The sequence below is a fragment of the Streptomyces sp. NPDC021019 genome (genome assembly GCF_044333295.1).
GTDB lineage: Bacteria > Actinomycetota > Actinomycetes > Streptomycetales > Streptomycetaceae > Streptomyces.
Map to the genome: position 1 here is coordinate 737,555 of NZ_JBIRQR010000001.1, position 222,487 is coordinate 960,041.

The 222,487-nt window shown below is 72.5% G+C and carries 211 protein-coding genes, 7 pseudogenes and 1 riboswitch (2 of these 219 cut by a window edge); of the genes and pseudogenes, 107 read left to right on the forward strand and 111 right to left on the reverse strand.

All coding sequences use genetic code 11. The features are described from left to right. The 3 genes in view from ACH4RG_RS03395 to ACH4RG_RS03405 are tightly spaced (at most 33 nt apart) and all read left to right on the forward strand, a layout consistent with a single transcriptional unit that may run on beyond the window. A protein-coding gene (locus ACH4RG_RS03395; protein WP_397918196.1) for a 2,3-dihydro-2,3-dihydroxybenzoate dehydrogenase crosses the window boundary here: on the forward strand, positions 1-133 show its 3' end. The gene continues 638 nt to the left of window position 1, outside the view; 133 of the gene's 771 nt are visible here — the last part of the coding sequence; its start codon lies beyond the left edge, outside the window; it ends in the stop codon at positions 131-133. Positions 134-166: 33 nt separating this feature from the next. Then, a complete protein-coding gene (locus ACH4RG_RS03400; RefSeq protein WP_397918195.1) occupies positions 167-790 on the forward strand; it encodes an isochorismatase family protein in 624 nt (207 codons plus the stop codon). Next, on the forward strand, positions 787-2,661 hold the full coding sequence (locus ACH4RG_RS03405) for an anthranilate synthase family protein (protein ID WP_397927551.1): 1,875 nt from the start codon (positions 787-789) through the stop codon (positions 2,659-2,661). Before ACH4RG_RS03400 ends, ACH4RG_RS03405 begins: the two co-directional genes overlap by 4 nt. 91 nt (positions 2,662-2,752) lie before the next feature. On the opposite strand, the gene ACH4RG_RS03410 is transcribed toward ACH4RG_RS03405, so the two are convergent. The 9 genes from ACH4RG_RS03410 to ACH4RG_RS03450 form a co-directional block, all read right to left on the reverse strand. After that, positions 2,753-4,147: a lyase family protein gene (locus tag ACH4RG_RS03410; protein ID WP_397918193.1), complete on the reverse strand. Its 1,395-nt coding sequence runs from the start codon at positions 4,145-4,147 to the stop codon at positions 2,753-2,755. Beyond that, entirely contained in the window at positions 4,144-6,111 is a 1,968-nt protein-coding gene (locus ACH4RG_RS03415) for an FAD/NAD(P)-binding protein (protein WP_397918192.1), read from the reverse strand. Before ACH4RG_RS03415 ends, ACH4RG_RS03410 begins: the two co-directional genes overlap by 4 nt. Further along, positions 6,108-7,295, reverse strand: a complete 1,188-nt coding sequence (locus tag ACH4RG_RS03420) for an FAD-dependent monooxygenase (protein ID WP_398539052.1) — start codon at positions 7,293-7,295, stop codon at positions 6,108-6,110. The genes ACH4RG_RS03415 and ACH4RG_RS03420 overlap by 4 nt, the downstream gene beginning before the upstream one ends. Further along, positions 7,292-8,875, reverse strand: coding sequence for a class I adenylate-forming enzyme family protein (locus tag ACH4RG_RS03425; protein WP_397918190.1), 1,584 nt, complete (start codon positions 8,873-8,875; stop codon positions 7,292-7,294). The genes ACH4RG_RS03420 and ACH4RG_RS03425 overlap by 4 nt, the downstream gene beginning before the upstream one ends. 119 nt (positions 8,876-8,994) lie before the next feature. Further along, positions 8,995-9,564 carry an SRPBCC family protein gene (locus tag ACH4RG_RS03430; protein ID WP_397918189.1) on the reverse strand — a complete coding sequence of 190 codons (570 nt, stop codon included), beginning with the start codon at positions 9,562-9,564 and terminating at the stop codon, positions 8,995-8,997. Between the two features lie 202 nt (positions 9,565-9,766). Then, a complete protein-coding gene (locus ACH4RG_RS03435; RefSeq protein WP_397927553.1) occupies positions 9,767-10,753 on the reverse strand; it encodes an NADPH:quinone reductase in 987 nt (328 codons plus the stop codon). A gap of 220 nt (positions 10,754-10,973) precedes the next feature. Then, positions 10,974-11,378: a GntR family transcriptional regulator gene (locus ACH4RG_RS03440; protein WP_018958817.1), complete on the reverse strand. Its 405-nt coding sequence runs from the start codon at positions 11,376-11,378 to the stop codon at positions 10,974-10,976. Positions 11,379-11,423: 45 nt separating this feature from the next. Continuing rightward, on the reverse strand, positions 11,424-12,398 hold the full coding sequence (locus tag ACH4RG_RS03445; RefSeq protein ID WP_397918186.1) for an ABC transporter permease: 975 nt from the start codon (positions 12,396-12,398) through the stop codon (positions 11,424-11,426). Further along, on the reverse strand, positions 12,395-13,339 hold the full coding sequence (locus ACH4RG_RS03450; RefSeq protein ID WP_397918185.1) for an ABC transporter ATP-binding protein: 945 nt from the start codon (positions 13,337-13,339) through the stop codon (positions 12,395-12,397). Before ACH4RG_RS03450 ends, ACH4RG_RS03445 begins: the two co-directional genes overlap by 4 nt. A gap of 159 nt (positions 13,340-13,498) precedes the next feature. On the opposite strand from ACH4RG_RS03450, the gene otsB reads away from it, so the two are divergent. After that, complete coding sequence (gene otsB, locus ACH4RG_RS03455) at positions 13,499-14,350, forward strand: trehalose-phosphatase (protein ID WP_398539053.1); 852 nt, start codon at positions 13,499-13,501, stop codon at positions 14,348-14,350. A gap of 85 nt (positions 14,351-14,435) precedes the next feature. On the opposite strand, the gene ACH4RG_RS03460 is transcribed toward otsB, so the two are convergent. Further along, complete coding sequence (locus ACH4RG_RS03460; protein ID WP_398539054.1) at positions 14,436-15,863, reverse strand: trehalose-6-phosphate synthase; 1,428 nt, start codon at positions 15,861-15,863, stop codon at positions 14,436-14,438. Positions 15,864-15,927: 64 nt separating this feature from the next. Then, complete coding sequence (locus ACH4RG_RS03465; protein ID WP_397919239.1) at positions 15,928-16,878, reverse strand: glucosyl-3-phosphoglycerate synthase; 951 nt, start codon at positions 16,876-16,878, stop codon at positions 15,928-15,930. 154 nt (positions 16,879-17,032) lie between these two features. Beyond that, positions 17,033-17,160: riboswitch (SAM riboswitch) on the forward strand. Between the two features lie 19 nt (positions 17,161-17,179). On the opposite strand from ACH4RG_RS03465, the gene thrC reads away from it, so the two are divergent. The 9 genes from thrC to ACH4RG_RS03510 all read left to right on the forward strand — a co-directional run bounded on the left by thrC (position 17,180) and on the right by ACH4RG_RS03510 (position 26,911). Then, positions 17,180-18,481: a threonine synthase gene (gene thrC, locus ACH4RG_RS03470; protein WP_397918182.1), complete on the forward strand. Its 1,302-nt coding sequence runs from the start codon at positions 17,180-17,182 to the stop codon at positions 18,479-18,481. A 29-nt stretch (positions 18,482-18,510) separates the two neighbouring features. After that, a complete protein-coding gene (locus ACH4RG_RS03475) occupies positions 18,511-18,789 on the forward strand; it encodes a MoaD/ThiS family protein (protein WP_003967347.1) in 279 nt (92 codons plus the stop codon). Between the two features lie 442 nt (positions 18,790-19,231). Continuing rightward, positions 19,232-19,438 carry a cold-shock protein gene (locus ACH4RG_RS03480; RefSeq protein ID WP_003967346.1) on the forward strand — a complete coding sequence of 69 codons (207 nt, stop codon included), beginning with the start codon at positions 19,232-19,234 and terminating at the stop codon, positions 19,436-19,438. Between the two features lie 391 nt (positions 19,439-19,829). After that, entirely contained in the window at positions 19,830-21,452 is a 1,623-nt protein-coding gene (gene groL / locus ACH4RG_RS03485; RefSeq protein ID WP_018958808.1) for a chaperonin GroEL, read from the forward strand. 684 nt (positions 21,453-22,136) lie between these two features. Then, positions 22,137-22,259, forward strand: a complete 123-nt coding sequence (locus ACH4RG_RS03490) for a keywimysin-related RiPP (protein WP_018958807.1) — start codon at positions 22,137-22,139, stop codon at positions 22,257-22,259. 50 nt (positions 22,260-22,309) lie between these two features. Continuing rightward, positions 22,310-24,304 (forward strand): asparagine synthase-related protein, encoded by a 1,995-nt coding sequence (locus ACH4RG_RS03495; RefSeq protein ID WP_398161782.1) that lies wholly within the window; start codon positions 22,310-22,312, stop codon positions 24,302-24,304. Positions 24,305-24,322: 18 nt separating this feature from the next. Beyond that, positions 24,323-24,574, forward strand: a complete 252-nt coding sequence (locus ACH4RG_RS03500; protein ID WP_397918180.1) for a lasso peptide biosynthesis PqqD family chaperone — start codon at positions 24,323-24,325, stop codon at positions 24,572-24,574. Further along, positions 24,571-25,044 carry a lasso peptide biosynthesis B2 protein gene (locus ACH4RG_RS03505; RefSeq protein WP_397918179.1) on the forward strand — a complete coding sequence of 158 codons (474 nt, stop codon included), beginning with the start codon at positions 24,571-24,573 and terminating at the stop codon, positions 25,042-25,044. Before ACH4RG_RS03500 ends, ACH4RG_RS03505 begins: the two co-directional genes overlap by 4 nt. Continuing rightward, a complete protein-coding gene (locus ACH4RG_RS03510) occupies positions 24,995-26,911 on the forward strand; it encodes an ABC transporter ATP-binding protein (RefSeq protein ID WP_398539055.1) in 1,917 nt (638 codons plus the stop codon). Before ACH4RG_RS03505 ends, ACH4RG_RS03510 begins: the two co-directional genes overlap by 50 nt. Positions 26,912-26,915: 4 nt before the next feature. Here ACH4RG_RS03510 and ACH4RG_RS03515 read toward each other — a convergent pair whose 3' ends face one another. Then, complete coding sequence (locus ACH4RG_RS03515) at positions 26,916-27,503, reverse strand: Uma2 family endonuclease (protein WP_397927557.1); 588 nt, start codon at positions 27,501-27,503, stop codon at positions 26,916-26,918. Positions 27,504-27,559: 56 nt separating this feature from the next. Then, positions 27,560-28,377: pseudogene (locus tag ACH4RG_RS03520) on the reverse strand (hypothetical protein). Between the two features lie 364 nt (positions 28,378-28,741). Here ACH4RG_RS03520 and ACH4RG_RS03525 point away from each other — a divergent pair. The 4 genes from ACH4RG_RS03525 (at position 28,742) to ACH4RG_RS03540 (ending at position 32,116) form a co-directional block, all read left to right on the forward strand. After that, positions 28,742-29,545 (forward strand): hypothetical protein, encoded by an 804-nt coding sequence (locus ACH4RG_RS03525; RefSeq protein WP_397918176.1) that lies wholly within the window; start codon positions 28,742-28,744, stop codon positions 29,543-29,545. A gap of 108 nt (positions 29,546-29,653) precedes the next feature. Next, a complete protein-coding gene (locus ACH4RG_RS03530; RefSeq protein WP_397918175.1) occupies positions 29,654-30,154 on the forward strand; it encodes a SigE family RNA polymerase sigma factor in 501 nt (166 codons plus the stop codon). Further along, entirely contained in the window at positions 30,147-30,641 is a 495-nt protein-coding gene (locus ACH4RG_RS03535; RefSeq protein ID WP_397918174.1) for a hypothetical protein, read from the forward strand. Before ACH4RG_RS03530 ends, ACH4RG_RS03535 begins: the two co-directional genes overlap by 8 nt. 200 nt (positions 30,642-30,841) lie before the next feature. Next, entirely contained in the window at positions 30,842-32,116 is a 1,275-nt protein-coding gene (locus tag ACH4RG_RS03540; RefSeq protein WP_397918173.1) for a mannosyltransferase family protein, read from the forward strand. Positions 32,117-32,209: 93 nt separating this feature from the next. On the opposite strand, the gene ACH4RG_RS03545 is transcribed toward ACH4RG_RS03540, so the two are convergent. After that, entirely contained in the window at positions 32,210-33,124 is a 915-nt protein-coding gene (locus tag ACH4RG_RS03545; RefSeq protein WP_398539056.1) for an NAD(P)-dependent oxidoreductase, read from the reverse strand. A gap of 150 nt (positions 33,125-33,274) precedes the next feature. Between ACH4RG_RS03545 and ACH4RG_RS03550 the strand changes: the two genes are divergently transcribed. Next, the gene (locus tag ACH4RG_RS03550; RefSeq protein ID WP_398539057.1) at positions 33,275-33,601 is read left to right on the forward strand and encodes a winged helix-turn-helix transcriptional regulator; all 327 of its coding nucleotides are present in this window, start codon (positions 33,275-33,277) and stop codon (positions 33,599-33,601) included. 72 nt (positions 33,602-33,673) lie between these two features. Here ACH4RG_RS03550 and ACH4RG_RS03555 read toward each other — a convergent pair whose 3' ends face one another. Continuing rightward, on the reverse strand, positions 33,674-34,078 hold the full coding sequence (locus ACH4RG_RS03555; RefSeq protein ID WP_397918171.1) for a cupin domain-containing protein: 405 nt from the start codon (positions 34,076-34,078) through the stop codon (positions 33,674-33,676). A gap of 70 nt (positions 34,079-34,148) precedes the next feature. On the opposite strand from ACH4RG_RS03555, the gene ACH4RG_RS03560 reads away from it, so the two are divergent. After that, positions 34,149-35,099, forward strand: a complete 951-nt coding sequence (locus tag ACH4RG_RS03560; protein ID WP_398539058.1) for a GlxA family transcriptional regulator — start codon at positions 34,149-34,151, stop codon at positions 35,097-35,099. On the opposite strand, the gene ACH4RG_RS03565 is transcribed toward ACH4RG_RS03560, so the two are convergent. The 3 genes from ACH4RG_RS03565 to ACH4RG_RS03575 all read right to left on the reverse strand — a co-directional run bounded on the left by ACH4RG_RS03565 (position 35,066) and on the right by ACH4RG_RS03575 (position 36,488). Beyond that, positions 35,066-35,428: a hypothetical protein gene (locus ACH4RG_RS03565; protein WP_398539059.1), complete on the reverse strand. Its 363-nt coding sequence runs from the start codon at positions 35,426-35,428 to the stop codon at positions 35,066-35,068. The genes ACH4RG_RS03560 and ACH4RG_RS03565 overlap by 34 nt on opposite strands. Next, a complete protein-coding gene (locus ACH4RG_RS03570; protein ID WP_397918168.1) occupies positions 35,421-35,690 on the reverse strand; it encodes a hypothetical protein in 270 nt (89 codons plus the stop codon). Before ACH4RG_RS03570 ends, ACH4RG_RS03565 begins: the two co-directional genes overlap by 8 nt. A gap of 132 nt (positions 35,691-35,822) precedes the next feature. Next, positions 35,823-36,488, reverse strand: coding sequence for a TetR/AcrR family transcriptional regulator (locus ACH4RG_RS03575; protein WP_398539060.1), 666 nt, complete (start codon positions 36,486-36,488; stop codon positions 35,823-35,825). A 112-nt stretch (positions 36,489-36,600) separates the two neighbouring features. Here ACH4RG_RS03575 and ACH4RG_RS03580 point away from each other — a divergent pair, with 112 nt between their 5' ends. Continuing rightward, a complete protein-coding gene (locus tag ACH4RG_RS03580) occupies positions 36,601-37,557 on the forward strand; it encodes an NAD(P)-dependent alcohol dehydrogenase (protein ID WP_397918166.1) in 957 nt (318 codons plus the stop codon). 56 nt (positions 37,558-37,613) lie between these two features. On the opposite strand, the gene ACH4RG_RS03585 is transcribed toward ACH4RG_RS03580, so the two are convergent. Further along, on the reverse strand, positions 37,614-37,778 hold the full coding sequence (locus ACH4RG_RS03585; RefSeq protein ID WP_398539061.1) for a hypothetical protein: 165 nt from the start codon (positions 37,776-37,778) through the stop codon (positions 37,614-37,616). Positions 37,779-38,160: 382 nt separating this feature from the next. On the opposite strand from ACH4RG_RS03585, the gene ACH4RG_RS03590 reads away from it, so the two are divergent. Together ACH4RG_RS03590 and ACH4RG_RS03595 are read left to right on the forward strand one after the other, a co-directional pair. Continuing rightward, positions 38,161-39,129 (forward strand): hypothetical protein, encoded by a 969-nt coding sequence (locus ACH4RG_RS03590; RefSeq protein ID WP_398539062.1) that lies wholly within the window; start codon positions 38,161-38,163, stop codon positions 39,127-39,129. Between the two features lie 423 nt (positions 39,130-39,552). Further along, the gene (locus tag ACH4RG_RS03595; RefSeq protein WP_397918163.1) at positions 39,553-41,016 is read left to right on the forward strand and encodes an MFS transporter; all 1,464 of its coding nucleotides are present in this window, start codon (positions 39,553-39,555) and stop codon (positions 41,014-41,016) included. 78 nt (positions 41,017-41,094) lie between these two features. On the opposite strand, the gene ACH4RG_RS03600 is transcribed toward ACH4RG_RS03595, so the two are convergent. The 5 genes from ACH4RG_RS03600 to ACH4RG_RS03620 form a co-directional block, all read right to left on the reverse strand. Further along, on the reverse strand, positions 41,095-41,691 hold the full coding sequence (locus ACH4RG_RS03600; RefSeq protein ID WP_397918162.1) for a DUF417 domain-containing protein: 597 nt from the start codon (positions 41,689-41,691) through the stop codon (positions 41,095-41,097). 912 nt (positions 41,692-42,603) lie between these two features. After that, positions 42,604-44,028 (reverse strand): GH1 family beta-glucosidase, encoded by a 1,425-nt coding sequence (locus ACH4RG_RS03605; RefSeq protein ID WP_398161768.1) that lies wholly within the window; start codon positions 44,026-44,028, stop codon positions 42,604-42,606. 118 nt (positions 44,029-44,146) lie between these two features. After that, positions 44,147-45,058 (reverse strand): carbohydrate ABC transporter permease, encoded by a 912-nt coding sequence (locus tag ACH4RG_RS03610; protein ID WP_398539063.1) that lies wholly within the window; start codon positions 45,056-45,058, stop codon positions 44,147-44,149. Next, positions 45,055-46,032 (reverse strand): carbohydrate ABC transporter permease, encoded by a 978-nt coding sequence (locus ACH4RG_RS03615; RefSeq protein ID WP_397918159.1) that lies wholly within the window; start codon positions 46,030-46,032, stop codon positions 45,055-45,057. The genes ACH4RG_RS03610 and ACH4RG_RS03615 overlap by 4 nt, the downstream gene beginning before the upstream one ends. 218 nt (positions 46,033-46,250) lie before the next feature. Next, positions 46,251-47,555, reverse strand: coding sequence for an ABC transporter substrate-binding protein (locus tag ACH4RG_RS03620; RefSeq protein ID WP_397927568.1), 1,305 nt, complete (start codon positions 47,553-47,555; stop codon positions 46,251-46,253). 232 nt (positions 47,556-47,787) lie between these two features. Here ACH4RG_RS03620 and ACH4RG_RS03625 point away from each other — a divergent pair, with 232 nt between their 5' ends. Then, positions 47,788-50,598, forward strand: a complete 2,811-nt coding sequence (locus ACH4RG_RS03625; RefSeq protein ID WP_398539064.1) for a glycosyl hydrolase — start codon at positions 47,788-47,790, stop codon at positions 50,596-50,598. A 182-nt stretch (positions 50,599-50,780) separates the two neighbouring features. Here ACH4RG_RS03625 and ACH4RG_RS03630 read toward each other — a convergent pair whose 3' ends face one another. Continuing rightward, on the reverse strand, positions 50,781-51,824 hold the full coding sequence (locus ACH4RG_RS03630) for a LacI family DNA-binding transcriptional regulator (RefSeq protein WP_397918156.1): 1,044 nt from the start codon (positions 51,822-51,824) through the stop codon (positions 50,781-50,783). Positions 51,825-52,093: 269 nt separating this feature from the next. On the opposite strand from ACH4RG_RS03630, the gene ACH4RG_RS03635 reads away from it, so the two are divergent. Both ACH4RG_RS03635 and ACH4RG_RS03640 read left to right on the forward strand, forming a co-directional pair. Further along, positions 52,094-52,336, forward strand: coding sequence for a hypothetical protein (locus ACH4RG_RS03635; RefSeq protein ID WP_398539065.1), 243 nt, complete (start codon positions 52,094-52,096; stop codon positions 52,334-52,336). After that, on the forward strand, positions 52,326-52,562 hold the full coding sequence (locus ACH4RG_RS03640) for a hypothetical protein (RefSeq protein WP_398539066.1): 237 nt from the start codon (positions 52,326-52,328) through the stop codon (positions 52,560-52,562). Before ACH4RG_RS03635 ends, ACH4RG_RS03640 begins: the two co-directional genes overlap by 11 nt. 87 nt (positions 52,563-52,649) lie before the next feature. Here ACH4RG_RS03640 and ACH4RG_RS03645 read toward each other — a convergent pair whose 3' ends face one another. Both ACH4RG_RS03645 and ACH4RG_RS03650 read right to left on the reverse strand, forming a co-directional pair. Continuing rightward, on the reverse strand, positions 52,650-53,003 hold the full coding sequence (locus ACH4RG_RS03645; RefSeq protein WP_397918153.1) for a PRC-barrel domain-containing protein: 354 nt from the start codon (positions 53,001-53,003) through the stop codon (positions 52,650-52,652). Positions 53,004-53,170: 167 nt separating this feature from the next. Beyond that, positions 53,171-53,341, reverse strand: a complete 171-nt coding sequence (locus ACH4RG_RS03650; protein WP_210992271.1) for a DUF5670 family protein — start codon at positions 53,339-53,341, stop codon at positions 53,171-53,173. Positions 53,342-53,523: 182 nt separating this feature from the next. On the opposite strand from ACH4RG_RS03650, the pseudogene ACH4RG_RS03655 reads away from it, so the two are divergent. After that, a pseudogene (locus ACH4RG_RS03655) lies at positions 53,524-53,784 on the forward strand (Uma2 family endonuclease); the annotation flags it as partial. Here the strand turns inward: ACH4RG_RS03655 and ACH4RG_RS03660 are convergent. The 4 genes from ACH4RG_RS03660 to ACH4RG_RS03675 all read right to left on the reverse strand — a co-directional run bounded on the left by ACH4RG_RS03660 (position 53,781) and on the right by ACH4RG_RS03675 (position 58,206). Then, a complete protein-coding gene (locus ACH4RG_RS03660; RefSeq protein WP_397918152.1) occupies positions 53,781-54,416 on the reverse strand; it encodes an NADPH-dependent F420 reductase in 636 nt (211 codons plus the stop codon). The pseudogene ACH4RG_RS03655 and the gene ACH4RG_RS03660 sit on opposite strands and share 4 nt — an antisense overlap. A 147-nt stretch (positions 54,417-54,563) precedes the next feature. Next, positions 54,564-56,153 carry a PTS transporter subunit EIIC gene (locus ACH4RG_RS03665; protein ID WP_398539067.1) on the reverse strand — a complete coding sequence of 530 codons (1,590 nt, stop codon included), beginning with the start codon at positions 56,151-56,153 and terminating at the stop codon, positions 54,564-54,566. A 50-nt stretch (positions 56,154-56,203) separates the two neighbouring features. Further along, positions 56,204-57,217 (reverse strand): N-acetylmuramic acid 6-phosphate etherase, encoded by a 1,014-nt coding sequence (gene murQ / locus ACH4RG_RS03670; RefSeq protein WP_397927572.1) that lies wholly within the window; start codon positions 57,215-57,217, stop codon positions 56,204-56,206. 71 nt (positions 57,218-57,288) lie between these two features. Continuing rightward, positions 57,289-58,206, reverse strand: coding sequence for a MurR/RpiR family transcriptional regulator (locus tag ACH4RG_RS03675; RefSeq protein ID WP_397918149.1), 918 nt, complete (start codon positions 58,204-58,206; stop codon positions 57,289-57,291). A gap of 129 nt (positions 58,207-58,335) precedes the next feature. Here ACH4RG_RS03675 and ACH4RG_RS03680 point away from each other — a divergent pair, with 129 nt between their 5' ends. Then, a complete protein-coding gene (locus ACH4RG_RS03680) occupies positions 58,336-58,707 on the forward strand; it encodes a hypothetical protein (protein WP_397918148.1) in 372 nt (123 codons plus the stop codon). After that, positions 58,704-58,985 carry a DUF4031 domain-containing protein gene (locus ACH4RG_RS03685; RefSeq protein WP_397918147.1) on the forward strand — a complete coding sequence of 94 codons (282 nt, stop codon included), beginning with the start codon at positions 58,704-58,706 and terminating at the stop codon, positions 58,983-58,985. Before ACH4RG_RS03680 ends, ACH4RG_RS03685 begins: the two co-directional genes overlap by 4 nt. Here ACH4RG_RS03685 and ACH4RG_RS03690 read toward each other — a convergent pair. The 3 genes from ACH4RG_RS03690 to ACH4RG_RS03700 all read right to left on the reverse strand — a co-directional run bounded on the left by ACH4RG_RS03690 (position 58,918) and on the right by ACH4RG_RS03700 (position 62,567). Beyond that, positions 58,918-60,192, reverse strand: coding sequence for a Cmx/CmrA family chloramphenicol efflux MFS transporter (locus ACH4RG_RS03690; protein WP_397927816.1), 1,275 nt, complete (start codon positions 60,190-60,192; stop codon positions 58,918-58,920). The two genes, ACH4RG_RS03685 and ACH4RG_RS03690, sit on opposite strands and share 68 nt — an antisense overlap. A gap of 151 nt (positions 60,193-60,343) precedes the next feature. Then, on the reverse strand, positions 60,344-61,579 hold the full coding sequence (locus ACH4RG_RS03695) for a PQQ-binding-like beta-propeller repeat protein (protein WP_397927574.1): 1,236 nt from the start codon (positions 61,577-61,579) through the stop codon (positions 60,344-60,346). A 211-nt stretch (positions 61,580-61,790) separates the two neighbouring features. Next, positions 61,791-62,567: a hypothetical protein gene (locus ACH4RG_RS03700; protein WP_397918145.1), complete on the reverse strand. Its 777-nt coding sequence runs from the start codon at positions 62,565-62,567 to the stop codon at positions 61,791-61,793. Between the two features lie 108 nt (positions 62,568-62,675). Here ACH4RG_RS03700 and ACH4RG_RS03705 point away from each other — a divergent pair, with 108 nt between their 5' ends. The 3 genes from ACH4RG_RS03705 to ACH4RG_RS03715 are packed head-to-tail and all read left to right on the forward strand — an operon-like array spanning position 62,676 to position 65,073. Further along, positions 62,676-63,425, forward strand: coding sequence for a LamB/YcsF family protein (locus ACH4RG_RS03705; protein WP_397919235.1), 750 nt, complete (start codon positions 62,676-62,678; stop codon positions 63,423-63,425). 59 nt (positions 63,426-63,484) lie between these two features. Continuing rightward, a complete protein-coding gene (locus ACH4RG_RS03710; protein WP_398539388.1) occupies positions 63,485-64,201 on the forward strand; it encodes an allophanate hydrolase subunit 1 in 717 nt (238 codons plus the stop codon). After that, entirely contained in the window at positions 64,198-65,073 is an 876-nt protein-coding gene (locus ACH4RG_RS03715; protein ID WP_398539068.1) for a biotin-dependent carboxyltransferase family protein, read from the forward strand. The genes ACH4RG_RS03710 and ACH4RG_RS03715 overlap by 4 nt, the downstream gene beginning before the upstream one ends. A 122-nt stretch (positions 65,074-65,195) precedes the next feature. Here the strand turns inward: ACH4RG_RS03715 and ACH4RG_RS03720 are convergent, their stop codons facing one another. Next, the gene (locus ACH4RG_RS03720; protein WP_398539069.1) at positions 65,196-67,505 is read right to left on the reverse strand and encodes a heavy metal translocating P-type ATPase; all 2,310 of its coding nucleotides are present in this window, start codon (positions 67,503-67,505) and stop codon (positions 65,196-65,198) included. A 294-nt stretch (positions 67,506-67,799) separates the two neighbouring features. Between ACH4RG_RS03720 and ACH4RG_RS03725 the strand changes: the two genes are divergently transcribed. Further along, positions 67,800-68,489, forward strand: coding sequence for a copper homeostasis protein CutC (locus tag ACH4RG_RS03725; protein WP_397918142.1), 690 nt, complete (start codon positions 67,800-67,802; stop codon positions 68,487-68,489). A gap of 76 nt (positions 68,490-68,565) precedes the next feature. Here ACH4RG_RS03725 and ACH4RG_RS03730 read toward each other — a convergent pair whose 3' ends face one another. Continuing rightward, positions 68,566-70,743, reverse strand: a complete 2,178-nt coding sequence (locus tag ACH4RG_RS03730) for a HelD family protein (protein ID WP_398161758.1) — start codon at positions 70,741-70,743, stop codon at positions 68,566-68,568. Between the two features lie 392 nt (positions 70,744-71,135). Between ACH4RG_RS03730 and ACH4RG_RS03735 the strand changes: the two genes are divergently transcribed. Then, positions 71,136-71,327 carry a hypothetical protein gene (locus ACH4RG_RS03735; protein WP_397927578.1) on the forward strand — a complete coding sequence of 64 codons (192 nt, stop codon included), beginning with the start codon at positions 71,136-71,138 and terminating at the stop codon, positions 71,325-71,327. A gap of 21 nt (positions 71,328-71,348) precedes the next feature. Here ACH4RG_RS03735 and ACH4RG_RS03740 read toward each other — a convergent pair whose 3' ends face one another. From ACH4RG_RS03740 to ACH4RG_RS03770, 7 genes and pseudogenes are all read right to left on the reverse strand, one after another. After that, positions 71,349-72,992, reverse strand: a complete 1,644-nt coding sequence (locus ACH4RG_RS03740) for a DNA repair helicase XPB (protein WP_397927579.1) — start codon at positions 72,990-72,992, stop codon at positions 71,349-71,351. 90 nt (positions 72,993-73,082) lie between these two features. Then, positions 73,083-73,859, reverse strand: coding sequence for a YqjF family protein (locus ACH4RG_RS03745; RefSeq protein ID WP_397918138.1), 777 nt, complete (start codon positions 73,857-73,859; stop codon positions 73,083-73,085). Between the two features lie 74 nt (positions 73,860-73,933). Further along, a complete protein-coding gene (locus tag ACH4RG_RS03750; protein ID WP_397918137.1) occupies positions 73,934-74,062 on the reverse strand; it encodes a hypothetical protein in 129 nt (42 codons plus the stop codon). Positions 74,063-74,195: 133 nt separating this feature from the next. Further along, on the reverse strand, positions 74,196-74,666 hold the full coding sequence (locus ACH4RG_RS03755) for an NUDIX domain-containing protein (RefSeq protein ID WP_397918136.1): 471 nt from the start codon (positions 74,664-74,666) through the stop codon (positions 74,196-74,198). 4 nt (positions 74,667-74,670) lie between these two features. Beyond that, a complete protein-coding gene (locus tag ACH4RG_RS03760) occupies positions 74,671-75,006 on the reverse strand; it encodes a hypothetical protein (RefSeq protein ID WP_397927851.1) in 336 nt (111 codons plus the stop codon). A gap of 72 nt (positions 75,007-75,078) precedes the next feature. After that, positions 75,079-75,518 (reverse strand): annotated as a pseudogene (locus tag ACH4RG_RS03765) (IS5 family transposase); the annotation flags it as partial. 41 nt (positions 75,519-75,559) lie between these two features. Next, positions 75,560-78,034, reverse strand: coding sequence for a helicase C-terminal domain-containing protein (locus ACH4RG_RS03770; RefSeq protein WP_398539070.1), 2,475 nt, complete (start codon positions 78,032-78,034; stop codon positions 75,560-75,562). 54 nt (positions 78,035-78,088) lie between these two features. Here ACH4RG_RS03770 and ACH4RG_RS03775 point away from each other — a divergent pair, with 54 nt between their 5' ends. After that, entirely contained in the window at positions 78,089-79,492 is a 1,404-nt protein-coding gene (locus tag ACH4RG_RS03775; protein ID WP_398539071.1) for a hypothetical protein, read from the forward strand. Between the two features lie 56 nt (positions 79,493-79,548). On the opposite strand, the gene ACH4RG_RS03780 is transcribed toward ACH4RG_RS03775, so the two are convergent. The 4 genes from ACH4RG_RS03780 to ACH4RG_RS03795 are packed head-to-tail and all read right to left on the reverse strand — an operon-like array spanning position 79,549 to position 83,507. Then, entirely contained in the window at positions 79,549-80,523 is a 975-nt protein-coding gene (locus tag ACH4RG_RS03780) for an ABC transporter substrate-binding protein (RefSeq protein WP_397919328.1), read from the reverse strand. Position 80,524: 1 nt separating this feature from the next. Continuing rightward, entirely contained in the window at positions 80,525-81,397 is an 873-nt protein-coding gene (locus ACH4RG_RS03785) for an ABC transporter ATP-binding protein (RefSeq protein ID WP_397919330.1), read from the reverse strand. After that, positions 81,394-82,470: a FecCD family ABC transporter permease gene (locus tag ACH4RG_RS03790; RefSeq protein WP_397919332.1), complete on the reverse strand. Its 1,077-nt coding sequence runs from the start codon at positions 82,468-82,470 to the stop codon at positions 81,394-81,396. The genes ACH4RG_RS03785 and ACH4RG_RS03790 overlap by 4 nt, the downstream gene beginning before the upstream one ends. After that, positions 82,467-83,507, reverse strand: a complete 1,041-nt coding sequence (locus ACH4RG_RS03795) for a FecCD family ABC transporter permease (protein WP_397919334.1) — start codon at positions 83,505-83,507, stop codon at positions 82,467-82,469. Before ACH4RG_RS03795 ends, ACH4RG_RS03790 begins: the two co-directional genes overlap by 4 nt. Positions 83,508-83,672: 165 nt before the next feature. On the opposite strand from ACH4RG_RS03795, the gene ACH4RG_RS03800 reads away from it, so the two are divergent. Further along, complete coding sequence (locus ACH4RG_RS03800; RefSeq protein ID WP_397919336.1) at positions 83,673-84,356, forward strand: HAD family hydrolase; 684 nt, start codon at positions 83,673-83,675, stop codon at positions 84,354-84,356. A gap of 12 nt (positions 84,357-84,368) precedes the next feature. On the opposite strand, the gene ACH4RG_RS03805 is transcribed toward ACH4RG_RS03800, so the two are convergent. Beyond that, a complete protein-coding gene (locus tag ACH4RG_RS03805; RefSeq protein WP_397919338.1) occupies positions 84,369-84,608 on the reverse strand; it encodes a hypothetical protein in 240 nt (79 codons plus the stop codon). A 177-nt stretch (positions 84,609-84,785) separates the two neighbouring features. Here ACH4RG_RS03805 and ACH4RG_RS03810 point away from each other — a divergent pair, with 177 nt between their 5' ends. Continuing rightward, on the forward strand, positions 84,786-85,169 hold the full coding sequence (locus ACH4RG_RS03810) for a cold-shock protein (RefSeq protein ID WP_015610403.1): 384 nt from the start codon (positions 84,786-84,788) through the stop codon (positions 85,167-85,169). A gap of 45 nt (positions 85,170-85,214) precedes the next feature. Here ACH4RG_RS03810 and ACH4RG_RS03815 read toward each other — a convergent pair whose 3' ends face one another. The 5 genes from ACH4RG_RS03815 to ACH4RG_RS03835 are packed head-to-tail and all read right to left on the reverse strand — an operon-like array spanning position 85,215 to position 89,435. After that, positions 85,215-85,835: a hypothetical protein gene (locus ACH4RG_RS03815; RefSeq protein ID WP_397919340.1), complete on the reverse strand. Its 621-nt coding sequence runs from the start codon at positions 85,833-85,835 to the stop codon at positions 85,215-85,217. 30 nt (positions 85,836-85,865) lie between these two features. Further along, complete coding sequence (locus tag ACH4RG_RS03820) at positions 85,866-86,744, reverse strand: 1,4-dihydroxy-6-naphthoate synthase (protein WP_397919342.1); 879 nt, start codon at positions 86,742-86,744, stop codon at positions 85,866-85,868. After that, positions 86,722-87,441, reverse strand: coding sequence for a futalosine hydrolase (locus ACH4RG_RS03825; protein WP_397919344.1), 720 nt, complete (start codon positions 87,439-87,441; stop codon positions 86,722-86,724). Before ACH4RG_RS03825 ends, ACH4RG_RS03820 begins: the two co-directional genes overlap by 23 nt. 53 nt (positions 87,442-87,494) lie before the next feature. Continuing rightward, positions 87,495-87,971, reverse strand: coding sequence for a DUF2771 domain-containing protein (locus ACH4RG_RS03830; RefSeq protein ID WP_265600154.1), 477 nt, complete (start codon positions 87,969-87,971; stop codon positions 87,495-87,497). 27 nt (positions 87,972-87,998) lie between these two features. Then, positions 87,999-89,435, reverse strand: a complete 1,437-nt coding sequence (locus tag ACH4RG_RS03835; protein ID WP_397919346.1) for an MFS transporter — start codon at positions 89,433-89,435, stop codon at positions 87,999-88,001. A gap of 416 nt (positions 89,436-89,851) precedes the next feature. Between ACH4RG_RS03835 and ACH4RG_RS03840 the strand changes: the two genes are divergently transcribed. The 4 genes from ACH4RG_RS03840 to ACH4RG_RS03855 all read left to right on the forward strand — a co-directional run bounded on the left by ACH4RG_RS03840 (position 89,852) and on the right by ACH4RG_RS03855 (position 96,575). Continuing rightward, positions 89,852-90,784 carry a DUF3027 domain-containing protein gene (locus tag ACH4RG_RS03840; RefSeq protein ID WP_397919348.1) on the forward strand — a complete coding sequence of 311 codons (933 nt, stop codon included), beginning with the start codon at positions 89,852-89,854 and terminating at the stop codon, positions 90,782-90,784. Between the two features lie 455 nt (positions 90,785-91,239). Continuing rightward, positions 91,240-94,446, forward strand: coding sequence for a sacsin N-terminal ATP-binding-like domain-containing protein (locus ACH4RG_RS03845; RefSeq protein WP_398539389.1), 3,207 nt, complete (start codon positions 91,240-91,242; stop codon positions 94,444-94,446). A 182-nt stretch (positions 94,447-94,628) separates the two neighbouring features. Continuing rightward, a complete protein-coding gene (locus tag ACH4RG_RS03850) occupies positions 94,629-95,507 on the forward strand; it encodes a calcium-binding protein (RefSeq protein ID WP_398539072.1) in 879 nt (292 codons plus the stop codon). 210 nt (positions 95,508-95,717) lie between these two features. After that, positions 95,718-96,575, forward strand: a complete 858-nt coding sequence (locus ACH4RG_RS03855; RefSeq protein WP_397919352.1) for a DUF5707 domain-containing protein — start codon at positions 95,718-95,720, stop codon at positions 96,573-96,575. 109 nt (positions 96,576-96,684) lie between these two features. Here ACH4RG_RS03855 and ACH4RG_RS03860 read toward each other — a convergent pair whose 3' ends face one another. Next, positions 96,685-99,231, reverse strand: coding sequence for an HAD-IC family P-type ATPase (locus ACH4RG_RS03860; protein ID WP_397919354.1), 2,547 nt, complete (start codon positions 99,229-99,231; stop codon positions 96,685-96,687). Positions 99,232-99,408: 177 nt separating this feature from the next. After that, on the reverse strand, positions 99,409-99,741 hold the full coding sequence (locus tag ACH4RG_RS03865) for a DUF2530 domain-containing protein (RefSeq protein ID WP_398161686.1): 333 nt from the start codon (positions 99,739-99,741) through the stop codon (positions 99,409-99,411). Between the two features lie 210 nt (positions 99,742-99,951). Between ACH4RG_RS03865 and ACH4RG_RS03870 the strand changes: the two genes are divergently transcribed. Further along, positions 99,952-101,406, forward strand: coding sequence for an NCS2 family permease (locus ACH4RG_RS03870; protein ID WP_397927587.1), 1,455 nt, complete (start codon positions 99,952-99,954; stop codon positions 101,404-101,406). Positions 101,407-101,474: 68 nt separating this feature from the next. On the opposite strand, the gene ACH4RG_RS03875 is transcribed toward ACH4RG_RS03870, so the two are convergent. Next, entirely contained in the window at positions 101,475-101,714 is a 240-nt protein-coding gene (locus ACH4RG_RS03875) for a hypothetical protein (RefSeq protein ID WP_397919359.1), read from the reverse strand. A gap of 134 nt (positions 101,715-101,848) precedes the next feature. Here ACH4RG_RS03875 and ACH4RG_RS03880 point away from each other — a divergent pair, with 134 nt between their 5' ends. The 4 genes from ACH4RG_RS03880 (at position 101,849) to ACH4RG_RS03895 (ending at position 105,747) form a co-directional block, all read left to right on the forward strand. Beyond that, the gene (locus ACH4RG_RS03880) at positions 101,849-102,289 is read left to right on the forward strand and encodes a MarR family winged helix-turn-helix transcriptional regulator (protein ID WP_007452526.1); all 441 of its coding nucleotides are present in this window, start codon (positions 101,849-101,851) and stop codon (positions 102,287-102,289) included. Between the two features lie 135 nt (positions 102,290-102,424). After that, positions 102,425-103,759 (forward strand): MFS transporter, encoded by a 1,335-nt coding sequence (locus ACH4RG_RS03885; protein ID WP_397919360.1) that lies wholly within the window; start codon positions 102,425-102,427, stop codon positions 103,757-103,759. Between the two features lie 198 nt (positions 103,760-103,957). Beyond that, positions 103,958-104,554 (forward strand): RNA 2',3'-cyclic phosphodiesterase, encoded by a 597-nt coding sequence (gene thpR / locus ACH4RG_RS03890; protein ID WP_397919362.1) that lies wholly within the window; start codon positions 103,958-103,960, stop codon positions 104,552-104,554. Positions 104,555-104,757: 203 nt separating this feature from the next. After that, the gene (locus tag ACH4RG_RS03895; protein ID WP_397927590.1) at positions 104,758-105,747 is read left to right on the forward strand and encodes an aldo/keto reductase; all 990 of its coding nucleotides are present in this window, start codon (positions 104,758-104,760) and stop codon (positions 105,745-105,747) included. A 75-nt stretch (positions 105,748-105,822) separates the two neighbouring features. On the opposite strand, the pseudogene pip reads toward ACH4RG_RS03895, so the two are convergent. Then, positions 105,823-106,796 (reverse strand): annotated as a pseudogene (gene pip / locus ACH4RG_RS03900) (prolyl aminopeptidase). A 110-nt stretch (positions 106,797-106,906) separates the two neighbouring features. Here pip and ACH4RG_RS03905 point away from each other — a divergent pair. Both ACH4RG_RS03905 and ACH4RG_RS03910 read left to right on the forward strand, forming a co-directional pair. Then, a complete protein-coding gene (locus ACH4RG_RS03905) occupies positions 106,907-107,362 on the forward strand; it encodes a VOC family protein (RefSeq protein ID WP_398539073.1) in 456 nt (151 codons plus the stop codon). A gap of 10 nt (positions 107,363-107,372) precedes the next feature. Continuing rightward, positions 107,373-107,864 (forward strand): hypothetical protein, encoded by a 492-nt coding sequence (locus ACH4RG_RS03910; protein ID WP_397927591.1) that lies wholly within the window; start codon positions 107,373-107,375, stop codon positions 107,862-107,864. 95 nt (positions 107,865-107,959) lie between these two features. Here ACH4RG_RS03910 and ACH4RG_RS03915 read toward each other — a convergent pair whose 3' ends face one another. Further along, positions 107,960-110,062, reverse strand: coding sequence for a serine/threonine-protein kinase (locus ACH4RG_RS03915; RefSeq protein ID WP_398539074.1), 2,103 nt, complete (start codon positions 110,060-110,062; stop codon positions 107,960-107,962). Between the two features lie 113 nt (positions 110,063-110,175). Beyond that, entirely contained in the window at positions 110,176-110,988 is an 813-nt protein-coding gene (locus tag ACH4RG_RS03920; RefSeq protein WP_397927592.1) for an SDR family oxidoreductase, read from the reverse strand. 220 nt (positions 110,989-111,208) lie between these two features. Here ACH4RG_RS03920 and ACH4RG_RS03925 point away from each other — a divergent pair, with 220 nt between their 5' ends. Then, a complete protein-coding gene (locus ACH4RG_RS03925; protein WP_018958711.1) occupies positions 111,209-111,538 on the forward strand; it encodes a nuclear transport factor 2 family protein in 330 nt (109 codons plus the stop codon). 24 nt (positions 111,539-111,562) lie between these two features. Here the strand turns inward: ACH4RG_RS03925 and ACH4RG_RS03930 are convergent, their stop codons facing one another. The 3 genes from ACH4RG_RS03930 to ACH4RG_RS03940 all read right to left on the reverse strand — a co-directional run bounded on the left by ACH4RG_RS03930 (position 111,563) and on the right by ACH4RG_RS03940 (position 114,783). Continuing rightward, positions 111,563-113,059, reverse strand: coding sequence for a helix-turn-helix domain-containing protein (locus ACH4RG_RS03930; RefSeq protein WP_397919376.1), 1,497 nt, complete (start codon positions 113,057-113,059; stop codon positions 111,563-111,565). A gap of 73 nt (positions 113,060-113,132) precedes the next feature. Further along, entirely contained in the window at positions 113,133-113,939 is an 807-nt protein-coding gene (locus tag ACH4RG_RS03935; RefSeq protein WP_397919378.1) for an SAM-dependent methyltransferase, read from the reverse strand. Further along, positions 113,914-114,783 (reverse strand): helix-turn-helix domain-containing protein, encoded by an 870-nt coding sequence (locus tag ACH4RG_RS03940; protein WP_397919380.1) that lies wholly within the window; start codon positions 114,781-114,783, stop codon positions 113,914-113,916. Before ACH4RG_RS03940 ends, ACH4RG_RS03935 begins: the two co-directional genes overlap by 26 nt. A gap of 349 nt (positions 114,784-115,132) precedes the next feature. Between ACH4RG_RS03940 and ACH4RG_RS03945 the strand changes: the two genes are divergently transcribed. The 5 genes from ACH4RG_RS03945 to ACH4RG_RS03965 all read left to right on the forward strand — a co-directional run bounded on the left by ACH4RG_RS03945 (position 115,133) and on the right by ACH4RG_RS03965 (position 119,515). Continuing rightward, on the forward strand, positions 115,133-115,552 hold the full coding sequence (locus ACH4RG_RS03945; protein ID WP_397919382.1) for a hypothetical protein: 420 nt from the start codon (positions 115,133-115,135) through the stop codon (positions 115,550-115,552). Positions 115,553-115,883: 331 nt separating this feature from the next. Continuing rightward, positions 115,884-116,315 (forward strand): hypothetical protein, encoded by a 432-nt coding sequence (locus ACH4RG_RS03950; RefSeq protein ID WP_397919384.1) that lies wholly within the window; start codon positions 115,884-115,886, stop codon positions 116,313-116,315. Beyond that, positions 116,312-118,132, forward strand: a complete 1,821-nt coding sequence (locus ACH4RG_RS03955) for an alpha/beta hydrolase (RefSeq protein ID WP_398539075.1) — start codon at positions 116,312-116,314, stop codon at positions 118,130-118,132. The genes ACH4RG_RS03950 and ACH4RG_RS03955 overlap by 4 nt, the downstream gene beginning before the upstream one ends. Then, positions 118,129-118,716: a hypothetical protein gene (locus ACH4RG_RS03960; protein WP_397919388.1), complete on the forward strand. Its 588-nt coding sequence runs from the start codon at positions 118,129-118,131 to the stop codon at positions 118,714-118,716. Before ACH4RG_RS03955 ends, ACH4RG_RS03960 begins: the two co-directional genes overlap by 4 nt. Before the next feature lie 178 nt (positions 118,717-118,894). Then, complete coding sequence (locus tag ACH4RG_RS03965; protein ID WP_397927594.1) at positions 118,895-119,515, forward strand: DUF1707 domain-containing protein; 621 nt, start codon at positions 118,895-118,897, stop codon at positions 119,513-119,515. A 39-nt stretch (positions 119,516-119,554) separates the two neighbouring features. Here ACH4RG_RS03965 and ACH4RG_RS03970 read toward each other — a convergent pair whose 3' ends face one another. Genes ACH4RG_RS03970 through ACH4RG_RS03980 form a run of 3 tightly spaced genes read right to left on the reverse strand, consistent with a single transcriptional unit; the run spans position 119,555 to position 120,874 of the window. Continuing rightward, positions 119,555-119,782 carry a hypothetical protein gene (locus tag ACH4RG_RS03970; RefSeq protein ID WP_397919392.1) on the reverse strand — a complete coding sequence of 76 codons (228 nt, stop codon included), beginning with the start codon at positions 119,780-119,782 and terminating at the stop codon, positions 119,555-119,557. A 37-nt stretch (positions 119,783-119,819) separates the two neighbouring features. Beyond that, on the reverse strand, positions 119,820-120,059 hold the full coding sequence (locus ACH4RG_RS03975) for a DUF397 domain-containing protein (protein ID WP_397919394.1): 240 nt from the start codon (positions 120,057-120,059) through the stop codon (positions 119,820-119,822). Continuing rightward, positions 120,056-120,874: a helix-turn-helix domain-containing protein gene (locus ACH4RG_RS03980; protein WP_398539076.1), complete on the reverse strand. Its 819-nt coding sequence runs from the start codon at positions 120,872-120,874 to the stop codon at positions 120,056-120,058. Before ACH4RG_RS03980 ends, ACH4RG_RS03975 begins: the two co-directional genes overlap by 4 nt. An 82-nt stretch (positions 120,875-120,956) precedes the next feature. On the opposite strand from ACH4RG_RS03980, the gene ACH4RG_RS03985 reads away from it, so the two are divergent. After that, the gene (locus ACH4RG_RS03985; RefSeq protein WP_397919398.1) at positions 120,957-121,382 is read left to right on the forward strand and encodes a hypothetical protein; all 426 of its coding nucleotides are present in this window, start codon (positions 120,957-120,959) and stop codon (positions 121,380-121,382) included. 29 nt (positions 121,383-121,411) lie between these two features. Here ACH4RG_RS03985 and ACH4RG_RS03990 read toward each other — a convergent pair whose 3' ends face one another. Together ACH4RG_RS03990 and ACH4RG_RS03995 are read right to left on the reverse strand one after the other, a co-directional pair. After that, on the reverse strand, positions 121,412-122,128 hold the full coding sequence (locus ACH4RG_RS03990; RefSeq protein ID WP_398539077.1) for an HNH endonuclease family protein: 717 nt from the start codon (positions 122,126-122,128) through the stop codon (positions 121,412-121,414). Positions 122,129-122,283: 155 nt separating this feature from the next. Continuing rightward, a complete protein-coding gene (locus ACH4RG_RS03995) occupies positions 122,284-123,072 on the reverse strand; it encodes a hypothetical protein (protein WP_398539078.1) in 789 nt (262 codons plus the stop codon). Between the two features lie 335 nt (positions 123,073-123,407). Between ACH4RG_RS03995 and ACH4RG_RS04000 the strand changes: the two genes are divergently transcribed. After that, positions 123,408-124,556 carry a hypothetical protein gene (locus tag ACH4RG_RS04000; RefSeq protein ID WP_398539079.1) on the forward strand — a complete coding sequence of 383 codons (1,149 nt, stop codon included), beginning with the start codon at positions 123,408-123,410 and terminating at the stop codon, positions 124,554-124,556. Here the strand turns inward: ACH4RG_RS04000 and ACH4RG_RS04005 are convergent. Continuing rightward, positions 124,529-125,314, reverse strand: a complete 786-nt coding sequence (locus ACH4RG_RS04005) for an SAM-dependent methyltransferase (protein WP_397919406.1) — start codon at positions 125,312-125,314, stop codon at positions 124,529-124,531. The two genes, ACH4RG_RS04000 and ACH4RG_RS04005, sit on opposite strands and share 28 nt — an antisense overlap. 380 nt (positions 125,315-125,694) lie before the next feature. Between ACH4RG_RS04005 and ACH4RG_RS04010 the strand changes: the two genes are divergently transcribed. Further along, a complete protein-coding gene (locus ACH4RG_RS04010) occupies positions 125,695-126,597 on the forward strand; it encodes a lysostaphin resistance A-like protein (RefSeq protein ID WP_397919408.1) in 903 nt (300 codons plus the stop codon). Between the two features lie 55 nt (positions 126,598-126,652). Here the strand turns inward: ACH4RG_RS04010 and ACH4RG_RS04015 are convergent, their stop codons facing one another. The 4 genes from ACH4RG_RS04015 to ACH4RG_RS04030 are packed head-to-tail and all read right to left on the reverse strand — an operon-like array spanning position 126,653 to position 130,489. Next, positions 126,653-127,852: an ABC transporter permease gene (locus ACH4RG_RS04015; RefSeq protein WP_397919410.1), complete on the reverse strand. Its 1,200-nt coding sequence runs from the start codon at positions 127,850-127,852 to the stop codon at positions 126,653-126,655. After that, positions 127,849-128,781, reverse strand: a complete 933-nt coding sequence (locus ACH4RG_RS04020) for an ABC transporter ATP-binding protein (RefSeq protein WP_398539080.1) — start codon at positions 128,779-128,781, stop codon at positions 127,849-127,851. Before ACH4RG_RS04020 ends, ACH4RG_RS04015 begins: the two co-directional genes overlap by 4 nt. Then, positions 128,778-129,851, reverse strand: coding sequence for a peptidoglycan-binding protein (locus tag ACH4RG_RS04025; RefSeq protein WP_398539081.1), 1,074 nt, complete (start codon positions 129,849-129,851; stop codon positions 128,778-128,780). The genes ACH4RG_RS04020 and ACH4RG_RS04025 overlap by 4 nt, the downstream gene beginning before the upstream one ends. Beyond that, positions 129,848-130,489 (reverse strand): hypothetical protein, encoded by a 642-nt coding sequence (locus tag ACH4RG_RS04030; RefSeq protein WP_397927599.1) that lies wholly within the window; start codon positions 130,487-130,489, stop codon positions 129,848-129,850. Before ACH4RG_RS04030 ends, ACH4RG_RS04025 begins: the two co-directional genes overlap by 4 nt. Before the next feature lie 134 nt (positions 130,490-130,623). Between ACH4RG_RS04030 and ACH4RG_RS04035 the strand changes: the two genes are divergently transcribed. From ACH4RG_RS04035 to ACH4RG_RS04045, 3 genes are all read left to right on the forward strand, one after another. Then, a complete protein-coding gene (locus ACH4RG_RS04035; protein ID WP_397919418.1) occupies positions 130,624-131,343 on the forward strand; it encodes a response regulator in 720 nt (239 codons plus the stop codon). A gap of 164 nt (positions 131,344-131,507) precedes the next feature. Beyond that, positions 131,508-132,995, forward strand: a complete 1,488-nt coding sequence (locus ACH4RG_RS04040) for an ATP-binding protein (protein ID WP_397920517.1) — start codon at positions 131,508-131,510, stop codon at positions 132,993-132,995. A 98-nt stretch (positions 132,996-133,093) separates the two neighbouring features. Continuing rightward, positions 133,094-133,597, forward strand: coding sequence for a GerMN domain-containing protein (locus ACH4RG_RS04045; protein WP_397919420.1), 504 nt, complete (start codon positions 133,094-133,096; stop codon positions 133,595-133,597). 92 nt (positions 133,598-133,689) lie between these two features. Here ACH4RG_RS04045 and ACH4RG_RS04050 read toward each other — a convergent pair whose 3' ends face one another. Next, positions 133,690-134,289, reverse strand: coding sequence for a TetR/AcrR family transcriptional regulator (locus ACH4RG_RS04050; RefSeq protein WP_397919422.1), 600 nt, complete (start codon positions 134,287-134,289; stop codon positions 133,690-133,692). A gap of 247 nt (positions 134,290-134,536) precedes the next feature. Here ACH4RG_RS04050 and ACH4RG_RS04055 point away from each other — a divergent pair, with 247 nt between their 5' ends. Both ACH4RG_RS04055 and ACH4RG_RS04060 read left to right on the forward strand, forming a co-directional pair. Next, positions 134,537-136,828, forward strand: a complete 2,292-nt coding sequence (locus ACH4RG_RS04055) for a glycoside hydrolase family 3 N-terminal domain-containing protein (RefSeq protein ID WP_397919424.1) — start codon at positions 134,537-134,539, stop codon at positions 136,826-136,828. A 329-nt stretch (positions 136,829-137,157) separates the two neighbouring features. Beyond that, positions 137,158-137,811: a TetR/AcrR family transcriptional regulator gene (locus ACH4RG_RS04060; RefSeq protein WP_397919426.1), complete on the forward strand. Its 654-nt coding sequence runs from the start codon at positions 137,158-137,160 to the stop codon at positions 137,809-137,811. Between the two features lie 114 nt (positions 137,812-137,925). Here the strand turns inward: ACH4RG_RS04060 and ACH4RG_RS04065 are convergent, their stop codons facing one another. Continuing rightward, the gene (locus ACH4RG_RS04065; protein ID WP_397919428.1) at positions 137,926-138,636 is read right to left on the reverse strand and encodes a GDSL-type esterase/lipase family protein; all 711 of its coding nucleotides are present in this window, start codon (positions 138,634-138,636) and stop codon (positions 137,926-137,928) included. Positions 138,637-138,694: 58 nt separating this feature from the next. Here ACH4RG_RS04065 and ACH4RG_RS04070 point away from each other — a divergent pair, with 58 nt between their 5' ends. Then, positions 138,695-139,729 (forward strand): WD40 repeat domain-containing protein, encoded by a 1,035-nt coding sequence (locus tag ACH4RG_RS04070; protein WP_397919430.1) that lies wholly within the window; start codon positions 138,695-138,697, stop codon positions 139,727-139,729. 92 nt (positions 139,730-139,821) lie between these two features. Here the strand turns inward: ACH4RG_RS04070 and ACH4RG_RS04075 are convergent, their stop codons facing one another. Together ACH4RG_RS04075 and ACH4RG_RS04080 are read right to left on the reverse strand one after the other, a co-directional pair. Beyond that, the gene (locus ACH4RG_RS04075; RefSeq protein ID WP_397919432.1) at positions 139,822-140,226 is read right to left on the reverse strand and encodes a PPOX class F420-dependent oxidoreductase; all 405 of its coding nucleotides are present in this window, start codon (positions 140,224-140,226) and stop codon (positions 139,822-139,824) included. Between the two features lie 31 nt (positions 140,227-140,257). Beyond that, positions 140,258-141,094 carry a TetR/AcrR family transcriptional regulator gene (locus ACH4RG_RS04080; protein WP_397919434.1) on the reverse strand — a complete coding sequence of 279 codons (837 nt, stop codon included), beginning with the start codon at positions 141,092-141,094 and terminating at the stop codon, positions 140,258-140,260. Positions 141,095-141,221: 127 nt separating this feature from the next. Between ACH4RG_RS04080 and ACH4RG_RS04085 the strand changes: the two genes are divergently transcribed. The 3 genes from ACH4RG_RS04085 to ACH4RG_RS04095 all read left to right on the forward strand — a co-directional run bounded on the left by ACH4RG_RS04085 (position 141,222) and on the right by ACH4RG_RS04095 (position 143,740). Further along, positions 141,222-142,301: an ATP-binding cassette domain-containing protein gene (locus ACH4RG_RS04085; RefSeq protein ID WP_397919436.1), complete on the forward strand. Its 1,080-nt coding sequence runs from the start codon at positions 141,222-141,224 to the stop codon at positions 142,299-142,301. Then, positions 142,298-143,140, forward strand: coding sequence for an ABC transporter permease (locus ACH4RG_RS04090; RefSeq protein WP_397919438.1), 843 nt, complete (start codon positions 142,298-142,300; stop codon positions 143,138-143,140). The genes ACH4RG_RS04085 and ACH4RG_RS04090 overlap by 4 nt, the downstream gene beginning before the upstream one ends. Before the next feature lie 75 nt (positions 143,141-143,215). Continuing rightward, positions 143,216-143,740 carry a GNAT family N-acetyltransferase gene (locus ACH4RG_RS04095; RefSeq protein ID WP_397927605.1) on the forward strand — a complete coding sequence of 175 codons (525 nt, stop codon included), beginning with the start codon at positions 143,216-143,218 and terminating at the stop codon, positions 143,738-143,740. 22 nt (positions 143,741-143,762) lie between these two features. On the opposite strand, the gene ACH4RG_RS04100 is transcribed toward ACH4RG_RS04095, so the two are convergent. Further along, positions 143,763-144,662 carry an NAD(P)-dependent oxidoreductase gene (locus tag ACH4RG_RS04100; RefSeq protein WP_397919442.1) on the reverse strand — a complete coding sequence of 300 codons (900 nt, stop codon included), beginning with the start codon at positions 144,660-144,662 and terminating at the stop codon, positions 143,763-143,765. Positions 144,663-144,953: 291 nt separating this feature from the next. On the opposite strand from ACH4RG_RS04100, the gene ACH4RG_RS04105 reads away from it, so the two are divergent. The 13 genes from ACH4RG_RS04105 to ACH4RG_RS04165 all read left to right on the forward strand — a co-directional run bounded on the left by ACH4RG_RS04105 (position 144,954) and on the right by ACH4RG_RS04165 (position 152,500). Further along, on the forward strand, positions 144,954-145,577 hold the full coding sequence (locus ACH4RG_RS04105; RefSeq protein WP_398539082.1) for a class I SAM-dependent methyltransferase: 624 nt from the start codon (positions 144,954-144,956) through the stop codon (positions 145,575-145,577). 209 nt (positions 145,578-145,786) lie between these two features. Beyond that, on the forward strand, positions 145,787-146,110 hold the full coding sequence (locus ACH4RG_RS04110; protein WP_397919444.1) for a gas vesicle protein: 324 nt from the start codon (positions 145,787-145,789) through the stop codon (positions 146,108-146,110). A gap of 33 nt (positions 146,111-146,143) precedes the next feature. Next, positions 146,144-146,635: a gas vesicle protein GvpJ gene (gvpJ, locus tag ACH4RG_RS04115; RefSeq protein ID WP_397927607.1), complete on the forward strand. Its 492-nt coding sequence runs from the start codon at positions 146,144-146,146 to the stop codon at positions 146,633-146,635. A 1-nt stretch (position 146,636) separates the two neighbouring features. Further along, positions 146,637-147,422, forward strand: coding sequence for a GvpL/GvpF family gas vesicle protein (locus ACH4RG_RS04120; protein ID WP_398161656.1), 786 nt, complete (start codon positions 146,637-146,639; stop codon positions 147,420-147,422). A 2-nt stretch (positions 147,423-147,424) separates the two neighbouring features. Continuing rightward, positions 147,425-147,691 (forward strand): gas vesicle protein GvpG, encoded by a 267-nt coding sequence (locus tag ACH4RG_RS04125; RefSeq protein ID WP_397919450.1) that lies wholly within the window; start codon positions 147,425-147,427, stop codon positions 147,689-147,691. Next, entirely contained in the window at positions 147,684-148,520 is an 837-nt protein-coding gene (locus ACH4RG_RS04130) for a histone protein (RefSeq protein WP_398539083.1), read from the forward strand. Before ACH4RG_RS04125 ends, ACH4RG_RS04130 begins: the two co-directional genes overlap by 8 nt. 6 nt (positions 148,521-148,526) lie before the next feature. Next, the gene (locus ACH4RG_RS04135; protein WP_398539084.1) at positions 148,527-149,672 is read left to right on the forward strand and encodes an SRPBCC family protein; all 1,146 of its coding nucleotides are present in this window, start codon (positions 148,527-148,529) and stop codon (positions 149,670-149,672) included. Next, entirely contained in the window at positions 149,669-150,076 is a 408-nt protein-coding gene (locus tag ACH4RG_RS04140) for a gas vesicle protein (protein WP_398539085.1), read from the forward strand. The genes ACH4RG_RS04135 and ACH4RG_RS04140 overlap by 4 nt, the downstream gene beginning before the upstream one ends. Then, entirely contained in the window at positions 150,073-150,894 is an 822-nt protein-coding gene (locus ACH4RG_RS04145) for a GvpL/GvpF family gas vesicle protein (RefSeq protein ID WP_398161650.1), read from the forward strand. The genes ACH4RG_RS04140 and ACH4RG_RS04145 overlap by 4 nt, the downstream gene beginning before the upstream one ends. Before the next feature lie 2 nt (positions 150,895-150,896). Then, positions 150,897-151,133 (forward strand): gas vesicle protein, encoded by a 237-nt coding sequence (locus tag ACH4RG_RS04150; RefSeq protein WP_397919460.1) that lies wholly within the window; start codon positions 150,897-150,899, stop codon positions 151,131-151,133. Further along, positions 151,130-151,426, forward strand: coding sequence for a gas vesicle protein K (locus tag ACH4RG_RS04155; protein WP_397919462.1), 297 nt, complete (start codon positions 151,130-151,132; stop codon positions 151,424-151,426). Before ACH4RG_RS04150 ends, ACH4RG_RS04155 begins: the two co-directional genes overlap by 4 nt. A gap of 106 nt (positions 151,427-151,532) precedes the next feature. Further along, entirely contained in the window at positions 151,533-151,997 is a 465-nt protein-coding gene (locus ACH4RG_RS04160) for an Asp23/Gls24 family envelope stress response protein (protein WP_397920519.1), read from the forward strand. Between the two features lie 89 nt (positions 151,998-152,086). Further along, on the forward strand, positions 152,087-152,500 hold the full coding sequence (locus ACH4RG_RS04165) for a DUF4259 domain-containing protein (protein WP_397919464.1): 414 nt from the start codon (positions 152,087-152,089) through the stop codon (positions 152,498-152,500). A 20-nt stretch (positions 152,501-152,520) separates the two neighbouring features. Here the strand turns inward: ACH4RG_RS04165 and ACH4RG_RS04170 are convergent, their stop codons facing one another. The 8 genes from ACH4RG_RS04170 to ACH4RG_RS04205 form a co-directional block, all read right to left on the reverse strand. Next, entirely contained in the window at positions 152,521-153,132 is a 612-nt protein-coding gene (locus ACH4RG_RS04170) for a Uma2 family endonuclease (RefSeq protein ID WP_397919466.1), read from the reverse strand. 170 nt (positions 153,133-153,302) lie between these two features. Further along, the gene (gene serC / locus ACH4RG_RS04175) at positions 153,303-154,421 is read right to left on the reverse strand and encodes a phosphoserine transaminase (RefSeq protein ID WP_397919468.1); all 1,119 of its coding nucleotides are present in this window, start codon (positions 154,419-154,421) and stop codon (positions 153,303-153,305) included. Positions 154,422-154,518: 97 nt separating this feature from the next. Further along, a complete protein-coding gene (locus ACH4RG_RS04180; protein WP_397919470.1) occupies positions 154,519-155,748 on the reverse strand; it encodes a cytochrome P450 in 1,230 nt (409 codons plus the stop codon). Then, positions 155,745-157,007 carry a cytochrome P450 gene (locus ACH4RG_RS04185; RefSeq protein ID WP_397919472.1) on the reverse strand — a complete coding sequence of 421 codons (1,263 nt, stop codon included), beginning with the start codon at positions 157,005-157,007 and terminating at the stop codon, positions 155,745-155,747. The genes ACH4RG_RS04180 and ACH4RG_RS04185 overlap by 4 nt, the downstream gene beginning before the upstream one ends. Then, entirely contained in the window at positions 157,004-157,648 is a 645-nt protein-coding gene (locus ACH4RG_RS04190) for an ATP/GTP-binding protein (RefSeq protein ID WP_371625116.1), read from the reverse strand. Before ACH4RG_RS04190 ends, ACH4RG_RS04185 begins: the two co-directional genes overlap by 4 nt. Then, positions 157,629-158,000, reverse strand: a complete 372-nt coding sequence (locus ACH4RG_RS04195; RefSeq protein WP_003967208.1) for a DUF742 domain-containing protein — start codon at positions 157,998-158,000, stop codon at positions 157,629-157,631. The genes ACH4RG_RS04190 and ACH4RG_RS04195 overlap by 20 nt, the downstream gene beginning before the upstream one ends. Next, positions 157,997-158,416, reverse strand: coding sequence for a roadblock/LC7 domain-containing protein (locus tag ACH4RG_RS04200; RefSeq protein ID WP_030709614.1), 420 nt, complete (start codon positions 158,414-158,416; stop codon positions 157,997-157,999). Before ACH4RG_RS04200 ends, ACH4RG_RS04195 begins: the two co-directional genes overlap by 4 nt. Next, entirely contained in the window at positions 158,413-159,993 is a 1,581-nt protein-coding gene (locus ACH4RG_RS04205; RefSeq protein WP_398161648.1) for a sensor histidine kinase, read from the reverse strand. Before ACH4RG_RS04205 ends, ACH4RG_RS04200 begins: the two co-directional genes overlap by 4 nt. 329 nt (positions 159,994-160,322) lie before the next feature. Here ACH4RG_RS04205 and ACH4RG_RS04210 point away from each other — a divergent pair, with 329 nt between their 5' ends. Further along, entirely contained in the window at positions 160,323-163,205 is a 2,883-nt protein-coding gene (locus ACH4RG_RS04210; RefSeq protein ID WP_398539086.1) for an FAD-binding and (Fe-S)-binding domain-containing protein, read from the forward strand. A gap of 15 nt (positions 163,206-163,220) precedes the next feature. On the opposite strand, the gene ACH4RG_RS04215 is transcribed toward ACH4RG_RS04210, so the two are convergent. Further along, positions 163,221-164,111, reverse strand: coding sequence for a LysR family transcriptional regulator (locus ACH4RG_RS04215; protein ID WP_398539087.1), 891 nt, complete (start codon positions 164,109-164,111; stop codon positions 163,221-163,223). A gap of 200 nt (positions 164,112-164,311) precedes the next feature. Here ACH4RG_RS04215 and ACH4RG_RS04220 point away from each other — a divergent pair, with 200 nt between their 5' ends. After that, positions 164,312-165,271, forward strand: coding sequence for an EamA family transporter (locus ACH4RG_RS04220; RefSeq protein ID WP_398161644.1), 960 nt, complete (start codon positions 164,312-164,314; stop codon positions 165,269-165,271). A gap of 59 nt (positions 165,272-165,330) precedes the next feature. On the opposite strand, the pseudogene ACH4RG_RS04225 reads toward ACH4RG_RS04220, so the two are convergent. Beyond that, a pseudogene (locus ACH4RG_RS04225) lies at positions 165,331-165,504 on the reverse strand (VapC toxin family PIN domain ribonuclease); the annotation flags it as partial. Positions 165,505-165,543: 39 nt separating this feature from the next. Then, positions 165,544-166,497 carry an oxidoreductase gene (locus tag ACH4RG_RS04230; RefSeq protein WP_397919481.1) on the reverse strand — a complete coding sequence of 318 codons (954 nt, stop codon included), beginning with the start codon at positions 166,495-166,497 and terminating at the stop codon, positions 165,544-165,546. A 90-nt stretch (positions 166,498-166,587) separates the two neighbouring features. On the opposite strand from ACH4RG_RS04230, the gene ACH4RG_RS04235 reads away from it, so the two are divergent. Continuing rightward, positions 166,588-167,232 (forward strand): TetR family transcriptional regulator, encoded by a 645-nt coding sequence (locus ACH4RG_RS04235; protein WP_397919482.1) that lies wholly within the window; start codon positions 166,588-166,590, stop codon positions 167,230-167,232. 35 nt (positions 167,233-167,267) lie between these two features. On the opposite strand, the pseudogene ACH4RG_RS04240 reads toward ACH4RG_RS04235, so the two are convergent. Then, a pseudogene (locus ACH4RG_RS04240) lies at positions 167,268-167,390 on the reverse strand (NUDIX hydrolase); the annotation flags it as partial. Positions 167,391-167,649: 259 nt separating this feature from the next. Between ACH4RG_RS04240 and ACH4RG_RS04245 the strand changes: the two are divergent. The 8 genes from ACH4RG_RS04245 (at position 167,650) to ACH4RG_RS04280 (ending at position 178,045) form a co-directional block, all read left to right on the forward strand. Further along, positions 167,650-168,465 carry a TIGR03084 family metal-binding protein gene (locus ACH4RG_RS04245; protein ID WP_397919483.1) on the forward strand — a complete coding sequence of 272 codons (816 nt, stop codon included), beginning with the start codon at positions 167,650-167,652 and terminating at the stop codon, positions 168,463-168,465. Next, positions 168,462-170,204, forward strand: coding sequence for an acyclic terpene utilization AtuA family protein (locus ACH4RG_RS04250; RefSeq protein WP_397919484.1), 1,743 nt, complete (start codon positions 168,462-168,464; stop codon positions 170,202-170,204). Before ACH4RG_RS04245 ends, ACH4RG_RS04250 begins: the two co-directional genes overlap by 4 nt. After that, the gene (locus tag ACH4RG_RS04255) at positions 170,201-171,808 is read left to right on the forward strand and encodes an acyl-CoA carboxylase subunit beta (RefSeq protein WP_398539088.1); all 1,608 of its coding nucleotides are present in this window, start codon (positions 170,201-170,203) and stop codon (positions 171,806-171,808) included. The genes ACH4RG_RS04250 and ACH4RG_RS04255 overlap by 4 nt, the downstream gene beginning before the upstream one ends. Positions 171,809-171,815: 7 nt before the next feature. Beyond that, positions 171,816-173,795 (forward strand): biotin carboxylase N-terminal domain-containing protein, encoded by a 1,980-nt coding sequence (locus ACH4RG_RS04260; RefSeq protein WP_398539089.1) that lies wholly within the window; start codon positions 171,816-171,818, stop codon positions 173,793-173,795. Beyond that, positions 173,792-174,985, forward strand: a complete 1,194-nt coding sequence (locus tag ACH4RG_RS04265; protein ID WP_397927619.1) for an acyl-CoA dehydrogenase family protein — start codon at positions 173,792-173,794, stop codon at positions 174,983-174,985. The genes ACH4RG_RS04260 and ACH4RG_RS04265 overlap by 4 nt, the downstream gene beginning before the upstream one ends. 152 nt (positions 174,986-175,137) lie before the next feature. Beyond that, complete coding sequence (locus ACH4RG_RS04270) at positions 175,138-176,721, forward strand: AMP-binding protein (RefSeq protein WP_397919492.1); 1,584 nt, start codon at positions 175,138-175,140, stop codon at positions 176,719-176,721. After that, entirely contained in the window at positions 176,718-177,452 is a 735-nt protein-coding gene (locus ACH4RG_RS04275) for an enoyl-CoA hydratase family protein (protein ID WP_398539090.1), read from the forward strand. Before ACH4RG_RS04270 ends, ACH4RG_RS04275 begins: the two co-directional genes overlap by 4 nt. Beyond that, positions 177,440-178,045, forward strand: coding sequence for a TetR/AcrR family transcriptional regulator (locus ACH4RG_RS04280; protein ID WP_397919496.1), 606 nt, complete (start codon positions 177,440-177,442; stop codon positions 178,043-178,045). The genes ACH4RG_RS04275 and ACH4RG_RS04280 overlap by 13 nt, the downstream gene beginning before the upstream one ends. Before the next feature lie 49 nt (positions 178,046-178,094). On the opposite strand, the gene ACH4RG_RS04285 is transcribed toward ACH4RG_RS04280, so the two are convergent. The 4 genes from ACH4RG_RS04285 to ACH4RG_RS04300 all read right to left on the reverse strand — a co-directional run bounded on the left by ACH4RG_RS04285 (position 178,095) and on the right by ACH4RG_RS04300 (position 181,062). After that, on the reverse strand, positions 178,095-179,360 hold the full coding sequence (locus ACH4RG_RS04285; RefSeq protein WP_397927621.1) for a serine hydrolase domain-containing protein: 1,266 nt from the start codon (positions 179,358-179,360) through the stop codon (positions 178,095-178,097). A gap of 199 nt (positions 179,361-179,559) precedes the next feature. Further along, positions 179,560-179,907 (reverse strand): DUF4440 domain-containing protein, encoded by a 348-nt coding sequence (locus ACH4RG_RS04290; protein WP_398161732.1) that lies wholly within the window; start codon positions 179,905-179,907, stop codon positions 179,560-179,562. A 25-nt stretch (positions 179,908-179,932) separates the two neighbouring features. After that, positions 179,933-180,523 (reverse strand): dihydrofolate reductase family protein, encoded by a 591-nt coding sequence (locus ACH4RG_RS04295; protein ID WP_398539091.1) that lies wholly within the window; start codon positions 180,521-180,523, stop codon positions 179,933-179,935. Positions 180,524-180,642: 119 nt separating this feature from the next. Further along, positions 180,643-181,062, reverse strand: coding sequence for a GNAT family N-acetyltransferase (locus ACH4RG_RS04300; protein ID WP_397919502.1), 420 nt, complete (start codon positions 181,060-181,062; stop codon positions 180,643-180,645). Positions 181,063-181,267: 205 nt separating this feature from the next. Here ACH4RG_RS04300 and ACH4RG_RS04305 point away from each other — a divergent pair, with 205 nt between their 5' ends. The 3 genes from ACH4RG_RS04305 to ACH4RG_RS04315 all read left to right on the forward strand — a co-directional run bounded on the left by ACH4RG_RS04305 (position 181,268) and on the right by ACH4RG_RS04315 (position 182,894). Next, positions 181,268-181,483, forward strand: coding sequence for a DUF6243 family protein (locus ACH4RG_RS04305; RefSeq protein WP_397919504.1), 216 nt, complete (start codon positions 181,268-181,270; stop codon positions 181,481-181,483). Positions 181,484-181,710: 227 nt separating this feature from the next. Continuing rightward, positions 181,711-182,226 (forward strand): MarR family winged helix-turn-helix transcriptional regulator, encoded by a 516-nt coding sequence (locus ACH4RG_RS04310; protein ID WP_397919506.1) that lies wholly within the window; start codon positions 181,711-181,713, stop codon positions 182,224-182,226. Positions 182,227-182,468: 242 nt separating this feature from the next. After that, positions 182,469-182,894, forward strand: a complete 426-nt coding sequence (locus tag ACH4RG_RS04315; protein ID WP_397919508.1) for a hypothetical protein — start codon at positions 182,469-182,471, stop codon at positions 182,892-182,894. Between the two features lie 94 nt (positions 182,895-182,988). Here ACH4RG_RS04315 and ACH4RG_RS04320 read toward each other — a convergent pair whose 3' ends face one another. After that, a complete protein-coding gene (locus tag ACH4RG_RS04320) occupies positions 182,989-183,150 on the reverse strand; it encodes a hypothetical protein (protein ID WP_397919510.1) in 162 nt (53 codons plus the stop codon). On the opposite strand from ACH4RG_RS04320, the gene ACH4RG_RS04325 reads away from it, so the two are divergent. Together ACH4RG_RS04325 and ACH4RG_RS04330 are read left to right on the forward strand one after the other, a co-directional pair. Then, complete coding sequence (locus ACH4RG_RS04325; RefSeq protein ID WP_397919512.1) at positions 183,143-183,397, forward strand: DUF6332 family protein; 255 nt, start codon at positions 183,143-183,145, stop codon at positions 183,395-183,397. The genes ACH4RG_RS04320 and ACH4RG_RS04325 overlap by 8 nt on opposite strands. Positions 183,398-183,624: 227 nt before the next feature. Then, positions 183,625-191,994, forward strand: coding sequence for a type I polyketide synthase (locus ACH4RG_RS04330; RefSeq protein ID WP_398539092.1), 8,370 nt, complete (start codon positions 183,625-183,627; stop codon positions 191,992-191,994). 264 nt (positions 191,995-192,258) lie between these two features. Here the strand turns inward: ACH4RG_RS04330 and ACH4RG_RS04335 are convergent, their stop codons facing one another. The 3 genes from ACH4RG_RS04335 to ACH4RG_RS04345 form a co-directional block, all read right to left on the reverse strand. After that, positions 192,259-193,434 carry a MarR family transcriptional regulator gene (locus ACH4RG_RS04335; RefSeq protein ID WP_398539093.1) on the reverse strand — a complete coding sequence of 392 codons (1,176 nt, stop codon included), beginning with the start codon at positions 193,432-193,434 and terminating at the stop codon, positions 192,259-192,261. 357 nt (positions 193,435-193,791) lie between these two features. Next, positions 193,792-194,373 (reverse strand): HD family hydrolase, encoded by a 582-nt coding sequence (locus tag ACH4RG_RS04340; protein WP_398539094.1) that lies wholly within the window; start codon positions 194,371-194,373, stop codon positions 193,792-193,794. 12 nt (positions 194,374-194,385) lie between these two features. Beyond that, positions 194,386-195,504 (reverse strand): helix-turn-helix domain-containing protein, encoded by a 1,119-nt coding sequence (locus ACH4RG_RS04345; protein WP_397927628.1) that lies wholly within the window; start codon positions 195,502-195,504, stop codon positions 194,386-194,388. A gap of 120 nt (positions 195,505-195,624) precedes the next feature. On the opposite strand from ACH4RG_RS04345, the gene ACH4RG_RS04350 reads away from it, so the two are divergent. From ACH4RG_RS04350 to ACH4RG_RS04360, 3 genes are all read left to right on the forward strand, one after another. Beyond that, complete coding sequence (locus ACH4RG_RS04350; protein ID WP_397927629.1) at positions 195,625-195,777, forward strand: hypothetical protein; 153 nt, start codon at positions 195,625-195,627, stop codon at positions 195,775-195,777. A gap of 55 nt (positions 195,778-195,832) precedes the next feature. Beyond that, positions 195,833-196,132, forward strand: coding sequence for a hypothetical protein (locus tag ACH4RG_RS04355; protein ID WP_397927630.1), 300 nt, complete (start codon positions 195,833-195,835; stop codon positions 196,130-196,132). 122 nt (positions 196,133-196,254) lie between these two features. Then, entirely contained in the window at positions 196,255-197,358 is a 1,104-nt protein-coding gene (locus ACH4RG_RS04360; RefSeq protein WP_398539095.1) for a methyltransferase domain-containing protein, read from the forward strand. Between the two features lie 58 nt (positions 197,359-197,416). Here the strand turns inward: ACH4RG_RS04360 and ACH4RG_RS04365 are convergent, their stop codons facing one another. From ACH4RG_RS04365 to ACH4RG_RS04380, 4 genes are all read right to left on the reverse strand, one after another. Next, a complete protein-coding gene (locus ACH4RG_RS04365; RefSeq protein WP_397919522.1) occupies positions 197,417-198,079 on the reverse strand; it encodes a DUF6461 domain-containing protein in 663 nt (220 codons plus the stop codon). A 102-nt stretch (positions 198,080-198,181) separates the two neighbouring features. Beyond that, entirely contained in the window at positions 198,182-199,348 is a 1,167-nt protein-coding gene (locus ACH4RG_RS04370) for an alanine--tRNA ligase-related protein (RefSeq protein ID WP_397919524.1), read from the reverse strand. Positions 199,349-199,637: 289 nt separating this feature from the next. Next, positions 199,638-200,366: a uridine kinase gene (locus ACH4RG_RS04375; protein WP_397919526.1), complete on the reverse strand. Its 729-nt coding sequence runs from the start codon at positions 200,364-200,366 to the stop codon at positions 199,638-199,640. Further along, positions 200,353-200,994 carry a helix-turn-helix domain-containing protein gene (locus ACH4RG_RS04380; RefSeq protein WP_398539096.1) on the reverse strand — a complete coding sequence of 214 codons (642 nt, stop codon included), beginning with the start codon at positions 200,992-200,994 and terminating at the stop codon, positions 200,353-200,355. Before ACH4RG_RS04380 ends, ACH4RG_RS04375 begins: the two co-directional genes overlap by 14 nt. A gap of 118 nt (positions 200,995-201,112) precedes the next feature. On the opposite strand from ACH4RG_RS04380, the gene ACH4RG_RS04385 reads away from it, so the two are divergent. Then, the gene (locus ACH4RG_RS04385; protein ID WP_398539097.1) at positions 201,113-201,778 is read left to right on the forward strand and encodes a class I SAM-dependent methyltransferase; all 666 of its coding nucleotides are present in this window, start codon (positions 201,113-201,115) and stop codon (positions 201,776-201,778) included. A gap of 41 nt (positions 201,779-201,819) precedes the next feature. Here the strand turns inward: ACH4RG_RS04385 and ACH4RG_RS04390 are convergent, their stop codons facing one another. Beyond that, complete coding sequence (locus ACH4RG_RS04390) at positions 201,820-202,425, reverse strand: DM13 domain-containing protein (protein WP_397927829.1); 606 nt, start codon at positions 202,423-202,425, stop codon at positions 201,820-201,822. Next, on the reverse strand, positions 202,425-202,760 hold the full coding sequence (locus ACH4RG_RS04395; RefSeq protein ID WP_397919532.1) for a hypothetical protein: 336 nt from the start codon (positions 202,758-202,760) through the stop codon (positions 202,425-202,427). The genes ACH4RG_RS04390 and ACH4RG_RS04395 overlap by 1 nt, the downstream gene beginning before the upstream one ends. Before the next feature lie 123 nt (positions 202,761-202,883). On the opposite strand from ACH4RG_RS04395, the gene ACH4RG_RS04400 reads away from it, so the two are divergent. Continuing rightward, positions 202,884-203,093 (forward strand): hypothetical protein, encoded by a 210-nt coding sequence (locus ACH4RG_RS04400; protein ID WP_397927633.1) that lies wholly within the window; start codon positions 202,884-202,886, stop codon positions 203,091-203,093. Between the two features lie 7 nt (positions 203,094-203,100). Then, entirely contained in the window at positions 203,101-204,213 is a 1,113-nt protein-coding gene (locus ACH4RG_RS04405; RefSeq protein WP_398161626.1) for a sensor histidine kinase, read from the forward strand. A gap of 65 nt (positions 204,214-204,278) precedes the next feature. Here the strand turns inward: ACH4RG_RS04405 and ACH4RG_RS04410 are convergent. Both ACH4RG_RS04410 and ACH4RG_RS04415 read right to left on the reverse strand, forming a co-directional pair. After that, positions 204,279-204,695, reverse strand: a pseudogene (locus ACH4RG_RS04410) (VOC family protein); the annotation flags it as partial. Between the two features lie 153 nt (positions 204,696-204,848). Further along, positions 204,849-205,952, reverse strand: coding sequence for a citrate synthase 2 (locus ACH4RG_RS04415; protein ID WP_397919538.1), 1,104 nt, complete (start codon positions 205,950-205,952; stop codon positions 204,849-204,851). A 331-nt stretch (positions 205,953-206,283) separates the two neighbouring features. Between ACH4RG_RS04415 and pdxH the strand changes: the two genes are divergently transcribed. Then, on the forward strand, positions 206,284-206,925 hold the full coding sequence (gene pdxH, locus ACH4RG_RS04420) for a pyridoxamine 5'-phosphate oxidase (RefSeq protein WP_397920525.1): 642 nt from the start codon (positions 206,284-206,286) through the stop codon (positions 206,923-206,925). A 274-nt stretch (positions 206,926-207,199) separates the two neighbouring features. On the opposite strand, the gene ACH4RG_RS04425 is transcribed toward pdxH, so the two are convergent. Continuing rightward, entirely contained in the window at positions 207,200-208,639 is a 1,440-nt protein-coding gene (locus ACH4RG_RS04425; protein ID WP_397919540.1) for a phytase, read from the reverse strand. 469 nt (positions 208,640-209,108) lie between these two features. On the opposite strand from ACH4RG_RS04425, the gene ACH4RG_RS04430 reads away from it, so the two are divergent. Continuing rightward, the gene (locus ACH4RG_RS04430; protein WP_397927635.1) at positions 209,109-210,548 is read left to right on the forward strand and encodes a PAS domain-containing protein; all 1,440 of its coding nucleotides are present in this window, start codon (positions 209,109-209,111) and stop codon (positions 210,546-210,548) included. 315 nt (positions 210,549-210,863) lie between these two features. Here ACH4RG_RS04430 and ACH4RG_RS04435 read toward each other — a convergent pair whose 3' ends face one another. Then, positions 210,864-211,619 (reverse strand): SIS domain-containing protein, encoded by a 756-nt coding sequence (locus ACH4RG_RS04435; RefSeq protein WP_397927636.1) that lies wholly within the window; start codon positions 211,617-211,619, stop codon positions 210,864-210,866. Positions 211,620-211,839: 220 nt separating this feature from the next. On the opposite strand from ACH4RG_RS04435, the gene ACH4RG_RS04440 reads away from it, so the two are divergent. Both ACH4RG_RS04440 and ACH4RG_RS04445 read left to right on the forward strand, forming a co-directional pair. Further along, positions 211,840-212,532, forward strand: a complete 693-nt coding sequence (locus ACH4RG_RS04440; protein WP_397919546.1) for a metal-dependent transcriptional regulator — start codon at positions 211,840-211,842, stop codon at positions 212,530-212,532. Positions 212,533-213,184: 652 nt separating this feature from the next. Continuing rightward, on the forward strand, positions 213,185-214,057 hold the full coding sequence (locus tag ACH4RG_RS04445) for an alpha/beta fold hydrolase (protein ID WP_397919547.1): 873 nt from the start codon (positions 213,185-213,187) through the stop codon (positions 214,055-214,057). Between the two features lie 61 nt (positions 214,058-214,118). On the opposite strand, the gene ACH4RG_RS04450 is transcribed toward ACH4RG_RS04445, so the two are convergent. The 3 genes from ACH4RG_RS04450 to ACH4RG_RS04460 form a co-directional block, all read right to left on the reverse strand. Continuing rightward, complete coding sequence (locus tag ACH4RG_RS04450; RefSeq protein WP_397919549.1) at positions 214,119-215,756, reverse strand: transporter; 1,638 nt, start codon at positions 215,754-215,756, stop codon at positions 214,119-214,121. Next, a complete protein-coding gene (locus tag ACH4RG_RS04455; RefSeq protein ID WP_397919551.1) occupies positions 215,753-216,616 on the reverse strand; it encodes an ABC transporter ATP-binding protein in 864 nt (287 codons plus the stop codon). The genes ACH4RG_RS04450 and ACH4RG_RS04455 overlap by 4 nt, the downstream gene beginning before the upstream one ends. An 84-nt stretch (positions 216,617-216,700) precedes the next feature. Continuing rightward, the gene (locus ACH4RG_RS04460; RefSeq protein WP_397919552.1) at positions 216,701-217,378 is read right to left on the reverse strand and encodes a bifunctional DNA primase/polymerase; all 678 of its coding nucleotides are present in this window, start codon (positions 217,376-217,378) and stop codon (positions 216,701-216,703) included. A gap of 298 nt (positions 217,379-217,676) precedes the next feature. Here ACH4RG_RS04460 and ACH4RG_RS04465 point away from each other — a divergent pair, with 298 nt between their 5' ends. Beyond that, positions 217,677-219,059 carry a transcriptional regulator gene (locus ACH4RG_RS04465; protein WP_397919553.1) on the forward strand — a complete coding sequence of 461 codons (1,383 nt, stop codon included), beginning with the start codon at positions 217,677-217,679 and terminating at the stop codon, positions 219,057-219,059. A 187-nt stretch (positions 219,060-219,246) separates the two neighbouring features. Beyond that, positions 219,247-220,896 (forward strand): hypothetical protein, encoded by a 1,650-nt coding sequence (locus tag ACH4RG_RS04470; RefSeq protein WP_398539098.1) that lies wholly within the window; start codon positions 219,247-219,249, stop codon positions 220,894-220,896. A 38-nt stretch (positions 220,897-220,934) separates the two neighbouring features. Here ACH4RG_RS04470 and ACH4RG_RS04475 read toward each other — a convergent pair whose 3' ends face one another. Next, entirely contained in the window at positions 220,935-222,206 is a 1,272-nt protein-coding gene (locus tag ACH4RG_RS04475) for an ABC transporter substrate-binding protein (protein WP_398539099.1), read from the reverse strand. A gap of 174 nt (positions 222,207-222,380) precedes the next feature. Between ACH4RG_RS04475 and ACH4RG_RS04480 the strand changes: the two genes are divergently transcribed. Further along, positions 222,381-222,487, forward strand: the start of a protein-coding gene (locus tag ACH4RG_RS04480) for a hypothetical protein (RefSeq protein WP_032764190.1). 340 nt of this gene lie beyond the right edge of the window; the window shows 107 of its 447 coding nt (coding positions 1-107); the start codon lies at positions 222,381-222,383; its stop codon lies beyond the right edge, outside the window.

Here is a 222,487-nt window from a genome sequence, read left to right on the forward strand (position 1 = left end):
CGGCATTCCGCTCGGCAAGCTGGCCATGCCGTCGGACATCGCCGACGCCGTGGCCTTCCTGCTGTCCGACCAGGCCGGACACATCACCCTGCACAGCCTCACGGTGGACGGCGGAGCCACCCTCGGTGTGTAGGCACGGCGCGATCAGACGAGGCGGAGAGAAGACATGAGCGGGATACCTCCCATCGAACCCTATGAACTGCCCCGGGCGGGCGAGCTGCCCGCCCCCGTCCCGTCGTGGACGGTCGATCCCCGGCGCGCGGTGCTGCTGGTGCACGACATGCAGCGCTACTTCCTCCGGGCACTGCCGGAGCCCCTGCGGGAACAGCTGCTGTCCAACGCCGTGCTGCTGCGCACCCGCTGCGCCGAACTCGGCATCCCCGTCGCGTACACGGCGCAGCCCGGTGCCATGGACGACGCGGAACGCGGTCTGCTGAAGGACTTCTGGGGGCCCGGTATGCGGCGCTCGCCCGCCGACCGCGAGATCACGGCGGAACTGGCGCCGGCGCGGGACGACTGGATGTTCACCAAATGGCGGTACAGCGCCTTCTTCCGCTCCGGTCTGCTCGAGCGGATGCGCGCGCACGGCCGCGACCAGCTGATCATCTGCGGGGTGTACGCGCACGTGGGCGTGCTGATGACCGCGGTCGACGCGTTCACCCACGACATCGAGACGTTCCTGGTGGCCGACGCGGTCGCCGATTTCTCCGCTGCCGACCACCGGCTGGCGCTCGACTACGCGGCGCGCCGCTGCGCCGTCGTCTCCACGGTCAAGGAGGTCGTAGCGTGACATCCGATCTGCTCGGCAGGGTGCTGGCACCCGACCCGCCGCCCTTCGCGCTGCTGCGCCGGCCCACGGCGGGCGGTGGCGGGCAACTGGAGGTGCTCGTCGGCGAGGTGCGCAGGTGGCCCACCCTCGGGTCGATTCCGCTGCCGGAGTCGCCGGCGGCCGACGGCCGCGCCCACCACGACGTACTGGCGCTGGTGCCCTACCGGCAGATCAGCGAGCGCGGCTACGTCAGCGTCGACGACGGCGCGCCGCTGCTCGCCCTGCATGTGACCGCCCAGGAGACGGTCCCCCTGGCCGAGGCTCTGCCACGGATCGTCCGTACGCCGACCCGCCTGGTGGACGGGCACTTCGCACCCGACGACGAGACGTACGCCGCCACGGTGCGGAAGGTGATCGCGAACGAGATCGGCATGGGCGAGGGCGCGAACTTCGTCATCAAGCGCGCGTACCGGGCGCGGATCGGCGACTACACCCTGGGCGGCGCGCTGTCCTTCTTCCGTAATCTGCTGGAGACCGAGTCCGGCGCCTACTGGACCCATGTGGTGCACACCGGCAGCCGTACCTTCGTCGGCGCCTCGCCGGAGCGGCACGTGAGTCTGTCCGGCGGCACGGTGGTGATGAACCCGATCAGCGGCACCTACCGCTATCCGGCCTCGGGCCCCGAACTGTCCCAGGTGCTGGGGTTCCTCGCCGACCCCAAGGAGACCGACGAGCTGTACATGGTCCTCGACGAGGAACTGAAGATGATGGCCCGCGTCTGCGACGCCGGAGGCAGGGCGGTCGGGCCGTACCTGAAGGAGATGGCACGGCTCGCGCACACCGAGTACCTCATCGAGGGGCGCAGCACTCGCGATCCGCGGGAGATCCTGCGGGAGACGCTGCTCGCGCCCACGGTCACGGGGAGCCCGTTGGAGAGTGCCTGCCGGGTGATCGCGCGGTACGAGCCCGAGGGCCGCGGTTACTACAGCGGCGTCGCCGCCCTGATCGGCCGGGACGAACAGGGCGCCCGCGCCATGGATTCCTGCATCCTCATCCGCACCGCGGAGATCGACAGCGCGGGCCGCGTCGAGATCGGGGTCGGTGCCACCCTCGTGCGCCACTCCGATCCGGCTTCCGAGGCCGCGGAGACGAGGGCGAAGGCGGCCGGGCTGCTCGCGGCGCTGGAAGGGGGGCGGACGGCCGGCTTCGCCGACCATCCGCAGGTGCGCGCCGCGCTGGCCGAACGCAACTCCTCCGTAGCCGACTTCTGGCTCGGCGGGCGTGACACGCGCACCCCTGTGGTGCCCGCGCTGGCCGGCGTGCGCGTGCTGGTCATCGACGCGGAGGACACCTTCACCGCCATGCTCGGTCACCAACTGCGCGCGTTGGGCATGTCGGTGACGGTGCGCCGGTTCGACGAGGACTACGCGCCGCTCGACCACCACCTGGTGCTGCTCGGCCCCGGCCCGGGGGACCCCCGGGCCGCCGGGCACCCCAAGATCGCGCGGCTGGGGGAGGTCGTCGACATGTTGCTGGCCGAGCGCCGCCCGTTCCTCGCCGTGTGCCTCAGTCACCAGGTGCTCTGCACCCGGCTGGGGTTCGAGTTGGCGCGCCGGGAGGTGCCCAACCAGGGGGCACAGCGGGAGATCGATCTCTTCGGGGAACGCGAGAAGGTCGGCTTCTACAACACGTTCGCCGCGCGGTCCTCCGATGACAAGGTCGAATGCGAGGGGGTGGGCCCGGTCGAGCTGAGCCGGGACCGGGACACCGGCGAGGTGCACGCACTTCGCGGACCGCACTTCGCGTCCATGCAGTTCCACGCCGAGTCGGTGCTCACCCGGGACGGCGTACGCATCCTCGCCGGACTGCTGACGGGCCTCATCCGGGGGTGACGGCCGGGGCGGTCGACGTCGAGTCGGCTGTGCGGCGGGCCGGGAGCCCCCCGCACAGCCGACTCGGTGCGTACGGCCGTGGGGCCGCGGTTCAGGGGCGGGCGCGCAGCGCGCGGTCGACGAGCCGGCCGGCGGCGCCGGTGTAGCCGACGGGATCGCACAGCACTGCCAACTCCGCTGCTCCCAGGCCGAGTCCGCTGACGTCGCCCAGGACCTGGGCCAGTGTGCGCCCGGTCTCCTCCACCTCCTGCGACGCGTCGTCGAGCAGTTTCCTGGCGGCGTCGCCGCCCAGGTGGGGCGCGAGCACGGAGACGATCCGCTCGGCGCTGGTCCGGGACCCGGTCAGCTCCAGGTTCTGCCGCATCCGCTCGGGCCGCACCCGCAGCCCCTCGGCGAGCTGTACGGCCGTGTGGGCGGCGCCCCCGGCCAGGCGCAGGCACTCGCGCAGCGGCTGCCATTCCGCGTGCCAGCCGCCCGCCGACCGCTCGTCCTCGGACACCAGGCACTGCGTCAGGATCGAGGCGATCGGCGGGACCTGGATCGCCGCGCTGCGCAGCAGTGTGGCCAGGACGGGATTGCGCTTGTGGGGCATGGCCGAGGACCTGCCCCTGCCGGGCGCTGCGGGTTCGGCGACCTCGCCGACCTCGGTCCGGACCAGGGACTGCACATCGACGGCCATCTTGCCCAGCGCCCCGGCGGTGAATGCCAGGGCCGAGGCGAGATCGGCCACCGGGGAGCGCAGCACATGCCAGGGCAGCACCGGCTCGGCGAGCCCGGTCTCCTCGGCGAAGGCCGTGATCAGCTGGTCGGGATACGCATCGGCCGCGGCCCCGGTGAGAGGGGCGGCGGCGACATAGCCGGCCAGGGTGCCTGCCGCTCCGCCGAGCGACACGGGCAGGGCCGCGTCCACCGCGCCGAGCCGCTGGGCGGCGTCCAGTACGAGCTGACGCCAGCCCGCCGCCTTCAGGCCGAAGGTCGTGGGTACCGCGTGCAGCGCGAGCGTGCGGCCCGCCATCGGCGTGTCCCGGTGCTCGGCCGCCAGGCGGGCCAGCGCCTCGGCGGTGGTGTGCAGATCAGCCCGGATCGGCCCCAGCGCGCGGCGCGCGACCAGCATGGCCCCCGTGTCGAAGACGTCCTGGCTGGTGGAGCCCCGGTGCACGTACTCGGTAGCCTCCGGGTCCAGGGCCCGCACCGCTTCTTTGAGTGCCGCCACCATGGCCACCACCGGGTTGGCGGTCTCCCGTGCCGAGACGGCGAGCGCCCGCAGGTCGAACAGCTCGGCGCGGGCCGCCCGGGTGACCACCTCGGCCGCGAGGGGCGGCACCACACCGAGCCGGGCCTGTGCCCGGGCCAGTGCGGCCTCCGCGTCCAGCATGGCCTGCAGCCAAGCCGTGTCGCACACCTCCGCCTCGACGGGGGTCCCCGCGCGCACCGGTGAGAGCAGCCCCGCGTCGAGCAGCCCCGCGTCGGGGAGGGCGCCGTTCACACGATCATCCCCGTGATCCGGCCGCTCCCGGCCACGGCCGGTCGCGCGGGTGCCTGCCGGGCGGGGCCCAGGGCGAGGACGGCACGGGCGATCGCGTCGGCGTCGCCCAGCGTCACCGAGTCCACGCCGGGGCGCACTCCGGCGGCGGTGACCCAGTGCACCGACTCGGTCGGAACGCCGTAGGCGAACCGGCGCGGGTGGGGGCGGCCCTGCCCGTCGATGACCCGGCACGGCCGCTCGGTGACGGCCAGACCGCCCGTCCCGTAACTGACGCCGCACTCCCCTTCGACGTGATAGGCGCGGCACTGCTCGGTGACGAGCAGATGGCGCAGCAGCGGGTCAGCGGTGCGCCGTACGTCGGGCAGGGGCAGGCGGGCCTCGATCAGATGCCGGGATCGTACGGACGGGCCGGGCACGTCGGTCGAACGGGCGACGAAGGCGGGCTGTTCGGTGTCGACGCGGATCTGGGTGCCGGGGCCGGTGAGCTCCAGGATTCCCGCTTCGATCAGCGCGATCATCTCCTCGATGCGGGAGACCGGGGGACCGATGGACAGGAACGCGTTGAGAGGGGTGTACCAGCCCTCCAGTTCGTTGAGGTGCGAGCCGCCTTCGAGGCCACCGTGGTCGACCACGAGGCGGACCTCGTTGCGCAGGTCCCGCAGGACGTCCAGCGCCGCCTTGAGCGGGCCGCGGACGTTCCCCGCCCGCGCCTCACGCACGTCCCGCTCCAGGTACGCGAGCACCCAGTCGCGGAAGTCCTTCCGGTCGGCGAAGGTTCGCCCGTCGCAGGGCCGGGAGAGGCGTTCCCAGTCCCAGCGGTCGGCGAGGGCGATGCCGTGGTCGTCCAGGAGCGACGCCCGCTGCTGCGGTGACGCGGACAGGTAGCGGTGGACGAACTCCTCCGACTCGGCCCCACGTGAGGTCAGCAGCGTGCCGTAGTAGACGCCTTCCACCTCCGCGGCGATCATCGGCCACACGTCGGTCCGGAAGCGCACCCGCTCGCCGTGGTGGGACCGTCTGCGCAGGCCGGCGATCACCTCGGGGGTGAGCAGACGTGGGACGTGCCTGCCGGAGGCACCCTTCTCGTTCTCCCCGCGCGCGTGGTACGGCACACCGCGGCGGGAGTGGGCGTGGAGCCGCGGCTCGCGGCCGGAGGGGCGGTAGACCAGCCGGTCCCCGACACGGTCGAAGACGCCGCCCCGCCCGGCGGTGAACAGGGCCATGTGGTCGAAGAAGTTCAGGCCCAGACCGCGCAGCAGCACCGGCTCGCCCGGCTCCACCCGGCTCATGTCCACATCGGCCGGATTGGCCGGCGGGGTGTAGGTGAGGCGGTGGATGCGGGCCAGGCTGGCCGTCCGTTCCTCACGTGGGGACAGTTGCGCGGGGAGGTGTCCCTGCGCCAGGACCACGGCGTCCAGGTCGTGGATCCTGGTCCCGTCCTCCGACCGGATGCCCTGGGGGCCGCCGGGGAACCCGTGGGTGTCCGCCATCGCGACGGCGCGCGAGCGGTGTACCGCGATGGTGACGTGCGCCGGAGCCCGCTCGACCACCCGGTGGAAACAGTCCCGCAGGTACTGTCCGTACAGGGCGCGGGTGGGATAGGAGTCCGGCCCCAGTGCCCGGGCCTCGTCGAGTACGGCCTCGTCGTACCCGCCGGCTCCCCCGAAGCGGGCCAGGCCGGCGGCCCACTCGTACAGACTCGGGCCAGGTTCGATCGGTCCCTCGATCCGCGTTTCCGCGTCGGTGAACACCGTGATCTGGGACGCCACGGTGTTGGTGAGCAGGTGGCGGGACTGGTCGGTGCGCCAGACGGCGCCCGCGCCCGGCGCGGCCGGGTCGACGACGTGGACGGTGACGGACTCGTGGGAGGGCGCCGCACGCTCGTTGGCGCACAGCCGCTCCAGGAGACACAGCCCGCGTGGGCCGGCGCCCACGAGGCACACCGCCAGGTGCCCCCCGCTCATGGCCGGGCTCCGACGGTGCCGAACTCGCGCGCTCCGTGCATCCAGGCCACGTGGTCGTGCAGATCCGTGCCGGACAGGGCTGACAACATCTCGTTCCTCGCTTTCGCTTCGGCTCCGGCCGGGTGCCACAGCCGGGTCGAGGCCCGGGCGGCGTGGGTGATCCGGGCGGTGCGGTCGTGCCGTTCGGCGTTGTACTTCTCGAACCGGTCGGGGATCGCGTCCGTGTCGTCGAGCAGGTCGCCCAGTACGACCGCGTCCTCCAGGGCCTGGCAGGCGCCCTGGGCGGCGTAGTGCAGCATCGGGTGTGCCGCGTCGCCGAGCAGCGTCACCCGTCCGTCGGTCCAGCGGTCCACCGGATCCCGGTCGACCAGCGCCCAGGACTTCCAGTCCTCGCCCAGGGCGATGAGCCGCTGTGCCGTCCCGTCCAGGGCCGCGAACGCGCTGCGCACCCGCTCCCGGTCCACGGGAACGCCGGCGAACGACTCGGTGACTCCGTTCTCGACGCTCGGTGCGAGATTGAGGTACCGGCCGCCGGCGATCGCGTAGTGCACGAAGTGGCGGCCCGGCCCGGCCCACCAGGTCACGGCGTTCCACCGCAACTCCTCGGGGACCCGTTCCATCGGAATGACCGTGCGGTACACGGTGATGCCCGATACACGCGGTTCGCCGTCACCGACGAGCTGCCGCCGGATCGCCGAGCGGATGCCGTCGGCGCCGATCACCGCGTCCGCGGTGACCCGCCCCCCGCCGTCCAGGAGTACGGTCGCGCCGGAGCCGTCCTGGCTGTAGCCGGTGGCCCGGCTGCCGGTGCGCAGCTCGATCGCCGCCGACCGGCGGCAGGCGTCCACGAGCAACCGGTGCAGCTCGCCGCGGTGGACCACGACGTACGGATTGCCGAACCGGCGCCGGTAGGTGCCGGTGAGCGGCATGCTCGCCACGTGCGCACCGGTCACGCCGTCCATGAACCTCAGTTCGTCGATGTGCACCGCGCGGGCGCGCACGGCGTCGCCGAGGCCGAGGAGGTCGAGGGCGTGGAGCCCGTTCGGCGCCAGCTGGATGCCCGCGCCGATCTCCGCGAACTCGTCGGCCCGCTCCAGTACCACGGCCCGGTGTCCGCGCCGGGCGATGGCGAGGGCAGCCGCCAGACCGCCGATACCGCCCCCGACGACGACCGTCCTCGTCATGCCGCCCCCTGCTCGCCCGAACCGGCAGCGGTCAGCCGCTGCGCCAGTTCGATCCGCTTGATCTTCGTGGTGGCGGTCTGCGGCAGGTCCGTCAGACGCCACTGCACCGGCTCCGCCATCGCGGGCAGTGCGGCCACCGCCCTGCGCCACGCCTCCCGATCGAGGGGCTTGTCGTCTCTGGTGCACACGACGGGAACGGCGGTGTCGTCCGGGCCGGGGATGATGATCACTTCGGTGAGCTCGTCCAGCTTCGCGAAGAGGGCGTCCTCGACGGCGAGCGTGCTGCCGAACCCGGGGATCAGGTCGACTTCGCGGTCGAGCAGGTGCAGACACCCCCACCTGCTCTGGTAGCCGACGTCGCCCATCCGCCACCAGCCGTCGGCGAGCTGCTGGGCGTAGCGCTCCGGCTCGCCCAGGTAGGTCTTGATCCGTCCGTCGCTGCGCACCTCGATGTAGCCGGGGTTGGAATCCGAGGGGGGCTGTCCGTCGCGGCTGACCACCCGGATGCCGGTCATGCCGGGGAAGGGCCTGCCGACACAGCGTCCGTCCGCATCCGGAGCGAACCTCCGGGTGAAGGCGCGCACCGCCGTGGGGCCCACCTCGCTCTGGCCGTAGAGCTGCCCGAACAGCGGTGCCCTGCGACGTGAGGCGTGGAGCAGCCGGTGCACGGTGCGCGGATGGATGGCGTCGAACGTGCTGCTGAACAGCTTGACGTTGGCCAGCGGTCCGCGCGGGTCGTCCGCCAGGCTCTCCCATCGCATGAAGGTGTTGGGATGTGCCTCGAGGATCCCCGGGCGGATACGGGCGAAGAGGTTGGCCGCCCGCGCCGGGTCCGAGTCGGACAGCACCATGATCGGGAAGCCCTTGAGCAACGAGATGGCCAGGGCGGTGAACAGCCGCGAGTGGACGAACGAGACCTGTATCGCGATGGCTTCCCGCTTGCGTATGACGGCTTCGATCGCCACCCGCTGCGGACGGTAGCGGGCCTGCAGGGTCAATCCGGTGTGCACCGCCAGTTTGGGGATGCCCGTGGTGCCGGACGTGTGGGTGATCAGGGTCGGGTGATCGGCGGGCATGGTCACCGGAGGGATGCGCCGGACGCCGGCGAAGTCCTCCAGTTCCACGGCCCGGTCATGGCGACCCGAGGTGAGCAGGACGTCCTCGGCCAGGTCGAACACCGCCTCGGGTAATGACTCGTCCAGTGTGGCCCGGTCGGTGATGAGGTGGGGCCGGTCCGCGCGGCGTATCAGTTCGGCCACGGTGTCGCCGTCGAGTTGGGGCGAGAGCAGCACGGGCACCGCGCCGATGCGGCTGATCGCACAGGCGAGCAGCGTGATGTCGAAGCTGTTGGACTTGTGGACCACGACCCGTTCGCCGGGGCGGACCTTCGCCGCCCAGAGCCGGGAGGCCTGTTCGGCCACCAGGTCCGCCAGCTCCGCCACGGTCGCCCTGCGGCCGAGGTCCGGCGCCAGGCTCAGCTCGTGGTCGAGGATCAGCACGTTCGCCGGATGCCGGGACGCCGCGCGCTCGAAGAGCGTCCCCAACCGGATTCCACGGTTTCCTATGCGCTGAAGAAGCATCTTTCCGCCTTCCCGCTGGTTGCTGCGGAGAGTCAGGGTTCGGTTGGGCAGTTCGTTCTCGGAGTGCGTACGGGCACGTGCGGGCCACGCGTGGAGGTACGGGATACGGGGATACCGGGTCAGTTCTTCTCGATGACCTGTTTGATCCGCTGGACGGTGGCCGTGATGTCCGCCGTGAGCTTGGCCGTCCAGTCACCGAAGAACGCCCGCTTCTCCGCCGCGTCCATGAGGGCGGTGATGCCGCGGATGCCTTCGGTGGGCCTGCCCATCCAGAAGCGGTGCACCAGGACACAGCCGTGGTCGGCGGCCCGGATCTCGAACGACCAGACGCTCTCCTGCCGTAGGCCGGCGCGGTCACGGATCGCCCAGCGGAAGACCCGGCCGGGCTCGGCCTCGACGACCTCGGACTCGGTGGTCCACTCGCCGCGCACGACAGGGGCCCAGGCGACCACGTCCTCGGGGCGGTGGTTCTCGCCGCGGAAGACCGCGCCGACGGTCGCGGGGGCGCCGGAGACCCACTGCCCGCCGGTGCACTCGCTGCTCCACTCCCCGCTGCGTGGCAGGTCGCTGACCGTGGCGTACACCTTCTCCGGCGATGCGGTGACCTGAGCTTCGGCGCTGACCTGGAAGAGGGGGGTGTCGAACGGGGTGTTCTCCGGCCGGGTGTTCTCGAGTTCGGTGTCCGTCATGGCCGGAAGCGTCGCCAACGGCGTGCGGCTGGGTCAACGGACGCTTTACGGGTCCGTCAAGTCCACGCGGTCGGGGCTCCGTGGACGTGCCGGCCGGTGCGCGGGTGCGCCGAAGCACCGCGCGGTGGGGTGCGCGGTTGGGTGGACGGGTGCGGGCACGGCGGGGCCCGGGCTGCGCACCCGCCGTGTCATGACGGTCGGCTCAGGCGTCGGACCCCGGGCGCAGGAGGACCCGCCTGCCGTGCAGTTGCCCCCGCTCCAGACGGGCGTGGACGTCGGCCGCGGCGCTCAGCGGTGCTTCGTCGACCGCCCGGGCCCGCAGACGCCCCAGTGCCAGGAGCCGGTTCAGGGTGCGCGCGGCGTCCGCGAGTTCGGCGGTCGTGGCGCGGGAGATGACGAAACCGGTGACGGATCCGTCCTTGAGGTACAGCGGGCCCACGGGGAGAACGGGACGTGACCGGAGGCCGGCGAGCACCACGACACGGCCGCGGAACGCGAGGAGGTCGACCGCGGTGTCCACGTCGTTCCAGCCGGCCGCGTCGACGACCAGGTCGAACCCGCGGGGGGCGAAAGCCCGGCAGCGGTCCAAGAGCTCGGGCTCGCGGTAGTCGGCGAACCCCTCCGCTCCGAGGCCGCGGCAGTACTCCTCGTCGCGGGACCGGGCGGTGGCCATCACCCGTGCGCCGGCCTCGGCGGCCAGCACGACCGCCGCACTTCCCACGTTCCCGGCGGCCCCGACGATCAGGACGGTCTCCCCCGTGCGCAGCGCGCCGTGGGTGAACAGCGCGAGATACGCCGTGGCCGCCGGGTGCAGCACGGCCGCCGCGTCCGTCGGGGAGACCCGTTCCGGCAGGTGGTAAAGCCGGTCGACCGGCACCACCACCTGCTCCGCCGCCGCCCCCTGCCGTCCGCCGTGGCCGAGGCTGTTGCACCACACGACGTCGCCCACGGCGAAGTCGGCGGCGCCCGCGCCGGTGGCGGCGACCGTCCCGACCACGTCACGGCCGATGATGAACGGGAACGTCACCGGGGTCCGCCACGCACCGGAGCGGACGAATGTGTCCACCGGGTTGACCGTGGTGGCGATGACGTCGACCAGCACGTCCGTCGGGCCCTTCACGGGCGGGTGAAGTTCACCGAACCGTATGGCGTCCGCCGGCCCGAACTCCTCTATGTACGCTGCCTTCATGAGGCGCATGGTGCCACGGGGCCGATGCCGTGCGCGGCTCGCGCCGAGACACTTTGTCACAGCCGTACGCAGCCTGCGAAGGTGCGGGAAACAGCAGTGATCAAGCTGCGTCGCGCAGCCGGGTGACCGCGGGCAGGACCCCGGCAGCGGTGCCGGCCCCGCCCCCGGCAGCGGCTACCGCTTCAACCGCGCCTGACCGGCGCCGGCCGGTCCGGCGCGGTCAGTCCGGCGCCTCGCCCGGGTACGCGCTCTCGAACGCCGCGTGGAACAGGGCCGTGACGTCCTGCCCGGTGAGGCCCTCGGCCCGGGCCCGGTCCAGCCATTCGGCGAGCGCGGAGCGCAGCGGTGAGCCGGGGCCGGACTGGGGCTGGGCGAGGGAGCGGGTGATGAACGTGCCCGCTCCCTGGCGCACTTCGGCCAGACCCATGCGCTCCAGTTCGCGGTAGGCCTTCAGGGTCGTGTTCGGGTTGACCTTGGTGGTCGCGGCGACCTGGGCGGCGGTGGGCAGCCGGTCACCCTCCTCCAGCGCGCCCATGCGCAGCGCCTGCTCGACCTGCCGGACGATCTGGAGATAGGTCGCCACTCCACTGCGCCGGTCGATGCGGAACACGACCACGGTCTTCACCTTCCGCTCGCTTGCGACATTTTACGTAGACGGAGAGGGCGGTCCTCACAGCGGGCGGCGGGTGACCCGCCACAGGGTGAACGCCGTGAGCAGGGCTGTTCCGGCGAGCAGGATGGCTGCGGCGGTCCACTGCATCGACGCCATCTGGCTGTAGTCGAGGTATTCGATCACGTCGTTGACGATGCCGTGTTCCTTGATGCACGCGTTCTGCGCCTTCTCGGTCGCTTCGGCGCAGGTGCCCCAGCCGTACAGGGTCCCGTCGGCGCTGCCGACCCAGCGGTCCACCTCGTACGCCTCGGCGTAACGGGCCGGGAGTTCGCTGCCCATCGGGTAGGTGAACAGGTGCGTGTCGCCGAGGCGTCGGCGCACCTCGTCCCAGACGAACATGGTGGTGACCGCCGTGAAGAGGAACGTGACCACCATGGCCGGGAGAACCCGGCGGATCAGGGCGCCGATGGTGATGCCCGCCGCGGTGAGGAAGAGCAGGAACGCGGGCAGGACGGGCCCGGTGTTGTCGAAGATGACGCCGTCGATCCAGTCGCTGAGGAAGACCGAGCGGTACGGCTTCCACCACCAGGTGAACAGCGCCGAGAGCACCACGCCGGAGACCAGCGCGAGGGTGTAGGCCAGGCCCAGCTTGGCGATCAGCCACTGGCGGCGGGTCGCCGACTGGGTGGTGACGAGCTGCGCGGTGCCGTTCTCCTGGTCGCCCGCGATCAGCGGGGCGCCGATGAAGACGGCGAGGATCAGGGGGAGGCCGCCGAGGATGGAAGTGACGTACTCGTGAACGCGGTTGTTCTCCATCGGCTGACCGGCGTCCTTCTCCGGCCACCCCTTCGCGTCGAGCAGCTGGACCAGCTCGTTGCGCCCGTACGCGATCAGGAGCGCGCCCACCAGCGTGAGGCCGAGGACGCAGACCAGCGCGACCCGGTGCTGGCGTACGACGAGCCACGGCATCCCGCGCAGCAGGCGGCGTCCGGAGCCGGGTTCGGCGGGCTTCTCGGTCAGGGTGGTGCTCATGCGGCCTGGGTCCCTTCGGCCTCGACGCGGGCGCCCTGGGTGTAGAGCGAGGGCGCGTCCGGGGAGCGGAGATGGGCGAGGAGGACTTCCTCCAGGGAGGGTTCGGCGCTCTCCCAGTCGGCGGGGAGCGGAGCCTTCGGCCGGATCATCGCCTGGAACTGCCGCCCCTGGAGGCGGGTCTCGACGACGGTGTGGTCGGCCAGCTCGGTCGGCAGCGAGCCGTCCCGGGTCACCCCGGTGACCAGCGCGTGGGCCGGGACCAGCGCGTCGGCGTCACCGGCCATCCGGATCCGGCCCTCGGAGACCACCAACAGGTAGTCGCACATGTCCTCCAGCTCGGTCAGCATGTGCGAGGACATCACCACCGTGGTGCCGCGCTCGACGGCCTCCGCCATCAGCAGGGTGCTCATCTCGTCGCGGGCCAGCGGGTCGAGGTCCGACATCGGCTCGTCCAGGAGCAGCAGGTCCGGCCGCTTGCCGAAGGCGAGCGCGAAGGCCACGCGGGTGCGCTGGCCGCCGGAGAGCGTGCCGACCTTCGCGTGGAGCGGGACGTTGCCCGAGCGGACGATCCGCGTCGCCGCGGCCGCGTCCCAGGCCGGGTTCAGCTCGGCGCCCATACGCAGGGTGTCGGCCACGGTGAACCGCTTGAACAGCGGCTTCTCCTGGCCGAGGAACGCGAACGTGGGCATCACGGCGGGGTCGTCGACCGGTACGCCGAAGATCCGCAGCTCGCCGGTGGTCGGCTGCACCTGCCGGGTCGCCAGCCCGAGCAGGGTGCTCTTGCCCGCCCCGTTCGGGCCGACCAGACCGCAGATGCGGCCGGCCGGGATCCGGAAGGAGCAGTCGCGCAGTGCCCAGCCACGTCGGTAGCGCTTGCCCAGGCCCCGGGCTTCCAGCGCCCAGCTGCCGGACGCCGCGTTCGGAGTGCCCGTGTCCGCCACGCACCTCACCTCAATTCCATTAGTCAATTAATGGAATCATGGAGTCGTGAGGGAATGACTGTCAAGCCGGACGGGTCGGCGGGGCCGGAGGCGGGGCCGGGGGAAGGGCGACGGTTCACGAGGCTCGTGATCAACCCGTCCAGGGCATAGGCTCGTCCCATGGGCAGCCACTCCGCACATCTGCCGAACCCGACCACCCCGGCCGGCCGCGAGGGGCTCGACGCCGTTCTCGCCCGGCCCGACCGCGCGGTCGTCGCCCTCGACTTCGACGGCACGCTCGCCGACATCGTCCCGGACCCCGAGCAGGCCCGCGCCCACCCCGGCACGGTGGCCGCGCTCGCCGCACTCGCGCCGAAGGTCGCCGCCGTCGCCGTGATCACCGGCCGCCCGGCGGGCGTCGCGGTGCGCTACGGAGGTTTCGCGGGCGCTCCCGGACTGGAGCACCTTGTCGTACTCGGGCACTACGGCGCCGAACGCTGGGACGCCGTGACCGGCACCGTGAACGCCCCCGCTCCGCACCCCGGCGTTGCCGCCGCGCGGGCCGAACTCCCCGGCGTACTACACGAGTTCGACGCCTGGCGCGGCGCCTGGATCGAGGAGAAGGGCCAGGCCGTCGCCGTCCACACCCGGCGCGCCCAGGACCCGCAGGCGGCCTTCGAGACGCTGCGCGGGCCCCTCGGCGAGCTGGCCGCCAAGCACGGGCTGATCGTCGAACCGGGCCGCCTGGTGCTGGAGTTGCGCCCGCCCGGGATGGACAAGGGCGTCGCGCTCGCCACGTTCGTCGCGGAGCTGGACGCCGAGTCCGTGATCTACGCGGGCGACGACCTCGGGGACCTCGCCGCGTTCGCCGCCGTGGAGAAGCTGCGGACCGAGGGCCCGGACGGCATCCCCGGCCTCCTGGTGTGCAGCGGCAGCACCGAGGTGCCCGAGCTGGCCGAGCGCGCGGACCTGTCGGTGCCGGGCCCGGCCGCCGTGGTCGCGTTCCTGGCGGCGTTGGCCGAGCGGATCTGAGCCGTATCGCGAGCGGCCCTGGTCCGTATCGCGAACGGCTCCGAGCCGTATCACGAACGGTTCCGCGCCGTGTCAGAAGACCGGCTCACCCCTGCCGCAGCGCCTCCAGCTGGTCCAGGAACCACTGCTGCGGCGGCAGCGCGGTCGCCGCCCCGGCCAGTCGCTTCGTGCGGCCGGACCGCTCGTCGGCGCTCATCGTCAGCGCCTCGTGCAGGGCCTCGGCCGTGCCCACCACGTCGTACGGGTTCACCACGATCGCGTCCTCGCCCAGTTCCTCGTACGCTCCCGCCTCCCGCGACAGCACCAGCGCGCAGCCGTGGTCGGAGACGACGGGGACCTCCTTGGCGACCAGGTTCATCCCGTCGCGGATCGGGTTGACCAGAGCCACGTCGGCCAGCCGGTACGCGGCCAGCGAGCGTGCGAAGTCGTCCTTCACGTGGAGCACGACCGGCATCCAGCTCTCCGTTCCGTACGCCCCGTTGATCTCCGTGGCCAGGGCCTGCACCGCCGCCGTGTAGTCCCGGTAGACGGCGAGGTCCTGCCGGGAGGGGTAGGCGAAGGCGATGTGCACGACGCGTTCGCGCCATTCGGGGTGGGCGTCCAGCAGGGCCCGGTACGCGTGCAGGCCGCGCACGATGTTCTTGGACAGCTCGGTGCGGTCCACCCGGACGATGGTCTTCCGGCCCTCGCCCACCTGCTCCCGCAGCGCCGCCATCCGCTCGTCCACGTCGGCCTCTTGCGAGCGCCGGCGCAGGAAGTCCGCGTCGGCTCCCAGGCCGTGCACCCCGATCCTGGTCCGGCCCGTCCCGCCGAGGATCTCCGTGCAGCACCCGATGAAAGCGTCCGCCCAGCGGCGGGTCAGGAACGCGGCCCGGTCCGCGCCGAGGATGCCGCGCAGCAACTGCTCCGCGATGTCGTCGGGCAGCAGCCGGTAGTAGTCGACGGGCGCCCACGGGGTGTGCGAGAAGTGGCCGATCCTGAGGTCCGGGCGCAGCTCACGGAGCATGCCGGGGACCAGGGCCAGGTGGTAGTCCTGGACGAGGACCGACGCCCCGGGGCCCGCCTCCTCGGCGAGTGCCTCGGCGAAGGCCCGGTTGTACGTCTCGTAGGAGGCCCACTGGCGGCGGAACTCCGCGTCGAAGACCGGCTCCACGGGCGTCTGGTAGAGCAGGTGGTGGACGAACCACAGCACCGAGTTGGCGATGCCGTTGTACGCGTCCGCGTGGACCTCGGCGTCGATGTCGAGCATCCGCACGCCCGCCTCGCCGACCCCGCGCCGCACCGCCTCGCGGTCCCCGTCGCCGAGGGCCGCGCAGACCCACAGCTTGTCGTCGACGGCGCTCAGCCCGGAGACGAGACCTCCGCCGCCGCGCTTGGCGTCGAGCGTCCCGTCCCCGGCGAGCGTGTACGAGACGGGGCCGCGGTTGGACGCGACGAGGACCCGGGCGGTGGAGGCGACGGCCGCGGGTTCGGATCCGGGTTCGGTTTCGTGTTCGGCGTGCTCGGAGACCATGTAGCGGAACCTAGCCCGTTCGGGAAGCCCCCAAACGCCTCAGGGCGTCATGCGGCCCACCGCCTCACGCCGCGTGGCGCTCCGCGTACTCCGCGATCTCCCGCATCGGCGGCCGCTCCTCCGTGTCCACCGCATGGGTGCGGGGTACGAAGCCGTCGTCGCCGCGCTCGAACTGGGTCAGCGCGGGCCGCACCAGATGGCCCCGGGAGAGCCGCAGCTGCGCCGTGCGGTAGATCGCCGCCGCCATCCGGCCCAGCGCCTGCCCGTCCTGGTGGCGGTGTCTCCGTACGCCGACGTCGACCTGGCCCAGCGCGTCCAGGCCCACCGTGTGCAGGGCGTCGACCAGCAGACCCAGCTCCACTCCGTAACCGACCGGGAACGGCAGCCGCTCCAGCAGGGACCGTCGTACCGCGTACTCGCCGCCCAGCGGCTGCACGAACCCGGCCAGCTGGGGCCAGTGCAGATTGAGCAGCGGGCGTGCCACCAGCTCGGTGACCCGACCGCCCTGACCTGCGCTGTCGCCGAGAGGGCGGTCGTACATCGCCTTGACGAACTGGACGGACGGGTCGGTGAGCAGCGGTCCGACCGTGCCCGAGACGAAGTCCGCGGAGAAGTCCCTGAGGTCGGCGTCGACGAAGCAGACGATCTCGCCGCTGGTCACCAGGAGTGACCGCCACAGCACCTCGCCCTTGCCGGGCAGGGCCGGGACGCGGGGCAGGATCGCGTCCCGGTGGACCACCCGGGCGCCCGCCGCCCGGGCCACGGCGGCGGTGGCGTCGGTGGAGCCGGAGTCGATCACCACGAGTTCGTCGACGAGCCGGACCTTCTCCATCAGCTCCCGGCGGATCGTCGCCACGATCGCGCCGACCGTGGCCTCCTCGTTCAGCGCCGGCAGCACCACGCTCACGGACGTGCGGTGCGGATCGGCGTCCCGGGCGTCGGTGAGCCGGTTCAGCGGGCGGTCGCCGGACGACCAGGAACGCCTGGTCAGCCAGCGTTCCACCTCTTCGAGCACGGTCGGCACTCCCTGTGTGTGATCCATCTCGCGGTTCGGACGACTATCTCAACGGTCCGGTGCTTCGGTTACAGTCTTGAACAACGCGGATGACCGTCGCATGTCGGGGTCGGAGCGCGCACAAACGCCTGGATCGAAGATCCAGCGCCATAAGAGCTCATCCAGAGGGACTGAGGGAACGGCCCGTTGAAGTCCCGGCAACCCTCCTGCCGACCGCGAGGTCACGGTGGGGAAGGTGCCAATTCCGTCTTGCGGCGAAATGCGTCGTAGGGAAGATGAGGAGAAAGGGACCTCCGCCATCATGGCTGTTCAGACCGTTGCAGGTAGCACCGCTTCTTCCGCCCCGGCCGTCGATCTCGGCCCCGCCGCGGCGCTTTCCTGCCGCGAGTGCGGCGAGCGTTTCGCGCTCGGCCCCCTTTTCGCCTGTGCGTCCTGTTTCGGGCCGCTGGAAGTGGCCTACGACCTGCCCACCGGCTCCCCGGAGGAGCTGCGTAAGCGCATCGAGGCCGGCCCGAACAACATCTGGCGCTACGCCCCGCTGCTGCCGGTGCCCGCGGACGTCGCGGAGAAGCCCAACATCAACCCCGGCTTCACCAAGCTCGTCAAGGCCGACAACCTCGCCCGTGAGCTGGGCGTCACCGGCGGCCTGTACGTGAAGGACGACTCCGGCAACCCGACGCACTCCTTCAAGGACCGCGTCGTCGCCATCGCCGTCGAGGCCGCCCGCGCCTTCGGCTTCACCACCCTCTCCTGCTCCTCCACGGGCAACCTGGCCGGAGCCGTCGGCGCCGCCGCCGCCCGGGCCGGACTGCGCTCCTGCGTGTTCATCCCGCACGACCTGGAGCAGGGCAAGGTCGTCATGGCCGCGGTGTACGGCGGTGAGCTGGTCGGCATCGAGGGCAACTACGACGACGTCAACCGCTTCTGCTCCGAGCTCATCGGCGACCCGCTCGGCGAGGGCTGGGGCTTCGTCAACGTCAACCTTCGCCCGTACTACGGCGAGGGCTCCAAGACGCTGGCGTACGAGATCTGCGAGCAGCTCGGCTGGCGGCTGCCCGACCAGATCGTCATCCCGATCGCGTCCGGCTCCCAGCTCACCAAGATCGACAAGGGGTTCCAGGAGCTCATCAAGCTCGGCCTCGTCGAGGACCGGCCGTACAAGATCTTCGGCGCCCAGGCCGAGGGCTGCTCCCCGGTCTCCGCCGCCTTCAAGGCGGGCCACGACGTGGTGCGCCCGCAGAAGCCGAACACCATCGCCAAGTCGCTGGCCATCGGCAACCCGGCGGACGGCCCGTACGTCCTGGACATCGCCCGCCGCACCGGCGGCGCGGTGGAGGACGTGACCGACGAGCAGGTCGTCGACGCGATCAAGCTGCTGGCGCGCACCGAGGGCATCTTCGGCGAGACGGCGGGCGGCGTGACGCTCGGCGTGACGAAGAAGCTCGTCGAGGCGGGCGTCATCGACCCGGCGCTCACCACCGTCGTCCTGAACACCGGCGACGGCCTCAAGACGCTGGACGCGGTCTCCGCGACCTCGCAGGCCACGGCGACCATCAAGCCGAGCCTGGACGCGTTCCGCGCCGCGGGCCTCGCCGCCGGCTGATCACCCGAGACTTCAGGAAGGCACCCACCATGAGCGTCAAGGTCCGTATCCCCACCATCCTCCGTACGTACACGGGCGGCCAGGCCGAGGTCCCGGCGGAGGGCGCCAAGCTCTCCGAGGTCATCGAGTCCCTGGAGAAGGACCACCCGGGCATCGCGGCCCGCGTCCTGGACGACCAGGGCAAGCTGCGCCGCTTCGTGAACGTGTACGTCAACGACGACGACGTGCGCTTCGAGGGCGGCCTGGACGCGGCCACGCCCGACGGCGCGGGCGTCTCGATCATCCCCGCCGTCGCCGGCGGCTGCTGAACCGTCCGGGCCGCTCCTCGGCGGCCCATCGCACCCCTGTGTGACCACAGTTGCCCCCTCCGCGAGAGAAGCGGAGGGGGCAATTCTATATGGTTGAGCGCGGTACAGTTGGGGAAGCCCCGCCCGCCGCCCGTGCCGCCCGCATATGAGAATGCGCCCGGCCCCGATAAGAAGCGGCCAAAGTACGTGAGCCTCTTGCGGCATAAGTGCCCTTTGTCTGGCCCGACTTGCCCGTAAATCTCAGCAAACCCGCATATTCGCGTGTTCTGCTGTGCCCAGAATTCTCGTCCGATTGACCTGTTGCAGAGGGCAGTTGGGCGGATACATTCGGCCGCGGTCGACGCGCTGCGGCGCCGCACACCCCCTCCTGTCGGGGGGTGAGTTCCGACCCGGGTCCGCGAAGTGCGGTCCCGTGCAAGGGCCAGTAATAGGGGAGTTAGGCATGGCTCAGGGCACCGTCAAGTGGTTCAACGCGGAGAAGGGGTACGGCTTCATCGCGGTCGACGGTGGTGCGGATGTTTTCGTCCACTACAGCGCGATCCAGATGGACGGGTACCGCACCCTCGAAGAGGGTCAGCGAGTTGAATTCGAGATCTCGCAGGGCCAGAAGGGGCCCCAGGCCGACATGGTCAAGCTCGCCGTCGGCTGAGCTCGGCGCGGTCGTCCGACGACACTACTCACGCACGCAGGGCCCGGCCCCCGGATCAGGGGACCGGGTCCTCCGTGCGTCCCGGCGGCCCTGCTGGGAGACACGCCTCCGTCCACGCCGGGAAGCACGCCTCCGTCCACGCCGGGAGGCACGCCTCCGTCCGCATCCGATGCGCGCCGCTGTCCACATCCGGAGAGGGACGCTTGCACTCGCAGGGGTCGAGTGCTAATCATTGGCGTTAGCACTCTCCAGGTGAGAGTGACAGAAACTTGGACCGGGCCGGTGAGGCCCGCAGGCGCGGTGGGGCAAGGAACCACCACGCAGGCAGGCCGTCCGTCGCGGGCGCCTCTCGGTCCGGAGAATCCACCCCTGTCCGGGAGGACCACTTCACATGGCCAAGATCATCGCGTTCGACGAGGAGGCACGGCGCGGTCTCGAGCGCGGGATGAACCAGCTCGCCGACGCCGTCAAGGTCACCCTCGGCCCCAAGGGCCGTAACGTCGTCCTCGAGAAGAAGTGGGGCGCGCCCACGATCACCAACGATGGTGTTTCCATCGCCAAGGAGATCGAGCTCGAGGACCCGTACGAGAAGATCGGTGCGGAGCTGGTCAAGGAGGTCGCCAAGAAGACGGACGACGTCGCCGGCGACGGTACGACCACCGCCACCGTTCTGGCTCAGGCTCTCGTCCGCGAGGGTCTGCGCAACGTCGCCGCAGGCGCCAACCCGATGGCCCTCAAGCGGGGCATCGAGAAGGCCGTCGAGGCCGTCTCCGCCGCTCTGCTGGAGCAGGCCAAGGACGTGGAGACCAAGGAGCAGATCGCTTCGACCGCCTCCATCTCCGCCGCCGACACCGAGATCGGCGCCAAGATCGCCGAGGCGATGGACAAGGTCGGCAAGGAAGGCGTCATCACCGTCGAGGAGTCCCAGACCTTCGGTCTGGAGCTTGAGCTCACCGAGGGTATGCGCTTCGACAAGGGCTACATCTCGGCATACTTCGCGACCGACATGGAGCGTATGGAGGCGTCGCTCGACGACCCGTACATCCTGATCGTCAACTCGAAGATCGCCAGCGTCAAGGACCTGATCCCGCTGCTGGAGAAGGTCATGCAGTCGGGCAAGCCCCTGCTGATCATCGCCGAGGACGTCGAGGGCGAGGCGCTCTCCACCCTGGTCGTCAACAAGATCAAGGGCACGTTCAAGTCCGTCGCCGTCAAGGCTCCGGGCTTCGGCGACCGCCGCAAGGCCATGCTCGCGGACATCGCCATCCTCACCGGTGGCACCGTGATCTCCGAGGAGGTCGGTCTCAAGCTGGAGAACGCCGGCCTGGACCTGCTCGGCCGTGCCCGCAAGGTCGTCATCACCAAGGACGAGACCACGATCGTCGACGGTGCCGGTGACAGCGACCAGGTTCAGGGTCGCGTCAACCAGATCCGTGCCGAGATCGAGAACTCCGACTCGGACTACGACCGCGAGAAGCTCCAGGAGCGTCTGGCGAAGCTGGCCGGCGGCGTGGCCGTCATCAAGGCCGGCGCCGCCACCGAGGTGGAGCTCAAGGAGCGCAAGCACCGCATCGAGGACGCGGTGCGCAACGCCAAGGCCGCCGTCGAGGAGGGCATCGTCGCCGGTGGTGGCGTGGCTCTGCTCCAGGCCTCGGCCGTCTTCGAGAAGCTCGACCTCACGGGTGACGAGGCGACCGGCGCCAACGCCGTGAAGCTCGCGCTGGAGGCCCCGCTCAAGCAGATCGCCGTCAACGGTGGTCTCGAGGGTGGCGTCGTCGTGGAGAAGGTCCGCAACCTGCCGATCGGTCACGGCCTCAACGCCGCGACCGGCGAGTACGTCGACATGATCGCCGAGGGCATTCTCGACCCGGCGAAGGTCACGCGCTCCGCTCTGCAGAACGCCGCGTCCATCGCCGCGCTCTTCCTCACCACCGAGGCCGTCATCGCCGACAAGCCCGAGAAGGCCGGCGCGGCCGCTCCGGGCGGCATGCCGGGCGGTGACATGGACTTCTGATCCGCCGCGGAGGCCTCGGGCCCGCCCGGGAGCCCTCCGGCTGATCGAAGTTCGTCGTACGTCCCACAGGGGCGGTATCTCCTTCACGGAGGTGCCGCCCCTGTGGCGTTTCCCGACGGGCCCGACGCGGGCGCCCCGACGCGGGCGTCCCCGACGGGCCGACGACGGGCCGCCCGGTGTGCGGGCGCATGGCCGAATGGCTACTTGCCGCGCCCTTCCCGGTGAGGCAGCACGCGTCAGCGCGGTGGCACCGATCGAGGTGGCGCGCCCGCGACCCCTGAACAGGGCGGACGCGGAGCCGCCCGGTGGCCCGTCCCGGCTGGTTCCCCGCGGGTCCGGCGGGTCGCTCCCTCTCCTGGCAGCTCACCGCCCGGTCCGACGACCGCAGCCGGTCAGTGGTCCAGCCCACCTCGTGTCCGCACCCCGGCGGTGTGCGACTGCACACGGCGCCCGGCCGACGTTCCCGGCCCCGGTGGAGAGGGTCGGGAGCGGCCTGCCCCGGACCTCGCCGCTCGCGCTATCCAGCCAACTTCGGACGGTAAGTCGGAATCATGCGTACCGGTGGGCCTGCGGGACATGATGGCTCTGGTGTTCACGTGGTGAACACCAGTCGCACAGACAACTTCCGTTATGCAGAAGCTACGTGGGCATAACGGATGTCAATCGCACAGAAGGGAAGGTGTCATGAAGCTGCGGAAGAAGGCTTACGTGAAGCCGTCGCTGTTCAAGCAGGGCGACTTTTCGAAGAAGACCGCCGGCTACTTCTACGGCTCGTACAAGGAGTACTGGGTCCGTCGCATCAGCTGATCCGGCCCCCGGTTTCCTGTGCGCTGTATGAGAACTTCCGGAAGGTGAACATGCCCGGCCCCCCGCGTGACTACTTCGTCGTCCTGCCGGACAGTGCGGCGGGAGCGGCGGTGGCCGGGCAACTCCCCCCGGGTCCGCGATTCCCCCCGGGAACGGGCCTCGCCCCGGGCGCGGATCCTTCCCCGCGTGCGCGCCTTCGCCCCGGTACGGACGGGACGCCGGTCGTCGCCCACGCTTCGGGGCGGCCCTGGGTCATCGCCCGCCCGCTGGTCCGCGAGGTGAGCCATCTCCGCCGGGGTGACGACGCCCTCGTGCTCATCGGCCCGGACCGGGTCCCCGAGGCCGTGCTCGCCGGTCTTCTGGAGGGCGCCCGCGACCGGGCCGGCCTGGAACGCCGCCTCACCCGGCTGCCCGGGCTCCACCACGTGATCGCCCGGCTCTCCGGCGAGACGTGGATCCGGGGCACCGCCTCCGGGCTGCGCCGGATCTACCACGCCCGGCACCCGGAGGCCGGAACCATCGCCTCCGACCGTCCCGCCGTCCTCGCCCGCCTGACCGGCGCGCCCCTGGACGACGGTGCGCTGGCCCTGCGCATGCTCGACTTCCTGCCGCACCCGCTGAGCCGCCGCGTCGTGTGGCGGGGCGTGCACGAGACCGGCGCCGGGTACGGCCTGGCCCTGCCCGTCGCAGCACCGGGCACGGCCGTCGTCCCGGGCCCCACGGAGCACCGCTGGTGGGAGCCGCCGCCCGCCGAGATCTCCCTGGCCGAGGGCGCCCGAAGACTCGGTGACGCCGTCGCCGCCTCCGTACGGGCCCACGTCGGCGGCCTGGACCGGATCAGCTGCGAGCTGTCCGGCGGGCTGGACTCCACCGCGCTCACGTTCGCCGCCCGTGCGACCGGGCCCGCCGAGCTGTCCCTCCTCACCGTGGCCGCCCGGGACCGCTACAGCGAGGACGAGACCTGGGCGCGGAGGGCCGTGGAGGCGGCCGGGAAGAGCCAAACGGCGGCCGGGGGGAGCACGAGCACCGCGTCCACCGCCCTGGACCACCGGATCATCCCCGCCGACGACGTCCCCTACTTCTACGCCGATCTCGCTTCCTGCGCCGACGAGTTGAACGACGAGCCGCTCCCCGTCGCCCCCGGCCGGGCCCGCGCGCACCTCCTGCTCGGCCGCGCCCACGCCACCGGCTCGCGCTACCACCTCACCGGCTACGGCGGCGACGAACTCTTCCTCGGCCTGCCCCACGCCTACCAGGACCTCTTCCACGGCAACCCGTTCACCGCCTGGAGCCATCTCGGCGGCCTGCGCCACCAGCTCGGCTGGCCGCTCCTGCCCACGGTGCGGGCCCTGCTGAACCGCTCCACGTTCCCCCGTTGGCTCGCCGGGGCGGTCACCGCCGAAGCCCAGCCGGTCGCCCGGACCCCGCTGCTCTCCTGGGGCGTGCGGCAGTCGCTGCGGCCCTGGTTCACCGACCACGCGAACACCCTGATCACCGAGGAGTTCCGGACCGCCGCCGAGCACGCCGAGCCGATCGACCCCTGGCGCGGCCGGCACGTCGACATCGACGCCGTACGGATGGGGGCCCGGCACTTCCAGGCGATGGAGGACATCGGCATGACGATCGGGCTGCCGGTCGCCGCGCCGTTCTACGACGACCGCGTCCTGGAGGCGACCCTCGCCGTCCGCCTGCCGGAGCGCATCAGTCCCTGGCGCTACAAACCGCTGCTCGTCGAGGCGATGCGCGGCGTGGTCCCGGACCCGCTCCTGGCCCGGACCACGAAGGACCACATGTCCGCCGACGAACACCAGGGCCTGCGCGAACACGCCCCGGAACTGGCCGCACTGTGGACCGGCTCCCGGCTGGCGGAACGCGGTCTGGTCGACTCCCGCCGGCTGCTGCGGCTCGCCGCCGAACCCTTCTCACCGGTCCTGGTCGAGCACTCCATCAGCTCCACCGTGGCCGGGGAGACCTGGCTCCGCACGGCCGAGGACGCCTGGCCGGCCCCTCGGACACGTACGACATCGCCGACATCGCCCATCTGACCACCAGCGAGGCATCCGATGAAGCTCAGAAAAGGCATCGCCGTCACGACCACCGAGTACGGCGGCGTCCTCCTCGACGAGAAGGACGGCAGCTACTGGCAGTTGAACGACACCGGTGTCATCGTCGTCGACACCCTCGTCTCCGGGCACACCCCCGAGATCGCCGTGGAGCGGATCCTCGCCGACTTCGACGTCGAGCGGGCCGAAGCGGAGTCGGATGTGGCGGAGCTGACCCGCCGGCTCGTCGAGGCGAGGATCCTGCACCCGTGACCACCGAGATGACGATGCCGCGCCGGGGCGCGGGAGCGGGCGGACTACGGCTGCGCACGGCCATCGCCGCCGCGTTCGTCCTGGCCCGTCTCAAGCCGGGGCGCCTGCGCCGGGTGCTGGCCGGGTGCGCCCGGGGCGCGCGCCCTGCCTCGTACGCGGAGACGCTGGAGGTGTTCGGGGCGGTCGTCGCCACCAGCCGCCGCTGCGCGGGCCGTTACGGCTGCCTGCCCCGCTCGGTCGCCGTCGCCCTGGCCTGCCGGATGTCCGGTGTCTGGCCCGACTGGTGCGCGGGGGTGCGGGCGGCTCCGCCGTTCTCGCCGCATGCTTGGGTGCAGGCGGGGGGCCGTACGGTCGGTGAGCAGGCGGAACCGGCGGATCTGCGTCCCTTGATGGTGGTGACGGCAGACGGAGGGGGCCGGGATGAGCACGATGGCGGGTACGACGGAGGCGGACGAGGGCCGCGGGCCTGAGGGGAGGACGGCCGGGGGCGGCGGGCCCGAGGGGACTCCATCGCCAACCGCGCGGGATGCCGAAGAGGGGCCGGCCGGAGAACGGCCCGCGCGGGATGCCGCGGAGAAGCCTGCCGAGGGCGAGCCGGGTGCGGGCCCGTCCCCTCTCCGGCTCCTCCTCTCCCGGGTCCGTCCGCACCGGGGCGTGCTCGTGCGCGCGGGCCTGCTGTCGCTCGCCGGCTCCGGGGCGGGCCTCGCCATGCCGCTGATGGCGAAGCACGCGGTCGACGCGTTCGCCGCGGACCGCTCGCCCGCGGGACCGCTCGTCGCGCTGACCGCGCTCGTGCTGGTGGGAGCCTGTCTCTCCGCGTACGGGCGCTACCTCATGTCCCGTACGGGAGAAGGTGTCGTCCTCCGCGCGCGCGATCAACTCGTGGGCCGCATCATGCGGTTGAAGGTCCCGGTGGTGGACCGGCTGACCCCGGGCGACCTCCAGTCGCGCGTGACCAGCGACACGACCCTCCTGCGGACGGTTCTCTCCAGCGGCCTGGTCGAGTCGTTCAACAGCGTGCTGATGCTGCTGGGGACGATCGCCTTCATGGCGTACATGGACCTGACGCTGCTCGGCGTGACGCTGGTGGTGATCGTCGGCATCGGAGCCGTGACCTCGCTGCTGATGCCGCGCATCCAGCGGGCCCAGCTCCGCGCCCAGGAGGCCGTGGGCGCGATGGGCGCGGCCCTGGACCGGGTGCTCCAGGCGTTCCGCACGGTCAAGGCGAGCGGGGCGGAGGAGCGGGAGACCGCGGCCGTCGCGGAGGCCGCCCGGCACGCGCACGACCGGGGCGTCTCGGTGGCGCGGTGGTCGTCGGTCTCCGACGTCACCATGGCGATGTCGATCCAGCTGGCGTTCCTGGCGGTGCTGGGGGTGGGCGGCGCACGGGTCGCCTCCGGCTCGCTGGAGATCTCGTCGCTGATCGCGTTCCTGCTCTACCTCTTCTACCTGATGGGCCCGATCGGCGGTCTGGTCGAGGGCTGGACGGGCTTGCAGAGCGGGCTCGCGGCGGTCCGCAGGATCGACGAGGTCGAGTCGCTGCCCGGCGAACCGGCCGCCGCGCCCGGAGCCGTGGCGCGGAAGATTCCCACCACGCCGCTCGGCGTCACGTTCCAGGACGTGACGTTCGGGTACGGCGACGAGCGGGCCCCCGCCCACAAGGGGGTGACGTTCGACGTCCCGACCGGCGGACTCGTCGCGCTGGTGGGCCCGTCAGGGGCGGGCAAGTCGACGGTGTTCAGCCTGCTGGAACGCTTCTACGACCACGACGGCGGCACGATCACGCTCGCCGGCCGGGACATCCGCGACTGGCCGCTGGCCGAGCTGCGGGGCTCGCTGGCGTACGTGGAACAGGACGCGCCGGTGCTGGCTGGAACGCTGCGGGAGAACCTCCTCTTCGCCGCCCCGGAAGCCGAGGAGGAGGCGGTGGCCCAGGCAGTGGCCCGCACCCGCCTGGACGGCCTGGTCGACCGGCTGCCGGAGGGCCTGGACACGGCGGTGGGCCACCGCGGCGTCACCCTCTCCGGCGGCGAACGTCAGCGGATAGCCATCGCCCGGGCCCTGCTGCGCCGCCCCCGTCTGCTGCTGCTCGACGAGGTGACCTCGCAGCTGGACGCGGTCAACGAGCAGGCGCTGCGCGACGTGATCCTCGAACTGGCGGAGCACACCACGGTGTTGGTCATCGCGCACCGTCTCTCCACCGTCCGGCACGCGGACCGCATCGTGGTCCTGGAGGACGGCCGGGTCCGCACGGCGGGCACGCACGAGGAGCTGATCGCCGGGGACGACCTGTACCGCGAGCTGGCGACCACCCAGCTCGCGGCCGAGGTGCGGTGAGGCCTCAGCGGGCGTACTCCTTGAGCTCCTCGGTGTCCAGGGTGATGTCGACGGGGCCGGGGAGGGGGACGGCGTCGCCGTAGTCGTACGAGTGCTGCTGCCGGTAGCGGCCCTTGTCGGGCTCGCTGTGGACGACGAGGGTGTCCGACTCGCGGTCGATCAAGAGGTACACCGGGATGCCCGCTGCCGCGTAGCCGTGAGGCTTTTCGCTACGGTCGCGACGGTTGGTGTCGTAGTCGTAGGAGGTCACTTCCACCGTCATCAGAACACCCTTGGCGGGCGCCCATTCCCCCTGCCCGGCGAAGTGCCGACGAGGGACGAGAGCGCCGTCGGGGCGGGCCCGGCCCTGCCGGTACGCCTCCACCATCAGCCCTTGTTCGGGGTGCAGGTCGAGTTCGGGGCGATGCTGCATGCACTGACGCAGCAGCCACATGAAGATGGTTCCGTGGTCCCCGTCCGGCACGGGCTTGACCTCCAGCTTTCCGTTGATGAGCTCAAGCGTCACGGTCTCGGGGGACGTACGGGCGAGCTGCTCGAACTCCTCGACGGACAGCTGGGCGTGCGGGACGTGATCGGCGGTGCTGGGGGTCATGGCGTCGCCTCCTCCCCTCCATCGTGCCCTGTCCGGTCTGTGGGTGAGCTGCAAGGTCATCGGTATGTCCTCTCGGATCGGGGAGTCAGACCCGCCCGGACCGCGTTCATCCGGTCCCGTACGCCGGGCGGCCGCACGGCTCCCGGCGGGCCGACCGGCGGTTGCGGGGACGGCCCCCGGCACGGCCGGCAGAGGCCGCCGAGCAGCGCTTCGGGCGCGCCGGGGGCCCCGCACTCACCGCACTCCAGGGTGCGCAGGACCGTACGGGGGCCCGGCAGGACCCGCTCGGGCGGCAGCTTGTCGCGCAGGCGCCGTTCGACGAGGCGGGCGGCGCAGTGGACGGGCGACGGCAGCCCGCCGGTGAGCGCGTGCAGCAGCTCGGCCTCCGTGGCGCCCCGCGCGAACCACTCGCTGACCTGCGGTTCCAGCTGTACGCAGTCGGCGGCGGACAGCGTCAGCGCGGGGGCGGTCCGGCCGAGCGCCGCCAGCAGGATGAAGGCCCGCGAACGGGTCGGCCGCCGGGGTTCGTCCGGCGGGGCGTCACCCCGGGTGTAGGCGTTCCACCAGTCGTCCTCGCGTGCGGTGCGGGAGAAGAAGGTGCGGGTCACCCAGAGCATCGCGGCGTCGGTGATCACGCACTCGCTGCCGCGCCGCAAGTGCCCCGCGTCCTGGAGCCGGTTGAGGGTCGTGCCCAGGGCGCACTGGCCGTACGGCAGGTGCTTGGCCAGGGTCTTCACGGAGATGTCGGACCCGTCGGGCAGCCGGTCGATGTAGGCGGCGAAGGCGGCGTCGCGGGGGAGGAGGTGGGCGAAGTCCCGGTCGGTGCGGGGGCGTTCGCCGGGGAGGAGCGCTTGCCGTAGCCGGGGTTGGCCATGGGGTGGGGGATCGCGGAGGGGGGCGCGGGGGGACTCGCGGCACCGCTCTCGGGCGGGGTCTCGCGCGGGGCGCGGCGGGCATCACTAAACTGGCTGGCAGCCATGGGGATCGCTTCTTTCGCTTCTTCGATCTTCGGTGGTCAGACCCCTGTCGGTGTTGGAGCACCGGTGGGGGTCGACTTTTTGGTCCAGGTCCTCCGCACGCTAGAGCCTGGCGACCGTGTGTCGCAACTCGATCACAAATTGTCAACTTCGCAGCCAGGGTGGGTGGGTGGGACAACTGACCCATCCACCCCATCCTTGTTAAGAGGGCTCGGATCTCACGGCTTGAGCTTCGGGAGGTCGAAGCGGAACGGGGGCGGTATGAAGGACCCAGAGGACGCGAGTGCGGGCGCGGGCGCGGAGCTGACGGCCCGGTTCGCCGCGGAGGTCGACTGGACGAAGGTCGTCGACCTCTACATCCCCCTGCCGGAGGGGCAGTACGGGCCGGACCTGCTGGAGCGGCACTGGTCCCCCGATCTGCTGACGGCCGATACCGCCCAAGCCACCCTTCACTTCGCGTGCTGCGGCGACGGCAGCTCGGTGTCTCCCGCGGGGCCCGAGGTGCTTCCGTTCCTCGTCGAGGCCGTCAGGGACCCGGCCGTGAAAGTGCGTCCGCAGATCCTGGAGACGCTCGTCGTTCTCGCCCGAGCCGGGAACGCCGCCCGCGCTGCGGAACTCGGCCTGGGGAACGGCGGGCGGGGGCGCACCGCGCCGGCCGCCTGGCCCGCCGCCTGGGATCGGGCGGTCGACGCGCTGCTGCCGCTCCTCGCCGACGACGTGGAAGGCGACAAGGACATCCGGGTCGGAGTGGCCGCCGTACTCGCATGGGCCATCCACCGGGCGGACGACCTCGTCGACCGCTTCCTGGCCCGGTTCGAGGACGAGCCCGATCTGTCGGTGGCGGAGCAACTCGTGCTGACCGTGGGCGAGCTGGCCCCTCACGCGGTGGAGCGGCGCGAGGACGCCGTCGCGTGGCTGCGGGAGCGGACGACCGACGCCGGGAAGGGCGAGGAGCCCGACATGGACGACGACATCGACGCGTGGCTCGCCTGGATGGACCGGCACGGGCACGATGTCCGGCCGGCCGCGACCGTCGCGCTGCGCCGCGCCCTTCGACCGCGGTGACATCGTGACGCTGTGACGACCGTCACTCCCGATCGGTCCTGGGTAGTGTCGACCGGATGACCTGCGGCGGGCGTATACCCGGTGAGGCGAAAGATCCGGGAGCAACTTTTGACCGTCGAGGAGTTCGAAGAGTTCTACGCCCAGGCGGTCGCACGTCTCACGGGCCAGCTGTACGTGATGACCGGCGACCTCCAGGAGGCGCAGGACGTCGTGCAGGAGGCGTTCGTCAGGGCGTGGGTCCGGCGCGGCCGACTGGAGCGGGACGGGCAGCCCGAGGCGTGGATTCGCACGGTCGCCTGGCGGCTGGCGGTGAGCCGGTGGCGGTTCCGGCGGCGTTCGGCGGACGCCTGGAGCCGGGGGAACGGCGCGCCCGGACACGTGGAACCGCCGGACCCGGGCCATGTGGTCCTGGTCGACGCGCTCCGGGAACTGCCCCCGCAGCAGCGGCGGACGCTGACCCTGCACTACCTGTGCGACCTCACGGTCGAGCAGATCGCCGGGGAGACCGGGCTTTCCGGCAGCACGATCAAGACGCATCTGGTTCGCGGACGGGCGGCGCTCGCCCACCGTCTGCGGGACCCCCGCATCGAGGAGGCCCCTGATGTCTGACCCGCGGGATCCGTTGCGGTCCCTGTTCCGGGAGGCCGGTGAGTTCGGGCAGGCCCGCTCCGACGCGGACGACGCGTCGAGCATCACGCGGCGAGGAATGCGCGCGCAGCGACGCCGGATGGCCGGTGTGGCGGTGGGGGTGTGCCTGGTCGTCGGCGGGGGTGGCGCGGTCGCGGTGAGCCTGCTGCCGGTCCGGCCGCAGCCGGTCGCCCCGGCCACGGTCCCGTCGCCCAGCTACCCGTCGCCCGTACCGTCGGACCGGCTGTCGACGCAGCCGCCGTCCCTGCCGCCGACGCCGGGCACCACGTTGCCGGAGGGCCGGTCCACCGGGCCGGGCGGAGCGCCGACAGGTATGCGTACGAGTACGGGTACGGGTGAGGGCACGGGTACGCGCTGGGAGACGGGCCCGGGTACGACGCGGCTGCCGCCCACGTCCACGCCGTCCACGCCGTCGGCGACGACCGTTGGGACGACGTCGATGCCCTGACACCCCGGATGACACTCCGGCTGACGCCGCGCCGCCGTACCCGATAACCCGGGCCCGTCCGTCCGGGCCCGCCCGGGTCCGCCATGGTCCGCCGGGTCTGCCCGTTTCCGCTTCCTTCCCGCCCCGGCGACCTCACCGGGCGATCCCGTACGCCTCGACGTATCCGCGTATCCGCGAGGCACGCCCGAAAGGTGCCTCAGTTGTCCACGCTCTCCCCCGGGCTGCGGCCTTCCGCCGGCCGCCCCGTACCACCCGAGCCCCGGACGTCCGCGCGCGCCGACCCCCGGACTGCCGCCCCGCCCGAGCCCCGGACGGGGCGGCTCCACCGGGCGGCGGCCCGCCTGACCCCTGCCGACCGGGCCGTGCTGTGGCTCTACCTCCTGACCCGAATATCCCTGTGGATCACGGCCCACTTCGCCCGCCGGCTGTTCCCGGCCCGCCCCGGCACCCGGGAGGCGGCGCCCGTACTCGCGTCCTTCCAGCGGTGGGACGCGAACCACTACCTCCACATAGCGCGCGACGGCTACTTCCCCGCGGGCACGGGTCCGTGGACGAGCGGCTGGGACAACCGGGAGGCGTTCTTCCCGGGCTACCCCTTCCTGCTCCGTGCCGTGCACACGGTGGTACCGGACTGGACGGCGGCCGGGCTGCTGATCTCGTTCGTCGCGGGGGCGGTGGCCGTACTGGCCCTGGCCCGCATCGCGCGGGCGTATCTGCCGGAGGACGCGGCGGGCCGCCGTACGGCTGTCCTCTTCCTGCTCTCGCCCTGCGCGGTGTTCCTGGCCGCCGGCTACACGGAGGCGCTGTTCCTCGCGTTCGCCCTGCCCGCCTGGCTCGCCGCCGTGCGGCACCGCTGGGCGCTCGCCGCCGTGCTGACGGCGCTGGCGACGACGGTGCGCGTCAGCGGCCTGTTCCTCGCCGCCGCCATCGCCCTGCTCTTCGTGCTGACCGCCCGGGAGAAGCGGGACCGGCGGAGCTGGCGAGCGGCCGGCTGGACACTGCTCCCGGCGCTGCCCCCGGCCGCGTACAGCTGGTACCTGCACGCGCGGACCGGCGACTGGATGGCCTGGAAGCACGCGCAGGAACGCGGGTGGTACCGGACGTTCCACACCCCGTGGGAGGCGTGGTCGAACACGTGGAACGGGGCGTTCGGCCATACGCAGACGACCGGCTACGCGCTCATGTTCCAGGCGGAACTCGTGGCGATGCTGGTGGGGCTCGCGCTGGTGGCCGTACTCCTGTACCGCCGCCGCTGGCCCGAGGCGCTGTACGTGGCCCTCAGCCTCTGGGCCCTGGGCACCTCGTACTGGTACACGTCGATCCCGCGCGCCACGCTGCTGTGGTGGCCGCTGTGGATCGGCCTGGCGGCGCTGAGCCTGCGGCGGCCGTGGTTCAGGACGGCGTACCTGAGCGTGGCCGCGCCGGTGACGACGCTCGTCGCGCTGACGTTCCTGACGGGGAGGTGGGCGGGGTGAGCACGTCCCGCCTGCGGCACCCGTGCCGATGACGAGCCGCGCTGGGCTTGTGCGGACCGCCGGGGCTCCATGCGGCTGCGGCCCGGAGGAGCCTTATGCGACCCGGCGGGGCTCCTTGAGGATCTCCGTCAGCGCTGCGATGCTCTGCGTCCCGTAACCGGCCTCCACCGCTCGCTCCAGCAGCTCGTGGAACGGCTTGTGCCACTCCACGTCGAGGCCCGCCTCCTTCCCGAGCTCCGCGTCGTGCGCGGCCCCGGCCACGAAGACGTTCACCGACGACAGCGGTTCGCTGTAGTCGCCGCTGTCGATCTCCCGGGCCAGCACGGGCAGCACCGAAGCGATCATCCGCAACCACTGTTCGCTGAACCGCACCATCGAAGCCGCCTCCAGGCCGCGTGCCCGCAGCGCCGCCGCCCCCTGGAAGAAGCCGACGAGGGTGGGCAGCAGTGTGCCGCCCACCGCCATTTCGTACAGGGCGGCGAGGTCGGGGTCCGCACCGAGGTACACGGTGTCCCCGCCCAGTACCCGCAGTACCGGTTCGTGCGCGGTGAAGACCGTGGCGTCGCCGCTGTAGTAGAGGAGCGTGTCCTCGGCGCCCACCGCCGGCGGTACGTCCTTGATCGCACCGCCGAGGTACCGTGCGCCGTGCCCTCGCGCCCACTCCGCCGTGCGGCGGGCGCCGGCCGGGGACCCGCTGTTGAGGGTCACGAGGTCTTGCCCCTTCAGCGCGGCGGCAGCCGGACCCAGGGCCTCGATGGTGTCCTCGTACGTCGTCAGGCAGGTGATCACCAGCGGGGCGGCCGCGAGGGCTTCCGCCACGGTCTCCGGATGCGCGGCGCCCTTGGCGACGAGCGGGGCAGCCCGCGAGGCGGTTCTGTTCCACACCGTGGTCGGGTGTCCCGCCGCTAGGAAGGCCGCCGCCAGTGCGCTGCCCATCGCGCCCAGGCCGATGACGGTCACGGGGGTCCGGTGGTGGTGGTGCTGCTGGTGCTGCTCGTGCGTGGGCATTTCCGCTCCTGTTCGGGGAGTTGGGGAGACACGGAAGGGTTTGGTGGTTCCGTGCTCCGGTGATCTCCATGCTCTGGCGGCACGATAGATTGCACAAGTACCGACATTTTTGTTCGGTACCCACACTCTTGTCAGTGGGAATGAGGGGGCATGCCGAAGTACACCTGCGGATTCGACGCCGCCATCGCCGTCATGGGCGGAAAATGGAAAGGGCTGATTCTCTTCTGGCTCAGTGAGGAAGAGCGGTTGCGCTTCCAGGAGTTGCGGCGAACGGTCACCGGAATCAGCGAGCGGATGCTGACGCTGCAACTGCGCGAGCTGGAGGCGGCCGGGCTCGTCCACCGAGAGGTGCACGAGCAGGTGCCGCCCAAGGTGGAGTACTCGCTGACCGACTTCGGCCGCTCACTGGTCGCCGCGTTGATGCCGCTCGGCGCATGGGGCGAGGAGCACATGGAGCGCCTCGAGAACCTGCCCTGACCGGCCGCGGCAAGCACGGAAGCGCTCCGGCGCTCAGGCGCTCCGGCGCTCCGGCGCTCCGGCGCTCGGCCCTCAGCCTTCGGGGTAGAAGACGAAGAGCGTGCAGCCCGACGTCGTCTGCGGGATGTGCCAGGAGCCGGCGGGAGCGTGGATGAACGAGCCCGTGGGGTAGTCGCGTTGGCCGTCGTTGAAGACGCCGGAGACAACGAAAACCTCCTCCGGCCCCGGTTCGTGCACGTCGATGCCCTCCCAGCACGTGTGCGGATCCATCTCCAGCAGCTGGGCCTTCGCTCCGTTCCCGCCGCTCCACAGGGCGCGCACGCGGATGCCGGGGAAGATCTCATGCGCGGGCGCGTCGTGCGCGGCGGACCAGACGTAGCCGGGCAGCTGCCCACCCGCCCGCACGGAAGCGTCCTCTGCCTGCGTCGTCTGCGTCGTCTGCGTCGTCTGTGCCGTTCGTGGCTTCCGCTTCGTCATGGGGCAAGCCTCGTCGACCACTGGCGCCCCGCCCAGTGTCTCGATTGACGTTCTCCGGTACTTTCCTGCCATGCACCGTGTAGCGGCACTCGTCCACGCACCCCAGTCGACCTTCGAACTGGCCTGTGCCGCCGAGGTCTTCGGCATCGCGCGGCGTGAGCTGCCCACCCGGTACAGCTTCGGCGTATGCGCCGAGGACCCGGGCCCCGTCGCCACGCGGGCCGGATACGACATGCTCGTCACGGAGGGCCTCGACGCCCTGGACCGGGCGGCCACCGTGATCGTCCCTGGCTGGCTGCCCACCGACGAGCCTCCGTCGCCCGCTGTCGTACGGGCTCTGCGCCGTGCGCACGAGCGGGGCGCACGCGTGGTCAGCATCTGCTCCGGCGCGTTCGCCCTGGCCCACGCGGGTCTGCTCGACGGCCGTGCGGCGACGACTCATTGGGCGCTGGCCGACGAGTTCGCCGCGCGGTTCCCGGACGTCCGTCTCGACCCGGACGTGCTGTACGTGGACCACGGCGACGTCGCCACGAGCGCGGGCGCCGGGGCCGGGGTCGATCTGTGTCTGCACCTGGTACGGGCCGACCAGGGCGCCGAGTACGCCGCGCACGTCTCCCGGAACATGGTCATGCCGCCGCACCGCGAAGGGGGGCAACTGCAGTACGCCGCGCCGCCCCACTCCTCCCAGGTCGACGGCTCGCTCGCGCCGCTCGTCGAGTGGGCCGCGGGCCGCCTCGGCGAACCGCTGACCGTCGAGGACCTGGCCGCACAAGCCGGTTGCTCCGCTCGGACCCTGGCCCGTCGCTTCACCGAGCAGCTCGGCACCAGCCCGGGGCGGTGGCTGCTCGCACAGCGGGTCATCGCGGCCCGGGAGCTGTTGGAATCCTCCGACCTCCCGGTGGACACCGTTGCCCGCCGCGTCGGGCTCTCCTCCGCCACCAACCTCCGCAGGCGTTTCCTCGACGCCCTGGGCACGACACCGGGCGCCTACCGCCGGGCGTTTCGGGCAGAGCCGGGATGACCCCCTCCTGGACGCCACCGGCTCGCCGCTGTCGCGCTCGCCGCACCGGTGACGACGCTCGTCGCGCTGACGTTCCTGACGGGGAGGTGGGCGGCATCCCGGAAGTAGGCGGCAATCGCATCCCGCTCGTTCTCGATCAGCCGGAGGGCCCCGGCCCAGTCCCCGGAGGCGAAGGCGTCCCAGCTGGGGGAGCCTTGCTCCTTGAACGTCTGGCCGCGCTCGATCTTGGCGAGCAGGTTGATGTCGCCCTGGTGGACCCGACCGAAATCGGCGAGGTAGTCGGCTCGTGTGAGAATCTCGCCGGCACCGCTGCGGAAGCACTCAAACATCGGGGATGTCCGCCTTCGCTGCGACGAGCATCCTGCGGGGGATGACCACGAGACGCTCATCGGGGCTGATGGAGACACCATCGGGCAGGCGCGTCCTCAGAGAGCCGGTGAGATCGCGTCCGATCACGGCGATGTCGCCGTTGTCCAGCTCCCAGATATCCGGACATTCGGGTCCGGTGCTGGTGGCGCGCAGCTCCAGGGCCGACTTGCCGAGGCGTCTCTTGAAGCCGGTGTCAGGATCGGCTTCCCAAGGTCTGACCACGCTGCCGCCCTCCCCTCCTGAGTGGTTCAACCTACCAGTGGCGCCCAGGTCAACCACGGTGTCAAGCAAGCTATTTGGCCAGTTCGGGTGCGTGCGCTGTGGGGCACTGGAGTTCAGGCGGGGAAGGGGTGTTCACCCCGGTGCTTGATAGAGCCGGTCCAACTCCAGCTCCGCGACCGGTGGGAGCGGGTGGTTCAAGGGCGCCGCCCGGAAGGATTCCAGCAGGTAGCCGACCAGTCGGCGGGACGCGGCGGCGGCCTCCGGGCCCGTCCCGTTCACCACGCCGCTGTTGGCCAGCAGTACCAGCACCACGTCGGAGACGTCGAAGTCCGGGCGCAGCGCTCCTGCCGCCTTCGCCCGCCGCACCAGCAGCGCGAGCCCTTGCTCCGCCCGGTCGCGCTCCCCGGCGTAGGCCGTCTCGCCCGGGAAGCGGGACAGGAACGCGTGGGTGAAGCCCCGGTCGGCGGCCTGCATCGCGCACACCTTCCGGAACACCGTGCAGAAGCCGCGCCACGGGTCCGGGTCCTCCAGCGCCTCGTCCAGTACGCCCGCGCACTCGGCCAGCTGCTCGGCGAACGCCTCGGTGATCAGCAGGTCCCGGCTGGGGAAGCGCCGGTAGAGGGTGGCGACACCGACTCCCGCCCGCCGCGCGATGGCACTGATCGGCACATCGATGCCGTGCAGCGCGTACGCCTCGCGGGCGGCCCGCAGGACGCGCTCCCGGTTCTCCCGGGCGTCCGCCCGGAGGGCGGGGCCGGAGTCGGGGCGCGGCGCGTTGTGAGAGGGCTGAGCCGGCATGTCTCTCACTTTACGGTAAATGGAGAGGGTCTTCCGTTTATCCGCCTACGGTGAAAGGCGAGGACGGGGACCGGACGTTCCTCGTATCGACGGAACAGAACAGGACTCCATCGTGAACGACATGCGTGCGGCGCTCTACGACGGTTACGGACCGCCCGAGGTCCTGTACGAGGGCCGGGTCCCCGTGCCGGTTCGCGGGCCGGGCGAGGTGCTCGTGCGCGTCCACGCGACGAGCGTCAACGGCGGCGAGCTGCACGGCCGCGCCGGAAAGGTCCGCCTGGTCACCGGCCGCCGTTTTCCGCAGCGGAGCGGGCTGGACTTCGTGGGGGAGGTCGCCGAGGCGGACGCGGCGGTCACCGGGCTGCGGGCGGGTGTCCGGGTCTGGGGCCTCCTGGGACGTACCTTCGGCAGCGCGGCCGAGTACGTATCGGTCCGCCCGCGCCAGATCGCGTACGCCCCCGGGAACGTCACCCCGAGCGAGGCCGTCTCGCTGCTCGCCGGCGGGACCACTTCCCTCACCGCCCTGCGTGACAAGGCCGGTCTGCGCGCGGGCGAACGCCTCCTCGTACGCGGGGCGTCCGGCGGCGTCGGCAGCGTCGCCGTCCAGCTCGGCAAGGCCCTCGGCGCCCATGTCACCGGTCTCGCGAGCGCGAAGAACCTCGACTTCGTCCGTGACCTGGGCGCGGACGAGGCCCTGGACCACCGGGAGACGCCCCTGGCCGGCCTGGACCGCTACGACGTCATCCTGGACACGGTGGGAACGGAACACCGGTTGCTGCGCCGCCGGTTGGCTCCGGGCGGCCGTCTCGTCTCCATCGCCTTCGACATCGACCGCCCGGTCCGGAGCGTCGGCTACCTGTTGGGCTCGGCCGTGCACGGCCGTCGGCGTGTCCGGTTCTTCAGTGGCAACCCAAAGCACGACCTGCTGGCCGAGCTGACCGCGTACGTGGAACGCGCGGACCTGCGCCCCGTCGTCGACACGGTCCACCCGCTGGCGGAGATCGCCGCCGCCCACCGCGCCCTGGAGGCGGGAGGGGTGCGGGGCAAGCACGTGATTCGACTGACGTGACGTGGACAGTGGCTCGTGGCCCTGGCGGGAGGCGGGGATTCCTCGGGCGAGGGTCGTCAGATGAGGCTCGGGATCGTCCCGTCGCGCTTGGTGGACCAGTTGGTGACGGTCGGCTTGACCAAGGTGGCCGTGTCGGGGAGCTCGACCTGGGCGGGGTCGGGGTCCTCCTCCGTGGTGGCGACGATGACCGCGGAGCGGGCGGCGCGACGCGAGCGCTTCATGATCTCCAGTGGGTGCCGATTGCGGTGCTGCCTGCTGACAACCACGACGCCGGGGCCGACTCGTTCTCGAACGATCCTGCGCGTGTCCAGGCTCTGTCTCAGCGCATCGGTTCCATCGGAGTGGCGTTCGTCTGTGCCGGATACCGCCTCGCGGGGCTTGTCCGGGACGGACCCGGACCGACAGGAGGAGGGCCGGGGCCCCGCACGGGGGAGGCGGTTCGTTCTGCCGGTGGACGGCGCACGGCTCCGCCGGTGCGATGTTCGGTTCATGGAGCCCGAAGCAGTGACGGAGACAGGACCCGAGGCCCGCACGAGGGCGCTTCGGCGCGTGTGGTGGCAGCGGTGGCGAAGCCGGGTGGGCCGGGCCACAACCGTATGGGCGGTGGTGTACGCGGGTTTCGGCCTGGTGTGCGCGCTGCGGGGAACGCCGCTGTTCTCCATGGGCGACACCCCGGCCTCCCCGGCGTTGAGCTGGGTGGTCGTGGTGGTGGGGGTGCTGGCCGCGGCGGCCTCCGGGGCGGTGACGCGGTACGGGGTGCGGCCGGGCCTGCGCGTACTGCTGTGGGGGACCTGCGTACTGGCCGGGGCCGCCGCGTTCGGCCTGCTGATGGACGTCATCACGCTGGTGTTCGGTCAGGGGGTGGACAGCGCGCCGGCCGCCGCGAACCACGCCCTGGCGGCGACCGGGTGCCCGCTGCTCGCGGCCACGGCCCGGACCGTCGGCGGCCCGGGCGTCCCGACCGGCGCGGTCGCCCCGCCGGCTCCGTCAGCAGCCGCGCGACCGGTGCAACTCGCCGCCTGGGCGGGCACGGTGGCCTTTCTGCCCTACGTGGCGATGAAGATCGTATGGGTGTCCGGCGGCACCTTCGCCGGAAACACCGGCGAGCAGATGCTCGCGATCTCCGAGCACAACGGAGCCTCGGAGATCTGGCTCACCCTGGAGTCCTGGGGTCTGGACGGCACCGTGCTGTTGGCCGCGCTCGGCGTCTTCCTGCTCTGGGGTCTGGTCCGGCCGTGGGGCCAGGTCTACCCGCGCTGGACACCGTGGCTGCGCGGCAGGCGCGTCCCCCGCGGGCTCCCTCTCGTCCCGGCCCTGGTGGGCGCCGCCACCCTGGCCCCGTACGGGGTGCTCGGCGCCGGCTACCTCGCTCTGGCCACGGCCGACGTGGTCACGGTGCGCCAGGGCGACTTCTCCTCGCCCGGTGACGCGCTCCTCGTCGGATGGATCGGCATGGTCGCGTTCGGCGTCTACGGGTGCGCCCTGATCGCCGCCACCCGCTCGTACTGGGTCCGCACCCGTCCCGTCGCCGTGACGACGGAGCGCGACAGGCCTGTCCGGACTTCTGGGTGAACAGTCGGACGCGGCCGTCCCCGATGTCGGAGGGCGTGTCGGCTTGTTGCCTCAACCGCGCGGTGCAGTAGGGGAGTTCGGTGCAACTCGGCCCCGTGGAGGGGCGATCGAGACCAGGGGCGCCGTTCTCCGCACCGCGGGCCCCCGCTGCCCCTGCCGTGTGCGGGATGGCTCCCTGCGCCACCGGGCGAGCCCGCTCGCGTCGCTCCCCGTCGGGCGCGGGACGCGCGGTGCGGAACAGGGGCGCCGCACCGGACGTATGAGACGGATCACGCCCGTACATGGCGCGGACCGGGCTGAGACCGGTGGTTAGATTGTCGGGCTCGGCCCCGTGGTCGAGGTGGTCGGACCCCGCCTTCCGGTGTCCGGTCCGAGGCTTGAAACCTCCGGCGCTCATCTGGACAGAACCCCGGAGGTTTCTTCATGTCTGTCTCCCTGCCCTCCCAGTCCTCCGCACCGGATCCCCGCCGATGGTGGGCGCTCGCGGTGATCGCGCTGACACAGCTGGTGGTCGTGCTCGACGCGACCATCGTCAACGTGGCCCTGCCCCAGGCCCAGCTCGAACTGGAGCTGAGCGACACCGAGCGGCAGTGGGTCATCACCGCCTACGTCCTGGCGTTCGGCGCGCTGCTGCTGCTCGGCGGACGCGTCGCGGACTACTGGGGGCGCAAGCGCAGCTACATGGTCGGGATGCTCGGCTTCGGCGCCGCCTCCGTCTGGGGCGGTCTCGCGCAGAGCGGGACCGAGCTGATCGCGGCGCGCGGCCTCCAGGGGGCCTTCGCGGCGCTGCTGGCCCCCGCCGCGCTTGCTCTGCTGACGGTCACGTTCCCGGCCGGGCGGGAGCGCGGAACGGCGTTCGCGGTGTTCGGCACCGTCGCCGGCACCGGTGCCGCGGTGGGCCTGGCGCTGGGCGGCGTCCTGACCGAGTACGCCGACTGGCGGTGGTGCCTGCTGGTCAACATCGTCTTCGCCGTCGTCGGCCTGATCGGCGCGCTGCTGTTCGTCTCCGAGAGCCGGGTCGAGGGCGACAACCGGTACGACATCTGGGGCACCCTCGCCGTCACCCTCGGCCTGGCCGCCCTGGTCTACGGGTTCACCCTGGCGGAGTCCGGATGGACCGCGCCGGACACCATCGGCTTCCTCGTCGGCGGCCTGGTGCTGCTGGCGGCGTTCGTGTGGATCGAGGCCCGCGTCGCGCAGCCGCTGCTGCCGCTGCGCGTCGTGCGTGACCGTGCCCGCGCCGGAGCGTTCCTCATCCAGGCGGCCATCGGCGCCGTCTACATCGGGATGACCCTCTACCTGATGTTCCACCTCCAGATCGTGCTCGGGCTCTCCCCGCTGCTCGCCGGACTCGCGAGCCTCGCGATGACCTTCGCGACCATGATCACCGCACCCGTGGCCGCCAGGCTGCTGCCCACGCGGGGACCGCGCGTCCTGATGGCCGGTGGGCCGTTGATCGCCGCGGCCGGGATGGGGTGGCTGACCTTCGTCACGGCCGACGGGAGCTACTGGACGGAGGTGTTCGGCGGCCTCGTGGTCGTGGGCGTCGGGATCGCGTTCGTGATCATCCCGGTGCAGAACGTCGCGCTCGCCGGGGTGGGGCACCACGACGCCGGCGCGGCATCGGCCCTGGTCAACTCCGCCATGCAGATCGGCGGATGCGTGGGCCTCTCGGTGTTCACCACGATCTACCTCGGTGCCGTCGAACGGTCCGCCGCGGCCGGATCGGGCCGGGGGGCCGCCCTCACCGAGGGCTATTCCGCGGTGTTCCTCGCCACCGCCGTCACCCTGGTGGTCGCGGCGGTCGTCGCCGCGACCATGCTCCGGGGGCCGCGTCCCTCGGTCACCCCGCAGCAGTTCGCCGAGGTTCCGGCCCACGTCGGCTGACCGCTGGTGCTGGTGCTGGTGCTGCCATGGGTGCCGAGACTGCCGGCCGGAGTGTTCCGAGGGCGGGGCCTGTTCCCTTCAGCCCGACGCCGCTCGGTCGGTACCGTCCGGCCGCCGTGACGACCTGGACCCGCTTCCCCACGCGTCGGCGGCCACCACCAGGCACACGGCCACGAGGACCACGTTCTTGACGACGTACTGCCCTTCCATGGTCGGAGCGGGGGAGTGGGGCTGCCACATGGCGTCGGGCAGGAGGACGAGGGTCGAGAACACGCCGCCCATGTGGAGGAAGAACGCGACGAGAGCGGGGCGCAGCAGGCGGCCTCCCGCGACCAGACCGATCCCGATGGCCGTCTCCAGTGCCGCGAGGGAGAGCAGCAGCACCGTCTCCGGTACGAGGCCCAGGGTCATCTTCGTGGCCGCGTCGACGGCCAGTTGCTCGGCAGGGCTGGCCGAGGGGAACAGTTTCAGCACGCCGAAGCCGAGGAAGACGATCCCGACGGTCATCCTCAGCAGGACGACGGCGCGCACGTTGACGTGGTCGGCCAGCCGTTGAAGGGCTGCTCGGGCGCCGGCTGTCGCCGGACGCTCGCGGCCGAACCCGCGTGTGTGGGACGGGGGTTGGGGTGTGCTGCCGGGCGGGGGAAGGCTCGGCTCGGCGGTGTGGCTCCTCATGTGCGATCTCCCGCTGTGTCCGTGGGGGTGGGAAAGCGTGCATGGGCGGTCCGCGCGGGTACGCGGGCGCCTGTGGGGCGTTTGCGGGAAGCGTCGGCTGTTTGTCGCTTCGGCGCACGGGGTGACGGGCCTCTCGCCGGCGCCCTGGGGTTCTTCTCCTCGGCTGGGGGATCTGGCGGATCTGGCGGATCTGGGGATCTGGAGGGTTCGTGAGGTGAGGTCGCGTGCGCCTGGCCGGGTACGTGGGCGAGGCAGGGGCGGCGCGTGACCACCACCGCCGACTGCCTCTCACTGCTTGGTCTAGACCATACGGGTGAGGGTCCGGAGGTCAAGAGGCGTACGGAGCGGCCTCTGTCGGAGCCGACGGATTCGCGCCAAGTTGCACCAGGGCCACGGGGGTTGGGGGGCGGTGCGCGCGGTGCCCGCGGATCGGCCGCGCAGACGGCCGGAGCCGGCCGAGCCGATGGGGCCGCCACCCGGCTCACCGGCCCGGACGGGCTGCGGCCCGCCCCTCGGCTGAGCAGCCTCGTTCTGCCGGCTCCAGGGACGCTCGGCGTTCCGGGGGCACCGGTCGGGCTGTGCTCCCACGGCCTCTTCGGGCCACGCGGGTGCTCCGCCGCCCTCCGGACCTGCTACCCGCTCGTGTGGGGGACTTCACCGGTGATTCATCCGGCCGAAACTAGCCCGGCCGATTCCGGGAGAAAATGCTCATCGCCCGTACTGTTCGGCCGGGCACACCGCCCGCAGGCCCGGGCACACCCGGGCAGCGCCCGAGTAGCCCCGGGTACGCGTCGGGGCCCGGAGCGCGTGCCGCCCCGAGCCCCCGAGCCTCCGCGTGACCCGTACCCGTACCCGTACCCGTACCCGTACCCGTGCCCGTGCCCGTACTCGTAACCCGTGCCCGGCAGAGGCTCAGCGTTCCAGGCCGCCCCGCGCGATCACCTCCGCGTACCACCGCGCGCTGTCCTTCGCCGTGCGGCGCTGCGACGCGAAGTCCACGTGCACGATGCCGAACCGCTTGCTGTAGCCGTACGCCCACTCGAAGTTGTCCAGCAACGACCACAGGAAGTACCCGCGCACGTCCGCCCCGTCCGCGATCGCCCGGTGGACCGCCGCCAGGTGGGCGTCCAGGTACGCCACCCGCTCCGGGTCGTGGACCGCGCCCTCCGGGTCGGCGTAGTCGTCGTACGCCGCCCCGTTCTCCGTGACCAGCAGCGGCACGGACGGGAGTTCGTCTCGGAGGCGGGCCAGCAGTTCGTACAGGCCGTCCGCGTCCACCGGCCAGTCCATCGCGGTGCGCGGCCCGGCCGCCGGGGTGAACGCCACGTGCTGTTCCGCGCCCGCCCACGTCGACGGCGACTCCGACGTACCAGCCGAAACCACGCTGGGGGAGTAGTAGTTGATGCCCAGCGAGTCGATCGGCGTCGACGTCACCTCCAGGTCACCGTCCCGGACGAACGACCAGTCCGTCACCTCCGCCGTGTCCTCGACCAGGTCCTGCGGCAGCCGGCCGTGGAAGACCGGGTCCAGGAAGATCCGGTTCGCCACCGCGTCGATCCGCCGCACCGCGTCGCGGTCCGCCTCGGTGTCCGCCAGCGGGCGCAGCGCGTGGAGGTTCAGGGTGAGGGAGATCTCGGCGGTGTCCGGCAGGAGATCGCGCAGGACGCGGGCGCCCGCGCCGTGCGCCAGGTTCAGGTGGTGGGCGGCGCGCAGGGCCGCGAGGTCGCTGGTCCGGCCGGGGGCGTGGACCCCGTTCCCGTAGCCGAGGAACGCCGCGCACCAGGGCTCGTTGAGCGTCGTCCAGGTCTCCACCCGGTCGCCCAGCGCGCCGGCCACCAGGCCCGCGTACTCCGCGAACCGGTGTGCCGTGTCCCGCTCCGGCCAGCCGCCCGCGTCCTCCAGCTCCTGCGGCAGGTCCCAGTGGTAGAGCGTGGCGACCGGTCTGATCCCGGCCGCCAGCAGCTCGTCCACCAGACGGCGGTAGAAGTCCAGGCCGCGTTCCACGGCCGGGCCCCGGCCGGTCGGCTGGACCCGGGACCAGGAGACGGAGAACCGGTAGTCGGTGACGCCCAGTTCCTTCATCAGGCGTACGTCGTCCGGCATCCGGTGCAGATGGTCGGCGGCGATGTCACCGGTGTCGCCGTTGCGCACCTTGCCGGGCGTCCGGCTGAAGGTGTCCCAGATGGAGGGCGTACGGCCGCCCTCGGTGGCCCCGCCCTCGATCTGATAGGCGGCGGTGGCGGTCCCCCAGCGGAACGCCGTGGGGAAGCGGAGTTCCGCCACGGTGTCGGGGCGGGGAACCGAGGAGTTCGCCGGACGGGCATCGACAGCGGTCATGGACTGACACTCCAGAGGTGAGGGAGGGGGCGGGCCCCGCGGGGAGGGGCGGGGCCCGCAGGGAGGGCGGGCGGCCCCGCAGGGAGGGTGGGCCCGCGGGGCGGGGCGGCGTACGGCGTCAGCCCTTGACCGCGCCCTGCATGATGCCGCCGACGATCTGCCGGCCCAGCAGGCCGAAGACCAGCAGCACGGGCAGCGTGCCCAGCAGCGTGCCGGCCATGATCACCGACTGGTCGTTGACGTACCCGCCGCCGAGCTGACGCAGCGCGACCTGCACGGTCGGCTCCTGCGAGGACAGCGCGATGATCGGCCAGAAGAAGTCGTTCCACGCCGTCATGAACGTGAGCATCCCGAGCACCGCCATCCCGGGCCGCGCGATCGGGATCACGATCGACCAGAAGATCCGGGCCGTCGACGCCCCGTCGACCCGGGCCGCCTCGATCAGCTCGTCCGGCAGCGACTGCACCAGGTACTGGCGCATGAAGAACACCCCGAAGGCCGAGACCAGGCCCGGCAGGATCACCGCCTGGAGCTGGTTCACCCACTGGAGCTCGGCGATCAGCATGAAGAGCGGGATCACACCGAGCTGCGGCGGGATCATCATCGTCCCGATCGTCAGCGTCAGCAGCGCGCCCCGGCCCCGGAACCTCAGCTTGGCGAAGGCGAATCCGGCCAGCGTGCAGCACAGGACCGAGCCGATCGTGATCGAGCCGGACACGATCAGCGAGTTGAGCAGGGCCTTGCCGATGTCGGCCTCTTCGAGGACCGCGTCGAAGTTCTTGATGAGGTTCGGTCCGGGCAGCAGGCTCGGGGGCACCTGCGCCAGGTCCGCGTTGGACCGGCTGGCCGCGACGATCGTCCAGTAGAACGGGAACGCGGAGATCAGCAGCGCGACACCGAGGATGAGGTAGGAGAGCCAGCCGCCTTTCATCGTCCGGCCCGCGCCCTCTCCACGGATCCGCTTGCGCGGTGGGTCCTGCGGCGGGCGGCCCTTCCCGGGCGCGGTCGGCGGTGCGGCGAGCGCGGTCATCGGCCGGCCTCCTTGCGTGAACGGCGGCGCGCGATCAGGGCGTTGACCCCGACGAGCACCACGATCAGGACGAACATCACCCAGGCGATGGCCGCGGCCCGGCCCAGGTGGAAGAAGCCCCAGCCCTGCTCGTACATGTACAGGCCGAGGGTCTGGTACTGGTGCGAGATGCCGCCGGAGATCGACCCCTCGAACAGCAGTGGCTCGCCGAAGAGCTGGGTCGCGCCGATCGTCGAGATGATCACCGTGAAGACGATGGTGGGACGGAGCCCGGGCAGCGTGACGTGGATGAACTGCCGCCAGCGCGACGCCCCGTCCATCTCCGCCGCCTCGTACAGCTCGTGCGGGATCGACTGCATGCCCGCCAGATAGATCAGCGCGTTGTACCCGGTCCAGCGCCAGATCACGATGGTGGAGACCGCGATCTGCGAGGCGACCGTGCCCGTCTGCCAGTCCACCGGATCGAAGCCGACCAGCCCGATCACGTAGTTGATCAGCCCGAAGTCGCGGCCGAAGAGCTGCGCGAAGACGAGCGTGGCCGCGGCGACCGACGTGGCGTACGGGAGCAGGATCGCCGTCCGGATGAAGGTCCGGCCGCGCAGCTTGTAGTTGAGCAGGTGCGCGAGGCCGAGTGCCATCGCGAGCTGCGGGACGGTGGACAGCACGCCGATCGTGAACGTGTTGCGCAGCGAGATCCAGAAGTACTCGTCGGTGAACAGCGCCGTGTAGTTGGCGATGCCCCGCCACTCCATCTCGCCGCTCGTCTGGAGCTCGACCCGGTAGAGCGAGACGAACGCCGTGTAGAGGAGCGGGAAGAGTCCGAAGGCCAGGAACAGGGTGAAGAAGGGGGCGATATAGGCGTACGGGGAGGCCTTGCGCCAGGTGCGCCGGAGGGCGGCGGCCCGGCCGTCGTCGGGGCCGGGCCCGGTTCCGGACGGGCGGGGCCCGGCCTTCGCGGTGGCGGTGAGGGACACGGTGCGGCCCTTCGGGATCGGGAGCGGGCTGGGGGCGCGGAGGAGAGGTACGGGGGCGGGGCGGGCCCGTCCGGTGGGCCGGTCTCCGCCGTGCGCGGGAGAGGTACGGGCGTGAGCGAGTGTCGGACTCAGCCGTGCGCGGGGCCGGCCCGTCCGCCGTGCGCGCGGGCGGACCGGCCCCTGACCGCCGGGGTGTGGCGGTGGGGCGGCGAGCGGCGTCAGCCGATCACGTTGTCCACGCCCTTCTTCGCCGTCTGCCACGCCTTGTCCGACGACACTCCCTTGCGCTCGACCTCGCTCAGCGCGTTCGTGATCTGCTGCATCACGTTCTGGTCGTGCACACCCAGCACCTGGACCGGGGACTCCTTGGCCGCCTCACCGAAGATCCGGCCGATCGGGGCGCCCGAGAAGTACGCGTCCTTCGCGCCCGCGATCGTCTCGATGGCGCCCGTGGAGGACGGGAAGTTGCCCTGCTTCTGGAAGACCTTCGCCTGCTGTTCGGGGGCGGTCAGCCACTCGATCAGCTTGTACGCCTCCTCCTTGTGCTTGGCCGCACGCGGGATGGAGAGGTACGAGCCGCCCCAGTTGCCCGCCCCGCCGGGGAGCTTGGCGATGTCCCACTTGCCCTTGCCCGCGTCGCCGGCCTGGCCCTTGACGTAGCCGAGCATCCAGGCCGGGCACGGGATCGTCGCGAAAGAACCGGCCGCGAACGCCTGGTTCCACTGCGGGGACCACTGGTCCAGCTTCGCGCTCAGGCCCGCCTCGGCAGCCGCCACGGAGGTGTCCCAGGCCTCCTTGACCGCCGGGTTCTTCTCGTAGATCAGCTCGCCGGAGGCGTCGTAGTACCGCTCCTTCTCCTGGCCGATCATGATCCCGTAGAGCGAGCCGACACTGTCCAGCCAGGCGCTCTTGGCGGGGGCCTTCTTCTTGTACTGCTTGCCCAGCTCCAGATAGCCGTCCCAGGTGGCCCACTGCTTCGCGAGCTCCTCGCGGTCCGTGGGCAGCCCGGCCTGCTGGAAGAGGTCGGTGCGGTAGCACATCGCCTCGGGGCCGACATCCGTGCCGAGGCCGAGGATCTTGCCGTCCTCGGTGGTCGCCGCCGACCACTTGGCATCGGCGAACTCGCCCTTGAGCTTGTCGGCCCCGAACTCCTTCAGGTCCTGGAACTTGTCGGACTGCTGCTGGGTGACCGAGGCGATACGGCCCACCTCGACGCCCTGCACGTCCGCGAGACCGCCGCCGCCCGCCAGCCGGGTCTGGAGCGACTTCCAGTAGTCCGCCTCGTCCTGGGTGTCGCTCTGCTTGATCGTGATGTCCGGGTTGAGCTTCTGGTACTCCTCGTACAGCCCGGCCTCCTTGAAGCCGAACGACCCGAAGAGGTCGACGTTGAGCGTCACCTTTCCGCCCGCGCCGTCGGAGGAGCCCGACGAGTCGCTGGATCCACAGGCGGCGAGGAGCGCCCCGGCGAGGACGACCGCGCCGAGGCGGGCGGTGGCTCTCTTGGCGGCTCGGGCGATGGGCATGGGAAGCCTCCCTTGGCTTCGGGATGAACCGAGCGCTTTGAGAGCGCTCTCAAACCTGCGTCTGGAGCGTCCCCCACCGCCCCCGCCCCGTCAAGACTCGAACGCATAACAGCTTGGGGTCGCCCGTGCCGCCCATCCAATTGCCGTCTGTGCGCGATCTATTGACACTTATGTTTCAGGAGTTTTACGTTCCTTGGCACCTGAGAGCGCTCTCGGAAGCGCTCCTCCCCCCATGATCGAGGTGCTGCTCGTGCGAACCTCCCTCTCCAGACTCGCCTCCAGACCCGCCGCGGCGACGCTCCTCGCCATCGCCGTGGCCGCCGTGGGGCTGGGCCCCGCCGCATCGCCCGCTGCCGCCGCCACCATCCCCGCCGGCGCCGGCAGCTACTCCGACTCCCGCCCCGCCGGTACCTCCGGCCCGACCACCGACACCGGCGCGCCGGTCACCCCCAAGCTCACCACCGCCGCACGGGACAAGCCGGTCCCGACCAACGACTGGTGGTCCTCGCTCGCCTATCAGCGCTACGGCGACAACCCGTACAGCACCCCCATGTACGGCCACCCGCTCACCTACCAGGCCAAGGCCTCCGGGCTGGAGGTCGGCTATCCGACCACGCCCGCGATCGTCGGCGACGGCCGCCAGTACGAGTACGCCCACAAGGCCGACCTCACCGTCGGCCTCAGCGGCCTGAACTCACCCGACACCAAGGCCGACGCCTGGTCCGACTGGACGGTCACGCCCTACTGGGCCGACGGCTCCCGCACCTTCCGGGCCACCATCGGCCACGGCATGCCCTTCGTGTACGCCAAGGGCTCCGGCGGTGACGCCCGCATCACCACCGCCTCCACGCCCACCGTCTTCTCCGACCAGGGCAATGTCCTCGGCATCACCGTCGCCGGACACCACTACGCCCTCTTCGCCCCGACCGGCAGCGACTGGAACGTCTCCGGCACCGCGCTCACGGCCGGGCTCGGCTCCAAGGACTACTTCTCGCTCGCCGTGCTGCCCTCCACGGAAGCGCTCGCGACCTACAAGAAGTACGCCTTCAGCTTCGTCACCGGCTCCCAGGTGGCCTGGCAGTCCACCGGCGGCAACGTGCGGGCGACCTACAGCCTGACGACCGAGGCCAAGGAGGGCACCGAACGGGGCACGCTCCAGGCCCTCTACCGCCACCAGTGGCTGCACACCGCCGACGCGCTGACCCCTTACACGTACGTGTCGCCGCGCGGCACGATGAAGGTGCGCGAGTCCGCCTCCTTCACCACCAGCCAGAAGAACAACGGCGTCGTGCCCGCGCTGCCCGCCGCCGGCGGCGTCGACAAGGCCCGGCTGGCCGGCTACCTCAACGAGGTCGCGAACGCCTCCGACCCGTTCTCCGGGGCCGCCGACACCTACTGGACCGGCAAGGCGCTCGGCCGCCTCGCCCAACTGGTGCCCGTCGCCGACCAGATCGGCCAGACCGCCACCCGCGACAAGCTCCTCGGCCTGATGAAGGGCCGGCTCCAGGAGTGGTTCACGGCGGGCGGGGCCGCTGAGTTCAGCTACGACAAGGACTGGAAGACCCTCACCGGCTACCCGGCCTCGTACGGCAGCGACACCGAGCTGAACGACCACCACTTCCACTACAGCTACTACGTCTACGCGGCGGGGATCATCGCCCAGTACGACCAGGCCTGGGTCGCCGACTCCGCCTGGGGCACGATGATCAAGCACCTGATCCGCGACACCGCCAACGCCAGCCGCACCGACTCCGCCTACCCGTTCCTGCGCGGCTTCGACGTGTACGCGGGCCACAGCTGGGCCTCCGGGCACCAGGGCTTCGGGGCGGGCAACAACCAGGAGTCCTCCTCCGAGTCCATCAACCTCAGCGCGGGACTCGTCCTCTACGGCTCGGCCACCGGCGACACCGGCCTCCGCGACCTCGGCAGCTACCTGCTGACCACCGAGTCCGAGGCGATCACCCAGTACTGGTTCGACGCCTCGCAGCAGGTCTTCCCCGCCTCCTTCGGCCACGACACGGTCGGCATGGTCTGGGGCAGCGGCGGCGCGTACTCCACCTGGTGGACCGCCAACCCGGAGGAGATCCACGGCATCAACGTCCTCCCGGTGACCGGCGGTTCCCTCCACCTGGCCCGTGAGAAGGCGGCCATCAAGCGGAACATCGCCGAGATGGAGCGCGAGAACGGCGGGCCCGCACAGGAGTGGCGCGACCTGCTCTGGCAGTTCGAGTCGCTGGCGGACCCGGCGGCGGCGAAGGCCAAGTGGGACGGCGTGAACGGGAACTACGAGCCGGAGCAGGGTGAGTCCAAGGCGCACACCTACCACTGGATCAACACCCTGAACACGGTCGGCGCGCCCGATATGACGGTCAGCGGCGACCTGCCGACCTCCGCCGTCTTCTCGAAGGACGGCGTCCGCACCTACACCGCCCACAACCACGGCTCCACGGCCCGTACGGTCACCTTCTCCGACGGCAAGACCCTCTCCGTGCCCCCTCGTTCGACGGCCACTAGCACGGGCCCCGGCGGCGACCCCGGCCCCGGCCCGGACCCGGAGCCGCCGACCGGCAACACCTTCCGCCTCAAGTCCGGCGGCGTCCTCACCACCGCCACCACCGACCCGGCGGGTGCGGACACCGTCGCCTCGGCCGACGGCGTCAACCGTGACGGCACCCCGTACCGGCCGAGCGTCTACGAGGTGAAGAAGGTCAACGGCAAGGTCGCTCCCGGCGCGGCCACCGCGTTCCGCCTCCGGGTCGACGCGGGCACGAAGGTCGGGCTCGCCCCGCAGGTCCGGGTCAGCTACGACCTCACCGGCGACGGCACGTTCGACCGGGCCGAGACCTTCCGCTACTTCGCGACCGACCCGGTCAACGGCTGGGAGGAGTACACGCAGGCGGTCGGTGCGAAGGCTGTCACCGGGAGCCTGGGCGAGCTGAAGAACGGCACGGTCCGCCTGGAGGTCTGGAACGCGCTCGGCAGCGGCACGTCCCAGGTGCAGACCGGCACGGACGCGGCCGTCCTGAAGATCCCGTACGTGTAGGTCGCGCGGGATCCCGAATGTCCGGGTCGCGCCACCCCATCCGGATAACCGGATAAGTGGCGGGATCCGTACGTGTAGGGCGTGACCCGTACGGGCACGATGCGTGTGGCGGGTCTCCGGCTCCTCAGGGCGGAGGCCCGCCGCACTGCCGTGTGGAGGCGCGTGTGCGGGCCCCCGGGCCCTCAGGCCGAGGCCCGTCGTACCAGTGTCGTCGGGGTGATCACCGAGTCGGGCGCCGGACCGCTGCCCGTACGGTCCCGGCCCAGGCGGCGCAGCAGCAGCCGGGCCATCAGCCGGCCCTGCCCCTCGATGTCCTGGTTGACCGTGGTCAGCGGCGGATCGGTGGTCCCGGCCACCGAGTCCATGTCGTCGAACCCGACGATCGCCACCTGCTCCGGCACGGCCACGCCGCGCTCCCGCAGCACACGCAACGCACCTGACGCCATCAGGTCGTTGGCGGCGAACACCGCGTCCAGGTCGGGCCGCCGCTCCAGCAGCTCCGCCATCGCCCGGGCCCCGCTCTCCACGGTGAACGCACCCTCGGCGACAAGCGTCGGATCCACGTCCAGCAGGACGTCCCGGTAGCCGTCGAGGCGGTCCATCGCCGAGGTCTGGTCGGGCGGTCCGCCGATGTGCGCGATCCGCTCCCGCCCGAGGTCCTTCAGATACCGCACGGCCACCCGCGCGCCGCCCCGGTTGTCCGCGTCCACGTACGAGACGGCCTGGTCCCCGGGATCGGCGGTCCAGCTGGGCCGGCCCCCGTACACCGTGGGAATCCCCGCCCGCCGGGTGATCGCGGGCAGCGGGTCGTCGGTGTGCAGCGAGAACGCGAGCGCCCCGTCGACGTGTCCGCCGGACAGGTAGCGGGCGATCCGGTCGAAGTCTCCTGGCCCCTCCACCAGCAGCAGGACGAGCTGGGTGTCATGGGCGGTCAACTCCTTGCTGATGCCCCTGATCTGCTGGGAGAAGAAGGGGTCGGAGAAGATCCGTATCTCCGGCTCCGCGATGACGACGCCCACCGCTCCCGTCCGCCGGGTCACCAGGGTCCTGGCCGCGTGGTTCGGGATGTAGCCCAGCTCGTCGACCGCCTTGAGCACCTTGTCCACGAGCGGCTTGCGGACTCCGTCGCCCCCGTTGACGACCCGCGAGGCGGTGGCCCGCGACACCCCCGCACGTGCCGCGACGGCTTCCAGGGTGGGCCGGGACCCGGGGGACTGCTCGGGCAAGGCGGTCGCTCCTCGTCGAGGGGGGCGGCGCTACGCGGGCTGGTGCGTGGGGGTGCGCGGGGTGCTGTGCGCGTGCTCGGTGTCGCCGCCGGATCGTCTACAGCCTAGCGCCGGGCGCGGACAGCGCTGAGAGCGCTTCCAGAGGGGGAGTGCGAGGGTAACCGTCGGTAGTGGGGAAGCGGTTGCCCGAACTGCGCCTCTTCCGGGCCAGCTGCGCGTTGGACACGCTGGGTATGCATGGCCATCACTCAGAGTGGAAGGTGTACGGCATGGAAGCGATGGAGCGGCGCAGGGCGGCGGCGGACCGTGTGCGGGTGGCGGAGGACGCTGTGGAGCGGTTGAAGGAAGGGCTTGCTGAGTTCGGGGTGAAGCTGCCGTCCCTGCGGATCGATCCGGTCTCGTGTGCGGGGGACGAACCGGCGCCCCTGGTCGACCTGGGCCGCTGCAACGTCGACACCGCGTTGCGGCTGTCGGAGGTGCTGGCGGAGAAGGAGAGCGGTCATGCCGACTGAGGGGGGCGAACCGGGTGTGCCCGCGGCGGGCGGGTTCGCGGTGGACGCACGGGACGGGCGGGTCGGCCGGGTGACGGGCCGGGCCGGGCCGAACGTGCGGCTGCGGCCGCCCGGCGGCGGGCCGGAGTGGGAATGCCCGCCGGAGGCGGTGCGGGCGGCGTCACCGGGAGTGGTGCTGCGCGCCCGGGTGGCGGAGATCAACAGAGAGGGGCAGTTGCCGCGTTGAGGCCGGGCAGGGTGCCCCCGCCCGAGGCGGCGGGGCCGGCCCCTCCTCGGGTCCGGGCCCGCCGCCGTTCGGGGGGCGTACGCCGGGTCACATGATGCGATAGGCCAGGTAGTACGCGGACAGCTGCTCGTGGTAGCCCGGGTCGTCGGCCTGCCGGTGGCGGTCGAACTCCGGGGAGTCCTTGACCTGTTCCTTGGTGAGGTCGACGTAGACCTTCTGGTCCTCGGTGTCGATGCGCTTCACCGTGCCCGCGGGCAGCAGGACGTCCTTGCCGAAGATCCAGCCTCCGGTGTCGACGAGCAGATAGGCAGAACCCACCTCGTCGGAGTGCTTGTCGACCTTTCCGATACTGCCGTCTGTCGCCTCGACCGAATAACCGGTCAGATCGGCGCCCGCGGTGTGACCGCTCGACGGCTGATATCCCCATAGGGACTCGCTCATTGTGGCTCCTTTCGCGAAGGTCGCCCAGGGCATTCGTGTCCGGTGGATCGGAAATGCACTTCTGATTTATCCACCGAACGATATTTCCGCTGAACTTCGTGTGCCCGGGGAGAGGCGGCGTACACCTCGGCGGTCCGACGGCCGGCGGCGGACGCAGGGAGAAGTGCCTACCAGCGGTACCACCGGCCCCGTCGGCCGCCGCTCGCGGCGGGACGGACGAAGAACCCTACGAGCCACAGCACCAGGACGATCACGGCTATCCACCAGAGGGCTTTGACCGCGAAACCGACACCGAAGAGAACCAGGGCGAGCAGAAGAACGAGAAGCAGGGGAACCATGATTATCAACCTCCGGAAAGGCAGGTTCCCGCTTACGCTTTTCCTACACATGAGGGTGTCGGTACATTCCCCGCGACCGGACGGGGAACGGGGCGCGGTCATACTCGTGACCGGTGGTCGCCGCGCGCTTCCCTGGGCGGGCCCACTCGTTCGTGGGCCGCTGGGAGGAGCGGCGGACAGCCGTGGAAGAGATCACCTCGAGGGGCGACGCGCGGGAGGACCGCACCAAGAAGTACCGCGCGTATGCCCGCGCGGGAGTCCCGACGTACCTGCTGATCGACCGGTTCGACACCAGGGGGCCGAGGGTCACGCTGTTCACGGAACCGAACGAGGACGGCACGTACGAGCACACGGACGCGGTGCCGTTCGGCAAGCCGCCGGCCCTGCCGTCCCCGTTCGACGTGCGGCTGATGACGGGGGAGTTCCCGGGGCCCGCCGTCTAGCGGGTGCCCGCCGACGGGCGGGTGACCACCTTGATGTTGAAGGTGTGGGACCCCACGCCGCCCGCGATTCCCATGAAGAGGAACGCGAAGTGCTCCTGGCCGCGCGCCGTGGTGATGCCGCCGATGTCGAGCTGGGAGGACTCGGGCCACCCGAGGTCCGTGAGCAGCCGGCCGGTGGTGCGCTTGGCCTCGGCGTCGTCGCCGGAGAGGAAGACCGTGCCCGGCTCGGTGAGGTCGCCCGGGGCGGTCATGGTGGTGGAGTCCATCGTGCAGAGCGTCTTGACGACGGGAGTCAGCGGGAACGCCTCCTGGATCAGTTCGCCCAGGCTGCTGTTGGGGTGGGTGAGCGCGCTGAAGTCGTCGGAGAGGCCGACGCCGACGTCGATCAGCAGTGTGCCGGCCAGCGCCGGGGCTCCGATGGAGTGCAGCAGCTCCACGGAGACCCCGCCGGGAGTGGCGTTGACCAGCACCTCCGCATGTGCGGCCGTCTCGTCGAGGCCGGCGACGGGCAGTCCGAGGCCGGTGCGTTCTTCGGGCCGACGTGATCCGAGGACGACGTCGTGTCCTGCGGCGCGCCAGCCGTGGGCCAGGGCGCGGGCGACATTTCCGGTACCGAGAAGTCCTATACGCATGAGGTCGACGCTAGTCAGCGGGGCCCCGTGGCGTATCGGGCTGGAGACCGGGGCGGACCGGCACCTGAGGCGTAGTCCGCAGGACGCCCCCGGCTCGCCCTCCGGGACGGGGGTGAGGGCCGGGGGCGTGCCGGGCGCGGGGCGAGGTCAGACTCCCGCCGGGGCCTTGGCCGGGGAGGCGCCGGGGTCCGTGCCGTCGGAGTCGGAGCCGGAGCCCGTGTCGGCGGGGGCGGCCGGAGCGGTGGCGGGGCGGGTGTTGCCCTGGGCGGCGACCGTGGAGGGGGCCGGTTCCTGGGAGACGTCGAACTCGGCCAGCAGGTCCTTGCCGAAGCCGAAGAAGTACGTCGCGACGAACCCGGCGACATAGCCGACGAGCAGGCCGCCCGCGTAGATCGCGATCGTCGAGCCCAGACCGTGGTTGCCGTCGAGGAGCGGGAACAGGGCCCAGCCGGACGGGCCGATGGCCGTCGAGCCGACCGTGTCGCCGAGCTGGTTGAACAGGCCGACGAAGCCCGCCCCGAACGCGCCGCCGACGCACGCCGTGACGAACGGGCGGCCCAGGGGGAGCGAGACGCCGTAGATCAGGGGCTCGCCCACGCCCAGCAGGCCCGCCGGGAGCGCGGACTTGATGGTGCGGCGGATCGACTCGTTGCGGGGGAGGCGGAAGTAGACGGCCACGGCCGCGCCCACCTGGCCCGCACCGGCCATCGCGAGGATCGGGAGCAGGACCGTGTAGCCCTGCTGCTCGATGAGCGTGGTGTGGATCGGGATCAGCGCCTGGTGCAGGCCCAGCATCACCAGGGGCAGGAACAGGCCGCCGAGCACGAAGCCCGCGCCCGCGCCGCCGTTGGACAGCAGCCAGTCGGCGAACGTGCCGATCGCGGAGGACACCTCGCCCGCCACGTACATCAGGCCGAAGATCGTCACCAGGCCGGAGAGCAGCACCGTCAGGGTCGGGGTGACCAGGACGTCCAGCGCCTCCGGCACCCACCGGCGGCACCACTTCTCCACGTACACCGCGAGGACCGCCGCGCCCAGCGCGCCGAGCACACCGCCCTGGCCCGGGGAGAGCGTCTGGCCGAAGGCGTCGATGTTCGCGACGCCCGGGAAGACGATGATCGCCGCCACCGCACCGCCCAGGATCGGCGTACCGCCGAACTCCTTCGCCGTGTTGTAGCCCACGAACACCGCGATCAGCGCCATGAAACCGGACGCCATCGCCGCCAGCGCGGGTGTCACGGCGGGCAGCCACTGGAGGTTCACCAGCAGGCCGTTGAGGCCCGCGATGATCCCGCAGCCGATGAGCGCCGGGATCAGCGGCACGAAGATGTTGGCGATCTTGCGCAGGAACAGCTTGAACGGGGTGGCGTTCCTCGCCTTCCGCCGGGCCTTGATCGCCGCGCCCTGGGCCGCCAGTTCCTCGGCGGAGACGGGGGCGGCACCGGGCGCGGGGGCCGGTTCGGGCGCGGCCTCGCGGGCCTCGTCGACCAGTTGCTCGAACTCCGGGGTGACCCGGGCGACCGTGCCCGGGCCCAGCACGATCTGGTACGTGTCGTCCTCGACGACGCCCATCACGGCGGGCAGGGCCTTCAGCGCCTCGTCGTCGACGAGGGACCGGTCGTGCAGCCCGAGGCGGAGCCGGGTCATGCAGTGGGCGATGGAGGCGACGTTCGCCCCGCCGCCGACGAGCGGCAGGATCGCGGCGGCGGTGGCGCGGTTCTTGTCTTCTGTGGCCATGGTGCTCGGTGCCTTGCTGTGCGGGGGGTGGGGCGGGGGACCCGGGTGGGTCAGGCGGTGCGTACGGCCGTGAGTGCGGCGCGGAGGTGGCCGTCCGCCTCGGTGAGGCGGGCGGCGGCGGTGGGGCCGTCGACCTGGCCGAGGATGACCAGGATCGCGTTCTTGACCTCGCCGTCGGTGGCGGCGAGCGCGGCCTCGATCTCGGCGTCGGACGCGCCGGTGGCCAGGGAGACGATGTGCCGGGAGCGGGCCCGCAGCTTCTCGTTGGAGGCGCGGACGTCGACCATGAGGTTCCCGTACGTCTTGCCGAGCCGGATCATCGTGATCGTCGAGATCATGTTGAGGACGAGCTTCTGGGCCGTGCCCGCCTTCAGCCGGGTCGAGCCGGTGAGCAGCTCGGGGCCGACGACGACTTCCAGGCCGTGTTCGGCGGCGGCGCCGAGTGCGGAGCCGGCGTTGCAGGAGAGCCCGATGGTCAGGGCGCCCTGTGCGCGGGCGTGCTCGACAGCGCCGATCGCGTACGGCGTGCGGCCGGAGGCGGAGATGCCGACCACCGTGTCGTCGGCGTTCAGCTCCAGCCCGTCGAGGTCGGCGGCGGCCAGCTCCTTGCTGTCCTCCGCGCCCTCGACGGCCGTGACCATGGCGGAGGGACCGCCCGCGATCAGGCCGATGACCTCGGACGGGTCGGTGTTGAAGGTGGGCGGGCACTCGCTGGCGTCCAGCACGCCGAGGCGGCCCGCGGTGCCCGCGCCCGCGTAGATCAGCCGGCCGCCGCGTGCCATGCGCTCGGCGGTGGCGTCGATGGCCGCGGCGATCTGCGGCAGCCGCTCGGCGACGGCGGCCGGGACGGTGGCGTCCTCGCCGTTCATGATCCGCGCGATCTCCCGCGTGGGCTGCCGGTCGATCTCGGCCAGCTCGGGGCGGAACGCCTCGGTGGTGAGGGTGGCCAGCTGGGCGCGGAGTTCGCCGTAGCTCTCGGTGGAGGCGGTGGAGGCGGTGGAGGCGGTGGGGCCGGCGGGGTTCGTGGGGCCGGTGGCGCCGGAGGCGTCGGTGGTGGAGGTCATGAGGTGCGGCTCAGCTTTCTCGGTGTTCTCGGTGTTCTCGGTCGCGTACGCGTACGGGTGGTGCGGGGCGGTCAGCGGGTGCGCGGGTTGTGGCGGTGGGCGAGCGCCTCGTAGGAGGCGGCCAGGGCGGGCGCGGCGGTCTCGTACGTCCGCTGCGCGACGCCTATGAACAGACAGTCCACGACGAGCAGCTGGCTGGTGCGGCTCGACATGGCGGCGGGGCGCAGCTCGCTCTCGCGCGCGGTGGACGTGGTCAGCACGTGGTCCGCGTACTGCGTCACGGGCCCGTCGGGCCGCCCGGTGATCGCGATCGTCGTCGCCCCGCGGTCGAAGGCGACCCGCAGCGGCTCGATGACGTCGCCGGTGGAGCCGGAGTGCGTGATCGCGATGGCCACGTCGCCGGCGCGCAGTTGCACGGCGTTGGTCACCGCGAGGTGCGGGTCCATGTGGGCGTGGGCGATCAGCCCGATCCGGAGCAGCTTCTGCGCCAGGTCCTGGCCGACGAGGGAGGACGCGCCGATGCCGTAGACGTCGATGCGGCGGGCGGTCGACGCGGCGGCGACGGCGGCCCCCAGCTGTACGGTGTCGAGCCCGGCGGCCGTGTCGGCGAGGGTCTGCTGCTCGTCGTGGGCGAGCTTGGCGACCACGTCGGCGATCGGGTCGTCCACCGCGATGTCGGCGGTGACGGCGGGGGCCCGGCCGGACTCCTGGTGCGCTGCGAGGCCGGCCAGCGCGAGGCGCAGATCCCGGTAGCCGGGGTAGCCGAGGAGCCGCGCGGTGCGGACGACGGTGGCTTCACTGGTGCCGGTGAGCTCGGCGAGACCGGTGACGGTGAGGGCGGCGCACCCTGCGGGGTCGCCCGCCACGGCTTCGGCGACCAACTGCATCGAGCGGGTCATGGAGGGGGCGAGGGTCCGGACCTTGGCGGCCAGGGCCGCCGGGGCCGGCGGGGAGTCGCCGCTGAAAATTTCCTTCACGTCACTGGTCACATCTGAAAGATATTTTCAACCCCGGGGCCCGTCAACCCCCCTTTGGTCCCTCCCTCTGGCGGGGCCGCCAACGGTGCTCCCGGGACTGCCCGTGGCGGGGCCTCTCGCGCGCGGGCGCACAATGGGGGCATGGAGTTGAACGCCCTGGAGCAGGCCCTGCACACCGCCCGCGCACGCGTCATGGCCGACCTGGCGGCGGGCGGCGTCGCCGAGGCGGACATCGTCTCGCTGGTCGAGGACGCGGTGACGCACCGCCGCTGGTGGGTGGAGCAGTGGCCCGAGGGGGCGGAGTTCGTGGCCGGGCTGGTCGCCCAGGACGTGCAGGACGCGCTGCTGGAGCGGTACGGGCGGTGGCCGCTGTGCCCCGCGTGCTCGGCGGAGGAGGAGCCGCACGCGCTGGACGTGGAGCCGGAGCTCGGGCCCGACCCGCACTGGGTGTGCGCCAAGGCGGCCGTGGCGGTGGCGCCGGTGGGGGCGCTGGGCGAGGTGCTGCGGCGGTGACGCTCTACATCGACCCGCCCACCTGGCCCGGACACGGCCGCCTCTGGTCGCACCTGGTCAGCGATGTGTCGTTCGAGGAGCTGCACGCCTTCGCCGCCGCGATCGGCTGCCCGCCGCGCGCCTTCGAACGCGACCACTACGACGTGCCTCAGGCGCACTACGCGGACGCGGTGCGGGCCGGGGCGCGGGAGATCGGCTCGAAGGAGCTGGTCAGGCGTCTGACGGACGCGGGGCTGAGGAGGCCGAAGGGGAGGCCTGCGCCGCGCGGTCTTCCTTAGGGGCCTCAGAGGCCGCCGCGCTCCTCGCGATCAGCTGAGAACGCGACCGGCCGCCCTCGCCGCCGCCGCGCTGGAGGTGCAGCGCCACCCCCACCGCAGCCAGCGCCAGGGCCGTCATCGCCGCGCCCGCCCACGCCGTGGACGCGAAGCCGAAGTCCAGGTCGATCACCGTGCCGCCGAGCCACGGGCCGCTCGTGTTGCCCAGGTTGAACGCCGCCGTCGTGGTGGCCCCGGCCAGCGTCGGGGCGGCTCCGGCCACGTTGAACATCCGGGCGTTCAGCGCGGGGGCCGTGAAGAAGGCGGACAGGCCCAGCAGGAACGCCAGCGCGATGACCGCGACCTGGCTGGAGGCGAAGAGGGCCAGCGCCACCAGGAACACCGTGGACGCCGTGATGCCGCTCAGCAGCACCCCGAAGAGGTGCGCGTCCGCGACCCGGCCGCCGATCATGGTGCCGATCAGCGCGCCCGCACCGAACAGGCCGAGGATCCACGGCACCCAGCCCGAGTCGAGGCCCGCCACGTCCGTGAGCAGCGGCGCCAGGTAGCTGAACGCGCAGAACACCCCGCCCGCCGCGAGCGCGGTGATCACGATGGCCAGCCAGACCTGCCGGTCCCGGTAGATCGCCAGCTCCCGCTTCAGCTCGGGCTTCCTCGCGGGCAGCGGGATGTGCGGGATGCGCGTGGCGACGCCGACCAGGGCCACCGCCGAGGCCGCACCGACCGCCCAGAACGCCGAACGCCAGCCGAAGTGCTCGCCGAGGAAGGCCCCCAGCGGCACGCCCAGCACGTTCGCGACGGACAGGCCGCCGATCATCACGGCCATGGCCCGCGCCCGCTGGTTCACCGGGACCATCGCGATGGCCACGGCCGCGCCGACGGCCCAGAAGCCCGCGCAGGCCAGTGCGCTCAGCACCCGGGAGACGAAGAGGATCTCGTACGTCGGGGCCAGCGCACCGGCGATCTGGCCGAGGCCGAACACCGAGATCAGCGCGATCAGCGTGGTGCGGCGCGGAAGCCGGAGCGTCGCGACGGCCAGCAGCGGGGCCCCGACCACCATGCCGATCGCGAACGCGGATATGAGGAGCCCGGCCTGCGGGATCGACACGTTCATGTCGTCGGCGATGGGCGGGAGCAGGCCCGACAGCATGAACTCGCTGGTGCCGAGTGCGAAGACCGAGAGGCCGAGAATGTATACGGCCAGCGGCATGGGTGCGCGGCGGGAGGGAGAGTCGGGCATGACTCGTCCCAACGCCGGAGAACGCCTCCGCATTCCCGGCGCCGGACGAGAGCGCGCCTGTTCACACGTGCTTCATACCCGCGTCACGCCGTACCCGCGTCACGCGGCAAGGGCGCACGGCCTAGGCGGGAAGTGCGTGCAGCTTCTTGCCGTGCAGGGCGAAGACGCGCTTGCCGTCGGTGGCCACCAGCCAGGCGTGGTAGTCGCCGGACCCGTCGTTGAACGTCCAGCGCAGGCCGCCGGCCTTCGCGTCGAAGGCGTGGACCCCGCCCTGCTTGTCGAGGTCGGTGGCCCCGTAGAGGGTGCCGCCCACCTTGACGAACTGCCGGGGCACCTGCCCGCCCGCGTCCTTGAGGGCCGTGGACTGCCAGATCTTCTTGCCGGTCCCCGGCTCGACGGCCCACAGCGTCCGGCCGCTGTCCGCGATGTAGAGCACGTCCTCCAGGAGGGTCGGCTCCCGGAAGGTGGTGAACTCCTCGGCCCGCACCGACCACTTCTCGGACCCGTCGGACAGCGCGAAGGCCTGGAGCCGCTGCCCCTGCGGGACGATCACCAGATCCTGATGGACGACGAACGGCCCGTAGCTCGTCTTCGTCGTCTTCTGCGTCCACACCTGCTTGCCGGTGGCGGTGTCGCGGACCGTGAGGTTGTTCTTGAAGTCGGTGTAGACGAGATAGCGGCCCTGCACGGCGGCGTGGACGCCGTTCTGCTGGGTGCCGAGGTCGCGCTGTTCCTTCCAGGCGACCTTGCCCGTGCCGCTGTTCAGCGCGGCGATCACATTGGTGTGGGACGAACCGTCGGCCTCCAGGATCTCGGCGATGACGTACACCTGCTCCGCGTCCACCGCGACCGGCCTCGGCTGCCGGTACTCCTTGCCGAGGCGGCTGCGCCAGGCCTCCTTGCCGGATCCCGGGACGTAGCCGGCGACGCTGCCGTCGTACTTGCCGCTCTCCAGGTACAGGGTGCCGTCGCCGAGCAGCAGCGGCGCCCCGGGCACCGCCCCGTCCGGCAGCGACCACCGCTCCTCGCCGCTCGCGCCGTCGAAGGCGGTCAGCGGGTCGCCGCTCGCGATCACCACCCCGTCCACGGCCACGAGCTCGTCGTTGTCCCCGTAGGTCTGCGCCGACGTCGACTTCGTCCACAGCGGCTCGGGGGCCTTGCCGTCCCCGGACGCCTTCCCGTCCTCGGGGGAGGCGCTGCGCGGCGGCGGCGTGCTGCCTTCGCCGCCCGTCGCGAGTTCGTCCTCGCAGCCGGTCAGCCCGGCTCCGAGCGCCGCCATGGTGATCCCGCCGCCGGCCAGGCGCAGAATGCGCCGCCGGGAAGATCTGCCGAACGTCGTGCCGGGTCCCTTGGACATGTCGCTGTACCCCCGTGGAGTTGTCTGAGCGGAAAGAGGAGCGGGTCGCGATGCCGACGTGTGTGTGCATCTGCGATGCGAGACGTTAGCGGTCACCGGGCTGCACCGGTCGGGCCAGGGCGCGACCGGGACGACACCGTGAACGAACCGGAACATTCACCGGGCGATCGTCACCGGGCGATCGTCCCCGGTCGGTGGGGCGGGCCCGGGGTCAGCCGGCGCCGGACGAGGTCAGCAGCTCCAGCTCCGTCGCCAGGTTGTGCCGGGCCCGCGCCTCCCACACGGCCGCGCCGTGCGGGGTACGGAACAGTCGTGGCAGGTCGAGGAGTTGCCGCAGCACCGCCGCCCGGCCCTCCCGGAACGCCCCGTCCGGGACGAAGCCGTACTCCTCCCGGACCCGGGCCGCGTACGCCCCGTACTCCTGCGGGCCTCCCGCCAGGACCGCGAGGTCGGCGTCGCACAGCGCCTCGCCGTTGCGGTCGCCGTCCGCCGGGTCGTGCGTGACGGTGAGGCGGACCAGCCGGGCGACCTCCGCCACCACTGCCTCCGGCACCCCCGCCTCGGCCAGTGCCCGCTCGGCGAGGGCGGCGCTGCGCTCCTCGTTCTCCGTCCGGTCGGGCCGGTACACCGCGTCGTGGAACCAGGCGGCGAGGCGTACCGCGTGTACGTCGTCGGCGTGCCCGGCGAGGGTGTCGACGCCGTCCAGGACGGCGGCCAGGTGGGCCGTCGTGTGGTAGCGGCGCTGCGGCTCGGCCCAGCGGGCGAGGAGGTTCTCGGCGTACGGCAGCGGATCTGGGCCGTCCGCCCCGGCGCGCGCGGCGAGCAGCGTGTCGCGCCACCGGTGGCGGAGGCCGGCGTCGCGGAGGCCGGCGTCGTGGGAAGGGGCCTCGGGGTGCGGGGTCCCGTCGGGACCGGTGCCGTCGGGGCCGGTGCCATCGGGGCCGGCGTCGTGGGAAGCGGCGTCGTGCGGGCGGGGGCTGTCCGTCATGGGACGACTCTAGGACGGGCGGCTCCAGGACGACGCGGGGCCGCCCGTCCGGCCCCCGGACCGCCCCTTGTCGCCCTGCCGAACTGTCATTACCGTGCGCCCGTGATGATGGATCTCAACGCGGATCTCGGCGAGGGCTTCGGCAACTGGACCCTGACCGACGACGACGCGCTCCTCGCCTGTGTCACGAGCGCCAACGTCGCCTGCGGCTTCCACGCGGGCGACGCCTCCGTGATGCGGCGGGTCTGCGACGCGGCGGCGGCCGGCGGGGTACGGATCGGGGCGCAGGTCTCCTACCGGGACCTGGCCGGCTTCGGGCGCCGGTCGATGGACGTGCCGCCCGCCGAGCTGACCGCCGAGATCGCGTACCAGATAGGCGCGCTGCGGGTCTTCGCGGAGGCCGCCGGGTCCACCGTCTCGTACGTCAAGCCGCACGGCGCGCTCTACAACCGGGCGGTCTGGGACGACGACCAGGCCGCCGCCGTCGTGGCGGGCGTCCGGCTGGCGGGCGGAGACCTGGCCGTGCTGGGACTGCCCGGCTCGCGGCTGCTCGACCGTGCGGCCGAGGCCGGACTGCCCGCCGTTCAGGAGGCCTTCGCCGACCGCGCGTACACCCCGCGGGGCACCCTCGTCCCACGCGGTGAGCCGGGGGCGGTGGTGCACGACCCGGACGACGTCGTACGCCGGAGCGTCGGTATGGCCGTCGAGCGGGCGGTGACCGGGGCGGACGGCAGCCGGATCCCCGTCTCGGCGCGCTCGCTCTGCGTCCACGGGGACACCCCGGGCGCGGCGGCCCTCGCCCGCCGGGTGCGGGCGGCGCTGGAGGAAGCGGGCGTCACGGTACGGGCGTTCGCGTGAGCGCCCGCGGCCCGCGCGACGCCCCCGGCGCCGCCGACCGGGCCGGCAGCGCGAGCAGCGTGCCCGGTCCGCGCCCCAGCGCTCGCCCCGGCTCCGCACCGGTCCGCGTCCTTCCCGCCGGGCCGCACGCGCTTCTCGTGGAGCTGGCCGACGGCGAGCAGGCCGAGGCCTTCCACGCCGAGCTGCTCCGCCGCCGCGAGCGCGGTGAACTCCCCGCCGTACGCGAGATCGTCCCGGCCGCCCGCACCGTCCTGATCGACGGGATCCTCGACGGAGGCGGAGGCGGAGGCGGGGGCGGAGGGCGCATGCCCGGCGCGCGGGACCGTTTCGCCCGGGATCTCGCCTCGTGGCGGGTGGAGCCGCCGTGCCGGGAGGGGCGCGACCCGGTGGAGATCCCCGTCGTCTACGACGGCCCCGACCTGGGCGAGGTCGCCGCGCTCTGGGGCGTCCCGGCCGGTGAGGTGGCCGCCCTGCACTCCCGTACCGCGTTCCGGGTGGCGTTCTGCGGGTTCGCCCCCGGGTTCGGCTATCTCACCGGGCTGCCGGAGCCGTTGCACGTGCCCCGGCGCACGACCCCGCGCACCCGGGTCCCGGCCGGGGCGGTGGCCCTCGCCGGGCCCTACACCGGGGTGTACCCGCGCCCCTCGCCCGGCGGCTGGCAGCTCGTCGGGCGGATGCCGGAGCCGGGGGTCCTGTGGGACCCGGCCCGGGAACCGGCGGCGCTGCTCGCGCCGGGGACGCCGGTCAGATTCGTGCCGGTGGGGGCGGGAGGGTGACGCCGACCGCCGGCTTCCGGCTGTACGTCGTCCGGGCCGGGGCGCTGACCACCGTGCAGGACGCGGGCCGCCCGGGCTGGGCGCACCTCGGGGTCGGGCGCGCCGGGGCGCTGGACGCGCCCGCCGCCCGGCTGGCCAACCGGCTGGTGGGCAATCCGCCGGACGCCGCCGTCCTGGAGACCACGTTCACCGGGTGCGCGGTCCGCCCGGACCGGCCGGTGGTGGCCGTCGTCGGTGGGGCGGGCTGCGGGGTGACGGTCGACGGGCGGCCGGTGGCGTGGGGAGCGCCCGTGCGGGTGCCGGCGGGCGCGGTGCTGGACGCGGGCCCCGCCGAGGGCGGTCTGCGCGGCTACCTGGCGTTCGCGGGCGGGCTGGTGCCGGAGCCGGTGCTGGGCAGCCGCTCGGCGGACCTCCTCTCGGGGCTCGGGCCCGCCCCGCTGAGCGAGGGCGACGTGCTCCCGCTGGGCGATCCGGCGGGGGGCGGCCCGCCGCCGCCCGCCGGTCCCGTTCCCTGGCCCGGGGCCCCCGCCGAGCTGGTGCTCCCGGTCCATCCCGGGCCCCGCCACGACTGGTTCACCGGGGCCGCGCTCCGTACGTTCCTCACCGCCGCCTACCGGGTCTCGCCGCACAGCAACCGCATCGGCCTGCGCACGGAGGGCCCGGCGCTGGAGCGGTCCCGTACGGGGGAACTGCCGAGCGAGGGCATGGTCCTGGGCGCGGTCCAGGTGCCGCCGGACGGCCGGCCCGTCGTCTTCCTCAACGACCATCCGACGACCGGCGGCTACCCGGTCGTCGGCGTCGTCCCCGAGGGGGCCCTCGCCGCGGCGGCGCAGGCGGTGCCGGGAACCCGGCTGCGTTTCGTACCCGCCTGAGGGGTGGTTCGCCGGTCATGCCGGGCTCGCGGGGTTCCTGGTCCGGCCGACCGACGGGACGCACCCGAGCGCGGCGGGTCCCGAAGGTCCCGCCGCGCTCAGGTCTCGTGCTGCTGCGGTCCTCATGCGCCCTTGAAGGTGCGCAGCCGCAGGGAGTTGCCGACCACGAAGACGGAGGAGAAGGCCATCGCCGCTCCGGCGAGCATCGGGTTGAGGAGCCCGGCGGCGGCCAGCGGGAGAGCGCCGACGTTGTAGGCGAACGCCCAGAACAGGTTGGTGCGGATGGTGGAGAGGGTGCGACGGGCGAGGCGGATCGCGTCGGCGGCGGCGTTGAGGTCGCCGCGGACGAGGGTGAGGTCGCCGGCCTCGATGGCGGCGTCGGTGCCGGTGCCCATCGCGAGGCCGAGGTCGGCCTGGGCGAGGGCCGCGGCGTCGTTGACCCCGTCCCCGACCATCGCGACCGAACGGCCCTCGGCCTGAAGGCGCTTGACCACGTCGACCTTGTCCTGCGGCATGACCTCCGCGTACACCTCGTCGATGCCGACCTCGGCCGCGACCGACTCCGCCACGGCCCGGTTGTCGCCGGTGAGGAGGATCGGGGTCAGGCCGAGGGCGCGGAGCCGGCGGATGGCCTCGGCGCTCGTGTCCTTCACCGCGTCGGCGACCTCCAGCACCGCGCGCGCCTCGCCGTCCCAGGCGACGGTGATCGCGGTGCGACCGGCGGTCTCCGCGGCCTTCTTCGCCTCGGCGAGGTGGTCGGGGAGACGGATCTCCCACTCGGCCAGGAGCTGTTCGCGTCCGACGAGGACGGCGTGGCCCTCGACGACGCCCTGGACGCCGAGTCCGGGGACGTTCTGGAAGTCCTCCGGGGTGGGGAGGGGGCCGGTGGCGTCGAGGGCCGCGGTGGCGACGGCCTGGGCGATGGGGTGCTCGGAGGCGTTCTCCAGTGCGCCGGCGAGCCGCAGGACTTCGGCCTCGGTGGTGGTGTCGGTGGTGTGGGTGGCCTGGAGGGTCATGCGGCCGGTGGTGACGGTGCCGGTCTTGTCGAGGACGATGGTGTCGACGCGACGGGTGGTCTCCAGGACTTCGGGGCCCTTGATGAGGATGCCGAGCTGGGCGCCGCGGCCGGTGCCGACCATGAGGGCGGTGGGTGTGGCGAGGCCGAGGGCGCAGGGGCAGGCGATGATGAGGACGGCGACGGCGGCGGTGAAGGCGGCGGTGAGGCCGGCGTCGTTGCCGAGCCAGAAGCCGAGGGTGCCCAGGGAGAGGGCGATGACGATGGGGACGAAGACGGCGGAGATGCGGTCGGCGAGGCGCTGTGCGGAGGCTTTGCCGTTCTGGGCGTCCTCGACGAGGCGGGCCATGCGGGCGAGCTGGGTGTCGGAGCCGACGCGGGTGGCTTCGACGACGAGGCGGCCTCCGGCGTTGAGGGTGGCTCCGGTGACGGTGTCGCCGACGGCGACCTCGACAGGCACGGACTCACCCGTGAGCATCGAGGCGTCCACGGCGGACGCGCCCTCGACGACGGTCCCGTCCGTCGCGATCTTCTCCCCGGGGCGGACCAGGAAACGGTCCCCGACCTGCAACGAGGCGGTCGGGATCGTCGTCTCGACGCCGTCGCGCAGGACCGTGACCTCCTTCGCCCCCAGCTCCATCAGCGCCTTCAGCGCCGCCCCGGCCTTCCGCTTCGAGCGTGCCTCGAAGTAGCGCCCGGCGAGGATGAACGCCGTCACCCCGGCCGCGGCCTCCAGGTAGATGTTCGCGGCGCCGTCGCTGCGGGCGATGGTCAGCTCGAAGGGGTGTGTCATCCCGACCATGCCCGCGGTCCCGAAGAACAGCGCCCACAACGACCCCAGGAACGCGGCCGACGTGCCGACGGAGATCAGCGTGTCCATCGTGGCCGCGCCGTGCTTCGCGTTGGTCCAGGCGGCCCGGTGGAAGGGCCAGGCGGCGTAGACGACGACCGGTGCGGTCAGCGTCAGGGAGAGCCACTGCCAGTAGTCGAACTGGAGGGCCGGGACCATCGCCATCGCGATCACCGGTACGGCCAGGAGGACGGCGGTGATCAGGCGCTGGCGCAGGGAGGTGAGCCCGTCGTCCTCGCTCTCCGCCGCCGCGTCCGCCGCTTCCGTACCCTTGGTCCCGGGGGAAGCGGTGGACGCGGGCGGTGCGGGTGGCCGGGCGGTGTAGCCGGTGGCCTCGACGGTCGCGATCAGGTCCTCCACGGACACGTCGGCGCCCAGGTAGGTGACCTTCGCCTTCTCGGTGGCGTAGTTCACCGTGGCCTCGACGCCGTCCATCCGGTTGAGCTTCTTCTCGATACGGGCCGCGCACGAGGCGCAGGTCATCCCGCCGATCGCGAGCTCGACCGCGGCGGTGTCGGCGGCGGTGCCGCCGGCGGTGGGGGCGGTGGTGGCGGAGTGCGCGGACACGGGGTCCTCCCTGAAGCTGTCCGGATACCCCTAGGGGGTATCTCTTTCTCTCCTCATATATACCCCCCGCCCCTATGAAGTGCAAGGGGTGACCGTGGCGAATGCGCCCGTTCCGCGCCGGTGTGCGCCCGCTCCGGGGCGGTGGGCGCGCCGGAGCGCGTCACTCGTCTGCGGGGTCGGCTCGCGCGTCGTCGCGGTCGTGCGTTCAGATAGAGGGCTGCGCCGCCCGTCTACCGACCCGTAGGCTGGCCATTGGACTAGACCTATAGCTGCGTATCGGAGGAATGGGGACCCATGAGCAACCGTGCAGTCCTGGAGGTGATCGCTCTCGACGCGGAGGACGCGGTCGCTGCCCAGGCCGGTGGTGCAGACCGCCTCGAACTGGTCACCGACATGGCCGCGGACGGTCTGACCCCGTCGCGGGAGACCTTCGCGGCGATCAGGTCCGCCGTGGACATCCCGCTGCGCGTGATGCTCAGGGTGGCGGACGGCTTCGCCGCCGGTGACGTCGACGTACTGGTCGGCAAGGCCCGCGAGATGCGGGAGGCGGGAGCCGACGAATTCGTGTTCGGCTTCCTCGACGGGGAGGGCCACGCCGACCTCGTCGCCGTCGAGCGGCTCGTCGCCGAGCTGGACGGCTGCCGGTGGACCTTCCACCGGGCGATCGACCGGGCCGCCGACCGCGACGCGCTGCGCAGGCAGCTCGCGGACCTGCCCGGCCTCGACACGTTCCTCACGGCGGGCTCGCCGGACGGGGTGGACTCCGGCATCCCGGTCCTCCTGGCCGAGGCGGCCCGTACCGGCGAGCCGGGATACCAGGCCCAGGTCCTGGTCGGCGGCGGCCTCCACCTGAGGCACCTGCCCCGGCTGCGGGCGGCGGGGATCGACGCCGTCCACATCGGCGGCGCCGCCCGGCCCGGGGGCTGGTCGGCCCCGGTGGACGCGGCAGCCGTACGGGAGTGGCGCGAGGCGCTGGACGCCTGAGGGACCCCGGGGCGGGACCACGGTGGACACGGTCGGACGACCCTGCCCACCGCGGTCCCGCCCCTCCGCGATACCGCTACACCAGCGCCTGGGGCAACGGCGCCGCGTGCAGCACGGTGAGCCCGGAGACCGCACGGGTCAGCGCCACGTACAGCCGCCGCAGCCCGGTCCGCTCGTCCGGCTCGCCGTCGACCACGGCCGCCGGTTCGTCGAGCACCACGTAGTCGTACTCCAGGCCCTTCGCGAGCGACGCGGGCACCAGCGTCAGCCGGGACGCGGCGGTCGTCTCCTCACCCGGGGCGAGATACGCGTGGCCCGCGGCCGTCAGGGCCGCGCCCAGCGCCGGGATCCGGGCGTCGGCGGCGATCAGCCCGATCGACCCCTCGTGGCGCAAGGACTCCTCGCAGGCGGCGACGACGGCGGCGTCCAGCGCATCCGACGGGCCGGCCGGGCCGGCCGCGTCCAGATCGTCCGCACCGCCCGCCACCTCCCGGACGACCAGCGAACCGGGCGACTCACGCACCGACTCCACCGCAGCGAGCCCCGGCGAGATCACGGGCAGCAGCCGGGAGGCGTACGCGATGACCTCGCGCGGCACGCGGAAACCGGCGGTCAGCTCCTCCACCACCGCGTCCGCCTTGCCCAGGTGGAACAGCGCCTCGCTCCAGCTCTCCGTGGACCACGGGGTCGTCCCCTGGGCGAGGTCCCCGAGCACGGTCGCCGAACCGGTCGAGCACCGCCGCCCCACCGCCCGGTACTGCATGGGGGAGAGGTCCTGCGCCTCGTCGAGCACGACGTGGCCGAGCGAGTGCGTACGGACGATGAGATCCCCCGCCTCGTCGATCAGCACGGCGTCGGCCGCCGACCACTTCGCGGACTTCACACTGCGGGCCGGCTTCGCCCACAGGAGCCGCTTCTGCTCGTCCTCGGTCAGCAGGCCCTCCGCGTGGGCGGCCAGGAACTCCGCGTCCGAGAGGAGCCGCAGCACCAGCTTCGCCGGGTCCACGGCGGGCCAGACGGCCTTGACGGCCGCCTTCACCGCGGGATTGCGGGCCACGGTGTTCTGCACCCGGTCGTCGGGGGCCTCCCCGGCCTCCTCCATCCGTACGAGCACGGCGTGCGCGATCCGCTGGGGCAGCGCCTCGTGGGCGGCCCCGTACCGCATGTCGCGGGCCAGCAGTTCGTCGACCATCTCCTGGACCTCGTACGCGGGCACGCGCCAGCGCCGGGACCCGCGCACCACGACGACGGGCTCGGCGGGCGGCGTGACGTGCGAGCGGATCGCCCGCCGCAGCACCTCGGCCATGCGGGCGTCGCCCTTGACGACGGCGGTGGCCGCCTCGTCCTCGCCCCGGACCTCGACGCCGGTGCGCACCAGGTCGTCGACGGTGGCCTGCTTCACCGCCAGCTCGCCCAGGGCGGGGAGGACCTGTTCGATGTAGTGCAGGAAGGAACGGTTCGGCCCGATGACGAGCGTGCCGGTGCGGGCGAGCCGCTCGCGGTGCGCGTACAGCAGGTACGCCACCCGGTGCAGGCCGACGGCGGTCTTACCGGTGCCGGGCCCGCCCTGCACGCAGACGGTGCCGCCGAGGTCGCTGCGGACGATCTCGTCCTGCTCCGGCTGGATGGTGGCGACGATGTCGCGCATCGGGCCGACGCGCGGCCGCTCGATCTCCGCCTGGAGCAGCCGGCTGGTGTGCTCGGCCTCGGCGGGGTCGGTGAGGTGCTCGTCCTCGTACGCGGTCAGCTCGCCGGCGGTGTAGCCGAAGCGGCGGCGGAGCGCCACGTCCTGAGGGTTCTTCCGGGACGCCTGGTAGTACGGCTGGGAGACCGGCGCACGCCAGTCGATGACCATGGGGTCCCCGACGGCGTCGTGGACGTGCCGGCGCCCGATGTAGAACCGCTCACCCTCCGCGCCCTCACCCTCCGCGCCCTCACCCTCCGTGCCCTCGGCCGACTCGCCGCCGACGGCGCGCAGATAGTCGAGGCGGCCGAAGAACAGCGGGGTGTGCGAGAGGTCGGCGAGCGCCTTGATGCGGTCGTCGATCTGGGACTGGAGCACGGCGGCGTTGACCCAGTTCGCGGTGACGTCGCGGATGTCGAGGGCCTGGACGTCCTCGCGCATCCCGCGCAGGGCGGCGCGGGACGCGGCGAGATGGGCGCGCTCGTGCGCCAAGGGGTCGGTGGCACCGGTGGGGTCGGTGGCACCGGTGGGATCGGGGGTGGAATCACTCTCTGCTACGTGCGCGGGCACGGTGTTGCCTCCGGCTCTTCAACGCAGGACGGCGGACCGGACGCGCTGCGGTGCCACGGCGGCACACGGAGCGGCGGGGTCCGCTGGGAAGGTACGTATCCGTTGGTGTCGGCCGGTTTCCGTCCGGTCGGCGGCGCTCCCGGGGCCGGTGACACGGCGCGGGAGGCGGGCAGACCCGCGATTGTAGCCATGGTGCGGGGCTGCGGCGAACCGGAATACGGCCTTCGCGCCCCGGGCCGGGCCTCTGCCGGGCGCTTCCCGGGGCGGAGACGCCAGGGCTACCCGTAGGGGACGCGCGCGCCCGGAGCGGTACCGGAGGGCTACCCGCCCGGCCCCGGGGTTCCCTCTGCGGGCCGACGCGCCCGAGTGGGTGACGGGAGCACCATGGATACATGAGCACAGCCACTCTGAACCCACGCAGGACCGGCCCCGCGCACGGCGCGACCGCGGTCACCGGTCACCACCGACCCCACCGCCTCGGCGACGCGGTGCGCGCCGTGAAGGTGTTCGTGACGACGGCGTTCGGCGTCGTCGTCCTGGGCGAGTACGCGGAGGAGGCGGGCGTCGCACGCCGGGGACGCTGACCGCCCGCCCTCCCGGGGACCTCAGCCGTCGGCGAGCAGCTCGTCCGCGTCGACGATGCGGTACGCGTATCCCTGCTCGGCCAGGAAACGCTGGCGGTGCGCCGCGAAGTCCTGGTCGATGGTGTCGCGGGCGACGACCGAGTAGAACCGGGCCTCGTGGCCGTCGGCCTTCGGCCGCAGGACCCGCCCCAGCCGCTGGGCCTCCTCCTGCCGCGACCCGAAGGTCCCGGAGACCTGGATGGCGACGGTCGCCTCGGGCAGGTCGATGGAGAAGTTGGCGACCTTGGACACGACGAGGACGCTGATCTCGCCCTGACGGAACGCCTCGAAGAGCTTCTCCCGCTGGGCGTTGCTGGTCTCGCCCTTGATCACGGGGGCGTCCAGGTGCTCGCCCAGCTCGTCGAGCTGGTCGATGTACTGGCCGATGACCAGGGTCTGCTCGCCCTGGTGCTTGCGCACCAGCGCCTCGGTCACCTTCCGCTTGGTCGCGGTGGTGGCGCAGAACCGGTACTTCTCCTCCGTCTCGGCGGTCGCGTACGCGAGCCGCTCGGAGTCGGTGAGGTTGACCCGTACCTCCACGCAGTCGGCGGGCGCGATGTAGCCCTGCGCCTCGATCTCCTTCCACGGGGCGTCGAACCGCTTCGGCCCGATGAGCGAGAACACGTCGGACTCCCGCCCGTCCTCCCGCACCAGCGTGGCCGTGAGCCCCAGCCGCCGCCGGGCCTGGAGGTCGGCGGTGAACTTGAAGACGGGTGCGGGCAGCAGGTGGACCTCGTCGTAGACGACCAGGCCCCAGTCGCGGGAGTCGAACAGCTCCAGGTGCGGGTAGACGCCCTTACGCCGGGTGGTCAGCACCTGGTAGGTGGCGATGGTGACCGGCCGGATCTCCTTCCGCGTCCCGCTGTACTCGCCGATCTCGTCCTCGGTCAGCGAGGTCCGCTTCACCAGCTCGTGCTTCCACTGCCGGGCGGAGACGGTGTTGGTGACGAGGATCAGGGTGGTGGCCTTGGCCTCGGCCATCGCACCGGCGCCCACGAGGGTCTTCCCGGCCCCACAAGGCAGCACGACGACCCCCGACCCGCCGTGCCAGAACCCCTCGACGGCCTGCTTCTGGTAGGGCCGCAGCGACCAGCCGTTCTCGGCCAGCTCGATCGGATGGGCCTCGCCGTCGACGTACCCCGCGAGGTCCTCGGCGGGCCACCCCAGCTTGAGCAGGGTCTGCTTGACCTGCCCCCGCTCGGAGGGGTGCACGGCCACGGTGTCCGGGTCGATGCGGGCCCCGACCAGCGGCTGCACCTTCTTCGACCGGAGGATCTCCTCCAGCACGGGCCGGTCGGTGCTGGTGAGCACGAGCCCGTGCACCGGGTGCTTGGACAGGGTGAGCCGCCCGTACCGTGCCATCGTCTCGGCGATGTCGACCAGGAGCGCGTGCGGCACGGGGTAGCGGGAGTACTCGACCAGGGCGTCGACGACCTGCTCGGCGTCGTGCCCGGCGGCGCGGGCGTTCCACAGCCCGAGCGGGGTGACCCGGTACGTGTGGATGTGCTCGGGCGCACGCTCCAGCTCCGCGAACGGCGCGATGGCACGACGGCAGGCGTCCGCCCGGTCGTGGTCGACTTCGAGGAGCAGCGTCTTGTCGCTCTGGACGATGAGGGGTCCGGTCACGCGCTTCGGCCCTTTCTGCGGGGTGCGGCCACGACTGCGGCCAAACGTCCAGTGTGCCGCATCGGGGCGCGGGGCGGGGTGGGCGTGCGGTCAGCCTCCGGCGCGCGGCCTGCGCTGCGGCCCGAAGCGCACGGGAACCCCCGGGGAGTACAGCACGCTCACCGGCTCCCCGGCCGGCGCGGGCAGGCCGCCCGCCGCCACCAGGTCCTCGTCGCACTCCAGGAGCTCCGCCCGGTGCAGCGGCCAGCGGGGGTGGGCGTTGGGAAGGTGGATGGTCCGTCCGAAGAAGTCACTGTGCAGGGCCCACCGGGCGGTGAGGAAGTGCTCCAGGGGCGTCGGCTCGTCGATCGCGTCCCCCGCCCGCAGCACGATTCTGCTCCGCGCACCACGAGCACCGGGCCAGCGGCGGGTGCTCGTGTACGTGAGGGTGTCGCCGGAGCGTTCGATGTCCATGCGGGACCACACGTATGGCAACCGGAACGCGGCCCGCGCCACGAGGACCGGGACGAGCCGCGAGGCGTCGAGCGAGCGGAAGACGACCCCGCGCCGGCCGTGCTCGTCCACGGAGTACAGCCGGACGTTGGTCTCGGGGAAGGTGCCGAGGTACGGGATCCCCGGCAGCCCGAGCCCGCCCACTCGGTACATCCGGAACGCCACGAGCCCCACGTACGTCGTCGTCCCGTCGAAGGTGTCCGGCACCGTCCCCGGCGGCAACAGCGGTGCCACGTCCGCCGGATCGACGGCCCAGTGCAGGAACGCGAGGTCCAGCCAGGACTGGGTGAGCAGCGGGGGCATCGGCGCGGGGGGTGGGTCGGGCGACACGGACTCCGGGGGCACCGGACCGGGGGCGGGGCGGGCTGTGGCCATGCCCGCAGCATCGCAGACCGCGTCAGCAGAGACGGCAGGGCCGTGAAACCGACCAACCCGCCCGGCGGCGGACGCTACTCGGTCTCGCCCGGCTGCCGGGTGTGCTTAGCCCGCTTGATGCCGAGTACGGCGAGACCGAGGACGGCGGCCACCGCCACGATCGCCATCACGATCTGCTCGCCGGTGGTCAGGGTTGCGATCATCTTCATCTCCTCGGCAGATCGACTGGCGTGCACGGTGAACATGTCATGCGGGGCGACCCGCGACAAGCCTCGACGTGATCTTCAGAGCTTCCCTTGAGCGCCCAAGCACCGGGCGGCCCGCACGGCTTGCTGCTCAGCCGAGATAGGGCCGGTCGCGGTCCTCCGCGAAGTGGCGCAGCCGGAGGCGCTGGGTGTGGTGCATGGGCAGGGTGGCGATCTCGTCCGGCGACACGAACCGAACCTCTGTGCTCTCCTCGGAGACGGTCAGGGAGCCGCCGGTCACCCGGGCGGTGAAGCAGACGTTGAACTGCCGACGGACCTCCCCGTTGCTGTACTCGATGATGTGCCGAGGGTCGGTGTACGTGCCGACGAGTCCCATGATCTCGACATCGAGCCCGGTCTCCTCCTTGACCTCGCGCACAGCGGTGCCGGGGAGGGAATCTCCCAGGTCCATCCCGCCGCCCGGTAGCGCCCACAGGTCGTTGTCGCGGCGGCGCTGCAGCAGGATGCGCCCCTGATCGTCGGTGACGACGGCGGAGGCCGCGACGACCATGCTGTTGGGCTCGGGCGCGTTGGGGTCGTCGTAGTACTCGGTCCGTGCCATCAAGTCACCCTTCCACCAGCTGTGCGGACTTCCATACCGCCTCGAAGCTGTCCTCGTACGTGCCGAAGACGCCTCCGCTGCCGCTGCCGCTGCCCCGGAGGTGCCACACAGGCGCGGCGTACGCGTTGACGCCCCAGACGTGGGCGTTGACCAGAATCTCGTCGTCCGCGCGGTACAGGCTGTTGTAGAGCGTCGTCCCATGTGTACGGATCTCGATGCCCGGTTCGCTCGCCAAGGGGCGGTAGTGCATGAGCGCGAGTCGGCAGCGCGACTCGATGCCGTGGCCGAAGCGCTCCTCCCGACCCCGTTGCTGGACGTTGGCATCGTCCGCGTCCCCCACCGCGATCCGGATCGTGCACCCGTCCGCAGCCCGCTCCCGCAGCAGGTCGTTGAGCCGTGGGTACGCCTCGTGCAGGCCGCGGCCGTCGCAGGCGAGGTGAATCTTGGTCGTCAGTCCGCCACGGGATCGTCCGAGGGCGTGAGTGTGTGCCGTTTCTGAAGGGCCTGCCCCTTTTTACGGGCGCTTGCCGCGTGCTGATGAGCGCGGGTGATCGTGGAGTCCACGGAAACCAGCCAGTCGACGTCTCCCGCCGCATCCTTCTGAGCCTGGACGGCATCAAGCATCCGCGTGAACGTGCCATCGAGCGCCCACCTGCGGAAACGTGTGTACAACGTCCGCCAGGACCCGTATCTCTCCGGCACATCACGCCAGGCCGAACCGGTCCTCAGCTTCCACACGATTCCGTTCAGCACCACCCGGTCGTCCCGCCGAGGCCGCCCCGTTTCCGTCTGCGGAAGCAGCCCCGACAGAACGTCCCACTCTTCATCCGAGAGCTCATGTCGCCGCACCATGCGTCATATGATGCCCCATCAAGAGCCTTTGAAGACAGGCCTTAAGGCTTCCCGTCGTCCGCCAGCTCCGCCACCCCCGTGATCCGGTGCAGCGGGTACGTGCGGACCTCGTCGGCCGTGTGGTCGTACGCCGTGACGAAGCCGCCCTCCACGCGGACCGGGGCGATCACGCGCTGGCTGGCCGCGCCGTCCGCGTTGACGTAGCCGATCCAGACCGCGGAGCCCGTCATCGCGGCCGCCTGGACGGTGGCCAGGGTCTCGGCGGAGGTGGTGCGGGGGAGGGAGCCGGCGGGCGTGGTGGACGACGGGTCCTCGGACGTGTCCTTGCGGATCACCGTGGCGGCCGTGTCGCCCGCGCGGATGGCCCGTACGGCCGCACCGAGCAGGGTGTCGTCCGGGACCGGAGGGCCTTCGGGGACCGGGACCGGGGGTGTGCGGGGCGGGGTGCGGCGGGCGCCGGCGCGGGTGATCAGGACGTCGCCCTCGGCCGATTCGGCGGCCGGTGCGTAGCCCATGTCGCGCAGGGCTTCGAGGAGGGAGCCGGGGTCGGCCTGGGAGGCCAGGACCGTGGGGGCCAGGCGGCGGAGGCGGAGGCCGGTCGAGCGGCGGTCGGCCAGGATCTCGTTGAGGACCGCCTCGTCGTCGCAACGTACGTACGCGGACGCGGACCCGATCCGCAGGTGGCCGTGGCGGCGGGCCACGTCGTCGATCAGGTAGCTCAGCGGCTGCGGCACCGGCGTACGGCTGTGCGCGGCCAGGAACGCGTGCAGGTCGGTCGCCGCCTTCCCGGCGTCCAGGGCGCGGCGCACCGAACCGGGCGTGAAGCGGTACACCGTCGCCCCGCCCTTCGACTCCACGTCGGCCAGGACCGAGAGCGTCTCCGCCAGGGGGCGTTCCAGCGGGCCCGGCGCCACCGCCGTCAGGTCGGCCTGGAGCAGGACGTGGTCCAGGGGCTCGGGGACGAGCGGCGCGAGGAGGGCCGCCGCCGCGTCCGGGCCCTCGTCCAGCAGCGCGCGGGCCTGTGCGGAGAGCGCGCCCCGGCCCGTGATGCCCAGCAGCTCCGCCTCGTTGAGCGTCCACAGGGCGAGGCGGGAGCGGAGGTCCGTCCCCTCCGCCGAGGCCGCGGAAGGGGTCGTTCCGCCGCGCAACGGGCGTTCCCAGCGCAGCCTTCGCAGCAGCGTCTCGGTGTCCGGCGCGGTGCCCGGCGGGAGTTCGGCGAACAGGGCCAGGGCCCGGCGGCGTACGTCGGGGGCGGCCGAGCGGTCCAGCTCCGGGCCGAGTGCGGAAAGGGCCCGGCCCTTGGCGTCCTGGCCGCCGACCAGCCCCGGGGTCCGGGTGGCGGCGAGCCAGGCGGTGGCGAGGTGCGTCCAGCGGTCCTCGGCGGACAGGTCGAGCCATTCGTCGGACGCCGGCGTCGGCGCGTACCGCTCCTCGGTCTCCCCGTCTGATGCCAACAGGCCTGCCGCGTAGGCGAGTTCGATCCAGAACGCGGCGATCGGCTCGGTCACGTCGAGGGAGTTCGCGGCGCGCTTCAGCTCCCGTACGCTCAGCCCGCCCGCGCGCAGGATCGCGGGGCCGCCGCCGTTCCAGAGCTTCAGCAGCTCCTCGACCGTCGACAGCGCGGTGAACGCCTGGCCCGCCGCCGCCCTGTCCACAGCCTGTGGATCGCGTGTCGCGGCCGCCACGACGGCCGGGGGGACCGGTTCCGGTACGCGGTGCGCGCGTCCGGCGCGCAGGTGCAGGGCCGCCTCGCGCGGCAGGACCACCGTGCGGGTGGAGACCGGCAGCAGCAGGCCCCGGTCGCGCAGCCACTTCACGGGGGGAGTGGGGTTGGGCGTGACCTCCCCGTACGGCGGGCCCCACACCAGCCGGTCCAGGACCGACAGCGCCTCCACCGGTGCGGTGTCCAGCAGTTCCGCCATCCGCGTCCGGTCCGTGAACAGGGCGGCGAGCGCGGCCACCGCGGACACCGGGTCGTGCGTGGCGGGCAGACCGGTCGTCGCCAGGATCTCCTGGAGCCGGCCCGGCGACATTCCGGCCGTCGCCTCGGAGACCGTGGGGCCCAGGCCCGTGGGCGAGGGGTGCTGGGGGGAGGGGGCGAGCAGTTCCCGGGCGGTGCGCACCAGCCGCAGTCGGTCGTCCTCGCCCCAGACCAGGGCCTGTTCGCGCAGGGTCGAGAGCGCGCCCGGCAGCGCGGCGGTGATCGCCGCCCCCGCGTCGTCGCGCTGGTCGCCGTCGTCCAGCCCGTCGCCCGTGAGCAGGGCGAGCAGTGTGTCGTACGGGGCCGGGTCCGGGGCCACCGCCAGTGCCTCGGCGGCCTGGAGCGCGAACCGGTCCAGGTGTTCCAGCGCGCGGACGACGGACGCCCGCGTGCCGGCCCGGGTGGCGAGCTGGGTGATGTCGTTCGGCACCGGGTTGAGGAGGTCGGGGCGGGCACGCAGCAGCCCGGCCAGCGATTCGTCGCCCCGGGCGCGCAGGGCTTCGGCGAGCGTGCGCGGTGGTGTGGTCGTCCCCATCCGTCCCACGGTAGCCGCTGGAACGCTACCGTCGGGGCAGGGCCGGTAGAGGGGATGCACCGCGTGGGGATCGAGAGCGACCAGCTCGTCTACGACTACCTGAGCCGGGTCGGCGACCTGGCCCAGCAGCAACAGCTGTCGTCGGGCGCCCGGATGCGCCTGGTTTCGACACTTCGGGGCGAGATCGACCGGCAGCGCGGCGTGGAGGGTGCGGACTCCCCGGCGACCGTGCGGCGCATCATCGGCAGGCTGGGCAGCCCGGACGAACTGGTGGCCGCGGCGGCGGAGTCGGCCGACGGCACGGTCACGCTGCCGACCGCCGGGGCCGGGGCGGGGGGCGGCGAGCCGCAGCGGAGGACCTCGCTTCCCCGGCCCCGCGGCGGACTTCTCCGCAAGGACCCGAAGGAGCCGAGGAAGCCGGGGAAGCCCGCCCCCGGGGCGGGGGACAGCCGGGCGGCGAAGGCCCTCCGGAAGCCGAAAGCCGGTTTCGGGTGGGGCGCGTCGCGCAGTGATCCCGAGGGCGGCGGCAGTGCTCCGGGTGGTGTCTCCGGCCATGCTGCCGGCGGCGCTCCGGGCGGTGCCTCCGACAGTGCGCCCGGCGGTGCCGCCGACCGGGCTTCGGACGGTGTTCCCGACCGCGCTCCGGGCCGCGGTTCCGGTCGTGCCTCCGGCGACGCGTCCGGCGCGCGGTCCGCCGCCGTGCCCCGGCCGGGTGCCGCCCCCGACGACCACCCTGACGACGACGCCGTCCCCGTCCGCGACTGGCCCGACCCCTCAGCCCCGCACATGCTCGGCCAGGACCAGCAGGGGGACGCGGACGCGACCGACTGGTGGCGCCTGGAGCCGGGCCCCTTCGACGAGGGCACCGCCATCCCCGGGTTCTTCGGCGGCATCGAGGCCCCGGAACTGCTCGGGAGGCGGCCGCGGCCCATCGAGAAGGACGGGCAGGACGAGAAGGACGCGGAGGGCGGGGCCGACGAGAAGGACGGGAAGGCCGGGGCGGAGGGGGCGGCCGGGACCGCCGCGCGCCGCCGTGCCCTGCGCCTTCTGAAGCTCCGCCGCCGCAAGGCCGCGGCGGCGGTCGCCGAGCCCGAGGCCGCCGCCTCCGGCCCCCGCGGCGGCTTCGCCCACCCGCTGCTGCTCCTGGCCGCCGTCCTGCTCGTCGCCGGCGTGGTCACCGGTTCCTGGCTGCCCCTGGCGGGCGGCTGGCTGATCGCCTACAGCTCGCGCACGCTCTCCCGTACGGAGGCCAAGTGGGCGGCGCTCGGCCTGCCGGGCGTGGTGGCGGCCGGGGCCCTCGCGTGGGTCTGGGGGCGGATGGAGGGGCGCTGGGGCGAGCCGATCCGCGAGGGTGCGATGCGGGATGTCCTGGCGGACACCTGGCCGGTGGTCGTCCGCCTCGCCGCCGTCGCCTCCGCGCTCTACCTGGTGTGGCGGGCGCGGAGGCGGGCCGGCTGAGCGGAGCCCGGCCCGCCCGGGCGCAGCACCGGACGCGGGCCGGGGTCCTTCGAGGCCTACTTGGTCATGCTGGTCTCGAACTCCTCCAGGATCTTGCCGGCGGCCGTGTAGCCGATGCCCGCGATCCAGAGGCGGTCGTCGACCTTGAAGACCTTGTCGTTCTTGGCCGCCTTCAGCCCCTTCCACAGGCCGCTGTTCATCGTCTTCGTCGTCCCGGCCTTGCCCGGGTCGCCGTACGTCGACGTGAAGATGACGTCCGCGTCCGCGAGGTCGATCTTCTCGGGCGACACGTCGTACGAGAACCCGTCCTTCGCCTTGTCCGTGATCGCGGGGCGGCCGGTGCCGATGTCGGCGAGGATCGAGCCGATGTAGTTCTGCTTGCCGTAGATGCGGATCTCGGCGCCCTCGACGAAGCGGACGAAGTTGACGTCCGTCGCGGCGGCCTTCTCCTTGCCGCCGAGCGCCTGCGTCACCTTCGCCACCTGGGTGTCGTACGTGGCGAGGACCTTCTTCGCCTCGGCCTGCTTGCCGAGCGCCTCCGCGTGGACCTGGAAGTTCTCCTTCCAGGCGCTGCCGGTCGCCTCCGTCATCACGGTCGGGGCGATCTTGCTGAGCTCCTCGTAGCGTTCCCCGTCCCGGACCTTGCTGGTGAGGATCAGGTCCGGCTTGAGCGCGGCGACGGACTCCAGGTTCGCGTTGGCGATCTCGCCGACCGGGGTGATGTCCTTCGTCTCGCTCGCGGGGAGGTAGGAGGGGAAGGCGTCCTCGGACGCCGAGTGCGTCGCGCCGACCGGCCGGACGCCGAGGGTGATCGCGGAGTCCAGCTCGCCGGAGTCCAGGACGACGACCCGCTTCGGCGACGCGGGGACGTCGACGTCCCCGTTCGCGGTGGAGACGGTGCGCGTCTTCGCCGGGGAGTCGGAGGAGTCCGCTGCCGGGTCGGACGAGCCGCACCCGGCGAGGGTGAGCGCGGCGGTCACGGCGAGGGAGCCGGCGACGAGGACGCGGCGGTCGCGGAGGAGGGGAGTCATGTCACAGACCTTTCTGGGAGGGGGAGACCACCGGGGACGGGGTCCAGGGGGCGCTGGGGACGACGAGCGGCGAACCCGTCACCGGGTCCGGGACGATCACCGCCTGCAGGCCGAAGACCTCGGCGACGAGCTCGGCGGTGACGACGTCACCGGGCCGGCCCTCGGCGACGATCCGGCCCTCCTTCATGGCGACCAGACGGTCCGCGTACCGGGCGGCCTGGTTGAGGTCGTGGAGGACGGTGACGACCGTGCGGCCCCGGGTGCCGTCGGCGGCGGGGGACGCCAACTGGCGCACCAGGTCGAGGACCTCCACCTGGTGCGCGATGTCGAGATACGTCGTCGGCTCGTCGAGCAGCAGCAGGTCCGTCTCCTGGGCCAGCGCCATCGCGATCCACACCCGCTGGCGCTGCCCGCCCGACAACTCGTCCACCGACCGGTCGGCCAGCGCCGTGACGTCGGTACGGGCCATCGCGTCGGTCACCGCCCGCTCGTCCTCGTCCGACCACTGCTGCCACCAGCTCTGGTGCGGCTGGCGGCCCCGCGCGACCAGGTCGGAGACGGTGATCGCCTCGGGCGCGACCGGCGTCTGCGGGAGCAGCCCGATGGACCGGGCGATCTGCTTCGTGGGTATCCGCGCCAGCTCCGTACCGTCCAGCAGGACCGCCCCGCCGCGCGGCTTCAGCAGCCGGCCGAGCGCCCGCAGGGTGGTGGACTTGCCGCAGGCGTTCGGGCCGACGATGACGGTGACCTGCCCGTCCGGGACGGTGAGGTCCAGTTCGTGGACCACGGTGCGGTCCTCGTACGCGAGGGTCAGGGACCGTGCGGCGAGCCTGCCGGCCCGCTGCGCCGTGTCGGTCGTCGGGCTCGGGCTCATGCGGTGCCTCCACTGCGGCCGCGGTGACCGCGGATGATCAGCCAGATCAGGTACGGGGCGCCGACCGCCGCCGTGAGGACGCCCACCGGCAGTTCGGTGGGTGAGAACAGCTTGCGGGCGAGCAGGTCGCCGAGGACGACGATCACCGCGCCCAGCAGCGCCGAGGACAGCAGCGGGATCTGCGCGGTCCGGGTCAGCCGGCGGGCGACCTGCGGGGCGAGCAGCGCCACGAAGTCCACCGGGCCCGCCGTGCCCGTCGCCACGGACGCCAGGACCACACCGAGCGCGACGAGTCCGAGGCGTACGCGCCCCAGGCGCACGCCCAGCGCGATGGCGGTGTCGTCGTCCATCGCGACGGTGCGCTGCGCGCGGGCCGCCCAGGCGATGGCGGGCAGCAGGATCAACAGCGTCCAGCCGATCGGGGCGGCCTCCGACCAGCCGCGCCCGTTCAGCGAACCGGTCATCCAGATCTGCGCCTGCTGCGCGACCAGGTAGTCGCCCTTGGTCAGGAACAGCGCGGTCACCGACCGCAGCGCGATGGCGAAGCCGATGCCGATGAGGACGAAGCGGGTGGCGTGCAGGCCGCCGCGCCACGCGAAGACGTACACGAGGGCCGCCGCCGCGATGCCGCCGACGACGGAGAGGTAGGGCAGGACGGTGTACGAGGTGATGCCGAAGGTCATCGCACCGACCGTGAGGGCGCTGGCGCCCTGGCTGATGCCGATGATGTCGGGGCTGGCCAGCGGGTTGCGGGCCACCGTCTGGATCAGCGCCCCGGCGATCCCGAACGCGGCGCCCACCAGCAGGCCGACGACCATGCGCGGCAGCCGCAGCGTGCCCACGACCAGTTCGGCCGAGGACGGCTGCCCGAGGATCACCTTCACGACCTCGCCGGGTGCCACGAAGCTCTCCCCGACGCAGAGGTAGCCGACGCAGACGGCGGCCAGCAGCACGACGAGGGCGGCCGCGACGACGGAGGCCCGCCGGTGCAGCAGGAACCGGCCGCGCGGACCGGCCTTCACCACGGAGTAGCCGGCGGGCCGGACCCGTGCGGCCGTCGAGATCCCGCTCATGCGGGCACCGCCTTCCGGCGTACGAGGGCGACCAGGAACGGCACCCCGATCAGGGCCGTCATCACACCCGCCGGGACCTCGCTCGGCGGGAACACGATCCGGCCGACGACGTCCGAGACCAGCAGCATCACGGGCCCGATCAGCGCCGCCATGGGCAGCACCCAGCGGTGGTCGTTGCCGACGACCGCGCGGGCGATGTGCGGGACGGCGAGACCGATGAACGCGATCGGCCCGGCGGCGGCGACCCCGACCCCGGTCAGCACGGTGGCCCCGATGCCGCCGACGATCCGGACCGCGGCGACGTTCTGCCCGAGCCCCTTCGCCACGTCCTCGCCGAGCGCGAGCGCGTCCAGGCCGCGGGCGACGGAGAGCACGAGGACCGCCCCGAGGAGGAGGAACGGCCACACCTGCTGGACGACGTCCGCCTCCCGTCCCGCGATCGAGCCGACCTGCCAGAAGCGGAACTCGTCCAGCGCGGCGGCGTTCGTCGTGAGGATTCCCACCGTCACCGACACCAGCAGCGCGTTGATGGCCGCACCGCCGAGCGCGAGCTTCACCGGGGTCGCGCCGCCGCGCCCGCTGGAGGCGATGGCGTACACGGCGACCGAGGCGATCGCCGCGCCCGCGAAGGCGAACCACACATACCCGGTGAGCGTGTGGACCCCCGCGAACGCGATGGCCATCACCACCGCCACCGAGGCACCCTGGCTGATGCCGAGGATGCCGGGGTCGGCGATGGGGTTACGGGTGATGCCCTGGAGCACCGTGCCCGCGAGGGCCAGCGCCGCGCCGACCATCAGCCCGATGAGCGTGCGCGGCACCCGCATCGTGCGGATCACCTCGGCGGCGTCGGAGTGCCCGCCGTGCAGCAGGGCGTCGAACACCTCGCCCGGAGGAATGGACCGCGCCCCCACGGCGAGGCTCAGCAGGACCGCCAGCAGCAGGGCGAGCACGGCCCCGGCGGTCGAGGCGGCACGTCGGGAGAGACGGGGTGCACGGGGTGGCGCGGCGGTCCGCACGGGCGCTGACGCTGACATTTCACCCAATCGGGACGGACGCGGGCATGACGGAACATGAAGGAACGCTGGGGCGCGGGGCCAGGTCGGTAAGGCTTGGCTAAGTGCGCGTCTCAGTCTAAGCGGCTGGATCTCGCGGCCGACGGGGGCTTCGGGACCCCCCGGCCGGTCGGCACAATGGCAGGCATGGCTTCCACGGATCAGAACACTTCCCGGCACCCGCTTGAGCACTCCTCTGAGCACTCCTCCCGACGCCCTCTGACGGTCGGCTTCGACCTCGACATGACGCTCGTCGACTCCCGGCCCGGTATCGCCGCCGCCTTCCGGGTCCTGTCCGCGGAGACGGGGGTGGAGATCGACGTCGACCTGGTGGTGAACCGCCTCGGCCCGCCGCTGGAGACGGAGCTGGCGCACTGGTTTCGGGCCGACCGGGTGTCCGTCGCGGCCGACCGCTACCGGGAGCTCTACCCCGACCACGCGATAGCCCCGACCACGGCCCTCGCCGGGGCGCGGGAGTCAGTGGCGGCGGTCCAGGCGCTCGGCGGCCGGGCGATCGTCGTCACGGCGAAGTACGAGCCGAACGCGAAGCTGCACCTGGCCCACCTCGGCATCGAGCCGGACACGGTGATCGGCTCGCTGTGGGCGGAGGCCAAGGGCGAGGCGCTGCGCGAGCACGGCGCGCAGGTGTACGTCGGCGACCACACCGGCGACGTACGGGGGGCCCGGGTCGCCGGAGCGCTCTCGGTCGCGGTGACGACGGGCCCGTGCGACGCGGCGGAGCTGCGGACGGCGGGCGCGGACGTGGTACTGGACGACCTGACGGGCTTCCCGGCCTGGCTGGCGGCCTTCGAGGCGGACCGGGTGGCGTGACGCGGCAGGGTGTCAGGCGCGGTTCGCGGCCCGCTTCGGGGAGCTGATCCAGGCCGAGCGCACGACGCCCGCCCCGGCGATCAGGAACCCGACGCCCATCAGCATGCAGACCGCGTACGCGATCGGGGGGAACGGGTCAGTGCCGAGGAAAAGTGGGGCGACTGTGACCAGAGTGGCCAGTGCGCCGACGAAGAAGACGATCGCGCCGACCTGAACGAGCCGGTCACCTGCGCCTGAAGGAGTAGTACTCACGCGACCAGGGTAGTTCCCAGCCCGGAGGAAGTCTCCGGCGACGTCTTGTCACCGGCCCCGGGGCCATTAGCCTGGGACCGGGCGGGTCACGGTGACCCGCTGTACTGCTATCCGGAGCCGTTTTCCCTGGGGGACCGGCTCTTCCGCACACCGACGAGTACGAGGACGAGGACAGACGTGCCCACCGGCAAGGTCAAGTGGTTCAACAGCGAGAAGGGCTTCGGCTTTCTCTCCCGCGACGACGGCGGCGACGTCTTCGTCCACTCGTCGGTTCTCCCTGCCGGAGTCGACGCCCTCAAGCCCGGCCAGCGCGTGGAGTTCGGCGTGGTCGCGGGCCAGCGCGGCGACCAGGCCCTTTCCGTGGTGGTCCTCGACCCCACCCCGTCCGTCGCGGCCGCGCAGCGCCGCAAGCCGGACGAGCTGGCGTCGATCGTGCAGGATCTGACGACGGTCCTGGAGAACATCACACCGCAGCTGGAGCGGGGCCGTTACCCCGACAAGGCCTCCGGCGCGAAGATCGCGGGCCTGCTGCGGGCGGTCGCCGACCAGCTGGACGTGTAAGGGCCGGTCCCGTGATCCCCGCCGACGGCGCGGCTCCTGCGGGGGTCAGGCCTGGCTCTCGGCGAAGAGCCGGGTGGTCCTTCCCAGGGCCGCGCGCACAGCGCCCGAGCGGGTCAGCGGCGCGCGGTCGACACCGGCGAAGAGCGTGACGAGCGCGATGTCCGCCGCGACGGCCCGGCCCGTCGTCCGCACCACCAGTCTCCTGCTGCCGCCGAGCCCGGACAGCTTCGCCGTGAGGGAGACACCGGGGTCCTCGTCATCGGCCGCGCGGGTCAGGACGAACTGCTTCCTGTTCACCGCCCGCAGCCGGTAGTGGTCGCCGCCGTACCGGAAACGCAGGGCACGGGCCCGGCGGGTCGGGCCGAAGCGGTTGCGGCGCAGGTGCACCAGGGCGTCGCCGACCCGGAGCACCGAGCGGTTGAGCGTCGGCAGGTCGGCGGCCTCGGTGTGGATGCCCCGGGTCTCGAACACCGCCGTGGGGATCGACGGGCCGCGCACCTCGGAGACCACACTGTCCGGAGTGTGCTTCCGGGGCAGCGGGGCGGTGAGGACGACCTCCCCGAACTCCGCCGCCGTGCCCCGGTAGCCCGCCCGCTGCTCGTGGGTGCGGCCTTCCTTCCAGAACGCCAGGGTGAACGGGGCGGTCGAAGCGTTCGACGCGTGCACGGGGGTGTCCTTCCGGTCCTTCCGGTCCGCTCAGGGAAACGCCAGCGCGTCCGGTCCCAGCGGCGGTACGAGTCCCTCGGCCGCCGCGCGGGTCAGCAGGCCGCGGATCGCGGCGTAGCCGTCCTCGCCGAGGTCGGCGGTGAACTCGTTCACGTACAGCCCGATGTGCTGGTCCGCCACGGCCGGGTCCATCTCCTGGGCGTGCTCCAGGACGTACGGCCGGGAGACCTCCGGGTGGTCCCAGGCGAGGCGGACCGAGCTGCGGATCGTGTCGGCCAGGCGGCGCAGGGTCTCCTCGCCGAGCGAGCGCTTCGCGATGATCGCGCCGAGGGGGATCGGGAGGCCCGTGGTGTCCTCCCAGTGCCGGCCCATGTCGGCGAGGTTGTGGAGACCGAAGTTCCGGTACGTGAAGCGGGCCTCGTGGATGACCAGGCCGGCGTCGACCTTGCCGTCCCGCACGGCGGGCATGATCTCGTCGAACGGCATCACGACGACCTCGCCGACGCCGCCCGGCACCATCTCCGCAGCCCAGAGCCGGAACAGCAGGTACGCCGTCGAGCGCTCGCTCGGCACGGCGACGGTCCGGCCGGTCAGGTCGAGGCCCAGCTCCTTGGTGAGGACCAGCGGACCGCAGCCCCGGCCCAGCGCCCCGCCGCACGGCAGCAGCGCGTACTCGTCGAGCACCCACGGCAGCACGGCGTAGGACACCTTCAGGACGTCCAGCTCACCGCGCTCGGCCATGCCGTTGGTGATGTCGATGTCCGCGAAGGTCACGTCCGGAGCGGGCGCGCCGGGGATCCTGCCGTGCGCCCAGGCGTCGAAGACGAAGGTGTCGTTGGGGCAGGGCGAGAAGGCGATCCCGATCGCGTCCCCGGCCGGGCCCCGGCTAGCTGTGGTGTCGGTCGTCATGCCGGTTCCAACCTTCCAGTACGGGGGCGATCTTCCCGAACGCGTCCGTGAGCGTCGCCAGCGCGTCGCCGATGCGCCAGGCGTCCCGGTCGCGGGGGCCCACGGCGTTCGACACCGCCCGCAGCTCCAGTACGGGCACATCGGCCCGGGCGGCGGCCTCCGCGACCCCGAAGCCCTCCATCGCCTCGGCCAGCGCCCCCGGGTGCGCGGCGAGCAGATCCCCGGCGCGCTCGGCGGTGCCGGTCACGGTGGAGACGGTGAGGACGGGTCCGGCGGCGGCGCCCGCGGCGGCCGCCACCTCCCGTACGAGCGTGGGCGGGGCGGTGAAGCGGTCCCGGCCGAAGCCGAGCGCGGTGACCGGCAGGAAGCCGTCGGGGGTGTCGGCGCCCAGGTCGGCGGCGACGATGTCGCTCGCCACGACCAGCGAGCCGAGCGGCGTCAGCGGAGTGAACGCCCCGCCGATCCCGGCCGAGACGACGAGTCCGTACGGCGCGGATGCCGGTGTGGACGCCGACGCCAGGGCGAAGGCGGTGGCCGCCGCGGCGGCGGCCGGGCCGGCACCGCCCGCCAGGACGTCGAACGCGCCGCCGCGGTGCAGCTCGCCCCCCGGCAGCGCCACCGTCTCCGGCGAGCCCCCGAACGCACGCGTGACCGCGTCCCGCTCCACCGGGACAGCGGTCACGACCAGCACACGCACGGATAACAGCCTCAGGGTCGAGGACGGGGGAGGGGCGCTCTTCGGCGAGCGGGTCAGTCCTTCTTGAGCTCGAACTGCCAGATGCCCGTGAGCTTCTTGCCCTTGGTCTCCACGATGGAGATGTTCGTCTTCTCGGCCGGCTTGCCCGTCTGGCTGGCGAAGAAGGCGCTGCCGGGGATCGTCCGGTAGGTCTTGTCGTACGGCTCCTGCTCGGCCTGCTGGCCGTTGATGAAGAGCGTCCAGCCGTTCTCGGCGATCTCCGGGTCGACGCCGAAGCGGACCTTGTCGTCCATGGAGACCGTGAGGGACTTCTCGGCCTTCTTGTTCAGGCAGCCCTGGATCAGGGACTCCTTGATCGCCTCGCCGTCGTTGTAGCAGGCGGCCTCGGTGTTCACCGAGTCGCTGCCGACCGTCACGGTGGCGAGCGGCGTCGGCTTGTCGCAGGCGGACAGGACAAGGAGTCCCGCGGACACGGCACCAAGAGCGACGCCGATTCGACGGCCCTTACCGGAGAAGAACGCAACGGTCATGGGTCGAAGGCTATCGGTCGCCTCCGCTCATGCCACGCGGGGGTGCGGCGTGCCACGCCGCGCGGCCCCCAGGAGGCCCCGTACGGACGTGGCCGCGCCGAGCGCGAGAAGGCCCGCGGCGACCGACATGCCGAGGACCGCGTTGAGCGGCAGGGCGATGCCGATGCCGCCGCCGACCACCCACGCCATCTGGAGCAACGTCTCGGACCGGGCGAACGCGGAGGTGCGGACCTCCTCGGGCACGTCACGCTGGATCATCGCGTCGAGCGACAGCTTGGACAGGGCCTGGGTGAAGCCGGCGACGGCGCCGAGCGCGGCGACCAGCACGGTGGAGAAGAAGACCGCGGCCAGGACGGCCACGCTCAGCGCGAGCCCCAGCACCGTCGCGATGATCACCTCGGGGCCGCGGGCCCGCAGCCAGGAGCCCACCGCCGTACCGCAGGCGTTGCCGACGCCCGCCGCCACGCCGACGATGCCGAGCGAGACCGCCGCGCTCTGCCCGGCCAGCGGGTGCTCGCGCAGCAGGAACGCCAGGAAGAAGATGAGGAAGCCGGAGAGGGCCCGGTGCGCGGCGTTGGCCTGGAGCCCGTGCAGGACGGACCCGCCGACGGACCACAGGCGCGGCGGCCGCTCCTTGGCGGGTTTCTCCCCGTTGCCGCGCCCGCGGAGCCCCGCCCGGGTGCTGCCTCTGCCGGAGGTGGGCCGCGCAGCGGCGTCCGTGTGGTGCGGGACGATCAGCCGCGCCCGGCGCTCGCCCTTCGCGGAGTCGACCTTGGGCGGCAGGGTGAAGGCGAGGAACGTGCCCGCGACGAAGATCACGCAGGCACCGTAGAGCGGCCACGGTGAGCCGATGGTCTGGAGGCCCGCCCCGATCGGGGCCGCCACCCCCGTGGCCAGCAGCCCCGCCAGGGTCACCCGGGAATTGGCCTTCACCAGGGAGAACTTCGGTGGCAGCAGCCGGGGCACGACCGCGCTGCGCACCACGCCGTACGCCTTCGACGAGACCAGGACGCCCAGCGCGGCCGGATACAGCTCCAGACCCCCCGTGGCGACCGCACCCGACATGGTGATCGCCAGCAGCGCCCGGGCCAGCATCGCGCCCGCCATCGCGGCGCGCCGGCCGTGCGGCAGCCGGTCCAGGAGCGGACCGATCACCGGGGCGAGGAGGGTGAAGGGGGCCATGGTGATGGCGAGGTAGAGGGCCACCCTGCCCCGCGCCTCGTCCGTGGGCACCGAGAAGAAGACGGTGGAGGCGAGCGCCACCGTGATCATGACGTCACCCGCGCCGTTCACCGCGTGCAGTTCGATCAGTTTTCCGAGGCCGGATTCCCCCGCGCCGTGGGCGTGCGTCGCCTTGCGGATACCGCGCGCCGCGCCGGTGAACGGGGCGCGCAGGGCATGGCCCGCCGCCCGCCCCGCCCTGCGGAGCGGGCCGGGACCGTCGTGCGACCTGGCGGCAGCCACCCCGTCATAGTGCCCCAACCCTGGCCGGTATGAACGGTGATCGGTCACGGACGCGCGTGTGACGCCTTGTCGGACGAGCGCGCCGGAACCGTCCGGGGCCCTGCCGCCACCGGCGTCCGAACGGCATCGGAGGGGAGCCGACGGGAACGGATACGGCACGTTTGGGACGGGCAGGTGGGCGCAGCGCGGCGGAGAGGGTAGCGTGCGTAACGCGCCACCGGCGGTTGTTCTTGGCCGCGCGCCTCTCGGCGATCCCGCAGAATGGGTGGCAGAAGGCGCGCCCGAGGCAGGCACAACGGGTGTGGACGTCGACGCGGCCCCCAGGTCCGCTCCGCCCGCACTTGTCTGGCCGAAACGGCAATCGTGCGGCAGTTGGCGCGCTCGTGAGACTGGCGTATGGAGAGAAGCGAAGACCTGTGAGTGCTGCGACGACGACGCGAAGCCGTACGGCCCGGACCCCCGTTCCCGACCGCCTGTGCGCCGAGGCGGTGGACCTCGCGCGTGCGGCCGCGGAGGAGGCCGCCGCGCCCGGTGTGGTCGGAGAGCACATCGGCGTGGTCTCCGAGGGAGACCGGGTCGTCACGCACTACTTCGAGGCCAAGGAGCCCGGGTACCGGGGCTGGCGCTGGGCCGTGACGGTGGCGCGGGCCTCCCGCGCGAAGAACGTCACCCTGGACGAAACGGTGCTGCTGCCGGGGGACGACGCGATCCTGGCGCCGGAGTGGGTGCCGTGGAGCGAGCGGCTGCGCCCCGGCGACATGGGCCCCGGCGACCTGCTGCCGACCGAGGCGGAGGACCTGCGCCTGGAGCCGGGCTGGACCGGCGAGGACGAGCCGCCGCCGAACTCCGTGGTCTCCCGGGAGCTGGCGGAGCTGGTCGACTCGGAGGACGCCGAGCTCACGGACCGGCCGGTGGCCGCCACCAGCCGCGGGTCCATCGCCGCGGTCGCGGACGAGCTCGGTACGCGCCGGGCGCGGGTGCTGTCCCGGTACGGGCTGTACGCGGCGGCCGACCGCTGGGACGAGGAGTTCGGCCCGAAGACGCCGATGGCCCAGGCGGCCCCGGCGACGTGTGTCAGCTGCGCGTTCCTGATCCCGATGGCGGGCTCCCTGAAGCAGGCCTTCGGAGTGTGCGCGAACGAGTTCGGCCCGGCGGACGGCCATGTGGTGTCGCTGGCGTACGGCTGCGGTGGGCACTCGGAGGCCGCGGTGATGCCGACGCCGCCGAAGCCGGCGCCGCACGCGATGGACACGATGCGGGTGGATACGTACTCCCTGCGGTCGGAGCGCGGCGGGGGCTCCGTGCCGGCCGAGACGGACGGGGCGTCGGAGGACCTGGGCCACTCCTGAGGGGACGCGCACGGTGTCCTCAATCGCCGGACGGGCTTGATTACCCGACGGTGACCCCTTCAGCCCGTCCGGGGTTCGAGGACGGAACCGTCCACGTGGTGGTGGCTGCCGTCGCGAGGGTGTTGGGCTCCAGGGGCCTCTTCCGTGTACGCCCACCCGGGCGAGGGTTCCGTCCTCGATCGCCGGACGGGCTGGGAAAGCCGCTGGACGGGCTTGGTGCGGTGACCTCTTGCAGCCCGTCCGGCGTTTGAGGACGGAACCGTCGACGTGGCTCCGGGGTGACGTTGCGGGGGCCCGCACCCCAGGTCGCTGCCCGATGCGCCCGCTCACCCGAGCAACAGGTCCGCCCCCTCGAACGCCGGGCGAGCCGGGAAAGCACGGTACCTTCGGGCGCACACTGGGCCGCACAGGCATACGCGGTCACCCACCCAGCGGACGGAGTCGAGAGCGTGAGCATGAAGGCGACCGAGGGGGCCGATCCGTTCGGGACGGCACGGCTGCGGCGCGGCGTGCTCGACGCGTGGGGGGCCGGGCCCGCCCGGTTCCGGGAGGACGCCAACGCCGAGGAGGACCTCGCGCTCGGCGGCTACCGCGACCGCCTCGTCGTCGAGCTGGCCCAGAACGCCGCCGACGCCGCCGCCCGCGCCCGCGTCCCCGGCAGGCTCCGCCTCACCCTGCACCCCGCCGCCCCCGGCGACCCGGACGACCGCTGCGTGCTGGCCGCCGCGAACACCGGCGCGCCGCTCGACGCCACCGGCGTGGAGTCCCTGAGCACCCTGCGGGCCTCCGCCAAGCGCGAGGGCCACGAGTCCTCCGTCGGCCGCTTCGGCGTCGGGTTCGCCGCCGTCCTCGCGGTCAGCGACGAGCCCGCCGTGCTCGGCCGGCACGGCGGTGTGCGCTGGTCCTTGGCAGAGGCGCGCGAGCTGGCCCGCCAGGCGGCCGTCGGCAGCCCCGGCCTCGGCGACGAGCTGCGCCGCCGCGACGGACACGTACCGCTGCTGCGCCTGCCGCTGCCCGCCGAGGGCTCCGCGCCCGAGGGGTACGACACCGTCGTCGTGCTGCCGCTGCGCGACGGCACCGCCGAGGACCTGGTGGCCCGGCTGCTGGCCGCCGTGGACGACGCGCTGCTGCTCACCCTGCCCGGCCTGGACGAGGTCGTCATCGAGACCCCGGACGGGACGCGGACCCTGAGCCGTTCGGCCCACGGCCCGTACACGCACATCGACGACTCGGCGCGCGGTCTGGGCCGCTGGCGCACCGTGCTCCACCACGGGCCCGTCGAGACCGTCCTGCTCGCCGACCGCCCGGTCGAGGAGCGGCTGCGCCCGCACTGGTCGGTGACCTGGGCGGTGCCGGTCGACGAGGCGGGCGCCCCGCTCCACCCCCGTACCGCCCCCGTCGTGCACGCCCCGACGCCCACCGACGAGCCGCTCGGCATCCCCGCCCTGCTCATCGCCTCCCTCCCGCTGGACACCGCCCGCAGGCACCCCGCGCCGGGGCCGTTGACCGACTTCCTGGTGGCGCGGGCGGCCGACGCGTACGCGGAGCTGCTGGGCTCCTGGCGGCCCGTGTCGACCGGGACCATCGACCTGGTGCCGGGGCCGCTGGGCAAGGGCGGCCTGGACGGGGCCCTGCGCGGTGCGATCCTGGCCCGGCTGCCCCGGGTCGCGTTCCTGGAACCCGCCGCGCCCCGGGACCCCGAGGCCGAGCGGAGCTGGGCGGACGGCTGGGACCACGACCGTACGGAGCGCGCCGCCGCCACCTCCGCCCTGCGGCCCGTGGAGGCGGAGGTCGTCGAGGGCGTCGGGGCCGAGACCGTACGGGTGCTCGCCGAGGTGCTGCCCTGTCTGCTGCCCGCGGGCCTGGAGCGGCGCACCGAGCTGCGCACCCTGGGCGTCGCCCGCGTCCCGCTGACCGAGGCCATCGACCGCCTCGCCGGCCTGGAGCGCGACCCCGCCTGGTGGCACCGGCTCTACGACAGCCTCGCGGGCACCGACCCCGACCGGCTCACCGGCCTCCCCGTCCCCCTCGCGGGCGACCCGGACGACGAGCGGGCGGGCCGCCCGCCGCGCACCACGATCGGACCGCGTCAGGTCCTGCTGCCGCTTCCGGACGCGCTCACCGGTCCCGTCCTCGCCCGGCTCTCCCGGCTCGGGCTGAAGGTCGCCCACCCGGACGCCGCGCACCCGCTGCTGGAGAAGCTCGGGGCCCTGCCCGCCACGCCGCGCGCCGTGCTGACGACCCCGCAGGTGCGGGCGGCCGTCGCCGGTTCGCTGGACGCGGGGGAGATCTGGGACGAGGACGCGCTCGACGGCGACGAGCTGGCCGAGACCGTGCTCACCCTGGTCCGGGACGCCGAGCTGGCCCCCGGCGACGAGCCCTGGCTCGGCGCGCTCGCCCTCCCCGACGAGGACGGCGAACCGGCCCCGGCGGGTGAACTCGTCCTTCCCGGAAGCCCGTTCGCGCAGGTCATGCGCGAGGGTGAACTCGCCCTCGCCGACCAGGAGCTGGCCGGCCGCTGGGGGGAGGGCCCGCTCACCGCCTGCGGGGTGCTCGCCACCTTCGCTCTCGTGCGGGCCACCGACGTCGTCCTGGACCCGGACGAACTGGAGCCCCGCGACAGCGACTTCGCCGAACCCGACGACGCCGGGCTGCTGGACGCCGTCGACGTGTGGTGCGAGGACCTCCTCGACCAGCTCCCCGAGACCCCGGTGCCGCCCGTCGCCACCGAGATCGTCGCCGTACGGGACCTGGACCTGGTCGACGACGACGCCTGGCCGCAGGCGCTCGCGATGCTCTCGAAGCCACCGCTGCGCGACGCGCTGACACAGCCGGTGCGGGTGCTGCTCCCGGACGGCACGACGCAGTCCGTGCGCCCGTACACCGCGTGGTGGCTGCGGGACCACCCCGTGCTGGACGGCCGCCGCCCGGCAGGACTGCGCGCGGCGGGCGGCGACCCCCGGCTGGCCGGGCTCTACGACGCGGTGGACGCGACCGGCTTCGACGACGCCCAGGTGCTGCGGGCCCTCGGGGTGCGCACCTCGGTCGCGGCCCTGCTGGACGAGCCGGGCGGTGCGGCGGAACTGCTGGGCCGGCTCGCCGACGAGGACCGCCCCGTCACCCCCGTACAACTGCACGCGCTCTACACGGCGCTCGCCGAACTGGACCCGGACCAGGTGACGTTGCCGGACGAGCTGCGCGCGGTGGTGGACGGGGGCGTGGCCGTGGTCGACGCGGCGGACGCCGTGATCGCGGACGCCCCCGACGTGCTGCCGCTGACGGAGGGGCTGCCGCTGCTCCCCGTGGCCCCTTCCCGGGCCGCCGAGTTGGCCGAGCTGCTCCAGGTGCGGCGGCTCGGCGAGACGATCGATGCGGGCGTGACGAGCGAGGGCGAGGAGCACCGCGTACCGGAGCCGGTCCGCGTCCTGCTCGGACCCGGGACCCCGGACACGTACGTCGAACACCCCGAACTCCGCGCGGGCGGCGTCGAACTGGACTGGCGCCACACCCCGGACGGAATCGTCCACGCCGCGACCCTGGAGGGCGTGGCGGCCGGCCTGGCCTGGGCGGCCGGCCAGTGGCCCCGCCGCTTCGAGGTCGCGGCCCTGCTGGAGGACCCGTCCCGGACGGAGGAGCTGGCCCGGGACCGCTGGTTCGACTGAGTCCCTTCGGGCGGTGCTCGCACCGAGAGGCGGGGGCTTCACAGAAAAGTCACAACCAGGCACAACCGTTCACCTGCGCGGCCTGTCTGTTCCTGTGAGCCAACAGGTTCACAGCGACAGACGGGTCCCGCCGGGCTGACGACGCACCAGCGCCCCGGGGCCCCTTCTCCACTTGGGGACACATGCGTATTCGTGCCACCGTGGCCGCCGTTTCCGGCGCCCTGGCCCTTTCCGCTCTTGCCGTACCGGCCGTTCAGGCCGACGAGAAGCCGGAGGCGGGCCTCAGCGTGCCGTCCGGCGCCGACGTCTTCGCCGCCGAGCCCGGCGCGCCCGCCGCCGATGCCCGCGCCGCCCGTGCCGTCGAGACGCCCGTCATCAAGAAGGTCGTCGTCAACGGCGGCAAGAACATCGTGGTGGGCACGAAGTCCAAGCAGAAGTTCACGATCGCGATCACGGCCTCGTCGCCGTCCGGCATCGAAGACGCGTTCGCCTACCTGTGGCACGGTCACATCGACGAGGTCGACGGCTTCCTCGGCCCCACCCAGGAGTTCGGCAGCTGCAAGGTCTCGGCCGACCCGACCACCTCCACGTGCACCGTCTCGATCACGGTCGATCCGCGATCCGAAGACCTCTACACGAGCGGCCTCGCCGGCACCTGGAACGTCGCCGCCGGAGCGCTCGCGGCCACCGGCGGCAAGGACGACTTCGTCTGGAGCGACGCCCACGCCAAGACCCGCGTCCAGCGGTTCTCCAAGCTGACCGTGAACGCCTCCCCGGAGCCGGTGAAGAAGGGCAGGACCCTCACCGTGACCGGCAAGCTCACGCGCGCCAACTGGGACAGCAAGACGTACAAGGGCTACACCAACCAGCCCGTGAAGCTCCAGTTCAAGAAGAAGGGCGCCAAGAGCTACACGACGGTCAAGACCGTCAAGACCAGCTCCACCGGCACCCTGAAGACGACCGTCAAGGCCTCGACCGACGGCTACTGGCGCTTCAGCTTCGCCGGGACGTCCACCACTCCGGCCGTCTCGGTCGCCGGCGACTTCGTCGACGTCAAGTAGCGGCTGCCGTGCACCCGCCGTCGGCTCCAACGGGCTTGCGGCGGGCGCACGGTCGTCCCCAACGGTCTTCACGAAAAAGTCATAGACCGTACAACCATTGCCATGGTTCGTCCGTCTGTTCCTGTGAGCCAAGAGGCTCATGGATCAGATGGGCCCCGCCGGGCTGACGACACAAGCGCGCCCCGGGGCCCCTTCTCCACTTGGGGACACATGCGTATTCGTGCCACCGTGGCCGCCGTTTCCGGCGCCCTGGCCCTTTCCGCTCTCGCAGTACCGGCCGCACAGGCCGATGACGGTCGTTCGTGGACCGTGGACCACGGCGTCACAGCCCCGCAGCCCTCGGCGGGGGAGAAGACGAAGCGCTCGTTCGCCGCTACTCAGGCCGACGACGCCAAGATCACCTCGGCGGTCGTCAACGGCGGCAAGCCGATCGTGGTCGGCACCAAGTCGAAGCAGACGGTGCCCTACACCGTGACGGCCACCGACGACTCCGGCATCGCCGGCGCCGCCGCGTTCATCTGGATCGGCTCGTCCGTCGACGACCAGAACAGCTTCGGCTTCGGCCCGAACGAGAAGTCGATCTCCTGCAAGGTGGTCAACGCGACCACCACGACCTGCAAGGGCACCATCACCCTCACCCCGGATCTGATGCTGAACTCGGACGCGACCTGGTGGCGCGTCGGGGTTGCGGCCGGGGCCAACGACGGCCAGGAACTGGAGCGCGACGCGGTCTCCAAGGTCCGCGTCCAGCGGTTCTCCAAGCTGACCGTGAACGCCTCCCCGGAGCCCGTGAAGAAGGGCAAGACCATCACGGTCACCGGCAAGCTGACCCGTGCCAACTGGGACACCGGCACGTACAAGGGCTACAGCAAGCAGGCCGTGAAGCTCCAGTTCAAGAAGAAGGGCGCCAAGAGCTACACGACCGTCAAGACGGTCAAGACCAGCTCGACCGGCACCCTGAAGACGACCGTCAAGGCCTCGGCCGACGGCACCTGGCGCTACAGCTTCGCCGGCACGCCGAGCACCCCGGCCGTCTCGGCCAAGGGCGACTACCTCGACGTGAAGTAGACGCAGCAGCCGGAACAGCGGGAAGCCCCCGGGAGGACCACCGTCCTCCCGGGGGCTTCCCCGTGCCCGCGCTTCCCGGGGAGGCGCGGGGTCCGCCCCGCATCCCGCCCTACATCCCGAAGCGCCGCCCCACCCAGCGCCAGACGAACTCCAGCAGGGCGGCCGCCGCCACCGCTATGCCGACCGCCGCCCAGGGCATGGTCGTGCCGACCAGCTTCAGTGCGAAGAAGTCCTGGAGCCACGGCACCACGAGCACGATCAGGAAGCCGAGCCCCATCGCCGCCACCAGGCCGACCCGCCACCACGTGTACGGGCGGGCGATGATCGCCAGCACCCACATCGCGACCAGGAACAGGGTCAGCGTCGCCGCGCTCGTCTCGGCCGCCAGCGCGCCCTCGCCGCTGTAGTGGTGCCGCGCCACCAGGTACGTCGTGAAGGTGGCCGCCGCCGCGATGACGCCCGAGGGGATCGCGTACCGCATGACCCGGCGTACGAAGTGGGGCTGGGCCCGCTCCTTGTTGGGCGCGAGCGCCAGGAAGAACGCGGGGACGCCGATGGTCAGGGTGGCCAGCAGCGTCAGGTGCCTCGGCAGGAACGGGTACTCCACCTGGGTGCAGACCACCAGGATCGCCAGGAGCACCGAGTAGACCGTCTTGGTGAGGAAGAGCGTCGCGACCCGGGTGATGTTGCCGATCACCCGGCGGCCCTCGGCGACCACCGAGGGCAGCGTCGCGAAGCTGTTGTTCAGCAGCACGATCTGCGCCACCGCCCGCGTCGCCTCCGAGCCCGAGCCCATCGAGACGCCGATGTCGGCGTCCTTGAGGGCAAGGACGTCGTTCACTCCGTCACCCGTCATGGCGACCGTGTGGCCGCGCGACTGGAGGGCGGCCACCATGTCCCGCTTCTGCTGCGGGGTGACCCGGCCGAAGACCGCGTTCTGTTCCATGGCCGTGGCCATCTCGTCCGGATCGGTGGGCAGCCTGCGGGCGTCCAGCGTGTTCTCCGCGCCCGCGAGGCCCAGCTTCCCGGCGACCGCCCCGACCGAGACCGCGTTGTCGCCGGAGATGACCTTGGTGGCCACGTTCTGGTCGGCGAAGTAGGCGAGCGTGTCGCCCGCGTCCGGCCGCAGCCGCTGCTCCAGGACGACCAGGGCGGTGGGGGCGGCTCCGGCCGCCGCGCCGGGCGCGCTCAGCTCCCCCTCGGCGCGGGCCAGCAGCAGCACCCGCAGGCCCTGCTCGTTGAGGTGCTCGATCTCGGTGAGGGTCGCGTCGCCCTCGGACAGCAGGACGTCGGGGGCGCCGAGCAGCCAGGCGGAGGCCGTTCCGTCGGCCTCGGCGAAAGCCGCGCCGCTGTACTTGCGCGCGGAGGAGAACGGCATCGCGTCGGTGACCGTCCAGTGCTCCACGCCGTCGTCGGCGGCCGGGAGCGCGCCGTCGTCGGCCGTCGGGCGCGTGCCGTCGCCGGTCGGCGGGCGCCCGTCCCCGCCACCCGCCGGGTACGCGTCGATGATGGCCTGGAGGCTGGCGTTGGGCCGCGGATCCGAGGAGCCGAACGCCCGCAGCACCCGCGTCACGTACGCCCCGTCGCTCCCGTTGAGCGGCCGGACCTCCGTGACGTCCATGCCGCCCTCGGTGAGGGTCCCCGTCTTGTCCAGGCAGACCACGTCGACCCGGGCGAGGCCCTCGATCGCGGGCAGCTCCTGCACCAGGCACTGCTTGCGGCCCAGCCGTACGACGCCGATGGCGAAGGCGACGGAGGTCAGCAGGACCAGACCCTCGGGGATCATCGGGACGATGCCGCCGACGGTCCGGGCGACGGAGTCCTTGAAGTCGTTGTCCTTCACGACCAGCTGGCTGATGATCAGTCCGATCGCGGTCGGCACCATCATCCAGGTGACGTACTTCAGGATCGTGCTGATGCCGCTGCGCAGCTCCGAGTGGACGAGCGTGAAGCGCGACGCCTCCTCGGCGAGCTGTGCGGCGTACGCCTCGCGGCCCACCTTGGTCGCGGTGAACGCGCCGCCGCCCGCGACGACGAAGCTGCCGGACATCACCGGGTCGCCGGCCTGCTTGATCACCGGGTCGGCCTCCCCGGTGAGGAGCGACTCGTCGATCTCCAGGCTGTCGGCCTCGGCGACCGTGCCGTCCACGACCACCTTGTCCCCGGGGCCGAGCTCGATCAGGTCGCCGAGGACGATCCCGGAGGTGGAGATCTCGGCGGCGACCCCGTCGCGCCGTACGGTCGGCTTCGCCTCGCCGAGCACCGCGAGGCTGTCCAGGGTCTTCTTGGCCCGCCACTCCTGGATGATGCCGATGCCGGTGTTGGCGACGATCACGAAGCCGAAGAGGCTGTCCTGGATCGGCGCGACGAACAGCATGATCACCCAGAGCACGCCGATGATCAGGTTGAACCGGGTGAGGACGTTGGCCCGGACGATCTCGGTGACGGAGCGCGAAGAACGTACGGGGACGTCGTTGACCTCGCCGCGCGCGACCCGTTCGGCGACCTCGGCGGTGCTCAGCCCGTCCGGCCGACGGGCCGGCGGTGGCTCCATGGGGTGCACGGGGTCGAGTTCCGCCCCCGCGTCGATCATGGCCGGCCGGGAGGTTCCGGGGGTGTGCTGCTCCCCGGAGGAATCGAGTGCCCGCTGCGTCATGGGTCCGACGGTACGGGCGTGCGTGCCGAATCACCCACCGGAGCGGTCGAAGATCCGACCAGGGGAGGACGAAGACGGTCCCGTGGTCGTACGGACGGGAGCGAGGTGACGTGGTCGGTCGGACCGGACGGACCGGACGGAGGGAATCGGTCGAGCGGTTCGTTCAGGCGGTGCTGGTCAGGCGGTCCGGTCGCCGCGGCCCGTCGGCCCGCCGCCCAGCGCGCTGTCCGTCGCCGCGGCCCCCGCGGCGTCCTTGGCCTCGGCCTTGGCCGCGTGGCGCTTGAGGGCGGCGTCGCGCCCCCGGACGTACCAGATGCCGATCAGGCCGAGTCCGGCCCCGGCCAGCGGGGTCCACACCCACCAGGTGTGGCCGCGGTCGGCGAACCAGCCGTAGAAGGGGAGCTGGGCGAGGAAGAGGACGCACCAGAGGATCGTGCCGCCGACGACGGTGGCGACGACGGGGCCCTCCAGGGGTTCGGGCGCCTCGTGCTTCGGGGTCCACTTCTCCATGCGTTCAGTGTATGGGGCCACCGGGTCGCGGGTGTACGGCCCGGCCGACCCAAGGGGCGCGCGGGTCTACGCGCGGAGATAGCGATCTTCGCTTGATGTATTCATACTGAATCTGCTTTGGGTTGGCTCGATTTGTTCGTTTGAACATCCAATTTCGATCACCTTTCCGTCCCATCGCGTCCACTCCTCTACGTACGACTGAGGTCACCCATGCCCCCCTCGGCCACCGCTCCGGTCGACTCCCCGCCCCCCGCGACTCCGCAGTCCCAGGGCAGCCTGGACCGGTTCTTCAAGATCTCCGAGCGGGGGTCGACCGTTGCCCGCGAGTTCCGCGGCGGCTTCGCCACGTTCTTCGCGATGGCGTACATCATCGTGCTCAACCCGATCATCCTGGGCAGCGCGAAGGACATGTACGGCAACCAGCTCGACAACGGCCAGCTGGTCACCGCCACCGTGCTGTCCGCCGCGTTCTCCACTCTGCTGATGGGCGTCATCGGCAACGTGCCGATCGCACTCGCCGCGGGTCTCGGCGTCAACACGGTCGTCGCGCTCCAGCTCGCTCCCCGGATGAGCTGGCCGGACGCGATGGGCATGGTCGTCCTCGCGGGCATCGTGGTGATGCTGCTGGTCGCCACCGGACTGCGGGAACGCGTGATGAGCGCCGTGCCGAAGTCGCTCCGCAAGGGCATCGCGATCGGTATCGGCCTCTTCATCCTGCTGATCGGCCTCGTCGACTCGGGCTTCGTCTCGCGCATGCCGGACGCCGCGCACACCACCGTGCCGCTCCAGCTCGGCGGCAGCGGCCACCTCGACGGCTGGCCGGTGCTCGTCTTCGTCCTCGGCGCGCTGCTCACCCTCGCGCTGATCGTGCGCAAGGTGCCCGGCGCGATCCTGATCTCGATCATCGCCATGACGGCTCTCGCGCTGGTCATCGACGCGGTGGCGGGCCTGCCCGACGGGGCGTGGGGCCTGACGACGCCCGCGTGGCCGGGCAACCCGGTCTCGGCGCCGGACTTCGGGCTGCTCGGCGAGGTCAGCCTGTTCGGCGGCTTCGAGAAGGTCGGCGTCCTGACCGGCGCCCTGTTCGTCTTCACCGTGCTGCTGTCCTGCTTCTTCGACGCGATGGGCACCATTCTGGGCGTCGGCGACGAGGCGAAGCTGATGGACCAGGAAGGCAACTTCCCCGGCATCAACAAGGTGCTGTTCGTGGACGGCATCGCGGTCGCCGCGGGCGGCGGCAGCTCCTCCTCCGCCACCACGTGCTTCGTGGAGTCCACCGCGGGCGTCGGCGAAGGCGCCCGCACCGGACTGGCGAGCGTGGTGACGGGTCTGCTCTTCTCGGTGGCGCTGTTCCTCACACCGCTGGCGACCATGGTCCCGTCGCAGGCGGCCACCCCCGCCCTGCTGGCGGTCGGCTTCCTGATCATCGCGGGCTCGGTGCGGGACATCGACTGGAGCGACTTCACGCTCGCGGTCCCGGCGTTCCTCGCGATGGTGATGATGCCGTTCACGTACTCGATCACCAACGGAATCGGCATCGGCTTCGTCGCCTTCTCCGTGCTGCGCCTGGCGGCCGGGCGCGGCCGTGAGGTGCCGGTGGCCATGTACGCGGTCTCTGCCGTGTTCGTCTTCTACTACGCGATGCCGGCGCTCGGCCTCACGTGATCGGGTGCTCCGTGCTGCCGTCGGCCGGTCTCACGTGATCAGGTTCTCCGTGCTGCCGTCGGCCGGTCTCACGTGATCGGTGGCGTCACGCTCCTCCTGGAGTCGACCGGAGGCGTCACGCTTCCCCCGGGGGCGCCGTAGAACTTCTCCGTCTCCTCGACGGCCGCCGTGAAGCGTTCGTCGAAGTCGTCGCGAATGAGCGTCCGGACCACGTAGTCCTGGACGCTCATTCCGCGTTTCGCGGCGTGCTGCCGGAGCCGGTCGAGCAGCTCACCGTCTATCCGCAGGCTGAGCACTGTCGATCCCATGTCCAGCAGGGTCGCCGCCCCGGAGCGCTCTTTGCGTCACTTTCCGCTTCTAACTCACTCGTTCGGGTGATCGGTTTCTCGCGCGTGTACCACCAGGTGGTATTTAGATTGGGTAATGAGTTACGCTAACAAACATGCCTGACCTGATCCACGACGGCGACAGTGCCGCCGCCGTGAGCTCCCTCCGCTCCGCCGTGATGCTGCTGGGCCGTCGCCTGAAGCACCAGCGTGTCGACGAGTCGCTGAGCCCCACCGAGATGTCGGTGCTCGGCACCCTTGCCCGCTGCGGCTCGGCCACCCCCGGTGAGCTGGCCCGCAAGGAGCACGTGCAGCCCCCGTCGATGACCCGCATCGTCGCGCTGCTGGAAGCGAAGGGGCTGGTCAGGCTGGAACCGCACCCCGATGACCGTCGGCAGAAGAGGGTCAGCCAGACCGAGCAGGCCGAGGCCATGCTCGCGGAGAGCCGCACCAAGCGGAACGCCTGGCTGTCCCACCTCGCCGAGGGCCTGGACGAGGACGAGTGGGAGACCCTTCGGGCCGCCGCGCCCGTGTTGGAGAAGCTCGCCCACCTGTGACCCCGCGGGCGCGCCGACGGTGGTCCGCCGCCGGACCGGAAGCACCAGCCGGTCCGGACCGGATCACCGCCGGAGCGCCCGTCGTCACGTCCTCGTCGGACCGAACGCCGCAGACGCCCGAGGAGGCGAACCCTTTTGAGTACGGGATCCGGAGCAGACTCCGCCCCCGCACCGACTTCCACCCACGAGAGCAAGACCGGCGGGACCTTCTCGTCGCTGAAGATACGTAACTACCGCCTGTTCGCCACGGGCGCCGTGATCTCCAACACCGGTACCTGGATGTCCCGCATCACGCAGGACTGGCTCGTGCTGAGCCTGACGGGTTCCGCGACGGCCGTGGGCATCACCACGGCCCTCCAGTTCCTTCCCATGCTGCTCTTCGGCCTGTACGGCGGCGTCCTCGCCGACCGCCTCCCGAAGCGGCAGATCCTGCTCGTCAGCCAGGCCCTGCTCGGCCTGTGCGGCATCGCGCTGGCCGTCCTGACCCTGACCGGGGTCGTGGAGGTCTGGCACGTCTACCTGGTCGCCTTCCTCCTCGGCATGGTGACCGTCGTCGACAACCCGGCCCGCCAGTCGTTCGTCTCCGAGATGGTCGGCCCCGCGCAGCTGCGCAACGCGGTCAGCCTGAACTCGGCGAACTTCCAGTCCGCCCGGCTCATCGGCCCCGCCGTCGCGGGCGTCCTGATCACCACGGTCGGCAGTGGCTGGGCCTTCCTGCTCAACGGGCTCTCCTTCCTGGCCCCGCTCATCGGCCTGCTGATGATGCGCACCACCGAGCTGCACGCCTCGGTGACCGTCCCCCGCGCCAAGGGGCAGCTCCGCGAGGGCCTGCGCTACGTGAAGGGCCGCCCCGAGCTGATCTGGCCGATCGTCCTGGTCGGCTTCGTCGGCACCTTCGGCTTCAACTTCCCGATCTGGCTGACCGCCTACGCCGACGAGATCTTCGACGGCGGCGCGGGCCTGTACTCGTTCTTCAACATCCTGATGGCGGCCGGTTCGCTGGCCGGCGCACTGCTCTCGGCCCGCCGCCGCTCCACCCGGCTGCGGATGCTGGTGATCGCGGGCACGGCGTTCGGGCTGCTGGAGATCGCCGCCTCGCTGTCCCCGTCGGTCTGGCTGTTCTCGATCCTGCTGGTCCCGATCGGCATGCTCGGCCTGACCACGAACATCACCGCGAACACGAGCGTCCAGATGGCCGCCGACCCGGAGATGCGGGGCCGGGTGATGAGCCTGTACATGATGGTCTTCGCCGGGGGTACGCCGGTGGGCGCCCCGATCGTCGGCTGGATCAGCGACACGTACGGCGCCCGCACCGGCTTCGCGGCCGGCGGCGCGATCTCGGTGATCGCCGCTCTGGGCGTCGGCTTCGCCCTCGCCCGCGTCGGCGGCCTCCGCCTGAAGGTCGACCTCCGCCCGGGCCGCCCGCACGTCCGCTTCGTCCCGCGCGAGCAGCTGGCGACGGCGGCATGACCCGCACGGAACCGCCCTCCTCCCGGTCCGGGAGGAGGGCGGTTCCCGTACGTCCGGGCGGGGTCGGTCGCGGGTTCGGTCGCGGGTCTAGTCGCGGGGGAAGGCGTCGGTCGTGAGGACGAGGCCGACGACGGTCGAGGTGAGGCCGACGACAGGCCCGGCGTCCCGGACACGCCCGGACCTGCCAGACTCGCGCGCATGAGCAGCCACAGCTCGGGCCGTCCGCCCGCCCAGCGCCTCTTCGCCGCCGTCCTGCCGCCCGCCGCGGCCGTCGCCGGACTCCGGGCCGCGCTGGCCCCGCTCCACGCGCTGCCCGGCGCGGGGGACCTGCGGTGGACGCGGCCCGCGGACTGGCACTACACACTGGCGTTCTACGGCGAGGTCCCCCAGGACGTCCTCCCGGAGCTGTACGCGCGCCTGGAACGGGCCGCCCACCGCACCGGGCCCTTTCCGCTCCGGGTGCACGGTGCGGGGCACTTCGGCGGGCGGGCCCTGTGGGCCGGGGCGGCGGGCGGGCTCGACACACTGCGGCTGCTCGCCGAGCGCGCCGACGCCGCCGCCCGGCGGGCCGGGCTGCCCATGGAGGACCACCGCCGCTACGCCCCGCACCTCACGCTGGCCCGGAGCCGGGGCGAGGCGGACCTGAGGCCCTTCACCGCGGCGCTGGCGGGGTTCGAGGGGGAACGCTGGGAGGCCGGTGAGCTGAGTCTCGTACGGAGCGATCCACCGGTGTCCGGCGTGCCGGGGGAGCGGCCGCGCTACGAGACGGTACGGGCCTGGGCGCTCGGCGGGTGAGCGGTGCCGTTACGCTCGAAGGGTGGACCCGAAGACCAGAAACCGCATCATGGCGGCCGTGCTCGTGCTGATGTTCGTCGTCGTCGCCGTGGGGGCCGCCCTGGGCGGCTGATACCGGCGGACCGCCGGGAGGCCGTGCCCGTCCGGCGCGTCCGGGACACATGCTTGCCTGGAGTGGACTCGAAGGAGTTGGCTGGGGCGTCATGAAGTACACACAGCTCGGACGCACGGGACTCAAGGTCAGCCGGCTCGTCCTCGGGACGATGAACTTCGGCCCGCAGACCAACGAGTCGGACAGCCACGCCATCATGGACTCCGCGCTCGGCGCGGGCCTGAACTTCTTCGACACGGCCAACGTCTACGGCTGGGGCGAGAACAAGGGCCGTACCGAGGAGATCATCGGCACCTGGTTCGCGCAGGGCGGCGGCCGGCGCGACAAGGTGGTCCTGGCCACCAAGATGTACGGCAACATGGCCGCCGACGGCGACGCCTGGCCGAACCACGACAAGCTCTCCGCCGTGAACATCCGGCGCGCGGTCGACGCCTCGCTCAAGCGCCTCCAGACCGACCACATCGACCTGTACCAGTTCCACCACGTCGACCGCGACACGCCCTTCGACGAGATCTGGCAGGCGATCGACGTCCTGGTCCAGCAGGGCAAGATCCTGTACGCCGGTTCCTCGAACTTCCCCGGTTACAAGATCGCCCAGGCCAACGAGCAGGCCGCCCGACGGGGTTCGCTCGGCCTGGTCAGCGAGCAGTGCATCTACAACCTCGCCGAGCGCCGTGCCGAGATGGAGGTCATCCCGGCCGCGCGGGACTACGGCCTCGGCGTCATCCCGTGGTCGCCGCTCCACGGCGGCCTGCTGGGCGGCGTCATCAGGAAGACGACCGAGGGCGGCCGCCGCGCCTCGGGCCGCGCCGCCGACGCCCTGGCCGACCCCGCCACCCGGTCCCAGCTCCAGGCGTACGAGGACCTGCTCGACAAGCACGGCCTGGAACCCGGCGAAGCGGCCCTGGCCTGGCTGCTGACCCGCCCCGGCATCACGGGCCCGATCGTCGGACCCCGCACCGCCGACCAGCTGGACAGCGCCCTGCGCGCCCTGGAACTGGACCTCCCGGAGGCCGTGCTCACGGGCCTGGACGAGATCTTCCCGGGCCCGGGGCCGTCGCCGGAGGCGTTCGCCTGGTAGGTCCCGGCGACCCCTGGAAGCACCGACGCCCGGCCACCGCTCCCTCGCGAGGGGACGGCGGTCGGGCGCTGTCCGTCACGACCGCCCCGCGAACCCGTCCAGCGCCCCCAGGACCGCCCGCCGGGTCTCCGCACCGCCCGTGTGCCCCGCGTCCTCGATGATCGTCAGCTCGGCGTCCGGCCAGGCGCGGGCGAGTTCCCAGGCGGTGATCAGGGGGCTCGCCAGGTCGAAGCGGCCGTGGACCAGGGCGGCCGGGATGCCGGTCAGGCGGTGGGCGTGGGCGAGGAGTCGGCCTTCCTCCAGCCAGGCTCCGTGGGCGAAGTAGTGGGCGCAGATCCGGACGAACGCCTGCTGGGCGCGGTCCGGGCGGCTGCCGTACGGGGGCGGGCCCGGGGTCGCCTCCATCGAGACGACCGCGTCCTCCCAGGCGCACCAGTCGGCCGTGGCCCTCTCCCGTACGCCGGCGTCCTCGCTCTCCATGCGGCGGGCGTACGCCGCGACCAGGCCGCTCGGGTCGCTCGTCTCGGGGACGCCCGCGCGGAAGGCGTCCCAGGCCTCGGGGAAGAGCCGGCCGACGCCCCGGTAGAGCCAGTCGATCTCGCTGCGGCGGGTCGTCGTCACCGCAGGGATCACCGCCTCCGTGACCCGCCCCGGGTGCTCCTCGGCGTACGCCAGGATCAGGGTCGAGCCCCAGGAGCCGCCGTACAGCAGCCACGTGTCGATGCCCAGGTGTTCCCGCAGGAGTTCCATGTCGGCGATCAGGTGTGCCGTCGTGTTGTGCGACATGTCGGTCGCCGGGTCGCTCGCGTGCGGGGTGGAGCGACCACAGCCCCGCTGGTCGAAGAGACCACCCGGTAGCGGTCCGGGTCGAAGTACCGGCGGGCGCGGGGCGTGCAGCCCGAGCCGGGGCCACCGTGCACCACCAGGGCCGGCTTGCCGTGCGGGTTGCCGCACACCTCCCAGTACACCTGGTTGCCGTCGCCGACGTCCAGCAGGCCGCTCCCGTACGGTTCGATCGGGGGGTAGGGGTCGTTCGGTTCGCGGTGCACGGCGTGGTTCCCCTCGGTGCGGCGGGCGGCGGGCGGCGGGCGGTGGGCGGTGGGCGGTGGGCCACGTTACGCGGATGCGATCGCCGGAGGTGTCCCGTACGGTCCTGCCCATGACGACAGCGCGTATCGATCTGACCCTTGACGCCAGCGACGCCCAACTCCTCTCCGTCTTCTGGAAGTCGGCCCTGGGATACGTGGACCAGCCCCCGCCGCCGCGGTTCGCGACCCGGGAGGAGTGGCTCGCCCAGCTCGACCTGCCGGAGGGCGAGTCGCTGGACGACGTGGCCTGGCTCTGCGACCCGGACGGCGTCGGCCCCCGGCTCTCCATCCTCAAGGTCCCCGAGCCGAAGACCGCGAAGAACCGGCTGCACATCGACGTGCGGATCCCGGGGCACGGAACCCCGGCCGAGCGCTGGGACCGCGTCCGGGCGGAGGCAGCACGGCTGGTGGCGGCCGGCGGGTCCGTGCTGGCGGAGGTCGGCGAGCATCATGTGGTGATGGCCGACCCGGAGGGGAACGAGTTCTGCGTGGCGGCGGCCGGCGCGCCCACCCCGGCCGCCGCGTAGCCTGGACACCGTGAACGCCGCTCCCCGCATTCTCGCCGTCCTGGACGAACTGCTCGCCTCGGCCGCACCTGACGATCGAGGTGCGCTCTGGCACCTGGCGGAGCCGGGACGGGAGTTGGACGCCAATCTGGTGCGCCTGCCTGCGGGCGCCGAGGTCGGTGAGCATCAGGAGGACGTGCTCGATGTGCTCCTCGTCGTGCTGGAGGGCCGAGGGGGCGTCAGGACGGCGGAGGGCGGGCCGGTCCTGGAGCTGCGGCCCAGCACCGTCCTCTGGCTGCCCCGCACGTCACGACGGGCGCTGGCCGCCGGGCCCGGCGGGCTGGTGTATCTCACCGTCCACCGCCGCCGACCCGGCCTGGCGATCAAGCCGCCGGTCGGGGCGTACGAGGGCGGCGAGGGGCCCTGCATGCTGGACCGGGTCTGCCCGGAGTGCGGGCGGCTGTCCCAGGACCCCGCACCGGTCTTCTGCAGCCGGTGCGGGGAGCGGTTCCCCGAGCGCTGAGCCCGGGGGGCCGAGACAGAGCGCTGAGCCAGAGCGCTGAGCCTGAGGGGCGGCGCGGGCCCGAGTCCCGGCGCACCGGGGGCGACGCGACCCGCTCAGGACTTCCCGCACTCCGTCAGGTCCGGGCGGCCCGGCGGGTTCTCCTTGCCCACCAGGTCGGCCAGGTTCTCCTTGTACATGTCCTCCCAGACCCTGCCGGCCAGGATCGTCCGGAGCGCCGAGCACACCTCGCCCTTCAGGAGCGGGGTCTTCGGCCGCATCGCCACGCCGTAGCCCTCCGCGCCCTCGATGGGCTCCAGCTGCCGCACCTTGCCCGGGTTGGCCTTCACGTATCCGGCGAGGATGATGTCGTCCGAGGCCACCGCGTAGACGTCGGACTTCGGGTCCAGCAGTTTGTCCAGGCAGTCCTGGTAGGTGTTGGGCTGCGACTTCGCCATGGTGAAGCCCTGCTTCGGCAGCTCCGTCTCGTACGTCGACTTTCGCGCCGTGCACACCTCGACGCGCAGGTCCTCCAGGTCGCTGGAGTCGTTGATCGTGTACTTGCTCGACTTCTCGCGGACCAGGAAGCTCCGGCTCGCGTCGTAGTACGGGCCCGCGAAGTCGACGCTGTAGCCGCCGGGAGAGGCGGTCTTGCGGTCGGGGGTGATGCTGTACGACGCGATGACCAGGTCCACCTGCTTGGTCTTCAGCGCGGTGCTCCGGTAGTCCGTGGCGACCGTGGTGAAAGCGACCTCGCCCTTGGCGTAGCCCATGCTCTCGGCGATCGCGTACGCCAGGTCGATGTCGTAACCCTTGTACGTACGCGTCTTCTTGTCGAAGATGCTCAGCCCGGGCTGGTCGTCCTTGACGCCGATCTTCAGGGTGGGATGGGTGTCCTTCCACCGCTCCTTGCTGCCGCTGCCGGCGGCACCCTCGGCGTCGCCCCGGCCCTGCACCGAGCCCGCCCGGTCGTCGCCGCCCCCGCCCTTCTCGCCGCTGCCCTGGGAGGCCATCCAGCCCGCGCCGGCCAGCAGCGCCAGGCACACCACCGCCGCGGCCGCCTTCCAGCCCCGGTACCGGCCGGGCGGCCCGCCCGCCGCCGCGGGAGCGGGCGGGGGCGTGGGCATCACCGGCGCCGGTGCGGGCGGCGGCACGGCGGGAGGGGGCACCGGCACGGGGGTCGAGGGGTCCGGTGGGGAGACGGCCGTCGGCGGGTGCGTCGCCGACGCGGCCACCGCCGCGTTCGACGCGGACGGGTCCGCGAGCACCTCACGGAGCATCGCCTCGGCCGTGGCCGCGTCCAGGCGCTCCCGCGGGTCCGCGGTCAACAGCCCCTGGATGACCGGGGCGAGAGGCCCCGCGTAGCGGAGGGCCGGGTCGGGGGTCTGCCGGATGTTCTCCTGGACCTCCCAGACCTCGTGCCCGGCGAAGGGCACGCGGCCCTCGACCATCTCGTACAGCGTGATCCCCAGCGCCCACAGGTCGGAGGCGGGGGTGGGGCCCGGGGAGGCGGGGGCGAAGAGTTCGGGTGCCAGGTAGGAGGAGGTGCCGATGACGCTTCCGGACCGGGTCACCCGGTCCGCGCCCTCGAAGGTGGCGATGCCGAAGTCCACCAGGATCGCGAGGCCGTCGTCGCGTACGAGGACGTTGCCCGGTTTCACGTCGCGGTGGACGACCGATGCCGCGTGGACCGCTTGCAGGCCCTGGAGGATCTGGAGCCCGATGTTCGCGGCCCTCGGCACGGCGAGGACCCCGCCGCCGCCCAACAGATCCCCCAGGGACCTCGCTTCGAGCAGCTTCATCACGATCCAGACCTGGTTGTCGGTCTCGACCTGGTCATGGACCGTCACCACGTTCTGGTGCTCGATCTTGGCGATGGCCTCCGCCTCGCGCCGCGCCCGTTGCAGCGCCGCCGTCTGCGTGGCGGGGGTCATCGCGTTCCGGTCGAGCAGGCCCTTCACGGCGACGAACCGGCGCAGCCGCCGGTCGTGGGCCTTCCAGACCTCGCCCATCCCGCCGCTGCCGATCGGCTCCAGCAGCTCGTAGCGACCGTCGATCACGGTCCGGGGGGAGGGCGGCGCGTCGTGCGGCGGGGGCGGCGTGCTCGGCCACTCCTGCGGCGCCACGGCGTCCGGCTGCCTGGGGTCGTCGTTCGACCGGCGGTCCTCGGGGCCCCTGGCCCCGTCGCCCGCTCTGCCGGCCCTGTCTTCGTTGTGCATACGACCCCCTGTGCACTACATGGACCACGCCAGATTAGACGTTACGTCCTGTTCGGACGCACGGGCGTGAGGTGCCGGTTCGCGCCCCGGCGATCGGCGGTACGAACAGGAGCCTAGGACGCCGCGCCGCCGTTGCTCTTCAGCAACTGGCCGTTGACCCACTGGCCTTCGGGGGAGCACAGGAATCCCACCAGGTGGGCGGTGTCCAGCGGGGTGCCTAGACGGCCGAGCGGGGTGTCCCGCGCCAGGGTCTCGCGCAGCTCGTCGTTCATCCAGCCGGTGTCCACCGGGCCGGGGTTGACGACGTTCGCGGTCACCCCGAGGTGGGCCAGCTCGTGCGCGGCGGCCAGTGTGATGCGGTCCAGGGCTCCCTTGCTCGCCCCGTAGGGGAGGTTGCCCACGGTGTGGTCGCTGGTGAGCGCGACGATCCTGCCTGTCGGGGTGCCGGGCACGGCGCCGGGCGTGCCGCGGAAGCGGAGCCCGTACTCGCGGATCAGCAGCCAACTGGCTCGGGCGTTCACCGCGAAGTGCCGGTCGAACGCCTCCACGGTGGTGTCGAGCAGTCCCGAGTCCACCGACTCCGCGTGCGAGAGGACGAGTGCGGTCACCGGCCCGCCGAGGCGCTGTTCCGCCTCGTCGAAGATGCGCGTCGGCGCGTCGGGGTCGGTCAGGTCCGCCTCGATCGCCGCCGTACGGGCCCCTGTCTCCGCCAGCTCCCTCTCGATGGACGCGGCGGCCCCCGGCTCGGCGCCCCAGTCCATGCGGCGGTCGTACGGCGTCCAGTAGGTGAAGGCGATGTCCCAGCCGGTGGCCGCCAGCCGGCGCGCGATGCCCGCGCCGATGCCGATGCTGCGGCCGACGCCGGTGATGAGGGCGATGGGGCGGTCCGGGCCGGAGGCGGGCGGGGGCTGTTCGGTGTTCGTCACGCGGTGATCCTTCGTGACCCGTACGCGTACGTCAATGGCCTTTCCGGACACGCGGGGGACGCTCTTGGGCCTGTGCTGACCTGCGGTGAACCGTCTGCCTGGTGGGGCCCCACGGGGTCATGCGGTCCGGCACGCCCGACATGCGGCGGCGGGCGTGCCGACGGAGACTCGGTGAGGATCTCGGGGACGCCCGTTCCCGGATGCGCCGAGGAGGAACACGATGACCTCATCGATCAGCGACCCGGCGGTGGAGAAGTTCATCGCCGCGGTGAACGCGGGCGACAGGGACGCCTTCTTCGCCGACGTCCTCACCGAGGACGCCACCATGTCCGACGACGGCAGCGAACGGGACCTGGCGGCCTGGACGGAGAAGGAGATCTTCTCCCCGAAGGCCAACGGCCGCATGAAGGTCGTGGACGCCTCCGACGACGGCCGCAGCCTCGTCGTCGACTACACCAACGACGCCTGGGGCACGATGCGGACCCGCTGGGTCTTCACGGTCGCCGGTGACCGCGTCAGCCGCTTCGAGACGGGCCAGGCGCCGTCCTGAGACAGGCCGCCCCCTCGACGCCCGTCACAGGCGGCGGTAGGTGCGGCCGCCGCGCCGGGGGAGGGCCGTCGGGTCGTCGGGACCGTTCCGGGTGGCCTTCAGCGCGAGGTGGACCTCGGCGCGCACGGTGGCGTCGGCGAGGTTGCGCGCGAGGTGTTCGGCGCACCGGGTGAGCCAGCCGGCCAGGGTGGTGCGGTGGACGTGCAGTTCGGCCGCGGCGGGGGCGGTCCGGGCGTGGTGGCGCAGCCAGCAGGCCAGGGCGATCCGCAGGTGCGGCTCCAGACCGCCGACCAGGCCGACGGCCCAGCTCCGGGCCGCCTCGGTGTCCAGGAGATCGTCCGGCAGTGCCTCCAGCGGGGCGGGACCGGCCGGACAGTCGCTGCCGCGGCTGCGGCTACGGCTGCTGGGGCTGAGGTCGGCGTCGGCGTCGGCGTCCAGGTCGGGGGCGGGGGCGCGGAGGGCGAGCAGCAGATGCGCCTGCACGGTGGCGTCCTCCAGGTCCGCGCCGAGCAGCCGGGACAGGTCGCGTATCCGGGCCCGGACCGTGCCGGCCGACAGGCCGAGCGCGGCGGCGGCGCGGGGCTTGCTGCCGGTGCGGAGCCAGACCAGGAGGAGGTGCTGGTGGGCCGGGGCCAGCGGGCGCAGCACGGATGCCGCCCACCGGGCGTACGGGACGGCGGGCAGCAGGGGGGCGAGCCGGGAGGTGCCCACGACGTCGGCGGGGACGACGCGGCAGTCAGGAGTGGCGCTGTGCCGGGCGGCGGCGGCGTCGCTGTGAGCGGTGGACATCTCGGCCAGGGGCAGGGGCCCGGCCATGCCCGCGAGCAGGTGATGCCGTTCGCTCAGCCGGGAGACCAGGCGCAGGATCCGCCCGTCGTCGCCGCCGTGGTGGAGCTCGGCGACGACCAGTTCGGCGTCCGGTCGGCCGATCAGGGTGCAGGCGTCGGCGTGCGGGGCGATGGAGGGGCGGGCGGCCCGCCAGAGCACCTCGTGGGCGGTGGGCAGGTCCGGGCCGGCGAGCCGGTAGACCGTGACATGCGTGAGCCTGTTCCCGCCGAGGGTCTCGGTGACCGCGGCGGTGTGGCCCGCCAGCAGCAACCGGATGAGGGTGGTGTGCAGCCGCATCTGTTCGCCCCGCAGCTCCGCCGCCCGCCGGCCCCGCACTTCCAGGAGGGCCGCGGTGGTCGTGGCGACGTGGCAGGTGTGCCCCGGGGGCACGGTGGGCGCCGGGGCCAGGACGAGAACGGCTCCGGCCGCCGGGTGCCGCGTGCAGTGCGGGTGTTCGAGGGGCGCGGCGGCCGCGTGTACGCCGTCGGCCGCCGCGGCCGCGGGGGTGCTGTAGACGGCCCCGGCGATGGGGTCGGCCAGTACCGCCCACCCCTGGACCAGGGATGCGGCCTCGGCGATCAGGTGCGCGCCGGAGAGCGTCGCAGCCCGCAGCAGCCGGGCCGACGCCTCCCGCTCGTGCCGGGCACCCCGCGGGCCGGTGCCCCCGTGGCCGGTCGTGCCTGTGCTGCTCATGGGCGCGCCTCCGCGGGCCGTGCGCGCCGCGCGCGGGAGGTTCCGTGCGCGGCGCGGCAGGTGCGGACGTGGGTCAGGGAATGCGGGCGACCGCGCCCCACCCGGCCCGGGCCGTGGTGGTGCCGGTGTTCGCGTCGGGCCGCCAGTTCGGCCAGGACACCATGCCCGGCTCCACCATCTCCAGCCCTTCGAAGAACGCGATCGTGGTCTCCGGCTCCCGGAAGATGTACGGGATCGCGCCGCTCGCGTTGTACTCGTCCTGGACGGCCCGGTGGGCGTCGTCGGACGCGGTGGAGTGGCTGAGCGAGAGGTAGCTGCCGGAGGGCAGGCGGTCCACCAGCCGCCGCACCAGGGACAGGGCGTCGTCCCAGTCCACGATGTGCCCGAGGACGTCGCTGATCACGAGGGCGACGGGCTGCGTCAGGTCCAGGGTCTTGGCCGCCCCGGTGAGCACGGTCCCGGTGTCGCGCATGTCCGCCTCGACGTAGGCGGTGGCGCCCTCGGGGGTGCTGGTCAGCAGCGCGTGGACGTGCAGGAGCACCAGGGGGTCGTGGTCGACGTAGACGATCCGGGATTCCGGGGCTATCCGCTGGGCCACCTCGTGCGTGTTGTTCGCGGTGGGCAACCCGGCGCCCACGTCGAGGAACTGGCGAATGCCGGCGTCCCGGGCGAGGTGGGTGACCGTACGGCGGAGGAAGTCCCGCGACTCCTTCGCGAACGTCTCGATCAGCGGGTACTTCTCACGGTAGGCGTCGCCCGCCGACCGGTCCGCCGGGAAGTTGTCCTTGCCGCCGAGCCAGTAGTTCCAGACACGTGCGGAGTGCGCCACGCTCGTATCGATCTGCGCGGGCAGTTCAGGCCCATTTCCGGTCGTACTCATCCTGTAACACCTCTCCTGTTCGGGCCGGCCGCATCGCCATCACGCACGACACGTCCAGCATTCCCTGATACGTCTGCACGGGGTGGGGGCTGTCCCACACCTCCGCCGTGCCGGGGAGCCCGCCCTCCCGCACCACATGGTCCGCGATCTCCCGGATCTCCACCCGGTAGAGGGTCAGTGCCGGGACCCCGGTCAGCGGGTGCGGCGGGGCGTACTCGGGGTGCAACTGCACGGTCACATCACCCCGCTCCGCCAGCTGTTGGATGCTCCTGAGCTGCTCACGCATCACGGCGTCGCCGCCCACCCGGACGCGCAGCGCGGTGACGGGGAGCACGGCCCAGAGCCGGGTCTGCTGTTCCTGGAGCCGTTTCTGACGCTCGACCAGGAAGTCCGCCCGACGCTGCCGCGTGACCGCGTCCCGGTCGGGACACCTGATCTCGTCCACGGCCATCGCGTAGGCCGGGGTCCGCAGCAGCAGCGGCACCAGCGCCGGGTCCCAGGTGCGTACGACGCCGGCCGCCGACTCCACGCTCATCAGATCCATCAGCCAGGGTGCCATCGCATCGCGCCACGGATGCCACCAGCCGGGCATGTTGGCCGCGTTGAGCCGCCCCATGATGTCGTCGGCCTCCGCCGCGCCCGCCCCGTAGGCGGCGAGCAGGGCGGAGACCTGCCCCACGTCGAGGGAGGTCTGCGCCTGTTCCAGCCGCCGCAGCGTCGTGGGATGCCACCCCAGCTGCGTGGCGGCCTGGGAGACGGAAAGGCCGGCGCCTTCCCGCAGTCGGCGCAGGCGGGCCACGAGGACCAGATGCCGCGCCGTCCGCCCCGACCTCTCGCGCGCCACGGCTTCCCCCTCCCCGTTCCGGTACCGCTTCGGTTCCGCTTCGGTCCCGCTCCGGTCCCGTTTCGGCTCGATCTATCCGACATTCCGCGCAGTCTGCGCACAGTGCACACAGCGCACCTTGCGACGGTCGCACGGCGCTCTCAAGGTAAGCATGTCCGACTCGACCACACGCCAACTCGGCGAGACCGGGCCGATCTTGCCCCCCATCACCAGCCCCGTGCGCAGCCAGCCCCCGCCCTCGGCCCCAGCAGCTCTCATCCCGGCCCCGCCCCGACCCCGCCCCAGCCGTTCCGTGCACTGCCGTTCCGCGCACCGTCGTTCCGGCGGCCCGTTCTCTGGAGCCCACCGCATGAACAACCTGACCGACCTGACCGACCTGGCCCACCTGAACCGCCCGGCCCACCCGAAGCTCCGGTCCGTCGTCCAGATTCCGAGGCCCACCCCGGCCCGCCCGCTCGACCTGCGCGTCCGCGCCCAGCGGATCCAGATCGACGAGCTCGTCGTCGACGACCCCCGCCAGGTGCTCGCCCACGCCGGACAGGCCGTCGTCGACGACCCGGACACGGCCGCCCTGCTCGGGCACAATCCGGCCACCCCGCTGTCGCTGCCCGCCGCGGCGGCGCTCCTGTGCGCGCTCTACGACACGGACGTCCTCACGGCCATGGGGCTGCGCCTCACCCGCCACACCACGCGTGTCTCCGCCTCCGACCAGCAGACGGAGCCCGTCTCCCTGGTACGGTCCACCGCCCCGGACCGGGAAGACCGGTAGCTCTGGTCCATGCCCACGGCCGGGCGGAGGGAGCGAGGGCTGAAGGAGCGCGAGGCCGAGCAGCGCCGGCCCGGGCCCCGTCAGCAGGTCGGGCCCCGGCGCGTCAGTGGATCGGCGTCCAGTGCGGGAGGGCCTCGTCCAGCACAGTGCACCCGGCGGTCCACTGCCCTAACCGCTTTCCAGCCAGTGCGTATGCAAGCACGAACGCCTGACTGACACTGTTGTCCAGCCATTTCCATGTCTGGAACCCGTTCCCGATCGCGTACACGCACATAGCCTGCGCTAGCCTCTCCGGGCGCAGAAATGGAACGCGGACAGACGGGGGAGTGTCGTGTTTGATGCGGAGCGCTGGCAGGAGCTGTTCGGACCGACCGACGGTGGGCCCGCGTTGAGGCTCGCCTCGGCGTCCAGCGACGCCGGGGCCGGTTCGGGCGGAACCGGGAAACTCAAGTACACCAAGGGCCCTTGGACCAGTGCTTCCGGCACCGCAGGCGACTTACGGACCAGGGCGGAGACGAGCAGGTCGGTTCTCGGGCGCGGTCATGAGGGCGTCGCGGCGGGATTAGCCGGCCTCAGTTCCGTCGCGGCCCTCAAGAGCGTGCTGACGTCCTGGGAAGAACGCCTTCAGGCGGTACGGGACGAGTGCGAGCAACTCAAGGGAAACCTGCTGACGGTCGCCAAGGAGATGGGGGAGTCGGAGACCGGGGTCAAGTCGTCCTTCGCGGGGGTCCAGGTCCCCGGCAAGGCGGATGAGAAGCGATGACAGGGCCCCTCACTTGGCAGCTGCTGCGCGACCTCAAGACCTCCGAGCTCACGCAGGCGGGCGACAAGTGGCACGAGGTATCCGGTCGTTCGGCCTCCGACCGGGCACAGGTCGACCGCGCGATGTCCGCGAAGCTCCGCGAGACCCAGGAGAGCGACTCGGCCGAGGCTGCCCTCGGCAGGCTGCGGCGACTCAGCCGCAACTTCCAGTACGTGCAGACCGAGTGTGGGTTGGTCCGTACAGCGCTCAACGGGCTTGCCGGCGATCTGGCCGAGCCCCAGAGCCAGCTGAAGCAGGCACTTGAGGATGCGGCCTCCCTGAACTTCACGGTCCACGACGACGGCTCCGTCAGCTACCCGGCCGCGAAGGCCGACGACCTGACCGGGGCGAAGCAGGAGGCGCCGGGAGGTAGCTCGCGGGGCAGCTCCCGCCTCCCGCTGGACCCGCCGGGCCTCGGCTCGCCGGGGCAGCAGTCGCTGTATCCCGGCTACTCAGGCTTCAGGCCGGTCAACCCGAACGCTGAGAAGGCCCAGGACGTGGCCGACCGCATCGCCCGAGCTGTGCGGTCCGCGCGGGAGATCGACGCCCGGTACGCGAAGACCCTCAACGGCCTGAAGGCGGAAAAGGGACTCGATGTCACCGCGGCCACGCTGAAGGACGTCTTCAGGGACACGGCCGACGTCCGCTCCACCGCCGGCATGCACCTCGCCGAAGGGATCCCGCAAAACAAGGACCCTGCGGACCGCAAGAAGTGGTGGGACGCGTTGACCGACGAACAGCGGCAGGAGTACGTGAATGTCGCACCGGACCTGATCGGCGGTCTGGACGGCATCCCGGCGGTCGTCCGCGACGAGGCGAACCGGAACTACCTGCCGGTCCTCATCGACGAGTTGGCGCGTCAGGGCGGCGACGAGGCCAGGACCAAACTCGACGCCCTCCGCATGATTCAGGACAAACTCGGTGAGTCGAGTCACCCGCCCATGTTCCTTCTCGGCATCGGGGACGAGGGCAACGGACGCGCGGTCGTCTCGTACGGGAACCCCGATACGTCCAGGCACGTCGCAGCATACGTTCCCGGCCTCGGCACCAGGCTCGACGGCGACTTCGTCACGGACACGATGAAGCGGGCACAGGACACGGCCATCGGAGCCAAGGAGGTGGACCCGTCCACTGCCTCGATCATCTGGCTCGGCTACGACGCTCCGCAGAACATGGACGTGATGACGAAGGGCGACGCGCAACGGGGTGCTCCGGCGTACAACGAGTTCATGGCAGGTCTTTCGGCGACGAACGGGAACGAGGACCCGCATGTGACGGCGATCGGGCATTCCTACGGCTCGCTCACCGTGGGCACGGCCGCCAAGGAGTCCGGCGGGATTCCAGGCGTCGATGACGTGATCCTGCTAGGCAGCCCCGGCGTAGACGCGCAGAGGGCGACGGAACTCGGCGTCGGTAGAGACCATGTGTTCGTGGGCGCAGCTGACAACGACCCGGTCACCCACCTGCCCACGAAGGGGGAGTCGGCGCTCGCCGCGGGGCCCGCCTGGGTACTGGGTGGTCCGGAGGCGGTCAGAAGGGCTAATGACCTTCTCGATGTCGGCAACGATGACCTGCACTTCGGCAAGGACCCGGCGAGTGGGGCCTTCGGAGCACAGCGCTTCGAGGTCAACGATGGGCCCAGGATGGTTCTCGAAGCCGGAATGTTCGATGCTCACTCCCAGTACTTCGATCCGGAGCTGGACGATGTGTCGGCGTTAAACATTGCCAAAATCGTCGGCGGACGTCCGGAGGACATCGTGAGGGAGGAGTATCGATGAGGCGTATCCCGCTTACCATTCGCCTGGCCTGTGCGGTGGTGGCCGGCGCACTGCTTGCCGGATGCGGACTCTTGGGCGATCCCAAGAGCGGAAGAGAGGCTGTGGCAGGCATGGACATGCAGGGGGCTGCGGAGCGCGCGGACGCGATCCTTTACGCGACGGTCGGGGAGATCACACCGGAGATCGAATGGGTTCACCGAGCGACGACGACGGGCAGCTGTGATGTGACGCGGTATTGGACGGTGATGACTGTCATCTCCGAGCAGCGCCGAGGCAACTTCTTGGGTGTTGTGGAGCGCTCCTGGAAGGCGAGTGGCTTTCGGATCAAGACGGTGAGTCCGAGCAGCGAGATGCCTTCGATCATCGTCAGGTCACCGGACGGCTTCGGCATCAGGGTCAGTTTCGGTTACAAGGGGCAGGCGTTCTTCCAGGTCACCAGCCCCTGTGTGGAGAAGTCGAAGGTGGCTGCGCCGGAAAAGGTGGCGAACGGTCGTACGTACGAGGGCGAGATCCCCACCCCCAACGTCCGCTCCGACTTCTGGTCCGCCGAGACCCCGGTCCCGGGCCCCGCCCCCTCGTCCTGACCGTGCGTTGGACTGACAGCTCGATGGTTGCAGAACATCGGTAGTCCACCGCCCCAGCGCTGCTCTGGAGGTGGCGGACCCCATGAGGGCGTCCGCCGTTTCAGGGGGCCCGGCGAGCGCGTGGACGGTGAGGGCTGTCGATAGGCAGTCGCTGCGCCGACTGCCTATCCTTGCGGCTATGACAGCCCAGTTTCCGGAGCCCTCTCCGCGCCCCGTTTCGCCAGGGGGAATTCGTGCCTCTCACGACGACCGGGAAGCCGTAGTTGAGCGGCTGCGTGATGCGGCGGCCGAGGGGCGCATCGATTTCGATGAGCTGGATTCCCGCCTGGAGCTGGCACTGACGGCCAAGACCCATGGGGAACTGGACTGTCTCACCGCCGACTTGCCGGTGCCGCACTCTGCCTCGGCCTCCGCAGCGGAGAACCGGCCGCCACTGGTGCTGAGGGGCGGCATGTTTGGTGCCTCCCTGGGGCCCGGGCGCTGGGACGTTCCGGGACGCGTGATCGCTCACGGAGGCGTGGGGGGCGTGACCCTGGACTTCACCCGGGTGGAGTGCCGTCTATCGGAGGTCGTCGTGGAGGCGTACGCGGAGACATCCGGTGTCACGGTCGTCATCCCCGACGGCTGGGTCGCGGACACCAGCGGCATCGATCCCGGCATCGGCGGCCTCACGGACAAGACCACCTCCGACCGGCTCCCGGGAACTCCGCTGATCCGGCTCACCGGGTCCGGCGCCATGGGCGGAGTGGTCGTCCGTCACCCCAACAAGCGGGAACGGCGCAAGCTGGACGCCTCCTAGGCTCCGCTCGCGGTCGGCCAGGGCGCAGGGCGGCGGGTCCTACACGGTGGTGGTGGGCGTCTTGGAGGCCTTCAGGGTCGTCTTGAGGGCACCCGAGCCGTTCGCCGGCACCTTCTTCACCGTGGTGTAGGAAGCGGCACCGGGCGGCTTGAACCGCAGGCTCACCGAGCAGCCCCCGTAGGAGGCGTACTTCCTGGTCTCCCAGAAGGATGCGGGCGCGCGGACCTCCTTCGACGTGCCGATCACGATCGGCTTGCCGCCGTTCACCTGGACACGGGTGAACGAGACCCCGCCCCCGCGTCGCTCAGGAGGCGGCGAACTCCACGAAGAACGTCCAGGAGGCGGGGGAGACGGCGAGGGTGGGGACGGTGAGGTCCTTGGAGTCGCGGATGTGGACGGTGTGGGGGCAGGTGGCGACCTCTAGGCAGTCGCCGCCCTCGCTGCCGCTGTAGGTGGACTTGGACCAGGTGAGCGCAACCTCGATGCAGTTGCCGCCCTCGCTGCCGCTGTAGCTGGACTTGAACCAGTGGAGGTCGGTGCTCATAGTTCCTCTGCCATCTTCTCGATCGTTTCCAGAGTCCTCTCCGGAGTGTATGCCTGGGCCCGAGTGACGCCATACTTGCCGAACAGGTTCCCCAGCTCCGGGTGTTCGGTGACGAAGAAGCTGCCGCCCTGCCCCTCGATATAGGCGAGTTGCTGCCGCTTGTCGGTCTCCAGCAGGACGAAGGGGCCGTCCAGCGCCGCGTGGTCCTCGCGGTACGGGTCCATCAGCTGGATCCGCACATGCCGGAGGCGCGCCACGTCGGCGAGGTGGTGGAGCTGGGCCTTCATCACCCGGCGGCCCCCGATCGGCCTGGTGAGCACGATCATCTCCAGGATGAAGCTGATGTCGGGCAGCGGCCTGAGGGACAGCAGCTTCTGCCGTGCGAGCCGCGCGGCGACCTTCTCCTCGATCTCGTCGTCGTCATAGTTCGGGTACCGGCTCGTGAAGACCGCCCGCGCGTACGCCTCCGTCTGGAGCAGACCTGGCATGACCTGGTTCTCGTACGTATGCAGGGCCCACGCCTTCTCCTCCTCTTCCGCGAACGGCGTGAACCAGTCCGGCAGCGGGCTGCGCTTCTTCGGCGGCTTCGGTGCAGCAACGATCAGTGCACCTTGTGCACCCAGCACCTCGTCGACCCGCTGTACGAAGACGCCTGTCGGCGGTCGCGCGCCCCGTTCCACCATCGCCACCTGGGACTTGGAGTAGCCGATGCGCTTGCCCAACTGTTCCTGCGACAGCCCGGCCCGCTCGCGGAAGTGCCGGAGCAGCAGGCCGAACATCTCGGCCGTGCTTTCGGGCTGATCACTGGAGTGCACGGGCTCACCTCGTAGGTACACCACTGTTCACAGCTTGCCTGTGACTCTGGTCACGGTACGTGTTCGCCGCAAAGCTGAGCGCATGGAACTGAAGAATTCACCGGATCCGGCGCCCTCCTGGATCCCCGCCGCCGGCCACGCCCTCCGTCACGTGGGCATTCACTTCGACGCCGTCCGTGCCGTCGGCCTGCTCGGCGAGGAAATCGCGTACGAGGTCATGCAGTTCACCGACTTCCACGCCGGGCCCATCGTCCGCTCCGGTATCGGCGAGCGCAGCATGTACTTCCTGCTCGCGCCCGGCACAGCTGCTGGGCACCGGTGGCCCCCCGGGGTGGAGGCGATGAGCAGGAACGCGCGCGGGGACGCGTTCGTCGGGGTTCCGGCGCTGGACGGGGGGACCTGGCCGCTGGACTGGCGGTCGCGGCCCACCGCCCAGGATCCCTTCGTGGACGGTGGGTTGCTGCATGAGATGGCCTGGCTGCGGGCGGGGTGTGCCGTGAGGGAGTGAGCGAGGCCGGCTTGTCGTTCCCGGGTGGGTCAGACCGCCGGTGCGTAGCGGACGATGGTGTCCTCGCAGGGCCCCTCGGCGTACACCTTCAGCGCTTCCAGTTCGCGGTCGTCCGCGGTGAGCTGCCAGCGGAGCTTGGTCGCCACCCATTCCCCCGTGTACCGGCACTGGACCTCCGGGGACGGCGGCATCCAGTCCGCCGGGTCCTTGTCCGCCTTCTGGCGGTTGGTGCGCGACGTGACCGCGACCAGGGAGACGTCCGCACCCTGGTCGTTCGCGTAGGCCTCCCGCTGCTCCGCGGTCCAGGCGGAGGCGCCGGACTCCCAGGCCTCGGCGGGTGCGACGAGGTGGGCGACGTCCAGGGAACCGGCGTCGGTGACCTCCTGGCCGTCGAAGTAGGACGTCCACCTGCCCCCGGTCAGCTTGCAGCCGGACCCCACGGTCGGTGAGACGACCGCTTCGGCGAGGAGGACCTCGGCCCGGGTGTCGCACCCGTCCGTCGGATCCTCACCCGCGTTCCAGTGCCGGAAGGACGAAGCGGTGTAGCCGGAGCGGTTCTCCTCGGTCACCTTGAGCAGGCCGACCGCGTCGGGCAGGGGCGTCACCTCCGCCATCGGAGCGGCGGGAGCCGCCGGAGCGGCGGGAGCGGCCGGAGCCGCCGGAGCTGCCTGAGCGGCGGGAGCCGGGAGAAGAGGGGCGAGGGCGAGGGTGAGCGCGCCGATACCGCGCGCGAGGTTCTTGATCACCAGCGCGTTCTACCGGCCGCGTCCCGCCTTCGCGCAGCCTGCGTGCCCGCAATCACCCGCACGGGTCAGGGAGTGCACCGGAGGAACGCTTCCGCAGCCTGCGCTCAGCATCCCCCGGGTCACCTCGCCCCCCGACGCGCCCCCGCCGACCGCGCCTACCGGATGGCGACCCGGTCCCCGGACGACGAGCTCGCGCCGGACGTCGTGTTGCCGTAGTACGTCCACCGCCACGTCCCCGCGCCGGTGGCCTTCACGGTGGTCTTGAGGGCTCCCGTCTTGCTCGACGTCGCCTTCTTGACCGTCTTGTACGAGGAGGAGCCCGCCGCCTTGAACTGGAGGCTCACCGAGCGGCCCCCGTACCCCTGGTACGTGTGGGTGTCCCAGTTCGCCCGGCTGACCTTTCCGGTCACGGTGAGCGTCTTCCCCTTCACGACCGGCTCCGGCGAGGCGTTGACCGTGACCCGGGTCGCCCGCTTCACCTGCAACGGGAGCTTCTCGTCGTCGATGTCCTCGGCGCCCTTGGGGAGGTACAGCTGCGCGGCGGTCTTCCAGGCGCCGGCGTCCTCGTTCCCGAAGTCGTAGTGCCGCGGGTCGATGGTCAGCCACTCCTCGAAGTCGCAGATCCCTTTCGCCTTGCTCACGACCACGCAGTCGTTGACGAGGATGGAATTCCACAGCGTCTCGCTGGAGCCAATCTTGCCCCGGTAGGGGAACACCGTCGGGTAGGACTTGTGCTTGAGTCTGGTCGTCATCCGGAAGGTCACGTACAGCTCGACCTCCTTCTTGACTCCGATCACGATCGGCTTCCCGCCGTTCACCGTGACCCGGGAGAAGGCGACCCCGCCCTCCGCCGCCCCGGCCGGTACCGCCGCCACCCCGGTGAACACGGCCGCGGCCGCACCGGCCACCACCGCTCTCCGCGTTGCTCTCTTCACGCTCTTCACGTTGATCCCGTCCTCTCCCCAGCCGCCCGGGGCCGCGCGCACGCGCGCCTGCCCGAGGATTTCCTCGCGGCTGACCAGGAGACCAGGGGAGGGGGTGCGCGGTTGTGCGCGGTGCGGCAACGATTTGATCACCACGGCCCGGCCGCGCTACCCAGATGTACATGCGTTTCATCTGATCGAGCGGAGAGTGTTGGGGAGGTAGCTCTCTGCGGTACGGTGATCGTGACATCACGCTCTGTGCGCTCATGTTTTCGCAGCGCATAGGGCGGCCCCCGGGGGTGTTAGCGCACTTACCCGAGGGCCTTCACCACCAGTGGATCAGGAGTCCACCCGCGATGCTTTCGCATGTTATCCCGCCCCCTCGGGGCTATACGAAGGCCCCCAACTGCCTGGTGCGCCACCCGCGTCTCGGCAGTGACGCCAAGGTTCTGGTCCTCTACGTCCAGGGGCTGCCCGAAGGGGACCGCGACAAGGCTCTGGGCGAGCACGCCCGCGCTCTCCGTATGACCGGTCGCGCCTACCAGAAGGCCAAGGCCGACCTCGTGACACACGGGTACGTGCATGAGAAGCGGGAGAGCCTCGACGGAGGGCGCTGGCGGACCGTCCAGGTTTTCAGCAACGAGCCGCTGACGGCTGATCAGGCTGCCCGGCTCCGCGCCGGTGTTCCCGCCGAAGGGTACGGGAACGTGGGCGCTTCCGCCGCTCCGGACGTGTGGCCCGCTCCGAGTACGCACTCTCCGACGGTCGGTGAGCCGACCGGTCGGACGGCCGGTGGTCCATTACCCGCAGACGAAGAACAGGGCGAAGACTCTTCCCACCCACCCACCGAAGCGGTCGTGGGGGCGGAAGGCGAGTCGCGGGAGCAGGGCCACGAGCAGCAGGAGCAGGACCCGGACCCGGACCCGCACCCGGACCCGCACCCGGACCAGGACCCGGGCCCGGACCAGGCCCAAGTCCTCCTCGCCGAGCGCGTGTTGCTCTCGCTGCGGCACCAGGCGCGTGAGCTCTCGCTCGGCGTGCGCGAGGCCCGCAAGCTGGGCGCGCTCGCCGCCGAGTGGCTGCGGCGGGGCGTCAGCGCCGAGGACCTGCGGCTGGCGCTGTGCAGCGCGCTGCCGGAGGACGGGGTGCGTTCGGCCTTCGGGTTCCTGGCGCACCGGCTGGTGGAGAAGCTGCCGCCGCACCCGGAGGTGACGGCGGAGCCATCGCCCCCGGCGTCACCCCTGCCCCAGCCACCACCGCCCCTGACCGCCTGCGACGGGCCCGGCGAGGAGCACATGTTCCGGCCGCACGCGTCATGGGTCACCACGTGCGGGCCCTGCCACCGAGAGCAGCAACGCGCCCACTGGGCGGACGCCCTGGCCCGTGCCGAGGCCGACCCCGAGCCTCCCCGGCCGCCCTGGCGGGAGCTCGTCGCCGCCGAGGCGCGGGCGGGCGGGGGCGTCGAGGGGCCTCCCGGTTACGGGACCCGGGCCACGGCCACGTAGATACCGCTGAACTCCTGGGTGGGCGCGGGCGTGCCGTTGAACCACTCCGGGGCCTTCACCAGGCCGGGGGCGACGATCTCCAGGCCCTCGAAGAAACGCGAGAACTCCTCGCGGCTCCGCAGGGCCAGCTGGATGCCGCCCTTCCTGTACTCGTCCTCGCTCTGCTTCCCGAGTTGCTCGTTCGCGTCGGACGCGCCTTGGGACAGCACGACGTAACTGCCGGGTGCCAGGGCGCTCGTGAACGTACGGACGATGCCGAACGGGTCCTCGGCGTCGGGGAGGAGGTGGAGCAGGCCGAGGAGTGACAGGGCTGTCGGGCGGTCGAAGTCCAGGGTCTCGCGGGCCGCGTCGAGAATGATCGCGGGCTCGCGGACGTCGGCGTGGACGTAGTCCGTCACGCCCTCCGGGCGGCTGACCAGCAGCGCTTCCGCGTGGCGCAGGACGATGGGGTCGTTGTCGCAGTAGACGACCCGGGCGGAGGGGCGGATCTCCTGGGCCGTCTGGTGCAGGTTCGGCTCGGTGGGGATGCCCGTCCCGATGTCCAGGAACTGCGTCACGCCCTCGCTCGCCAGCCAGGCCGTCGCGCGGTTCATGAAGGAGCGCTGCTGCCGGGCGCCGACCTTCGCCTCGACCGGCAGGAGTTCGGCCACCTGCTGGTCCACGGGGTAGTTGTCCTTGCCGCCGAGCAGCGCGTCGTAGACCCGGGCCGAGTGCGGCTTGCTGGTGTCGATCGGGGGATGGGGCGTCGCTGCCGTCATGCCGGACTCCTGATACACGTGGTGTGGACCAATCGGTCGACGCAGTCTGCCACAGCAATACCGGTGCGTCGGAGGGGTGTTCGGGCCCCGGGGTGTCCCGCGTGCCCGCCCCGGGGTCACGCCCGGCCGCACGCGGGTCCGTCCCCGCCGGGCTTCCGCGTTGACCTCGTACGCCGTGCGCGCCGAAGATCGCTGGTGTGAACCCGCCTGCTGACGTGCCCCGGCCTCCGAACTCGCCTCCCTCGTCTCCCCCGTCCCCCTCGTCTCCTCCGTCTCCTTGGTCACCGCCGTCGTCCTCCACTGAACCGCCCCGCCCCTCCGACTCCACCTGGCAGGGCTGGGACCGGCCCCCGGAGTGGAGCCGTCCGCCGACCGGGCCGGTGCGTGCGCCCTCGGGCTCCCGCTACGACGAGCAGGGGCGCAACGGGCAGGGCGGACGGTTCGGCTGGCTGGGCGAACTGCTGGTGGCCCTGCTGCTGGTCGTGCTGGGCGTGCTGGCGGTCAGCGTGGTCGGCGCGATCATCGCGGGGGTGCTGGACGCGGGGCCCGCCTCGGCGGACAGCGAACTCTTCTTCGAGGACCCGGTCGCCGAACTGGCGGTCTCGCTCGTCGGCATCGCGGTCGGCATACCCATCGTCCTGTGGGTCGCCCGCCTCCTCGGTCGGCGGCCCGCCGGGACCGTGTCCTCCGTGGTCGGGCGGCTGCGCTGGGGCTGGCTCGGACGCTGCGCCGCCGTGGGCTTCCCGCTCATGGCCGTCCAGATCGGGCTGCTGATCGCCTGGACCTGGGACGCGGAGCCGCTCACGGAGTCCGGTACGGGCTTCCCGGGCTGGCCCTACTTTCTGCTGAGCCTGGCCGTGGTGCTGGCGCTCGTCCCGTTCCAGGCCGCCGCCGAGGAGTACGTCTTCCGGGGCTGGCTGGTCCAGGTGACCGGCCGGGTCGTGCGGTCACCCTGGCCCGCGATCGTGCTGGCGTCCCTCCTGTTCGCCCTGGCCCACGGGTTCGGCGAACTCTCCGGCTTCCTCCTGCTGCTCTACTCGGCGCTGTGGTGGGGCTGGCTGGTGATCCGTACCGGCGGTCTCGAAGCGGTGATCGTCCTGCACGTCGCCAACAACGTGCTCGCCTTCGGCCTGGCGGCCGGCTTCGGGGAACTCGACGACACCAGCACCGCCGCCGACGCCCCCTGGCAGGCCCTGGTCCTCGAACTCGTCTTCGCCCCGCTGTACTGCCTGACCGTGGCGAAGATCGCCGAGCGGCGTGGCATCGAGCGGGTCAGCCCCTGACGCGCGTCCTTCTCGCGCCGTACCTCCTCAGGTCGCGCTCCTCAGGTCGCGCCCCTCAGGTCGCGTTCAGCGCCACCGTCGGGTGCAGGCGCGAGGCGCGAACCGCCGGGTAGAGGCCCGCGACCACCCCGATCGCCAGGGTCGCGGCCAGGCCGCCCGCCAAGGACCAGGGCGGGACCACCGCCGTCCAGCCCTGCGCCCGCGCGAACCCGTACGTGGCCGCCGAGCCCAGCAACGCGCCCGCGACGCCGCCCAGCGAGGACAGGAGCAGCGACTCGGTCAGGAACTGGAGCCGGATCGCGTTGCGCGTCGCCCCCAGTGCGCGGCGCAGGCCGATCTCCTGGCGGCGCTCCAGCACGGATATGACCATCGTGTTGGCGACGCCCACCCCGCCGACCAGGAGGGCCACCGCGCCGAGCCCGAGCATCAGGGCCGTCAGCCCCTTGTCGGCGGCGGCGCGGGCGGCCAGCGCGTCCGAGGGGCGCGAGACCCGGACACCGGCCTCGTTGCCGGGGCTGACCGTGCGGGCCAGCACGGCCCGTACGTCCTCGACCGAGGCGTCCGTGGAGCGCTCGAAGATCGTGGTGGGGTGGCCGTCGAAGCCGAAGTAGCGTGTCGCGGCGGGGAATCCGATCAGGGCCACCCGGTCCAGGGTCGGGACCAGTTCGACGGGTTCGAGGATCCCGACGACGGCCACCTGGACGTCGTTCAGCATGATCGTCTCGCCGGGGCGGGTGACGCCGAGGCGGTCCGCCGCCACCGCGCCCAGGACGGCGGTGGGCAGGCGCTCCCCGGCCCGGGTCAGCCAGGTGCCCCGGGCCACCTCGCCGCCGAGCGTGGAGAGCAGGTCGGTCCGGGCCGCTTGCGTGGTGACCCCGGCCGTGCGTTCCTCGGGCACGAGATCGCTCCGCCGGATGCGGGCATCGACCTCGGCGGTGGCCGTGGCGTGTCGCACCGGACCGATCCGTTCGACCATCGCCACCGCGTTCTTCGGCAGTCGGACCGTGCCCCCGAGGGGGTCCTCGGCCGCCTCGGCGGTGAGGAGGTTGGTGCCGAGCCGGTCGAGCCGGGACATCAGGTCCGCGCGGCTCGACTCGGACAGGCCGACGACCGCGACCATCGTCGCGATGCCGATGGCGATCCCGAGCGCCGAGAGCACCACCCGGGCCCGGCGCGCCCGCAGCCCGACCGCGCCGACGCGCAGGACGTCCCGGAGGGAGAGGCGGGCGGGCCTGAGGTCATGGGTACGGGTCATGCGCCGGCCTCCGTACGGGGGGTGGGTGCGGTGGGGCGTGCGCCCGGCGTACGGGGGGTGGAGTGGCCGGTCGGCCCGCGTGAGGTGGAGTGGCCTGCCGACATACGTGCGGGGGAGCGTTCGTCCGCCACGATCTCGCCGTCCCTGAAGTGGACCCGGCGCGGCAGCGAGGCCGCGATCCCGTGATCGTGGGTGATCACGCAGACCGTCGTTCCGGACGCGTTCAGCTCGTGCAGCAGCTCCATGACGATCTCGCCGGACGCGCTGTCCAGGGCCCCGGTGGGCTCGTCCGCCAGCAGCAGCCGGGGTTCTCCCACCAGGGCGCGGGCGATGGCCACGCGCTGCTTCTCGCCGCCGGACAGCTCGTTCGGGGTGTGCGAGGTCCGGTGGTCCAGGCGTACGCGGGCCAGCGCCTCGCGGGCCCGGTCGCGCCGCTCCCGGGAGGGGAGGCCGGTGTACAGCAGCCCGTCGGCGACGTTCTCCAGCGCGTCACGGCCCGCCGCCAGGTGGAAGTGCTGGAACACGAAGCCGATGTGCCGGGCGCGCAGGGCGGAGAGGCGGGCGTCGGAGAGCGCGGACACGTCGTATCCGGCGACCCGGACCGTACCCGTGGTGGGCCGGTCCAGGGTGCCCATGACGTTGAGCATCGTGGACTTGCCGGAGCCGGACGGGCCGACCACCGCGAGGAGTTCGCCCTCGTGGACCGTGAGGTCCACGGCGCGCAGGGCGTGGACGTCGCCGGGGTAGGACTTCGTGGCGTTCCGGAGTTCGACGACGGGGACGGCGGAGGCGACCGGGGCGACGGGCGCAGGGGCGATCGGGTGGGCCGAGGGGGCCGAGGGGGCCGAGGGGGCCGAGGGGGCCCACCGGATCTCGGGGGCCGAGGGGGCCGGGCGGTTCTCGGGGGCCCGGGAGGGCGGCGGGGTCATGGTTTCGCCACCCCCACCTTCATGCCCTCGCGCAGCTCCGCGCCGCTGACCTCGATCTGCCCGTCCGCCGCCATGCCCGTCTCCACCCGGACCATCGAGGAGGTCGCGCCCCGGACGATCTGGAGCCCGTACCCCCCGTTCTCGCCGCGCAGCGCCACCACCGCCTCGACCGGCACCGCGAGGACCCCCTCGCGGGCCTCGCTGACGAACGTCACGCTCGCCGCCGCCTCCGCGTCCTCGCCGGCGGCAGCGCCGGGGCCACCGTCGAGGACGACCTCGACGGTGATGCCCTCCGGGGGCCCGTCCTCCGTACCGCCCTCCTCCGGGCGCACCGTCCTGGCGACCTTCCCGGGCACGGTCTTCCCGCTGGGCAGGGCCACCTCCACCTTCGTACCGCGTGCGGTGAGCGCGCCGTCGGCCTGGTCCAGGAGGGCCCGGACGACCGGCTCGGTGGAGGCGATCGTCAGTACGGGCCCGCCCGGGGCGACCTGGTCGGCCAGGGCCGCGTCGGCGGAGACCACCTTGACCCGGTCGGGCTGGAAGACGACGTCGCCCCGGCCGACCCTCCCGGTGGTCTCGCGGTTGAGGTGCTTCTGCCACCGCTTGACGGCGGCCTCCGTGTCCTTGCCGTACTCCGTGTCGACGTACAGCCCGGCCCCGTAACCCAGGTCCCTCAGATTGCGCTCCAGTTGGAGGACGTCGCTGCCCCGGTCGCCCGCCTTCATCTCGCGGAACGCCGGGACCGGCCCGTAGAGGAGCGTGACCGGCTTGTCGTTCAGCTCGTACAGGGCCTGCCCCCGCGTCACGGTCTTCCCCTCGACGGCCGCCACCGTGACCGTGCCCTCCACGGCGGCCTTGACGACGCGGCGCTGGGCGAAGTCGATCCTGCCGTCGACGGTCCTGGAGAGGACGAGGTCGGTGCGGACGACGGCGGCCGTGGCGGGCGGGAGGCCGTCGCCGCCCTTGCGCGGGGTGCCGGCCCCGTCGCCGCCGCCGAAGGACAGGACGCCTCCGGCGACGGCGGCGGTCACCGCGCCCAGCGCGAGGAGGGAAGCGGTGGAACGCTTCACTGCATGCCGTCCAGACCGTCGAGCAGCTTCGACTCGCACGCCGCCCGGGCCTCCTTGTACGCGGGCGACCCGGGGTCGTAGACCGGGGAGGCCGGGTTCGGGTCGCCGCCGGGCACCGCGTTGCCGCCGGACATCACCGGGTTGGTGAACCGGCTGATGCCGTTGTCCCGCATGCACTGGGCGTGCGCCAGCATCGATTCGTAGGACTTCTGCTGGTCGCGCTTGGGCTCGACCGCCATGGACGCCTGGAGCTCGTCCAGGCAGACGTTGTTCTTCCCGGCCTTGATGCCCTCGTTGCGGCCGGGCCGGGAGCCGATCTCGTTGATCTTCTCCCAGTCCAGGTAGCCGCTGAGCTTGGGGTCGGGGAAGTCCTTGTAGCCGCCCTCGGCGCGCATGCACTGGACGAACGCGACCTGGGCGTCGTAGTAGGCGCTCTTGCCGGCGGGCTCGGCGCCCGGGGTGCCCGGGCTGCTCGCCGCCTCGGAGGGCCCGCTCTTCGGGGACGGTACGTCGGCGACGGCGTCGTGGCTCCTGGTACCGGAGGTCCCGTCGCCGCCGCAGGCGACCGTGAGGGCGAGGACGGGCACGGCGACGAAGGCGGCCAGGCGGAGCCCGGCGGTGGTGGTGGGGAAGCTCATGGGCCTCACGCTGGCCGCCGAGGATGATGGCCCGTCCATGGCCAGGTGATGGGAACGTAACAATGCCTCCGACCTGCGCATCCGTCCTTGGGGGAGGAGGCGGAGGCGGCCGGGGCGTGCGCATAATCGGCCCCATGCCGCATGTGCTGCTCATCGAGGACGACGCGTCCGTACGGGACGGGATGGAGCTCGTGCTGCGCCGGCACGGGTACGGCGTGGAGACCGCCGCCACCGGCGAGCAGGCCCTCGCGCTGCTGGCCGGAGAGCGGGGCGCGCGGGTCGAACTGGCCGTGCTCGACCTGATGCTGCCCGGCATGGACGGCTTCGAGGTGTGCCGCCGCATCCGGGACCGTACGGCGACGCTGCCCGTCATCATGCTGACCGCACGCGGCGACGACCACGACATCGTGACCGGGCTGGAGGCGGGGGCCGACGACTACGTGGTCAAGCCGGTCACCGCCCCCGTCCTGGAGGCCCGTATCCGGGCCGCCCTGCGCCGCGCGGAACCGCGTCCCCGGCAGGGGTCCGCCGGGCAGCAGGTACCCGACGCCGACCGCGCCGAGCACGCCGGCCTGGTGATCGACCGGGCCGGGCTGACCGTCACCAAGCACGGGACGGCCGTTCCCCTCCCGCCCACCGAGCTGCGGGTCCTGCTGGAGCTGTCGGCCTCGCCCGGCCGGGTCCTCACCCGGGAGCAGCTCCTCGCCTCGGTGTGGGACCACACCTTCCTGGGCGACTCCCGGCTGGTGGACGCGGCGGTGGGCCGGCTCCGGGCCAAGATCGAGGACGTGCCGGCCCGACCCCGGTACGTACAGACCGTGCGGGGTTTCGGCTACCGCTTCGGGCCGCTGTGAGACGGCCCGTCCGCGGGGGCTCCTTCCGGCCCGTCTCCCCGGGGACCTCCCATCCGGGCCTCCGGGGACCCTCCCGCCCGGGCCTCCGGGGACCCTCCCGCCCGGGGGCCCGGCGCTCGTTCCGGCGCTCCGTCGGGCGCGGATCGCGGCGGTTCGTCGGCGGGCTGCGGGTCAGGCTCGTCGTCACCTTCGTCCTCGTCGCCCTCGTCAGCGCGGTGACCGCGACCGCCCTCGCCTACCGGGACGCCCGCACCGCCGTTCTCCAGCGCACCCAGAACACCGCCGTGAACGACGTCCGGGAGCGGGTCGCCGCCGTCGCCGCGGGGGTCGATCTGCCGCCCGACCAGAGGGCGTTGGCCCGGTTCGCGGCGAAGGTCTCCGAGGGCCTGGGCGAGCGCGTCGTGGTCGCCCGCCACCAGGACCTGTCCGCCGTCTCCGACGCCTACGCCGACACGGAGGGCCGGATCACCACCGAGCTGCGGGCCGCCGTCCGGTCGGGGGACGGGGCCCGGTTCCAGCGGGTCCAGTGGCGGGGCGATCCGTATCTCGTCGTCGGCACGCCCGTGACGTACGCCGACGGGGACCGGCGCACGTCGGGCCTGGAGGTCTTCGTGATCACCGACCTGCGGGCCGAGCGCGACGACACCGCCGCCCTGCTGGACTCCGTACGGACGGGGACCGTGCCCGTGGTGGTGCTGGCCGCGCTGCTGGCGCTGCTGGCCGCCGGGACGGTCCTGCGGCCGGTACGGAAGCTGGGGCGGGCCACCCGCGAGCTCGCCGCCGGGGACCTCGGCAGCCGGGTCGCGGTGCGCGGCCACGACGAACTGGCCGACCTGGCACGGACGTTCAACGAGACCGCCGACGCACTCCAGGCGTCCGACGCGGAGTTGCGGGCGCAGGAGGCGAAGGCGCGCCGGTTCGTGGCGGACGTGTCGCACGAACTCCGCACGCCCCTGGCGGCGATGACGATGGTGGCGACGGTCCTGGAGGAGGACGCCGACCAGTTGCCGCCGGACGCCGCCCACGCCGCCCGTACCGTCGGCGCGGAGACCGCCCGGCTCTCCCGGCTGGTCGAGGACCTGATGGAGATCTCCCGCTTCGACGCCGGGGCGGCCCGTCTCAACGCCTCCGTGACGGACCTCGCCGACACCGTACGGGCGTCGCTGGCGCTGCGCGGGTGGACGGACCGGGTCACCGTCGAACTCCGCGAGGACGTGAGGGCGGTGGTCGACCGGCGGCGGATCGACGTGATCGTGGCGAACCTGGTGGGCAACGCGCTGCGGCACGGGGCGCCCCCGGTCACGGTCACCCTGGCCGTGCCCGGCGGCGACCGGGTGGAGTTGGAGGTCGCCGACCACGGCCCGGGGCTGCCGTCGGAGGCCCGGGAGCGGGTCTTCGACCGGTTCTACAAGGCGGACGCGGCGCGGACGCGCCGGACGAGCGAGGACGGGGGCCGGGGCAGCGGCCCCGGGGAGTCCGATTTCCCCGGGCAGGGCGGAGCCTTCGGGCAGGGCAGCGGCCTCGGCATGGCCATCGCCCTGGAGAACGCCCGGCTGCACGGCGGAACCATCGAGGTGGGCCAAGGGCCGGAGGGCGGCGCGGTGTTCACGCTTCGGCTGCCCTTGCGACACCCGGAGGAGGGAGACGGGTGAGGGGCGCGCGGGGAGGAGCGCGGGCGAGACGTTCGCGGGGTGAGGTGGGTCGAGGACGCCTGCGGGGTGACGCGGGGAGAGGGCGCCTGCGGGGTGAAGTGAGGAGAGGATGCCTGCGGGGGATCGTCCTCACGGCGTTGGGGGCCGTGCTCGTCGGGTGCGGGGTCCAGCCGACCGGGGTGATAGAGGCGGGCGAGCCCGCGACCGGGCTGACGCGTGGGATGCGGCTGTACTACGCCTCCGACACCGGGCTGCGGGCCGTGCCCGTGCTCGACCGGGACATCAGCAGCCTCGACGCGGTGATGAAGCTGCTCGCCCAGGGGCCGACGGCCGCCGAGCGGCGCGAGGGGCTGACCACGCTGCTCCACGCCCCCAGCGGCTACTCCGTGACCGGGGACGGGTCCCGCGTCACCGTCGAGCTGGCGGGATCGTACTGGGCGGAGGCGCGGGAACAGGTGACGGGGCAGCTGGTCTGCACGCTCGCCAGCTTCCAGTCCGTGCGCGAGGCGGGGGTCCGGGCCGACGACGTGGAGGTGACGATCCGCCCGGGGGAGGGGCCGGTGCTGGGGCCGCTGCGGTGTGCGGGGTATCTGGGCGGCTGAGGAGCGCGGCGGGCGGACCCGGCCGTGGGGCGGGGCAGGGGTCCGGCCGTGGGGCGGGGCCTGCTGCTCGGCCGAGAGGAGCGGCAGGTCCGTCAGAACCGTACGGTCACCTGCGTCTGGACGTGGGCCCGCAGCACCCCCGCCATGTCCGTCGCGCAGTCGCTGATCAGCCACTGGATCTGGAGTCCGTCCATCAGCGCGATGAGCTGCTGCGCGGCGGCCGACGGGTCGACGTCCTCCCGGAGCTCGCCCGCCTCCCGGGCCTGGCGGTAGGCCAGTTCGGTGTTGGCGAGCGAGGTGCGGTAGCGGGCCTCGAAGTACGCGTGCGCCGGGTGGTCGGGGGAGGTGGCCTCCGCCGCGACCACCGAGAACAGCTCGACGATCCCGCGCCGCTTGGCGTTCAGCTCCGCGAGGTCGATCAGCCGGCGCAGATGGTCGACGCCCCGGGTCACGCCCAGGGCCAGCCACGCGTCGTCCACGTCGTCGCGATGCTGGAGCACGGCGAGGAGCAGGGCCTCCTTCGTCGGGAAGTGGTGGAGGAGACCCGGGTGGGAGATGCCGCAGCGGGTGGCGATCACCCGGAGCGACGCGCCCCGGTAGCCGGCCTCGCCGAACAGGGCCATCGCCTGGTCGAGGATCTCCGTCCGTCTGGCCCTGCCCTTGGCGTAGCCGCGCGGCGTCCCGGAGGTCACGCGCGATCACCCGCCGCACCCGCCAGGCCGGCCGGACCTGAGGAACCCGCTGAACCCGCCAGGCCGTCCGGCTCTGTGGAACTCGCTGAACCCGTACTCGACGTCATCGGAATCGGACACCTCTCTCGCACCGCCGCTCCGCTCCGGTCAGATTCTCACAGGAGCGAATCCCGGTTCCCCCAATACTTACCAAGCGGTCGGGATTGAGCGTACGGTACGGCGGAGTGCTTTCGTGAAAGGAACTCCTGTGGGCCTCAAGCCGCCGTACCTCGACCCCGCGCTGCCCGTCGCGGAGCGGGCCGCCGACCTCCTGGGGCGCATGACGCTGCCCGAGAAGGTCGGCCAGATGCTCCAGCTCAACGCCAAGGAGGGGGTGCGGCACCTCGTCGAGGACCTGCACGCGGGCTCGATCCTGCACGCCTCGCCGGAGCGGGTGAGTGAGGCCGCCGTGCTCACCGGCAAGACCCGGCTGCGCATCCCACTGCTCGTCGCCGAGGACTGCATCCACGGGCACTCCTTCTGGGAGGGGGCCACGATCTACCCGACGCAGCTCGGGATGGCCGCCACCTGGGACCCGGAGCTGGTGGAGCGGATCGCCCGGGCCACGGCGGTCGAGGTCGCGGCGACCGGGGTGCACTGGACGTTCTCGCCGGTGCTCTGCATCACCCGGGACCTGCGGTGGGGCCGGGTGAGCGAGACGTTCGGCGAGGACCCGTTCCTGATCGGCGAGCTGGCCTCCGCGATGGTGCGCGGCTACCAGGGCGACGGCCTCGACGACCCGACCGCGATCCTGGCCTGTGCCAAGCACTTCGCCGGGTACTCGGAGACCCAGGGCGGCCGGGACGCCAGCGAGGCCGACATCTCGCGGCGCAAGCTGCGCTCCTGGTTCCTGCCGCCGTTCGAGCGGGTCGCCGAGGAGGGCTGCCGCACGTTCATGCTCGGCTACCAGTCGATGGACGGCGTGCCGATCACCGTGAACAATTGGCTGCTCAACGAGGTGCTGCGCGGTGAGTGGGGCTACACCGGGACCCTGGTCACCGACTGGGACAACGTCGGCCGCATGGTGTGGGAGCAGAAGGTCTTCGCCGACTACGCGCAGGCGTCGGCGGCGGCGGTCCGCGCGGGCAACGACATGGTGATGACCACGGCTGACTTCTTCGCCGGAGCCCAGGAGGCGGTGGCGCAGGGCATGTTGACGGAGGCAGAGATCGACGCCGCCGTACGCCGGATCCTGACGCTCAAGTTCGAGCTGGGCCTCTTCGAGGACCCGCGCCACCCCGACGCGGCCCGGCAGGCCGAGGTCATCGGCAGCGGGGCGCACGCCGTGCTGAACCTGGAGGCGGCCCGCCGATCGCTGGTGCTGCTGACCAATGACGGCACGCTGCCGTTCGCGGGCGGCCTGGCGGCGGACGAGGAGGGCCGGGGCAGGCCCCTCGCCTCCGGTGGCCCCCGTACGGTGGCGGTCGTCGGCCCCAACGCGGACGACCCGCAGACCCAGTTGGGCGACTGGGCCGGATCGTCGGGCCAGGCCGACTGGCTGCCGGAGGGCCAGCCGCGCGCCATGATCCGTACCGTCCTCGACGGCTTCCGCGGCCACGTGCCCGCCGACTGGACGGTCACGTACGCGCCCGGGGCCCGGATCCTCGACGTGGGCCCCGACCCGGAGGGCGCGTTCTTCCCGGACGGCCAGCCCCGCCCGGAGGTGGTCGTCCCGGCGGCCCCCGACGCCCGGCTGATCGCGGAGGCGGTCGCCGCCGCCGAGACCGCCGACCACGTGGTGGCCGTCGTCGGCGACCGGATCGAGCTGATCGGCGAGGGCAAGTCCACCGCCACGCTCGAACTCGTGGGCGACCAAGTGGCGTTGCTCGACGCCCTGGCGGCGACGGGCAAGCCGCTGGTGATCGTGGTGATCAGCTCCAAGCCGCTGGTGCTGCCGCCGTCCGCGCTCGGAGCGGCGGCGATCGTGTACGCGGCCAACCCGGGGATGCTCGGCGGCCGGGCGGTCGCGGAGCTGCTGCTCGGCCTGATCGAGCCGACCGGCCGGCTGCCGCTGTCCTTCGCCCGGCACGCGGGCCAGCAGCCGACGTACTACAACCAGGTGCGCGGCCAGCACGGCTCGCGCTACGCGGACCTCACCCAGCGCCCTGCGTTCGCGTTCGGCGAGGGGCTGAGCTACACGACGGTCGACTACGCGGGCCTGGAGGTGCTGACGTCGGTGGTCGACGCGACGGAGACCGTACGGGCCCGGGTCACGGTGACCAACACGGGGACGCGGCCCGCGCTGGAGACCGTACAGGTGTACGTGAGCGACACGGTGACCTCGGTGACCTGGGCGGAGAAGGAGCTGAAGGCCTACCGTCAGGTGGCGCTGGCCCCCGGGGAGTCGCAGGAGATCCTCTTCGCACTCCCGGCGGCCGACTGCACCCTCGTGGACGCGGAGGGCCGCCGCGTGGTGGAGCCGGGCCGCTTCGAGTTGCTGGTGGGCCCGTCGTCCCGCGACGAGGTTCTGCTGCGGGGGGAGTTCACGGTCAAGGGCTGAGCCGGGTGCCGTGGCCGGCGGGGCTGCTCCCGGCTCCCCGTCGGCCCTGGTCCTCACGCACCCGTCACGGGCCCGGCGGGCCCGGCGGGGCGCGGCCGGGGCTCTGCCGGGGCTCTCGTGAGGTGAGTGCCGGACGAGTACGGCGTGAGGGCGGGGCGAGATCGGGGCGCATCCGGGGCGGGTGAAGAAGAAGCGTTTCCGCGTGCGGGTATTCCCCCATTTGGGTGTGGCGTGGCCGCCCGGACGGCGGTGGGGCGAGCACAATGGGGCGGCGGTTCGTGCAGAGGCGCGCAGGCCCCTCTCCCGCACCTTGCGCTCAAGGAGGACCGGTGGCGGAGAGCTGGACGGTTCAACGGACCGGGCCCGGGGATGCCGCGCGCACGCAGGCGCGCGAACAACTTCTGGAAGCAGCCAGGGAGTTGTACGGCATCAACGGATACCGGGCCACCGCCGAGCATGATGTGTGCGCGGCGGCCGGTGTGCCGGTCGAGGTGCTGCGTCAGGAGTACGGCTCCCGGGAGGGGCTGCTCATCGCCCTCCACAACCGGGTCACGACGACCGGGCTGCGGGCGGCGGAGAACGCCCTCCTGGTCGACGGCATCGACAAGCGCTCGATCGCGGAGCGGGTCCGGCTGCTCTTCGACGCATACGTGGAGAGCGTCACCAGCGACCCGCGCGAGGCCCGGGTCACGTTCGTCGAAGTGCTGGGTGTGAGCGCCGTGGTGGACGAGCACTGCAAACTCTGGCGGGCCCTGTGGACGGAGTTCCTGACCGGGGAGGCCGAACGGGCGGTGGAGCGCGGCGAGGCGGAGGACCGGGACCACCGGGTGGACGTGATGGTGATGGTCGGCACGGTGCACGAGCTGATGGCCCACCACACCCGCCGCAGCCGCCGGGCCCGCCCGGAGGAGGTTTCGGGGGAACTGACCCAGCTGGCGCTGTCGATGCTGGGCGCGCGCGAAGCGGGTGAGCCGGCGGGGTGAGCCGGGACGGTCGGAGCTCCGTGGCTCGGCCGTACGCGCCGGGGCGCGGGAGCCGGGGCGGCCGGGGCTCCCCTGGCCGACGGGAACGTCGGCGGCGCATCGGGCGGGCGCTGATCAGGCCGGCAAGGGCAGCGCCGGAACCGGCCGGCCCGCGTACGGTCCGCCCAGCCCCCATGCCTGGTGCATCGCGTCGGCGAAGGCGGCGGCGAGTCTGTGCTCGCCCGTCGGGCCGGGGTGGGTGCCGTCGTAGGTGTCCGTGCGGATGTCGTACGCCGTGGGGCGCGAGGCCAGCAGGAGCGGTGAGGACGGTTCGTCGAGGTCGGCCACGGCCTGGGCGAGGAGGTCGTTGAAGCGGGCGCAGGAGGCGGCGAAGGGGGCGTCCGTGACGGCCCGGATGTTCGGTATCACCGGGAGCAGCACCATGCGCAGGTGCGGGTTGGACGTGCGGGCCGCCGTGATGAACGCGCGGGCGTTGGCCGCCGTCTGCTCGGCGTCCGTGTAGAACCCGAGGTCTATCAGGCCGAGCGAGATCAGCAGGACGTCCGCCTCCGCCTCGCGCACCGCGTCCGCGATCACCGGGGCCATGTGCAGCCAGCCCTCGCCCCAGCCGGACAGGTGCCGGCGGGCGGCGGGCGGGAAGGACGGGTCGGCGTACGCGTGGGAGACCGGGGCGTTCGCCTCGATGTCGTACAGCGTCGTGCGCGGGCCGACGATCTCGTACCGGAGGCCGGGGAACGCCTCGAAGTGCTGCCACATCCGGTAGCGCCAGGTGAAGTCGCCGGTGGCGCCGATGGTCATGGAATCGCCGACCGGGAGAAAACGCATGGCGTCATCATGGCCGATCACGGCTCCGGCCTGCGACGTGACGATGGACACTTGGGCCATGAGCTCGTATCCGACCGGCCCGGCGGGCCGCGCCGCCGCCCTCGCCGCCGCTCTCGCCGTCGCCCTGCCGCTCTTCGCCGGGGCCGGTCCGGCCGTGGCCGACGACGGACGGCCCGACCGTGACTTCACGATCGAGGACCCCCGTATCACCGAGTCCAGTGGCCTCGCCGCCAGCCGCGCGCACCCGGGCGTCTACTGGACGCACAACGACAGCGACGACGGCCCCTACGTCTACGCCGTCGACTCCCGCACCGGGAAGACCCTCGCGACCCTCACGATGCGGGGCGTGGGGGAGCCGAGGGACGTCGAGGGCATCTCGATCGGTCCGGACGGCGACCTGTACGTCGGCGACATCGGCGACAACCTCGACGGCACCTGGGACCACGTCTGGATCTACCGCTTCCCCGAGCCGAAGACCCTGCGCGACGCCACCGTCACGGCCGTGCAGTACGACGTGACGTACGCCGACGGGGCGCGCAACGCCGAGGCGCTGATGGTCCACCCGAAGACCGGCCGCGCCTACATCGCCTCCAAGAACGAGGACGGCGGCGGGCTCTACGAAGGCCCCGCGAAGCTCACCGCCGACTCCCCGAACGTGTTCCGGCGGGTCGGCGAGGTGCCGTGGGTCACGGACGGGGCCTTCTCACCGGACGGGACCCGGCTGGTGCTGCGCTCGTACTTCAGCGCTCGCGCGTACGCCTTCGAGAACGGCCGGCTCGGTGAGGACCGGTCGGTCGCCGCCCCGTTCCAGCGGCAGGCGGAGTCGGTGACGTACACGGCGGACGGCTCGGCCCTGATGTTCGGCTCGGAGGGGGCCCGCAGCGAGGTCGTCCGCGTGGAGACGGAGGGCGGGCCGGGGAGCGGTTCGGGTTCCGGGTCCGGCGAGGGTTCCGGTTCCCCGTCGAAGGGCGGCGACCCGGGGAGCGCCGACGACGCGGATGAGGGCGGCAGCGGCGACGCGGCCCTCGGGGCCGCCGTCCTCGTGGGGGCGGTGGCCGTCTGGTTCGCGTTGAAGCGGCGGCGGCGCGGATAGGCGGACGGAGGGCGGCAGGGGCCTTCCACGGCCGCGACCGCCGTTCCTTCCGCCGCCGCGACCGCCGTCGGAGGGCCCGCGCTCGCTCGGGCTCAGGTGTCGTCGTCCGTCACCGGCCACACCTCGTAGTGCAGGGTCCGGTCCCGCTTCAGCCGGTGCGCGAACGGGACGAGCACGCCCTGCACGACCGGGTACTTCCGCGACAGCATCCGCGCCGCGTGCGTGTTCTCCTTCGTGCCCGGCCGCAGCAGCCGTGCGTGCGCCCTGATCTGCGGTCCGGTGGGTCTGCCCCGGACCGTGCAGGGGGCGATCTCCACCTGCGGGTGGTTACGCATCCGCTCGACCTTCCAGGCGGAGGAGAACGTGCGGATGAACGCGTGATCGCCCTCGACGACGATGTTGACCGGTGTGCCGACGGATGTTCCGTCCTGACGGTGGGTGCTCAGCAGGACGGCGTACTGCTTGACGAAAGGAGCGAGCTCCGGGCTGGCGTCCATATATCCATTGGGGCACGGGCCGGGGGCGCTGTCACTTCCGGGCTGCTGTCCGCTCCGTGGTCCCGTCCGTGGTCCCGTCCGCTGCCCGCTCCGCGACCAGGACCTCGAAGCCGGCGATCAGCCGTCGCAGCCCGAATGCGAAGTGGTCGAACTCGGCGCTGAAGGCGTCCTCCGACAGGCCCGCCATCATCGGGTACGCGCCGCTGAGCATGGCCCGCTCCAGGTAGGGGCGCTGGTTGTCCCAGAACTCCTGGTCGTTCAGCCCTGTCTCCCGCACCGCTTCCGCCGCGTCGGCCCGGGTGCGGGCGAGGCCCTCCACGAAGCTGTTGACCGTGATGATCACGCTGATCAACTCGGCGTCGCGCAGGCCCATGGACCGCAGTGCGGCGAGGGAGAGTTCGAGGCCGCGCAGGGCGCTGGGGCCGAGCACCGTACGGGCCTGGTTGATCTTCAGCAGCCAGGGGTGGGCGCGCAGGTTGTCCAGGTAGGTACGGGCCATGGCGTCGATGGACGCCCGCCAGTCGGCGGGGGGCGCTGCGGCAGGGCGTTCCGCGTCGGTGGGCAGGGGCTCGCCCAGCACCCGGTCGAGCATCAGGTCCAGCAGTTCGGCCTTGCCGGGGACGTACCGGTAGAGCGACATCGTGCCCGTGCCGAGCTCGGTGGAGAGCCGGCGCATGGAGACGGCGGCCAGCCCTTCCGCGTCCGCGACGGCGATGGCGGCGGTGACGATCCGGTCCAGGGAGAGCCCCGGTTTGGGGCCGCGGCCGGGGCGGTCCCCGGTGCCCCACAGGAGTTCCAGGCTGCGTGCGATGTCGCCGCTCCCGGTGGCCGTGCCGTCCGTCGCCGCTGTCGATCCGTCTTTCGCCATGGGTCCAGCGTAGTGCTCCGGAACAGATTTGGGTACACCGTACCCGTATCGGAGTACGCTGTACCCAATCAGGGGTACGGTGTACCCAGTTAGCTTTCGGTCGGTTCGGAAACAGGAGTGTTGCGCCATGCCCATGCCTAAAACAGGGTCCGCGTCCGGGTACGCGGTGCTCGCCGAAGGTGTCGTGAAGCGGTACCGGGGGCGGGGAGAGGGCGGGTCGGAGAAGCGGGCGCTCGACGGGTTCGACCTCGCCGTGCGCCCCGGCACCGTCCACGGCCTGCTCGGCCCGAACGGGGCGGGCAAGACCACCGCCGTGCGGATCCTCGCCACGCTCCTCCGGTACGACGCGGGCCGGGCGGAGGTCGCCGGGCTCGATGTGGCGCGCGAACCCCGCCGCGTACGGAGCCGGATCGGGCTCACCGGACAGTACGCGGCCGTCGACGAAGGCCTCACCGGGCGGCAGAACCTGGAGATGTTCGGGCGGCTCTTCCATCTCGGCAACCGCCGGGCCCGGCAGCGCGCCGGGGAACTGCTGGACCGGTTCGACCTGACCGAGGCCGCCGACAAGGGCGCCAAGGAGTACAGCGGCGGCATGCGGCGACGCCTCGACCTGGCCTCCTCCATGATCCTCCAGCCCGACGTGCTCTTCCTGGACGAGCCGACGACCGGACTCGACCCGCGCGGCCGGGGCGAGGTCTGGGACGCGGTCCGGGCGCTGGTGGCGGGCGGTACGACCGTGCTGCTGACCACGCAGTACCTGGACGAGGCGGACCGGCTCGCCTCGCGGATCACCGTCATCGACCGGGGGAGGGCCATCGCCGACGACACCCCGGACGCGCTGAAGAACCGGGTCGGCGGCGACCGTATCGAGGTGGTGGCCGCCGACGCGGGGGACCTCGACGCGGTGGCGAGGACCGTCGACCGGGTGGCCGGCGGCGGGCTCGTCGTCACCGACGCCACCGCCCGCAAGGTGCACGCCCAGGTCGCCGACCGGGTGGCCGCACTCACCGAGGTGGCCCGGAGCCTCCAGGACGCGGGGGTCGCGGTGGAGGACATCGGGCTGCGCCGGCCGAGCCTGGACGACGTGTTCCTGCGCCTGACGGGCCACGGCACGGCACCTGACGTCGAGGGCGACGACGCCGGTGACCGCCCTGCCAGGAACCACGACATCGACAACCACGACTCCGCGGAGGTGGCGGCGGCATGACCACACTCGAAAGGAACCCCGCTGGGGCGACGGGCCCGGCGCACGACCGCGCCTCGGTCTTCTGGGCGGTCTCCGACTGCTGGAACATCACCCGCCGCACCCTCACCCACTACCAGCGCCATCCCTCCGCCGTCGTCTGGCAGCTCGGCTTCCCGATCCTCTCCGTCCTGCTGTACGGATACGTCTTCGGCAGCGCGATGAAGGTGCCCGGGGGCGGGGACTACCGGGAGTTCCTGATGCCCGGCATGTTCGCCATGACCATGGCCATGGGCTTCATGAACACCGCCGTGGCCGTCGTCACCGACGCCACCAACGGGGTCGTCGACCGCTTCCGGTCCATGCCGATGGCTCCCTCCGCCTTCGCCTCCGGACGCGGGACGGCCGATCTGGTGGTGGCCGCCGCCGAACTGACCATCCTGGCCGTCACCGCGCTGCTGATCGGCTGGCGCGCGGACGGCGGGGTGCTGGCCGCCCTCGGGGCGTTCGGGCTGCTCCTGCTGTTGCGGTTCAGCCTGATCTGGGTCGGCGTCTGGCTCGGCATGCTGGTGCCCACCCCGGAGGCGGCGGGCGGACTGTACGCGGTGGCCTTCCCCGTCACGATGATCTCGAGCACCTTCGTGGCCCCGTCCCTGATGCCGGGCTGGCTGGGCACGATCGCCGCCTGGAACCCGATCTCCTCGACGGCGACGGCCACCCGCGAGCTGTTCGGCAACCCCGTGGCGGGCGGCGGCACCTGGGTGGAGGAGCACGCCCTGCTGATGGCCCTGGTGTGGCCGCTCGTGCTCACGCTGGTGTTCCTGCCGCTCGCGGTGCGCCGCTTCCAGCGCCTGAGCCGGTGAGGGCCCTCGCACACCGGCCGTGAGCTGCGGAAACCATGGTGCCGGGGGTCGGCGGTCGGCGTAGGGTCGGGCACCGTGCCGACGACCATCACACCTCTGCCCTTCACCACCGCCCGTCTCGACGCGCTCCCCCTCGAACCGGCGTACGCCGAGGAGATGGCGGTCGTCCTCACGGACCCGGCCCTGTACGTGTTCACCGGCGGCGGCCCACCGGACCCGGCCGCGCTGCGGTTCCGGTACGAGCGGCAGAGCGCCGGTTCGCCGGACCCCGGGGAGCGGTGGTGGAACTGGGTGCTCAGGGTCCGCGCGGACGGAGATCTCGCCGGATACGTGCAGGCGACCGTACGGGGGCCCCGGGCGGAGATCGCCTGGGTGGTCGGGACGCCGTGGCAGGGCCGGGGCTACGCGAGCGAGGCCGCGAAGGGCCTGGCCGCGCACCTGGTCGCGGCCGGGGGCGTCCGGGAACTCGTCGCCCACATCCATCCCGACCATGCCGCGTCCGAGGCGGTGGCCACGGCGGCGGGCCTCCGGCCGACCGGTGAGTGGGGGGACGGCGAACGGCGATGGGCGGGCAACCCACCGGTGCCGGGGGCCCGTTAGGGCCGGCTCCGGTTCCGATGCGTCAGGCGGCGTGGTCCGGTCGGCGCACCAGCAGGTCGATCACGCCCGTCAGGTCCTCCTCGCCACTGCCCCCGGCCAGGCGGCGCCGCATCAGCTCGAAGTAGGGGTCGAGCAGTTCGGGGCTGACCCCCTGCTGCGCGGCGGTGTCCAGGAAGGTCGGCGCGCCGGCCACCTGCATGGCGAGGTTCGAGACCACGCCCTTGGTGTAGTCACCGCTCCGCAGCTGGTCGGCGGTCTGGTGAACCGACGGGGCCATCGCGACGAGCCAGTCGGCCAGCAGCGGGGCGAGCGCCGCCGGGTCGATGTCCTCCTTGCGGATCAGGGCGAAGGCATGCGCCGCCCCGGCGAACATCCCGTACATGGCGCTGAGCAGGGCCACGTCGTGCAGGGCCGCGAATCCCGCGTCCTCGCCGACGTAGGTCGTGCCGGCCGGGACGCCCAGGGTCTCCTGGTGTCGCTCGAACAGCTCCGGGGAGCCGCTGTAGAAGACGTAGCCGCCGGCCTCCGGGACTCCGATCATGGGCGGGACGGCCATGATCCCGCCGTCCAGGTAGCGGGCGCCACGCTCGCGGGCCCACTCGGCGCGTGCCCGTGCCTGGGCAGGGGTACTGGTGGTCAGGTTGACCAGGTCCTTGCCGGCCAGGTCGGTGCCCGCCAGCGCCTCGCCGACCGAGGCGTCGTCCAACAGGCAGACCACGACGAGGGTGTTCGCCGCGACCGCTTCGGTGACGGTGTCCGCGACCTCCGCCCCCTCGGCGGCGAGCGCCGTGGCGCGGGCCGGGGAGCGGTTCCAGACGGTGAGCGGGTGGCCGGCCGCAAGCCAGGTACGGGCCAGTGCGGTGCCCATCGCACCGAGGCCCAGCAGCGTGACGGGGATTCTCTCAACAGTGTTCTTCGCCATGCGGATTATGCTGGTCGCAGCCCTCAAGGTGATCAAGTACGCACTGTGTAGTGGGTGGTTACCCTGAGGTAAGCAAGCATGTCGGAAGGGTGGGGCAGGGGCAGGGCGACGCGCTCATGCCGCTGGCCGCCCGGGCCCGCGAGCGGGGGCCCGTCGAGGGACTGCCCCGCGCACCGCGGCCGACCTGCGGTGAGGCCGCGAGCGCACTGCGGTGTCGCGCCTGTCGCAGGGTTCCGCTCCACGACCGCCGAACCTGACTTCCTGAACGCCACCCGGGTCTCGTACGACGCCATGGCCCCCGGCTACGTCGATTTCACCCGGGGCGAGCTGGAGGCCAAGCCGCTGGAACGTGCGCTGTTGAGCGCGTTCGCCGAACTCGCGGCGGCCGGCGGCGGCCTCCCGGTGGCCGACGTGGGCTGCGGGACGGGCCGGGTGACCGCGCACCTTCACGCACTGGGTCGGGGACTGGACGTGTTCGGATTCGCCCTCTCCCCGCGGATGGTGGCCGTGGCGCGGGAGGAGCACCCGGGGCTGCGCTTCGACGAAGGCTCCATGCTCGACCTCGGGCTGCCGGACGCCTCGCTGGGCGGGCTGCTCGCCTGGTACTCGACGATCCACGTCCCGGACGAGGAACTGCCGGGCGCCTTCGCCGAGTTCCACCGCGTACTGGCCCCGGGGGCCCACGTACAGCTGGGCTTCCAGGTCGGGGACGAGCCGCTGCGGTATACGGAGGCGTGGGGCCTGGAGATCTCGCTCTACTTCCACCGGCGGCAGCCGGAGCGGATCGCCGAGCTGCTCCGAGGGGCGGGCCTGGAGGTGCGGTCCATGGTGTGGCGGGAACGGGACACGGACGGGCCGTTCCCGGAGCGGACGCCGCAGGGGTTCGTGCCGGCGCGGAGGCCGCCCGCGGTCTGACCCTGGCTGTCGTCGGATCTCGCGCGCCTTCTGCCCCGCGGGTCTCCGATCCCGGCTGTCGGCCGACCTCGCCCGCCTCCTGCGCTGCCCTGGCCTGCCCGCCCCCTGCCCTGCCCGGCTGTGCCCGCTGACCGGCCCGGGCGGGCGGGGTGTCGCACCACCGGCTCACTCAGGATGCGAAGTGCCCCATGGTGACCAGACTGGTCACCATGGCAGACCAACGTTCAGCGCGCGCCGAACGCTCCTCCCCGGGGACCCGGAAGAAGTCCACGGCCAGGAAGGGGCCCGAGCACGCGGCCCGCGCCGCTTGTCAGAGCCTGGAATCGCTGATCAGCCACCCGGCCGAGGGCGTCTCCGCGATCCGACGATCCGACGACGACGGCTGGTGCGTCGTCGTGGACGTCCTCGAAGTGCCCCGCATCCCGGACACGACCAGTCTCCTCGCCTCGTACGAGGTGCGGCTCGACGGAGCCTGCGAACTCGTGGAGTACACCCGGGTCCGCCGCTACCGGCGCGGTGCCGCCGACGAGTGACCCCACTTCGTCCGACAGCTGGAAGGACCCCCCATGACGACCACCACCTACGTCGACGGCGCCGCTCCGTGCCCGCCCCGCGCAGGCACGCTCTACGACGTGCTGGAGCTCATTCTCGACCGGGGCATGGTGATCGACGTATTCGTACGCGTCTCCCTGGTCGGCATCGAGATCCTCAAGATCGACGCGCGCATAGTCGTGGCGAGTGTCGACACCTACCTGCGCTTCGCCGAGGCGTGCAACCGTCTCGATCTCGAACGTGACTCCGGCAGCACCACCGTCCCCGAGCTGCTCGGCGGCTCCGCCGCCCGCTCCATCGGCAAGCGGAAGGTGCGCAAGGCCGCGGAGTCCGTCGGCGACACCGTACGCAAGGCGGTCGGGGCCGGCGGCCAGGACGACGAGTACGACGCGTACGACGAGGAAGAGGCGGAGGAACGGCCGGCGCGCCCGAAGAAGCGCCGCGCCCCCGCCCGCAGCAGCAGCGGCAGCGGTGGCACGAGCCGTCGCCGCAGGGCAGAGGCCTGACGTGCGCGTGGACGGCCCGGGGACGGGCCAGGCCACCGGAACGGGGCTGTACGTGTACGCGGTCGTCAGGGCCGGAACGCCGCTGCCCGCGAAGTCCGGGGGCGTCGGCAGCCCGCCCGCCTCGCTGCGGACGGTCGCAGTGGGCCCGGTGGCCGCCGTCGTCAGCGCCGCTCCCGCGCAGTTGCGGGCCCGGCGGCGTGATCTGCTGGCTCACCAGGAACTCCTGACGCGTCTGGCGGACAGCGGGCCGGTCCTGCCGATGCGCTTCGGCATGGTCGCGCCGGACGACGACGCGCTGCGCGCCCAGCTGACCGGGGCGCAGGCGGGCCACCTCGCCGCGCTGGACCGGGTCGCCGGGCACATCGAGATGAACGTCAAGGCCCTGCCGGCCCATGACGCCCTCGCCGCACTGGTGGCGGGGGACGCGACCGTACGGCGGCTGCGCGAGGAAACCCGCCGGCGGCCCGGGTACGAGGCCCATGTGCGCCTGGGGGCGGCCGTCGCGTCCGCCCTGGCGCGCCGGGCGGGCGAGGCGGGCCGGCGGGCGCTGCGCGATCTGGCTCCGATGGCCCGGGCGACGGCCGGGGGCCCCGAGGTTCCCGGCTGCGCGCTCAACGTGTCCTTTCTCGTGGCGCGGGCGGACAGCGACCGGTTCCGCGCGACGGCCGATCGTTTCGCGGCGGCCCACCGCGACCACGTCGAGCTCCGCCTCGCGGGGCCGCTGCCCTGCTACAGCTTCGTCGACGCCGGAAGCACGAGGCCGCCCGCGCCGGTCGGTGGAGGCTGACGATGGGGCTGATCTCCGGACTCCTGATGCTCCCCCTGGCACCCGCCCGGGGCGTGGTGTGGGTCGCGGAGCGGTTGCAGGACGCCGCCGAGCGCGAACTCTACGACCCCGGGGTGATCCGCGCGCAGCTGGCGGCCCTCAACCAGGAGCTCGACGAGGGGCACATCGGTCTGGAGGAGTTCGAGGCGCAGGAAGAGACGCTGCTCGACCGGCTGTACGCGGCACAGGGCGGCCGGACACCGACGACAGAAGGTGACAGACATGGATGACCAGGCGAAAGTGGCGCTCGCGGCCGCCGTAGTGGGCGGATACGTGCTGGGCCGGACGAAGAAGGGCCGGGTCGCGCTGAGCGTCGCGACCTATCTGGCGGGGCGCCGGTTCGGACTCGAACCCCGCCAGCTGGCGGCCGAAGGCATGCGCAGGCTCGGCGAGGTGCCGCAGGTCGCCGAGTTGCAGGAGCAGTTGCGGGGCGAGGTCCTCGACGCGGGACGCCAGGCGGTGACGGCCGCCGCCAACCGCTCCATGGCCTCCCTGGCGGACGCCATCGGCGACCGGACGGCCCGGCTCACGGCTGCGCCCGACGACGAGGCGGACGAAGAGGACGAGGACGAGGGCGAGTACGAGGACGAGGGGCCCGAGGAAGAGCCGGAAGGCGAGGACGAGGAGGAGGACGAAGAGGAGCCCGAAGAGGACGAGGAGTACGAGGACGAGGAGCCGGAAGAGGAGGAGCCCGAAGAGGAGGACGAGGAAGAAGAGGAAGAGGCGGACCCGCCGCAGCCGTCCCGGGCGAGGAAGTCCCCCGCCAGGAAGGCGGCCCCGGCCAGGAAGCCGGCGGAGAAGAAGGCAGCCCCCGCCAAGAAGGCCCCCGCCAAGAAGGCCCCCGCCAAGAAGGCTCCGGCCAAGAAGGCCCCCGCCAAGAAGGCTGCTCCAGCGAAGAAGACGTCAGCGAAGAAGACGGCCAAGAAGGCCGCACCGGCCAAGAAGACCGCTCCGGCCAAGAAGCCCGCGGCCAAGAAGTCCGCCCCCCAGAAGTCTGCCGCGAAGAAGACAGCGACGTCGAAGCGGTCAGCATCCAAGCGCGCCGATCGCCGGAGGTAGTCAGCCATGGCAACGACGGACAAGGACGAATCCGAGGCTCCGGCGGAGTCGGGTGTCGGCCGCATCAAGGAAGAGCTGTCGAAATTCGCCGGCGCTCAGGTCCAGCAACTCGCTGAGAAGGCGGGCAGCAAACTCTCCGATCTCACCGGTCAGTTGACCGATGCGGCCGAGAACGGCGGCTCACTGCCCGCCATCGGTTCTCGCGTGCTCCGGGGCGAATCCCCGGTGAAGGCGTTCGTCTCGGAGAAGGCCAAGGGCGCGAAGGACGCGGTGGTGGACAAGGCGAAGAGCGCGTTCGGCGGGGGCGGCGGCAAGGGCAGCCGCAAGGCCGGCGGCGGCAAGTTCATGAACATCATCGAAGTGATCGACGTCGGTGTACCGCTGCGTACCGCCTACGACGCCTGGACGCAGTACGAAGAGTTCAGCGGCTTCATGAAGGGCGTCCAGAGCGTCTCCAAGGGCGAGGACGAGGAAAGTGACTGGAAGGTCAAGGTCGGCCCCTCCACGCGCGGCTTCAAGGCCACGGTGCAGGAACAGGTGCCGGACGACCGGATCGTCTGGACCTCCGAGGGCGCCAAGGGCAGCACGCGCGGAGCCATCAGCTTCCATGAGCTGGCCCCGAACCTGACCCGCATCGTGCTGGTCATGGAGTACTACCCGTCCGGGTTCTTCGAGAAGACGGGCAACCTCTGGCGCGCCCAAGGCCGTCGCGTACGGCTGGACTTCAAGCACTTCCAGCGCTACGTGAGCCTCACCGAAGAAGAGCCCGAGGGGTGGCGCGGCGAGATCCGCGACGGCGAGGTCGTGGTCAGCCATGAGGAGGCCGTCGAGCGTGAGGAGGCGGAAGAGGCCGACGACGGCGAGGACGCGGACGAGGACGGCGAGGAGGAGCCTGAGGAAGGCGAAGAGGAGGGCGGGGAGGAGGACTACGACGAGGAGGACGAGGAGCCGGACGACGACGAGGAGCCGGACGAGGATGAGCCTGAGGAGGAAGAGGAGGAGGAACCCGAGAGTTACGAGGAGGACGAGGACGAGGAAGAGGAGCCCGAGGAAGACGAGGACGAGGAAGAGGAAGAGGACGAGGAAGAGCCGGAGGAGCCGCCCGCCAAGAAGCGCGCGAGCCGCAGGCGCCGGTCCGGGGCCTCGCGGTGACCGACCTCGACTTCCGGCAGGGAGGGCCGCCGGCCAACGGCCCTCAGACCACCAACCTCGCCGACATTCTCGAACGCGTCCTGGACAAGGGCATCGTCATCGCCGGGGACATCAAGATCGACCTTCTCGACATCGAACTCCTCACCATCCGGCTCCGCCTCTTCGTGGCATCCGTCGACACCGCGAAGAAGGCGGGCATCGACTGGTGGGAGACCGATCCGGCCCTCAGCTCCCGGGCCTCGCGCAACGCCCTGGAGGACGAGAACCGCCGACTGCGTGAACGCCTCCAGGCCCTCGAACCGGGGACGGGCGCGGATGAGGACCCCGGCCCGCGCCCGAACCGAAGCGCCGACGTGGACGACGTGGACGACGTGGACGACAGTAAGGAGACCGGGCAGAGATGACGCATCCCGCCCACCGGGACCGGGCTCCGGGCACCGGTGTCACGTACGTGTTCGCCGTCTGCCGGGGCGCCCGTGCCGCGCACACGGCCGATGTCACCGGCCTGGTCGGCATGCCCGGCGGTGCGGCCGTCCGGCTGCTGCCCTCCGGACCGCTGACCGCCGTGGTCCAGACCGTCCCGGCCGCCGACTTCACGGACGAGGTCTGGCAGTCGCGGCTCTCCGATCCGCGTGAGATCGAGCGGTACGCCCGGGCCCACCACGAGGTCGTGTCCGCCGCGGCCGCTCACGGGCCCGCCGTACCGCTGCCCCTCGCCACGCTCTACCACGACGACGACCGGGCCCGCCGCGCGCTGGACGACGAGGCACACCGCTTCCACCAGGTGCTGAAGCGCATCGCGCACCACGCCGAGTGGGGCGTGAAGGTGTACGAGCCCGCGACCGCTCCCGAGGAAGCGGAACCCGTCACCGCCGGAGGTGGCGGGCGCGAGGCTCCCGCCGCCGGTGCCGGGCTCGCCTACCTGAACCGCAGACGCGGGGTCCAGGAGCGACGCGAGCGGCGCCGGGAACAGGCCCTGTCCGTCGCGGAATCCGTGGACGCCGAACTCCGGGAGCTGGCTACCGCGTCGCGCCGCCTCCGTACGCACGGAGCCGTACCGGGGGCTGACGGCCGGGTGCACGTGCTCAATGCCACGTACCTCGTGGCCGAGCACCGGTCGGATGAACTGGCCGCTCTGGTACGGGGATTGGGCGAGCGGACCGGGGCGCGGATCGAGCTGACCGGGCCCTGGGTTCCGTACTCCTTCGTAGGGGAGGTGTAGCCGTGGCAGCGGCGGAGCGCGCGGTGGTCCCCTGGGACAGCCCGGAGCCCCTGATCGGGCCCATCGGGGTACCGCTGGTGGACCTGCTGGACCGTGTCCTGGCGACCGGTGTCGTCGTCAGCGGGGACCTGGTGATCGCCATCGCCGACGTACCTCTGGTGCGGGTGTCCCTGCACGCCCTGCTGTCGTCGGTCAGCGAGCGGGTTCCGGCGCCCTGGGCCGACGGGGGGCCGTTGTGACGGGCGCGGGCCGGGCCCCGGGCTCACGGGTCGATCTGGACTCCGAGCAGATGGGGCGGGACCTGGTGGCCCTGGTCCTCACCGTGGTGGAGCTGCTCCGGCAGCTGATGGAGCGGCAGGCGATCCGCCGGGTCGAACAGGGCGACCTCAGCGACGAGCAGGTCGAGGAGATCGGGACCACGCTCATGTTGCTCGACCAGCGGATGAACGAGCTCTGCGACCAGCACGGCGTGCGACCCGAGGACCTCAATCTCGACCTCGGGCCGCTGGGAACGCTGCTGCCCCGCGACTGAGTCCGGGTACCTCGAATGGCGGATGGTCGCGGGCGGGCGGAGAGTGAATGAGGGGGCCGCACGGGTGGGAGGAGCGCCCGTGGCAAGCACTCTCTGTGAGGCGGACATGGTCGACATCGAATCTCTGAGCGGAAACCCGACGACGAGCGGCGGGAAGGAAAGCGGCGTGCGCGGCAGGACCACCATCGCCGACGGCGTCGTGGCCACCATCGCGGAGATCGCCATCCGCGAGACCGACGGCGTGCACTCGGTGGGCAAGGGCGCGTCGAAGGCGCTGGGCGCCGTGGCGGGCAGGGTGTCCGGGGCCTCGGGCAGGGGACGGACCGTGAAGGTCGAGGTCGGCGAGAAACAGACGGCGATCGACGTCGACGTCGAGGTGGAGTACGGGGTTCCGATCCATGAGCTGGCCGACCGGATCCGCGCGAACGTCGTCGACGCCGTGGAGACGATGACGGGGCTGGAGGCCGTCGAGATCAACATCAACGTCTTCGACGTGCACATTCCGGACGAGGACGACGAGGACGGCTCGGACGGCGCCGATTCCGGAAGAGGCGGTTCCCGCGTGCGGTGAGCCCGGCCCGGCCGATTGTCAGTGGCGGCTGTGAGGATGGGGACACCGGCACGACGGGGTGACCGGCACAGCGGATTGAGGGGGACCCCATGGGTGCGTGGGACATCGGCCACTTCGACAACGACACCGCGGCCGACTTCGGCGGGCGGGTCGACGACACGGAGCCCGGGAAGAAGGCGGACGTGCTCCGGGACGTCCTGACCGCCGTCGCGGACACCGGCCCGGAGGACTATGCGGACGGCGGGGAGGAGGCGGTGGCCGCCGCCGCGCTGATCGCCGCCCAGTGCCCCGGGGGAGAGCCCGTCACCACCGCGTACGGCCCGAAGGAGCCGCTGCCACAGCTTCCCGCCGATCTGCGCCCGCTGGCCGTCCGGGCCCTGGACCGCCTCACCGCGAAGAACGCGGAGCCGCTGGATCTGTGGGCGGACGCCGGTGCGGACCAGGAGTGGCTCGCGGGGATAGCCGCGCTGCGGGCTGTGCTGGTGGCGGCGACGGGGGAGTAGGACCGGTCCGGGCCGCGTCCTCAGCGTTTCGGGCGGCCCGCGCGCACGATTTCGTCGACGTCCAGGGAGACCTCGGCGCCGATCGAGGCCGGGAGCGGGGCCTGCTGGCCGGGGGCGTAGACCTCGTGGCGGTCGTAGCCGCCGGGGAGCGGTTCGGTCAGGACGTGGACGCGGCCGTGCTTGCGGTCGACGATCACGTAGACCGGGATCTTGGCCTGGGCGTAGGCGGTGACCTTGTGGCGCAGGTCGGTCTGGTAGTTCCCGGAGGTGACCTCCAGGACCAGGCGGAAGCAGGCGGGGTCGTAGCTGTTGTTCTCGCGCGGGTGCTCGCCGTAGTCGGCGTCGACGACCGCCAGATCGGGGATCACGTAGTCCTCGGGTCCGCTGGGGAGCCAGAGACCGATGCCCTGGAGGACTCTCGACTCCTCGCCGTGCAGACCGGCGGCGAGGAAGGGGACCGTGAGTGTGGTCAGGGCGTCGGCATGCGGGCCGTCCGGGGGTGGTGCCACGGTGACGAGGCCTCCGATGATCTCGACGCGATGCCCCGGAAGCTGTTCCATGAGACGGTTGGCCGTTTCCAGCAGCGTTTCCGGCTCATCGTCACAGGGGTGCTCGACTGCTGCTGCAGACATTGCGGGCCTCCTGGAATGGGCTGGTGTCGAGAGCATCATCGTAGGGCGGAGTGGGCCGAGATCGCGTTTCTGGCATATGCCACCCGGTCGAGTGAAGCAGAAACGGCCCGGCACACCGCGTGGGTGCCGGGCCGTCTCCGTACAGCCGTCGAGCCGTGAGCCGGTAGGAGCTACAGCTTCTCGATCACGTAGTCGACGCACGCCGTCAGCGCCTGGACGTCCGCCGGGTCGATCGCCGGGAACATCGCCACGCGCAGCTGGTTGCGGCCCAGCTTGCGGTACGGCTCGGTGTCCACGATGCCGTTGGCGCGCAGCACCTTGGCGACGGCCGCCGCGTCGATCTCGTCCGCGAAGTCGATCGTGCCGATGACCTGCGAGCGCTTCGCCGGGTCCGTGACGAACGGGGTGGCGTACTTCGACTCGTCGGCCCAGCCGTAGAGGTGGCCCGACGAAGCCGCCGTGCGGCCCGTCGTGAAGTCCAGGCCGCCCTGGGTGTTCATCCACTTCAGCTGCTCGTTCAGCAGGAAGAGCGTGGAGAGCGCCGGGGTGTTGTACGTCTGGTTCTTGAGGGAGTTGTCGATCGCCGTGGGCAGCGAGAAGAACTCCGGGATGTGCCGGCCCGAGGCGTGGATCCGGGCGGCGCGCTCCAGGGCGGCCGGGGAGAACACGGCGATCCACAGGCCGCCGTCGGAGGCGAAGGACTTCTGCGGGGCGAAGTAGTAGACGTCGGACTCGGTGATGTCGACCGGCAGGCCGCCCGCACCGGAGGTGGCGTCCACCAGGACGAGAGCGCCCTCGTCGGCACCCGCGACGCGCTTGACCGGGGCGGCGACACCGGTGGAGGTCTCGTTGTGGGTGAAGGCGTAGACGTCGACGCCCGCCTCGGCCTTCGGGTCCGGGTGGGTGCCCGGGTCGGAGGCGATGACGGTGGGGTCGGACAGCCAGGGCGCGAGCTTCGCGGCCTTGGCGAACTTCGACGAGAACTCGCCGAAGTTCAGGTGCTGCGACTTCGACTCGATCAGTCCGTGCGTCGCGACGTCCCAGAAGGCGGTGGACCCGCCGTTGCCGAGGACGACCTCGTAACCCTCGGGAAGGGAGAAGAGGCTGCGCACGCCGTCCCGTACCTCGCCGACCAGGTTCTTGACCGGGGCCTGGCGGTGGGACGTACCGAGGAGAGAGGTGCCGGTGGCGGCCAGCGCGTCGAGCGCCTCCGTCCGCACCTTGGAAGGACCGGCGCCGAAGCGTCCGTCGGCGGGCTTGATGTCAGCGGGAATCTGGATGTCGGCCACGGGACGGAGCGTAGTCCCTCGGTGGCACGGCTCAGCAACCGTGTCCGTCGGATGAGACGCGTGCTCCGGCCCGTGGACGCCCGGGTAAAGGGGAGATCTAGGCGTCGTGGCCGAACGGGCAGCCCAGCTCCACCGGCAGTTCGTGCAGGTCGTTCTGGGTCACGATCGGCTTGTTGCGCAGCTCGGACGCCGGGACCGCCAGGTCCAGTTCCGGGAACCGCTCGTACAGCGCCGGGAGCGCGATGCCCGCCTCCAGGCGGGAGAGTGCCGCACCGGGGCAGATGTGCGGGCCGTGGCCGAAGGCGATGTGGCGGTTCGGGGTGCGGGTGGCGTCGAACTCGCCGGCCGTCGGGCCGTACTGCTCCTCGTCGCGGCCCAGCGCGCCGAACGAGACGATCAGGCCCTCACCCTTCGGGAGGACCTTGTCGCCGACCTTGACGTCCTCCGTCGCGAAGCGGATCAGGACGTGTGAGGTCGGGGTGTTCCAGCGCAGCGTCTCCTCGATCACGCCGTCCCACCCGATCTCGCCGTTCAGCACCTTCTCGCGCTGCTCGGGGTGGGTGGCCAGCGCCTCCACGACGTTGACGATCAGGCTGATCGTGGTCTCGTGTCCGGCGGCGATGATGAGTTGCAGGGTGTTGACGATCTCCTCGTCGGAGAGGTGGTCGCCGTCCTCGGAGGCCGCGATCAGGGCGCTGGTCAGGTCGTCGCCCGGGTTCGCCCGCTTGGAGTCGACGATCTTCGTGAAGAGGGCCCCGAGGTCCGCCATCATCTGCGGGACCTCCTCCGGCGGCGTCTGCGTCGAGAAGAACTTCTCGAACAGCTCCTTCAGCCGGGGGTGGTCCGCCGCGTCCACGCCCATCAGCTCGCTGATGACATTCATGGGGAGGGGGTAGGCGAACTCGGCCTTCAGGTCGACAGGCTGTCCGGCGGGGAGGGCCGCCAGCCTCTCCAGGCTCGCGTTCGTCAGCGCCTCGATCCCGGCGCGCAGCCGCTCCACCCTCTTCACTGTGAGCGCCTGCGCCACCAGCGTACGGAGACGGCGGTGGTCCGCCCCGTCGACCGTCAGCATCGAGCGGCCCGGGTTGGCCAGGCCGATCAGCGGCCAGTCCATGGGTATCTCGCCGCGCTGCCAGGCGTTCCAGACGTTGATGTCCTTGACCAGGCGGCTGTCGGTGAGCAGCGCGCGGGCCTCCGCGTGGCGGGTGACCGCGTACACGTGTACACCGCCGGGCAGTTCCACCTCGGCCAGCGGGCCGGCGGCCCGGAGCGCGGCGCTCTCGCCGTCGAGGTCGGTGACGAACGGGTCGAGCGCGATGCGGGTCATGCGGGGCCTCCGAAGCTTCCGGGTCTTCCGACGGCGGGGGTGGGTGTGAAGAGCACCGGCAGGTCCGTCAGTCCGCGCAGCCAGGGCGACGGGCGGCGGGTGAGCTGCCCGGCGGGGACGGCGAGGTCCACGTCCGGCAGCCGGTCGAGGAGGACCTCGATGCCGGTACGGGCGATGACCTCGGCGGTCTCCTGGGCCGGGAACGGGCAGCGGTGCTCGCCGTGGCCGAAGGAGAGGAAGGCGTTGTTGCCGCCGGTCAGGGTCGAGCCGTCGGTGCGCACCTGCGGGTCGCCGTTGGCGGCGGCGAGGCCGAGGAGCAGCAGGTCGCCGGCGCGGATGTGACGGCCGCCGAGGTGGGTGTCGCGGGCGGCCCAGCGGCCGGCCACGTTCTGGGTGGGGGTGTCCTCCCAGAGGACCTCGTTCATCGCCTCGGCGACGCTGTGCCGGCCGCCCGAGAGCGAGGCGGCGAACCGGTCGTCGGTGAGCATGAGGCGCAGCGAGTTGCCCATCCAGTCGGCGGTCGGCTGGTGGCCGGCCGCCATCATCACCATGAGGTCCTGGGCGACCTCCTCGTCGGTGAAGCCGCCTGGGTCGGCGAGCATCCGGGTGGCGACGTCGTCGCCGGGCTCGGCGTGCTTGTCGGCCAGCAGCTGGAACATCGACGTGGCGAGGTGCTGCTGTCCGGCGAGCGCCCGTTCCCGGCCGTCGATCATGTCGTTGATCGCGCCGACCAGTGGGTGGGCCTCCTCGTCGGAGAAGCCGTAGATCCTGGCCAGCACGAGGGCGGGTAGCAGCTTGGCGTACTCCGCGATGATGTCGACCGAGCCCTTGGTGCAGAACCGGTCGATCAGCTCGTCGGCGAACTCCTCCGCGTACCGCTTCAGGGAGAACGGGTCGACGCCCTCCAGCGCGTTGCTGATCATCATGGCGCGGACGCTGTGGCGCTCGCCGACCGTGTAGAGGATCGAGGGCTGCTTGCGCCCGATCATCGGCAGCAGCGGCCAGTCGTCGGGGATGCGGTCCCACTGGTTCCACAGGTCGGAGTCCCGGCTGAACAGGACCGGGTCGCCGGTGACCTGGTGCAGTTCGCGGTAGCCGAGGACGAGCCAGGCCGGCACGTCGCCGTCGAGGACGACCGGGGCGATGGCCCCGTGGTCGCGCCGCATGTCCCGGTAGAGCTGGACGGGGTCGCTCTGGAAGCGGGGCCCGGACAGGGGGACGGACCCGTGGGTGACGGGGCAGCCGGAGACAGGGGTCACGGGGCGGGCTCCGGGGTCGGGCCGGCCGCCGCCAGGGCCGCCTCGGGGGCGCGGAGGCGGGCGGCGGAGAGCGCGGCGAGGTGTTCGACGAGGGTGATGAGCACGTACTTGCTGGACGAGCGGTCGCGCGCGTCGCACTCCACCAGCGGCACGTCCTCCGAGAGGTCCAGGGCCTCCCGTATCTGCTGCTCGCTGTGGAGCGGCCCGCCGAAGTCGTTGCACGCCACGATGAACGGTGTGCCGTGGTGCTCCAGGCGGTCGATGGCGTACCAGGAGTCGGCGAGCCGCCGGGTGTCGACGAGGACGACCGCGCCGAGCGTGCCGGAGAACAGCCGGTCCCACAGGAACCAGAAGCGTTCCTGTCCGGGCGCGCCGAAGAGGTACAGCACGGAGCGTTCGTCGAGCGTGATCCGGCCGAAGTCGAACGCCACGGTGGTGGACGACTTGGCCTGGATGCCGTCGAGGTGGTCGACGGCCTCGCCCGCGCGGGTCATGGTCTCCTCCGTGTTGAGCGGACGGATCTCGCTCACGGATCGGACCATGGTGGTCTTGCCGACCCCGAAGCCGCCGACGACAACGATCTTCAGTCCGTTGTCGGCCGTCGCGCTCAGGGCGGCGCGGTCAGAGGTTGCGGAGTCCAACGAGCACCTGTTCCAGGATGTCGGGGTCGGGGAGCCGGTCCGCGACACGGGCTGTACGGGGGTGGCGGGCGCTGATCCGTCCGGTGTCGAGCAGGTCGCACAGCATGATGCGGACGATGCTGACCGGCAGGTTCAGGGTCGCGGCTATCTCGACGACGGCGGTGGGGCCCTGGCACATCCGCAGGATCGCGACGTGCTCGGACTGCATCCCGGGGGCCGGGTCGCACTCGGCGACGACGAGCGTCACCAGGTCGAACGCGGCGGAGTCGGAGCGGCTGCGGCCCCCGGTGAGGGTGTACAGCCGGTCCGGGTCCTCGTCGCGGCCCGGTCGGGGGCGGGGTGCCGTCGTCATACGGCCGGGGCTTCGGCGGGTTCGCGCGGCGGCGCGACGAGGTGTTCGCCGAGCTGCTCGACGAGCTCGCTCATGTTGTGGCCGACGAGGCCCACGTCGGAGTCCTCGTCGGCGACGACGGCCAGGTGGGCCCCGGCCCCCGCCTCGACGATGAACAGCACGCCGCCGTAGAACTCGGCCATCGCGGACCGTACGCCGCCGGTGCCGTCGCCGAACTCGATGGACGCGCCGTGCGAGAGGCTCTGGATCCCGGCGGAGATCGCGGCCAGCTGGTCGGCCTGGTCGACGGAGAGCTCGGGGGTCCTGCACAGCTTGAGGCCGTCGCGGGAGAGGACGAGGGCGTGGCGGGTACCGGGGGTGCGGTCGAGCAGCCCCTCCAGCAGCCAGTTGAGCTTCTCGTCGGTGGTCGCGGTCATCGGGTGTTGCCTTCCGGGTGCGTGGAGTTGGCCCGTACCGCCTTGCTGAAGGTGCTGAAGCGCGCGGCCTGGACCTTCGGGTCGGTGGTGCGGGCCCGGGGGGTGTCGGCTCCGCCGGGGGTGGCGTTGCCGGTACGGGCCTCGGCGGCGGCCAGCGTGCGGCCTCGGCGGCGCTTGGGCAGGCCGCTCTCGCCGAACGCGGGCACGGAGCCCGTGGACTCGGACGCCGAATCCACCGAAGAGCCCGCGGGCTCCGACTCCGCCGCCGGGGTCAGGGGCGTGGAGGCGTCGTCCTCGGGAAGGGACCGGGCCGCGGGGGCGGCGCCGGCGGTGTCCGTTCCGGCGGCCGAGGCGTGCGAGGGCTCCGGCTCGGCGGGAGCGGCGGGAGCGGCCGGGGTGGTGGGAGCGGCCTGGGCCGCGACGGCCTGGCCCGGGACCGTCGGCGTCGGTGCGGTCGCGCGGGAGATGAGGTCCTGGGGGAGCATCATCAGCGCGCCGGTGCCGCCCCGGGCGGACGGCCGGAAGGAGACGGTCAGTCCGTGCTTGCGGGCCAGCCTGCCGACGACGGCGAGCCCGAGGCGGGTGCCGGAGAGGTTGGTGAGGTCCTGGTTCTCCGCGGAGACCGCCTTCTCGGCGCGGCGCAGCTGCACCTCGCTCATGACGAGCCCGCTGTCCTCGACGGTGATGACGATGCCCGCCGGGACCTCCTCCACGTACACGTGGACCTCGGCGGTGGGCGGCGAGAAGTTGGCAGCGTTGTCGAGGAGTTCGGCGAGCGCGTGCATGACGCCCTCGGCCGCGTGACCGGCGATGGCGACATCGCTGGTGGAGTGCAGGCGGACCCGCTGGTAGCTGCCGATCCGGCCCATCGCGCCGCGCAGGATCGACTCCATGACGATCGGCTTCGCCCAGCGCCGGCCGGAGCGGGCCCCGGTCAGCACGGCGATGGAGTCGGCGAGGCGGCCCGCCTGGGCGGTGCGGTGGTCCAGGTGGAGCAGGTCCCCGAGGACGGACTCGTCGGAGTGCCGGTGCTCCATCTCGCGGAGGTCGGCCAGCATGCTGGTGGCCAGCGCCTGCATCCGCCCCGCCGCGTTGGCGCAGGCGGCGACCGCCGCGGAGCGCTCGGTCTCGGCACGGGTGGCACGGGCGGTCAGCCGGTCGACGGAGACGGCCAGCCGGCCCTGCTCGGCGGCGGCGGCCGCGGCGAGCCGCTCGTTCTCGGCGCGGGCGTCGGCGACGACCCGGGCGGTCTCGGCGGAGGCGGCGCCCTTGATCCGGGCGGTCTCCGCGGTGAAGCGCTGGGCCTCGACGGCGGAGGCGGAGACCAGGCGCGAGGTCTCGGCGGTGAACCGCTGGGCGTCGGCGGCCCGCTGGGCGCGCAGGGTCCGCGCGGTCCCCAGGGTGTGGACGGTGACGGCCACGCAGACGCTCAGCAGCACGGCGGCCGCGCCCGCGCCCCAGGCCAGGGGGGCCCGTACCGCGTCGGGGGCCACGGCGACGCCCCACAGGGTCAGCGTGCCGGTTGCGGCTGCCGAGATCAGCAGGGCGAGTGCGGTGGGCCGGTGTGAGGGGCGCAATCGGAGTCCTCGGTGGCGGACGGTGCGGGACGGTATGAGGCGGTGCGAGGCGGTGCAGGGTGCTTCACGTGGTGCGAGGTGGTTCAAGTGGTGCGATGTGCTTCAAGTGGTTCGAACCGGGTGAAATCGACCAGTCGATTTCAGGACAGTTCGGCACGGTTGTAGGCGATCCAGCACAACTGGAGCTGCCAATTCCTGCGCAAGTCTTGGTCACTATAGGAGACTTGACGGTCTGTTTGGGAAGATCTTGTGGGCTTTTTTGTACTGCTTACGTGCTTTGATCCTGGCGCATCCCAAGAGTTCACCTGACACGACGGCATGCTGAGACCATGGCCGAACAGCATCGACCGCATACCGACATCCCCCCGGACACCGCCATGCCCCCGGCTTTCGTCGCGGCGCTCCGCTCCGCCGTACGCGGCACGAGCGACTTCGGGGCCGCCGCACGGGCGCTGACGACGATGGACGCCTCCAACTACCGCCGGGTGCCGCTCGGTGTGCTCGCCCCGCGCGACGCCGACGACGTCGCCGCCGCCCTGGCCGTCTGCCGGGAGCACGGGGTGCCGGTGGTGGCGCGCGGCGGCGGCACCTCCATCGCCGGACAGGCCACCGGCACCGGACTCGTCCTCGACCTCACCCGCCATCTGCGCACGATCCTCGACCTGGACCCCGCCGCCCGCACCGCCGTCGTCCAGCCCGGCGTGATCCTGGACGATCTGCGGGCCGCCGCCGCACCCCACGGCCTGACCTTCGGCCCCGACCCCTCCACCCACAGCCGCTGCACCCTCGGCGGGATGATCGGCAACAACTCCTGCGGCGCCCACTCGGTGGCCTGGGGCACCACGGCGGACAACGTGCGGAAACTGTCGGTCGTCCGGTACGGGGGCGAGTCCCTGCACCTGGAACAGGGGAGCGGCGAGGGGCCCGCGGGCGTCGGAGCGCTCGTCGCCGCCCACCTCGCCCTCCTGCGCACCGGTTACCCCGGCCTCCCGCGCCGCATCTCCGGGTACGCGCTCGACGCCCTGCTCCCCGAACACCCCGGCGGCCCCGACCCGGTCCGGGCGTTCTGCGGCAGCGAGGGGACCCTCGGCGTCGTCACCGAGGCCACCGTCCGCCTGGTCCAGGCCCCGCGCGCCCGCGCCCTGGCGGTCCTCGGGTACGCCGACGAGTCCGCCGCCGCCGACGCCGCCCCGGGTCTCCTCCCGTACCGCCCGCTCACCGTCGAGGGCATGGCCGCCGACCTCGTCACCCGCTCCGCCGGGCTGCCGCGCGGGGCCGCCTGGCTCTTCGTCGAGACCGGCGGCGACACCCCCGCCGAGGCAAGGGCGCACGCCGAACGCGTCCTGCGGGGCGCCGACGCGGTGGACGGGGCGGTCGTCACGGACCCGGCCGGGCAGCGGGCCCTGTGGCGGATCCGCGAGGACGCCGCCGGAACCGCGACCCGGATGCCCGACGGCACCGAGGCCTGGCCCGGGTGGGAGGACTGCGCGGTGCCGCCCGACCGGCTCGGCGCGTACCTCCGCGACTTCCGGGCCCTCCTCGCCGAACACGGCCTGCGCGGCGCCCCGTACGGCCACTTCGGCGAAGGCTGCGTCCACGTCCGCATCGACTTCGACCTGATGACCGACGCCGGGGTGGCCCGCTTCCGCGGGTTCTCCGAGGAGACGGCCTCTCTCGTCGTCGCGCACGGCGGCTCCCTCAGCGGCGAGCACGGCGACGGCCAGGCGCGCGCGGAACTGCTGCCCAAGATGTACGGGGACGAACTCGTCGCCCTCTTCCACCGGTACAAGGATCTGTGGGACCCGGACGGCGGCCTGAACCCCGGCATCCTCGCCCGCCCGGCCCGTCTCGACGAGAACCTCCGCTTCGCCGTCCTCCCCGAACGCCCGGTGGACGTGGAGTTCGGCTACCCGCAGGACGGCGGGGACTTCGCGGGCGCGGTCCGCCGCTGCGTCGGCGTCGCCAAGTGCCGTACGACGGAGGCGAGCGGCTCGGGCGTCATGTGCCCGTCGTTCCGGGCGACCGGCGAGGAGGCCCACTCGACCCGGGGCCGGGCCCGGCTGCTCCACGAGATGCTCGCGGGCGAGGTCATCACGGACGGCTGGCGCAGCGAGGAGGTCCGGGACGCGCTCGACCTGTGCCTCTCCTGCAAGGGCTGCCGCAGCGACTGCCCGGTGGGCGTCGACATGGCCACGTACAAGGCGGAGTTCCTGCACCACCACTACCGGGGCCGGCTCCGCCCCGCCGCCCACTACGCCATGGGCCGCCTGCCGCAGTGGCTGCGCCTCGCCGCCCCCTTCGCCCGTCCCCTCAACGCGCTGGCCCGGCTGCGCCCCCTCGCCGCGCTCGCGAAACGGCTGGCCGGGATCGCGCCCGAGCGCACGATCCCGGTGCTCGCGACGGAGACGTACAGCCGGTGGCTGCGCCGCCGCCGGGGGAGGGAGACCCGGCGTCTCTCCTCGGACCGGGTGGTGGCGCTCTGGGCGGACACCTTCACCGAGCACCTCTCCCCCCAGGTGGGCCGGGCGGCGGTCCGGGTCCTGGCGGAGGCGACGGGGCGCACGGTGCCGCCGCCGCCACGCGGTCTGTGCTGCGGCCTCACCTACGTGTCGACGGGCCAGCTCGACGCGGCCCGCCGTGTGATGCGGCGCACCCTGGACCGGCTCCGCCTCCCGCCGGGCCACCCGCTCGTCGTCCTCGAACCGAGCTGCGCCGCGACGCTCCGCACCGACCTGCCCGAACTTCTCCCCCACGACCCGCGCGCCGCCGAACTGGCCGCTTCGGTGAGGACGTTCGCCCAGTACCTGGAGGAGTACGCCCCCGACTGGACCCCGCCCCGCCTGGACCGCCCGGCCGCCGGCCAGACGCACTGTCACCAGCACGCGGTCCTCGGCGACGCGGCGGAACGCCGGCTGCGCGAACGGATGGGCCTCACCGGCGAACTCAGCGGCGGCTGCTGCGGCCTCGCCGGGAACTTCGGCTTCGAGGAGGGCCACTGGGAGGTGTCCGTCGCCTGCGCGGAGGAGCGGCTGCTCCCCGCCGTACGGAACGCGGCACCCGGTACGGAACTCCTCGCGGACGGCTTCTCCTGCCGTACGCAGCTCGACCAGCTGACCGGGCGGCGGGCCCGGCACCTGGCGGAGGTCGTCGCGGAGGCCATCGAGGAGGCGGCCGCGACGGCCGTCGACGAGGGGCCGGGGGGCGGCGCGTAGGCCCCGGCCCGGGGCTCAGCGCGGCGCGCCCCGGGCGACGATCTCGCGGGCCAGCGCGGCCAGCGCCGGCAGGGCGGGGTGCCCGGGGGCGTCGCGGTGGGCGAGGAGGACCGGGACGCCCGGGGCGTCGTCGAGCGGGACGTAGGCGACCCCCGTGTGCGGGTGCAGGGTCGCGGTCGAGGCGGTCGACACCCCGCTGCCGCGGCCGGCGGCGATCGCGGTGAGCCAGTCGTCGGTGTTCCCGACGGTGACGGTGGTGGCCGGCCGGGCGTGCGGCGGCCACAGGCCGGTGGTGGTGGTGCCGGAGACGGTGTTCAGCACGACGGGGCCCGCCGCGAGATCGGCGAGGGCGAGCGAGGCCCGTCTCGCGAGCGGCCCGTCCGCGGTCACCGCCGCCACCCGGACCTCGGTGAACAGCACCTCGGCGACGAGCCCCGGCGCGTCCACGGGCCCCCGCAGCAACGCCGCGTCGACCTCGCCCCGGGTCAGGCCGGCGGTGCGGTCGTCGATCCGGAGCAGCTCCAGCCCGGTCCCCGGGTGGCGCTCCTGCCAGGCCCGCAGCAACGGCGTGGTGTACGGCCCGAACGCGGACCAGGCATGCCCGAGCCGCAGCGGCCAGGTGCGCAGCCGGCCGGGGTCGAGGGCCTCGTCGAAGGCGGCGACCGCGGCGGCGGCCTTGTCGCGGAAGGCGACGCCGTCGGGGGTCAGGGCGAGGTGGTGGGTGGAACGGTCGACGAGCCGGACCCCCAGGTGCCGCTCCAGCGCCGCGAGGGTGCGGGACACGGCGGGCTGGGTCAGCCGGAGGCGGGCGGCGGCGCGCGTGATGTTCAACTCGTCGGCGACCGCGAGGAAGGCCCGCAGATGCCGGAGTTCCACGGGGCGGCCGGTGGGGGGCGCTTCGTTCATGCGTGGGGAGCATAACGGGAGCGTGATCGGTATTTCACGGAACGCGCGGGGGTCCTTACGGTGAAGGGACGCCCATCGACGACGCCGTACGCCCGGACGTCCCGCCGTCGGCGGGACAGTACGGCTTGCCGTACTTGCCGGTCCATTACAGTGGACTAGTCTCTCTGACCTCTTGTCCCCGTTCCCTCGGAAGGTCCCCCGTGAACGACCAGCGCAGCGCCGCCGAACCGGCCGCCGCAGCCGTCGCCGTACCCGAAGCGGTGCCGGCACTCGAAGGCGCCGCGCCCGCCGGGCGGACCGGGGCCGAGCGCCGGGCGGCGCTGACGCCGATCGTGCTGGTGGTCGCCGGCGGCCTGTCCGTCCAGTTCGGCTCGGCCGTCGCGGCGCTCCTGATGCCGAAGGCGGGCGCGCTGGGCGTCGTCACCCTGCGGCTGGCCGCCGCCGCGCTGATCCTGCTGGTGATCTGCCGCCCGAAGCTGCGCGGTCACTCGCGTGCCGACTGGGGCACGGTGCTCGCCTTCGGCGTCGCCATGGGCGGCATGAACACGCTCTTCTACCAGGCGCTGGACCGGATCCCGCTCGGCATCGCCGTCACCCTGGAGGTGCTCGGCCCGCTGGCCCTCTCGGTGTTCGCCTCGCGCCGCCTGATCAACCTCGTGTGGGCGGGCCTCGCGCTCGTCGGCGTCGTCCTGCTGGGCGGCGGCGGCTTCGACCGCCTCGACCCGGTCGGCGCGGCGTACGCCCTGGGGGCCGGGGCGATGTGGGCGGCGTACATCGTGTTCAGCGCCCGCACCGGCCGCCGTTTCCCGCAGGCGGACGGGCTGGCGCTGGCGATGGTGGTCGCCGCGGTCCTCTCGCTGCCCCTGGGCATCATCGAGTCCGGCGCGAAGCTCACGGTCCCGTCCACCGTGGCGCTCGGCGCGGCGGTGGCCCTCCTCAGCTCGGTCCTCCCGTACACCCTGGAGCTGATGGCGCTGCGCCGGCTGCCCGCGCCCACGTTCGCCGTGATGATGAGCCTGGAGCCGGCCATCGCCGCCGGCGCGGGCTTCCTGATCCTGGACCAGGCCCTCTCCACCACGGACGCCCTCGCCATCGCCCTGGTCATCGGGGCCAGCGTCGGCGCGGTGCGCAGCCGGACGGGCCCGCGCCGCGAGGGGTGAGCCGCGGCGGGGGAACGGGGCCGGGCCCTCGGTGTACGGCTGCGGCCCGGCCCTCGGCCGTCGGCGGGCAGGATGCGGAAGGCGTTCGGCCCGGGAGCCAGGGACGACATGGCGCGGAAGGCGCGCTGGTCCTGGGTGACGATGAGGTCCGTCCGGTACCGGTCGGCGAGGACCACTCCGACCGCGTCGGCCAGGTCGAGCCGGAGGCCTTCGTACTTCTGACGGACTTCCTGTAAGGCGAGGCATGGGTGGGCTGCCGGGGCCCCGCTCCGTCACTCGGCCGCCGCGAAGGGGAAGCGGACCTGGGTCAGCTGCTCCGACACCTCCCACAGCCGCCGCCCGGTCGCGGCGTCGACGGCCGCCGGGGCGAGAGCCACCCGGGTCGGTCCGCCGCGCAGCTCGCCGGGGCCGTCCGGGCCGATGAGGTCGCCGCCCCGCGCGTCCGGGGCGGTCGCCGCGTACAGCTGGGGAAGCGCGCCCGCGCCGGGACGTTGGGCGAGGGGCCGCAGGACGCGGCCGAACAGCAGCTTCACCAGGCCGGTCGGCCCGCTCGTCTGCAGGTTGGTGGCGGTGTAGCCCGGGTGCGCCAGCAGGCTCCGGACCGGGCTGCCGGACGCGGTCAGCCGCCGGTGCAGCTCGTGCCCGAAGACGGCGTTGGCGAGCTTCGACCGGTCGTAGAAGGCCATCGGCCCGTAGTCGCGTTCGCCGTTCAGGTCGTCGAAGCGCAGCCGCGCCTTCCGGTGGTTGACCGAGGTCACCGTGACGACGCGCGGGTCCCGACCCCCGGCCAGCAGGTCGAGCACCAGCCCGGTGAGTGCGAAGTGGCCGAGGTGGTTGCAGGCGAACTGCAGCTCGTGCCCCTGCGGACTGGCCGAGCGGGGCGGTGCCATCACCCCGGCGTTGTTGACGAGGGTGTCCAGTCGCGCGTGGTCGGTGTGCAGGGCGTCGGAGAACGCCCGTACGGAGTCGAGGTCTGCCAGGTCCAGGCGGCGCACCTCCAGCGAGGCCCCCGGCCGGCCGGCGGAGATGTCGGCGACGGCCCGGCGTCCCTTCTCCTCGTCGCGCACGGCGAGGATCACGTGCCCGCCCCGGCGGGCGAGGGCACGTGCGGTCGCCAGGCCGAGGCCGCTGTTGGCCCCGGTGACCACGGACACCCGGCCGGTCTGGTCGGGGATCTGCTCGGCGGTCCAGCGCGGCATCTTCTGCTTCCCGTCCTGTGCTGTCATGCGGCACACGCTGCCGCGAGTGGCACTCGGTGTCAAGCAGGTACTGAACGTCAAAGAGATACCGAGTGTCAGACATGGCATGAGGTTACGATGGTGGGCGTGAGTACCCGCCCCGCAGTGACCATGGCCCAGCGCAAACGGCAGCTCGTCACCGACGAACTGACCGAATCGGCGCTCCAGTTGATGGCGCGGGAAGGGTTCGACGCGGTCACGGTCGACGCGATCGCCGCCGCCGCGGGCGTGTCCAAGCGGACGTTCTTCCGGTACTTCGCGTCCAAGGAGGACGTGGTGGTCCAGTTCCTGGCCGACATGGGAACGGCCATGCGCGCCGAGCTGGCCGCCCGCCCCGAGGCCGAACCCCCCTCCGCGGCCCTGCGCCACGCCGTCTGGGTCGCCATGGCGGCCTGCGCCGACGGCGCCGAGCACTCCGGCCGGGCCCTGCGGGTCGTCCAGCTGATCCTGCGCACACCCGCCCTGCGCGCCCGCTTCCTGGAGCACCAGGCCCAGTGGCGCGACGACCTCGCCGTGGAGACGGCCCGCCGACTCGGTCTCGACCCGGAGGCGGACCTCTCCCCGCGCCTCGCCGCCGGGGCCGCGCTCGCGGCGTTCGACACCGTGCTGCGGCGCTGGAGCGACAGCGACGGGGTCGAGGACCCCGCCGAGCTCACCGACCGGGCCTTCGCCTTCCTCGCCCCGGCGTTGGACGCGGCCGGGACGCCCGACGTTTCCCGGTAGGGGCCCGCGCGCCACGCGGGTTCCGCGTGAGCGGCTCACCGGCCGCAGGGCCGGCCGAGCCCGGTGATGGAGTCGGCCGGCTCGGCCGGGGGCCCGGGCCACCCCGTCCGGTGCCAGTGCTCTAGGCGCCAGGACAGTCGCCGGGGCCGCGGCGGGGTCACCGTGCGAGCTTCGGCAGTCATCGACGGAGGCTGACGCGGACGACCGCGCCGTCGCCGCCGGAACACCCTCCTCCGTACGGGGGGCCTTCGACCGCGCGACCGCGCGGTCCGCGAGGAGCCCGTGACGGGCCGCCGGGGGGACGCGCTGCGCGTCCCCCCGCACAGGCCGGGCAGAAAATCATGCAAGCGTGCTTGATTGTTTCTTGGCGCGCTGCCATGCTCCTGGGCACCACACCCGGTCCCGAGGGGAGCGCACGTGTCCGCTGTCGTAGCCGTGATCGACGATCTGCGCGAAGAGAGCGACGAACTCGACGCCCTGGTCGGGGCGTTGGACGCGCCCGGCTGGCGCCGGCCGACCCCGGCCGAGCGGTGGACCGTGGCCCACCAGATCGCCCACCTCAGCTGGACCGACGAGGTCGCGCTGCTGGCGGCCACCGAGCCGGACCGGTTCGGGGACGAGGTGGCCAAGGCCCTCGCCGCACCCGAGACCTTCGTCGACGAGGCGGCCGAGGTGCTGGTCGCCGCCCATGCCCCGGACGCCCTGCTCGCCCGGTGGCGGGAGGGGCGGCAGCGGCTCGGCGAGGTCCTGAGGCGCGCCCCGGCCGGCACCCGGATCCCCTGGTACGGGCCGCCGATGAGCATCGCGTCCATGGCGACCGCCCGGCTCATGGAGACCTGGGCGCACGGCCAGGACATCGCCGACGCCCTCGGGGTGACCCGGGCCCCCACCACCCGGCTCCGGCACGTGGCGCGGATCGGCGTCCGGGCCCGGAGCTACGCCTACGGGGTGCGCGGGATCGCCGCGCCCGAGGAGGAGTTCCGCGTCGAACTGCGCGCCCCCGACGGCGAGATGATCACCTACGGGCCGGAGGAGGCCGCCCAGCGGATCACCGGCCCGCTCCTCGACTTCTGCCTCCTGGTCACCCAGCGCGCCCACCGGTCCGACCTCGCGGTCACCGCCGATGGGCGCGACGCCGACCAGTGGCTCGGTATCGCCCAGGCCTTCGCGGGACCCCCCGGCCCCGGCCGCCCGCCCCGCGCGGAGCGTGCCGGACAGGACGGTCACCGGTGAACGCCGCCCCCGTCGCCGCGCCCCTCCGGATCGGCAACGCCTCCGGCTTCTACGGCGACCGCTTCGACGCGCTGCGCGAGATGCTGACCGGTGGCCCTCTCGACGTCGTCACCGGGGACTACCTCGCCGAGCTGACCATGCTCATCCTCGGCCGGAGCCGCCTCAAGGACCCGGACAAGGGCTACGCCACCACCTTCCTGCGCCAGTTGGAGGAGGGGCTCGGCCTCGCCCACGAGCGCGGAGTGAAGATCGTCGCCAACGCGGGCGGGCTCAACCCGGCCGGACTGGCCGATGCCGTACGGCAAATGGCGGAGAAGGTCGGTGTTCCCGTCGCCGTCGCCCACGTCGAGGGCGACGGGCTGCCCGTCCCGGACGGGTACCTCACCGCCAACGCCTACCTCGGCGGCTCCGGGATCGCCGCCTGTCTGCGGGCCGGCGCCGATGTCGTCGTCACCGGCCGGGTCACCGACGCGGCCCTGGTCACCGGGCCCGCCGCCGCCCACTTCGGCTGGGGCCCGGACGACCTGGACGCGCTCGCGGGGGCCGTCGTCGCCGGGCACGTCCTGGAGTGCGGTACGCAGGCCACCGGCGGGAACTACGCGTTCTTCCGCGAGCACGACGCCCGTCTCCTCCGCCGCCCCGGCTTCCCGCTCGCCGAGATCCACGCCGACGGCTCCTCGGTCATCACCAAGCACGACGGTACGGGCGGGGTCGTCGACGTCGGCACCGTCACCGCCCAACTCCTCTACGAGACCGGCGGAGCCCGGTACGCGGGCCCCGACGTCACCGCCCGCCTCGACACCGTGACGCTGACCCCGGACGGCCCGGACCGGGTCCGCGTCGACGGCGTACGCGGCGAGCCCCCGCCGCCCACCCTCAAGGCGGGGCTCACCCGGCTCGGCGGCTGGCGCAACGAGGTCGTCCTCGTCCTCACCGGCCTGGACATCGAGGCCAAGGCGGCGCTGGTGAAGGACCAGTTCGCCGACGCCCTGGCACGGGCCGGCGCGCGCCCCCCGGCCGAGGTGCGCTGGGAGCTGGTCCGCACCGACCGCGCCGACGCCGGCACCGAGGAGCGGGCCAGCGCCCTGCTGCGGCTCGTCGTCCGCGACAGGGACGCCGACGCGGTCGGCCGGGCCGTCTCCGGGGCGGCCGTGGAGCTGGCCCTCGGCAGCTACCCGGGCTTCCACGTCACCGCCCCGCCCGGAAAGGGCGCGCCCTACGGCGTGTTCGAGGCCAGGCCCGTACCGGCGGCGGACGTCGAGCACACCGCCGTACTGCCGGACGGGCGCAGGGAGGTCCAGGAACCACCGGCCCGCACGCGGGAGTTGGCCGAGCTCGAAACACCGCCGCTCCCCGAGCCGTATCCCGCCGGCACCCCCACCCGGCGCGCACCCCTGGGTCTGATCGCGGGCGCCCGCAGCGGCGACAAGGGCGGCGACGCGAATGTGGGCGTCTGGGTGCGCGACGACGACGCGTGGCGGTGGCTGGCGCACGAGCTGACCGTCGAGCGGCTGAAGGAACTCCTGCCGGAGACCGCCGCCCTGAGGGTCGTGCGCCATGTGTTGCCCCGTCTCCGCGCCCTGAACTTCACGGTCCACGGCCTCCTCGGCGAGGGCGTCGCCGCCCAGGCCCGGTTCGACCCGCAGGCCAAGGGGCTGGGGGAGTGGCTGCGGTCCCGGTCGCTGCCCGTCCCCGTACCCCTGCTGGAAGGCGTCCCCCTCCCGGAGGTGACCGCATGACCGTCCTGCCCACCGCCCTCGACACCAACGGCCCCGAATACGCGGCGCATCGGGCCACCATGGTGGCCAAGCTCGCCGAGCTGGAGGCCGAGCACGGCAAGGCGCTCGCGGGCGGCGGCGAGAAGTACGTCGCCCGCCACCGGAAGCGCGGCAAGCTCCCGGCCCGCGAGCGGATCGAGCTGCTCGTCGACCCCGACACCCCGTTCCTGGAACTGTCGCCGCTGGCCGCCTGGGGCAGCGCCTCCCCCGAGTACACAGTCGGCGCCTCCCTCGTCACCGGGATCGGGGTGGTGGAGGGCGTCGAGTGCCTGATCACCGCCAACGACCCCACCGTGCGCGGCGGGGCGTCGAACCCGTGGACGCTGAAGAAGGCCCTGCGCGCCAACGAGATCGCCTTCGCCAACCGGCTGCCCTGCATCAGTCTCGTGGAGTCGGGCGGGGCCGACCTGCCGTCCCAGAAGGAGATCTTCATCCCGGGCGGGGCCCTCTTCCGCGACCTCACCCGGCTCTCCGCCGCCGGAATCCCCACCGTGGCCGTCGTGTTCGGCAACTCGACGGCCGGAGGCGCGTACGTCCCCGGCATGTCCGACCACGTGGTGATGATCAAGGAACGGTCCAAGGTCTTCCTCGGCGGACCGCCCCTGGTGAAGATGGCGACCGGCGAGGAGAGCGACGACGAGTCGCTCGGCGGGGCCGAGATGCATGCCCGCACCTCCGGGCTCGCCGACCACTTCGCCGTCGACGAACAGGACGCGATCCGCCAGGCCAGGCGCATCGTCGCCCGCCTCAACTGGCGGAAGGCGCACGCCGATCCCGGCCTCGCCGAACCGCCGAAGTACGACGAGGACGAGCTGCTCGGCATCGTCCCCGGCGACCTCAAAGCGCCCTTCGACCCGCGCGAGGTCGTCGCCCGGCTGGTCGACGGCTCGGACTTCGACGCGTTCAAACCGCTGTACGGGACGAGCCTGGTCACCGGCTGGGCGCGCCTGCACGGCTACCCGGTCGGCGTCCTCGCCAACGCGCAGGGGGTGCTCTTCAGCGAGGAGTCGCAGAAGGCCGCCCAGTTCATCCAGCTGGCGAACCAGCGTGACATCCCGCTGCTCTTCCTCCACAACACCACCGGCTACATGGTCGGCAAGGAGTACGAGCAGGGCGGCATCATCAAGCACGGCGCGATGATGATCAACGCGGTCGCCAACTCCAGGGTCCCGCATCTGTCGGTCCTGATGGGCGCGTCCTACGGGGCCGGCCACTACGGCATGTGCGGCCGCGCCTTCGACCCGCGCTTCCTCTTCGCCTGGCCGAGCAGCAAGTCCGCCGTCATGGGACCGCAGCAGCTGGCCGGCGTCCTCTCCATCGTCGCCCGGGCCTCCGCCGCCGCGAAGGGGCAGCCGTACGACGACGAGGCGGACGCCGGACTGCGGGCGATGGTGGAGCAGCAGATCGAGGCGGAGTCGCTGCCCCTGTTCCTGTCCGGGCGGCTGTACGACGACGGGGTCATCGACCCGCGCGACACCCGGACCGTCCTCGGCATGTGCCTGTCCGCGATCCACACCGCACCGGTCGAGGGCGCCCGCGGCGGCTTCGGCGTCTTCCGGATGTGAGGCCCAGATGACCATCGCCACCCTGCTCGTCGCCAACCGGGGCGAGATCGCCTGCCGGATCTTCCGCACCTGCCGTGACCTGGGCATCACCACGGTCGCCGTGCACTCCGACGCGGACGCCCGCGCCCTGCACGTACGGGAGGCCGACCTCGCCGTACGCCTGCCGGGCGCGGCTCCCGCCGACACGTATCTGCGCGGCGACCTCGTCGTGGCCGCCGCGCTGGCCGCCGGGGCGGACGCCGTGCACCCCGGGTACGGCTTCCTCTCCGAGAACGCCGCCTTCGCCGCCGCCGTGCGGGACGCGGGCCTGGTGTGGGTGGGCCCGCCGGTGAAGGCCATCGAGCTGATGGCGTCCAAGACCCGGGCCAAGGAGCTGATGGCCGGGGCGGGGGTGCCGTTGCTGGCCCCCGTGGACCCGGCGACGGCGGGCCCCGGCGACCTGCCGCTGCTGCTGAAGGCGGCGTCCGGCGGCGGCGGACGCGGCATGCGGATCGTCCGCGAACTCGGCGCGCTTCCCGGCGAACTGCTGGCAGCCGCCGCCGAGGCGGCGTCCGCCTTCGGGGACGGCGAGGTCTTCGCCGAGCCGTACGTGGAGCGCGGTCGGCACGTCGAGGTCCAGGTGTTGGCGGACGAGCACGACACCGTGTGGGCGCTCGGCACCCGGGACTGCTCGCTCCAGCGCCGCCACCAGAAGGTCATCGAGGAGTCCCCCGCCCCCGGCCTGGACGACGCCCTGCGCACCCGGCTCCACGAGGCGGCGGTGGCGGCGGCCCGGGCGGTGGGCTACCGGGGCGCGGGGACCGTGGAGTTCCTGGTCTCCGCCGATGGGCGCCCGTACTTCCTGGAGATGAACACCCGCCTCCAGGTCGAACACCCGGTGACAGAGGCTGTGTTCGGGCTCGACCTGGTCGCCCTGCAACTGCGGGTGGCGGAGGGCGAGCCGCTGGGACCGACGCCCCCGTCGCCGTCGGGCCACGCGGTCGAGGCCCGGCTCTACGCCGAGGACCCGGCCCGCGACTGGCAGCCGCAGACCGGCGCACTCCTCGCCCTCGACGTGCCGGAGGCGCCCGGCCTGCGCCTGGACGCCGGGTACACCGGCGGCGACACCATCGGCGTGCACTACGACCCGATGCTCGCCAAGGTGATCGCCCACGCCCCGACCCGGGCCGGGGCCGTCCGGCTGCTGGCCCGCGCACTGGAGCGGGCCCGGATCCACGGCCCGGCGACCAACCGCGACCTGCTCGTACGGTCGTTGCGCCACCCGGACTTCGCGGCGGCGCGCCTGGACACCGGGTTCTACGACCGGCACCTGGACCACCTGACCGCCCCGGCCCCCGGCCGGGCTCCGGCGACGGCCGCCCTCGCCGCGGCCCTGGCGGCGGCCGTCCGCACCACCGCCTCCGGCGGTCCCGCCCCCACCCGCTTCGGGGCCTGGCGCAACGTGGCATCGGGGCCGCAGCTCAAGCGCTACCGCAGCGAACCCGACGGGACCGAGTACGAGGTGGCCTACCGCACCCCGCGCACCGGCGTCCCGGAACCGCACGACGCCCCGGGCGTCCGGGTCCTCGCCGTCACCCCGGGCCGGGTCACCCTCGAAGCGGGCGGCGTGGCGCGGGGCTTCACGGTCACCGCCGACCGCGACGGCGATCGGGTGTACGTGGACAGCGCCGACGCCTCGTACGCCTTCACCGCCCTGCCCCGCTTCACCGACCCCGCCACGCACAGCGAACCGGGCTCCCTGCTCGCCCCGATGCCCGGGACCGTCGTCCGCCTCGCCGAGGGCCTGGCCGCCGGGACCCCCGTCGAGACCGGGCAGCCGCTGATCTGGCTGGAGGCGATGAAGATGGAGCACCGCATCCTCGCCCCCGCCGCCGGCACCCTCACCGCCCTGCACGCCGCCCCCGGACTCCAGGTCGAGGTCGGCGCGCTGCTCGCCGTGGTCCAGGAGGACCCGGCCGCCATCCCCGTACCGGAGGAGACCGCATGAGCACCGCCCGCACCGCCGCCGGCACCGTCCTCGAAACCGAAGAGCACCGGGCCCTCCGCGCCGCCGTCGCCGCCCTCGGCAAGCGGTACGGGCGCGACTACATGACCACCGTCATCCGCGAGGGCAACCACACCGACGAGCTGTGGGCGGAGGCGGCCAAGCTCGGCTACCTCGGCGTGAACCTTCCCGAGGAGTACGGCGGCGGTGGCGGCGGCATGGCCGAACTGTCCATCGTCCTGGAGGAGTTGGGCGCGGCCGGCTCGCCCCTCCTCATGATGATCGTCTCGCCCGCGATCTGCGGCACGGTCATCGCCCGCTTCGGCACCGACGAACAGAAGAGCGCCTGGCTGCCGGGCCTCGCCGACGGAAGCCTCACCATGGCCTTCGGCATCACCGAGCCCGACGCCGGCTCCAACTCCCACCGCATCACCACCACCGCCCGCCGCGACGGCACCGGCCCGGACGCCGACTGGCTGCTCACCGGCCGCAAGGTCTTCGTGTCCGGCGTCGACATAGCCGACGCCACGCTGATCGTCGGCCGCACCGAGGACGCCCGCTCGGGGAGGCTCAAACCCTGCCTGTTCATCGTCCCGCGCGACGCCGAGGGCTTCGGCCGGAACCGGATCGACATGGAACTCCACGCCCCCGAGAAGCAGTTCGAGCTGGTCCTGGACGACGTGCGCCTCCCGGCCGACGCCCTGGTCGGCGACGAGGACGCGGGCCTCCTCCAGCTCTTCGCGGGACTCAACCCCGAACGGATCATGACGGCCGCGTTCGGCATCGGCATGGGTCGCTTCGCGCTCGGCAAGGCCGTGGAGTACGCCCGTACCCGGCAGGTGTGGAAGGCCCCGATCGGCTCCCACCAGGCCATCGCGCACCCCCTGGCCACCGCGCACATCGACCTGGAGCTGTCGCGCCTGATGATGCAGAAGGCGGCCCGGCTGTACGACGAGGGCGACGACGTCGGGGCGGGCGAGGCGGCGAACATGGCGAAGTACGCGGCCGGGGAGGCGTGCGTGAAGGCGGTCGACCAGGCCGTGCACACCCTCGGCGGCAACGGCCTGACCCGCGAGTACGGCCTCGCGTCCCTGATCACCGCCTCCCGGGTGGCCCGGATCGCCCCGGTCAGCCGGGAGATGATCCTGAACTACGTCTCGCACCAGACGCTGGGCCTGCCGAAGTCGTACTGAGCCCTCCGGACCCGGGGCCTTCTGCCGGATCCGCCTCCGCCCGACCTCTCCCCACCCCTCCCCCACAGGGGTGATTCCGACCCTCCACACCCGCACGGCGTCCCGCGCCGCCACCCGGGCGGCGCGGGCATCCGCGACGACAGGGGACCGCCATGGTGTTCCGCAGCGAGTACGCAGACGTACCGGCCCTCGACACGCCCATCCACGACGCGGTCCTCGGCGGGGCCGCCGGGTTCGGTGACACCGTCGCCCTGATCGACGGGACGAACGGCACCACCCTCACGTACGCCCAGCTCGACGGCTTCCACCGGCGCATCGCCGCCGCGCTCGCCGAGGCCGGTCTCCTGGTGGGCGACGTCCTCGCCCTCCACAGCCCGAACACCATCGCCTACCCGGCGGTCTTCTACGGGGCCACCCGCGCCGGGGCCTCCGTCACCACCGTCCACCCACTGGCCACACCCGAGGAGTTCGCCAAACAGCTCGCCGACAGCGGGGCGAAGTGGATCGTCACCGTCTCCCCGCTCCTGGCGACAGCCCGCCGGGCGGCCGAACTGACCGGCGGCATACGGCAGATCTACGTCTGCGACCGGGCGGAGGGCCACACCTCCATCCTGGACATGCTCTCCTCCACCGCCCCCGAGCCTACGATCGCCATCGACCCCGGCGAGGACGTCGCGGCGCTCCCGTACAGCTCCGGCACGACGGGCACGCCCAAGGGCGTGATGCTCACGCACCGCTCGATCGCGACCAACCTGGAGCAGCTGAGACCGTTCATCCCGATGGGCGAGGGCGACCGCATCCTGGCGGTGCTGCCCTTCTTCCACATCTACGGTCTGACGGCGCTCATGAACGCCCCGCTCCGCTGCGGGGCGACGGTGGTCGTCCTGCCCCGCTTCGACCTGGCGCAGTTCCTGGAGGCCGTCCAGACGCACCGGATCACCGGCCTGTACGTGGCCCCGCCGATCGTGCTGGCGCTGGCGAAGCACCCGCTGGTGGGGGAGTACGACCTCTCCTCGCTCCAGTACGTCGTCAGCGCCGCCGCCCCGCTCGACGCCGGCCTGGCCGCCGCCTGTTCGGCCCGCCTGGGGGTGCCGCCGGTGCGGCAGGCGTACGGGATGACGGAGCTGTCGCCGGGGACGCACGTGGTGCCGCTCTCCGCCGAGCGGCCGCCGCCGGGCACCGTCGGCAAGCTGCTGCCGGGCACCGAGATGCGGATCGTGTCGCTGGCGGATCCGGCGCGGGACGCGGAGGAGGGGGCGGACGGCGAGATCCTCATCCGCGGCCCCCAGGTGATGAAGGGCTACCTGGGCCGCCCCGACGCCACCGCCGACATGATCGACGCGGACGGCTGGGTGCACACCGGCGACGTCGGGCGGGTCGACGCGGACGGCTGGCTGTTCGTCGTCGACCGGGTCAAGGAGCTGATCAAGTACAAGGGCTACCAGGTGGCCCCCGCCGAGCTGGAGGCCCTGCTCCTCACGCACGAGCACGTCGCGGACGCGGCGGTGATCGGGGTGTACGACGCGGACGGCAACGAGGTCCCGAAGGCGTTCCTGGTCCGCGGCCCGGCGGCGGACGGCCTGACGGTGGAGGACGTCCTGGCGTACGTCGCCGCACGCGTCTCCCCGTACAAGAAGGTGCGGCAGGCCGAGTTCGTCGAGGCGGTGCCCCGGGCGGCGTCCGGCAAGATCCTCCGGCGCGAGCTGCGCGACCGGGAGAGGACGGAGGAGAAGTGACCCCGATCGGACGGACGGCGGACCGGGGAGTGACGACGCTGACGCTGGACTCCCCGGCGAACCGCAACGCGCTCTCCGCCGCCCTGGTGCGCGAACTTCGCGCGGCACTGGCGGCGTGTGCGGCGGACGACGCCGTACGGGCGGTGCTGCTCACCCACACCGGTACGACGTTCTGCGCCGGGGCTGACCTCAGGGAGCCGCCGGCCCCGGAGGCGTTCGTCGGCCTGATGCGGGAGCTCGTGGCGCTGCCCAAACCGGTCGTGGCCCGGGTGACGGGCCATGTCCGGGCGGGCGGCCTGGGCCTGCTGGCGGCGTGCGACATCGCGGTGGCGGGCCCGGCCTCGACCTTCGCCCTCACGGAGTCCCGCCTCGGCCTGGCCCCGGCGGTCATCTCCCTCACCCTGCTGCCGCGCCTGGACCGCACGGCGGCGAACCGCTACTACCTCACCGGTGAGCGCTTCGACGCGGCGGAGGCGGCCAGGATCTCGCTGGTCACGGTGGCGGCCGAGGACGCCGACCGGGCACTCGTCCCCGTCCTCGACGGCCTGCGCCGGGCGTCGCCGCAGGGGCTGGCCGCATCGAAGGAGCTGGTCACGGCTACCGTGCTGAGGAGCTTCGACCAGTACGCCGAAGACCTCGTCGCCCGATCCGCCGCGTTGTTCGCCTCCGACGAGGCGAGGGAGGGGATGACGGCCTTCCTCGAACGACGGGACCCGGCATGGGTACGGTGACCTCCTCTTCCACGTCCAAGGCCGCTCACGCGCCGAAGCAGGACCGCAGCCGGGCGACGCGGCAGCGACTCCTGGAGGCGGCGGTGGCCTGCCTGGCCGAACACGGCTGGGCGGGCTCCACCGTCTCCGTCGTCGCCGAGCGGGCCGGCGTATCGCGCGGTGCGGCCCAGCACCACTTCCCGACCCGGGAGGACCTGTTCACGGGGGCGGTGGAGTACGTCGCCGAGGAACGCTCCGCCGCCCTGCGCACGCTCCCCGTCCAGGGCCGCGCCGAGGTGGTCGCGGCCCTGGTCGACCTCTACACCGGCCCCCTGTTCCGGGCCGCGCTCCAGCTCTGGGTCGCCGCCTCCAACGAGGCCCAGCTCCGGCCGCGCGTGACGGAACTGGAGGCGCGGGTGGGCCGGGAGACGCACCGGATCGCCGTCGAGCTCCTGGGCGCCGACGAATCCCGCCCCGGGGCCCGCGAGACGGTTCAGGGCCTCCTGGACATGGCCCGCGGCCTCGGCCTCGCCAACCTCCTCACCGACGACGCCGCCCGGCGGGCGCGGGTGGTGGCGCAGTGGGCGGTCCTGGTGGAGGAGGAGCTGGGCTGAGAGCCCGGACGGGGCTCCGGTGCGGCCTCAGGGCGCGGCCGGGGCGGCCTCAGGAAGTGGCCGGAGTGGCCGGCTCCTGGGAGGCGCTGCCGTCGTAGACGTGGTCCGGGGTGGCGATCCGCGTGACCGCCCGGGCGAGCAGGGTGGACGGCTCCTGACCATCGCTGAGGGAGTCCGTGTTGATCATGATGACCATGGTGGCCTTCCGCGCGGGCAGATAGACGGTCACGGTCTCGTACCCCGGCAGGGACCCGTTGTGCCCGATCCACCCGCCGGTCTCGAAGATGCCCAGACCGTAGCTGAGACCCGGGAAGCCGGTCGGCTGCGTCCTGAGCCGCTGCGCCTGGGTCGCGGGGCTCAGCAGCTCCCCGGTGGCGACTACCTTGGCCCAGCGGCGCAGGTCGTGCAGATCGGAGATCATCGCGCCCGCCGCCCACGCCCACGAGGGGTTCCAGTCCGTGGCATCCTCGGTCCGGCCGCTCAGCGTCTGGTCGGTGTAGCCGCGGGCGTGCGGCTCGGGGAACTCGGCCCCGGCCGGGAAGAGCGTGTCGTGCAGGTGGGCGGGGCGGAGCACCCGCTCGTGGATGACCTGGCGGAGCTTCTGGCCGGTGACCTTCTCGATCACCAGGCCGAGCAGGACGAGGTTGGAGTTGGAGTACTGGAACTCCGCACCCGGCTCGAAGGTGTTCTTGTGCCTCATGCCGTACGCGAGCACGCCCCGCGGGGTGAACGAGCGGTACGGATCGCTCAGCAGGTCGTGCACGAAGTCCGCGTCGGCCGTGTACGGGAACAGGCCGCTGCGCATCCCGGCGAGCCGGCGCAGCGTGATCCGGTCGCCGTCGCGCACGCCGGGGACGTAACGCGAGATCGGGTCGTCCAGCGTGACGAGCTTGTCGTCGACGAGTTGGAGCAGCGCGGTGACCGTGAACGTCTTGGTCTCACTGCCGATCCGGATCCGGGTGTCGGCCGACATCGGCTCACCCGTGACCGTGTCGGCGACGCCGTCGGCGTGGACGTAGCTTCCCTTCCCCGGCATCCACAGCCCGACGACGGCGCCGGGAATACCGGCCTGCTCGCGGACGTCCGCGATGGCCTTGTCCAGCTTGGCGGTCAGCTCGGGGCCGAGACCGCCGGGCGGACAGTCGTCCCGGCCGTGCCGGTCGTGTCCGCCGAGTCGGCCGCTCCCGGTGTGCTGATCGTGCCGGTCGAGGCCCGCGGCGTGGACCGCCGGGGCGGGAGTCACGGCCGTCGGGGCCAGTACGGACGCCGCGAGCAGCATCGCGGCGTACAGGCGTCGGGTGGGGGAGCGTCGCACAGGGGCCTCTTCCGGACCGGGAGGGGGAGGGGGAGCGGAGCGACGGCAACGACACCACCCGGCCCCCGGACTCCGGACGGCATCCCGGCCGCGCCCTGCGAAGTCCACTCGTTCGGAGCCGCGCGGTACGGGACCGGGGTCGCGCGGTACGGGGTCGGCGGGCCCGTCGGGACCGGCCTCGGGGTGGTGTCGGGCGGTATCAGTCGGAGTCGGCCGGAACGGGCGTCGCCTGGTGGTAGTACATCCGCCACGGCGTCTCCCCGGCCCGCCTGCGCCACAGCGAACTCCGGCGGGCCCGGTCGCCGCCGAGGACGGTCTCGTACGTGAGGTGCACCAGCCCGGGCCCCAGCACCACTGCGGTCATACCGGAAGGCTCGTAGCGCGGGCTGTCCGCTCCCCCGCCGCCGGCCAGGTCGGGGAGCGCGACGAGCATCTCCTCGTACGTCCACCGCCTTCCGGAAGCCCCGACCTCGACGAACTCCGGGTCGAGCAGCTCTTCCTGCCGAACGCCACAGAGTCGCGCCTGTTCCTCGTGCGCGAGCGGCAGCGCGTTCGCTGCCGCCGATGAGGCCTTACCTCTCGGCGGCGCGGCGGTAGGTGTTGATCAGGACGCCGGACGGTGTCGGCTCCGTCGCGGTGAGCTTAAGGTGACGAGGGCTCCTGCCGTTCCCGAAGAGCCGCTTCCCACCGCCCAGGAGGAGAGGGAAGACGAGCAGCCGGTACTCGTCGACGAGGTCGTGCTCGATCAGGGTCGCGAGCAGCTCTCCGCTGCCCAGCACCACCGTCTCGCTCCCCGACGCGGCCGTGATCCGGCCGATCTCCGCCACCGGATCGGCCCCGAGGAGGACGGAGTTCGCCCAGCCCAGCTCCGTCAGCGTGCGGGACGCGACGTACTTGTGCATCGCGTTCATCGCGGCCACAGCGGGGTCGTTCAGGTCGGCGTACGGCCAGGTGGCGGCGAAGATCTCGTAGGTCCTGCGCCCCAGGAGCAGAGCGCCGGCACCGGCCGTGGCCTCGCTCATGAACCGCTCGACCACCTCGTCGACGTACGGCAGCACCCAGCCGCCCTGATCGAACCCGCCGTCCGGGTCCTCGTCGGCCGAGAGGACCGACTGCATGACGCCGTCCAAGGAGACGAAGTTGACCACGACCAGCTGACCCATGTGCTGTTCCTGTCCGTGCGCTTGACTTGTGCGGATGCCTTCCGCGGTTGCTTTCATCGGTGTCGGCCGCGCGAGGGGGCGGGACTCATCGGTCACGGCGGCACGGTTCACGGCCTTCTTCACACCGTACGGTGCATGCCCACCGAGGCCGGTGCGGTCTCGCGGAAGCCGAACTTCCTGTAGAGGTGGCGGGCGTCGCCGTCGGCGATGAGGGAGACATAGGAGCCGGCCGGGGCCCGGCGCTCCAGTTCGCCGATCAGCTCGGCCATGATGCGCTTCCCGAGGCCGCGTCCCTGGTGTTCGGGTAGGACGCAGATGTCGACGACCTGGAAGAAGCAACCGCCGTCGCCGATCACCCGCCCCATACCGACCGGCTCACCGCCGTGGCGGACCTGAACCGCATGCCAGGTGTTCGGCAGGCCCAGCGTCGCGGCCTCGGGGGGCATCGCGCTCAGCCCCGCCGCAGGTCTCAGCCGCAGGTAGGTCTCGACGGTAGGCAGATCGACGGACAGCTCGTAAGGGTCATAGTTCATCTGCATGCATTACATAATAGGAGCGTCCGTCAACCGCCACCCGAAACGGGTGGTGTGCGGGAGGCGCCGGAACCGGGTAACGTCTTCGTCATTCCACACGCCGATTTACGAGTGAGCGCGTGATGGGCCGCCGCTGACGTCCTGCCGACGTCGCCGCCCGTCCCCCACCGGTGAATCCGTAGATCACTTCACATCCTTACCGGGAGAGCCCGTGACCGTGAGCAAGAACATCAACAACCCCGTGGGCCAGGGCGGCGGCCAGCGCAAGAAGCTGTCCCGCGCCGAACGGCAGAACAACGGCCCGCACCGCAACCTCGACCGCCGGAGCGCCGCCGACCAGAAGGCGGAGCTGGTGCGCAAGATGCGCGAGAAGACCGGCACGGCCGGAGGCGCCGGGCAGCCGGGCGACGACGCCGCACAGAGCTGACGCACCGCCGCAGGTCGGCGGCGCGTCACGAGGCAGTGCCTCCGTACTCCCCGGCCACCGCGTGATCGTCTGTCTTCGCAGACCGATGATCAGCGGTGGCCGCGCCTGTACGCGCGCCAGTGACCGCACCGGTATGCGCGCCTGTGACCGCCCCGGCTCTCATGGCGTTCGAAATGAACACCGCATTCCGTTTGTTCGGCGCCCGGGGAAAACGTAGCGTCGCGATCATGGGATCAACGACCGGAAACACCACCGACCAGGCGCCGGCGAACCCGGCCGCCACCGACGACATGCTGGCCACTCAGCCGGTCGGCTACTGGAGCGGCCTGGCTCACGCGGCCGTCACGCGGTATCTGCGGGACGCGATGGCCAGGATCGACGTCACGCAGCCGCAGTACTGGGTACTCAACAGCGTGAACGGCGGCGGCCCCGAGGGGCCGAGCCGCGAGGAGGTCGTCGACCGGCTGACGCACCTCGCCGACGGGCCGCACGAGATCGCCAGAGTCGTGGACCAACTGCTGCACCGGGAGTGGCTCAGGACCGATGGCGGCCAGCGGCTGCACCTGACGGATGCCGGGGAGGCCGCCCGAGTGCGGCTGCGCGAGCTGGCGACCGAGGTACGCGCCGAAGTGCACCAAGGCGTCAGCGACGAGGAGTACGTGGCCGCGCTCAAGGTGCTGCGCAGGATGGTCGCCAATATCGAGGACGTCGGGAACCCGGGGGCGACGCCTCGAACTTCATGACACTCGGGCTCGCCGGCACAGGGGGCGCCGGCCCGGCGGGGCCCCCGGGGCGGCGCGGGACGGGAATCCCCGACCGTGAGCGCGCGCCGCTGGGTGCGAGGGGTGATGACCTCGGAGGTAATTGAGGCCCTCCGTGGGGCCGCCTACCTTCGGCATTGTTCGGAGGCCGACATTGTTCGGAGGCCCCACGGAGGGGCCGCTTCCATCCGGGCGACTCCCTGGCGCACGAGAGGAAGACGACCATGACTTCGACGCGGTACGACGGGGTTACCTCCTACGCGAGGGCGACGGGATCCGACGGGTTCGCGAGGCTGGCGCTCAAGCTGGACGCGGTGGTCACCGGCCTCAACGGCGTCGCGTACCTGGCACTCGCCACGGTTCTCGACTCCTTCTTCGGCGTCACGACCGCAGTCCAGTACCCGGTCGGGGTCTTCCTGCTCCTCTACGCGCTGGGAGTGCTCGCCGTCGGGACGCGGAAGGAGATCAACCGCACGGGACTGACGGCGGTCATCGTGGCGAACCTGCTGTGGGTCGTGCTCAGTCTGGTGACAGCGGTCTCCGGCGTACTGTCCCCGACCGGCGTCGGCACGGTCTGGATCGTGCTCCAGAGCCTGACCGTCGGCGGCTTCGCGGCCCTCCAGTACGTGGGGCTCAAGCGGCTGGTGTGAGCCCGTCCGGACCAGGACCGGGGAGGCCCGGGGTCGGCTCCGGGGCCCCGGGGCATGCGCCGGACCTCGGCGTCGGGAGCACCCGCCGAGCACGTCAGCGTCCCGTCATCGAGGCGGTCGGGTACGGATACCAGGTGAGCATCCAGCCGGCGGTGAGCGCCACCGCGCCGAAGGGGCTACCCCGGCCGGTGGGGCCGGACGCCGTCTGGATCGGGCGCCGGGCTTGACCGAACTGCGAGACTTCCGGCATGGACATGGGGCGCGAGTCGCGGTGGGAGAAGGACGCGATGACGGTGGAGATCGCCTTTGCCCTGGTGACCGCTGCTGTCCTCGCCGCCGTGGTCTTCGTCGTCGCGCTGATCCTCACTCTCGTCCTTGACCTCTCCGCTGCGGCGTCCGAAGGCGTACGGACGGGGGGAGCCGTGGCCGGAGGGGCGGCCGGGGTGTGGCGTCTGGTACGGGTCCTGTGTCGCTTCGACGTGGAGCGCCGTAAAGGCCACTGACGGCACGGCCGTCCGTGTGGCGAATCCGGATCGGGCCCTGCCCTCGCTGCGCTGTCAGCCCCGACGCGCACTCCAACCGACGCGGATGTCGCAGCGAGTTGATGTGCCTGCCCCGCCAACCCGACGCTTGGTCCGACCCGTTGCGGGTTCGCCGGGCAGCGTCCCCGGCGGACCGGTCCTCTATCGTGATCATCGACAGCTCCCGTCCAAAGGAAGTGTTCGTCCTTGTGACAGCGCACCCGGCCCCTCTCCGTCCTCTGCCGGATCTGCTCCGGGAGAACGCCCGGCTTCTCGGGACCAAGACCGCCTTCCAGGACGGCCGTTCCCGTGTCACCTACGAACAGCTGGAACAGCGAACAGGCAGACTGGCGGGGCATCTCGTCAACCTCGGTCTGCGGCACGGGGAGCGCGCGGCGATCCTCCTGGGCAGTCGCGTGGAGGCCGTCGAGAGCGTCCTCGCCGTCCTCAGGGCGGGCGCGGTCGGTGCGCCGATGGACTCGCGGAGCACCACCGCCGAGTTGGCGCACCTGCTGGACGACAGCGGGGCCCGGGTCGTCTTCACCGACCGCTCCTCCCTGAGCCGGTTGCTGCCGTTGCTCCCGGAGCGTCCCCGGCTGAGCGTGGTGCTCGTCGAGGACGAGGACCGGAATGCCGGGACGCGAGGCGCATGCCCGGCGGCCAGGGCGAGCGACGACCGGGCCGACGAAGCGGGCATGTTCCGTTACGCGACCCTGGCCGTCACCGAGCCGCCCGCGCCGGCTCCTGACGATCTCGGGCTCGACGAGGTGGCCTGGCTCTTCTACACCTCCGGGTCGACCGGTCTGCCCAAGGGGGTGCTGTCGACTCAGCGCAACCGGCTGTCGTCGGTGGCGGCCGGTTTCGTCACCGTCCTCGGCCTGTCGGCGGATGACCGCCTGCTCTGGCCCCTCCCACTGCACCACGCCATGGGGCAGCTCCTGTGCGTTCTCGGGGTGACCGTGACCGGAGCGTCCGCCCTGCTCCTGCCGCGATTCGCCGTGGCGGATGTGCTGGGTGAACTACGCCGGACCGACGACCCTTTCACGCTCCTGGCCGGGGTACCGGCGACGTACGGCAAGCTCCTCGACGCCGTGGGCACCCACGGGCTGGAGGCGCCCGCGCTGCGTGGCTGCGTCAGCGGAGGCGCGGCCGCGCCTCCCGCCTTCCAGCGGGCGTTCGAGGAAGTCTGCCGGGTTCCGTTCCTCGATCACTACGGAAGCACCGAGGCAGGGCCCGTCACCATGACGGCACCGGGCACCGCCCGGGAAACCGGCTCCTGCGGCCGTGTGCTGCCCGGCATGCGGGCGCGTATCGGCGACGGCAGCAACGCCGAGGTCCCGGGCGAGGGCGAGTTGTGGGTCTCCGGACCCGGTGTCATGGCCGGTTACCACCAGCGTCCCGACGACACCGCCGAGGTCCTGCGCGACGGGTGGTACCGAACCGGCGATCTGGCCCGAATCGGCCCCGGCGGTGAACTCACCCTCACGGGCCGGGTCAGCGAACTGATCATCCGGGCCGGGGAGAACGTCCATCCCTCCGAGGTGGAGGCGGTGCTGCTGGCGCTGCCGGGAATCAGGGACGCCGCCGTGGCGGGCGTCCCGGACGACGTACTCGGTGAGGTCCCGGCCGCTTACCTGGTTCCGGCGAAGGCCGGTGTCCTCGACAGGAGGGAGATCCTCGCCGGCTGTCGGAAACACCTCTCACCGTTCAAGGTGCCCGTGATCCTCCACGAGGTGGACGCGATCCCGCGTACCGCCTCGGGCAAGGTCAGGCGGTACGAGCTCGCCGGCCTGCCCGCGCGCCCTCTGCCGGCCGGGGGCCTCTCGCTGACGGAGGCAGGGCAGGTGGACCTGACGGCTCTGGTGCGGTCCGAGGTCGCCGCCGTGCTCGGCTGCGCCGTGGACGAGGTGGAACAGGGCACCGCGTTCCGTGACCTCGGGCTGGACTCGTTGACGTCGACGGTGCTGTGCAACCGTCTGTCGGCGGCGACCGGTCTCCCGCTGTCCGAGGCCGCGCCCTTCGACTTCCCCACCACGGACGAGCTCGCCGCACATCTTCGGGAGCGGCTCACCGGCCGGACGACGACCGCCACGCCCAGCCGTCCGGAGGGCACCGGTACGGACGAGGACCCCGTGGTCATCGTGGGAATGGCGTGCCGCTTCCCCGGCGGCGTGGAGAGCCCCGAGGACCTGTGGCGGCTGGTCGAGGACGGTGTCGACGCCATCACCCCCTTCCCCACCGACCGGGGGTGGGACGTGGACGGGCTCTACGACCCGGACCCCGGACGGGCCGGCCGTACCTACGTACGCGACGGTGGCTTCCTCTCCGGTGTCGACCGCTTCGACCCGGCCTTCTTCGGGATCTCGCCCCGCGAGGCCCTGGCCATGGATCCGCAGCACCGGTTGCTGCTCGAAGTCGCCTGGGAGGCTTTCGAACACGCGGGGATCGATCCCGGTACGGTGCGCTCCACGCCCACCGGCGTGTACGCCGGACTCATGTACAGCGACTACGCCGGCCGTATCGCCCGCACACCGGAACGGGTGGAGGGCTACCTGGGCATCGGCAACGCGGGCAGCGTCGCCTCCGGCCGTATCGCCTACACCCTGGGCCTGGAAGGCCCGGCGGTCACGGTGGACACGGCGTGCTCGTCGTCGCTGGTCGCCCTGCACCTGGCGGCGCAGGCCCTGCGCGGGGGCGAGTGCTCACTGGCGCTGGCCGGCGGCGTCACGGTGATGTCGGCACCTCGCTCCTTCGTCGAGTTCAGCAGGCAACGCGCACTGGCCCCCGACGGCCGCTGCAAGGCGTTCGGGGCGGCGGCGGACGGCACCGGGTGGGCCGAGGGCGCGGGGATGCTGCTGCTGACACGGCTGTCGGAGGCCCGGCGGGCGGGATACCCGGTCCTGGCCGTGGTGCGCGGTTCCGCGGTGAACCAGGACGGTGCGAGCAACGGCCTCACCGCCCCGCACGGACCGGCGCAGCAACGGGTGATCCGCCGGGCGCTGGCCGACGCGCGGCTGGAACCCGCGGAGATCGACGCGGTGGAGGCACACGGCACGGGCACCCGACTCGGTGACGTCATCGAGGCTGAGGCGTTCCTGGAGGCATACGGGCAGGCCGGTGCACGGGAACACCCCCTGTGGCTGGGCTCGGTCAAGTCGAACATCGGGCATACGCAGGCGGCGGCGGGCATGGCCGCTGTGATGAAGACGGTCCAGGCGATCGCGCACGGCGTACTGCCGCGTACGCTCCACGCCGAGGAGCCGAACCCCGGCGTGGACTGGTCGTCGGGGGCGGTGTCGTTGTTGTCCCGTTCGGTGCCCTGGCCCCGGACCGGGCGGCCCCGGCGGGCGGGTGTGTCGTCCTTCGGGATCAGCGGAACCAACGCGCATGTGGTGATCGAGCAGGCGCCTGGGGAGGAGCCCGACGACTCGGGCCGCCCGGACAGGCGGTCCCCGGACAGCGGATCCCCGGCCGCCCGGACGGCCGGGGCACCGGTGTCGGCCGTGCCGTTCCCGGTGTCGGCGAAGAGCGCCTCGGGGTTGCGGGCGCAGGCCCGGCGACTCCATGCCCACGTGGGGGAACGCCCCGGAGCGGACCTGCTGGACCTCGGTTTCTCGCTGGCCACGACCCGCGCCCATTTCGAGCACCGCGCGGTGGTGGTGGCCGGGGACCGCGACGAACTGCTCGCCTCGCTCGACGCGGTGGCGGAAGGCCGCTGCCGGCCGGGCCTGAGCACGAGCGGTCCCCGCCCGGCGGGACCGGTGGTCTTCATGTTCACCGGGCAGGGCAGCCAGCGGGCGGGCATGGGCCGGGAGCTGTACGAGACCCATCCCGTCTACGCCCGTTCCTTCGACAAGATCTGCGCACTGCTGGACCCGCTTCTGCCGCGGCCACTGCGGGACGTGGTGTTCGCCACCGAGAACGCCGAGGGCGGCCGGGAGGGCACCGGGGGTGCCGAGGCCTCGCGAGCGGGCGGGCTCCTGCACACGACGCGCTTCGCGCAGCCCGCACTCTTCGCTCTGGAGGTCTCGCTGTTCCGGCTGCTGGAGTCCTGGGGCGTACGCCCCGACATGGTGGCCGGGCACTCGGTCGGCGAGCTGGCGGCGGCGCACGTCGCCGGTGTGATGTCCCTCGCGGACGCCTGCACCCTGGTCGCGGCGCGGGGCCGGCTGATGGACGCGCTGCCCGCCGGCGGCGCGATGGCCTCCGTACAGGCGGACGAGAGCGAGGTCACCGCGTATCTGGCGGGCGGAGGGGACACACCGCGGGAGGTGGACATCGCAGCCGTGAACGGTCGCTCCGTGGTCGTCTCCGGGGACGAGCCCGCGGTGCTGGAGGTCATCGCGCACTGGCGCGAACAGGGACGTGGGGCCACCCTTCTACGGGTGAGCCACGCGTTCCACTCCGCGCACATGGAACCCATGCTCGAAGCCTTCGGCCCGGTCGCGCGGGGGATCGTCTACTCCCCACCGGAACTCCCCCTCGTCACCGCGGTGGCGGACCGGCCCGCGACCGCCGAGGAGATCTGCTCACCCCGGTACTGGGTGGACCATGTTCGCCGGCCGGTCCGTTTCGCCGACACGGTGCGGTACCTGCGGGAGCGGGGGGCCACGCACTTCGTGGAGCTCGGCCCGGACAGTGTGCTCGTGGGCCTGGCACGTGACGCCTTCCCCGGCCCCGGCCCGACGGCCACGGTGACGGCCACCTCGGGCGGCCGTGCGGACAGCTCCACGCCCTTGGCCGTCCCGACGCTTCGTGGCCCGCGTCCCGAGGCCGGGGCGCTGCTCACCACGGTGGCCGCGCTCCACGCGCACGGGGTGCACGTGGACTGGCAGGCGGTCTTCGCCGGGCGTGGCGCACGGCGTGCGGCGCTGCCCACCTACGCGTTCCAGCGTGAGCGGTACTGGCTGGACGCCGACCTTCCGGGGTCCGCGGCGGAGCCGGACGCCGCGTCCCACCCGTTCCTGCGAGCGGTGACGTCGACGGCGGACGACGACGGCCTGCTGCTGAGCGGTCGGCTGTCCCTGCGCGACCAGCCCTGGCTCGCCGACCACACGGTGATGGACACGGTGCTCCTGCCGGCGACGGCCTTCGTCGAGATGGCGATCCGCGCCGGGGTCCGGGTGGGCGCCTCCGTACTGGAGGAACTGACGCTGACCGCGCCGCTTCCGCTCTCCTTGGACGAGGCTGTCGAACTCCAGGTGAAGGTGGCGCGAGCGGACGCGGACGGGCGCCGGGCCGTGGTGTTCCACGCGCGGACGCACGCCCCCGGATACGACGACGGCCCCTGGAACCGCCATGCCTCCGGAGTCCTGGCCCCTGCGGACTCCGGCCTTCCGCGACCGCGGACCTCCGCGGACGCGCCGTCCCCCTGGCCGCCGACGGGCGCTGTCCCGCTGCCGCTCGGCACCGAGGCGGGTATCGGCCTCTACGAGGGACTCGCGCACAGCGGGCTCCGTTACGGACCGGCCTTCCAGGGCCTGCGGGCTGCCTGGCGCCTGGGCGAGGACCTCCTCGCCGAGATCGAACTCCCGCAGGGGGAACACGCAAACGCCGACCTCTTCACCCTGCATCCGGCCCTGCTGGATTCGGCGCTGCACACCTTGACGCTGGACCAGACCGTCCCGGACGGTGAAGACGGCGACACCGGCAGCGGAACCGGGGCACTGCTGTCGCTCCCGTTCGCCTGGAGCGGTGTGCGGCTGTACGCGTCCGGCGCCCGCACCCTGCGGGTGCGGGTGTCCCGGGCGGAGCGGAACAGAGCCCGGCTGGAGCTGGCCGACGGGACCGGAGCCCCCGTCGCCACGGTGGACTCGCTCGCCCTGCGGCCGCTCTCCCGCGAGCAGTTGAGCAGCGTACGCGCGCACAGCGACTGTCTGTTCCTCCTGGACTGGACGCGTCTGCCGGATTCCTCCGTCCCGACGCCGGGGGAGCCGCCTCGGTACGGGCTCCTGGGCGAGCCCGGCCCGCGCCTGGACGACACACTTCTGCGGGCGGGCATCGGTCCGACGGCCTATCCGGATCCGGCCTCGGTGGCCGCAGACGCACCTGCCGTCGTGCTCGCCTGCCCTCCGCTCACCGGGGCCGACCGGACGGACCGCGCGTCGGCCGCCCACCGTACGGCCGGCTGGGCGCTGCGGCTCGTACAGGCCTGGCTCGCCGAGGAACGGCTCGTCGGCTCACGTCTGGTCGTCCTCACTTCGGGCGTGGTCGCCACCGGAGCCGAGCGGGACGGCAGCAGCCGCGACGACGATGCCGCGCTCGTCCACGCACCCGTGTGGGGTCTGCTCCGCTCGGCGCAGACCGAGAACCCGGGCCGCTTCTCGCTGGTCGACGTCGATGACCACCCCGCCTCCGCGGGGGCCCTGGTACGGCTCCTGACGAGCCCCGAACCGCAGACGGCCGTACGCAACGGTGTCGCGTACGTGCCGAGACTGGTCCGCGCGTCCCGAGCGGCAACGGAGACGGCCGATGGGGCGTCGCGTCGGCTGCGCCCGGACGGCACCGTCCTGGTCACCGGGGGATCCGGTTCGCTGGGCAGGGAGTTCGCCCGTCACCTCGTGGTCGCGCACGGGGTGCGTCACCTGCTGCTCGTGGGGCGGCGGGGAGCCGATGCGCCCGGCTCCGCCGAGCTGCGCGCGGAACTCACAGGCCTGGGCGCGGAGGTCACGGTGGCGGCCTGTGACGTCGCCGACCGTACGGCGCTCGCCGAACTGCTCGCGGGCGTGCCGGAGGCGCACCCGTTGACCGGCGTGGTGCACACCGCGGGGGTCCTGGACGACGGTGTGATCCCGGCGCTCACACAGGAGCGGCTGGACCGCGTACTGCGGCCGAAGGCGGACGCGGCCCTGGCCCTGCACGAGCTGACCCGGGGCAGCGACCTGGCGGTGTTCGCCCTGTTCTCCTCGGTGGCCGGGGTGTTCGGCTCCGGCGGCCAGGGCAACTACGCGGCGGCGAACTCGTTCCTGGACGCGCTGGCACGGCACCGCAGGGCGCTCGGGTTGCCCGGCACTTCTCTCGCCTGGGGGCCGTGGCAGCAGAGCGGTGGGATGACGGCCACGCTCCGGGACGCCGACCTGCGCCGGATGGCCCGTTCCGGTTTCGTCCCGCTGCGGACCGAGGAAGGCCTCTCGCTCTTCGACACCGCCGTCGAAGGACGGAACTCCGTCCTGGTGGCAGCTCGTCTCGACCCGGCGGCAACCGGGGCATCCGCAGCACCTGGGGCGCCGCTCTCCCGGGTACCGGGCCGGGGACCCGTACGGAGCGCCTCCGCATCGCTCGCCGGGCCCGGCACCGACGGCGGGGACTCCCTTCGCCGTCGGCTGGCCGCCACGCCTCCGGACGAACGCGGCGCTCTGCTCCTCGCGCAGGTCCGAGCGGAGGCCGCCCTGGCACTCGGCCACGGCTCGGAGGATTTCGCGGTCGAAGCGGACCGCGCGCTGGCGGAACTGGGCCTCGACTCACTGGCCGCGGTCGAGTTGCGCAACCGGCTCGAGGGGCTCACGGGACTCGCCTTGCCGGCCACGCTCCTGTTCGACTACCCGACGCCGCGCGGGGTCGCCGCCCACCTGGCGGAACGCTGGTCCCAGGACGCCCCCGAAGCGTTCGGACCTCTGGCCGCTCCCGGCACCACCGGCCCCGGTGCGGCCGGGACCGCCCCGGGCGGGGGCTCCTCCCGGCGGCAGGACGGTGCCGCGGAAAGGGCCTCGACTCCGAAGGGCGCGGACGCCGACTCCTTGTCCGCGCTCTTCCGCGCGGCGTGCGCCCGTGGCAAGGCGTGGGACGGGATGGTCCTCCTGACGATCGCGTCACGTTTCCGTGAGGTGTTCGAGGGCCCCGAGGCCTTCGGCTCGCCACCTTCGGCCGTCACTCTTGCGGCCGGGGGTTCCGGGCCCCGCCTGATCTGCTTCCCCGCCCTCAGCGCTCTGTCGGGGCCGCACGAGTACGCCCGTTTTGGGGCGGCTCTCCAGGGCCGGCGTCCGGTTTCGGTCCTGCCCAACCCCGGGTTCCTGCCGCAGGAACCGCTGCCGGCCACGCGGGACGCCTTCGTGGCGGTACAGGCCGCCGGCGTGCGCGCGTGTGCGGGCGGCGAGCCGTTCGTCCTGCTGGGGCGCTCGGCCGGCGGATGGGTGGCACACGCGGTCGCCGAGGAGCTGGAGCGCATGGGCCTGGCCCCGTCCGCCGTCGTACTGATCGACACCTACCCGTGCGAGGACAGCGGCCTCGGCGGCGACCGCGGTGACGGGTCCGCGCTCTCGGCGATGACGGCGGGCATGCTGGACAATTCCGCGCAGTTCGCCTCGGCCGAGACCGACCGGCTCACCGCGATGGCCGGCTACCTGGAGCTCTACGCCCGCTGGAAGCCGGCGGAACTGGCGGCTCCCACTCTCTTCGTCCGGGCCGGAGAGCGCCTGCCGGGCATCGAGGCCGCCGAGGCGTGGAGCCTGCCGCACTCCGAGATCACCGTGCCCGGGGACCACTTCACCGTTCTGGAGGATCATTCCAGCACGACCGCCATCGCCGTCCACACCTGGCTCTCCGAACACCTCACAGGGGTGGACACGACCGGAGGCCACTGAAGAACGGCCTCCCACCCGTACCGTGTCGGCGTCATCGGTGAAGGGCTGAGGGACACGGAGAACGCGTGCGGCGACAACCGCTCAACGAGCGACCGCAGTTCATCCGGGACGATCCACGGAAGCGACGCTCGCTTCCCCACGGACAGCCCAACGAGCAACCAAGCCGACAGCCGCACCATCAGAGGCTTCTGTCAGGACCTTCAACAGAGAGGGACGACACGTCGGCAAGGGAGACCGCGTCGCACCGAGACCCTGCAACAGCCCTCAAGGGGCCTTGAGCAAGTCACGGAGGCCGGCGACGTATGCCTCGATGTCGCGGGCGCCGCCCGCTGTCTCGGCGGTACATGCCGGGGAAGCGGCCGCCCCGGAGTGGTGGGCGGCGCGGCAGGGGCGGCAGAGCCCGTCGGGGAGGGCCTCGGGGCGTCCGGGGGCGCCGCAGTCGGTGCACTCCACCAGAACGCGGCGGGCGGGTGCGTCGGGCAGGGCCTGCTCGGCGGGCAGCCGGGGCGGGATCTTGTCGGTGAGGCGGCGGCGGACGAAGCCGACCGGGGAGTCGACGCGCTCGGGGAGCCCTGCGGTGAGGGCGGCGGTCAGGTAGTCCGCGTCCACACCCCGGGCGAACCAGGCCGCAGCCGCCGACTCCAAGACGGCGCAGTCGTCGGCGGACAACGCCAGGCGTCGGTCCGTGCGGCCGAGTCGGGCCAGGGCGAGGTAGGCAGGGGAGTGGGGTGCGGCGGTCGGAGCGGTCGCTCCCGCCGGCGGAGCCGAGCCCTGGGCCGGGCCCGGTGCGGGCGCTGTGCCCGGGGGATCGGCCGGGGTGCGCTGGTGCGGTACGGAGGCGGGGGCCGTGGTCTCCGCAGGCTCTGCGGGCCCCGGGGCGGCGTCCGCGTGAGATGGCTCCGGGGATTCCGGGGTGGCTGCTCCTTGGGGCCCGCCTGACAGCGCGGGCGCGGGCGGGTCCTCGGCCGGGACCCAGGGAGGCGGAGGGGCGGCGGTGGAGGAGGCCGTCACTCCGGGCGCGGGGCGGGCGGCCCCGGCGTCCTCGGTGGCGAGGTAGGCGTTCCACCAGTCGTTGTCGCGTGCGGTGCGGGACCAGAAGGTGCGGAACGCCCAGCGGGTCTCGTCACCCACGCCGACCGCGCATCGGACGCGCCGCAGGTGGCCGGCGACGGACAGGCTGGTCAGGGCGGTGGAGATGGCCTGTTGCCCATAGAGCGGGAGTTGCTTGGCCAGGGTCTTCACGCTCATCGAGGCGCCCTCGGGGAGGTGGTCGATGAACCCGGCGACGTACCGCTCGCGGGCCGGGAGGAGCGCGAAGTCGTGTCGCGAGCGGGCCTGTTGGTCGGGTGCGGAGCGTTTGCCGTAGCCGGGCTTGGCCATCGGGTGCGCGGCGGAGCGTGCGGGCGCGGGCAGGGCGGAGCTAGTGTGCTGAGTAGCCAAGGGATCGACTTTCTCTCGATCGTGCGGTGAGACCCCGGCCCGGTGCTTCCAACACTGGTCGGGGTCGTTTGGTTCTCGCACCGTAAGCAGTCGTGACGCTGTGCCGCAAGCCGTCACGATTAGTCATACTTGCTGACCGTGACGGGGTGGGGAGGGAGGGGAGGTTTTCCCAACCCCCTGCTTCTCCCTACCGGTTACAGAAGGCGCTCGAACCCCGGGTCCCGCATCCCGAAGCTCGGGTCCCGGCACCCGAGTTCCGGGCCCGGGCCCCACTCATGTACCCCGGAAGAGTGACCCGACCGCCCCGAAGCCCGAGGCCCGAAGCTCAGGGCTCGGGACCCGAGTTTCGGGGGAGGGCTACTTCTTGCCCTCCCCCAGGGCTGCGCGCAGCCAGTCGAGGCTTCCTTGTGCCAGAAGTTCGTCGGCCAGGCGGTTGGCGGTCTCGGTGACGAGTCGGCTGCGGCTGTTGTCGATCCAGCGCTGGGCGTTCTCGTAACCCTGGGCCTTGTACTCGATGCCCTGGAGCATGCACTCCAGCTTGTCCGCGTCCCGGGCGCAGACCGCCTCCGGCGACTCCTTCGCCTCGTACTCCGCGATCAGTTCGCGGACCGCCGAGGCGAGCACGTCGGGCATACCCGCCGTCTGGGCGGCGGTGACTTCCTGCGGGTCGCCGGCAGGCGCGTACCTCTTCCCGAGGTGGTTCACGTCGCCGGTCCGGGTCTCCTGCGTGTCGTGCCACACAGCGAGATAGGCGGCGCGCGCGGGGTCCGCGCCCTCCAGCTTCGCGATGATCGTGGCGATCAAGGCCGTACGCCACGAGTGCTCGGCAACGCTCTCCGGATCACGGACCCCGGCCATCCACCACCCGGTGCGCCGCGTCTGCTTGAGCGTGCCCGCTTCGTACAGGAAGCGGCCCACCGCGGACAGGTCGTCAGCCACGACCCTCTCCTCTCACGCCTCGGCGAGGCGGATTGCATACCGGATGCCCTCCAGCTCCCGGCGCGTCCGTGCCGACAGCTCTCGACTATCCAACATCACAGGGAGGGATGCGCGTAGTTCGTTCCTGCTCGCGGTTTCGGGTCGCAGCAGGTTGGGACGTGCGGCGAGCAGGGCCCACAGGGTATGAACGTTCAAGTCGAAGAAGCCATGGTCCGGGGTCAGGCCACGAACCAGGTGGCGCATGAGTTTGTCGCCGGGCCACGGGCCCGGGTGCGTGGTGGCGATGAAGTCGTCGGAGAGTTGGATGTGCGGTGTCTCACCGATCCAGTAAGCCCAATAGTTGAGGTTTGCTGCCTCGCCTGCGTCGTTTTCGGCGAGTGTCACGCTGATGAAGTGCCTCATGCGGTCCCGGTCGCCCTGTCTGGCGGCGACGGCTGCGACCGAACGGGCGTTGAGCCAGGCTGCCAGCCACCCGTCAGGGCGTTCGGTCCGTTGCTGCTGGGCCAGCCAGTCGGAGGTGTCGGACGCGTCGTCATACCCGGCCAGGTAGAGGGCTTGACGGCGCAATAGAAAGCGGTCTTTGCCTCGCGCCTGCTCGGCGGCTTGACGCATGCGGGAGAAGAAGCGCCTGCGGTCGGCAGCGGACAGCTCGGGACCTCGCGGCGCGGGCCCCCTGCGCGGTCGCGGAGAGGCGGGTAAGGATCGCAGCGGCGTTGGAGCCACGCCGTTGAGTGGCCAGGAAAGCAACTCGACCAGCTCACGCTGCATAACCCACGCGCCGATCGGGCTGTCCTCGGTGGGTACGTCCTCGTTGAGAGTGGCCGCCAGAAGTACGTCGGCCTCCGTGGCCCGTTCCAGAGCGAGGAGCAGGACGGGCGCGCTGCCCAGGCGTAAGAGTTGATGGCGGTGTACGAGTATCTGCCCGACCGGGACAGCGGTCAAAGGCCGACGCCCCGATTCCCAGCCCGCGACCGTGTCGGGCGAGACCCGCAACTGCTCCGCGAGGGCCTCCTGTGTGTGGTCCAGCTGTTCGCGGATCCGGCGGAATACGTACCCGGACACTGTGCCGCCGCGGCTTCTTTGCGGCATTCCCCGACCGCTGGTCAGGGTGGTGCGTGATCCGCTGTCCATAGCGCCCCCTTTGCCCGTCGGGCACCCGTACCCGCAGTCAGTTCAAGCGGCGGCCCTTGCTCTCTACCGTCGTAGTCACAGTGACAGCCCTGCGACAGAGGGTAGTGGAAGGCGTTTGTCGTGACGATGACGATCAAGGTGTACGAGGTGGATCGCGAGGGTCGTGCCCGGGTGCTCCGGCCGGAGGCCGAGGTGATTCCGCTCGAAGAACCGGAGTTTTCAAACGAGTTTGCCGCATGCGAGTGCCGCCTCTGCACTGGGGGCGATTCGTGAAGTCGGTGCCAGCACTGGAGGAAGACGAACACCGGGCCTGGCGGGAGGCGCGCGGATGAGGCGCTACGCGGAGGGGGACGCGCACGAGTTGCCGGTCGAGGGCGATACCGGTGCGTACTGTCCGGGTCATGAGGTGACGCTGTTGTGGCGTGGTGACCCGATCACTTCCGCTGATGTGGCCGAGGGGGCGGCGGCTGACCTGGGTGGGCTGTGGGCGGGGGCGGACGGCCCGTACGGCATTGCTTGCCGTAGCGCCTCGGTGACCGGTCTCGCCGACGTGCACGCCCTCTGCCTGCGTCCGGACTGTGTCTGTCCGTGTCATGCGGTGGCCACCGCGCTCCGGGAAGCGGTATGAGCATCAACTTCTCGGCAACGGATGTGCGTACCTGTGAGGCGTGTTGGCGTTCCCCGGTGACCGCCGCCCCAGGAGCCGAAGCCGACTCCGGACGGCAGTCGCCCTCAGTGCTTCCCGCAGCCGTGAGCGCCGCACCCCAGGCACCCACCTACCCGGACCTGGTGCAGGAGCTGGCCGATCGTGGGCTGCTCACTGGCCGGTGGCGGCGGGTGTTCGAGGCCGTTCCGCGCAGCCGGTTCGTCCCGGCGGATGTGTGGCGGCAGTTGCCCGACCAATGCGCGCCTGTCGTGGGAACGGATGCGTGGCTGGCGTTGGTGAACTCGGACGAGCCGGTCGTCACTCAGCTCGACGACGGGGTCGAGGGCGGTCCCGGTGTCGCTACGTCGTCGAACTCGATGCCCTCGATGGTCGCCCGGATGCTCACGCTCCTCGAAGTCGTCGACGGACAGCGGGTAATGGAAATCGGCACCGGCACCGGGTATGTCGCCGCGCTGCTCTGCGAACGGCTCGGCGACGATCTGGTCCACAGCGTCGAGGTCGACCCGGTCGTGGCCCGGCAGGCGGCCGACGCCCTCGCGCAGGCCGGCTACCGGCCACACCTTCGCGTCGGCGACGGCGAACAGCCCTGGCCCGGTTTGGGACTGGTCGACCGGCTGGTCTCCACCTGCGCCCTGCGGTACGTCCCGTACGCGCTGCTCCGGCAGGTCCGGCCCGGCGGGGTCGTGGTGGCCCCGCTCGCCCGGGAGTTCTGGTCCGGAGCACTGGTCCAGCTCCGCGTTCAGGACGACGGCACCGCGACCGGCCCGTTCTGCGGCGGGGCCACGTACATGCCGATGCGCTCCCATCGCGTGCCCGATCTCCACGAGGTGCGGGGCCAGGGGCGGGCCCGTGCGGCGGGCCTGGACCCCGCCCGGCTCCTCGACCTCGGGTTCGCCCTGTACGCGGGGGCCCGGCTGCCCGGCGTACGGCTCATCCACCAGAACACCGCCGACGGTGCCCGGGTCTGGGTGACCCGGGAGGACGGAGGCGCCGCGACGACCGCCACAGGTGAGGAGGTGTGGCAGTACGGGCCCGGGTTCCTGTGGGAGGAGATCGAGCAGGTCTGGTGGGAGTACGAGTCGGTGGGGCGACCCGACGCCGGGCAGTTCGGGCTGACCGTGACCGACCGGGGCCAGCAGGTATGGCTGCGGGACCCGGGCGAGGTCATCCGAACCAGCAGGGCGTAGCGCCGGCCGGGCGCAGGCCGTGGTCCAGGGCGGCGGACGGCGATTCTGCCGTTCAGGTTCAGGACAGTCCGCTTGAAGGGCCGAAATCCAGGACGGCCCCGGGCGGAACCGGTCCCTCTCCCGCGTAGGTATGGCCCAGGGGCGCCGCTGGTGTCTCGTCCTCGGCGAGCGTCAGGCTGGGCCAGGGCCCGGCGAGGATCGCGTCGTCCAGGGTGATGCCTAGGTGGGCGAGTACGAGGGCCACCACTGGGGCCACCCCAGAGCCCTCGCCTTCGTGTGCGGCGAGCACTTCGTCCACCCGGTCCCACCAGGGGCCGAACGGTTCGGACCGGCTGTGCTCCGTGCCGGGCTCGAAGTACTCGACGCACTCACCGTTGCGCCAGTGCTGGAAGACGTCGATCCCCTCGGTGGTCGCCACGCTGTACGTCTCAGTCCCCCTGGACAACTCCGCGAGCGATTCTTCCCGGCAGCCGATGTCGCCGTCCTCCTCGACGCAGAAGGCCCACTCACCGATCCTGCCCGCCCGCAGCAACGAGACCGTCCCGTGGGCCGATCCGCCCGAGGGCAGATCAGAGGCCGCGTCCCAGTCGAGCAGGCGCGCCCGCCCCGGATCGGCGCCGTAGCGGGCGAACACCTCCTCGGGGCCGAGGCCGCGGGTGAAAGTCGCGCACATCCAGGCCCTCGCCCACTCCAGCGAACCCGCGTCCACGTCTACTCCCATGATCTGTCTCCGTCATCCACACCTGACGCCGTCTGTCAGGGGCGAGCATTCCGGGCTCCCCACAGTGTGCCAAGTCCTGCGGGGGCGATGCGCTTCATGCCCTCACTCCTCGCGCAGGCTCAGGACCAGCTCGCGCGGCAGCCCATGGGTGTCGTGGAGGTAGTGGAAGTCCTCCTCGGTCAGCGGGCCTTGGAAGCGGGGCTTGGCGAGCACCCCTCGGCCGCGCTCCAGGAGCCCGTGGAACCGGTGTTCCTCTTCGAGAAGCATTCCGATCACGTCGCCCGGGCGCATGTCCTGCCGGAAGTGGTCCAGAGTGTGCTCGACCAGTTCTCGCGGCAGGTCCCCGACGCTCCGCGAGGGATCGTCGCGCCACAGCACGGTGAGCACCCGCCGTACCAGGCGGCGCAGCACGTAGCCACGCCCCGTGTTGGCCGGGCGTACGCCGTCTCCGAGCACCACGACGGCCGACCGCAGGTGGTCGCAGACCAGGCGCAGTGACGGTTCGTCCAGCGGCCAGAGGGCGGGCACCAGGCGGCGCCAGGGGGCGAAGACGTCGCAGGCGAAGACGGACGACTCGCCCTGGAGCAGGGAGGCCAGCCGCTCCAGGCCGAGGCCGGTGTCGACGTTGCGCTGGGGGAGGGGGACGAGGGAGCCGTCGCCGAGGCGGCGGTGGGTCATCGTGACGTGGTTCCACACCTCGACCCAGCGGTCGTCGCGGGTGGGCGTCGACCGCGGCGGGCCCTCGCCGGTCCACAGGAAGATCTCCGAGTCGGGGCCGCAGGGACCGGCCGAGTCGTTGGGCCACCAGTTGTCCTCCACGGTGAGTTCCACGGGGACGCCGAGGCCCTGCCACATCTCGACGGAGGCGGTGTCCGGACCGGTCCGGCCGTCACCGGCGAAGGCGGTGGCGTGCAGCAGACCGGGATGGACGCCCAGGCCCTCGGTGAGCAGCCCGTACCCCCAGTCGAGACTGAGCGGGCCCCCGTAGTCGCCCAGCGACCAGGTGCCGAGCATCTCGAAGACCGTCAGGTGCGTGGCGTCCCCGACCTCGTCCAGGTCCGTGGTGCGCAGGCAGCGCTGTACGTTCACCAGCCGCCGGCCCAGCGGGTGGGGGCGGCCCTCCAGGTACGGCGTGAGCGGGTGCATGCCGGAGGTGGTGAAGAGTACGGGGTCGCCGTCGGGCGGCAGCAGGGTCGATCCGGTGATGCGGCGGTGGCCGCGCTCCTCGTAGTACTCGACGAACGTGCTGATCAGCTGGTCCGTACGCATGGGTGGGGCTCCTTCGCGTGTCGCGGGGAGGCACCGGAGAACGGGACCGTTCGTCACCCGGCCGGGGCCAGGGGCGCCACGGCACTGCCGACGGACCGTTTCCGGTCGCCGGGGGGAGGGAAGGTCAGGCGGCGGCAACCGGCGAGCTGGTCGCTCGCGCGGTCGCGGTGGTGCTGAGGCCGGTGACGTTCATGCGGCCGAGCCTAACGTGGTCCTCCCGCCGGAGCACCCGGATTTTCCAGCCCGCGCACCGGCCGACGCGATCACTCCGCGCAGGAGAGCAGCGGGGTCAGCCCGTGATCAGCCGCGGTCGCGCGAAGTCCGTGTTGTCCACCACCGCGTCCATCCTCGGCAGCGGGTCCACCTCCCTGAGGTAGATGCGCTCCGCCACCAGGTAGCGGTCGCGGTGGATCGCCTCCGCGTCCGAGCCCGCCCAGTTCTGGTCGCGTTCCGCGCCCCGCCGAACGGAGAGTTCGGCGTCCACGTCCATCCAGACGCGGAAGTCCCAGTACGGGTCGATCTCGGGCCGGAACGCGAAGACCCCGTCCACGATCAGCACCGAGTCCGGGGCGAGCGGGGCCGTCTCCGTCGCGTGGCTCTGCTGCGTCAGCGGGTCGATGAAGCACAGCGCGCAGGAGTCCGCCGCCGGGTTCCGGCAGGGGTCCAGCAGCAGGCGGCGGACCGCGTCGTAGTCGTACGCGTTGCGGTAGTAGCCCTCGCCCGACTCCCGGTCGTAGAGGTGGCGGTCCTTCCACGGGTTCTTGTAGTCGTCCAGCGTGGCTCGGAGCACCGGACGGCCCGACGCCGCTATGCGCTCGGCCAGTTCGTGGCCGAAACTCGTCTTCCCTGCTGCGGTGAAGCCGTCGATGCCCACGAGCAGGCGGCCCGGACCGACGGTCGACACGCGTTCCGCGAGAGCTTCCGTCAGGGCGCTGCGATCGGCCGACGCCGGTGGCGGGCAGGGCTGTTGCCAGGTCGAGGGGGAGTGGTGAACCGATGCCGCGTCAGTGGGTCGCATGGGCTGATCCTCCCAAAGGCCCCTGGCGGGCCCTCAGGTGGGCCCGCTCGCCCTGGTGGCCGAAGAGGACCAGGAGTTCCACCGTCCGGTCGTCGTCGGGGCCGAGCCAGTGCGGTACGTGGGTGTCGAACTCGGCCGCTTCGCCAGGCTTCAGGACCAGCGTCCGTTCGCCCAGGATCAGCCGCAGCCGCCCGGCCAGCACGTACAGCCACTCGAAGCCCTCGTGGGTCCGCAGGGTCGGCTCGGTGTCCGGCCCCGGCGGGATCAGCAGCTTGTGGGCCTGGACGCCGCCGGGGCGGCTGAGCGGTACGTAGGTGAGGCCGTCGCGGGTGACCGGGCGGAGGTGGATGCGCGGGTCGCCCGTGCGGGGCGCGCCCACCAGTTCGTCCAGCGGCACCGCGTGGACCTCCGCCAGCGGCAGCAGCAGCTCCAGCGTCGGCTTGCGCGTGCCGCCCTCCAGGCGGGACAGGGTGCTCTCGTTGATCCCGGTCCGCTCGGCCAGATCGGCGAGGGTCATCCCGTGCCTGCGCCGCAGGTCGCGGAGGCGGGGTCCCACCGCCGCCAGGATGCCGTCCTTGGTGTTCCCGGGTGCGGGCGCGTGTCCTGCCGCGTCTTCTTCGGCTGCCATGCCTGCCAGGTTGCCGAAACGGCATGGGAGCTTGCAAGTGTGGCGGACCGCAGCGCACCTTTCTGGCCAGCGGGGCAGCTCGGCCGGAGCGGCCTCCACGGGCATGAAGGGAACAGCCATGAGCAGCGACACCACCGGCGTCACCGACTCCGCCGCCTTCTGGGAGAACCACTACGTCGGCGTCGACGCACAATGGGGCACCCGCCCCAACGCCGTCCTCGCCGAGGTCCTCACCGCCCTGGCCCCCGCGCCGGGCGGCGGCGGACGGGCGCTGGACCTGGGGTGCGGGCACGGCGGCGACGCGCTCTGGCTCGCCTCGCTCGGCTGGGACGTCACCGCCGTCGACGTCTCGTCGACCGCCCTGGGCCGGGTCGCCGCCGGGGCCGCCGCGGCCGGGCTGGCCGACCGCGTCCACCCGAGCCGGCACGACCTGGCCCGGACCTTCCCCGACGGGACCTTCGGCCTGGTGACCGCCAGCTATTTCCACACCCCTTTGGAGATCCCCCGCGAGGAGGTACTGCGGCGGGCCGCCGAGGCCGTCGCCCCGGGTGGCCTGCTCGTACTGGTCGAGCACGCCTCGCTCGCCCCCTGGTCCTGGCGGGACGGCCACGAGGACGTACGCTTCCCCGCCCCCGACGACGTACTCGCGTCCCTGCGGCTCGGCGACGGGTGGCAGATCGAGCGGTGCCACGCGCCCCGGCGGACCGCCACCGGGCCCGGAGGTGAGACGGCGACCGTGACCGACAACGTCATCGCCGTCCGACGCGCCGATACCCGGGACTGAGCCGCCCTCGGGCGCGGCAGGCGGACGTCCGCCGGACCGGGTCAGGCAGGGGCGAGTTCGGCCGCCCCGAAGGAGACGCTGAACCGGGCGCACCAGATGCTCACGCTGGTGAACTCGTCGAGGTCGATGCCGGCCGGCAGGGCGTAGTTCTGGTCGCCCTTGTTGCCCTTGAGCTTGCCGAGACTCTCGTGAGCGCCGTCGTCGAACACGCTCCAGCCCGCTCTGCCTTCCTTGACCGGAGCGTCGGTGATCCAGACGTGCAGATCGGGGCCGTTGCTGGTGTCCAGGCCCTCCAGACGCAGAGTGCGCGAGCCGTCGGGCAGGCGGACCACCTTGACCGTGCCCCTCGTGCGGTGTTCGTGGCTGATCAGTTCACCCGTCGCCAGCGTCTCCGGTCCCGGCGGTGCCGGTGGTGCTGTGGACCGGGAGGCGCCGGGGGAAGGCGGCGCGGTCACCGGCGGGGCGGTGGGGACGGCCAGTTCCTCGCGTACGGTCTCGTCCTGCCACAGCTTCCACGGCTGGAACCAGTACAGACCCCCACTCACGGCCACCGTGACCGCGATCAGCGCGGCGGCGAGCACCGGCCCGCGCGATCGCGATCGCCGTCGCTTCGGAGCGTCCGGGCGCTGCGGATCGTGCCTCGTCATCATCTCGCCTCTCTTCGGGCCTGCCGGTCGTCTGGTGCGAGCCGTAACCCGGTGTGGATCGGTACGGGAAGGACGCCCGCGCGCCACTGGACCCAGTAGACGCGCCCGAACAGGGCCCACCAGGGTCTTCGTATGCCGACGACGGTTCCCCGGTTGTCGCCCTCGCGGTGGTGGAGCACCTTGTCCCCGACCCGTAACGCGACGGGGGCGGGCGTCCCCGACAGCGGAGTCGCGGACGGGGAAGAGAGCGGGGAAGGGGAAGAGAGCGGGGACGGGGACTGCGGGGAGGCGCTGCGGCAGGGGTCGTCGGCGTCGCTGGACACGGTGAAGGGCATGTCCACCACTCTATGAACGCGAAGCGGGCATAAGGGACTTCAAGTTCTTACGAAAGCGGGACGTCGACGGCTGGACCAGGGCCGGACGCCCCGGGCGCCGCCGACCGGTGCGAGGCTGGGGCCATGCAGACACCACCGCCGGACGCCGGGCACCGCGTGCTCGTCATGGGCCTCGTCGTGGACGACGGCCCGACCCTGGCCGGGGCCGTCGCGGGGCGCCCGGGCCGCGCCGTGCACGCGGGTCCCCGCACCGCCGACGGACCGGCGGCCCCGGCGTGCGCCGCGCGGCGCAGGTCCGGCCGGCCGGGGCGCTCCACGACGACCGAAGGCTGACGGAACCGTGCTGGACATCCTCATCATCGCCCTGCTGGCCTTCTTGGGCGCCGCGGTCGCCGGGCTGCTCGGCGCCCTGGCGCTCCGGCTCCTGCGGCACCGTTCCCTCGTGGTCACCCTCGCGGTCGTCGCGGCCGTCGCGGTCCTCGCGATGCTGCTCGGAACCCTGGCAGTGGCCTGGGAGATGTTCCTGTCGCCGCACGATCTGAACGTGATCGTGATCGTCGTGGCGATGGCCGCCGTGGTCTCCCTGGCCACCGCGCTGCTGCTCGGCCGCTGGGTGGTCGCCCGCAGCCTGGCCCTGACCGAGGCGGCCCGCTCGTTCGGCGACGGCGGCAGCTTCGCCGCGCCCGCGCGGGCGGCGACCGCTGAACTGATGGCCCTGAGCGCGGAGTTGGAGTCGAGCAGCGCCAAGCTGGCGAAGTCGAGGGACCGTGAACGAGCCCTGGAGGCATCACGGCGAGAGCTGGTGGCCTGGATCTCCCACGACCTGCGCACTCCGCTCGCGGGTCTGCGCGCCATGTCCGAGGCCCTTGAGGACGGTGTGGCCGCCGACCCCGACCGCTATCTGCGCCAGATCCGCTCCGAGGTCGAACGCCTCGACACCCTGGTCGGCGACCTCTTCGAGCTGTCCCGCATCCACGCGGGCGCCCTCGCTCTGAGTCGCGCCCGGATCTCCGTCTACGACCTGGTCGCCGACGCCATGGCCGGGGCCGACCCGCTCGCCCGGGAGCACGGAGTGCGCCTGGTCGGCGAGGCGGTCGACTGTGTGCCGGTGGAGGTCGACAGCAAGGAGATGAGCCGCGTCCTGGGCAACCTCCTGGTGAACGCGATCCATCGCACTCCGTCCGACGGCACGGTCGCGGTCGCCGCGCGGCGCACCGACGACGGTGTCGTCCTGTCCGTCACCGACAGCTGCGGCGGTATCCCCGAGGAGGACCTGCCGCGCGTCTTCGACACCGGCTGGCGCGGCAACCACGCCCGTACGCCGCCGGCGGGAGCGGGACTCGGCCTGGCGATCGTGGCGGGCATCGTCGAAGCCCACCAGGGCCGGGCCGCCGTGCGCAATGTGATGGGCGGTTGCCGCTTCGAAGTCACCCTGCCCACGTCACACGCTTAGGGCGGCCGTCGAGAACACCCGCCGCCCGCCCCCGCCCCGATGTGCCGGGCCTGTTCCGCCACTCACTCGGGGCTGGTCGCCGGAGCCCGCCCCGGGGCCGGGTCGTTGACGAACAGGCAGAAGGGATGGCCCACCGGGTCGAACAGCACCCGTACGTCCGGCTGCGGCTGGAACTCCGCAGATGTCGCGCCCTCCGCCACCGCGTGGGCCACGCCTGCCTCCAGGTCCGTCACCTCGAAGTCCAGGTGCAGCATCATCAGCTGGTCGCCGGGGGACGCGGGCCAGACCGGAGGCACGTACGCCTCCTCCGTCTGGAAGCCCAGGCCGGAGCCGCCGCCCGGCGGGAGGAGCTTCACCCAGCCCGGCTCCTCCTGCACCGGCTCCCACCCCAGGAGGCGGCGGTAGAAGTCCGCCAGCTCCGCCGCGTCCGGGGCGTCGAGCACCGTGCTGGAGAGGGTCATGGACGGTCGGGGGGTGGTCATGGTGAGCCTCCTCGCTCCGGAAGTGAGGTTGAGGTGCGCCGGGGTGCCGGGGCGGGCCGGGTGTGCCGGCCATCCGGCTCGGGCCGGGGTGTGCCGGTACGCGTACCCCGTACCCGCGCGTTCACCGGCCGCGAGCCCCCGCGCCCGCCCCTCTCAGCCCGCGACGATGTCGTCGTACCCGTCGATCTCGCGCGGGTCCCGCGTTCCCGGGCCGATGTACGTCGCCGACGGGCGCACCAGGCGGCCCGTGCGCTTCTGCTCCAGGATGTGCGCCGACCAGCCCGCCGTACGGGCACAGGTGAACATCGACGTGAACATGTGCGCCGGGACCTCCGCGAAGTCCAGCACGATCGCCGCCCAGAACTCCACGTTCGTCGCCAGGACGCGGTCCGGACGCCGTGCGTGCAGCTCCTCCAGCGCCGCCTTCTCCAGCGCCTCCGCCACCTCGAAGCGCGGGGCGGCCAGCTCGCGGGCCGTGCGGCGCAGGACGCGGGCGCGGGGGTCCTCGGCGCGGTAGACGCGGTGGCCGAAGCCCATCAGGCGTTCGCCCCGGTCCAGCGCCTGCTTCACGTACGCGCTCGCGTCGCCCGTACGCTCGATCTCCTCGATCATGCCGAGGACCCGGGACGGGGCGCCGCCGTGCAGCGGACCCGACATCGCGCCCACCGCACCGGAGAGGGCGGCCGCGACGTCCGCGCCCGTCGAGGCGATGACCCGGGCCGTGAACGTCGAGGCGTTCATGCCGTGCTCGGCCGCCGACGTCCAGTAGGCGTCGACCGCCTTCACGTGCTTCGGGTCCGGCTCGCCGCGCCAGCGGATCATGAACCGCTCCACCACCGACCCCGCCTTGTCGATCTCGCTCTGCGGCACCATGGGCCGCCCCTGGCCGCGTGCCGACTGGGCGACGTAGGACAGCGCCATCACGGCCGCCCGCGCCAGGTCGTCGCGGGCGGTCGCCTCGTCGATGTCCAGCAGCGGCTTCAGACCCCAGACGGGGGCCAGCATCGCCAGCGCCGACTGCACATCGACCCGGATGTCACCGGAGTGCACGGGGAGCGGGAACGGCTCGGCGGGCGGCAGTCCGGGGTTGAACGCCCCGTCCACGAGCAGGCCCCACACGTTTCCGAACGAGACATGGCCGACGAGGTCCTCGATGTCGACCCCGCGGTATCGGAGCGAACCGCCTTCCTTGTCCGGTTCGGCGATCTCCGTTTCGAATGCGACGACTCCCTCAAGGCCGGGTACGAAGTCGGACATCAGGCGGCTCCCTCGGTTCGGCGGGCGGCGGGCGGGCGGCAGACCCGGTTCGGCGGCCGTGGCGTACGGAGTGTGCATGTACCCGAAGGCGCGTGCGTGTACCCGGGAGGCCGCCGCTGTGCGAAGACCACAGGGCCCTGCCCCAAGATATTGGCGGGTTCCCACGGAGCGGGGAAGCGTGACATCCGGCACAGGGCTCCATTTCGGCGGTGCGTGGTTACGGACCCTCCCCGCCGGGCACACTCCGCCGCTGCGGCAGGATGGGCCCGTGCCCACACCAGAAGATTCCTCGGGATCCCTCCCCGACGATTGCACCACCGATCCGGCGGCGATGCGCGAGCAGTACCGCTCGGAGGACTTCACCGAGCGCGACCTCAGCCCCGATCCGATGGACCAGTTCGCCCGCTGGTTCCGCCAGGTCGCCGTCGGCGGGGTGCTGCACGAGCCCAACGCGATGATCGTCTCCACCGCCGCCCCGGACGGCCGCCCGTCCTCGCGGACCGTGCTCCTCAAGCAGTACGACGAGCGGGGCTTCGTCTTCTTCACGAACTACGACTCCCGCAAGGGCCGCGAGCTGGCCGCCAACCCGTATGTCTCGCTGCTGTTCCCCTGGCACCCGATGGCCCGCCAGGTCATCGTCACCGGCACCGCCCTGCGCACCTCCCGTGAGGAGACCGTGGGCTACTTCCGCACCCGCCCGCACGGCTCCCAGCTCGGCGCGTGGGCCAGCGCCCAGTCCACCGTCGTCGGCTCCCGCGAGGAGCTGATCCGCCGGTACGAGGAGCTGGCCGCCCGCTACCCCGAGGGCGAGAAGGTCCCGGCCCCGCCGCACTGGGGCGGCTTCCGGGTGGTGCCCGAGGCGATCGAGTTCTGGCAGGGGCACGAGAACCGGCTGCACGACCGGCTGCGGTATGTGAGGGAGGGCGACGAGCCGGGCGCCGGAAAGTGGCGCGTGGAGCGGCTCTGCCCGTGACCCAGCCGCCGTGAGCGGTGTGCGGGGCCGGGAAACGCAGAAACCCGCAGGCTCTGGTTCCTCCGTGCACAGAGGAGCCGGCCGGACTTACCGGCGAGCCTGCGGGTCGGTGACTGCTGGGGATTGGCCGGCGTCCGGCCATGCACTGCAAAGAGCGCGACGACGGGCGTCAGCCCGCAGTCACCTCACGAGTCCGAGAAGAAATCACTTCCGGAACACCTCCTTTCTTCGCTGCCCTCAGCCTAAAAGCGTCCGGGCTCGCGGTTCAACCGAATTATTCGGCGACTTTCTCCGTGCCGGTCTTTCCCCCGGCGCCCGTGAGGCCCAGTGCTCCCCGGACCTTCCTCAGGTCGACGAACTTGAAGCCGGTGGCCTCCCGTCCGTCCTGCGCCGGGGTGGCGCTGCCGTCCTGGACGACGAGCAGGCCGCCCGGATACCGGCTGCCGAGCGGTTCGTGCATCACCGCCGCGCCGTCGCACGCCTCGGACCCGTCCAGCGTCGCCGAGGCCGCCGTCACGCGGAAGCCGCCCGCGTAACGGGGGAGGGGCCGGTCCTCACGGCCGGCCCGGTTCTCACGGCCGCCTCCGTTCTCGCGGCCGGCCCGGTGGGCGTACACGGCGAAGGTGTCGTCGCCCTGGCTGGAGGCCAGCAGATACCGGTCGCCGTTCCGCTCGGGGAGCAGGGTCAGCCCCTCCACGTCGGCCGAGATCCGGGTGCCGCCGAAGCCCGGGTCCTCACCGGGGGCGCACTCCTCGCTCTCCTCGTCGTAGGTCCCCGGCACGCCGTACTCGCGGACCTTGTCGACCAGCACCGGCTTCCCCCGCAGGTCGGCGGGCATCCGCCAGATCCCCACGTCCTCCTGGCCCGCGTAGAGCGTGCCGTCGGCCGGGTCGACCACCATCCCCTCGACCTGGGGCAGCTCGCCCGGTTCGCCGCACGGCGTCCAGGACGTGCCGTCGGGCAGCCGGAAGGCGGAGGGCAGGTCGAGGCTCCGGACCTTGCGGTACGTCACGGTGCCGGACCGCGTCGGGAGCAGCTCCAGCAGCGCGACCGAGGTGCGGTTGCGCCGGCTGGCCAGGGCGTACGAACGGCCGCTGCGGCGGTCCGTCCAGGTGGCCAGGCCGTACGCCGTCGCCTGCTCGTCGACCTCGTCCTGGTCGGCGGAGAACACCCGGGGCGCGGCGGGGTCGGTGACGTCGGTCAGCGGGCCGCCCGGCCTGGACGGATCGATGCGGTGGATACGCAGCCTGTCGTGGCCCCGGTCGGAGGTGACGGCCAGGTCCGCCGTCCCGCCCCGGTGCAGCCGCACTCCGTGGACCAGGTCGACGTTGTTGAAGCGGCCGGGGGCGTCGTCGGGGCCGGGCGCGGGCGGCGCGGGGAGCGACTGCACCGGGCGGGCGTCCAGATCGTAGACCCGCAGCCCGCCCTCCTTGGCGGTGGCGATCACCAGGCTGTCGTCCGGAGAGGCGGGGTTGCGCCAGATCGCGGGATCGTCCGCGTTGGCGTTGCCGCCCTGCTCGTCGTCGTACAGCGTGGCGGTCTCGGCGCGCGGGGTGACGGCGGGGAGCGGCCCGGGGCCGCCCTGCCGGGCGGCCGGAACCAGGGGCGCGGCGGGTGCGGGCGCGGCGGCGACGAGGGTCGCGAGCGCGGCGCAGACGACGAGGGCGGTCGTCGCCCCCGTCGCCGTCGGACGTGCGGTGCGGAAGGGCGTCACGGAGGAGCTCCTTGCGGTCGGGGGTCGGAGGAGCGGGAGCGGCCGGGGCAGAGCGAGTGGGCGGGGCTGTGCGGGCCGGGAGCGGCCGGGGCCGCGGCGTGCCGAGGCGACCCGAGGCGTGCGAGGACGACCCGAGGCGGCCCGATGCGTACGAGAGCGAGGGCGAGGGCGGGGAGGAGGGCGAAGGCGACCCAAGGATGGGCGGGGCCGGTGCACTCCGTGTGACGTCTCCGCCACGCACCGCCGTGCTGCCGGTGAACTCCTCATGCCGGAGGGCTCGACGAGGTCCGGCCGCGTCCGCGGTGTGGCGTGAAAGCGATGGGAAGCGACCGGAAGTCCGCCGGTGGGGAGAAAGGATTTCGGCGAAGTCGATGTGCGCTGGGTCACGTTCGAGTTGAATGGTCTGACGTGCAGCAATACACGCGGCGACGCGTGGGAGAACGGCCGACACGTTCTGCGGGGGTGCGGAGTGGGTGCTTTCAGCAGCAGCGGGACCACGGACGAGCTCGGACCGGACGAGGATCCCGGCGGCGGGCCCCCCGGGTGCTCCGCGGACCCCGGGAGCCCGGCCGGCGAGGACGGGGTCCCCGGCGAGCCTCCCGGGTCCGAACTGCTGGCGGCGTTGCTCGACGGCATGGACGCCGCGCTCTGCGCGTTCGACGCGGCCGGCACGGTCACCCACTGGAACCGCGAGGCCGAACGCGTTCTGGGCTGGACGGCGCAGGAGGCCGTGGGACGTGCCGGCTTCGCGGGCTGGGCGGTGCGCAGGGCCGACGCGGACGAGGTGCGGGCGCGGCTGATGTCGGCCATGGACGCGCCGGGGCGGCAGGTGCACGAGTTCGCGCTGCTGCGCAAGGACGGCGGCCGGGTGCTGGTGCGGACCCAGTCCGCCGGTGTGCGCGGCGCGGACGGGAGGCCGGCCGGGGTCTACTGCGCGTTCAGCGAGGTGCACGCCCGGATCGACCTGGAGCGGGCCATCGCGCTGAGCGAGGCACTGCTGGAGGACGTGTCCTGGGGCGTGGTCCTCCTCGATGTCGACCTGCGTCCGACGGTCGTCAACGCGTACGCGGCCCGTGCGCTCGGCGGGGGCCGCGCCGCTCTCCTCGGCCGTCCGCTCGGCGAACTGGTGGTCCAGGGCGCCGAGGAGCTGGAGGCGGCCCTGCACCATGTGCTCGCCGAGGGCGCCCCGACCGCCCCGGCCGAGCTGTGGGTGACCCTGCGGACCGCGGAGGGCGAACGGCGCCGGTGCTGGCGCAGCGGGTTCCTGCGGCTGGCCTCACCGCTGACGGAGGAACCGGTCCCGCTCGGGGTGGGGTGGCTGTTCCGGGACGTCACCGCCGCGAAGCTCGCGGAGCAGGAGGCCGACCGGCTGCGGTTCCGGGCGAGCCAGCTGCACCGGGCCGCCCGTACGGCCTCCGAGTGCGAGGACCCGATGGAGGCGGCGACCACCCTGCTGGACTTCGCGCTCGCCGGGTTCGCCGACCATGTCCTGGTCGACCTGGTGGCGGGCGATCCGACGGCGGGCGGGCGCCTGGTGCGTACCGCGGGGACCCCCTCGGACGGGCCCGGCCCGTGTCTGCCCGTCGCGGGCGGCTCGATCCCCGTCCGCTACGGCCCCGGGCACCCGGCCCTCCAGGCCGTCGAGCGCACCGGCTCGGTCCGTACGAGCGCGGGCGCCGGGGCCTCGGGAGGAGGACCGGCCTGGGCGACCGAGCGCCGCTGGCCGGGGGACGCGGCCCACGCCCTGTGCACCGTGCTCCGGAGCCGGGGGCGGACGGTGGGCGCGCTGACGTTCCTGCGCGCGGCGAACCGGGCCGCCTTCGAGCGCCCGGACGCGGCGTACGCGGAGACGGTGGCGGCCCGGGTCGCGGGAGCCGTCGACCTGGCCCGGGTGACGGCGGGGACATAGGCGGGCTCTCGCCGCGCGCTTCCGGCAGGCGCCGCACCGCCGGTCCCGCTCGACCACCCGGCGAGCCCGGCAGGGGCACGGGGCGGGGCCGGGCAGCGGCACGGGCGGATCCGCCGCGTCCACCCGCGCCGGCCCGCGCCCCCGTACCGTGCGGACGCCGCTCCGCTCCAGCTCCCCGGCCCCGCAGCCGCTGCTCCGCCGGGCCCCGCGTCCGGCTCACCGGAATGCGGCCCGGCTCCCCGTCCACCTGCTTCCGGCAAGCGGCAAGCGGCAAGCGGCAAGCGGCAAGCGGCTTCCGGCGGCCGGTCCGGGCGCTCAGTGGCGGTAGAAGATCCGGTCCCGGTACTCCGTCATGACCCGGCCGTTCCACTCGTGGCCGCCGTCGACGTTGCCCGAGCGCAGCATCGGCGGCTCGACGCCCCGGGCCACCAGCTGCTCGACGGCGGCGGCCAGCATCGCCTGCATGATCGCGCTGGTCACCACGGTGGAGGCGGGGGCGAAGGGGGCGTCGACGCCGGGGACCGTCAGCTCCGCGTCGCCGATCGCGATCTTGCTGTCCAGGACGATGTCGCAGTGGTCGCGCAGGAAGCCGCCCGAGGCGTGCCGGGAGCGGGTGCTCTCCGCGTACGCGACCGAGGTGAGGCCGATGACCTTCAGGCCGAGGGCGCGGGCGTTCTGCGCCATCTCGACCGGCAGGGCGTTGCGCCCGGACAGCGAGACGATCACCAGAAGGTCCCCGGCGGTGGCGGGGCTGGAGTCGAGGACGGCCGAGGCGAGCCCGTCGACCCGCTCCAGCGCCGAGCCGAGCGTGGCGGGCATGACGTCCACACCGACCACGCCGGGCACGGTGAGCAGGTTCATCAGCGCCAGGCCGCCCGCGCGGTAGACGACGTCCTGGGCGGCCAGCGAGGAGTGGCCCGCGCCGAAGGCGAAGAGCCTGCCGCCGGACTCGACGGTGTCCGCGACGGCCGTGCCGGCGGCGGCGATGCTGTCCGCCTCCTCGTCCCGCACCCGCGTCAGCAGGCCGATCGCCGCATCGAAGAACTGACCGGCCAGCTTGCTTTCGCTCATCGGAGGAGCCCTTTCGACGGGGGATGGCGCGGTGCGGGAATGCCGGTGCCGCCGATCACGTTGCGGTCTGGACCAGTGGACTGTCAATAGCGCCTTGCGACCCCGGCCGCACGCACTTCCCCCGTCTTCCACCGGGGCGGCACGGTTGTCGGTGCTATGCGTCAGAATTGGTGCAGGGCCATCGCACGACGTTTTCTAGTCACAGCATCGAGGGGCACGTATGTCCGGACTGATCGACACCACGGAGATGTATCTCCGCACCATCCTCGAACTGGAAGAGGAAGGCGTGGTCCCCATGCGCGCCCGCATCGCCGAACGGCTGGACCAGAGCGGTCCGACCGTCAGCCAGACGGTGGCCCGCATGGAGCGCGACGGACTCGTCCAGGTCGCGGGGGACCGCCATCTGGAGCTGACCGAGGAGGGCCGCCGCCTCGCCACCCGCGTCATGCGCAAGCACCGGCTCGCCGAGTGTCTGCTCGTGGACGTCATCGGCCTGGAGTGGGAGCAGGTCCACGCCGAGGCCTGTCGCTGGGAGCACGTGATGAGCGAGGCGGTGGAGCGGCGGGTGCTGGAGCTGCTGCGTCACCCGACGGAGTCGCCGTACGGGAATCCCATCCCGGGCCTGGAGGAGCTGGGCGAGAAGGCCGGGGCCGATCCGTTCCTGGACGACTCCATGGTGAGCCTGGCCGAGCTCGACCCGGGCACGGAGGGCAAGACCGTGGTCGTGCGCCGGATCGGGGAGCCGATCCAGACCGACGCCCAGCTGATGTACACGCTGCGCAGGGCCGGGGTGCAGCCCGGGTCCGTCGTCAGCGTGACGGAGTCGCCCGGCGGGGTGCTGGTCGGCTCCAGCGGGGAGGCGGCCGAGCTCGACTCCGACGTCGCCTCGCACGTCTTCGTCGCCAAGCGCTGACCCGGCTGCCGTCCGGTGCTGACGCGTTCGTCGCCCGGTATCGGCCCGGTGGCCGGCCGTGCGTCGGCCACCGGCAACACAACCGTGATCTGCGCTCGCCGATTTCCGTCCGGAATGGCAGCGGCCGGACGCGTCACATGCCAGGCTGAGGCCAGGCAGAGGACCTGAGGGTGTCGGTCGGCTCCGGCCGGCACGGTCGGGGAGGGAGCAGGGAATGCGCCCGTCGTACCACCACGTGCACCGCACGGTGCCCGGCGCGCTTCTCGACGCCCTGAGGAATGCCCTGATCCCGGCAGATGCGGGGCGGTTCGCGCGGCGGTCTGCCGTCGTTGCCGAGAGTGTCGGGCGCGGTGCCCGCACGGGGGGCGGCCCCGGCGTCCGAAGGCGCCGGGGCCGTCCCTCCCCTGTGCTGACCCGGAGCCCCGAGCTCTCAAGGTCAGTTCCCGCGGGCCCCTGTCCCCGAGCGGCCCGCCTCCCGCTGAAGATCTCCCCAGGCTCGTCGGCATCAATCCTTGACGAGTGTCACTCGAACGTGGGGTCTTCGGTGGTGGAACCTCATTTTCGAATAAGAGTTCGATAGCCTGGCGGGGCGCGACGACACGGTGATCGAGGACCAGAAGGGGGTGCCAGGACTATGGTGCGGCGCATCGATGTGACCGGAACCGACGGCGTACGCCTCGCGGCATGGGAGTTCGCCGATCCGCCCAAGGGACGCGCGGAAGCGGACACCGCGCCCGGAGTCTTACTGCTCCACGGGCTGATGGGCCGGGCCTCGCACTGGGCCCCGACCGCCCGCTGGCTGGCCGAACGGCACCGCGCGGTCGGCCTCGACCAGCGGGGCCACGGCCGCAGCGACAAGCCCGCCGACGGCCCGTACACGCGCGACGCCTACGTCTCCGACGCCGAGGCCGCGATCGAACAGCTCGGGCTCGGCCCCGTCACCGTCGTCGGCCACGCCATGGGAGCGCTCACGGGCTGGCAGCTCGCCGCCAAGCGCCCCGACCTCGTCCGCGCCCTCGTCGTCTGCGACATGCGGGCCTCCGCCCTCGGGGCGGCCTCCCAGCGCGAGTGGAGCGACTGGTTCGACTCCTGGCCGCTGCCCTTCGCCACCCTCGCCGACGTGCGGAAGTGGTTCGGCGAGGACGATCCCTGGGTGGAGCGGCCGAACCCCTCGCGCGGCGAGTTCTACGCGGAGGTGATGGCCGAGCGGGAAGACGGCTGGCGCCCCGTCTTCTCCCGCCACCAGATGCTCCGCACCCGCGCCACCTGGGTCCTCGACGCCCACTGGGAGGAGCTGGCGCAGGTCCGGTGCCCCGCGCTGGTGCTGCGCGGCCTCGACGGGGAGCTGGGCCGCGCCGAGGCCCAGGAGATGGTCCGGGTCCTGCCCCGCGGCCAGTACGCGGAAGTGGCGGACGCGGGCCACCTCGTCCACTACGACCAGCCGGAGGGCTGGCGGGCCGCGGTCGAACCCTTCCTGGAACAGCTGAGGACAACCGGGACGACCGCGAACCCGGTCTCCTCGTAGCTCCGGCGGACCGGAACCGGCCGGCCCGGCGGACCTGACCGGCCGGGGCAGCCCCCGGCCCTCAGCCCTTGCTCACCGCCGCCAGGATCTCCGGCAGCCGGGCCGCCGTGCGCCGCGCGGCGATCCGCAGCCCCGCCCACCCGACGAGCGCCCCGTACGCGAGCCCGCCCGGCACCAGGAGCCACAGCGCGTCGTGGCGGTCCGTGACGTGCATCCAGACGGTCGGCACGATCACCGGCGCGGCCAGCAGCGCGGCGGCCACCATGCCGCCGAGGATCGAGATCCAGGCCAGACCGCCCTGCCCCGGCACCACGTTCTTGAACGCGCCCTCCTGCGGAATCGAGTACGGGAACAGCGCCGAGGCCACCGCGCCCGTCGCCAGCATCGAGCCCAGCAGCGCGAACGACAGGCCGAGCGCCCCCGGCAGCGCCTGCCAGTCACCGATCACCGCCGCCGTCACCGCGCAGACGATCAACGTGAACGGCAGGGTGAGCAGCAGCAGGACCAGTGCCCGCGCCCGCAGTTCGACGTACGCGTCCCGGGGCGAGGAGATCGTCAGCGCCACCATCCAGAAGGCCGAGGTGTCCTGGCCGAACTGGTTGTACATCTGCATGCCGAGCATCCCGGCCGCGAAGCACGCGAAGTAGACCGAGCCGGTGCCCTGGACCGCGTTGAGCAGCGGCACGATCGCCCCGACCGCCAGCGCCGTCACCCAGGCCGCCTTGGTCTTCGGGTCCCGGGCCACGTACCGCAGGCCGCGCTGCATCACCGTCGCGGTGCGGCCCTCCGGCAGCAGCGCCGACAGACCGCCCCGGCCGGACTCCGCACGGGCCGGCTCGGCCGCCGCCAGGGTCGAACCGTCCGGCGAGGTCATCAGCCTCACCAGAGTCCGCCGCCACATCCACATCAACGCCGCCACGGCCGCCACCGTGATCAGGAGCTGGGCGACCGCGACCCCGTACGCGCCGTCCGAGGCCGCGTCCACCGACGCCACGGCGGAGGCGCCGGGCAGCCAGCGGACCACGTCGGCCGCCGGTTCCAGCGTGGACAGCCCGCCGGCCTGGCCGAGCCGCTGCGCGCCGAAGTTGACGAACTGGATGCCCACCGCGATCACCAGCCCGCTGAGCACCGCGAGGTCGCGGCCCTTGCGGGAGTTCAGCAGCCGGACGTTGGCCGTGGCCACCGCCCGGGACAGCGCCACGCAGAGCAGCATCGTCAGCGGGACCGCGAGCACGGCGAACACCGCGCCCGCCGCCCCGTGCGCCGACGCGATGACCGAACCGGCCACCAGGCACAGGGTGAACAGCGGGCCGATGCCGATCATCGAGGACACCAGCAGGGCCCGGATCAGCGGCTCCGGCCGCAGCGGCAGCATCACCAGCCGGGTCGGGTCGAGGGTGTCGTCACCGCTGGGGAAGAACAGCGGCAGCACCGCCCAGCCGAGCGCCACGACACCGGTCAGCAGCACCACGACGGTGCCCGCGTGCTCGTTGCCGCGCAGCAGCACCAGGCCGAGCACCTGCCCCGCGGCGAGCAGCAGCGTGAAGACCAGGGAGGTGATGAACGCCGCCCTGCGCCCGGAGGACTGCCGCAGTCCGTTGCGCAGCAGCGTCAGCTTGAGACGGACGAAGATCGGGGTCAGGCCCGTCGTCGGCGCCGCGGGGGCGGCCGAGGCGACCGGGGCGTCCAGCACGCTCATCGGGAGCCGCCCAGCCAGTCGAGGGAGTCGCCGGCGTCCCGGCCGCCCGCTCCGACCAGTTCGAGGAAGGCGTGCTGCAACGAGGGGGCGTCGCCGCGCACCTCGGCCAGCGTGCCCCGCGCCTTGATCCGGCCCGCGGCCATCACGGCGACCCAGTCGCACAGCGACTCGACCAGCTCCATCACATGGCTGGAGAAGACCACGGTCGCCCCGGACCGGGTGTAGCGCTCCAGCACCCCCCGGATGGTCTGCGCCGAGACCGGGTCGACGCCCTCGAACGGTTCGTCCAGGAAGAGCACTTCGGGGTTGTGGAGCAGCGCCGCCGCGAGCCCGATCTTCTTCCGCATGCCGGTCGAGTAGTCCACGACCAGCTTGTGCTGCGAGCCGGCGAGATCCAGCACGTCCAGCAGCTGGGTGGCCCGCTTGTCCACCTCGTCCCCCGACAGGCCGCGCAACCTCCCGTTATAGGCCAGCAGTTCACGGCCCGAGAGCCGCTCGAACAGCCGCAGCCCCTCCGGCAGCACCCCGATCCGGGACTTCACCTCGACCGGATCCGTCCACACGTCGTGGCCCGCGACCTCGATCTTCCCCATGTCGGGCCGCAGCAGCCCGGTGACCATCGAGAGCGTCGTCGTCTTGCCCGCCCCGTTGGGCCCCACCAGGCCGACGAACTTCCCCGCGGGCAGCTCCAGATCGATCCCCGCGACGGCGACCTGATCCCCGAACCGCTTCCACAGCCCTTGCACGCGGACGGCGGGCCGCGCCTCCTGGGCACCGCCCGCCGTCGCGGCTGGCTCCACGCCTGTCCCCGCGTCGGTCTCCACGCCTGTCTTCGTACGTGCATCTGCCCGGTCCGGCATGGCACAGCCTTTCGATATCCCCATAGATGGGGACCACCCTACGAAAGGCCTGACCGGGGCCCCGGGAGAAGCCGTCCGGGCGCTCTACGGAACGCGCGTACGGGCGTCGGCCGCCTCCCGTGCGCAGGCGTACGCCAGGGGGCTGATCAGCTCGTCCACATCGGGCAGCCAGCGGTTGGCACGGGTGGGCTTCCGGGCCCACTGCACGGCCCCCCGGGCGCCGACCCGGGTGGGCGGAGCGGCGACGTAGTGGCCCTCGCCGCGGCCGGTCAGGTCGATCGCCTCGGCGTTCCAGCCGAGCCCGCGCACCAGCTCGGAGCTCTTGGCGGCGGCGCCCGGCAGCACGAGGAACAGCATCCGGCGGTCGGGGGTGCGGATGACCGGGCCCAGCGTCAGGTCCATCCGCTCCATCCGGGCCAGCGCCAGGAATCCCGCGGACTCCGGGACCTCCAGCGCGTCGAAGGTCCGGCCGGTCGGCAGCAGGACCGAGGCGCGGGGCTGCCTGCTCCACATGCGCCGGGCGGCGGCCCCGCTGCCGGTCGCCCGGCCCGCCCAGTCGGGCCGGTCCGCGTGGGCGCCCGGCAGGGCGCAGCCGGCGTCGCCGCACGAACACCGCTCCCCGCCGCCCACCGCCTCCAGCCAGGCGCCGGGAAACACGTCCCAATGACGCTCTTCCGCATACCGCACCGCGGCGTCGAGCAGATGCTCGCCCCGCTGCTGAGGGACCTGTGCGGCTTCCGTGACTCCGATGGGCTCTTCCACGCCCGGCACAACTCCCGCCGTCACCTGGGGTTACGGCCTCCCCTGAGCCGGGGCCCGGCGCACTGCCCCCGCACGCGGGGCGCATCGGTGCACGGCCGGGGGCGCGCGTGCGGCGTCGCACCGAAGTGCGGGTAACCACCTCCAGGACCGCAGCCGGGGCCGCTTCCCGACCTCGGTGACGGTGCAACGCGCCATGGCCGTACCGAATGCCGATGGAATATGCGCATTTCTTGAGTATGTGACGGGCAGTGATCCCTTCCACCGATCACTGCACATAACCGATGTTTCAGGGGGACATATGGCTGCAAGGCCTCTCGTAGCCCGCCAGCCCAACGAACGGCTCCAGACGCTCATCCAGGAAGCCGCCTGTTCCAACGCGGGCCTCGCGCGCCGCGTGAACATGGTCGGGGCCGAGCGGGGTCTCGACCTGCGCTACGACAAGACCTCCGTGGCCCGTTGGCTGCGGGGACAGCAGCCCCGGGGCCGGGCCCCGGGGATCATCGCCGAGGCGCTCGGCCGCAAGCTCGGCCGTACGGTCACGATCGACGAGATCGGCATGGCCAACGGCAAGAACCTGGCCTCCGGCGTCGGCCTCCAGTACGCGCCGACCGTCGCCGGGGCCGTCGAGCAGGTCTGCGAGCTGTGGCGCAGCGACGTGGGCCGCCGCGATCTGCTCACCGGGTCGGCGGTCGCCGCGTCCGCGCTGGTCGAGCCCAGCCGGGACTGGCTGATCTCGGGCCCGGACGCCCAGGTCGAGCGGACGGCCGGGGCCCGGGTCGGGATGTCCGACGTCGAGGCGGTGCGGGCGATGACCGCCGCGCTGACCGACCTCGACCACCGCTTCGGCAGCGGCCATGTGCGGCCGGTGCTCGTGCACTACCTCAACAGCGTGGTCTCCGGCCTGCTTTCGGGGGCGTACCGCGAACAGGTGGGGCGGCAGTTGTTCGGCGCGGTGGCCCGGCTCGCCGAGCTCGGCGGCTACATGGCGGTCGACACCGGCCAGCCCGGCCTCGCCCAGCGCTACTACATCCAGGCGCTGCGGCTCGCGCAGGCGGCGGGCGACCGGGCGTACGGCGGCTATGTGCTCGCCGCGTCGATGAGCCATCTCGCCGCCCAGCTCGGCAACCCCCGCGAGATCGCCCAACTGGCCCGCGCGGCGCAGGAAGGGGCCCGGGGGCACGTCACGCCCCGCGCCCGGGCGATGTTCTACGCGGCGGAGGCCCGGGGGCACGCGCTGCTCGGGGACGCCAGGACCTGCCACGCGGTGTCGGGGCATGCGGTCGCCGCGCTGGAGCAGGCGAGCCCGGAGTCGGGCGACGACCCGGTCTGGATCGCGCACTTCGACGCGGGCTATCTCGCGGACGAACTGGCCCACTGCCACCGGGACCTGGGGCAGCCGGAGCAGGCGGCCCGGCGGGCGAAGGAGGCGCTGGCCGCGCTGCCGGAGACCCGGGCCAGGCGGCGGGGCATCGCGCTGGTGCTGCTGGCCTCGGCCCAGGTGCAGCAGCGGGAGGTGGAGCGGGCGTGTCACACGGGCACCCGGGCGATGGAGCTGCTGTCGACGGTGCGCTCCAGCCGGGGCGCCGAGTATCTCGACGACCTCCAGCAGCGGCTCACGCCCTACGGCGAGGAGCCCGCGGTAAGGGAGTTCGGCGAGCGGCTGGAGCTCCAGGCGGCTTGAGGGCACGAGGTCGCCGATGCGGTCCGGGCCGTGTTCGTGACGGTCCGGCCGTTAACAGCGTCGCGGGGCGGCGGGGTGTTACCGGGCCTGTGAAGGGGTCGTGAGGGGCACCACGCGCTTGGCGGAGGCGGGTGACCACCCGATAGCGTGAGCCGACGGTTCCGTAGGTTCACACGTAGGAGTCCTGGTGACGCAGAGCGGACAGGGCGGCGAGCACGAGCTCCCCGCCGCACGACCCGCGCACGAGGGTGTCGTGCTGCCTGCCGACGGCGGAGCCCCCTGGACCCCCGGGGCGTCCGGGGCCGGGCAGGGCGGGCAGCAGGGCGAGCAGGCGGTGCCCGCGAGCGGTCAGCCGTGGGGCGGGCAGTGGGGGCCGCCGGGACCGCAGCAGCAGCCGGACGGGGGATACGGCTACCCGCCCGCGCAGCCCCTGCCGCCCGCGCATCAGGCGCCGGGCCCGGAGACGTACCAGCAGCCCGGGGCCTATCAGCAGCCTCAGCAGCCGGGCGCGTACCAGCAGCTGCCGCAGCAGCAGCCCGGCGCGTACCCGCCGCAGTACCCCCAGCAGCAACAGCACCAGCAGCAACAGCAGCCTCAGCCGCCCCAGCAGCCTCAGGCGCCCCAGGGCGGGCCGTACGCGCAGCCGCTGCCGCCGGAGGCAGGGCAGGGCGCTCAGGGTGTTCCCGGCGGGGACGCGGACGCCACGCAGTACATCGCGCCGGTTCCGGGCGGTCCCGGCCCGGTGGGGCCCCCGCAGGGCGGCGGGGACGCCGACGCCACGCAGTACATCGCGCCCGTCCCGGGCGGTCCCGGCCCGGTGGGGCCGCCACAGGGCGGCGGGGACGCCGACGCGACCCAGTACATACCCCCGGTGCCCGGAGGGGCCCCGTACGGGATCAGGCCGGGCGCGCCGGGGGACCGGCAGCCGCCCGCGGAGTTCGACAACCTGTTCCGTTCCGAGGAACCCGCGGGCGCCACGCAGCAGATGCCGCAGTTCGACGCGGGGCAGCAGCCCCCGCCCCCGTACCAGCAGCAGGGCTATCAGCCCCCGCAAGCCCAGCCGCCCCAGCAGCCACAGCGGGGGCCCCAGGGCGGCCAGTTGCCGCCGCAGGCGCCCGGGGGCTACCAGTCCGGCCTCCAGGACTTCCAGGGCCGCGCGGAGCAGGACGGGCCGGCCCCGCGGCCGAGCGGCGATGCCCCGCGTCGGCGGTCCGCGCATGTTCCGCTGATCGCCGCGGTCGTCGTGGGCTGCGCCGTCATCGGACTCGGCGCGGGCGCACTGCTGAGTGGCGGCAACGATCCCGGTGAGGACGACAAGCAGCCGGTCGCCTCGCAGAGTTCACCGGCCACGGAGCCCACCGCCGAGGCCGCGCCCGACCCGGCGAAGCCACAGGCCGAGGCGCTGGACAAGCTGTTGGCCGACAGCAACAACAGCCGGGCCGCGGTGATCAGCGCGGTCGAGAAGATCAAGTCCTGCAAGGACCTGGACCGGGCCAACGCCGACCTCAAGGGCGCCGCCCAGCAGCGCCGCGACCTGGTGACCCGGCTCGACGGGCTGACCGTGGACAAGCTCCCGCGGAACGCGGAGCTGACCGCCTCGCTGAACCGGGCGTGGAAGGCCTCGGCGGCGGCCGACGAGCACTACGCGACCTGGGCGCGGCAGGCCAAGAAGCAGAAGCACGTCTGCAAGGGCGGTCAGGCCCGGTCGACGAGCGAGACGGCCAAGGCCAACCAGCAGAGCGGGGTGGCCACCCAGGCCAAGCGCGAGGCGTCCAAGCTCTGGAACGCGATCGCGGCGAAGTACGGCCTGACCAAGCACGGGGTCACCGAACTCTGAGCCCCGGGCCGGCCCGACCTGATCCCGAACGAGAGGTCCTAGCTGCGCGGGGCGTCCGTCAGGGCGTCCGAGACGTCGACGAAACCCTTCTTCTGGGCGGTGAGCCGGCCCTCGCGGACTACTTGGAACGTGACCTTCGTGTTGACGATGCGCGGGTAGCTCAATGTGCCCACCAGGTCCTCGAAGCGCCAGCGGAGCGTCGGGGTCAGGCCGCCGGTGTCGACCTCGACGCCCCGGTTGAGGGCGGCCACGACCCGGCCCGGTGTGACCTTCTCGTCGTCGATCGCCCGGACGGCCGCCCGCAGCGCCGTGTACGCGATCCAGGTCGTCTGCACGGCGGTGTCGTCCGGGTCGATGCGGTTGTCCCCGAAGGCGTACTTGCCGACCACCTCGCGCATCTCCTTCCAGCGCGCGTTCCTCGCGTCCGGGTACCAGCCGGTGACGTAGGCGCCCTCGAAGGGGCTCTTCGGGCCGCCCGTGCGGTCGATGAGCGGCTGGCTGACGCTGCCCAGCACGGAGGAGATCCTGACCTGCTCGCCGTCCGGCTCCAGGCGGCGGAAGGAGTCGAAGAACGTCTCCGTGCGGGCGCCGAGCACCGCCGTCACACAGCCGCCGTCGGACCGTTCCAGCGCCTGCGTGGCCTGCTCGTCGTAGGACGTGGCGTCCAGCGGGGCCAGGATGTCGGTGGAGGCGGGCCGGTCGGCGGCCATCAGCCCGTTGTTCAGGAGCGGCGGCATGCCGTCGCCGCCGATCGAGTCGGGCCGCACCAGCGAGACCCGCTCGCAGCTCCGGCTCAACTGCTGTCCGTGCCCGGCCAGCAGCGCCGGCTGGCCACCGTTGACGGGGTACGAGAGGTAGCTGCTGAACTCCTCGGTGGAGGCGCCGTAGCCGCCGATGTACGGGACGCCGCCCGCCTCCAGCGCCGGCATGAAGCTCTGGCCGTGGCGGCTGTACGAGCCGACGACGGCGGCCACCTTCCTCTCGACGGCCTCCCGCGCGCACCGCTCGGCGCCGAGCGCGGTGTCGCCCTCGTCGCAGACGACCACCTTCAGCTCGCGCCCGTCGATGCCGCCGGTGTCGTTGACCCAGCGGGCGTACGTCTGTGCCATGGCGGGCACCCCGGACATCTTCACCGCGTTGATGTCCTCCGACCGGTCGGGCGCCCAGGTCATCACGGTGACGGGCTCCCTGGACCCCCCCGAGGCCCCAGGGAGCACGCCGCAGCCGGACAGCAGCACCGCCCCCGCCGCCGCCGCGCTGATGACGCCCGGGAAGGGGCGGGGAAAGGTGGGGCGTCGCCGTCCGGTCATGGACCAGGACCCTTCCGGGCCCCGGGTAACGGCGCGGTGTGCCGTTCTCAACGCACGGTGACGTCCAGGTGAATTACGGGGGCCCGTGCGGGGACGCGGTGAAGGAACGTACGATCGACGACCGTGCAGCAAGGTTCGGAGAACTCTTCCCGTCGCGGCCGTCGCTCCTCCACCATGGGCGGCATGCCGCTCACTGACATGCCGTGGTGGCGCTGGCGCACCAACGTGCGCTCGGCGCTGCACATGCTCTCCGACCCCGTCTTCCACCACGAGTGCTGGCT

Excerpts from the sequence above, each read along its gene's own strand:
- ACH4RG_RS03400 (WP_397918195.1), top strand. The coding sequence starts at position 167 with ATGAGCGGGATACCTCCCATCGAACCCTATGAACTGCCCCGGGCGGGC.
- ACH4RG_RS03415 (WP_397918192.1), bottom strand. The coding sequence starts at position 6,111 with ATGAGCGGGGGGCACCTGGCGGTGTGCCTCGTGGGCGCCGGCCCACGC.
- ACH4RG_RS03420 (WP_398539052.1), bottom strand. The coding sequence starts at position 7,295 with ATGACGAGGACGGTCGTCGTCGGGGGCGGTATCGGCGGTCTGGCGGCT.
- ACH4RG_RS03425 (WP_397918190.1), bottom strand. The coding sequence starts at position 8,875 with ATGCTTCTTCAGCGCATAGGAAACCGTGGAATCCGGTTGGGGACGCTC.
- ACH4RG_RS03430 (WP_397918189.1), bottom strand. The coding sequence starts at position 9,564 with ATGACGGACACCGAACTCGAGAACACCCGGCCGGAGAACACCCCGTTC.
- ACH4RG_RS03435 (WP_397927553.1), bottom strand. The coding sequence starts at position 10,753 with ATGAAGGCAGCGTACATAGAGGAGTTCGGGCCGGCGGACGCCATACGG.
- ACH4RG_RS03445 (WP_397918186.1), bottom strand. The coding sequence starts at position 12,398 with ATGAGCACCACCCTGACCGAGAAGCCCGCCGAACCCGGCTCCGGACGC.
- otsB (WP_398539053.1), top strand. The coding sequence starts at position 13,499 with ATGGGCAGCCACTCCGCACATCTGCCGAACCCGACCACCCCGGCCGGC.
- ACH4RG_RS03460 (WP_398539054.1), bottom strand. The coding sequence starts at position 15,863 with ATGGTCTCCGAGCACGCCGAACACGAAACCGAACCCGGATCCGAACCC.
- thrC (WP_397918182.1), top strand. The coding sequence starts at position 17,180 with ATGGCTGTTCAGACCGTTGCAGGTAGCACCGCTTCTTCCGCCCCGGCC.
- ACH4RG_RS03475 (WP_003967347.1), top strand. The coding sequence starts at position 18,511 with ATGAGCGTCAAGGTCCGTATCCCCACCATCCTCCGTACGTACACGGGC.
- ACH4RG_RS03480 (WP_003967346.1), top strand. The coding sequence starts at position 19,232 with ATGGCTCAGGGCACCGTCAAGTGGTTCAACGCGGAGAAGGGGTACGGC.
- groL (WP_018958808.1), top strand. The coding sequence starts at position 19,830 with ATGGCCAAGATCATCGCGTTCGACGAGGAGGCACGGCGCGGTCTCGAG.
- ACH4RG_RS03490 (WP_018958807.1), top strand. The coding sequence starts at position 22,137 with ATGAAGCTGCGGAAGAAGGCTTACGTGAAGCCGTCGCTGTTCAAGCAG.
- ACH4RG_RS03495 (WP_398161782.1), top strand. The coding sequence starts at position 22,310 with ATGCCCGGCCCCCCGCGTGACTACTTCGTCGTCCTGCCGGACAGTGCG.
- ACH4RG_RS03500 (WP_397918180.1), top strand. The coding sequence starts at position 24,323 with ATGAAGCTCAGAAAAGGCATCGCCGTCACGACCACCGAGTACGGCGGC.
- ACH4RG_RS03510 (WP_398539055.1), top strand. The coding sequence starts at position 24,995 with ATGAGCACGATGGCGGGTACGACGGAGGCGGACGAGGGCCGCGGGCCT.
- ACH4RG_RS03515 (WP_397927557.1), bottom strand. The coding sequence starts at position 27,503 with ATGACCCCCAGCACCGCCGATCACGTCCCGCACGCCCAGCTGTCCGTC.
- ACH4RG_RS03525 (WP_397918176.1), top strand. The coding sequence starts at position 28,742 with ATGAAGGACCCAGAGGACGCGAGTGCGGGCGCGGGCGCGGAGCTGACG.
- ACH4RG_RS03535 (WP_397918174.1), top strand. The coding sequence starts at position 30,147 with ATGTCTGACCCGCGGGATCCGTTGCGGTCCCTGTTCCGGGAGGCCGGT.
- ACH4RG_RS03545 (WP_398539056.1), bottom strand. The coding sequence starts at position 33,124 with ATGCCCACGCACGAGCAGCACCAGCAGCACCACCACCACCGGACCCCC.
- ACH4RG_RS03550 (WP_398539057.1), top strand. The coding sequence starts at position 33,275 with ATGCCGAAGTACACCTGCGGATTCGACGCCGCCATCGCCGTCATGGGC.
- ACH4RG_RS03555 (WP_397918171.1), bottom strand. The coding sequence starts at position 34,078 with ATGACGAAGCGGAAGCCACGAACGGCACAGACGACGCAGACGACGCAG.
- ACH4RG_RS03560 (WP_398539058.1), top strand. The coding sequence starts at position 34,149 with ATGCACCGTGTAGCGGCACTCGTCCACGCACCCCAGTCGACCTTCGAA.
- ACH4RG_RS03565 (WP_398539059.1), bottom strand. The coding sequence starts at position 35,428 with ATGTTTGAGTGCTTCCGCAGCGGTGCCGGCGAGATTCTCACACGAGCC.
- ACH4RG_RS03575 (WP_398539060.1), bottom strand. The coding sequence starts at position 36,488 with ATGCCGGCTCAGCCCTCTCACAACGCGCCGCGCCCCGACTCCGGCCCC.
- ACH4RG_RS03585 (WP_398539061.1), bottom strand. The coding sequence starts at position 37,778 with ATGAAGCGCTCGCGTCGCGCCGCCCGCTCCGCGGTCATCGTCGCCACC.
- ACH4RG_RS03595 (WP_397918163.1), top strand. The coding sequence starts at position 39,553 with ATGTCTGTCTCCCTGCCCTCCCAGTCCTCCGCACCGGATCCCCGCCGA.
- ACH4RG_RS03600 (WP_397918162.1), bottom strand. The coding sequence starts at position 41,691 with ATGAGGAGCCACACCGCCGAGCCGAGCCTTCCCCCGCCCGGCAGCACA.
- ACH4RG_RS03605 (WP_398161768.1), bottom strand. The coding sequence starts at position 44,028 with ATGACCGCTGTCGATGCCCGTCCGGCGAACTCCTCGGTTCCCCGCCCC.
- ACH4RG_RS03610 (WP_398539063.1), bottom strand. The coding sequence starts at position 45,058 with ATGACCGCGCTCGCCGCACCGCCGACCGCGCCCGGGAAGGGCCGCCCG.
- ACH4RG_RS03620 (WP_397927568.1), bottom strand. The coding sequence starts at position 47,555 with ATGCCCATCGCCCGAGCCGCCAAGAGAGCCACCGCCCGCCTCGGCGCG.
- ACH4RG_RS03625 (WP_398539064.1), top strand. The coding sequence starts at position 47,788 with ATGATCGAGGTGCTGCTCGTGCGAACCTCCCTCTCCAGACTCGCCTCC.
- ACH4RG_RS03635 (WP_398539065.1), top strand. The coding sequence starts at position 52,094 with ATGGAAGCGATGGAGCGGCGCAGGGCGGCGGCGGACCGTGTGCGGGTG.
- ACH4RG_RS03640 (WP_398539066.1), top strand. The coding sequence starts at position 52,326 with ATGCCGACTGAGGGGGGCGAACCGGGTGTGCCCGCGGCGGGCGGGTTC.
- ACH4RG_RS03645 (WP_397918153.1), bottom strand. The coding sequence starts at position 53,003 with ATGAGCGAGTCCCTATGGGGATATCAGCCGTCGAGCGGTCACACCGCG.
- ACH4RG_RS03650 (WP_210992271.1), bottom strand. The coding sequence starts at position 53,341 with ATGGTTCCCCTGCTTCTCGTTCTTCTGCTCGCCCTGGTTCTCTTCGGT.
- ACH4RG_RS03660 (WP_397918152.1), bottom strand. The coding sequence starts at position 54,416 with ATGCGTATAGGACTTCTCGGTACCGGAAATGTCGCCCGCGCCCTGGCC.
- ACH4RG_RS03665 (WP_398539067.1), bottom strand. The coding sequence starts at position 56,153 with ATGGCCACAGAAGACAAGAACCGCGCCACCGCCGCCGCGATCCTGCCG.
- murQ (WP_397927572.1), bottom strand. The coding sequence starts at position 57,217 with ATGACCTCCACCACCGACGCCTCCGGCGCCACCGGCCCCACGAACCCC.
- ACH4RG_RS03680 (WP_397918148.1), top strand. The coding sequence starts at position 58,336 with ATGGAGTTGAACGCCCTGGAGCAGGCCCTGCACACCGCCCGCGCACGC.
- ACH4RG_RS03690 (WP_397927816.1), bottom strand. The coding sequence starts at position 60,192 with ATGCCGCTGGCCGTATACATTCTCGGCCTCTCGGTCTTCGCACTCGGC.
- ACH4RG_RS03695 (WP_397927574.1), bottom strand. The coding sequence starts at position 61,579 with ATGTCCAAGGGACCCGGCACGACGTTCGGCAGATCTTCCCGGCGGCGC.
- ACH4RG_RS03700 (WP_397918145.1), bottom strand. The coding sequence starts at position 62,567 with ATGACGGACAGCCCCCGCCCGCACGACGCCGCTTCCCACGACGCCGGC.
- ACH4RG_RS03705 (WP_397919235.1), top strand. The coding sequence starts at position 62,676 with ATGGATCTCAACGCGGATCTCGGCGAGGGCTTCGGCAACTGGACCCTG.
- ACH4RG_RS03725 (WP_397918142.1), top strand. The coding sequence starts at position 67,800 with ATGAGCAACCGTGCAGTCCTGGAGGTGATCGCTCTCGACGCGGAGGAC.
- ACH4RG_RS03735 (WP_397927578.1), top strand. The coding sequence starts at position 71,136 with ATGAGCACAGCCACTCTGAACCCACGCAGGACCGGCCCCGCGCACGGC.
- ACH4RG_RS03745 (WP_397918138.1), bottom strand. The coding sequence starts at position 73,859 with ATGGCCACAGCCCGCCCCGCCCCCGGTCCGGTGCCCCCGGAGTCCGTG.
- ACH4RG_RS03750 (WP_397918137.1), bottom strand. The coding sequence starts at position 74,062 with ATGATCGCAACCCTGACCACCGGCGAGCAGATCGTGATGGCGATCGTG.
- ACH4RG_RS03755 (WP_397918136.1), bottom strand. The coding sequence starts at position 74,666 with ATGGCACGGACCGAGTACTACGACGACCCCAACGCGCCCGAGCCCAAC.
- ACH4RG_RS03770 (WP_398539070.1), bottom strand. The coding sequence starts at position 78,034 with ATGGGGACGACCACACCACCGCGCACGCTCGCCGAAGCCCTGCGCGCC.
- ACH4RG_RS03775 (WP_398539071.1), top strand. The coding sequence starts at position 78,089 with ATGCACCGCGTGGGGATCGAGAGCGACCAGCTCGTCTACGACTACCTG.
- ACH4RG_RS03780 (WP_397919328.1), bottom strand. The coding sequence starts at position 80,523 with ATGACTCCCCTCCTCCGCGACCGCCGCGTCCTCGTCGCCGGCTCCCTC.
- ACH4RG_RS03785 (WP_397919330.1), bottom strand. The coding sequence starts at position 81,397 with ATGAGCCCGAGCCCGACGACCGACACGGCGCAGCGGGCCGGCAGGCTC.
- ACH4RG_RS03790 (WP_397919332.1), bottom strand. The coding sequence starts at position 82,470 with ATGAGCGGGATCTCGACGGCCGCACGGGTCCGGCCCGCCGGCTACTCC.
- ACH4RG_RS03795 (WP_397919334.1), bottom strand. The coding sequence starts at position 83,507 with ATGTCAGCGTCAGCGCCCGTGCGGACCGCCGCGCCACCCCGTGCACCC.
- ACH4RG_RS03800 (WP_397919336.1), top strand. The coding sequence starts at position 83,673 with ATGGCTTCCACGGATCAGAACACTTCCCGGCACCCGCTTGAGCACTCC.
- ACH4RG_RS03820 (WP_397919342.1), bottom strand. The coding sequence starts at position 86,744 with ATGACGACCGACACCACAGCTAGCCGGGGCCCGGCCGGGGACGCGATC.
- ACH4RG_RS03830 (WP_265600154.1), bottom strand. The coding sequence starts at position 87,971 with ATGACCGTTGCGTTCTTCTCCGGTAAGGGCCGTCGAATCGGCGTCGCT.
- ACH4RG_RS03845 (WP_398539389.1), top strand. The coding sequence starts at position 91,240 with ATGAAGGCGACCGAGGGGGCCGATCCGTTCGGGACGGCACGGCTGCGG.
- ACH4RG_RS03850 (WP_398539072.1), top strand. The coding sequence starts at position 94,629 with ATGCGTATTCGTGCCACCGTGGCCGCCGTTTCCGGCGCCCTGGCCCTT.
- ACH4RG_RS03855 (WP_397919352.1), top strand. The coding sequence starts at position 95,718 with ATGCGTATTCGTGCCACCGTGGCCGCCGTTTCCGGCGCCCTGGCCCTT.
- ACH4RG_RS03860 (WP_397919354.1), bottom strand. The coding sequence starts at position 99,231 with ATGACGCAGCGGGCACTCGATTCCTCCGGGGAGCAGCACACCCCCGGA.
- ACH4RG_RS03865 (WP_398161686.1), bottom strand. The coding sequence starts at position 99,741 with ATGGAGAAGTGGACCCCGAAGCACGAGGCGCCCGAACCCCTGGAGGGC.
- ACH4RG_RS03870 (WP_397927587.1), top strand. The coding sequence starts at position 99,952 with ATGCCCCCCTCGGCCACCGCTCCGGTCGACTCCCCGCCCCCCGCGACT.
- ACH4RG_RS03875 (WP_397919359.1), bottom strand. The coding sequence starts at position 101,714 with ATGGGATCGACAGTGCTCAGCCTGCGGATAGACGGTGAGCTGCTCGAC.
- ACH4RG_RS03880 (WP_007452526.1), top strand. The coding sequence starts at position 101,849 with ATGCCTGACCTGATCCACGACGGCGACAGTGCCGCCGCCGTGAGCTCC.
- thpR (WP_397919362.1), top strand. The coding sequence starts at position 103,958 with ATGAGCAGCCACAGCTCGGGCCGTCCGCCCGCCCAGCGCCTCTTCGCC.
- ACH4RG_RS03895 (WP_397927590.1), top strand. The coding sequence starts at position 104,758 with ATGAAGTACACACAGCTCGGACGCACGGGACTCAAGGTCAGCCGGCTC.
- ACH4RG_RS03905 (WP_398539073.1), top strand. The coding sequence starts at position 106,907 with ATGACGACAGCGCGTATCGATCTGACCCTTGACGCCAGCGACGCCCAA.
- ACH4RG_RS03915 (WP_398539074.1), bottom strand. The coding sequence starts at position 110,062 with ATGCACAACGAAGACAGGGCCGGCAGAGCGGGCGACGGGGCCAGGGGC.
- ACH4RG_RS03925 (WP_018958711.1), top strand. The coding sequence starts at position 111,209 with ATGACCTCATCGATCAGCGACCCGGCGGTGGAGAAGTTCATCGCCGCG.
- ACH4RG_RS03930 (WP_397919376.1), bottom strand. The coding sequence starts at position 113,059 with ATGAGCAGCACAGGCACGACCGGCCACGGGGGCACCGGCCCGCGGGGT.
- ACH4RG_RS03935 (WP_397919378.1), bottom strand. The coding sequence starts at position 113,939 with ATGAGTACGACCGGAAATGGGCCTGAACTGCCCGCGCAGATCGATACG.
- ACH4RG_RS03945 (WP_397919382.1), top strand. The coding sequence starts at position 115,133 with ATGAACAACCTGACCGACCTGACCGACCTGGCCCACCTGAACCGCCCG.
- ACH4RG_RS03955 (WP_398539075.1), top strand. The coding sequence starts at position 116,312 with ATGACAGGGCCCCTCACTTGGCAGCTGCTGCGCGACCTCAAGACCTCC.
- ACH4RG_RS03960 (WP_397919388.1), top strand. The coding sequence starts at position 118,129 with ATGAGGCGTATCCCGCTTACCATTCGCCTGGCCTGTGCGGTGGTGGCC.
- ACH4RG_RS03965 (WP_397927594.1), top strand. The coding sequence starts at position 118,895 with ATGACAGCCCAGTTTCCGGAGCCCTCTCCGCGCCCCGTTTCGCCAGGG.
- ACH4RG_RS03975 (WP_397919394.1), bottom strand. The coding sequence starts at position 120,059 with ATGAGCACCGACCTCCACTGGTTCAAGTCCAGCTACAGCGGCAGCGAG.
- ACH4RG_RS03985 (WP_397919398.1), top strand. The coding sequence starts at position 120,957 with ATGGAACTGAAGAATTCACCGGATCCGGCGCCCTCCTGGATCCCCGCC.
- ACH4RG_RS04000 (WP_398539079.1), top strand. The coding sequence starts at position 123,408 with ATGCTTTCGCATGTTATCCCGCCCCCTCGGGGCTATACGAAGGCCCCC.
- ACH4RG_RS04005 (WP_397919406.1), bottom strand. The coding sequence starts at position 125,314 with ATGACGGCAGCGACGCCCCATCCCCCGATCGACACCAGCAAGCCGCAC.
- ACH4RG_RS04015 (WP_397919410.1), bottom strand. The coding sequence starts at position 127,852 with ATGACCCGTACCCATGACCTCAGGCCCGCCCGCCTCTCCCTCCGGGAC.
- ACH4RG_RS04020 (WP_398539080.1), bottom strand. The coding sequence starts at position 128,781 with ATGACCCCGCCGCCCTCCCGGGCCCCCGAGAACCGCCCGGCCCCCTCG.
- ACH4RG_RS04030 (WP_397927599.1), bottom strand. The coding sequence starts at position 130,489 with ATGAGCTTCCCCACCACCACCGCCGGGCTCCGCCTGGCCGCCTTCGTC.
- ACH4RG_RS04035 (WP_397919418.1), top strand. The coding sequence starts at position 130,624 with ATGCCGCATGTGCTGCTCATCGAGGACGACGCGTCCGTACGGGACGGG.
- ACH4RG_RS04065 (WP_397919428.1), bottom strand. The coding sequence starts at position 138,636 with ATGCGTTTTCTCCCGGTCGGCGATTCCATGACCATCGGCGCCACCGGC.
- ACH4RG_RS04070 (WP_397919430.1), top strand. The coding sequence starts at position 138,695 with ATGAGCTCGTATCCGACCGGCCCGGCGGGCCGCGCCGCCGCCCTCGCC.
- ACH4RG_RS04075 (WP_397919432.1), bottom strand. The coding sequence starts at position 140,226 with ATGGACGCCAGCCCGGAGCTCGCTCCTTTCGTCAAGCAGTACGCCGTC.
- ACH4RG_RS04080 (WP_397919434.1), bottom strand. The coding sequence starts at position 141,094 with ATGGCGAAAGACGGATCGACAGCGGCGACGGACGGCACGGCCACCGGG.
- ACH4RG_RS04085 (WP_397919436.1), top strand. The coding sequence starts at position 141,222 with ATGCCCATGCCTAAAACAGGGTCCGCGTCCGGGTACGCGGTGCTCGCC.
- ACH4RG_RS04090 (WP_397919438.1), top strand. The coding sequence starts at position 142,298 with ATGACCACACTCGAAAGGAACCCCGCTGGGGCGACGGGCCCGGCGCAC.
- ACH4RG_RS04100 (WP_397919442.1), bottom strand. The coding sequence starts at position 144,662 with ATGGCGAAGAACACTGTTGAGAGAATCCCCGTCACGCTGCTGGGCCTC.
- ACH4RG_RS04105 (WP_398539082.1), top strand. The coding sequence starts at position 144,954 with ATGGCCCCCGGCTACGTCGATTTCACCCGGGGCGAGCTGGAGGCCAAG.
- ACH4RG_RS04110 (WP_397919444.1), top strand. The coding sequence starts at position 145,787 with ATGGCAGACCAACGTTCAGCGCGCGCCGAACGCTCCTCCCCGGGGACC.
- gvpJ (WP_397927607.1), top strand. The coding sequence starts at position 146,144 with ATGACGACCACCACCTACGTCGACGGCGCCGCTCCGTGCCCGCCCCGC.
- ACH4RG_RS04125 (WP_397919450.1), top strand. The coding sequence starts at position 147,425 with ATGGGGCTGATCTCCGGACTCCTGATGCTCCCCCTGGCACCCGCCCGG.
- ACH4RG_RS04130 (WP_398539083.1), top strand. The coding sequence starts at position 147,684 with ATGGATGACCAGGCGAAAGTGGCGCTCGCGGCCGCCGTAGTGGGCGGA.
- ACH4RG_RS04135 (WP_398539084.1), top strand. The coding sequence starts at position 148,527 with ATGGCAACGACGGACAAGGACGAATCCGAGGCTCCGGCGGAGTCGGGT.
- ACH4RG_RS04145 (WP_398161650.1), top strand. The coding sequence starts at position 150,073 with ATGACGCATCCCGCCCACCGGGACCGGGCTCCGGGCACCGGTGTCACG.
- ACH4RG_RS04160 (WP_397920519.1), top strand. The coding sequence starts at position 151,533 with ATGGTCGACATCGAATCTCTGAGCGGAAACCCGACGACGAGCGGCGGG.
- ACH4RG_RS04165 (WP_397919464.1), top strand. The coding sequence starts at position 152,087 with ATGGGTGCGTGGGACATCGGCCACTTCGACAACGACACCGCGGCCGAC.
- ACH4RG_RS04170 (WP_397919466.1), bottom strand. The coding sequence starts at position 153,132 with ATGTCTGCAGCAGCAGTCGAGCACCCCTGTGACGATGAGCCGGAAACG.
- ACH4RG_RS04180 (WP_397919470.1), bottom strand. The coding sequence starts at position 155,748 with ATGACCCGCATCGCGCTCGACCCGTTCGTCACCGACCTCGACGGCGAG.
- ACH4RG_RS04195 (WP_003967208.1), bottom strand. The coding sequence starts at position 158,000 with ATGACGACGGCACCCCGCCCCCGACCGGGCCGCGACGAGGACCCGGAC.
- ACH4RG_RS04200 (WP_030709614.1), bottom strand. The coding sequence starts at position 158,416 with ATGACCGCGACCACCGACGAGAAGCTCAACTGGCTGCTGGAGGGGCTG.
- ACH4RG_RS04210 (WP_398539086.1), top strand. The coding sequence starts at position 160,323 with ATGGCCGAACAGCATCGACCGCATACCGACATCCCCCCGGACACCGCC.
- ACH4RG_RS04215 (WP_398539087.1), bottom strand. The coding sequence starts at position 164,111 with ATGAACGAAGCGCCCCCCACCGGCCGCCCCGTGGAACTCCGGCATCTG.
- ACH4RG_RS04230 (WP_397919481.1), bottom strand. The coding sequence starts at position 166,497 with ATGACAGCACAGGACGGGAAGCAGAAGATGCCGCGCTGGACCGCCGAG.
- ACH4RG_RS04235 (WP_397919482.1), top strand. The coding sequence starts at position 166,588 with ATGGTGGGCGTGAGTACCCGCCCCGCAGTGACCATGGCCCAGCGCAAA.
- ACH4RG_RS04255 (WP_398539088.1), top strand. The coding sequence starts at position 170,201 with ATGACCGTCCTGCCCACCGCCCTCGACACCAACGGCCCCGAATACGCG.
- ACH4RG_RS04260 (WP_398539089.1), top strand. The coding sequence starts at position 171,816 with ATGACCATCGCCACCCTGCTCGTCGCCAACCGGGGCGAGATCGCCTGC.
- ACH4RG_RS04265 (WP_397927619.1), top strand. The coding sequence starts at position 173,792 with ATGAGCACCGCCCGCACCGCCGCCGGCACCGTCCTCGAAACCGAAGAG.
- ACH4RG_RS04270 (WP_397919492.1), top strand. The coding sequence starts at position 175,138 with ATGGTGTTCCGCAGCGAGTACGCAGACGTACCGGCCCTCGACACGCCC.
- ACH4RG_RS04280 (WP_397919496.1), top strand. The coding sequence starts at position 177,440 with ATGGGTACGGTGACCTCCTCTTCCACGTCCAAGGCCGCTCACGCGCCG.
- ACH4RG_RS04295 (WP_398539091.1), bottom strand. The coding sequence starts at position 180,523 with ATGGGTCAGCTGGTCGTGGTCAACTTCGTCTCCTTGGACGGCGTCATG.
- ACH4RG_RS04300 (WP_397919502.1), bottom strand. The coding sequence starts at position 181,062 with ATGCAGATGAACTATGACCCTTACGAGCTGTCCGTCGATCTGCCTACC.
- ACH4RG_RS04310 (WP_397919506.1), top strand. The coding sequence starts at position 181,711 with ATGGGATCAACGACCGGAAACACCACCGACCAGGCGCCGGCGAACCCG.
- ACH4RG_RS04315 (WP_397919508.1), top strand. The coding sequence starts at position 182,469 with ATGACTTCGACGCGGTACGACGGGGTTACCTCCTACGCGAGGGCGACG.
- ACH4RG_RS04325 (WP_397919512.1), top strand. The coding sequence starts at position 183,143 with ATGGACATGGGGCGCGAGTCGCGGTGGGAGAAGGACGCGATGACGGTG.
- ACH4RG_RS04320 (WP_397919510.1), bottom strand. The coding sequence starts at position 183,150 with ATGTCCATGCCGGAAGTCTCGCAGTTCGGTCAAGCCCGGCGCCCGATC.
- ACH4RG_RS04345 (WP_397927628.1), bottom strand. The coding sequence starts at position 195,504 with ATGGACAGCGGATCACGCACCACCCTGACCAGCGGTCGGGGAATGCCG.
- ACH4RG_RS04355 (WP_397927630.1), top strand. The coding sequence starts at position 195,833 with ATGAGGCGCTACGCGGAGGGGGACGCGCACGAGTTGCCGGTCGAGGGC.
- ACH4RG_RS04365 (WP_397919522.1), bottom strand. The coding sequence starts at position 198,079 with ATGGGAGTAGACGTGGACGCGGGTTCGCTGGAGTGGGCGAGGGCCTGG.
- ACH4RG_RS04370 (WP_397919524.1), bottom strand. The coding sequence starts at position 199,348 with ATGCGTACGGACCAGCTGATCAGCACGTTCGTCGAGTACTACGAGGAG.
- ACH4RG_RS04375 (WP_397919526.1), bottom strand. The coding sequence starts at position 200,366 with ATGCGACCCACTGACGCGGCATCGGTTCACCACTCCCCCTCGACCTGG.
- ACH4RG_RS04380 (WP_398539096.1), bottom strand. The coding sequence starts at position 200,994 with ATGGCAGCCGAAGAAGACGCGGCAGGACACGCGCCCGCACCCGGGAAC.
- ACH4RG_RS04385 (WP_398539097.1), top strand. The coding sequence starts at position 201,113 with ATGAGCAGCGACACCACCGGCGTCACCGACTCCGCCGCCTTCTGGGAG.
- ACH4RG_RS04390 (WP_397927829.1), bottom strand. The coding sequence starts at position 202,425 with ATGACGAGGCACGATCCGCAGCGCCCGGACGCTCCGAAGCGACGGCGA.
- ACH4RG_RS04395 (WP_397919532.1), bottom strand. The coding sequence starts at position 202,760 with ATGCCCTTCACCGTGTCCAGCGACGCCGACGACCCCTGCCGCAGCGCC.
- ACH4RG_RS04400 (WP_397927633.1), top strand. The coding sequence starts at position 202,884 with ATGCAGACACCACCGCCGGACGCCGGGCACCGCGTGCTCGTCATGGGC.
- ACH4RG_RS04415 (WP_397919538.1), bottom strand. The coding sequence starts at position 205,952 with ATGTCCGACTTCGTACCCGGCCTTGAGGGAGTCGTCGCATTCGAAACG.
- pdxH (WP_397920525.1), top strand. The coding sequence starts at position 206,284 with ATGCGCGAGCAGTACCGCTCGGAGGACTTCACCGAGCGCGACCTCAGC.
- ACH4RG_RS04435 (WP_397927636.1), bottom strand. The coding sequence starts at position 211,619 with ATGAGCGAAAGCAAGCTGGCCGGTCAGTTCTTCGATGCGGCGATCGGC.
- ACH4RG_RS04440 (WP_397919546.1), top strand. The coding sequence starts at position 211,840 with ATGTCCGGACTGATCGACACCACGGAGATGTATCTCCGCACCATCCTC.
- ACH4RG_RS04450 (WP_397919549.1), bottom strand. The coding sequence starts at position 215,756 with ATGAGCGTGCTGGACGCCCCGGTCGCCTCGGCCGCCCCCGCGGCGCCG.
- ACH4RG_RS04455 (WP_397919551.1), bottom strand. The coding sequence starts at position 216,616 with ATGCCGGACCGGGCAGATGCACGTACGAAGACAGGCGTGGAGACCGAC.
- ACH4RG_RS04465 (WP_397919553.1), top strand. The coding sequence starts at position 217,677 with ATGGCTGCAAGGCCTCTCGTAGCCCGCCAGCCCAACGAACGGCTCCAG.
- ACH4RG_RS04475 (WP_398539099.1), bottom strand. The coding sequence starts at position 222,206 with ATGACCGGACGGCGACGCCCCACCTTTCCCCGCCCCTTCCCGGGCGTC.